Origin of the sequence: Rhodoligotrophos appendicifer (assembly GCF_007474605.1) — a bacterium.
Taxonomy (GTDB): Bacteria; Pseudomonadota; Alphaproteobacteria; order Rhizobiales; family Im1; genus Rhodoligotrophos; species Rhodoligotrophos appendicifer.
Genome location: NZ_VHKL01000009.1, coordinates 114519 through 344654, shown reverse-complemented (window position 1 = coordinate 344654; position 230136 = coordinate 114519). Strand labels below are relative to the sequence as shown.

Here is a 230136-nt window from a genome sequence, read left to right as displayed (position 1 = left end):
ATGAGGAAGGCGACCGCAGCGGAGCTGTCGAGCACCGGAAAGGTCAAGGTGATGCGCTGCGGTGGCGGCTTCTCACCGATGACGGGAAGCACCCAGGCCTTGCGCTCGTCCAATGCGGGGATGCCGGGGAACAGGGAGGCCGTGTGGCCGTCGGGGCCGAGACCCAAGAGCGTGACGGCAAAGAGCGGGCGCTTAGGATCGATGGTCTCGGCACCGTAGAAGGCCTTCAGCGTCTTCTCGTAGGCTGCGGCGGCCTCGGCCGGGGTCGGCCCAGACGGGATCGCGTGGACGTTGGCGGCCGGGATGGGTACGTGAGCGATCAGCGACTCATCGGCCATGAGGAAGTTGCTGTCGGGATGATCATGCGGCACGTAACGCTCGTCGCCGAAGAAGAGATGGACGCGATCCCAGGGAATGCGACTGCGGTAGGCGTCGCTCGCCAGCAGGGCGTAGAGCTTCTTCGGTGTGGAACCGCCCGACAGGTTCAGCGCGAAAGGACCGGTCGAGGCGTCCAGGCGCTGCAGGATCCAGTCTGCCGCGGCCCTGGCGAGGGCGTCGCCATCCTGTTCGATGTGGAGAATGGGCTGCACGGGACCTAGCCTCTCAAAATGAAGTTATGGACGGCATTGGCAAAGCCTTCATCGTCACAGCTGTCGGTGACGACGTCCGCAGCGTCCTGGACCTCGGGGCCCCCATTGCCCATGGCGATGGCCAGGCCGCCCTTTTCGAACATGAGGATGTCGTTGGGCATGTCACCGATGGTGGCAATCTCGCCGGCGGGAATGCCAAGAGTGCGGGAGAGGTAATCGACGACGCCCCCCTTGTTGGCGGCAGGGTGGGTGACGTCGAGATAGTAGGGCTGCGAGCGGGCGGCGGAGGCCAAGCGGGCCAGCTGCTGCTGGCAGGCGGCCTCGCAGGCCTTCACCCTCTCAAGATCATCGCTGACGCCGACGATCTTCGCATCCTGGCCAAGAAGTCCGTCGAAGCTCCGGACGATGGTCGGCGGGAACTTCACGGTCCACTCCTCGCGCTCGACATGAGGCGCCTTGGGATCGCGGATGAACCAGTCGCTGCCTTTATAGAGCCAGACATCGAGGTCATGGGATTGCATAAGATCGACTGTAACCTCGCCGACGTTGCGGGGGAGGGTGTGACCTTCGATGACCGAGAAATCAGGGTTCACGAAGAGACCGCCGTTGAAGGCGGCAATGGGCGTGTCGATCTTCAAAGGCTCGATGAGCATACCCATCCCCTTGGGAGGGCGACCGCTGGTGACGGCGAAGCGGATGCCGGCGTCGCGCAAGGCGTTCACCGCAGCGACCGCCCTATCGGTCAGCACCTTCTCGTGAGTGACCAGGGTGCCGTCGACATCGGCGAGCAGCAGGGAAATCTTGGCCGGACGTGATCGTTTCACAGGTGGTCTCCGGGGCGGGGGGCATGAGGCAGAATAAATTCGTCGACGGCGTGGGCAAAGCCGTCCTCGGTGTTGGACAAGGTCACCTGATCGGCTTGTGCCTTCACCTCATCACTGCCGTTGCCCATGGCGATCTTGTAGCCGGCGACGGCAAACATGGGCAGATCATTGGCCATGTCACCGATGACAGCCACTTCATGCAGGGGGATGTTCATGGTGCGGGCGAGGGCGCGGACGGCGACGCCCTTATCCGTGCCGGGCGGGGTGACATCGAGGTAGTAGGTCTGCGAACGACGGACCGAGGCGGCGCCGCCGAGCTGCCGCTGCAACAAGGATTCACAGGCGGCGAGGGTGGCCGCATCCTTCGAGGCGCCGACGATCTTTCCGGCCTTGCCATAATAAGGTGCGAGGTCCGGGACGATCGTGGGCTCGAACTGAACGGTCCGACGTTCCAGGGGAACGTACTCACCCTGGGGATCGGTGATGATCCATTCCGTGCCCGTGAACAGCCATGGATCGGCGCCATGGTCGCGGATGGCGGCTATGGCAGCACGGGCGGCGTCGGCGGGCACGGTCTGCTGCTCGATCACCGTGTAGTCGGGCGCCACGATGGTGCCGCCATTGAAGGCACCGAAAGGATGCGTGATGTTCAAGGGGCCCACGAGCATCGAGAAGCCGCGCGGGGGACGGCTCGACACCACCGTGAAAGCGATCCCTGCGGCGGCGAGCTTCGCCGAGGCCGCTATGGCCCCCGGCGTCAGGCTCTTGTCGGGGGTCACGAGCGTCCCATCCACGTCAGAGACGAAGAGGGAGATCCGCCCGGAGAAGCGAGAGGGCGCCGGGGGCTGGTCGTCGTTGGGGGCCATCACTCGAGTGGCAACCACTTGCAGTCGTCGCGCTCCAGGAGCTCATCGGAGCCCTCGGGGCCATTGCTGCCCGCCTCATAGAACTCGAGCGGCCCCTCGTTGCGGGCCCAGCCATCCAGGATCGGCTGCACCGCCTTCCAACCGGCCTCGATGTTGTCGGCGCGCTGGAAGAGCGTCTGGTCGCCGGTGAGCACGTCATAGATGAGGGTCTCGTATCCGGTGGACGGCTCGGATTTGAAGTAGTCGGAATACCGGAAGTCCATGTTGACTTCGGAGATCTGCACCTCGCGGCCAGGAACCTTCGCTGCAAACCGGATCGAGACGCCCTCGTTGGGCTGAATGCGGAATACCATCATGTTCGGCTCGACTTCGCCGGTCGTATGGCGGAAGAGGACACCGGGCGCGCGCTTGAACTGGACCACGATCTCGGTGCGACGGGTGCCCATGGACTTGCCCGTCCGGACGAAGAAAGGAACGCCCGACCAGCGCCAGTTGTCGATGAGGAATTTCATCGCCACGTAGGTTTCAGTGTTGCTGTGGGCGTCGACGTCAGGCTCGTGGCGATAGGCATTCACGGGCTGCCCCCGGACCATGCCGGCGGTGTACTGGCCGCGGACGGCATTCTTCACCGCCTCCTCGGGCGAGAGATCCCGAATGGCTTCGATCACCTTCGCCTTTTCGGTACGGATGGCGTCGGCGTCGAAGGAGTTCGGCGGCTCCATGGCGATCATGGCCAAGAGCTGGAACATATGGTTCGGGACCATGTCGCGGAGGGCGCCGGTCACCTCGTAGAAGCGGCCGCGCTTTTCAACGCCCACGGTCTCGGCCGCAGTGATCTCCACATGGTCAATGTGATCCCGGCTCCAGGTGGGCTCGAACAGGCCATTGGCAAAGCGCAGGACCATGATGTTCTGGACGGTCTCCTTGCCCAGAAAATGGTCGATACGGAAGATCTGCTTCTCGCTGGCAACCTTGAGAAGTTGCGCGTTGAGGGCCTTGGCGGAGGCCAGATCCGTGCCGAAGGGCTTCTCGACCACGATGCGGCGGAAGCCATGATCGGTTTCATCGAGGAGGCCCGCGGCGCCGAGCTGCTCGGCCACCACACCAAAGAAACGAGGGGCGACGGCGAGATAGAACACGGCGTTGCCGCTGCCGGTCTCCTCGGTGCGAGCGTCAATCATGTCCTTCAGGTCGTTGAAGGTCCCGACATTGCCGAAATCGCCGGAGAGATAACGCACGCGCTGCGTGAGCCAGTTCCACGGCTTTTCCTCAAGCTCGGTGGCGGCAAACTCGCCGCCGCCCTCGGCGATGAGGCTGTTCATGCTGTCGGTCAGATATTTCTGATAGCCGGCATCGTCGTTCTTCACGAGATCGACGCCGATGATCTGAAACTTGTCATCCAAAGCCTGATCATTGGCCAGGTTATAGAGGGCCGGCATCAAGAGACGCTTGGTCAGATCACCCGACGCGCCAAAGATCACCACAGTGGAGGGGGGTGCTGCCTTCGTATGGGCAGGCAGGACCGCGTGAGCCGGCTTGTCGTCCATGGCTCAATCCTTCTTCTTGAACTCGGTGTGGCCACCAAACTTGAAGCGCATGGCGGATAGAAGCTTCTCGCCGAAGGTATGATCCTGGCGGGAGCGGAAACGGGCAAACAGAGCGGCGGTCAGCACGTCGGCAGGGACCGCCTCCTCGATGGCGGCATTGACCGTCCAACGACCTTCGCCGCTGTCGGCAACCTCGCCCGGATAATCCGAAAGAGTGCCGTCTTCGATGAGGGCCATGGCGGTGAGGTCGAGCAGCCAGGAGGAAATGACGCTGCCGCGACGCCAGACTTCCGCGATGTCGCCCATGTCGAGATCGTAGCGCTCGTTCTCCGGCAAGTCGGTCGAGTTCTTGTTCTTGAGGATGTCGAAGCCCTCGGCATAGGCCTGCATCAGCCCGTATTCGATGCCGTTATGGACCATCTTGACGAAGTGGCCGGAGCCGATGGGGCCGGCATGGATGTAACCCTGCTCGGGCCGCGGGTCGTGGCCTTCTCTGCCCGGCGTGCGCTCGATGGTGCCGATGCCGGGGGCGAGTGCCGCCAGGATGGGGTCGATGTGATCCACGGCTTCCTTGGCGCCGCCGATCATCATGCAATAGCCGCGCTCAAGGCCCCAGACGCCGCCGGAGGTGCCGACGTCGACATAGTGGATGCCCTTGGTCTTCAGCTCGGCGCCTCGGCGGATGTCATCCTTGTAGAAGGTGTTGCCGCCATCGATGATGATGTCGCCGGACTTCAACATTCCGGAGAGCTCCTGAATGGTGCTCTCGGTGGGGCCGCCGGCAGGCAGCATGACCCAGACGATGCGGGGGGCTTCAAGCTTCGCGACCATGTCCGCGAGACCGGAGGATGCGCCTGCGCCTTCGCCAGCCAGCTCCGTGACTGCGGCGCTGTTGCGGTCATACACCACGCAGTGGTGACCGGCCTTGGTCAGCCGCCGAACGATGTTGCCGCCCATCCGGCCCAAGCCGATCATTCCAAGCTGCATAGTGGTGTCCTTCTGTTGTTCAAATCGATGGTGGCCCGGGGTTGACCCGGGACCATTCTAGGTGTGCAGAGCCTTCGGCGATCCCGGCTCTGCGCTGCGCTCGGGCCGGGATGGCGCAGAGAGTATTCTATGACAGGGCCTTGTCGATTGCCTGACCGAGGCGCTTGAGGCCTGCGTCCACGTCCTTGCCGAGATGGACGCGCAACGCGCGCCGGCCGCGCTCTGCCAATACTTCGAAATCGCCGCGGGCCTGGGCCAGGATGACGACGCCGAAGGTGTATTGGTGGTCCGGCACCTTCAGATCGGCGGATGCATCGGCCGTGATCTGCGTGAAGACGCCCGAGTTGGGACCGCCCTTATAGGCCTGGCCGGTGGAGTGCAGAAAACGCGGGCCAAAGCCGACACAGGTGGCGATCTTCAGCTTGTCCCGGATCTTCGTGCGCAGCTTCGTCAGGACCTCGGTATGGGCGGCGTCGCGCTTGATATAGGCGAGCAGGGCGGCATAGTCGCCGGCATGGGCGCGAGCGAGATGGGCCTTGATGTAGCCGTCGATGGTCTTGTCGGTGACGGCCTTTGCCAGTTCGTCGGCGTTGCGCGGGTCGGCGTAGAGGGTCAGTCCGTCACCGGAGATGATCGGGGTCTCTTCAGGCAGCTTGCCCGTCTTCTCATAGGCATCGGTCATATCGCGCGTGACGATCTTGCTCGCCTCGACATCGGGCTGGTTGAACGCATTGATGCCGATGATCGAGCCGGCGACCGCGGTCGCGATCTCCCAGCGGAAGAACTCCTGGCCGATATTATAGGTGTCGGTCACCTCGATCCGGACAACGGGCTGACCGGCCTGCTCCAGGGCTGCGACCGCATCATCCTGCGCCTTGTCGATGCCGCCGGCGAGGAGGAGATAGGCGAAGATCCGATCGTTACCGTAAACGCCAGGCGCACCCAGAGGCTCGCTGTCGACCGGGATGATGCCGTGGCCCTGCTTGCCGGTCGACTCCGCCAGGAGCTGTTCGAGCCAGGCGCCCACATCAGAGATGCCGGGCGAGGCGACGACGGTCACCTTGTCGCGACCCGTGGTGGCCCCGGTGCCCAGAATGGCGCCGAGGACAATTCCCGGATTTTCGGCCGGAGGAACATCGGGGCCGCAGGAGCGGACCATGACCATGGTCGCTTCGATGAAGCGCTTGAGGTCAAGGCCGATGACGGCCGCAGGAACCATGCCGAAGTTCGACAGCACGGAATAACGGCCGCCGATCCCAGGGTCGCCGAAGAAGATGTGGCGGAACCGGTCGCGTTCGGCCACCTCCTGCATGTGGGAGCCCGGATCGGTGACGGCGATGAAGCGCGTCCCCGCCTTATCGGCGCCGATGGCCCTGGAAACGGCGTCGAAGAAGTAGCTCTTCAGGATGTTCGGCTCGAGAGTGGAGCCAGACTTGCTGGAGACAATGAAGACCGTCTTCGCCAGATCGATGCGGCTTTCGAAGCTCGCAATCTGCTGCGGATCCGTCGAGTCGAGCACCAACAGCTCGGGGAAGCCTTCATGCTTGCCGAAGGTGCGGGTCAGAACTTCGGGGCCCAAGCTGGAGCCGCCCATGCCGAGAAGCAGCGCGTGGGTGAAACCCTGCTGCTTCACGTCGGCCTGCAGATCGAGGAGCTGCTGAACGTCGGCCTGCTGGGTGGCGACCATGTCGAGCCAGGCCAGCCATTTGGATTCGTCGGCACCGGTCCAGAGGGTTGCATCCTTCGCCCAGAGCCTGCGGCTCAGTCCTTCGGCGCGGGCCTTTTCGATCGCCGCCTTCACCTCACCATCCATGGGGGAGGGAAGGGCGTAGGCCTGAGAATCGAGCTTTGCACCGAGCATCTTCATGCGCTTGCCGGCGACTGCTCCCAGGAGCTGATCGAAGGCGTCGGCGAATTGGCGCACGCCATCGACGACGAGTTCGTCGGTGACGGCATCCAGATCAAGGCCCAGGCGTTCGGTGTCGGCGAGGATCTTTCGGGCACCCTCGACGTCTTCGGTGAGGCTCGCCCGCGGCGTACCGTGGTCACGGAAGGCGTCCATGGTGGCCGGCGGCATGGTGTTGACGGTATCCTTGCCGATCAGCTCCTCGACATAGAGGACATCGCTATAGGCTTTGTTCTTCGTGCCGGTCGAGGCCCAGAGCAGGCGCTGAGGCTTGGCGCCCTTCGCGGCCAGTTTCTGCCACCGAGGCGTCTCCAGTAGTGCCAAGTAGTGCTGATAGGCGAGCTTCGCGTTGGCGATGGCGACCTTGCCCTTAAGCTTCGCCAGCTCCGCCGAGTCCTTGTCGCCGGCGGCGATGCGCTCATCGATCTTCTTGTCCATGGCGCTGTCGATGCGGCTCACGAAGAAGGAGGCCACGCTGGCGACCTTGGAGACATCGCCGCCGTTGGCCAGGAGATCCTCCAGCCCGGCAATATAGGATTCGGCGACGGCCTCGTAAGCGGACTGGGCGAACAGCAGGGTGACGTTGATGTTGATGCCTTCGCCTATCAATGTGCGGATGGCGGGCGCACCGGCTTCGGTCCCCGGCACCTTGACCATGAGGTTGCGGCGATCGACGGCCTTCCAGAGGCGCCGCGCCTCGTCGATGGTCGTTTCCGTGAACATGGCAAGATAGGGAGAGACCTCGAGGCTGATGAAGCCGTCGTGTCCGCCGGCTGCATCATAGACCGGACGGAGGGTATCCGCGGCGGCCCTGATATCGCCCATGGCCAGATATTCGTAGATGTCTCCGGCGCTTACATCGCGACCTGTTTCGTATTTCGTGAGGTCTTCATCGTAATCGGTGCTGCCGCCGATGGCCTTTTCGAAGATGGAGGGATTGGAGGTGACGCCTTTGAGGCCGTCCTCGGCGATCATCTTCTTAAGGCCGCCGGATTCGAGAAGGCTGCGACGGACATAATCGAGCCACGGCGCTTGGCCGAAATCACTCAAGGCCTGGAGGGGGTTCTTCGTCATGGTGCTGGTCATCACTCTAAGGGCTCCCGGGGAGAATGCGCCTCATGGAGAGGTGCCGCAACGCCCGTTGTCATGAATTCTTGGCAATCTGCGCCTTGGCTTCGGCGAGGATCTTGTCGGGGGTGAAGCCGAATTTCGACAGCAGCTCCTTCAGGGGCGCAGAGGCCCCGAAGGTGTGCATGCCGATTTTCACTCCGGACCGCCCGACATAGCGATCCCAGCCGATGGTGGAGGCCTGCTCCACCGAAATGCGGGCATTGATATGCGGCGGAAGAACCTCGTCCTGATAGGACTGGTCCTGCTTCTCGAAGAGCTCCCAGGAGGGCATGGAGACAACGCGAGCGGCAATCCCCTCAGCCTTCAGCTGCTCATAGACGGACAGGCATAGATCAACCTCGCTGCCGGTCGCCATGAGGATGACCTTGGGCTCGCCCTGGTCCGGATCAGCCAGCACATAGGCGCCCTTGGCCACTCCGCTGGCGGCGGCGTATTTCGTGCGATCGATGGTCGGCAAATCCTGTCTAGACAAGACCAGACAAGCCGGCTCATGACGGGCGGTGAGCATCACCTTCCAGCACTCTGCCACCTCGTTGGCATCGGCGGGGCGGAGCGTGGTCAAGCCCGGAACAGAACGGAGGGCGAGCAGTTGCTCGACGGGCTGGTGGGTCGGGCCGTCTTCGCCCACGCCGATCGAATCATGGGTGAAGACGAAGATGACGGGCAGCTCCATCAGGGCGGAGAGGCGGATCGCCGGCTTCATGTAATCGCTGAAGATCATGAAGCCCGAACCGTAAGAGCGGAGCTTGGACAGCGACATGCCGTTGCAGATCGCGCCCATGGCATGCTCGCGGATGCCGAAGTGGAAGTTCCGGGCGCCATAGTTGTTCGCCTCGAAGTCGCCGGCGCCCTCAAATGTCAGCCGGGTCTTGGTGGACGGGGCAAGGTCGGCGGCGCCGCCGATCAGCCAGGGCAGGTTCGGGGCGATCGCGTTCATCACCTTGCCGGAGGCGTCGCGGCCGGAAAGACCCTTGGCATCGGCGGGGAAGGTCGGGATCTTCGCATCCCAACCGTCAGGAAGGGTCCGCGACTGCATGTGCTCGATCTGACTGGCCAGATCAGGATGCTGCTTCTTGTATTGCGCGAAGAGCTGTTCCCAGTCGCTGCGCAGCTTTGCACCGCGGGCATTCATGCCGGTCTTGAAACGGTCCTGGACGCCATCGGGCACCAGGAACTTCGCGTCCTCGGGCCAGCCATAGGCCTTCTTCGCAAGACGGATCTCGTCCTCGCCCAAGGGCGATCCGTGAGCGGCGCTGGTGTCCTGCTTGTGCGGCGCGCCGTAACCGATATGGCTTTCGACGATGATGAAGGTCGGCCGATCGGTCGTTTCCTGGGCGGTCTTCAAGGCCTTGGCCAAGCGCTCCGTGTCGTTGGCATCGGACAGGCGCAGGACGTTCCAGCCATAGGCCATGAAGCGGGCGCCGACATCCTCGGAGAAGGCGAGGTCGGTGTGGCCTTCGATCGTCACGCGGTTGGAATCGTAGATCCAGCACAGGTTCGAGAGGCGCAAATGGCCGGCAAGAGAGGCCGCTTCGCCGGAAATGCCCTCCATCATATCGCCGTCGCCGCAGAGGGCGTAGACGCGATAATCGAAGAGCTTGAAATCGGGCTTGTTGTAATGCTCGGCCAGCCAGCGCTCGGCGATCGCCATGCCGACGGACGTCGCCACGCCCTGGCCGAGAGGGCCGGTGGTCGTCTCGACACCGGAAACCAGATGGTATTCGGGATGTCCGGGGCACTTGCTGTCGAGCTGCCGGAACTTCTTGATGTCATCCAGGGTGACAGAGGGGGTGCCGAGACGCTCATAATCGGCATTCACCGACTTCACGCCGCTCAAGTAGAGGAGCGAGTAGAGCAACATCGAGGCATGGCCGATGGACAAGACGAAGCGGTCGCGATTCGGCCAGATGGGATCTTCGGGGTCGAAACGCAGGAACTGCTGCCAGAGCGTATAGGCGACGGGCGCCATGGCCATGGGCGTTCCAGGATGTCCAGAGTCTGCCTGCTGAACGGCATCCATGGACAAGGTTCTAATCGTATTGATCGCCAGGAGGTCCATGTCTTCCTTCGGGCCTGCGCCGCTGGTGGAAGGATTTCGAGAAACGGCGGCGGCGTCTACACCTGTTGAATTCATTCGGCGCCCCTGAGACGACTATGATTTATTTATTCTTACTACGTGAAATCCAAACCTTGCTTAGACTATACGCAGCAGTAAATCCACGATGAAACCGCGAATTGCGGCGCATGCTAGGAGCGAAATCGCACGAGTGTCAACCAGTGACCGACGGTTAAGAATAGGGACTCATGATCATTCGTGTGTTTTTGGAAACGTGATATTAAACGCCGGCGAATATTTGATGACATTATCCGCGGTCGGTGCTCACCGGCCTTTCAAGCTCACAAGATCATACCGGGACAGGGGAAGGCATCATGGAAGCTCCGGGCGCACCAGGCCAGCCGGGTCGCTGGACGTCAAGTGCAAAGAGCGGCGTGGGCACGGCGCTCACCGCGAATAGCAGGATCTGGTTCACCATCAGCCACGGGATCCTGAACGAGGTCTATTTTCCTCGCGTGGACGCCGCCTGTACCCGGGATTTCGGCCTGATCGTCACGGATGGCCGCGACTATTTCTCGGAAGAGAAGCGCCATGCCCATCACGACATCAAGATGGTCGAGGAGGGGGTTCCGGGCTTCCACATCGTGAACACCGCCCGAGACGGGCGCTACAAGATCGAGAAGAAGATCCTCACGGATCCGTATCGGGACACGCTGCTGCAGGAGGTGACCTTCACTCCGCTGCATGGCAGCTTCTCCGACTATCGCCTCTATGCCCTTCTCGCGCCGCATCTGGTGAATGCCGGTGCGAATAATTCAGCCTGGGTGGAGGACTATAAAGGGACTCCCATGCTGTTCGCACGGGGACATTTCGGCATGTCGCTGGCGATGGCCTGCTCGCTGCCCTGGAAGGCGCGCAGCGTCGGCTATGTCGGGACCTCCGATGGCTGGCAGCAACTTTCCTACTACAAGCATCTCGCTCATCACTATGACAGCGCTCCGAATGGCAATGTGGCGATGACGGGGGAGATCGACCTGCAGGCGACGGCAGGACAGCCATTCCTGCTGGCGCTCGCCTTCGCGGTGCGCCCGGAGGAAGCGGCGTATCGGGCGCTGGCCAGCATGCAGACGGGCTACAAGGAAGCGCAGCGGGGCTATGTCAAGGGATGGCGCCGGTGGCAGGAAAGCCTGCTGCCGCTGGACCGGCCGGGCACGGACACCCTCAACCCATACCGCGTGAGCACGACCGTTCTCGCCTGCCACCAGCCGGTGTCGTTTCCGGGTGCGGTGATCGCCAGCCTTTCAATTCCCTGGGGCTTCAACAAAGGCGACGAGGATCTGGGGGGATACCACCTCGTCTGGCCACGGGATCTCGTGGAGACGGCCGGCGGCTTCCTGGCAGCAGGAGCCGTCAACGAAGCCAAGGACATCCTGAGCTATCTGCATACGGTCCAAGAGGCAGACGGGCACTGGTCACAGAACATGTGGCTGGACGGCGCCGCCTATTGGAGCGGCGTGCAGATGGACGAATGCGCATTCCCCATCCTGCTGGTGGACATGCTGCGGCGCGAGGGGCATCTGTCCGCCGACGATCTCGACCGGTTCACCCTCATGGTGCAGAAAGCGACCGGCTTTCTCGTGCGCAACGGGCCCGTCACCGGTCAAGATCGCTGGGAGGAGGATGCCGGCTACTCGCCCTTCACCCTGGCGGTCGAAATCGCCGGGCTGCTCGCCGCGGGAGACATTCTCGAACTGGCCGGGCACAAGCGCGATGCTCAGTATGCGCGGGAGACGGCGGATGCCTGGAACGACCAGATCGAGCGCTGGACGTTTGCAACAGACACGCCGCTCTGCCGGCGGCTGGGGCTTTCGGGTTACTATGTGAGAATCGCGCCGCCGGACCATGCGGACGCGGCGTCGCCGCTCGACGGCTTCGTGCCCGTGAAGAACCGACCGCCGGAACAAACCAACCAGCTGGCAAGCCTGTTGATCAGCCCGGATGCGCTGGCGCTGGTCCGGTTCGGCCTGCGCGCGGCGGACGATCCGCGGATCGTCGACACGGTCAAGGCGATCGACGACTCCCTCAGGGTGGAGTTGCCGCAAGGGCCCCTGTGGTATCGCTATAATGGCGATGGATACGGCGAGCACGAGGATGGACGGCCGTTCGATGGCACCGGGATCGGCCGGGCTTGGCCACTCCTGGCCGGGGAACGGGCACATTATGAGCTCGCGGCAGGGCGAACGGACGAGGCACGGCGGCTGCTCAGCACGCTGGAGGCGTCATCCAATGATGGCGGGTTGATGCCGGAGCAAATCTGGGACCAGGCCGACATCCCCGAGCGCGAGCTGTTTCGGGGAAAGCCGTCCGGCAGCGCAATGCCGCTGGTCTGGGCGCATGGGGAGCACATCAAGCTGTTGCGATCGCTCCATGACGGGCGCGTATTCGACATGCCGGTGCAGACGGTCGAGCGCTATCAGCACCGCAAGGTGACCGCCGCTTTCCGGCCATGGTGCTTCAACAACCGAGCCCGCAGCATTCCGCAGGGCAAGAAGCTGCGGGTCGAGCTTCTGTCGCCGGCCATGGTCCACTGGACCATCGACAATTGGGCGACGGCGCATGACGACGAGGCGCAGGACGTGGCCTTCGGCGTGCATCTGGTTGACCTTCCCACGCAGGATGCTCCCAGCGGTGACAAGATCATCTTCACGATCAAATGGCTCGCCGACGACAATTGGGAGGGCGAGGACTTCGAGGTGATGATCGAGTAACCGCCCCTATTGGGTGGCCGCGAGTCTGGTTGCGAACAGGGCGATCGTCTTCGAATAGACCTGCGCCCTGTTCCATTCGCGCAGGACCGCGAAATTGGGTTGACCCTCATTGTATCCCGCGCCGGCCTTCCAGCCGTACCCCGCGAGATAGTTGGCGGTCGAGGCGAGTACGTCGGGGACGCTGCGGATGAGGTCGCGACGACCGTCGCCATCGAAGTCGACGGCAAAGCGGACGTAAGATGTGGGCAGGAACTGGGTCTGCCCGAGCTCGCCCGCCCAGGCGCCTCGCATTTCCGCGGGCCTGAGATCCCCCTGCTCGACGATCTGCAATGCGGCGGACAACTCACCCTGAAACATCTCGGTCCGGCGGCAATCATAGGCAAGGGTGGCGAGGGAGCGAATCGCCTGCTGCTTGCCCATGTTCGCGCCAAAATCCGTTTCCAGGCCCCATATGGAGACCACAATCTCCGGCGGGACGCCGTATCGCTGCTCGATCCTGCTGAGGACCGAAGCATGACGCTTCATCAGACTGGCTGCCTTCTTGAGGCGGCCAGCGGTGACGCGCGTGGAGGAGAACTGCTCAAAACTCTGCTTGAAGTGCCTTTGGTTGCGGTCAAGGCGGAGGACCGTCTGATCCAGGGCAAGGCCATCCAAATTGGCCAAGGTCTTTTTCGAGAGGTTCGCTTGTTCGGACCGGAAGCTCTTCACCCAGGCAGGAAAACCACCGGCGGGCTCACATTGGGCCGCCGATACGGCGCCGTGAGAACCGATGGATAAGGCCATGCCCAACGCAATGATGAACACAGACCGCCAAGATGAGCGCATTGCCGCTGTTCCCCGCAAAGATGATAGATGACAGCGAATCACCCGACAGGAGATTCACCGATCTCTATCATCATCGACCTGAACAGACGATCCTTACGCCTAGCCTATGGGCTCATCTTGCAGATTTGTGATCACTCTGCGGTTCTGCGACTTGCAACTGATGTCGGGACAATCCTGGATCAGCCGCTCGCGACCGTAGCCTTTTACCGAGATGCGTTCGGGAGCCACTCCAAGAGAGACGAGATAGTTGCGAACGGCCTCCGCCCGCTTTTGCGATAGGCTCACATTGGCCGCCGCATTGCCCGGGTCGTCCGCGAAGCCTTGGATCTTGATCGGCCATTGAGGGTTCTGCGAGAGCCAAGCTGCCTGCTTCTCCAGAGTCACCTTGGCGGTCGAGTCGAGATTTGCCGAGCCCTCGGTGAAATATGTCCGGCGACCGATATTGACCATGAAGTCTTCTTCGGTGCCGGGAGACGTCAAGCTCGCCTGATTGCTCACGGCGGCCGGCACGGGGGCCGACGGCGAACCCGCCCCGCCGCCGCAGCCTGCCAAGGCGATACTCGTCACGATCAGGGACACCGCCGCTAGGGCCGATCTCACCATAGGATGGAAGGTCGTCACTGAAAAATTCCCCGCCCCATTCGACGCGTCAGGCGTCCTTTGACCCCAGATGCCGCAGAACCAAAACCTTGGTTCCCTTCGGGCACCGCTGGTAAAGGTCGATGATGTCCTCATTAAACATGCGGATGCAGCCGCTGGATACATCATGCCCGATGCTCCAAGGCTCCACAGTTCCGTGGATGCGATATCCAAGATCGCTGGCGTCACGGTAGAGATAAAGCGCGCGAGGACCCAGCGGATTGCCCGCACCGCCCTCTACAAACCGCGGCAATTCCGGGCGACGCAGCAGCATCTCCGGCGGCGGGGTCCAGGTCGGCCAGATCGCCTTGCGGTCGACCCGAGCGCGGCCATACCACTTGAAGCCTTCCTTGCCGACGCCGACGCCATACCGAAGCGCGGTCTTGTTCTCGAAGATCACGTAGAGGTGATGATTGGTCGTATCGACAACAATCGTGCCCTGAGGCTCGATCGAATCATAGGGCACGATCTGGCGTTTCCACCGAGGATCGATCTTGGCGAAGTTCGTCGCCTGATAGGTGACGCCATTGTCCACCGTGTTCCCTGCGAAGAACACCGCGGTGTTGAAACCCTGAGAAAAGCTCGGCGCGGCCCATCCCGATGCCGCCGAGACCGCCGCTCCGGCGAGAAATGTTCTGCGTGAGATCGCCATCATCCCCTCCAATCGAAACACGGCCGCCGCTGCCCCGTCGCCATAGTCACAAAATTATCCGTGCGGTCAACTGTCTCAGCGACATGTGGAGTAGGGACCCATGTCGAAATGGAAGTGGTCGCGGTGGGCCGCGTTGTAGTCGGGACTGAGAACCACCTTGAAGAATCGACAGGCCCCGTCCCGAACGCGGCGAAGGAAGCGGCTTGCGTCGGTATCGCCGTCCCAGCCCGAGGTGAGCGAAATCATGCGGCCATCCGCCATGCGAAAGGCAGCAATGTCGATCGCATTGGCGGTGGCATGCTGGCTTCTCCGGCGCGACGCGCTGTGATTGATGTTCCGGCAGGAATAGGTTCCGAAGTGATCCAGAGCCGTGACCTCGGTCCCCAGAATCTCCCGCGCAGCCGGCAGGATGACATGGCGTTCCGTCATCGCCAGCGCGACAGCGACCGGGCATGTGGCGGTGAAGGGAGCGTTGAACTTCAGCATGGACTCCGTCACCTCCACGGCATTGCTCACGCCGCACCCCGTGTCGCTGCTCCGATCCGGAGCGGGGACGAAGTCGAAATCGGACGTCAGCAGAGCGGCCCGACACAAGCCGGGGTCGCCTCGCACCTTGCGCAGCTTGAACGGCGTCAGGAGGTTGGGTTCAGCCTGGATATCGAGCGGAGCCCAGGGGTTCCATTCCGGCGGCACCACCAAGTCTCCCCGCCAGGCGAGCCAAGCGAAGAGACCCAAAATGACGAGGAGCGCAAAGAACAAAAAGCGGATCAATGAGCCTCGCTACGCCGGCCGGTCATCCAGTAGCCGCAAAGCCCAGATGGGGCCAGACCTCCACGGCGCCACGGTAGACCATCTCCAGAGCGACGTAGAGGATGATCGCCAAACCCACATAGGCGATCCACCGATGCCTCTGGAGCAACCGGGCGATGAACGTGGCCGCCAGGCCCATCAGGGCGATGGACAAGGCCAAGCCGAAGACAAGAACGCCGGGATGCTCGCGCGCTGCGCCGGCCACCGCCAGCACGTTGTCGAGCGACATCGAGAGGTCAGCAATGATGATCTGCCAAGCGGCCTGGGCAAAGGTCTTCCGCGGACGACCGGGCGCGGTCGCCGCACCGTTTTCGGCCAATGCGTCGCCCTCGGGATGTTCCTCGTGGGGACCGGCGCGGAGCTCTCGCCACATCTTCCAGCTGACCCACAGAAGCAACAGGCCGCCGGCGAAGAGGAGGCCGACGATCTGAAGAAGCTGCGTGGTGAGGCCGGCGAGAATTATTCGCAGCACAGTGGCTGCAATAATCCCTATGAGAATGGCCTTATTGCGCTGCTCTTTCGGCAATCCTGCCGCGGCGAGGCCGATGACAATCGCGTTGTCGCCCGCCAGGACCAAGTCGATCATAATGACCTGAGCAAGCGCCGCCAACATTTCGGCGGTGATAAAATCGAACATCGGAAACGCCCTTAGCTGTCTTCGAGACAAACAAGAACGACACGCCCAAGACGATCCAATTTCGACGCGACGCGGCACGAAACCACGTCTCATCCAACTTGCAACGCATCGGGCGGCCACTCTGTGGTCGCCCAGTCCGACATCACAGCTTTGCGTAAAGCTGCCAGAGGGGCCCGGCCTGGCGCGCCTATTTAAGGTGAAACGGGTTCGTGCTCAAGAAAAAGAGATCGGGATCGAATGAAGAGCAAGAGCGTTCTTGCTCTCGCCTCAAAACACCGCCATTTGCATCGTCTAGTGCCAAAGCAGGAGCCCGAGCATCATCACTAAAACAGCCATGCTGCTTGTGAACAAGCGTGCCCGCAACGGGGCAGGGCGGATCGACGACGTCATCGAGCTCCTGCGCAACGGGGGGATGGAGGTCATAGAGCCGCATGTGAACGAGCAGGACAGCTTCGCGGACGTCATTCGCCGCAATGCCGACACGTGCGACCTCGTGATCGTCGGCGGTGGAGACGGCACGATGAACACCGCGGCCCCGGGGCTTGCGGATACCAAGCTGCCGTTCGGGATCCTGCCGCTCGGAACCGCGAACGACCTCGCACGGACGCTCGGACTGCCGGCATCGCCCCTCGAGGCCGCAAAAGTCATTCTCGGGGGCGTCACCCGGGAGCTCGATCTGGGAGACGTCAACGGACATCTCTACTTCAACGTCGCGAGCATCGGTTTCAGCGCCGAACTGGCCCGGATCCTGACTTCGGAGGCGAAGAAGCGGTGGGGGAAGCTCGGATATGGCGTCGCCGCGTCGCGCCTTCTTGCGCAAAGCAGACCCTTTACGGCGTTCATCGAGCATGACGGGATCATCGAACAAGCGAGAACGCTGCAGATTTCCGTGGGCAACGGACGGTTCTATGGCGGCGGCATGACGGTGGAGACCAGTGCCCAGCCGGATGATGGCCGACTGGACGTCTACAGCTTGGAGATCAGCCACTGGGCCGAACTCATTGCGCTGCTGCCGGCGCTGCGACGCGGCACGCAGGGGCGATGGAAGAATGTAAGAGCCTTCAGCACCACTGGGCTCACCGTGCGGACGCGACGGAGCCATGCGGTCAATGCCGATGGTGAGATCGTCACCCGCACGCCGGCAACATTCAAGATCCGGCGGCGTGCGGTCACAGTGTTCGTGTCAGAGGGAAGCGAATAGCGCTCAGGCTTCCTGGATGGCGGACAGTTTCCATTCGCCACCGGTAGGCCGCACGAAGGTCCACATTTCGCCGGTCTCGGTCGCTTCGTCCCGCGTGCCGCCGACGACACGTCCCGATTCCCGTTCGACCATGGCGTCCTTGCTGGAATAATGCATGGCGACGGTGGCGTAGTCGTCCCCGTCTTCAGACCAAGCTTCAGCGATGTCGCCTTGCAGAAGCTTCACGTCCGTGACCTCGTTCCGCAAGCCCTGAACGGCGTTCTGGCTGAGTTCTTCGGACATGTAGGACATGATCTCCGGCGTCGTCAGCTCCCGCAGCCTGGCATAGTCCTCGCGGCCAAAGGCCGACTGGATCTCGGTCAGCATGTGCTCGAAAGTATCAAGATCCGTTTCGGTGATGCCGACCTCGTCATTGGCCCATTGGGAGCGGGCGACTTTCGGCGCGGCCGAAGCCGAGGTGCCGGCCCGACCGATGTCGAACCACGGCTGTGGCTCACTCTGTTCGCGGTACATGGGGGCACCACCCGCGACAGCAGGGGCCTGCTGTCCGCGAAACCGGCGCATCAGGAAGCTGACCACCAGAAATACGAGGCCCAGTTGGAGGAGAAGCCCGAGAAAGCCGGTCATTCCGCCCAGGCCATTGCCCATCAGCATGCCGATCAAGCCACCAAGAGCCAATCCGCCCAGAAGTCCGCCGGCCATACCGCCAAACAGCCCCGGCCGCTGCGCCTGGGCCTGCATGGCCCCCGGCTGAGCCTGTGTCTGCGTGCGCGGCGTCATGGAGCGATCCACCGGGGCCGTCTGGCGCGGGAGTGCGTTCGTCGTCGGCGGTGCCTGGAACGTCCGCGAGCCACGGCTGCCAAAGCTGCCGCCACGCCGAGCTTCCGCCACATCCACCATGATCACGCCGAAGGTCATGGCCACCAACAGAGCGGCAACCCAATTGCGGGACCGGGAAACCAGCATTACTCATCCTTCCTGAACCGTAAGTCGTCGTTGACTATTATATAGGCGATACATGCCGGAATTCCCGGTTTGCCCGAAATAAATTATCCGCGCGTTGCCAGAACCCCGTCGCGGACGGTATGCTTGAATCCCAGCGCGTGATCCGGCTGATCACCTCATGAATGTCCCGGCAAGCGCTCCGCCATGACAGACGACACCAAACAGCGCCAAGACAATCCGCTCCTGCAGCACGCGATGGCGAGCCTTGTCGCGAATGTCGCCAAAGGGGACCGGGAGGCCTTTGCGCAGCTCTTTTCCCATTATGCGCCCCGACTGAAAGGGTTCATGATGCGCAAGGGGGTCGACGCAGATGTCGCCGAAGAGCTCGTGCAGGAAACGATGCTCGCCGTCTGGAACAAGGCACGGCTCTATTCGCCGGGCAAAGGCAGCGTCACCACCTGGATCTATACCATCGCCCGAAACCTGAGAATCGACCGGTTGCGCCGCCAGTCGGCAGAGATCTTCTATGACATCGACGACTATGACGAGGCCTCCGACGAACCCAGCAGCGAGGAGGAATTGATCCGGCACGAGCAGGAAACGCAAGTCGCCGATGCAATTGAGACCTTGCCGAAAGACCAGCTCGACGTCATCTCTCTGGCATATGTCGACGATCTCTCCCAAGCGGAGATCGCGGAGCGTCTGGAGGTTCCTTTGGGCACGGTCAAGTCGAGGATGCGGCTCGCCTATCAAAAACTGCGCGAGGCCTTGGGGAATCGCGCGTGAGGATCAACCACCATCCAGATTGCTGTACTTTGATGGCTTATGCGGCCGGCACGCTCAACGAGGCGTTGTCCGTCGTCGTGGCCTCACACGTGGCGTGGTGCCCCAACTGCCAGAAGGAGGTGCGGCGGCACGAGGAGACCGGAGGCGCCATGATCGACCGCATCGACGCGGTGCCGGTCAAGGGAGATTGCCTGAAGTCGGTCATGGACCGGATCGGCGCCTGCGAAGAGCGAAAGATTACACGCCAACCCTCGAAGGCAACGACCGCTGCCCATGAATTGGGCTTGCCGAGGCCCTTGTGCCGATTGCTGGGCACCTCCCTGGACCATATACGATGGCGGAAGATCGCCCCCGGCGTATCCGTCCAGGAGATTGCTCTGGCGCCTGCTTCCCATGGCAAGCTGATGCTCATGAAGATCGCTGCGGGCAGAGCCATGCCGCGCCATACCCATCGGGCCGGCGAGATGACGCTCGTGCTGCGAGGATCCTACCATGACCAGCTCGGTCGCTTCGGCATGGGCGACATCGCCGATCTCGGCAGCGACGTGGAGCACCGGCCGGTGGTCGGCAAGGACATGGATTGCATCTGCCTCGTCGCCCTCGAAGAGCCATTGAAATTCAGTGGTATATTCCTGCGATTGGCGCAGCCCTTCTTCCGAATCTGAACGATTCCGGCTCCGGAAACCTCATTCGGGCGTCATCCGGCCATGCTCTTGCCCTACCATCTGTTAATCCGGCAGGTTGGTTTTGCCGTTGACCGCAACGCGGGAGCGTGGTTGCGTAGGAGCCGGTGAGGGTTGGGCGTCCAATCGGAGAATAAACACCCGCAAGGGGCTAGAAATCCGCCACAGAGCCGGCGCAAAGGCGCGACCGACGTGGACTGGTTCTACGGATCCAAGCCGCCGCTTTCATGGAAGCGGCATGCTGGCACATATCCGATCTCCGAATGACGCTGACAGCGAGTGCCGCACTGGGAGGTGTGTCTAAATGTCAGATTTATTTCGGTTGAACGCTCTCGCGCAAGCCGGCCGGCTGAACCGGCGCGAGTTCATCGTCGGCGCCGTGGCATCCGGCGTGACGATCGCCATGGCCAGCACCATGTTCTCACAAATCGCCCGCGCCGAGCCGAAAAAGGGCGGTCATTTCAAAATCGCCATGGGGAGCGGCTCGACCACCGACTCCATCGATCCGGCGACCTATATCGACACCTATCTGCAGGTGGTCGGCCATGCCATCCATGGCTACATGACCGAGGTCACCAATGACGGCAAGCTGGTCGGCGTGCTGGCGGAGAGCTGGGAGCCTTCGCCCGATGCCACGGTCTGGACATTCAAGCTCAAGCCGGGAGTGACCTTCCACAACGGCAAGACCGTCGAGGCCGAGGACGTGGTGAACTCCATCAATCACCACCGCGGCGCCGACAGCAAATCCGCCGCGAAAGGCATCGTCGATCCGATCAAAGACATCAAAGCGGACGGCAAGGATACCGTCGTCTTCACGCTGAGCGGAGGCAATGCCGACTTCGCGTATATCCTCTCCGACTATCATCTTCCGATCATGCCGACCAAAGACGGCAAGACGGATGCGTCCGGGGTCGGGTGCGGCGCCTATGTGCTGGAAGGCATAGAATATGGCGTGACTGCCCGGGCCAAGAAGAACCCGAACTTCTTCCGGTCCGATCGCGGATGGTTCGATTCCGCGGAGTTCCTTTCGGTCAAGGACGTGGCGGCGCGGACCAACGCGCTGACCACGGGCGAGATCCATGCGATGGATCGCTGCGACTTGAAAACCGTGCATCTGCTGGAGCGGAACCAGGAGCTGGAGGTGGTCTCCGTCGCCGGCACGCAGCATTACACCGTCCCGATGCTGGTGGACACCAATCCCCTGTCCAACGTCGATGTGAGGCTGGCGCTCAAATATGCCGTGGATCGGCAAAAGCTGCTGGACACCATCCTGCGCGGCTATGGCCAGCTCGGAAACGACCATCCGATCAGTCCCGCCAACCGCTATTATGCGAAGGACCTGGAGCAGAGGGCCTATGATCCCGAGAAGGCCAAGTTCCATCTCAAAAAGGCGGGGATGGAGAACCTGAAGATCGACCTCTCCACCGCGGATGCCGCATTCTCAGGGGCCGTGGATACCGCAGTCCTCTACAAGGAGCATGCCGCCGCGGCGGGGATCGACATCAATGTCATCCGGGAACCGAATGACGGCTATTGGGACAATGTGTGGATGAAGAAGCCGTGGTGCTTCTGCTACTGGTCGGGCCGCCCGACCGAGGACGCGATGTTCTCGACGACCTATGCCAAGGGCGCCAGCTGGAACGACACGCATTGGGACAATGCGGAGTTCAACACATTGCTGATCGAGGCACGCGCCGAGCTGGACGAGGCAAAGCGGGCGCAAATGTACTACCGGATGCAAGAACTCGTGCGCGACGACGGCGGCACGGTCATGCCGATGTTCGCCAATTACGTGAACGGCATCTCAAAGAAGGTCGGGCATGACCAGATCGGAAACAGCTCCGATCTCGACGGCCTGGCTTGCACGGAGCGCTGGTGGTTCAACGAGGCGTAAAGCAGACTTTGAGGGGATATGTGCCATTGAGCCTCGATGAGTAAGGTCGCCATCATGGTGGCCCAGCGCCTGGCGCTGGGCCTGTTGATCCTGTGGGTGGTCTCCCTGATCATCTTTCTCGGGGTTTCGCTGCTGCCTGGCGACATCGCCACGGAAATCCTCGGTCAGTCTGCCACGCCAGAAACCGTCGCGGCGCTGCGCCGACAGCTCGGTCTCGACCTGCCGGCACATGTCCGGTACTTCCAATGGCTCGGCGGCCTGCTGCAGGGCGATTTCGGGCAGTCGCTGGCGAACAAGAGGCAGATTGCCGAGCTGATCGGAACGCGGCTGATGAACACGCTGTTCCTGGCCGTGGTCGCCGCGATCATCTCGGTCCCCATCGCCCTCATCCTGGGCTTGCTGGCGGCCTTGTACCGCAATTCGTTTTTCGACCGGGCGGTGAACGTGCTCACCCTCTCGTCGATCTCCTTTCCGGAATTCTTCGTCGCCTACATCCTGATCATGTTCCTGTCGGTCAGGTTCGGCTGGTTTCCCTCGATTTCCAATGTAAGCCCGAGCGATCCCCTGCTGGAGAGGCTGCATTCCGTGGCGCTGCCGGCGTTGACGCTGACGCTGGTGGTGGTGGCGCATATGATGCGGATGACGCGCGCTGCGATCATCAACCTCCTGGCCAGCCCCTATATCGAGATGGCGGCGCTGAAGGGAATGTCACGGCCAAGGATCATCGTGCACCATGCGCTGCCGAATGCGCTGGCTCCGATCATCAATGTGGTGGTGATCAACCTCGCCTATCTCGTGGTCGGCGTCGTGGTGGTGGAGGTCGTCTTCGTCTATCCCGGGCTGGGGCAGCTGATGGTGGATTCCGTGCAAAAGCGGGATATTCCGGTCGTGCAAGCCTGCAGCCTGCTGTTTGCGGGAACCTATATCGTGCTCAATCTCAGCGCGGACATCCTGTCGATCCTGACCAATCCACGGCTGATGCATCCGAGATGAGCAAGGAAACGCCCATCACCGAGAGTGTGATCCGGCCCGAGCCAGGGGTGCCGGAGGGGGAGCAGGAGCTGGTGATCAGCCTCGCCAGCGATCCGGTCCGGGGCCGGCGCAGCACCATTGCGCGGGAACTCTGGAAAGCGCCCTTCACTGCGAAGATCGGGCTGATCATCATCGCGATCTACGTGTTCGTCGCGGTCTTTGCGCCCATCCTCACTCCCTATGGCGAGTCGCAAGTCGTGGGTCTGCAGTTCGAGCCCTGGGGCGATCCCTATCTGCTGGGGACCGACAATCTGGGCCGGGACATGTATACGCGGCTCATCTACGGCGCCCGCAACACGATCGGGATCGCCTTCATCACGACCATTTTCGCCTTTGTCATCGGGGGCGGTGCGGGATTGCTGGCGGCCACGATCGGCGGGTGGGTGGATCAGGCTCTCGCCCGGTTCGTGGACGTGCTGATGGCCATCCCCCAGCTGATCTTCGCCTTGCTGCTGCTCACCATCTTCGGCACCTCGGTGCCGATGCTGATCATCATCATCGCCATCCTGGATTCGACGCGCGTGTTCCGGCTGGCGCGGGCGGTGGGCATGAATATCGTCGTCATGGATTTCGTGGAAGCGGCGCGGTTGCGGGGCGAGGGGCTGGGGTGGATCATGCGGCGGGAGATCCTGCCCAACATCATGCCGCCGCTGGTGGCCGAATTCGGCCTGCGGTTCTGCTTCGTGTTCCTGATGGTCAGCGCGCTGTCATTCCTGGGCATCGGCATCCAGCCGCCGACAGCGGATTGGGGCTCCATGGTCCGGGACAACGCCACATTGATCACCTATGGCGACATCACCCCGCTGCTGCCAGCCGCAGCGATCGCCATTCTCACCGTGGGCGTCAACTTCGTCGTCGACTGGTTCCTGCACCGAACGAGCGGATTGCGCGATGAACATTAGCCAAGCGCGAGGCCGGCGCGGCGACATGCTGCTGGAGATGAAGGGGCTGCGGATCGAGGGCCAAAGCGACGATGTGTGGTCCGAGATCGTGAAGGGCGTCGACGTCAAACTCATGCGCGGGGAGGTGCTGGGGCTGATCGGCGAATCCGGAGCGGGCAAGTCCACCATCGGCCTTGCGGCCATGGCCTATGCGCGGGCCGGCTGCCGGATCACGGCAGGGGAAATCCTCTTCGACGGCAAAGATCTGCGCAAGATGTCGGAGGATGACCGGCGGAAGCTGAGGGGCGTCAAGATCTCCTATGTGGCGCAGAGCGCGGCCGCTTCGTTCAACCCGGCCCATCGGCTGATCGACCAATATGCCGAAGTCGCGGTGAAGCACGGCGTGGCCAGCGAAAAGCAGGCGAAGAAAGAGGCGGTAGAGCTTTATCGCCGGCTGCAGCTGCCGGACCCGGACACCATCGGAGAGCGCTATCCCCACCAGGTCTCAGGCGGGCAGCTGCAACGGGCCATGGTGGCCATGGCCATGGCGTGCAGGCCGGATCTCATCGTGTTCGACGAGCCCACGACGGCGCTTGACGTGACGACACAGATCGAAGTGCTGGCGGCGATCAAGGACATCGTCCAGCAGTTCAATACTGCAGCGATCTACATCACCCATGACCTTGCCGTGGTGGCGCAGGTCGCCGACCGGATCATGGTGCTGCGCTACGGGGAGCTCGTGGAGGAGGGGGAGACCCGGGAGCTGCTCGCCAATCCCCAGCAGGACTATACACGGCGCCTGCTTGCGGTACGCGAGACGGCAAAGGTCGAGGAATCCGGGCACGACGTCCTGCTGCGGGTGAACGCCGTGAGCGCCTCCTATGCGGGGCTGATCAAGGTTCTGGAGAACGTCACGATCCAAGTGCCGAAGGGGCGCACCGTGGCGGTTGTGGGAGAATCCGGGTCCGGCAAGTCGACGCTGGCACGGGTCATCACCGGGCTGCTGCCTCCCTCACGCGGCGAGGTGCTGTTCAAGGGCAAGCCGCTGCCGGCCGCCCTCAAAGGACGCAACAAGGATGCGCTGCGACGCATTCAGATGATCTACCAGATGCCCGACACCGCGCTCAATCCGCGGCAGCGCGTGAGAGAAATCATCGGACGTCCGCTCAGTTTCTACCTGGGTCTCGACGGCGCGGAACGGGAGGCAAAGCTCAGGTCGCTCATGGAGATGATCGAGCTCGAGCCGAAATTCCTGGATCGTTTTCCCAGCGAGCTCTCCGGAGGCCAGAAGCAGCGGGTCTGCATCGCGCGGGCGTTGGCGGCCGAACCGGACCTGATCATTTGCGACGAGGTCACCTCCGCCCTCGACCAACTCGTTGCGGAAGGCATCCTGAAGCTGCTGCTCCGGCTGCAAAGGGAACTGCGCGTCTCGTATCTGTTCATTACCCATGACATCGCGACGGTGCGGGCCATCGCGGACGAGATCGTCGTCATGTATCAAGGCCGGGTGGTCGAGCAGGGCGCCAAGACCGAGGTTCTGACACCGCCTCACCACGCCTATACGAAGCTCCTGCTCTCCTCCGTTCCGGAGATGGATCCGGATTGGCTGGACCGGCTGCTGGCGGCGCGCTCACAAGCGGCGGCCTAGCTCTCTAGATGCCGTTCCTGGGGAGGCTGGAGGTCCAGTCACGGCGGCAGATCAGGACGTCTCCCTCAAACGCCTCGACCCAGGCGTCCAGTTCAAACGCGCCGGGGGTGGAGGTCATGACGGCCCCGGCCTCGATGCGGACCTGCCACGCGCCGCGGCCCATCTCGTAGGTCTGAGTCATTTCGGCACGCGCGGAGTTCGGGTCGCCGGGAGCGATCGTGTAGATGCGCTCGTAACGATGGCCCAGCTCCATGCCAATGGAGTCGATGACAAATTTTCCCCTGGCGCCAAAGACACCCCCGTCAATCGAGACGCGGTGGCTGACTGCGCCGGTGACTTGATCAATGGTGACCTGACGCTCCAGGCTGCCCGGGCGGAGCGTGGTCGTCGAGGCCGGCGGCGGCGCAATCGGCTCAGGAAGCTTGACCTCGTCAAGCGTATCGGTGGACCGCCGAAGGGGAAGCGAGAGCTTGCTCGTGCCCGAGGTGAGGGTGAGCGTCGTGGCCTCTGGCGAAGGCCAGACGATCGGCCAATAGGCGTTGGAAATCACCAGACGCAGGCGGTGGCCGGCGGGCACCGCATAGGCCGTGGGATGCAGGGTCACGGTGACGCGATAGAACGTGCCGGGTTCCAGCGGCTCGATTGCCTCATGCCCGTTGCGGTGGGTGAGATTCAACACTCCGCGGGCGATGACAGGACAGGTGCCGTCGGGGCGCAGATCACACAGGCGGATGGCGAGAAGGGCGGATGGCCTGTCAGATGAGACATCGAGCGTCACCTCGCCCAGCCCAAGAATTTCCAGCCGGTCTTCCAGCGGAGCCGTGTCGAAAGCAAGACAGCCGGCGAGGTCGTTCCCCTGATCACCGGGAACGTCGCCCGGCACCGCGAAGGAACACCAGTCCGCAGCAGCCAGGCCCGTCGTCTGCGGCGAGGACAGGGTCAGGTGCTCGGAGGGTTCAGGATGACCACCGAGGCGATCCTTGTTCAGCACCCAATCGGCCGGCTCGACATTCGCGCTCGGCCAGCCTGCCTCGGCGATCCAGCGGCCGGGTCGGAACGTGTGGATCGGCCGGGGCGGCACAGAGTCCTGCATGTAGAACTGCAAGGGCTGCTCGGACATGACGCCGTTGTCGACAGCCTTGAGCCAGTGATCCCACCAGCGAAGCGCCTCCTGCAGGAAACCCACGGCCGGGCCCGGACTTCCCTCATGAGGATAGAGGTGTGCCCAAGGACCCATGGTCACCCGGCAGGGGGCTTGGAGGTTGGCAGCCAATCGGAAGGGTGTGGCGCGATAGAGATCGGCCCAGCCACCCCAGATCCAGACCGGGCATCGGATGTCCGAATAATTGGTGGCGACGGAGCCGTGCTTCCAAAAATCGTCGCGGGTCTGATGATGGAGCCATGTCTCGGGCCAGAAGGTCTCCTGCTGGAGGCGGTCGAGCCACATGTCACGCCATTGGTCGCCGACGATTTCCGGGTCGGGTGGGCGGGCATTGAAGATCTGCATGATCGTGCCCCACCAGAAATTGTCGTTGAGCAGACAGCCGCCGGCGAAATGGATGTCCTCGTCGTAACGATCATCGGTCCCCATCACGGGGATAATGGCCTTGAGGGCAGGGGGGCGGCGGGCTGCAACCTGGAGGGCGTTAAAGGCGCCCCAGGACTTGCCCATCATGCCGACGGATCCCGTGCACCACGGTTGGTCGGCAAGCCAGGCGATGACCTCGAGGGCATCATCCTGCTCCTGCTTCAGATATTCGTCGTGCATGATGCCGCCGGACTCGCCGGAGCCGCGCAGGTCGACGCGAATAGAGGCATAGCCACGGGCGGCGAACCAGGGATGAATGCTCTCGTCACGCAGGCGCATGAAATCGCGCTTGCGATAAGGGATGTATTCGAGAATGGCCGGGACCGGATGGGTCTCGGCGTCTTGAGGCAGCCAAATTCGCGCGGCGAGGCGCGTTCCATCCCGGAGGGGGATCCAGACGTTCTCAACGTCGCGGATGGCGACCGGAGCCGCAGAACCTTCTGGCATGCACGCCTCAGCACAAATGGACGTCAGTTGCGATCATAGCGGTAGACCGTGTCAAAAAGACAATACAAGCGGGCAATTTGCGTGTCCTTCGTGCTCGGATCAGGGCGACAAGTTTTACGTCGGACTAAATTCCTCACGCAAAAACAATATTTTACAACAACTTCAGTCGACCAAGTATACTTTGGTTGTATAAAAACATAAGTGTCTACAGTCAAAGGATAAAGGTCCGAGATTGCCTCAAGCCAAACGGCGTGCAACAGATTTCGCTGTCTTTTGGGGGTTATCATGACAGTAGTGAAGTTTTTAGGGCTCCTCGCCTTGGGGCTCAGTGTGTCCGGCTGCGCGACCATCGTCAACGGAACGACCCAGTCCATCGCCATCGCCACACCACCCGTTTCCGGCGCGCAATGCGACCTTTCAAGTTCCGAAGGAAAATGGAGCGTCGTCACGCCCGGTGTCGTCACGGTCTCACGCAGCAAGAGTGCCATCGACATCCAGTGCAACGCACCAGGGTATCAGACGGCCGTGTCTCTCATTCCTTCGAATTTCGAAGGCTGGACGGCCGGCAATCTCGTGTTCGGCGGCGTGATCGGGCTTGGTGTCGATGCGGCGACGGGCGCAATGAACCAGTATCCAGGGGCCTTCCAGGTGCCGATGACACCGATCAGCCCCGGAAGCCTGCCGCCGAAGCCGCATAAGGGTGTGCCGGTTTCCTAACAGTCGATTCAGACTAAGTCCTCTGCCAGATTGAAGATCAGGCTTCCCGAAGTCACTATACGGCTGAAAAGCCATATCGTGTCCAAAGGGTGCCGACCATGCAGTCAAAGATCATCGGAACGAACCTGCCCGTGCTCGAGCTGACGCTGGAGCCGGGCGACAAGATCGTCGCGGCTCCGGATCAGCTCTCCTGGATGTCGGGGAATATCAGCCTCAACACGACGACGGCCACCGGCGGATCCAGCGGCCTGTGGGGTGCCGTCGGGCGTGCCCTGGGCGGCGGCGGGCTCTTCATGACAGAGTTCACGGCCCAGGGAGGCCGCGGCTTCGTCGCGATGGCTGCCAAGCTGCCGGGAACATTTACAGAGGTCGAGGTCAGCCCCGGGCGATCCTACATGATCCATCGGCACGGTTTCGTCGCGGGCACTCATGGCGTGGAACTCGCGACCGGGTTCCAGCAAAGCCTCGGGTCGGGGCTGTTCGGCGGTGACGGCTTCATTCTGCAACGGCTCTCCGGCACGGCGAAGGCATGGGTCGAACTGGGTGGCGAGCTGGTCAGCTATACGCTCGAGCCGGGGCAGGACCTGCTGGTGCATCCGGGCCATGTCGGCATGTTCGAGGAGGGGGTCGGCTTCGAGATCACCACGTTGCGCGGAATCAAGACCATCGCATTCGGCGGCGACGGGCTGTTCCTGGCTCGTTTGTCCGGGCCCGGGCGGGTCTGGCTGCAGTCGCTCACGCCGGGCAATCTCGCTCACGCGGTGGAGCCCTATCTTCCCCGGCCCCATTGATCATGGGGCGCGCTGCCTGGAGAGCCCGTGGCGGGTCTTCTGCCAATGGAAGGGACGGCGGATAAACTCCCAAAGCGCGAACCAGGCACCGGCGGAGATCATGAGCCAATAGACGGGCGTCAGCATCAGCGCGAACCGCAGAAACCTCAGATCCGGCCTGTTCGACAAGGCCATCAGGCCGGAGAAGATCGCGACGGACAAGCCGGAGGTGAAGACGACCACCGATAGCGTGGCCAGAGCGATCTCTGCGCCGTTGAGACCGGATGTGGTGGCATCGCTGGAGGCAAGCTTCCAGATCAGCGCGATCGTGAATACGGGATGCAGCAGGCCGGACAGGATGATGCCTGCGCTCATGACCTGGAAGGCCAGGAACCCTGCAGGCCCCAGTTCAGACCAGAGCCGCCGGGGCGAGCGCATATGGACGAACCAGGTCTGGATCCAGCCTTTGATCCAGCGGGATCGCTGGCGCATCCAGTTGCCCGGGCGGCAGTTGGCCTCCTCATAGGTCGTGCTTGGGATCACCCCGATGCGATAGCCCAGTCGCGCCATCCTCACGCCGAGATCGGCATCCTCGGTTACGTTGAACGGATCCCAAGCCCCTGCCTCCCGAAGCACTTCGACCCGGAAGTGATTGGAGGTGCCGCCCAAGGGGATCGGCAGGTTGAACCGCGCGAGGACAGGCAGAAGCAGGTCGAACAGAGTCGCGTATTCGATCGTAAACTGGCGCGTCAGCCAATTCTCATCGGGATTGAAGAATGACAAGCGCCCCTGGAGGCAAGCCGTTGCCGGTCCAGCCTCCTGGAAGCGGGCAATTGCCAGCCGCAACTGGTCAGGTTCCGGGCGATCCTCGGCGTCGTAGATGACGACAAAGCTGCCCCGGATGAAGCGAAGGGCATAATTGAGGGCCTTGGGTTTGGTCTGGGGCAGGAGACGCGGCACCACGATGATCTCGAAGCAGCCCGGGAGCTCAATGGCCTCAACGGCCTTGCGCGTCTCCCGGTCCTCCTCCTCCAGGATGATCTTGATGTCGAGCTTGGCCGCGGGATAATCGATGGCCAGCAGAGAAACGACCAAATCCTCCAGAACGTCCGCCTCGCGGAAGACCGGCACCAGGATGCTGTAGACCGGAAGATCGCGGTCCTTCAGCCGGATCGGGGGGATCCGATGTGCGGATGGGCGATCATGGATCATGGCCCAGGCCTTCAGAGCGATGACGGAGAGAAAGGTCGCGCACAAGACGAGCGTCGCGAGCGTCCCAGCCCAGGCGGGTGCTGCACCAATGAGGGCGATGGCCAAGATGGCAAAAGCGGCCATGGCGTGGGATTGAGGGGGCGAAAAACGCCGGTGGGCGGAAAGATCCGGCCAGGTCTCAGCAAGGTGGTTTCGCGACTGGCGCAAAATGGCCGGGCCCCAGATGTCGATCACCGCAGCGCGCAGATCGTCCGGCGTGGTCAGGCTCGCGACCAACATTCCAAGCCCCGGCCCACGCCACGGAGCCGGGTCGGCCGAGACATGGAAGGTCGCCTCCGAACTGACCGAGGATGGCAGATAGCCGGTCATCAAGACATCCTGGGCGGTATCGGTGGAGAGGCTCGACAGCGCGGTGCGGAGAGCGAGCTCGCCCGCACGCGGAAGACCGGTGACTTGCTGCAAGGCGGAGATCAATGATTCCTGCGTCACAAACCCTTCCGCGAGAAGGACCTGGCCGAGCGGAACATCGGCCGTTTCCGCCAGGCTGAAGGCGGCCGCGAGATCGCCAGCCGCCAGAGCCCCCCGCTCGAACAGGATGCGACCAAGCTGGCGATCGAGTTCTTCGGCAGGATCGGATGTGACGTCAAGCACCGCTAAGTTCAAAGCAGCATGCGACTGCTTCTTCGGTCCTGTCGGCCGAAGCGAAAAAACATTGTCGATGATGGCTGAGCCCCCCGGCCTTCGCTTTCTCGATCATCTCATCACGAAATTCTGGCGCGAGGAAGCCGGCTCGTGCAAAAGTCAGAGGCATGGAGAAGTTATCCACTATGACGCGAACGTATCGGGTTCTGGTCGCAGCGCTGATGATGGCGCTTGGCTCGACGGCGCCTGCGCTGGCCCAGGAGGTCGAGGTCGAGCGGCAGGAACTGCCCTCCCTGACCGCCCCGGCCCCGGCTGCAAAGACGGAGACTCCCCCCTCCACGCCGGACGTCATAGAGGATCCCAAGCCCGCAGACGAGGGGCGGGCCAAAAGCGACCGGGCTGCCGCCACGTCCAAGGCGGCCAAGCCTGCAGCGGGCGCGTCGACGACCGACGGCACACCGCAGGTCTGGCGCCTCAACCCGGCTGCGACGAGGCCCGACCTCACCCAGAGGGAGCCGATCAAGCTCCTGGTGGGCAACGATTACCCGCCGTTCAACTATCTGGATGAAAACGGCGTCGCGACCGGCTTCAACGTCGATCTCGGGCGCGCCGTCTGCGTCGTGTTGCGCGTGCGGTGCACCGTGACAGCCATGGCTTGGGAGGATCTCATTCCGGCCCTGCAGAACGGCACGGGTGACGCGGTCATCGCCTCCTTACGAATTGCGCCGGCAGCGTTGGAGAATGTGGATTTCACCAAGCCGTATTTCAGAAATCCGGCGCGCTTCGTCGTCAGAAGCGACGGGAGAATCGATGTCGCAGATGCGGAGACCCTGTCGCGTAAGCGCATCGCCGTCGTGAGAGGCTCGGCACATGAGGCTTATCTCAGCGCCTTCTTCCCGAACTCGATCATCAGGCTTTATGATACCGATGCCCAGGCGCTGGAGGCTCTGCGAACGGAACAGGTCGATGCCACTTTCGGCGATGGCGCATCGCTGATGTTCTGGACACTCGGGCGCGCTTCACAGGACTGCTGCAGACTTGCCCATGGGGCCTTTACCGAAGCCATGTTCTTCGGCAGCGGCGCCGGGATCGCCGTGCGGAGAGGCGACACTCCCTTGCGAACCGGATTCGAATATGCACTCGATCAGGTCAAGGCCAGCGGAGCCTATGATTCACTGCTGAAGAAATATCTTCCCGCCACATTGTATTGAGCTCAAGCCCTCAGAGCACGGCATAGCGGGCGATCGCCGATCGTTCGATGGCGGCGCAGGAGAGCTTGTCCAGGTTCAGAGTATCTCGGATGATTTGCAGCAGCCTGATCTCCTCCTTCGGCAATTGAAGGTCAGAGGCGGCAATCTCCACTGCAACCGCATAGGCGGTCTCGCGCAAATGATGGGGCAGTGCTTCCTTGACCAAGGCCAGAAGGGTGCGCAGGCCCTCATCGCTGCTCAGCAGCTCGCCGGCTTCTTGAGCGATGTAGACAAGGCGTTCCGGGTCGAAGCCGCGGAACACGGGAAAGCGCTGAACAATCGCTCCGATCCAGCTGAGCTCACGGTCCCCCATGCGGCGGTCGACTGCCGACATGGTCACCATGAGGTAGATGAGGGCCTGATGCGGATTAATGGTGCTCATGCAAACTCCAACGCGAGGTGAGGCGAACCCTAATGGGGGACGGAGCCATCAGCAAGGTGGCTTGGGCAGAAAAGCTTCGATGACCTCGATTGCATCCACCAGACCCAGGCGACGAATTTCAACGCCGGGGGGGAATGCGGTGAGGAAGCGCGAGGCAAGGCGCGGATCGAGAATGGTGAAGACACCCCGGTCGTCGGCGCGCCGGATCAGCCGACCAAAGGCCTGACGCAAGCGCAGGCGAACGATCATGTCCTGATAGGCATTTCCGCCAAAGGCATTGCGACGGGCGCGCTCGAGGATGGATGGCTGCGGCCAGGGCACACGCTCCAGCACGATGAGACGGAGGGCGTCACCGGGGACGTCCACTCCATCGCGAACGGCATCCGTGCCGAGGAGGCAGCCGTTGCGCTCGGCTCGGAAGAGGTCGACGAGCGTGCCGGTGTCCATGGGATCGACATGCTGAGCGAAGAGAGAGAGCCCCTCGGCGCCCAGCGGCCCGGCGATGCGCTTATAAATCTCCCGGAGGCGCGAAATCGCGGTGAAGAGGCCAAGGGCTCCCCCACCCGCAGCCAGGAAAAGCTCGCGATAGGCGGCCGCCACCTGATCGCGGTCCTCACGATTGACGTCGTTCACGACCAGGATCTTCGCCTGACTCGGATAGTCATAAGGGCTCTCGTGGCCAGAGCGTGAGATGGGGTAGGCCAGATGCGTAACGCCGGTCCGCATCTCGGCGCTGGCCCAGTCCTCTGGAACATCGGGAAGGCGATCGCGCAGGGTGGCGGAGGTGATGACGGCACCATCCACGGATTCCAGCACAATCGAGGCGAGCGGGATGGTGGGATCGATCCAGTGGCGGTACATGCCGACATCGGCCTCGCGGCCAAAGCTGTGTTCGATGGCGAACCATTCAACGAAGCCGCGGGGCTCGTCGGCAGCGAGGCGATCGAGCATGTCGAGCCAGGCGGCAAGGGTGATCTCGGAGCGTTGGCGAAGCCCGCGCGCGACCGATTCAATGCGTGACCGCTCGGCGCTCTCCAAGGTTCGGGCCTCGTCCGACAGGCGGGCCATCAGCGCCTTGGCCAATGCCTGCATGGGTGCTGCGAGTTCCTGAAGAGCGGCGGCCAAACCGGCGGCAGCGTCCGCCATACCGGTGATTGCGGGACGGCAGCCGGTCTCAAGCATATAGGTGCCGGCAGCGTCGGAGCGAGCCAGCACCTGTTCGCGGACCAGAGCCAGGAATGTCTCCGCCTCGCCCTCCGGCATGCCGGCCTGGATGCGGCGTTGCCAGCCCGGGCCAGGCAAGCGGCTAGCCGCCTCCACAACGGCGTGCAGGAGTTCCTCCGTCCGGGACTCGTCGTCGGAGATCAGATCGCCAATCCGATCGGTCAGGCTGCGCCCCCGCCGTCCGCGCATCTCGCCGCCGCGGAGCCAGCGACGAAGCTCGGTTGCTTCAAGAGCCGTCAAATGGGCAGCAAAGGCGTTGTCGGCGGCGTCGAAGACGTGGTGTCCTTCATCGAAGACAAGGCGGCGGATCGTACCGGTCGACGTCTGCTCCTCGGCCGTCTGGGAGGATCCCAACAGCTGGTCCTGGGCCGCCTGGGCCATGACCAGGGCGTGGTTGCCGATGACGATCTCGGCCTTGCGAGCGGCGCGGGTCGCCTTCTCTATGAAACATTTGCGATAATGCGCGCAGGAGGCATAGATGCACTCGCCGCGCCGGTCCGTCAGGCCGAGCGCCAAGGGGGACGGCGCCCGTTCCGTTTCCTGATCGGCAAAGAGGGACATCAGCCAGGCGGGGAAGTCACCGCCGATCATGTCGCCGTCGCGGCTGGCGCGCACCCAGCGCACGATCAGGACCGCGAGGAGATTGCCACGCGGATTGCCGCTCATCTGGCCGAGACGCTCCTGCAGGTTCAGGAGGCACAGGTAATTCTCGCGACCCTTGCGAATGACGACTTTGCGGCGGCGCTCCGCTGGATCGGGATAGAGGCGCTGGGTTTCCTGTTCGAGCTGGCGTTGCAGGTTCTTCGTGTAGGTGGAAATCCATACGGTCCCGCCATTGGTGCGAGCCCACACGGCGGAGGGTGCGAGATAGCCCAGGGTCTTGCCCAGGCCGGTGCCGGCTTCGGCCAGCAGGATGTGATTTTCATGACGGCTCGTGCGCGGCGCGAAGGCCGTGACGGTGCGTGCGCAGTATTCGCGTTGAGCCGGCCGAGGCTCGCTGTCGCGACCCAGGGCGCGAAGGAGCTCGGCATCGGCGTCCTGCGCCTGGATCGGCTTGGTATCGGGCTGCGGGCGCGGCCCCTCATCCTCCCATTCAGAGAGGCGATCCCAGACATTCAGGCCCGTGAGAAACGGGGACGGCTCGACAGAGTTGCCGCCAGAGGAGACGGCGTGGAGAACCAGGGGAGCCCAGGGCCACATGCTGCGGGCCAGAAACTGGGCCTGCTCGGCAAGCTCCCGGGTCGAGTGAAGCCGGGCCTCCTGGACGAGACTTGCGAGTAGGGTCCGCGCAATGTCGCGCAACAGGGTTGCGGGCGAGGCCGCATCGTCCAGCTGGAGGGCGCGCGCCAGGCCCGCAGGCGTGGGGAGGGCGAAGCGCGCCGGATGAACAAACGCGAACAATTCCGCCACATCATAATGCGGCTGCAAAAGTGCTCCCCGGGCGGCAGACCGGTCCGCCCCGGACATGATCTTGAGTCTGTTGGCAATGAAGACGGCGTGGCAGAGCAAATGCGGGCCGTCGGCCAATCGCTCGAGACCCAAGGCTGCAGATGTCATTTCCAGGACATCGCCGGATGATGCAATGGCAAGGCCCGCCCGTTCAAGGGCTGCCGCAGGCAATGCCTCAATGGCGTCGGTGACGAGGCCGGCGGAAGTGTGATGGGCTTTGTGAGACATTCGGCGGATAGTGTAGAGGATTCGGTAAGGGTTTTCACGCGTCGAGGTATGAGCGTTGACAGGCAGGATCATCACGCTGGCCCAGCAGAAAGGCGGATCTGGAAAAACGACAATCGCTGCGCATCTCGCGGTGGCCTTTCATCTGCAGGGACTCAGGGTCGCAATTGTCGATGTCGATCCGCAGGGAAGCCTCGGAGAATGGTTCGAGGCGCGCGAGCGGCGGATGGCTGACGATGCCGGTCTCAGCTTCCGCACAGCAAGCGGGTGGGGGGCGCGGCGCGCGGCGCGAGCCTTGGCGCGGGACTTCGACATCGTGGTCGTCGACACTCCGCCGAAGTCTGATGTGGAGGCGAAGTCAGCAATCGAGACCGCAAATCTCGTGGTGGTGCCGATCCAACCGACACATGTCGATCTGTGGGCGACAAAGCCGACGCTGGACTTGATCGGCCAAGTGCAAGTGCCCTCCTTGCTGATCCTCAATCGCGTGCTGTCACGAGTGTCCCTGACGGGCGAGATGGCCGCAGCGATGGCGGAGTTCGGGCATCCGGCGGCCTCAAACACGATCGGAAACAGAGTGGGGTTTGCGGCCAGCATGGGGGAGGGCAGCACCCTGCTCGAGAGAGAGCCAGGCAGCAAGGGAAGCGCCGAGCTGCAGGCGGTCGCGTTAGAGGTCATCGATCACCTTGTCGCGGCCGACGGTGCACAACCTTAGACACAAGCGTGCAATAGGGGTTGCGTAACGTCACCGAGGTATGTTTCACCGTATTTTACATCCAGTGGCCGCATTCCAGCCACATCGGCGCCGTGACCCCCGACGTTAACAGCGCCGCCTGGCGATAAGGAGATCCCTTGCCGCACGAGACCGCTCTCATTGCGATGCTGGCCATCGGCTTCGTGTTTGCATTCATCTTCGGTTTTCTGGCCGACAGGCTGAGACTCCCGCCTCTCGTGGGCTACCTGGTCGCCGGGGTCGCCATCGGCCCCTTCACACCCGGGTACATCGCCGATTCCGGCCTCGCCGGCCAGTTGGCGGAGATGGGCGTGATCCTGCTGATGTTCGGCGTGGGCCTCCATTTCTCGGCATCGGCGCTCATGGCCGTGAGGTGGATCGCGATCCCAGGAGCGGTCGGGCAGATCTGCATCGCAACCCTGATGGGAGTCGGGGTCGCCTGGCTCTGGGGATGGAGCCTCGGGGCGGGGCTCGTTTTCGGGCTGAGTCTTTCGGTCGCCAGCACGGTGGTGCTGCTGCGCGCCCTCGAGGAGAGGAACACCATCGACACGCCCAACGGGCGGATCGCCATTGGCTGGCTCATCGTCGAAGATCTTGCGATGGTCATGGCGCTCGTCCTCCTGCCCGCGTTCGCCGAGGTGCTTGGCGGGCATGCGGCGACCGGCGCCGATCATGCGCCCGCCGCGAGCGACATGGGGCTGGCGCTCAGCCTGGGGATTACAATCGCCAAGGTCGCAGCTTTCGTCGTACTGGCGATGGCGTTGGGGCCCAAGGTGGTGCCCTGGATCCTGAGACAGGTCGCGCGAACGGGCTCGCGCGAGCTGTTCACTCTCTCGGTCCTGGCGATCGCACTTGGCATCGCTTTTGGATCGGCTGCCGTCTTCGGCGTCTCTTTCGCCCTGGGCGCCTTCTTTGCCGGGGTGGTCTTGAGCGAGTCGCAGTTCAGCCACAGGGCCGCTGCGGATTCGTTACCGCTCCAAGATGCCTTCGCAGTGCTCTTCTTCGTTTCCGTCGGCATGCTCTTCGACCCGTCGATCCTGATGCGCGAGCCGCTCAAGGTTCTCATGGTCGTCGCCCTGATCATCCTCGGAAAGTCACTCGTCGCGTTCGCCATCGTGCTTGCCTTGCGTTTTCCCATGTCGACCGCCTTGACTGTCTCGGCCAGCCTCGCTCAGATCGGTGAGTTCTCGTTCATCCTGGTGGGACTCGGCATCGGACTTGGCCTTCTGCCGGTGGAGGGGCGCGACCTGATCCTGTCCGGTGCGCTGCTATCGATCATGCTCAATCCGCTCGTTTTCGCTGCGGTCACGGCGATGCTCAAGAGCATAGGGGGGCAAGCGCAGGAGTTCGGCGCCACCCAAATGAAGGCCTTGACCCAGGAATTGAACGAGGTGCGTCGAGCGGCAGAATCCCGGGAGAACGAGCGCGGCCTGCAGGCGCAGCAGATGGTCGAGAAGTTCCCGATCTTTGCCGGCCTGGATCCCGAAAAGCGGCAGGAACTGCTGATGCTGTTCAAGCCACGATCGGCGGAGCCAGGCAAAAAAATCATCCGGGTGGGGGACCGAGCCGACGCCATGTACTTCATCTCGTCGGGAAGCGTGCAAGTGTCGGTGGGCGACAAAACGATCAAGTTGGGGCCGGGAGACTTTTTCGGGGAAATGGCGCTGTTGAGCGGAACGCGGCGGACGGCCGACGTGACCGCAACCGACTACTGCCAATTTCTGACCCTTTCGGTGCGGGATTTCCGGCAATTCATTGCACGCCATCCTCAGCTCAAGGCGCAGTTCGACGCCATGGCAGCGAAGCGGCGCCTCATGAACGAGGGACGGGGAGACCGCGTAGGCGGGGAGGTGGCAGCGGACACCGCGAGTTGACGCGAACGCGCTTCACTCCTAGGGTCCGCCGCTCCAATGATGCAACCCCTTGAGATCGTGACTTCCGTGATACGTGATCCTGAGCTCGTCGACGCTGCACTGGCCAGCAAGGCCTGGCCTTTCGAGGAAGCTCGAAAGCTCTTGGAGCGCGCCAAGAAGCTCGGAAAGTCCGAGATCCTGTTCGAAACGGGCTACGGCCCTTCGGGCTTGCCCCATATCGGCACCTTTGGCGAGGTGGCGCGAACAACCATGGTGCGGCACGCATTCTCCCTGATGTCGGATCTTCCAACCCGGCTCATCTGCTTTTCGGACGATCTGGACGGGTTGAGGAAAATCCCGGACAACGTGCCGAACAAGGAGCTGATCAGACCCTATCTGAACCAGCCCCTGACGAAGGTGCCGGATCCCTTCGGGAAGTTCGAGAGCTTCGGTCAGCACAACAATGCCATGCTGAGGGCGTTTCTCGATCAATTCGGCTTCGAGTATGATTTCTTCAGTGCGACCGAGTGCTATCGCTCCGGGCTCTTCGATCAGGCTCTGCTGAGGGTGCTCGAATGCTATGACGAGGTCATGGCCATCATGCTGCCTTCGCTGCGGGAAGAGCGGCAGCAGAGCTATTCACCTTTCCTGCCGATTTCACCGCGGACCGGCCATGTGCTGCAGGTGCCCATCGAGGAGCGAAAGGTCGATGCGGGCACGATCGTGTACAAGGATCCCGAGACCGGGGAACTCGTCGAGCAGCCGGTAACCGGCGGCCAGTGCAAGTTGCAATGGAAGGCGGACTGGGCCATGCGCTGGTATGCGCTGGGCGTGGATTACGAAATGTCGGGGAAGGATCTGATCGATTCGGTCAAACTCTCCAGCCGGATTTGCTCGGTCTTGGGCGGAGAGCCCCCGGATGGCTTCAATTACGAGCTGTTCCTCGACGAGATGGGGCAAAAGATCTCCAAGTCGAAGGGGAACGGACTGACCATCGACGAATGGCTGCGCTATGCCAGTCCCGACAGCCTGCAACTCTACATGTTCCAGTCGCCGCGCAAGGCGAAGCGGCTTTACTTCGACGTCATTCCGAAGGCGGTGGACGAGTATTTCACCTTCCTGGGAAAGTATCCGGAGCAGGATCTCAAGGAAAAGCTCGGTAATCCGGTGTGGCACATCCATTCCGGTGAGCCACCAGCCTCCAATCTTCCCATCAGCTTCGCCTTGCTGCTGAATCTGGTCAGCGCGTCGAATTCCTCCGACCGCGACGTGTTGTGGGGGTTCGTCCGGCGCTATGCACCGGATGCATCGCCCGAGGCCCATGCAGAATTCGACCGGCTCGTGGATTACGCGATTCAGTATTTCCATGATTTCGTGCGGCCGAATAAATCCTTCCGCGCACCGAGCGACCTGGAAAGGCGGGCATTGGAGGCGCTGGAACAGCGCCTGGCGACATGCGAACCGACAGCCAGCGCCGAAGCGATCCAGGAAATGCTCTACGAGGTGGGCAAGGACGCGGGATTTGAGACGTTGCGGGACTGGTTCAAGGCCCTGTACGAGGTGCTTCTGGGTCAGGAGCAGGGGCCGCGGTTCGGATCGTTCGTCGCCCTTTATGGCGTCGCCGAGACGCGGGCGTTGATTGCCGCCGCGCTCTCAGGAAAGCTCGGGTGATGAAGGTTCCCTGGCCCCGCCAACTCACGGTGCGGGGCCAAAGCATTCATTCTGGAATACGGCTGGTTTGATTACGGGCGCGCCGGCTTACTGACTGGCCCACACAATGCGGCCGATCCACTCCAGATCTTCCACATTGAAGACGACCACGTCATCTTCAGCATCCAGGGCAAAGGGCAGAAGCTCGATCACCCGCGCCGTCCGGCGATGGAGCGTCTTGATGATCACGCCGCCCTCGCGGCTCTTGCCCACGATACGATCCCCCCGCCGCAACGATGCGTTTGGCGAGACGACGATCACATCGCCATCCCGATAGATCGGGGCGAGATCATCACCGCTGATCTCCAATGCGAAGACACGATCGTCCTTCAGGCCCGGAAAGGCCAAGGCGTCCCAATGTCCCCCACTGGGGAGCCCCTTGTCATCGAAGTATCCGGGCGAATCGACCTGGTTCAAACCAATCAACGGGATGATCGGGCTGTTGGGAGACGTGCAGCCCCCCTGGCCATTCACCAACATTGCAAATTCCATGATGTTGGAGTTGGTCGCCCGCAGAATCTTCGACACGCTCTCCGTGGTCGGCCAGCGTGGACGCCCGTCCGCAGTAAAACGCTTAGACTTGTTAAAGGTCGTTGGATCGAGACCGGAACTCTTGGCCAAACCTGATGCGGATAATTTACTACGGGCCGCCAGTTCATCGATGGCCGACCAAATGTGATTATGCAAAAACATACTCTATTCTCTCGTCAAAAACGTCCGAAATGACATCTCAAAAACAGACAAGTACAAGCGTCATCATTGCCTAGGGCGCGGACATTGCCCGCGACAAAGGCACGCCGGAGAATGGATCCGGCATATGCAACAAATGCGTGAATTTTTATGTAAAAACAACCTTTACGTTAAACGAGGACGCCCCCCATGATTTCTGCGCCTGAGACGCGAGCTAAAACCCAAGATGCGTGAGACTTTGTTCCCCCTTTTCAACAGCGTGCTGCAGCGGCTCGATCCCGAATCTGCGCATAAGCTCACGATCGCCATGCTCAAGGCAGCGTCGCTGGGCCGGCCACCGGTCGATCATCCGGTCCTTGGCGTGACAACCTTCGGCCTGTCCTTCCCAAACCCAGTCGGTATTGCGGCCGGTTTCGACAAAAATGCCGAAGTGGCGCGCGCCATGACCGCCCTGGGCTTCGGCTTTGCCGAGGTCGGAACGGTTACCCCAAAGGCGCAGGAGGGAAATCCCAAACCCAGGATCTTTCGGCTTCGCGAAGACAATGCGGTCATCAACAGACTCGGCTTTAACAATAAAGGTCATGCCGCAGCTTTCGAGGCGATCAAATCGCTCAGTCCAGAAACCCTCGTAGGGGTGAATATTGGCGCCAATAAGGATTCAAAGGATCGGATTGATGACTATGTTCTTGGAGTTAGGAGGTTTGCCGCGTATTCCCGCTATTTAACCATAAATATTTCTTCGCCTAATACGCCTGGACTGCGAGACCTGCAAGCAACGGCAGCCCTCGTAGAACTGTTGGAGAGGGTTTTGGAGGCGCGGCATGAGAGCGGTGCAGTTGTGCCGATTCTGCTGAAGATCTCTCCGGATCTTACAGATGACGACCTTCAGGACGTGTCGGCCGCCTGCTTGAAGCTGGGCGTGGACGGCATGATCGTCTCGAACACGACGATCACGCGGCCTGCTCTGCGCTCCACCCATGCGAGAGAAACGGGCGGCCTGTCCGGCGCGCCGCTCTTTGTCCGCTCAACGCGGGCGCTGGCGAGAGTTTACCTCGCCACGGGGGGGAAGATCCCGCTGATCGGCGTGGGCGGGATCACATCCGCGGAGACCGCCATCGAGAAAATCAAAGCCGGCGCCACACTTGTACAGCTCTATACGGGGCTCATCTATAAGGGCCCGGCGCTCATAACGGAAATCAAACAGGGGTTCGTGCGTTATGTGCAGGCCCACGGATTGCGGAGCATGGCGGATGCAACCGGATCCGACGCCGGTGGCTGGGCAAACAGAGAGGCGTAGAGCATGAGCGTCGTCATCTATCACAACCCTCGCTGCGCGAAGTCCCGCGAGACCCTGAAGCTGCTGGAGGATCGCGGCATCCATCCGCAAATCGTCGAATATCTGAAAACACCCCCGGCAGAAGCCATTCTCACGGATATTCTCAAGAAGCTCAACAAGACGCCACGGGACCTCATTCGCCGGCAGGAGACGCCTTATCAGGAGCTTGGGTTGGATAATCCGGAGCTCAGCGATCAGGAGCTGATGCATGCGCTGAGTGCTAACCCGATCCTGCTCCAACGGCCCATCGTGACTGCCAATGGTCAGGCAGCCATCGGACGACCGCCCGAAGCGGTTCTTTCAATCCTTTAGAGCCAAACGTTGCCGCTTCGTGTCGATGGCGCTGAGATCACACTTGCCGAAGCGGGGCGTCTCGCTCTTCCGGAGCTCTTTGCCGAGTGGTTCGCGGCGCAGGGATGGCAGCCGAGGCGGCACCAGCTGGAGCTGCTCGGCCTGGCCAGCCGGGGGCTGTCCACATTGCTCATTGCTCCGACGGGGGGCGGAAAGACGCTGGCCGGGTTCCTGCCCAGCCTGGTCGAACTGACGGAAGCCAGGGATCACGATCAAAACGCTCGCGTCGGCCCCCATACTCTCTACATTTCGCCGCTGAAGGCCCTTGCGGTCGACGTGGCGCGCAATCTCGAGCGGCCCGTCTCCGAGATGAAGCTGCCCATCACCTTGGAGACCCGAACGGGGGACACGTCCGCCTCAAAGCGCGCGCGACAACGGCTGAAACCGCCCGACATCCTCATGACGACACCGGAGCAACTGGCGCTGCTCCTGGCCCTGCCGGATGCGAGCCGGCTGTTCAAGGGGCTGAGAGCCATTGTCCTCGATGAACTGCATGCGATCGTCGCAAGCAAGCGGGGCGTGCTGCTTTCACTCGGGCTGGCCCGTCTCGCCAGGCTGGCACCCGAAGCGCGCCGCGTGGGGTTGTCCGCAACGGTGGCCGATCCCGACGGGCTGCGCGCCTGGCTCATGCCGCAAACGCCAGAACAGCCCGTCCTGGCAGAACTCATCATGGGAGACGCGGGGGCAAATGCGAACATCTCCATTCTCGCCTCCCAAGAGCGCGTGCCGTGGGCCGGGCATTCCGCGCGCTACGCCATGCCGGAGATCTACAAGGCCATCTGCGAGGCCAAGATGACTCTGGTCTTCGTCAACACTCGCTCCCAGGCGGAGATGATCTTCCAGGATCTCTGGACCATCAACGAGCTCAATCTGCCGATCGCACTTCACCACGGGTCGCTGGATGTCAGCCAGAGGCGCAAGGTCGAGGCCGCGATGGCGAGCGGGCAATTACGCGCCGTGGTCTGCACATCGACGCTCGATCTCGGCATCGACTGGGGGGAGGTGGATCTCGTCATCAATGTGGGCGCACCCAAGGGGGCCAGCCGTCTCATGCAGCGCATCGGGCGGGCCAGTCACCGGCTCGACGATCCGTCGAGAGCGCTGCTCGTTCCCGCTAACCGTTTCGAGGTGCTCGAATGCCAAGCCGCGCAAGGGGCTGCAGCCGAAGGCCAGCAGGACAGCGAGCCGCCCGTCGGGGGGAAGCTCGACGTGCTGGCGCAGCATGTCTTGGGGTCGGCGTGTGGCGAGCCGTTCGATGCGACGGTGCTGTTCGAGGAGGTCCGCTCGGCCTATCCCTATCGCGGGCTCACCCGAGACAATTTCGATTCCGTGCTGAGTTTCGTGGCGACGGGCGGATATGCGCTGAAATCCTATGATCGCTACGCAAAGCTCAGACAGCTGCCGGACGGCCGCTGGCGGTTGGCCCATCCGAAGATCGGGCAACAATACCGTCTGAATGTCGGCACGATCGTCGAAGCGGCGATGCTGAAGGTCAAACTGGTCAGTGCGCGAGGATTGGGAGACCGACGGCTGGTCGGGCGGGGTGGCAAGATCCTGGGCGAGGTCGAGGAATGGTTCGTCGAACAGCTGGCGCCGGGCGACACCTTCGTCTTCGCCAGCCAGGTCCTGCGTTTCGAGGGGCTCGACGATCTCGATGCCCTGGTCACGCGCGCCTACAAGGAAGACCCGAAGATCCCGTCCTATAACGGAGGCAAGTTTCCGCTGTCGACCTATCTCGCCGAACGCGTCCGGGAGATCCTGTCCAAGCCGGACGGCTGGAGGAGCCTGCCGGATCAAGTGCGGGACTGGCTCGGCGTTCAGGACTACAAATCGCTGGTGCCGACGGCCGCAGAAATGCTCGTGGAGACGTTCCCGCGCGGGGCGCGATGGTACCTCGTGTGCTATCCGTTCGAGGGGCGGCTTGCGCATCAAACGCTCGGCATGCTGCTCACCCGACGCCTCGAGCGACTGAGGGCCCGGCCGCTGGGCTTCGTGGCCAATGAATATGCGCTGGCGGTGTGGGGCACGCGGGATCTCTCATTGATGATCTCGTCGGGCAAGCTCTCCCTCGACTTCCTGTTCGACGAAGACATGCTGGGGGACGATCTCGACTCATGGCTTGCGGAGTCGAACCTCATGAAGCGTACGTTTAGAACCTGCGCGATCATTGCCGGTCTCATCGAACGGAGACATCCGGGGAAAGAGAAGACAGGACGTCAGGTGACGTTTTCGTCCGACCTCATCTATGACGTGCTGCGCGAACACGAACCGACCCATGTGCTTCTCAGGGCGGCCTGGGACGACGCAGCGACGGGCCTCCTGGACATTCGCCGCCTCGGCGACATGCTCAAGCGCGTCAAAGGGAGGCTCACCTATCGCGCTCTCGATGCGGTATCGCCGCTGGCCGTACCGGTAATGCTTGAGATCGGCCGCGAACGCATTTATGGCGAAGCGCATGAAGCCCTTTTTGCAGAAGCCGCCGAATCACTCATCGACGAAGCCATGCAGATCAATTCCTCCGTTCACTGAACGCGTCACAGGACTTCAGATCCGCGGCCTCGATCTGCGCTTCGATGTCTCGGGCGCCCTGCACGTCCCGGACCTGCGAACGATCGTCGTCGCCGATCTCCACCTCGAGAAGGGTTCAAGCTATGCCATGCGGGGGGTCTTTCTTCCGCCCTATGACACTCGCTCCACCCTCAGGGCGCTGGATGAGGTCTGCCGCAGGCTCAGGCCAGAGCGGATCATTTCCCTTGGCGACAGTTTTCACGACGGGGGCGCCCGCAGTCGCCTGGACGCCGAGGATCTGGTTCGCATCCGCCACTTCACCGAGGCGCATGAGGTCATCTGGCTTGCAGGAAATCACGACAAGGCGCCGCCCATCGATCTCGGCGGAACGGTGGGATCCAGCATTCGCCTTGGACCGATCACGCTCCGGCACGAGCCTTCGCATGGATCAGCGACAGAGCCGGAGATTGCCGGTCATCTCCATCCGGTGGCTGCCATAGCGCAACGTGGATTGCGGCTGCGAGGCCGCTGCTTCGCGAGCGATGGAGAGCGCTTGATCATGCCGGCGTTCGGCTCGTTCACGGGTGGGCTCAATGTCCGCAGCCCGGCGATTTCCTCCCTGTTCTCACAGGGGAAGTTTGCCGTCTGGATGTTGGGGCGGCAGGCGGTCTATGCCTTTCCCTCGCGCGTCCTCCTCCCGGAGTTCTCCTAAGCGGAGGGCGCCATCAGGATCAGTCTCGCCAGGATGATCAGCAGACCAGTGTTCACCATGGCGGTCAGGAAGAGTTGCAGCTTTCCGTACCAGAGGGGCAGCAAGGCTCGCTGGACCGTTGCCATGTCCCATCCAAACTGAAGGATGAAGCCGGCGGTCAGGAGAATTATTCCGGGGATCGGTGGGAGGAGAAGCGAAGCGCCGCCGATGAGCAAGGATGACAGGCTCAGAATGAAGGCGGAGCGGGTTCGGTCGGCTGCGTAGGGGCCGAGGCCGGTCCCCCAGCGAATGCCTCCGAGAAATGCCAGTGTCACCGCCCCGTAAATCAGAGTGATGACGGTTATCGCGCCGATTTCCTCTGGAGAATCGACCAGCCAGACAGCGACAGCCAAACCGATGAAGGGGATCGCCCCAATACATCCGAAGGCCAAGGCAGACTTAGGGAACTGCCTCGACTCCTGCACTCGGGCCCTCTTTTCCATCGATCAACAATCGTCCGCTGCCATGTCCGGCGCCAGTCTGCACTCAATAGATTGCTGTACTATGGACGAGGACCAAGCGCTATTGGAGCGTCGCCAAAGGCATCTTTCGCGTGATTTCCGCGCGTTGATCCGTTCTCCGCGCAGGAGCATCGCGCCACTCTGCAGGAAGAACGACATTATTGGCTTCGAGAAGCGGCGCCTTCGGCTTCCAAGTCGACACCCGCCGGTTCATCGCGACCAGTGCTTCCGAGGTCAGTCGGGACTTCAGATCTTCGGCGCGGGCTGCTGCATCCTTATCACCGCCGCGCGCACAGAGCGCATACCAGAGATAGGCTTCGGCAAGATCCTCCGGAATGCCGAGACCCTTCTCCAAAAGTACGCCAAAGTTGTATTGGCTGTCGCGAATTCCATAGGCTGCCGCAGCAGCGAACCAGATCGCGGCCTTCGCGTAGTCCGGTGCATCAGCGCCGCCCGCCAGAGTTACAGCCAGGTTGTGCATCGCCTTGACGTTGCCCTTCTCGGCGGCGCGCTGATACCAGACGCGTGCGGCTGCGATGTCCTTCGGGACGCCGGCACCCCGTTCATAGAGCATGCCCAAGCGGTATTGAGCTGGGGCAAAACCCTGCGCTGCCGCCTTCTGAAACCAGCGGGCGGCCAGAGCCGCTTCACTCGGGCCGTCGCCTTCGATCAGCCTGACTGCAACGATGAACTGGGCCAGGCGATCACCGGTCAAGGCTGCGCCGCGGAGAGACTGCGATCCCGCCCGCTCAGGCAGGTCCTCCCGAGAGGCGCTCTCGCGTGCGGCAGGATCGGAGATCCCCCGTTGAGCGGAGGAGGGATCCGGCGTGGGCAGCGGTGGGGGCAGAAGGGTCGGCCGTTGGACGCCGATCGACCCTGTCGTCACGGGATCCCGGAAGGAGGGCGTGACGCGCGTTGGTGCCGGGACCGCTTGACCCTTGGTCGCAACAGTCGCCCGAGCAGGAGCGCGATCGGTGCGGCCTGGTGTCTGCGAGAGCGTGTCTTCCGCACTCAGTTCTGGATTTGCGGTTCCGGCACGACGGGTTCCATCTGCGATCGTATAGGCGGAGGCGGCCAAGAGGAGCAGAATTGCCCCGGCCAGGATCAGGGGCTTGCGGCTGCTCGCAGCGTCCGACGCCGAGTGATCATCTTCGGCTTCCGGCGACTTGGCCCGCGCGAGGGACCTGAGCTTGCTCAGGGGATTGAAGCGTGCCGCGGCGGGCTGCGGCGCCTGGGCTGCAACCTGCGCAGCGCGACGAGCGGCAGCAATGAAGTCATCGCGGCGAGTCACGGTGTCTATCGAACTCGCCTCGTTGCGGGACGACCCGGGCCGCAGTTCGGGGTCAGGGCTCTCGCGCCGATCCGCCGGTGGCGGCGCGGGGGGCATGTCCCCTTTACCGAGGGGTTCTGGGGCTGCAGGCTCTTGATCTGCCGCGAGGTTCTCCTCATCACCGGCGGGAGGTTCCTGATCCTGGTTGTGCGCCTGCTCCAACGAGGACAGACGGCCGATGACCTTCTCCAGGGTTTCGTTGACCGCCCGCAGCGTTTCCTTGGTCTGATGGTCCGCCTGCTCCAACTGCCGCTCAATCGCAGACTGGCCATTCCGGAGAGATTGAAGCTCGCTCGATGCCCCGAGTTCCGAAGGAGAGCTCTCCTCCATGGCGGCCAAAAGCTCAGAAATGCTCTGCTCAATGGCCTCGATGCCGCTGAACCGCTCTTCGGTCAAAGCGAGCTTTTCGGTCAGAGCAACAACGTGGGATTGGAGCTCAAGCAGCATGTCGGCGCTGGGGTTGCTCTCAACGGCCGCGCGCAGACGATTATCAAAGCCATCCAGCCGCTTCTCGATGTCCACGATGCGGCCAGGGTCATAGTCCCGCAGACCGGATTTCTCCACGGCCACGAGACGCTCCGCCAGAAGCGAGACCTGACGGTAAAGATCTTCCAGCCGTGTCGCCGAAGCGTCGTCTGCTTGCGCAAGTTCACCGACGAGAGCGATAATCCTCTGCTCCGCCGTCTTGAATTCGGCCTGCGCCTCCCGAATCGCCGTTACCGCCGCGTTGCGCGCCGCCGCTTCTGCGTTTCGTTCGGTGGTCGCCAGCCGCTGCGCCAGAGCATTGAACCGAGACTCGAGTTCAGAAATTGCGTTGTCGGGGATGTCGGGGCGCGGGTTGACCGAACCCATGCCCCAGGCGGCGCTTCGATCGTGGGGCTGCAAAAGATCGCGTTGACGGCGCTCTCCGGCCTCAATGCGTTCCATGATCGTGCGCAAAGACGCTTCCAGAGAGGTCGGCACCTGAACGGATTGCGCCGACGTTCGAAAATCGCCGAACTGTTTGGCTATTCCGGACAGGCGCTCATTGATGGCAGCCAGAGCCTCGACCGTCTGCCGTTCATGCCGCTCCACGCGCGCCATCAGCACTTCTGTGTTCGATTCCGTCGTGGACAGGCTCGAGCGATAGTCGATGAAGCGGCCTGCCGTGGTCTGCTGCTGTTGGCGCGTCAGCTCCGCGAGTTGCTCCGACAGACGCTCGAGCTTCTGCTCCACCGCCTCTGCAGGCCGAGTGGAGAAGCTTGCCGTCGATGCCTGTCTCACGGTCTCCGGGGAAGGGGGCGTCTCCAGGATCATGGCGTTAAGCCATTCCCCCAATGTCAGCCCCTCCTTCCGCGCAGCGAGCTTGGCAGCCTCTCGAGCTTTCGGTTCAACCCCCTTGATGCTCCAAGGCACGCCCGCTGTCATTGTGCTCTCACTACAAACTCGACTTCGGGGGCGCGCGGATTACCGTGCGCGTGTCCATGCCGAAGCCCAGGAATCACTTGGATAAAAGTTAACCAGTTGGGTAAATTATGAGTTAACTCAGTCGTCGGATCCCTCACTCTTGAAGGTTTTTGTTAAAACTTGCCCAAACACATCGGCGGACCGACCCCTGGATGGAGAGAAGCGCGTATGACGAGGGCGCCCATTGCCCAAGCCGAGCGATGCAAGGTTTTCAGCATTTCGGATCTGTGCGTCGAGTTCGACGTCACGCCACGCACTTTAAGATTCTACGAGCAGAAGGGCTTGCTGGCTCCGGCCAAAAGAGGCTGGACGAGGCTGTTCAGTCAGCGCGATCGGGTGAGGCTTCAGCTGATCCTGCGGGGCAAGAGGGTCGGGTTGTCCCTCGAGGAAATAAAGGAGATCATTGACCTTTATCATCTCAAAGACGGGCATGCGGAACAGCTGAAAGTCGCGGCCGATAAACTCCGGGGGCGATTAAACACCCTCAAGAAGCAGCGCAAAGAGCTCGACGATACCATCACGGAACTGGAACGAACCTGTTCGATCGTCGAGGGCATGCTCAAGGAAAAGAAAAGCTTAGGAGCTGACGCAGCCGAATGACGCCCTTCCTGGAGAATTTGAACCCATTGCTTCGGCATCGCGTTACAGTGGCTGTCATGACAAGGTGGATAGGCCCAATGCAGTGGTTCAGGAGCGGGGCGATCGTTGCTGCGATTGCTCCTTTTTTGATGATTTCCTTCAGTTCACAGGCACAAACACTCGTCGATTCCTCCAAGCGCTACACGATCGAAGAGACGGCCGACGGAGGCTTCATCCGCCTCGATCAGCAGACTGGAGGCATTCTCAAATGTTCGGGCCGCGACGGTGCAATGGACTGTGCTCCCGTCAAGGATGATACCGCGAGCCTCAGGAGCGAAATCGAGGAACTCCGAAAGGAAAATGCTGAACTCAAAACAAGAATAAGCGCACTCGAAAAAGCCGGGGGAAAGTCAGTCGGAGAGCTGATGGAGCCGGCAGAAAAGCAGCTCAACGTGATCATGGGATTCTTCGAGGACATGTTCCGTCGATTCTTCGCGTTGACCCAGACACTCAAAGAAAAGCCGGGCGAAGATATTTGACCGTGAGATCATCAGAGGATGTGCCGCTGAAACAAGCGATGTCCATGCTCGTCATTCCAACGCGTGGACGGAGCATCGTGGACGTCACCTCCCGGATCAACGATTGGCTCGGCGGGGCAGGGGCCGCTAACGGGCTGCTTACGGTCGTAATCCGACACACATCGGCCTCGCTCATCGTTCAGGAAAATACAGATCCAGACGTCCGGAAGGACCTCCTGGATCATTTCGATGTATTGGCCCCCCGCGACGCGCGTTACCGCCATGACTTGGAAGGCCCGGACGACATGCCCGCGCATATCAAATCAGCCCTGACCCAGACGAGCCTCTCGGTGCCGGTCAGCGGCGGAGCGCTGTCATTGGGAACTTGGCAAGCGATTTACGTCATGGAGCACCGCGATCAGCCGCATCAGCGTGAAATTGCATTGCATTTCATAGGGTCAATAGAGGACAAAGGATGAGAGATGCCGCCGGCTCACTGCGTCAGGCGGAGCGGAAAAGCGAGATAATGCCCTCCTATCGGTTCATCATAGCAGACGATCATCCCCTGTTTCGCGATGCTTTGCGGCAGTCCCTGGCAGCATCCTATGAAAATGTCGACATCACGGAAGCCGGTTCCCTCGACGAGGTCATCACGATCCTGGAGGGCGCCGGACCGTTCGATCTGGTCCTGCTCGACCTGAAGATGCCCGGGGTCCAGGGATTGGCGGGCCTGGCATTCCTCAGGGCGCAGTTTCCGGATACACCCACCATCGTGGTGTCCGCCACGGAGGAGCCGCCGGTGATGCGGCGCGCGATCGATCTCGGCGCGTCAGGCTTCGTGCCGAAATCAACCCCGGTCGGTGTCATCAGGGCCGCCGTGGCCGAAGTGCTCAAAGGCGAGATCTGGTTGCCGGCCGACATCGCAGGAAGCGGCAGCTCCGATCACGAAACTGATGAGATCGCCCGGAAAATCGCGACATTAACGCCGCAGCAGGTCAGAGTTCTCATGATGCTGCGGGAGGGATTGCTCAACAAGCAGATCGCCTATGGGCTCGGAGTCTCCGAGGCAACCGTCAAGGCACATGTCTCAGCGGTGCTGCAAAAGCTGGGCGTGGAGAGCCGGACGCAGGCGGTCATCGCAGCGGGCAGGATCGACGGCGACCGCAGCTACGACAGCTAAGCTCGGCCGGATCTGCTCCCGAACCAGGTGTTCTTAAACCAGCGCACCAAGCGGCCCGTCGCCTCCTCGGTGTGATGCCGCTCGCGCAGCAGGCAGATGCGCATGAATCCCTCGCCGCCCGGGCCAAAGGCAGAGCCAGGCGCCAGCCCGACGCCCGCCTCGTCGATGATCCTCAGGGACGCTGCCATGGAGTCCTGCATCCCCTCGACCTTGAAGAACAAATAGAAAGCGCCTTCCGGCATGGCGAAATCGATGCCGTCGATCTCAGACAACCGGCGCGAGACGAAGTCTCTATTCGCACGGGCCAGGGCGATCTGCTGCGCCAAGAACTCTTCGCCATCTTCGAGAGCCTTTATACAGCCATGCTGCATGAAGGCAGCCGTGCCCGACGTGTTGTACTGGATGAGGTTTTCTATCGCATCGCCCAAAAGCTTCGGTGCTGACATCCAGCCTACACGCCAGCCGGTCATGGCCCAGTTCTTGGAGAAGGTGTTGGCCATGATCAAGCGCTCCTCCATGTCGCACACATCGATGAAGGAGGGGGGCAAGGAACTGGTGCCGCCGGCAGAGAAGTAGAAACGGGAATAGACCTCATCGGAAACGATCCAGAGCCCGCGGCTGCGCGCCATGTCGCGGATGGCAACGAGATCCTCCAAGGTGGCGACCCAGCCCAACGGGTTGCTCGGCGTATTGAGGACAATCACCTTCGTCCGCTCGGTGACAGCGTCGAAAAGATGATCGAGATCAAGGCTCCAGCCGGTTGCCGCATAGGTCATGGGGATCTCGACCGGGCGGGCGCCCTTGAGCCGCAGGGGTGCCGCATAATTCGGCCAGGCGGGCGTGGGGATGATGACTTCGTCACCCTCACCCGTGAGGATCTGCATCGCCAATTGGATCGATTGCATGCCCCCGCCGGTGACAAAGAAATTCTCCGGCGAGAAGTCCTTGCGATAGAGCCGTTGGTGATAGGTTGCCAGCGCCTGGCGCAGTTCCGGGATCCCGCGCTGCCACGTGTAGAAGGTCTCGCCCCTGGTGAGGCTCGCGTTGCAGGCTTCACTGATGAAGGCCGGCGTCGGCAGGCTGCCTTCCCCAGACCAAAGAGGGATCAATCCTTGCCGGCCGAAGCCATAATTGATCGGCGTCATGATTCCGCTTTCCGGCTCATCCTTCACGGAGCCACGGATCGCGTCCATCTGCGAAGCCCCTTCGTTCTGCATCAAATGAGGTCCTAGGATGTGAGGGAGTCCCTCTGCGCGAGGATCGACACCAATATCAGGCCGCCGATCACCGAGATATGCTCCAGCGCGAAAAACATCGATATCATGGCCGCCTCTCCCTCCTCGTTCCAGAAGGTATGAACCAGAAGGATGGTCAGGGCCGTGAACACAGCCAGAGCGCCTGCGCCGAGCCAGGTGGCACGATTGAGGATCACCAGAAGAGAGCCTCCGAGCTGGGTGACGATGACGGCAACATTGAAAACAACTCCCGGGGTGAAGCCAAAATGCTCCATTTCGGCCACGCCCTGGTCAAACATGATCAATTTAGACAGACCGCTCGCCCAGAACGGCAGAGTGAGGAGGACGCGGGCGATGAGAAAGGTGAAGCGGTTTTCCAGAATGGAACTGATCGGTTGCGGCGTCATGGGGGCCTCCGTGGAGATTTGCACTCCATACGGCAAGTCCCGCCTGCGGGGAAGATGGTCACCCCTCAGCAGAAAGCATGAGAGGTGAACGCTGCGGAGAGCCTTGTTCAGACGGTGTCAAGTCACCAGCCGAACTCAAAGGCAGTCAGGGGCGGGTCGAGTTGCGGACGAGGGCGTCACGGATCTCTTCAAGCAGGACTTCCTGGCGAGGCGGCGGTACGTCGGCGGTTCCTGCCTCAGCCTTGCGCTGAAGCCGGTTCATCGCCTTGACCACCATGAACATGATCCAGGCAACGATCAGAAAGGCGATGCACGCATTGATGAAAAGGCCCAGGTTGATCGTCACCGCTCCAGCAGCTCTTGCCGCCGCCAATGTTGGGTATTCGCCAGCGCCTTTGAGGGTTATGAAGAAATCGGTGAAGTCGACGCCGCCGGTCAAGAGGCCAACGATGGGCATGAAGATGTCGTCCACCAGCGACTTCACGATCGTGGTGAATGATGCTCCGATGATGATGCCGATGGCCATGTCCACGACATTGCCCTTGACTGCAAATTCCTTGAATTCCTGAATGACGCCTGCCATGCGCAAAACTCCTTCGGCGCTCGTCGTACGACTGCATTAGAAGAAACAAGTGCTTTGTTTCCGGAGAATGATGCCATGGAACATCACCTCCGCCTATGGACAATGGCAATGAACCTCAGCCCTGCGGGATCTCCTCCGCGCCGAATTGACAGCGAGACGTCAAAGATCGAAGGCCAAGGCGCCGGCGATGTTTAACAGCTGGACCATCATTGCCGTGGCACTGGGCTATCTCGGGGCCTTGTTCGCGGTGGCCAGCTACTACGACCGGGTCCGTAAGCGCCGGCAGGGGACACCACGTCCGCTGGTCTATGCCCTCAGCCTCGGCGTGTATTGCACCTCCTGGACCTTCTACGGCAGCGTCGGCCTCTCGGCCCGCACGGGTTTCGAGTTCCTGCCCATCTATATCGGGCCCATCATCGTCTTTGCGCTTGGGTGGCCCATCATCCGGCACATCGTCGACCTGGCAAAACGGCACAACATTACCTCGATCGCCGATTTCATCGCGGCCCGCTACGGAAAGAACCAAGCTCTCGGCGCTGCCGTCTCGGCGGTCGCGGTTCTCGGCGTCATTCCCTACATCTCCCTGCAACTCAAGGCCGTCGCCAATTCGCTGACCACGCTGCTCGCGATTTCCGGTTCCGAGACCGATGGCGTTCTCGGGATCCCCGTGATCGGCGACCTCGCACTGGTCGTCGCCATCGCCATGGCGGCATTCACGATGCTCTTCGGCACACGACATATCGATGCCACGGAGCACCAGGACGGGGTCATCGCGGCAATCGCTCTCGAGTCGGTGGTGAAGCTGATTGCCTTCCTCCTGGTCGGCAGCTTCATCGTGTTCGGCATGATGGGGGGAGTAGGCTCGATGATCGAGGCCGTCTCGCACCATCCCGAGATCGAGGGGCTGCTCACGCGGGGCTTCGAAGGCGGGCGCTGGATCACGATGACCCTGCTGTCGACCCTTGCCGTCATCCTGCTTCCCCGCCAGTTCCATGTGACCGTCGTCGAGAATACCAGCCTGTCCGACGTGAAAAGGGCAGCCTGGTTGTTTCCCCTCTATCTGGTCGCCATCAACATTTTCGTCGTTCCCATCGCGATCGCAGGACTGCTCACATTCGGCGTCGGGGCGACGAATGCCGACAGCTTCGTGCTTGCTCTTCCTGTCGCTGCAGGAGCGCCGATCTTCACACTGATCGCTTTCATCGGAGGGCTTTCTGCCGCAACGGCAATGGTGATCGTCGCATCGCTCGCCCTGTCCATCATGGTCAGCAACAACATCGCTGTTCCCCTGCTGCTGAAGAGGCAGGAGCGAAACTCTCAGAGCGTCGACGACATGGGAGCCGTGCTCCTCATGATCCGGCGGGGAGCGATCCTGATCATCATGGCGCTGGGCTACGTGTTTCACCGGATGATCGGCAACTCGTTCGCTCTCGCCGATATCGGCCTGCTGTCCTTCGCAGCGATCGCTCAGTTCGCGCCTGCCTTCTTCATCGGACTGATCTGGCGCAGGGCGACCGCCAAAGGCGCAATGGCCGGCGTGCTCGTCGGCACCTTCATGTGGGGCTACACCTTGCTCCTGCCAGCGCTCGTCAATTCCGGCTGGTTCTCCCCCATGATCCTCGAGCACGGGCCGTTCGACATCGCGCTGCTGCGACCAGAGTTTTTGTTCAACCTGGAGTTCGAACCCCTCGCCCACGGCGTCTTCTGGAGCCTGCTGCTAAACATCACGGCTTATGTCTCGGTGTCGCTGCTGACGCTGCCGCAGCCGATCGAACGCCTGCAGGCGAGCATTTTCGTCTCCAGCGAGCGATCCGTGGCGACCCCGAGCTTCCGGCTTTGGCGGACAGCCGTCTCGGTCGGAGACGTCCGGCGGACGGTGGCCCGCTATCTCGGAGTGGAACGCACGGATCGATCCTTCGCCGAATTCGCCAGCAGCCGAAACATCGCTCTCGACGATCATGCGGAAGCCGACATCCGATTGCTTCGCTTTTCGGAACATGTGCTGGCCAGCGCGGTCGGGGCGGCATCTTCGCGTCTCGTCCTGTCGCTCATGCTTCAGCGCTTCAGCGGCAATACCCGGGGCGCCATGCGGCTCCTGGACGATGCCTCGGCGGCGATCCAGTACAATAGAGACCTGCTGCAGTCGGCCATCGACCACGTCCGCCAGGGGATTGCGGTCTTCGACCGTGATCTGAGCCTGATCTGCTGGAATCGCCAGTTCGGCCTGCTGCTGGAACTGCCGGAGGACATGGAAAGGATCGGCATACCGATCCACGAGATCGCCAGAACAATCATCGTGCGGGCCGATCTCGGTAGCGAGGATCCGGAAAAAGCCGTCACGCGGCGTATCAACAATCTCATCGTCACGCGCGCTCCCTATCAGGAGAGGATGAGGTCCGGAACGATCATCGAGGCACGATCCAACCTGATGCCGGATGGCGGCATCGTAGTGACGTTCGCGGACATCACAGAGCGCGAGAAAGCGTCCGAGGCGCTGCAAAAGGCCAATGAGAGCCTCGAGCGGCGAGTCCAGGAGCGGACTGTCGAATTGCTGGCCCTGAACAGCGAATACGGGCGGGCGAAGGCCGAGGCCGAGGCCGCCAATCTCGGCAAGACACGGTTCATCGCAGCGGCAAGCCATGACATCCTACAGCCCCTCAATGCCGCGCGGCTCTACACCTCAAGCCTGGTGGAGCGTAACCGGCGAACCGTCGACAAGCAGCTCATTCGCAACATCGACGCGTCGCTGGAGGCGGTCGAGGAAATTCTGTCGGCTCTCCTGGACATTTCCCGTCTCGATGCAGGCGCGATGAAGCCGGACCTCACCTCCTTCCAATTGGACGAACTGTTCAAGGCCCTCGAGGTGGAGTTCGGGCCGGTGGCGACAGAGAAGGGGCTGAAGCTGACCTTCGTCGCGACAAGCCTCACGGTGCAATCGGACAGGCGTCTCCTGAGACGGGCGCTGCAGAATCTCGTTTCCAACGGCATCAAGTACACGCAGTCGGGGGGGCTGGTCGTCGGCTGTCGTCAACATGGCGGAGGCGTGGCCATCGAAGTCCATGATTCCGGGCCGGGCATTCCCGACTCCAAGCTCAAGGTCATCTTCCAAGAGTTCCAGCGGCTCGACAGCACAGCCGGCGACGTGCCGGGGCTTGGGTTGGGATTGTCCATCGTCGAACGCATCGTCAATGTCCTGGGCCATAGCCTGGACGTCCGATCCAAGATCGGGCGGGGTTCGGTCTTCGCCATCCATTTGCCAACCACAGGCCGGGCGTCTCAGGCGCCCAAGGTCAGGCTGCCGCGCATCCCCACGGCGCATCTGAACGGGATCAGCGTCCTCTGCATCGACAATGAGGCCGCCATCCTCGAAGGCATGGAAAGCCTCCTTTCCGCCTGGGGCTGCCAGGTGATGATCGCGAAGGACGCCGAGGAGGCGATGGCCTGGATCAGGGAGGATATCCGGGTCGACATCATCCTGGCAGATTATCACCTGCAGCAGGATACGGGTCTTGCCCTCATCGAAAGACTGCGGAGAAAGGCGCAGCAGAAGCTCCCAGCCGTCCTGATCACGGCGGACCGCTCGCGGATCCTCCAGTCGCGCGCAACCGACCTCGATGTCGGCTATCTCACCAAACCTCTGCGGCCGGCTTCGCTGCGAGCCCTCATCGCCCAATCACTGATCAGAGCCGCCGCCGAAGTCGCGGAATAGGTCAGGCTGCAGCCGTCGGCAAAACCGCTTCGCGCCTGGCGATGAAATCCAGAAGCTCCTCGTGCACAGCCTGGTCCAGTTCCGGCTCTTCATAGTTGGCCAGGAGCGCCTTGGCCTTTTCGACTCCTCGCTGCTCGGCGGTGTGCTCCCCTTCGGCGCTCCATTGCTCCCAGGAATTGAAATCCATGAGGGATGGCATGAAGAAAGCCTTCTCGAAGTGATCGAGGGTATGCTGGGTGCCGAGGAAATGGCCTGCGGGACCCACCTGCCTCACGGCGGCCATGGCATCCTGGAGGTCGTCGAGGTTCACCCCCTGGGCATAGCGATACCACCCTTCGCACTGCTCGGCGTCGAGCATGAACTTGCCATAGCCGCAGGTCAGCCCCGCCTCCAGCCAGCCGGCGGCATGCCAGATGTAATGGGCCCCGGACAGGATCGCCGCATGCATGAGCATGTTGCCTTCATAGCCCGCCTGAGCGTCGGCAATCTTGGAGCCGACATGGAAGGCGGATGTGCGGAAAGGCAGACCATAAAAGCGGGCGAGCTGACCCATGATCAGCGTCATCTGCGCAGCCTCCGGCGTTCCGCCCATGGGAGCGCCGGTCTTCATATCGACGGCCACCATGAACTGGCCATAGACCATGGGGCAGCCCGACCGGACAAGTTGTGTAAAGGCAATACCCGCAAGGGCCTCGGCATTCACCTGGGCGACGGACCCTACGGTCGATGCGGAGGTGGAGGCGCCACAGAGGGCGAAGGGCGAAATCAGACACGGCTGGTTATGCGCGGCATAGATCTTCAACGCGTCGAGCATCGTGGCGTCCCAGACGAGGGGAGAGTTGGCATTCACGACGGAGGCCATCACGGGGTTGTCGCGGACGAAATCGTCGCCGAAGACGATCTTGGCCATAGCGATCGTGTCCTCAGCCCGATCCTTCGATGTCACGATGCCCATATAGGGTTTGTCGGACCAGCGCAGGGTGCCATAATTTATGTGCAGGTGGCGGTGAGGAACGGGCACGTCCATCGGCTCACAGATGATCGAACTGGACGAATGAAGCGCCGGTGACATCTGCGCCAGGCGATGAAAATTGTAGAGATCATCCTTCGTCCCGTAACGCCGCTTTCCGTCCAAGTCCCTGACATAGGGCGCGCCATACATGGGGATGAAAATGGAATTGCGCTCTCCCACACGCACGCTGCGTTGAGGATTGCGGGCATTGAGGGTGAACTGCCGGGGAGCTTTACGGACGAGGCTCATCAGCAGGTCACGGTCGATATGCACTCTGGTGTTCTCGACCGTCGCCCCCGCAGCGCGCCAATAGACCAAGGATTCCTCGTCCCGGAACTCGATACCGATCTCTTCCAAGATCTTCATGGACTCGTCGTGAATGATTTCGACGGCTTCGGCGGGGAGGAGTTCGTAGACCGGGATGTTCCGTTGCAAAGTGGGAAAGGCAATGACGGGGGCGTTCGTTCGTTCACGCATGCGCGCGGCGCGGCCGCCGGCTCTTTTGGTGGCCTTGGCACTCACCTGTTTGGAAAGCTCACGAATATCAATCATGACTTGTTCTCCGCCTCGCCAGCCGCACCGAGGAGCATCCTCCAACGCGCCACCGCGAGTCCGTCTTTCCGGAGCGACCCATTTGGCACCAAGCGCGACACCGCAATCCTAAGCCGGCTCTACCGACTTCCCACTGCTCATCTTGGCATTCTGCAGTCCTCGGGCCTCGGTGGACTTGGTTTTTAACGAGAGATGCCGCGTCATCCGTTGCTCCAACAGATTCCAAACCCGCCGCAGAATTTCGACGATGATCAAATAGAGGACCGCGGCCCAGAGATAGACCTGAAAGTCGAAAGACCGGGCGAAGGCCAGCCGCGTCGCGCCCATGAGATCAAAGACCGTAATGACACTGGCGACAGCGGAGGCCTTGATCATCAAGATGATCTCATTGCCAAGAGGACGGAGGGCGGTGATCAGCGCCTGCGGCAAGGTGATCTTGAAGAAGATCAGCCAACGATGGAGGCCAAGTGCCTGCGCCGCCTCGATCTGGCCCAGGGGCACAGCGCGGATGGCGCCGCGGAGGATTTCACCCTGATACGCGGCCGAATTCAGCGTGAAGGCGAAGGCCGCGCAAAAGAACGCATCGCGGAAGAAAAACCAGAGACCGTATTGCTGGAGGACCGGACGAAACTGCCCAGCACCGTAATAGATGACGAAGATCTGGGCCAGGATCGGGGTGGCGCGAAAGAAATAGCTGTAGGCGAAGGCGGGCGCAGCAATCAATTTGTTGGACGACAGCCGCGCCAGGGCCAGAACCGTCGCGAACAAGAACCCTATGGTCACCGAAATGACGACAAGCTGCACGGTCACCCATAGTCCCTGCAGCATGACGGGGCCGTATCGGGACATCAGCTCAAAGTCAATCATCGCCGGTTGCCCCGCATACCCCGATCCGCCCAACGCTCGATCCCCGTCAATCCGATCGAGGAGACCATGGAGAGGGCGAGGTAAATCAGGCAAGCGACGGAGTAGAAGAGGAATGGCTGTTTCGTCACGCCGACGGCAATGCTGGTTTGGCGGAGGAGGTCGGTGAGGGCAATGACCGACACCAGGGATGTGTCCTTGACCAAAGAAAGCCACAGGTTCGACAGACCCGGCAGGGCATGGCGCATGAGTTGCGGGAAAATGACCAAAACCATGGTCTGGCGATGCTTCAGGCCCAGCGCCATCGCGGCTTCAGGCTGACCCTTGGGAACGGCACGCAGAGCCCCGAGAAAGACTTCGCTGGCGAAGGACATGAAGACCAGCGACAGGGCGATGAGCCCTGCCAGGAACTGATGGATCTGAATGTCGATGTCGCTGAAGAGCAATACGAAGCGTTGCAGTAGAAGCTGACCGCCATAGTAGACGATGAACAGCGTCAGAAGCTCCGGGAGGCCGCGAAAGACGGTGGTGAAGGCGTCACATGAGGCTCTGAGATACCGGTTCTCACTGTTTCGACCCAAAGCGAGAAGAAACCCGCAGACGAGTCCCACGGGTACCGTCGCCAATGCCAACCTGATGGTCAGCCAGGCTCCGGCTGCAAGTTCATCTCCCCAGCCCTCCGGTCCAAACGACAGGAGGGTCATGGCATCAGCCATGACCGTGTTCCGTTATTCGAGGGTGTCCATCTCTCAATATACCGAGAAGGGGAAATACTTCGCGTTGATCTTCTCGTAGGTGCCATCAGCGCGGATCTCGGCGATCGCCTTATTCAGCTTTTCCCGCAGTTCGGTTTCATCCTTTCGGAGCGCAAAGCCCGCGCCGATCCCGAAAAAGGCGGGGTCACTGAGCGGCTCTCCGACGAATTCGCAGCACTTTCCATCCGCCGTTTTCATCCATTCGTACAGGACAGTCGAGTCCGCCAGGATCGCATCGAGCCGCCCGGAGACAAGGTCGAGATTGGCTTCATCCTGGGAGCCATACAACTTAATCTCGGCGTCCTTGTATTTTTCCTGAAGGTAGTTGGCGTGGATGGTCGCCGACTGCGCCCCAAGCGTCTTGCCGGCCAGGGCAGCGGGGTCAACCGATTTCACATCGCTATCCTTGGCCGCGACGAAACGTGCCGGCGTATTGTAGTATTTGTTGGTAAAATCCACCTTCTTCTTGCGTTCTTCCGTGATGGACATCGATGCGATGATCACGTCAAACTTCTTGGCCAGGAGGGCCGGAATAATCCCGTCCCAGTCCTGGGCCGTGAATTCGCACTTCATCTTCAGTTTTTCGCAAACCGCATTGGCGATATCGACGTCGAAACCCTGGAGCTGGCGGTTCGAATCGAAGAAATTGAAGGGAGGGTATGCACCTTCCGTTCCCACACGGAGCACTCCCTCCTGCGCCAATGCAAAAGCGGGCATCATCATCGCGACGAAAAATGCCGCGAGCGCCGAACGTACCAACACCATAACAACCTCCACCTAACTGGCTAGCCGCATCCGCCTTTCTCGACCTTGCGCTCTCAGGCGCTGAGACGGTGATCCTGTTCAACAGTAACCAGATCGCGGAGGAGCGGGCAATGGTGATCGCCCGTCAACTTTCGTCGCGTTGCTGCTGGCGTGCGTCGGTCAGCTCAGTGGTCGTGCGCTGAAGCCGGTAGGCCAGCTCGCGCATGATTTCCACGGCCATTTCCGGAAACTCACCCAACATGCGAAGAAAGTGATCCTTCATGATCTTCAGCGTCTCGACGCGTTCGGCAGCCCGGATCGTGGCGGTCCTGGGGACATCGCACAGAATTGCAATTTCACCGACGAAGTCATTCTCGCCTATTTTCGCCACGGGTATCATCCCCTCCGGCGTATCCACCAGCACTTCCGCGGAGCCAGAAATGATCACGTAGGCCGCATCCCCCGTGTCGCCTTGATGAAACAGCTCCTGTCCAGGCTCGAACGACATCCTCTCTGACGTGAACGCAAGGAGCTTAAGCTTTTGCGGCTGAACATTCGCAAAGAGAGGTATTCTTCTGAGAGCGTCCACTTCGTCCTTTAGAGATGCCATCAGAAGCCCCTGTCAGATTTTTTCAGTATCCGCTGCATCGTTCGTTCACGCCACCAGTTCGGCGAAGCGCGCATTCTTCGTCGTGAGCTCATCCGGCCGGCCATCATCGACGATCCGACCCTGCTCGAACAGGATCACTCTGTCGAAGCGCGTGGCGATCTGAGGATTGGCGAGCACCCAGAAGATCCCAAAGCCCCCATGCTCATCGCTCTTAGAAATATCGAGCACACGCCCGATAATTTCGGTGAGGTTACGAGCATCCAAGGCCGAAAGGGCGCGATTGACGATCAGGTAGTCAGGCCGTTTCAGGATAGCCCGCGCCATCGCCAACTTCTGGCGTTGTGAGGCGGACAGACGCTTGCCTCCCGATCCCACATTGAAGCTCAACCCAGCCTCGATGACGGCGTGCTCCATTCCGAGCTTTTCAAAGACCTCACGCATGGCCTGGCGGACACGACGGGGACCGTCGGCAATACCATAGGCTATGCGACCGAACAGGACATTGTCCTGGAGGCTGGAGGGCGGATTGTATTCGGCCGGGTCATAGAAGGCGATCGCGTCCGCATATTCCTCAGGCAGGTTCTCGTGGAAGGCCTTTCGAGCCTTCAATATCTTCTCCTCAAGCTCGCTGTCGAACAGACCCAAGCGATGGCGCGGCTCTATGTAACCGAAGGCCAGCTTGAGCAGCATCGCGCGCTCTTCGTCCGCGGTGGCGCCCCCAGACGACGCCCGCGTGAGCAGGGTCTTGTAACCGGGGATCTCTTCGGACGTCATCAGGCTCAGTTGTTCGAAGAACGGGTGGTCCGGCGGGAGACCCGCAAAAAGCTCGATGACGGTCGAGGCGATCTCCCTGCCCATCTCGATGAGCTTCTCATCGAGCCCCTCCTGCTCCAACAGGATACGGACATAATCATTCATGGGCAGGCTGGCGGCTGCGAAGGTGTCTCCCAGGGCCGTGCCAAAAAGCAGGTTCTCGCCGACCGTCGCCTGGTGATTGTATCGATCAGGGTCAAAGCCCTCGACGAGTTGATCGAAGGGAGGCTTGGAGAAGACCTCGCGAAGAACAACACGGGCCTGGAGGACAAGCTCGACAATGTCCGGAGACTGTACGGGGTCGACGCTCGATCGCAGCCCCAAGTCGAACATATCGGCGTGCAGGTCGACGATCATCAAGACCTTCAACATCTGAGCACCAAGCTCTTCCGGTCCCTCGACGCCCGCGCTTTCGTAGTCGACCCAGTCGGCCTTGATGTCCAGTGTCGTGTTTCCCGAAAGCTTCGCTTCCTGGAGCATGGTCTCCTTGGAATGATCGCCCCCTGCCTCGCTACTTCCTGCGCCGGTATAGGGAGAGGTGGGGACATGGCTCAGTCCGTAGAGGAGCACCTCGCGGATCGTGGCATGTGGAAAGTAGGTGTCCGGGCCCAAATAAGCAAAACGACGGCCCGTCAGGGCCTCGGAGAGCTCACTGAGGTTCTGCCCGTTCAACGTGATGCGGCCCGTCGTGGGAAGTGCCAGTCTCACAAGCAACTCGCTGACCGTTTCGGCACCACTGTTGATGGGGCCGACGGCAGCGACCCTCTCCTTCGGCTGAAGGGTGAGGGAGGTCGTCTCCAGAAGGCGCGCGCCGGTGTCATCCACGACGCTCACACCCGACAAGACGATCGGATCGGTAATGTGCGGCACCGGAGCGTCGGGTGGAAGCTGCAGCGAAGAATCGAGCATGTTGTCAGGACAGAACTGCTCGATGACCTGATTGTACTTCACCTGCACGTCAAGGCGCTGCTGGTCCCAGTCGATGAGTTCCTTGATGGGCGAGGGGAGGTCCTTGTATGCGGAGATCACCGCGACGAGCTGGCCGATATCCATCGAGCCGCGCAGAGCGAAGTAGCCACCGATCAGATAGAACATGAACGGTGTCAGCTGGGCCAAAAAGTTGTTCAGCCATTTGACCGCGAATTTCCGCTGATAGAGTTCGTAGCGGATGAAGAAGATGCGGCCGAGGCGATCGGCAATGTCAGCGCGCTCGCGATTCGAGGTGTCGTTCAGGTGGACATCGGCCACGCCATCGACGATCTCCCCGACCCGGCCTGCCAATTGGCGGGCCGTGATCTGGCGCTGCTTCGACAAGACCAACAGCCGGCGACGCAGCTTCGGAATGATGTAGGCCTGGATCGCCACAACGCCGAAGGCGATGAGACCCAGCCAAAAGCTTTGGGCGAGTATGAAGGCCAAGGCCGTGAGCGCCTGGCCTCCGAGAAAGACCGGCTGGACGAAGGCATCACCTATGAAGCCACCCATGGGCTCCACTTCGTCCTTCACCATGGTGGCAATTTCCGGCGCCTTCACGCGTCGAAAGTGGCCCAATGGAAAGCGCATCACCCGGTCGACGAGATCATAGCGCAGCCGGCGCAGCATCCGTTCGCCGAGGCGGCCCTTGAAGGTGTTGATATAAAACTTGAAGGCGCCGTTGACGCAGACCAGGAACAGGAACGCCATGGACAGGGCGACCAGATACCCCATCCGCCCCAGCTCGATGCCCGGGAAGAGCTCGAAATGCGATCCGCCCAGAAACTCGGGAAGATCGAATGAAATGTGAAGGAAGCGAGCCGTCGCCGTGGGGTCTTCAAAACCCTCGCCGGTTATGGGTCCATTCACAATCTGCTTCGGAAGATCCAGCGAGACGAAATAGACCGGCATAGACAGAAGGATGATGAACAGAACCCAAATCTGTTCACGCTTGGTATGATTCCAAATATACCAAAATAAATTGGTTTCCATGCCCGCGTCCATGAGCCGGAGAAAAGCTGCGGTGGCAGCTTCAGGCGGCTAGTTCATCCCCGACCTAGCTTCATCACACCGGCTGGTGCAGATCAATCTTCATTCCCATGTTCTCGGCATTTGAGTAAGAACATCCTTTGCAAATCTCAAATTGTTTCAAATATCCCTTCTTGCGGGCTCGAGCCGCCTCGTCGGAGCGATAGGCATCGAGAAAGCCGCCGGCACCGATGTTCGGCAACTGCACCATCTGATCGTAATCGATGCAGCACAGTCCCAAGTCGCCATTCCAGAACACGACCGTCTGGTGCAGGGGCGCGGTACAGGTCGCCCGCTGTATTCCCGTCGGATGCCGCCGCAATTCTTCCTTGGTGGGCAGGAAGCGGCTGAAGTCGCGCTTTTCCTCCTCGCTCGTGTATGACCCGATGCTGAAGGTCTTGAAGCGGATCTGATCGAAGCCTGCGCTCTCCGCCCAGGCGCGGATGTCATCCATCTGATGCTCGGAATAGCCGGTCAGCAACGTCTGCAGCACGCATTTCGGGTTTTTCACCCCCAGCCGGCGACGGGTGGCCAGGAACATCTCGATATTGGCCTTGACCTCCTCGAAATCCGAATTCACGCGGTAGCTCTCCTGAGCCTCCTTCGAAAACCCGTCCATGCAAAGGTAGACGCGACCGAGACCCGCCAGAATGAGGCGCTCCGCCATTTCCACGGTCAGTTTCGTGGCATTGGTGGAGAGGAACGTCTCGTGGCCGTTCTCATGGGAGTAGGCGATGAACTCCGGCAGCGCCGGGTTCAGGGTCGGCTCACCAGAGAAGTTGAAATACATCGCAGGCTTTTCGCGCTCGGACTTGAAGTCGTCGATGATCTTCTTGAACACCTCGATCTTCATGAGGCCGCGCTTGCGCGTCATCGCAATCGTCACCGGGCAGACGGGGCAGCGAAGATTACACGAGTTGGTGACGTCGACGACAATGATGGTCGGCGGCTTCTTAAAATAGGAAAGCGGCAGCGCTTGCGCAAAGAAGCGAATGGCACGCGACGCCCATGGCGCCCGAACCTCTGAACCTTCGGCTGCTGTCATCTCAATTCCGTCATCAGGATCAAAAAACAAGGCGGCGCACTTTTCATCCGGGTCTAAGTCCCGACGACACCCATTCAGAACACGCGCTTCCCATTTAAGCCTCGAGTCGAGCATAAACAATGCACTGCGCTGGCGAGGCTGTCGAGGTTCGCACTGAACCCTTCGTTACCTGAGTGTCGTCATCTGATGCCAAATCATGTTCTCACCTCATGAGACAACGTGCTAGGCATTGACCGGGCGACGAAGCCATTTCGGCGTGGGGAACGTGAAATGGCGCATGAGAGCATCGAGGGGGACTGCTATGGCTCGTGGCAAAAGCAGCGGCGCCAAGATACTGCTTTACAGCCATGATACGTTTGGACTCGGCCATCTGCGCCGATCGATGACGATCGCGCATAGTCTGGTGGCCCGTCACAAGAAACTCTCCGTTCTCATTCTGACGGGATCGCCGATCATCGGCGCCTATGATTTCCGGTCACGGGTCGATTTCGTGCGCGTTCCCGGTGTCATCAAGCTGCGCAATGGCAACTACACTGCCCTCAATCTCCATATCAAGATCGACGAGACGATCGAGCTGCGCAGGTCGATCATCGAGCGTACAGCTGAGGTGTTCGATCCCGATGTGCTGATCGTCGACAAGGAGCCGAACGGGCTGCATGGGGAGGTTTCGGGAGCGCTCGACATGCTGAAGGCGCGGGGGACCAAGTTGGTGCTCGGCCTTCGCGACGTGTTGGACGAGCCCAGCGTGTTGCGGAAGGAGTGGCGACGGAAACACTCCATGGAAACCGTACGCTCAGCCTATGACGAGGTCTGGGTCTATGGGCACAAAGCCCTCTACAAACCGCTGACAGGGCTCAAAGTGCCCCCGGATGTGGAGCAGAAGACAGTTTACACCGGGTACCTGCCGCGACCTCTGACGCAGGCGGGGTCGACCCAGCACTGGCCCTCCATCGTCGATCAGGACTTCCTCCTGGTCATGACCGGAGGCGGCGGCGACGGTGCCGAACTCGTGGATTGGGTTCTGCGAACCTATGAGACGGGCCGGGCGCTGCCGTGGCCCGCCCTGTTCGTCCTGGGGCCGTTCATGGCGGTGGAGGAGCGCGAAGCCTTTCGCGAGCGGGCCAGCAAGCTTCGCAACGTCGATGTCATCGTGTTCCACAATCAAGCGGAGCAGCTGGTCGAGCGGGCAAGGGCCGTCGTCTGCATGGGCGGATACAATACGTTCTGCGAGGTCCTGACCTATGACAAGCCGGCCCTGATCGTGCCGCGGACGCATCCGCGGCGGGAACAGCTGATCAGAGCCAGTCGCGCGCAAGAGCTCGGGCTCGCCCGCATGCTGCCGGGGACGGACGAGACGGGACGGTTCGTGCCGGATGTCGATGCGATGACGAAGGCGCTTCACGACCTTGCAGATCAGCCGCCACCGTCGGCGCGCATGCTGCCAGACCTCATGGCCGGGCTGGACACCGTGAATAGCCGCGTAAAACGTTGGCTCGGTGCGCGAGGCCGGGAACTTCCGCAAGATTGCGATGACACGCCAAGGCTTCGCAGCGTTTCAGGGTAATCCGCCGCGATGAGTCCCAAAGCCCGCATCATCGCGGTGGTGCTGAAGGGGTATCCGCGCCTTTCGGAGACGTTCATCGCGCAGGAGCTGAGGAGCCTGGAGCAGGCGGGGCTCTGCCTGCGGCTCTATTCTCTGAGAGATCCCACGGATACAGCCGTGCATCCGGTCCACAAGGAGATCGTGGCGCCGGTCGTCTATCTTCCCGAATATATTGTCGATGATCCGATGCGGGTGGGCAAAGGTCTCGTCCGTGCGCTCTTCATGCCCGGACTTATCCCCGCCTTGCGGATCTTCTTGAAGGATCTGTGGCGCGACAGGACACATAGCCGAGGACGCCGGTTCGGGCAGGCCGCCGTGCTGGCCCGCGAGCTGCCGAAGGATGTTTCCCAGATCTACAGCCATTTTCTGCATACGCCGTCGTCCGTGGCCCGCTATGCCGCCGTCTTGAGAGGGCTGCCCTGGTGTTTCTCCGCGCATGCCAAGGATATCTGGACGACGCCCGATTGGGAGAAGAGGGAAAAGATCCTCGATGCCGTCTGGGGGACGACGTGCACCGAATACGGTTTTCACCACCTGCAATCGCTGGTGCCGGAGGGGCAGCGCTCCAAAGTGATGCTGAGCTATCATGGGCTGGACATCGGCCGGTTTCCGACCGCTCCGGACAGAAGCGGGGGACGCGACGGCCGCGATCCGGCCGATCCGCTGCGGCTCGTTTCCGTGGGGCGGGCGGTGCCGAAGAAGGGCTATGATGTGTTGCTGACAGCGCTCGCCCGGCTGCCTGAGGATCTACACTGGCGGTTCATGCATATCGGCGGGGGGGAGATCGCCTCAGAATTGGAGGCCCTGGCCCTTCGGCTCGGGATCGCCGATCGTGTCGAATGGCGCGGGGCACAGCCGCAGCCAGAGGTGATTTCGCTGTTGAGGGAGGGAGACCTGTTCGTGTTGGCCAGCCGGGTGGACGAGACGGGCGATCGCGACGGGCTGCCGAACGTGCTGATGGAGGCGGCGTCGCAGGGACTGTGCTGCGTGTCGACGGCGGTCTCGGCGATCCCGGAATTCATCCTTGACGGAGAGACGGGAATTTTGGTGGAGCCGGATGATCCTACCGCCCTGGCGGGGGAGATCGCACGGCTTGCCGGCGTGCCGGACCTGAGGCAGCGCCTGGGGTTAGCCGCTCATGCCCGGCTGACGACGCGGTTTTCCAAGGATGCCTGCAGCCGGATGCTGATCGAGAAGTTCATCGCCGAGGCAGAATGAACATCGCCTTCTATGCCCCGTTGAAAGCGCCAGACCATCCAGTGCCCTCCGGTGACCGGCAGATGGCGCGGCAGCTGATCCGCGCCTTGGAGATGGCGGGGCATCGGGTGGTGGTGGCCAGCCGGTTCTGCAGCTTCGAGAAAACGGGAGAAATCGAGGCGCAGAAAAAGGTTAGGCGGGAGGCCGAGGCGGCTCTGCAGGAGGTCGAGGAGAGGTTTCGGGCGGAGGGTCCGCCGGATCTCTGGTTCACCTATCATTCCTATTACAAGGCGCCGGACTGGCTAGGGCCGGCGGCGGCCAAGGGTTTCGGACTTGCCTATGTGACCTGTGAGAGCTCCTATGCCGCAAAGCGGTCGACCGGGCCGTTTGCCGAGGCACAGCAGCAGGTTAGAGTGGGCCTAGAGCAGGCAGCGGTGAATTTCTGCTTCACGGATGGCGACCGGGAGGGGCTGGAAAAGGTGGCGCGCGCTGGATCCCTGGTGGAGCTTCCCCCCTTCGTGGATCTGGGGCGGCTGCCGGCGGGGACGGCGCGGGTCCGGCGTGAGGTGCCGCAGCTGCTGGCAGTGGGCATGATGCGGGCCGGCGACAAGCTCGACAGCTATCGGATCCTCGCCAAATCATTGTTCCCGATCAGAGATCTGAGCTTTTCGCTGGCGATCGCCGGGGATGGACCGGAACGAAATACGGTGGAGACGCTGTTCGGGTTCCTGGGGGACCGGGTTCAGTTCCTGGGCGAGGCCGCTCCCGAGGATATGGCAGAAATATACGCAGGATCAGATCTTTACGTGTGGCCAGGCTGCGGCGAAGCCTATGGGCTGGCGTATCTGGAGGCGCAGGCGATGGGGCTGCCGGTGGTGGCGCAGAGGATCCGGGGCGTGCCGGCGGTGGTGCTGGACGGGGTCTCGGGGATCCTGACGGACGAGGGCTTTGAGGAGAATTACAGCGGCGCGATCAGCAGGTTCGTGGTCGATCGGGGATTGCGGCTGCGGATGGGCCAGGCGGCGGAGGATTTCGTCCGAGGAAGCCGGGGCCTGGAGCATGCCGCCGACATCCTTCGGGCGGCGCTGAAATGAAGACGGACAATCCCCGGGTGCTGATCTGGGTCACCCATGTGCTGGGGATCGGCCATTTCAGGCGCATTTCCGCATTGGCGGAGGCGCTGGTGGAGGCCGGGCTGGAGCCGCTGATCACTTCGGGGGGAATGCCCGTCCCGGGCGGGGCCACGCCCGGTGTGCGGCTAGAGCAATTGCCGCCCGTGAAAAGTGCGGATGACGGTTATACCAATCTGGTGGACGAAAGCGGTGAGGTCGCGAGCGAGGGGCTGTTCCTGCGCAGAACGGACAAGCTCCTGGCATTGTTCAGAACTTTCGATCCCGGGATGATCGTCACGGAGCTCTATCCGTTCGGACGGCGGCTCTTTGCGCAGGAGGTGGACGCCTTGCTTATGAAGGCGGCGGAGGCGGCGCGCCGACCAAAAATCATCTGTTCGGTGCGGGATATCCTGCAGCCGCCGAGCCGGCCGGAGAAGATCGCGGGGATGCGGCGGCGGATCGAGACCTTCTACGATGCCATCCTCGTCCATGGGGATGCCGATTTCGTCAAGGTCGAGGAGTCGCTGCCGCTGATGAGCGAGTTCGCGGATCTTATCCGCTATACCGGCTATATCTCACAGGCTCCGGGCCCGGACGGGGACGGGGGGGCTGGAAAAAATGAGATCATTGTCTCAGCCGGCGGTGGCGCGGTGGGGCGGGATCTGCTGCTCGCAGCGGCCGCAGCGCGGGAGATCTCGGCGGCGCGGGGGCATACCTGGCGGTTCCTGGTGGGCCATAACATGATCGCGGAAGAAGCCAACAGAGTCAGAGACTTGGCGGGGCCAGGCGTGATCGTGGAGGCCGCGAGAAGCGACTTCGCGACGCTGCTAAAGCGGGCGCGCCTGTCGATCTCGCAGGCGGGCTATAATACGTGCACGGATGTTTTCAACACTATGGTCTCATCCGTGTTCGTTCCGTTCGCCGGGGCGGGCGAGATCGAACAACCTCTCCGTGCCCGCATCCTGGAGGAAAAGGGATTCGGGATCTCGGTTTCGGCATCCGATCTCAGTCCACGAAGGCTGGCTGCGGCCATCGACAAGGCCATGATGCTGGATGCGGGATCGGCCTTGCGACCGCGGCTTGACGGAGCTGCGCAAGCGGCCCGATTCATGGCGGACATGCTGGAGAAGGCTCGGCCGTGACGGAGGGTCTGAAGCGCCTCACCGAAGAGCTGGAGCGCTGGGACGCGGCGGGGCTCAGGCCCCAGTTCTGGTTGCGCGACGACGACGCCGTCCGGGACACGCCGGAGTTGCGGCGGCTCGTGGATGCCTGCCGGCCCTCGGCCGTGCCGCTGTCGCTGGCGGTGATCCCAAACGGTGCCGAACAGTGTCTCCAAAACGCCTTTGAGGACGTGTTCGGGCCCCAAATCAGCCTCCTGGTGCATGGTTTCGCGCATGAGAATCACGAGCCGGAGGGGATCAAAAAATGCGAGCTGGGACCCTCGCGCCCGCTTGCGACGGTGGCGGGGGAGGTCGCGCTCGGCAAGGCGCGTCTCGAGCAGCTGTTCGGCGCAAGGGTGCTGCCGGTCCTGGTGCCGCCCTGGAACCGAATGCGGCCGGATCTGGCGCCGCTGCTGTCGGAGCTCGGATTCGTGGGCTTGTCGACCTTCGGTGCGCAGTGCTTCGGGGCCGGTGGGCTCGTGGAGGTCAATACGCATGTGGATCTGATGGATTGGCGGTCGCGGAAGGGCAAGACGGCGGATGCGGTCGCGGAGGAGATCGCGCAGCTGCTGGCCACGCGGCGGATTGGGTCGGCGCGGGGGCCGGTGGGCGTGCTGGCGCATCATCTCGTGCATGACGACGCGGCCTGGGAGGCGTTGGCGGCCGTCTTCGCCGCGACGATGGGCAGAGGCGCTTGGCTGAGAGGCGAGGCGGTGTTCGGAGGGGAGGCCCTGGTTGAGGGGGGTCCCGGCTCTGCGCTTCGCTTCGGCCGGGATGACGGTGGTCCTTCGAGACGCAGCCTTGCGGCTGCTCCTCAGGATGAGGGGTTTGGAGGGGGAGGGCCTTCTGCGGGGGGGAGAGTGGGGGGCGCTGGGTTTCGGCAGCCTTGGGGGGTGACGGTGGTGGCGGTGCTGAAGGCGCTGGCCGGGCTGGCGGTCACGGGGGCGGTGGCGCTCGGGGGACTGGGAAATCCCTGGGTGCTGGCGATCGCAGGGATCATCGCCTTGCTGTTCGGGGCTCAGCTCATCGCGGCCGTGGCCCGTCACATGAGCGTCATCGGGATCGACGATGACGCCATCACCCGGTCGACACCGTTCGGGCGGCAGATCCGATGGGCGGATCTGGACGATGTGGAACTGCGTTACTTCTCCACACGACGGGACAGAGAGAATGGATGGATGGACCTCGTGCTTCGCGGCGGCCGACAGAAGATCGTCATCGACAGCGATCATCCGGGCTTCGATCCGGCCGTCAGACGTGCCGTCCGCACCTTGAGAAAAAAGGGCATTGCCATGAGCCCGGCGACTATCGCTAATGCGATAGTATTGGGTCTCGATGTCGGCCCGACTGGAAGATGACATGAGCGCTGCGCTGCTTTCCATCCGCGGATTGACTATAGATTTCAAGACAATGGCTGGAAATGTCCGTGCAGTGGACGACGTTTCCTTCGACATACCAGCGGCTCGCACCGTCGCGCTGGTCGGGGAATCCGGCTCCGGAAAAACCGTCATCAGCCAAGCCATTCTGAGAATTCTGCCAAGAGTGGCAAAAATCACCAGCGGTTCCATGCTGTTCCGCGACCCGCGCGGCGGCGAGCACGATCTCGCAGCGCTGGAGGCGGAATCGGACGCGATGCGCAAGATCCGGGGCGGTCGGATCTCGATCATCTTCCAGGAGCCGATGGCCTCGCTGTCGCCCCTGCACACGATCGGCAATCAGATCGGCGAGGCGCATCAACTGCATATGGGCTCCTCGGCGACCCAGGCGCGGGCCGCGACCGAGCGGATGCTGGGGCTGGTCGGCTTCGTCGATCCGAAAAGGGGCGTCGATACCTACCCGTTCGAATTGTCCGGCGGCATGCGGCAGCGAGCGATGATCGCCATGGCGCTGGTCTGCAAGCCGGCGCTGCTGATCGCCGACGAGCCGACGACGGCCCTCGACGTCACGGTGCAGGCGCAGATCCTGAAGCTGATCAAGGACCTGCAGGCCGAGTTCCAGATGGCGGTGCTGATGATCACCCATGATCTCGGGATCGTCGCCAATCTGGCGGACGAGGTCGTGGTGCTCTATCGCGGCAAGGTGGTGGAGGCGGGTTCGACGGAGGTGATCTTCCGCGATCCCCAGCATCCCTATTTGAAGGCCCTGCTGGCGGCGGTGCCGCGGTTCGACATGGCGCCGGGTGAGCGGCTGAAGGCGATCCGCGAGGTGAAGCCGGTGAGCGGCGGCTATTTCACCCAGGTGATCGATACGACTGAGAAGGGCCAGGTGCTGCTTGACGTGCAGGGGCTGGAGAAGCGCTTCGCCCTGCGCAAAGGAAGCATGTTCAAGCCGAAGGCGGCGCTGCCGGCGCTGGCGCTGCGCGACGTGAGCTTCACCGTGCGGGCGGGTGAGTCGGTCGGACTGGTGGGGGAGTCCGGTTGCGGCAAGACGACGACCGCCAAGATCATCGTGCGCGCCATGACGCCCGACAAGGGCGCCGTGAAGTTCCGCATGAACGGTGCCATGAAAGACGTGCCGACGCTGGCCGATGGCGAGCTCAACGCCTATCGCCGGGAGGTGCAGGTCGTCTTCCAGGACCCGTTCTCCTCGCTCAATCCGCGCATGACCGTGCTCGACCTGATCACGGAGCCGCTCGTCATCCACAATATCGGGACGGGGTCCGACCGGAAGAAATGGGCGCAGGAGCTCATGGCTCTGGTGGGGCTCGATCCCCGGTTCCTCAACCGCTATCCCCACTCCTTCTCAGGCGGGCAGCGGCAGCGCATCGGCATCGCCCGGGCCCTGGCGCTCAAGCCCAAGCTGCTGATCTGCGACGAGCCGGTCTCGGCGCTGGACGTCTCGGTGCAGGCGCAGATCCTCAACCTGCTCAAGGACCTGCAGGCGAAGCTCGGTCTGTCGTATCTGTTCATCAGCCATAATCTGGCGGTGGTGGATTACATCGCCGAGCGCATCCTGGTGATGTGCCGGGGGATGATCGTGGAGGAGGCGCCGCGGGAGAAGTTCCGCGAGAAGGCGCAGCATCCCTATACGCAGGCGCTGCTGGCCGCCGTGCCGGAACCCGATCTGGACCAGCCGATGGACCTCGAGCTGCTGTGCGGCGGTTCGACCTCGGATCCGGATCTGTGGCCGGGCGCCTACCGGGTGCAGGCGGATGCGACGCCGCGGCGCGTGGAGGTCGGGCCGGGACATTTCGTATTGTTCGGTGACGAAGCACCGGGGCTGGCCCCCGTGCGGCGCGAAGAGGCCGTGGCATGAGCATTGTCGTGACGTCGAGATTCCGCGCAGTATGCGCAGGCATGTTGCTCGCCCTAGGCCTCGTCGCGCCGGCGGCGGCGCAGGGGACGATGCCGGCAGCGTCGCGGGGGATCACCTATCCGATGGTCGCCGAGGTGCATGGGGTGGTGGCCCCGTCGCGACCGTCGCTGGTGGAAACACCGATGCTGGCGGATCAGGTCGCCAAGGGGCTGGTCCCGCCGGTGGCCGATCGAGTGCCGGCCGAGCCGCTGATCGTGGACCTCGCGGCGGAAGGTTTGAAAGTAGGCCGGCAGGGCGGCACCATCCGGACGATCATCGACCGGCCGAAGTCCATCCGCTACCTGGTGGCCTGGGGCTATGCGCGGCTGGTGGGCTATACGCCGAAGCTCGAGCTGAAGGCCGACCTCCTGAAGTCGTACACGGTGGAGAACGACAACCGGGTCTTCACCTTCACGCTGCGGCGGGGACACAAGTGGTCGGACGGGTTCCCGTTCACCGCGGAGGACTTCCGCTATTACTGGGAAGACGTGGCGAACAACAAGACGCTGTCGCCGGCAGGGCCGCCTTCGACGCTGCTGGTGAAGGGCAAGCCGCCAAAGTTCGAGGTGATCGACGAGGTGACCGTCCGCTATTCCTGGGACGATCCCAACCCGGTGTTCCTGCAGGAACTGGCGCGGGCGCGGCCGACCTATATCTACATGCCTTCCCATTACATGCGGCAGTTCCACGAGAAATATGCCGATCCCAAGATGCTTCCCCGGATCATCGCAGCCGAGCGGGTGACGGATTGGGCTGCGCTGCATATGCGGCGCGAGACGATGTATGCCTTCGACAATGTCGACTGCCCGACCTTGGAGCCGTGGGCAAATACGTCCGTGGGGCCGACGACGCGCTTCGTGATGAAGCGCAACGACTATTTCCACCGCATCGACACCAAGGGCCAGCAGCTGCCCTATGCGGACAACGTCATCATGGACGTGGCCTCCAGCCGGCTCATTCCCGCCAAGACGGCGGCGGGCGAGAGCGACCTGCAGGCGCGGGGCCTGAACTTCTCCGACCTGGCGGTGCTCAAGCGGAGCGAGAAGCGCTCGGACTACAGGGTGCTGTTGTGGCCGAGCGGAAAGGGCGCGCAGATCGCGCTCTATCCCGACCTCAATTATGCGGACGACCAATGGCGCGCACTGTTCCGCAACGCGACGTTCCGGCAGGCACTGTCGATCGGAATGGACCGCTATCTGGTCAGCCGGACGCTCTATCTCGGGCTGGCCAAGCCGGCGAATAATTTCGTCACCGAGGCAAGCCCCCTCTATGACAAGCAGCTGGCTGCGCTGTGGAGCGATTATGCGCCCAAGAAGGCCAATGAGATGCTCGACTCCCTGGGGCTAACGAAGCGGGATTCGAGCGATTACCGCCTGCTGCCTGATGGGCGGCGGATGGAGATCGTGGTGGAGACGGCAGGGGAAGACCCGGAGGAGGTCGACATCCTGCAACTGGTGGCGGAGGACTGGGCACAGCTCGGGATCCGGCTGCTGATCAAGCCATCGATGCGCGATGCGCTGCGGGAGCGGGCCTATACGGGGCAGGTGATGATGACGACCTGGTCGGGCTGGGACAATGGCATGGCGGTGCCGGACATGGTGCCGGACGAACTGGCGCCGACGCATCAGGACAATCTCGCCTGGCCGAAATGGGGCGAATATCACGAGACCGCGGGAAAATCGGGTGAGAAGCCGGACCTGGCGGCCGCGGAAGAGCTGATGAGGCTCTATGAAAAATGGTTCGAGGCGAGCGATACGGAGCAGCGGGCGGAGATCTGGCACCGGATGCTGGAGATCAATGCGGAGCAGCAATTCGTGATCGGGATCGTTTCGGGCGTGCCGCAGCCGGTGGTGGTCTCGAAGCGGCTGAACAACGTGCCGGAAGAGGGATTCTACGGATGGGACCCGGGCGCACAGTTCGGGATCTACCATCCGGACCAGTTCTGGTTCACGGAATGATTTCCGGGCTGCCTCAGGATGAGTGGGCTTTGGGCGAGGGTCAGGGGATGCTGGGGGCCGAAGAGTAATGTTGCGCTATATCGTCCAACGGCTCCTGGTCATGGTGCCGTCCCTCATCGCCATCAGCCTGCTCATGTTCGTGATCATCCAGCTGCCGCCGGGGGACTATCTGTCCAATCAGATCGCCGAACTGAAGGTGCGCGGGGAAGCGGCGGGACTCGAGAAGATCGAGTTCATGCGCAAGGAATACGGCTTCGACGAGCCGTGGTACGTGCAGTATGGGCGCTGGGTGGGCGTGCTGCCGGGGGCGCGCGGGTTCAGCGGCTTGCTGCAGGGCAATTGGGGATGGTCGTTCGAGCACCAGAAGCCGGTGTCGGAGGTGGTGGGGGACAGCGTGATTCTGACCATCGTGCTGAATGCCGCGGTGGTGCTGTTCATCTATATCGTCTCGTTCCCGATCGGGATCTATTCCGCGACGCGACAATATAGCTGGGGAGATTACGGCTTCACGTTCCTCGGCTATCTGGGGCTCGCCACGCCGAACTTCCTGCTCGGGCTGGCGATGTTGTATTTCGCGAATATCTGGTTCGGGATCTCCGTGGGCGGGCTGATGGACCCGACCTATATCGGCGAGCCCTGGAGCTGGGGGAAGCTCTGGTCGGTGATCGCGCATCTGATCGTGCCGGTGGTGGTGATCGGGACCACGGGGACGGCGGCGATGATCCGGCGGCTGCGGGCTAACCTGCTGGACGAGCTGCATAAGCAGTATGTGACGACGGCGCGGGCCAAGGGGCTGACCGAACAGCGGCTGCTGTGGAAGTATCCGCTGCGGATGGCGCTCAATCCGTTCGTGTCGGATATCGGCAATCTGCTGCCCAGCCTGATCTCGGGCTCGGTGATCGTGTCGGTGGTGCTCAATCTGCCCACGATCGGGCCGGTGCTGCTGGACGCGCTGACGAGCCAAGACCAGTATCTCGCGGGCTTCATCCTGCTCTTCGTGTCGGTGCTGACGCTGGTGGGGATGCTGATCTCCGACCTCCTGCTGGCGGTGCTCGATCCGCGCATCCGGCTGGGCGGGGAGGGGCAAAAATGAGCGACGTGATGGAGCCGCGGCCGAAGTCAAGCCTGGCGCATTTCGTATCCACGGCCCCCTTCAACCCGGCGGATGCGGAGGCCCTGACGCCGGAACAGGAGCGCGTCTATCTCGCTTCCGGCTGGCGGATGATGTGGTGGAAACTGAAGCGCCACAGGGTGGCGGTCGCTTCGGGGATCTTCCTGCTGCTCATGTATCTGACGATCTTCGTCACCGAGATCCTCGCGCCCTACAACAGCACCACGCGGCATGCGGATTACCTCTACGCACCGCCGCAGTCGATCCATCTGTTCCATGAGGGAGAATTCGTCGGCCCCTTCGTCTATGGCTATGATTCGCGGGCCAATCTCGAGACGTTCCGGTGGGACTACACGGTCAATCCGGACAAGGTCTATCCGCTGCGGTTCTTCTGCCAGGGCGACCCCTATCTATTCTGGGGGATGATCGAGGGGCGGACGCATCTCATCTGCCCGGCGGTCGACGGCGTGTTCTTTCCGCTGGGAACGGACCGGCTGGGACGGGACATGCTGAGCCGGATCATCTACGGCACCCGGATCTCGCTGACGGTAGGGCTGATCGGCATCACCATCTCCTTCGTGCTGGGGATCACCCTGGGCGGGCTGGCCGGCTATTATGGCGGCTGGATCGATGCCGGGATCCAGCGGGTGATCGAGGTGCTGCGCTCGCTGCCCGAGCTGCCGCTGTGGCTCGCGCTGTCGGCGGCGCTGCCGGTCACATGGTCGCCGATCGTGGTCTATTTCGGCATCACGATCATTCTGGGGCTGCTGGACTGGCCGGGTCTGGCGCGATCGGTGCGCTCGAAATTCCTGGCGCTGAGGGAAGAGGATTTCGCCACCGCAGCGGTGCTGATGGGGGCCAAGCCGTCACGGGTCATCGGGCGGCATCTGGTGCCGAACTTCATGAGCCATCTGATCGCCAGCGCCACGCTGTCGGTGCCGGCGATGATCCTGGGCGAGACGGCGCTGTCGTTCCTGGGGCTGGGCTTGAGGCCGCCGATCACCAGCTGGGGCGTGCTGCTCAACGAAGCGCAGAACCTGGCGGCGATCGAATTCTATCCGTGGATCATCACGCCGATGATCCCGGTGATCCTGGTGATCCTGGCCTTCAACTTCCTCGGCGACGGGCTGAGGGATGCGGCCGACCCCTATCATTGAGGGGCGGCTGCCGGGCGGGAGTGCGCGTGGCCGGGGATCTGCACGGCAGCATTTCGGGCTGCAGGGCGCAGGAGATCACGGAGAGAATTGGGAAAGGGTGAGCGAGAGGGGGAGAAATTGGCTTATGGGACGCCTCGACGCCCCATAAGCCGAAGGATGCCGTCACATTTATCGGCTCGCTTTACGCTGCCAAATGCCGACGCTCACGTTCCGTGCGTATGCCCACCAGAAAGTTGAGGAAGAGCTCGGTTTCCTCGAGGCTTGCGAAATCACCGAAGCTGTCAACCTCGTTACGGGTATCAACGATGTAATAAACGCGCCCTTTTTCAAGCAGGGCCGGAACAATACGCTTACGCACCGAAAAGCCGAAGCTCTCCGCCTTAGACTGTAAACGCCGATGTTGTTCCCCAGAAAGGTCCACGACACTGTCTCCCAATGACGTTTACCAATTTTAAATGATTCGAGTCCGGGTGAAAACAGAATCGGAACAGAGCGGTCTTAACTATGAGCAGGAATTTTCCCGACACGGGATGGCGCGCTCCTGCAAGATGGTGGATAAGATCCTGAAAAAATAGTGGTATTTCAATAAGATGCCCGTGGTCCGCCAGTTCATCCAGGACGCCAGCTTCGTGCTGGGCCTTCTCATGCTCGCCCTGATGACGGGCTATTTCTTTAGCTATGCCGTCGTGATCATCCCGGCATTGGAGACAATTCCTCCGGAATCCGCCATTCGCGCCATGGACGGGGTCAGCCATGTGATAAGACGGCCACTATTTGCGATAATCTTCTTCGGTGCCTTTCTGTTTCCCATCGCGGCGGGGCTTCTGTCGGCACAGAAACAGCGGGTGGCCGAATGCGCGCTTGCCGCAGCGCTGATCTACGGATTCGGCGTCATCGCCGTGACCTTCGGCGCCCTGCTGCCGCTCAACACGGCGCTGGCAACGGCGCATGCGGCCGGCCAGCCCGCCGCAGAGGTCTGGCGGCACTATTCCGGCCCCTGGCAGATGTGGAACCTCATTCGCCTCGCCAGCGGGCTCGCGGCCTTCATCATCGCCATGGCGGGGTTCGCCCTGAGACACCGAAGCCGATTACCGGTCTCGGCAAAGATGACCGAAAGATGAATGGAAGTCTTCGCGCATTGCATGCCTCGCCTGCGAAATGCGCGCTTTCGGAATATCGAAATGAGGATCAGAACAGACAAACTAGAGAGAGCACCCGTCGGAGAGTAAAATGTCTTCCGTCCCCGCAGCCGCCCATGCGCCTGCGTTTTTTTCGTTTCCCTTCTCAGACCTTCGCGAGAGACTGAGCCGCAGCCTGATCGGCGAAAGCCCCATGAAGGGGGTGTTGCTGATCGTGATCGCCACGGTCTTCTTCACCTGCTCGGACATGTCCGCGAAATATCTCACGCAGGACCTGCCGGCGATCGAGATCGCCTGGATCCGCTATGTGGTGTTCTGCGCGATCGTCATTCCGCTGGCCCTGATGAAGGGCGGACGGCAGGTACTGAGCACGAGGCGACCGGGGCAGCAGATCATGCGCGGTTTGTGCATGGTGCTCTCGACGATCCTGTTCCTGTTCGGGCTGGGACATCTCAGCGTCGCGGACGCCACCGCCATCAATTTCGTGTCGCCGGTCTTCATCACCGCCCTGGCCATTCCCTTGCTGGGTGAAACCGTGGGGCTGCGCCGCTGGGTGGCCGCCGCCATCGGGCTCGTCGGGGTGCTGATCATCGTGCAGCCGGGCTCCAGCGCCTTTCAGCTCGCCGCCCTGTTTCCCGTGGCGGCTGCCGCGACCTGGGCTCTCGCCGCGATCGCCACGCGAATCATGAGCGCCACGGAAAGCCCGCAGACCACGCTCGTCTATTCAGCCGGGACCGGGCTCGTGGTGCTCACGGCCGCCGTCTTCTTCGAATGGACCACGCCCACCTGGGGCCAGCTTGGCGTCGGCGTGCTGGTGGGCCTGTTCTCGACCATCGCGCATTGGCTGTTCATCCTGTCCTATCGGCACGCGACCGCCTCCATGCTGGCGCCGTTCTCCTACATCCAGATCATCTGGGCGAGCGGGCTGGGCTTCCTGATCTTCGGCGCCATTCCGAGCGTCGGGACCTATATCGGCGCGGCCGTGATCGCGGCCAGCGGGCTCTATACCGCGCATCGGGAGCGGGTTCGCGGCAGGCTCGAGGCGGAGGCCCGGGCCGAAGCCGCCGCCCGGTAGACGCCGCGCGTGGTTCTCGACACGGAGCGGCTCGCGTTGCGGCCGCCGCGGCTTGCCGACGTGCCGGCGCTCTATTCATTCCTCGGGGATGCGGAGGCCATGCGGTTCACGCATGCGGATGCTTCGCCACGGGACTGCCGTCGGCGGGTGCTGGTGCATGAATGGTTCCGCCGCAGGGACGGGTTCGCGCCGTGGACCGTCATCCGGCGAAGCGACCAGCGGATCATCGGGTGGGGCGGGCTGTACAAGGACCCGTTCGATCCCGGATGGGGCATCGAAGTCGGCTATCACTTCCATCGCGACGCCTGGGGCCAGGGGTTCGCCAGCGAGCTGGTGCGGGCCGCGCTGGCGCTTGCGGATCACAGGCTGGGGCTCCTGGAGGTGTTCGCCTTCACGCGGGAGGAGAATGCCGGCTCGCGGCGGGTGCTGGGGAAGGCGGGGTTCAGCGTGGTCCGGCCGGTGCCGGAGATGGAGCGGCTGCTGTGGCGGCGCGGGCGGTATGGGTTGTGAGGCGAGCGGGTGCTGAGGAGTGCTTGGCTGCTGTGAAGTGTTTGGCTCCTGGATCCTCGGGTCAAGCCCGAGGATGACGGGGTGGGGGGCCCGAGGATGACGGGGTGGGGGCCCGAGGATGACGAAGGGCCTCAGGGATGAAGAAGGGGCCCAGGATAAGGAATGGCCCTGCTGTGGTGGCGCGGGCGATTTGGGCTGTGAGGCGGGCGGCTGCTTTGGAGTGTTTGGCTCCTGGATCCTCGGGTCAAGCCCGAGGATGACGAGGAGGGGGGCCCGAGGATGACGAGGAGGGGGGGCCCCAGGGTGACGGAGGGGCGCTCGGATGACGGAGGCTGGCCCTGAAGTTGGTGAAGGCGGCCTTGATCAGGCGGGCAAAGCGGGGTCGCGGTGGACCTCTTGGCCGGCGAGGAGGGTGAGGAGGACCTGGGTGTCGGCGAGCTCTTCGGGGGCGATCGTGAAGATGTCGCGGTCGAGGATGATCAGGTCGGCGAACTTGCCGAGGCCCAGCGAGCCGGTGTCGGCGGAGCGCCAGGCGGAGGCGGCGGCGTCCAGGGTGTAGCCGCGGACCACGTCCTCGACGGTGATGCGCTCCTCGGGCAGGAAGACCGGGTGGTTGGAGAATTTGCGCGGCGGCTTGCGGGTCACGGCGACGGCCATGATCTCGAAGGGATTGAGGGTGGAGACGCCCCAGTCGCTGCTGACAGCGAAGATGGCGCCGGCATCGCGGAGCGTCGCCCAGGCATACATGTAGCGACCGCGCTGCTCGCCCACCATGGGGAGCGCGATGTCGGTGACCGAGGGTTCGTTGCGGGCCCAGAGAGGCTGGATGTTGGCGACCGCCCCAAGCTCGCGGAAGCGGGGGATGTCGGCGGGGTCGATGACCTGGATATGGGCCACCTGATGCAGAGCGGGCCATTCGCCATTGGCTTCGCGGGCCGCCTGGAGGGCATCGAGGCAGGCGCGGACGGCGCCATCGCCGATGCAGTGGGCGTGGAGCTGGAAGCGGGCCTTGTCGAAGGCGATGAAGAGCTCGCGCAGATGCTCGGCCTCGAACATGACGGGGGCGTTGCCGCCGATCTCGTCGGAATAGTCCTCGATCATGGCGGCGGTGCGGTTCTCGAAGACGCCGTCGAGGAAGAATTTCGCCGAATGCACCGAGGACATGGGTGTGGTGAAATCGCGGCGCAGCCTCTCGATACGCTCCAGGGCGTCGTGGACGGTGTCCTCGGGGGTGACGAGGGCGGTGGCGCGGATGCGCACCGTCAATTCGCCGGCGTCGGCCAAGTCCTTGTAGACGCGCATGTGGCGCTCGCCGACGCGGGCATCGAGGACGCCGGTGATGCCGTGACGGTTGCAGAGAGCCTGGGCATAGCGGACGCCGGTCTTGAAGTGGCCGTCGTCGAGCGGCGGCATGCGGTCCTGGACCCAGAAGAGGGCGTCCTCGTAGAGCAGGCCGGTGGGGACGCCCTGCGCATCGCGGACGAATTGGCCGTTGTGCGGATCGGGCGTGGTCTCGTCGAGGCCGACGGCCTTGCAGGCCAGGGTGTTCAAGCAGGCATTGTGGCCATCGGAGCCGTAGATCCAGCAGGGGCGATCGGGGACGACGGCGTCAAGGACCTGGCGGCTGAGATTATGCTCGCCGAAGACGCCAGTGTAATAGCCGCTGCCGCGCACCCAGGGCTCGTCGGGGTTGGCGGCGGCATGCTCAGCGAGGCGCTGGAGGAGCTTGTCGAGGTCGGTGATGCCGTCGAGGGCGACGCTCATGGAGCGGGCGGTGCCGGAGTCCTGCAGGTGAATGTGGGTATCCTGGAAACCGGGCAGAACGAGGCGCCCCTGGGCATCGACCAGGCGCGTCGTGCCATTGGCGAGGCTGCGGATCTCGGCATCCGTGCCCAGGGCCCAAACCCGGCCATCCTTCACCGCCAGGGCTTCGGCATGAGGGTGAAGCGCATCCATGGTGCGGATGTGGGCATTCACGACGATGAGGTCGGGGGACGCGTGGTTCATTGGGAAGGCCTCGATTGTCAAATTGTCTGAGCGGACCCCCGCCGGCGAATGAGCTCCGAGACCACCACCACCAGGGTGGAGACGATGAGGATGCTGGAGCCGAGGGCCAAGGTGAGGGGCAGCTTCGATGGGAAACGGAGCTGGCTGTAGAGGAAGATGGGCAGGGTCTGGTCGATGCCGGAAAGGAAGAAAGCCAGCACATATTCGTCGAAGGAAATGGTGAAGGCCATGAGCAGGCTGGAGACGACGCCGGGCAGCATCAGCGGAAAGGTGACGCGCCAGAAGGTCATCCAGCCATTCTCGCCAAGGTCCTGGGAGGCCTCCTCGAGGCTCCGGTCGAAGCCTTCGAGGCGGGAGACGAGGACGAGCATGGAGAAGGGCACGCAGATCAGGACATGGGCGGCGCCGACGGTCCAGAGCGTCAGCTCGAGGTCGAGAAACTGGCGGATGATGATGAGCAGGGCCACGGCCAGGATGATGGAGGGGATGACCAAAGGCAGCATGATGAGGCCTAGGACAGGGCCCCGGCCGGGCAGGCGGTAGCGGGTGGCGGCCATGGCGGCGAGCAGGCCGAAGACAGTGCTCATGACCGAGACGACCGAGGCGACGATGAGGCTGTTCTTCAGCGCGTTCATCAACGGGCGCTCGGCCACCATCTGCTCATAGGCGCGGATGGTGAAGCCCTTCAGGGGAAAGACCGCGAAGGTGTTGTCGTTGAAGGAGAACATGGGCAGCAGGAGGATCGGCGCGTAGAGGAAGACGATGAACAGGATGCCGTAGAGGGTGAGGGGATCGAGACGGGTCCGGGTCATGCGTCGGCCTGTTTCATGCGACGGAAGCCGATGGCCCAGAGGAAGAGGCAGACGATGAGGGTGACCACCAGCATCATGGTCATGGACAGGGCCGCTCCGAGAGGCGCGTCATTGGCGCGGCCGAAGAGGGTCTGGATCGAGTTGCCGATCATGATGCCGCCGGAGCCGCCGACCAAGGTGGGCGTCACGTAATCGCCCACGGTGGGGATGAAGACGAGGAGCGCCGTGGCGATCACGCCGGGGGCGGAGAGCGGGAGGGTGACGCGGCGGAACCGGTCCCAGGCGCTGTCGCCGAGATCGGTGGCGGCCTCCAGCAAAGAGCGGTCGATCTTCTCGAGCGACACATAGATCGGCAGGATGGCGAAGGCGACCCAGGCATGGGTCAAAGTGAGGATCACCGCGAAGGGATTGTAGAGAAGGAATTCCAGCGGTTTGTCGATGAGGCCGAGGCTGATCAGGCCGGAATTGATGGCGCCGTTATAGCCGAGCACGAGCTTCCAGGCGAAGACGCGCAGGAGATAGCTCGTCCAGAAGGGGATGGTGATGAGGATCAGCCAGGTGAGCTTGTGGCTCTTGACCCGGAAGGCCAGGAAATAGGCCATGGGATAGGCCGCCAGCACGACGGCGACGGTCGCTGCGAGCGACATCAGCAGCGATTTCACCAGGAGCATGATGTAAACGGCATTCTCGAAGGGGAGCGGAATGCCGAGGAAGGTGATGCGGGCCTCGCCGGGCTTGATCAGCGACCAGTAATTGTCCAGCGTGAAGGTGCGGTCGATGCGGTAGCCGTCCTGGGTCCAGAAGCTGGTGACCACCAAAGCGATGACCGGTGCGACGAGCATCACCGCCATGACGAGCAGGGTCGGCGCCATCAACCCGTAGCCGCGGATTGCTTCGTGACGATGCAGGAGGCTGCGCCAGCCGTCGCCGATCTTTCCCGTCGCGGAACGCGCCTCGCCAGCAGTGATGGCCAATAATTATGCTCCCCACAGCCCCGGTGTTTTCACCGCGAACAGGACCAATTACGTGCAGCAAGGGGTGCGCTTGTCAATCATCCCGACGGCTGACGGAGAACCTAAACTCTTTTGAGGATTGACAGTTAGGGCCGGCCAGCGTCCATTTTCAGGGACGTAGATTGATTGAAGCGTCAATCAGGGTGAGGGAAAACAACGATGAGAAAATTCCAGTTCGTCGACAGGATGGCGCAGGGAAAGATCTCCCGGCGCGACATGCTCAAAGCGTCAGCGGCGTTCGGCGTGGGCGTCGCGGTCATGAAGGGGCGCAGCGCCCAGTCGGCCGAGGTGCTGACCTGCATGGAATGGAGCGGGTATACGGACCCCGCCTATTTCAAACCTTACGAAGCCAAATATGGCGCGGCGCCCAATTTCTCGATCTTCGCCAATGAGGACGAAGCCCTGCAGAAGGTGCGCGGCGGATTCCAGGCGGACGTCATGCATCCCTGCACCTATTCGGTGCCGCAATTCGTGGAGGCGGGCCTGTCGCAGGCGGTGGACACATCCAAGCTGTCCAACTGGAAGGACATCTTCCCGACGCTGCAGACCACCCCCGGGGTGGTGATGGACGGCAAGGTGATGATGGTGCCGGCGGATTGGGGCAATTCCAGCATCGCCTATCGGCCCGACCTGGTGGACGAGGCCTATGCCAAGGACGAAAGCTGGGGGATCCTGTTCGACGAGAAGTATGAGGGGCGGGTCTCGACGCTGGACGACGACGTCTCGCTGGAGATCGCCGGGCTGATGCTGGGCTACGACCGGAAGAAGATCTTCGAGATGTCGGACGAGGAGCTGGCCGCCACCCGGCCGCTGGCGGAGAAGGCGGTGAAGAACTCGCGCTTCCTGTGGAAGGACAATACGGAGGTGGCGCAGGGGCTGGCCTCGGGCGAGATCGTCGCCGCCTATGCCTGGAACGAGACGGTCAAGTCGCTGGTGGACCAGGGAATCCCGGCGAAATATGCGATCCCGAAAGAGGGGATCTTCACCTGGCTGTGCGGGCTGACGCTGCTGAATACGGGCAAGGCGGATCCGGCGGCGGCCTACGACTTCCTGGATGCCTGGATCTCGCCGGAGACGGGCAAATATGTCATCGAGGAGGTGGGCTACGGGCACAGCAACAAACGCGCCTTCGAGATGTCGGACCCGAAGAAATATGCAGCGCTGGGCATCGCGGATCCGCAGAAGCACCTGGAGAGCGGCATCCTGCTCCTGCCGGTGACGACGGAGCGGAAGGCGAAATACATCAAGATGTGGGAAGAGGTCAAAGCGACGAAATAGGGGTTGCGGGGTTCGGCGCGATCCGGGGCGAAGGCCGGGCTTGACCCGGGATCCCGGGCTGCATGGGGTCCCGGCTCTGCGCTGCGCTCCGGCCGGGATGACGGGTGTGGGGGGGGGGGGGGGGGGGGGGCGCATGGGGTCCCGGCTCTGCGCTGCGCTTCGGCCGGGATGACGGGGTGCGGGTGGTTACCAGCTGGGGAGGACGGCGCCCTTGAAGCGGGTTTCCACGAAGTCCTTCACCTCGGGGGTCTGGTAGACGGCGACGAGGTCCTTGACCCATTGGGCGTCCTTGTCCTTGGCCTGGACCACGATGATGTTGACGTAGGGGCCCTTGGGGGATTCCCGCAGGATGGCGCTGGTGGGTTCGATGCCGGCGTCGACGGCGTAGTTGGTGTTGATCGCTGCGGCGTCCACGTCCTCGAGGGAGCGCGCCGTCTGGGCGGCTTCGATCTCGATGATCTTCAGGTTTTTCGGGTTCTCCACGATGTCGGCGGGGCCGGGCTTGAAGCCGACGCCGGGCTTCAGCTTGATGATGCCCTTATCCTGCAGGAGCAGAAGGGAGCGGCCGCCATTGGTGGGGTCGTTCTGGATGGCGATGGTGGCGCCGTCGGGGATGTCCTCCCAGGTCTTGTGCTTGGCGGAGTAGATGCCGAGGGGGAAGTTCACCGTGGTGGCGACGGAGACGAGATCGAAGCCGCGATCGGCATTCTGATTGTCGAGATAGGGCTGGTTCTGGAACGAGTTGGCATCGAGCTCGCCAGCGTCGAGGGCGGTGTTGGGAATGACGTAATCGGAGAATTCGATGATCTCGAGGTCGAGGCCCTTGGCCTTCGCGAGGGGCTTCACCTTCTCGAAGATCTCGGCATGGGGGCCGGGGCTTACGCCGATCTTGACCGTCTTGGTCTCGGCATGGGCGGTGGCGGCGAGGGAGGCCGCAAGGGCGATGGCGGCGAAGAGGGTTTTTGGTGACATGGGGGCAGTCCTTCTGGTCTGAGTGGGCTTGACTGGTTCGAGACGCAGCCTGACGGCTGCTCCCCAGCATGAGGGGGCTTTCCTCTGCGGGACGAGGTCCCGGGTCTGCACGGCACCGCTTCGCGCTGCGGTGCGCCCGGGATGACGGGGTGGCGGTCTCCTCAGGCGCGGGCTTCAGGTTATGGTGGCGCGGGCGCGTTTGTTGGCGCGACGGGCGAGATGTTCTCCGAGGCTTTGCAGTCCCTGGACGAGGACGACGAGGACGACCACCACGAGGGCCATGACTTCCGGGCGGAAGCGCTGGTAGCCGTAGCGGATGCCGAGATCGCCGAGGCCGCCGCCGCCGACGGCACCCACCATGGCGGAATTCGCGACCAGGCTCACGGCGGACAGAGTGAGGCCCAGGATGATGCCGGGCATGGCCTCGGCGACGAGTACCTTGCGGACGATCTGGAAGGGGGTCGCGCCCATGGCCAGCGCCGCCTCGACAAGACCCTGATCGACCTCGCGAATGGCGGTCTCGACGATGCGGGCGATGAAGGGGGTGGCGGCGACGGCCAAGGGCACGATGGCCGCATCGGTGCCGATGGAGGTGCCGACGACGAGACGGGTAAAGGGAATGATCGCCACCACCAGGATGATGAAGGGGGTGGACCTGAGAATGTTCACGACGAAGCCGAGGCTGCGGTTCACAGCGGGGGCGTGGAACAGTTCGCCGCGGCCGCTGGTGGCGAGATAAACGCCAAGGGGCAGGCCCAGGGCCGTGCCGATCAGGCCGGAGATCGCGACCATCTGCAGGGTCTCCGACAAAGCGCGAAGAATGAGTTGGACGAGTTCAGGCGACATAGCCGAGATGCTCCAAAGTGAGGCCGAATTCGGCGAGATGGTCGCGGACCTTGTCGACGACCTTGGGGCCGTTGGCGAAGGCCACGAGCAGGGTGCCGAAGGGGCGGCCGGCGATCTCGTCGACCTCGCCCTGAAGAATGGCGACATCGACGCCGAGAATGCGGGCGAGGCGGGAGATGACGGGTGCGGTCGCGTGCTCGCCGGCAAAGGTGATGCGAACCAGGGCCCGGCTGTCCTGGCGCGGCTCGGCATGGAGCTGGCCGGCCACGAAAGCGGGGAGGGCGCGGGAGCGGTCGGCGCCGAGAAAGGCGCGGGTGACCTCGTGCTGCGGCGCGGAGAAGAGGTCGAAGACGTCGCCCTGCTCGACGATGCGGCCGGCATCGAGGACGGCGACGCGGCTGGCGATTTGTTTCACCACGTCCATCTCGTGGGTGATGAGGGCGATCGTCAATCCGAACTCGCGGTTGATGCGGGCGAGGAGCTCGAGGATCGACCGGGTGGTCTCGGGATCGAGGGCCGAGGTCGCCTCGTCGGAGAGGAGAAGCTTCGGCTCCGTGGCGAGCGCGCGGGCGATGCCGACGCGCTGCTTCTGGCCGCCGGAGAGCTCGGCGGGGTAGCGGTCGCGCTTGTCGGCCAGGCCGACGAGGTCGAGAAGGGGCTCGACGCGGGCCCGGATGCGGCGGCTGTCGAGGCCCTGGAGCTCGAGGGGGAGCGCCACATTGTCGTAAGCGGTGCGCGAGGAGAGCAGGTTGAAGTGCTGGAAGACCATGCCGATGGCGCGGCGGGCCGCACGCAGCTCGGCACCGTCGAGCCGGGCGATGTCGACGCCGTCGACGATGACTTCGCCGGTGGTGGGGCGCTCGAGGCCGTTCAGGAGGCGGACGAGGGTGCTCTTGCCGGCGCCGCTGCGGCCGATGATGGAGGAGATGCCGCCGCGGGGGATGTCGAGGCTGACGTCGTCGAGGGCGGCCACGGAGGCGGCGGCACCCCGGGCCTCGAAGCGTTTGGACACTCCGGCGAGGCGGACCATGGGGAGGTCGGTGGGCGGGGATGGGTACTGCTGGGGACCGTGCACGACGACGTCCTCGGGAAAATTCTCGCCGGCGACGGCGCCGTAGGGCAGAACCAGGGCATCGAAGGGCGCGGTCAAAGTGATGGGGCTGTTCATGGTGGCCATCATGAGCATGCGGCGGCGCCACAGGGTGCCGGCCGGAGTGAGACTGTTCAGTGTTCGATAAGATTTCAGGCGCCGAAAGCGGCGTGCCCGATCAACAGTGCTCGATACAGGTCATGACAACACTCCTCACGCGGAGCCCGGCGATCAGCCGTGGCGCTTTAGCCCTTGATGACGCGGCGGCAAGCTGCTGCTCAAATCCCGCGGCCGTCTAGCGGCAGACGTGAAGATGAGGGGGACGGTTTGTTTTGTCAACCGTTTTGTTTGTAATAACGAACGGGGGAGGGCGGGGGCAGGGGTGGGGAGGGTGCGAAGGGTGCGGAGGCCGTGGCGGTCCCGGATCTGCGCTGCGCTCCGTCCGGGATGACCGGGGTGTGGGGGCTCTTCTGTTCTGGCTGTCATCCCGGGCTTGACCCGGGATCCCGGGCGGCATGGGGTCCCCGAGCCGCATGGAGTCCCGTCCTTCGAGACGCAGCCTCACGGCTGCTCCTCAGGATGAGGGGGATGAGGTCTTGGCGGTCCCGGATCTACGCTGCGCTCCGGCCGGGATGACCCGGGGGTGGGGGGCTGCGCTCCGTCCGGGATGACGCGGGTGTGGGGTGCGCTGCGCTTCGGCCGGGATGAGGGGCTGGCGGATCAGAAGAAGGGGAGGCTCAGTCCGTAGCGATAGACGTAGCCGGCGATGCATCCGGCTGCTATTCCGCCAAACAGGCTCATGACATAGGCAATCAAGGTGCTCACGGGAATGCTCCGCGCAATGCGGAGGTCGTGGCGCTCAGCATGCAGTCCCCCCTCGCTCTTGTTCCCGCCGCCGATTCGGGCGGCGTGGTTTCACACTCACCGGAGGCTCCTGCGGCGCCCCAAGTGATTCGACCCGTCTGCTTCCATTATGCCGGATTTGTGGCGCTTTTCGGGAACGAAGATCCCTCCAAGCCATTGTTATGCAGTATTCACGGAGGCGGTCATGGCCGAGAGCAATCTTCAGGTTTCCACACCATCATCTGAGCAGGGCGGTGCGGATGCGAACCGGACCGGAGGCGTGACCCGCAGCCTGGGCGCCTCGGCGCGCGAGTTGCGCAACGAGGCCAAGGACATGGCGCAAAGCGTCGTGTCCCAGGCGAAGGGCGCCGTGGACAGCCAGATCGACCGGGGTGCCGACCAGTTGTCTGGCGTCGCCGAGGCGGTTCGGAGATCGGCCGACGAGCTCGAAGAGAAAAGTCCCCTCGCGGCGCGCGGCGTCCGCCAGGCGGCCAGCGCCATTTCCAGCGTCGCGGCTTCCATCAAAGGGCGGGGCCTCGACGGCGTGGTCGGCGCGGTCGACGATTTCGCGCATCGGCAGCCGGCCGCATTCTTCGGCGCCGCCGTGCTCGCCGGGTTTGCGCTGTCGCGCTTCCTCAAAAGCTCCGCCGAGCGGCGGGAGGATGATTTCTACACCCCGGATGACGGCTATCCGTGGACGCCGCCAGCCGGGCATGCGCGTGCCGATTATGCCGCTTCGGCCACCGACCAGCCGACACCGGAAACGGACGCTGCGTATCGCGAGTTCAAGACCCAGGCGGAGCCGGGCGGAGGATTGTCATGACCATGCGAGGCGATGACAGCGTGCGCAGCGTTCCCAACCTGCTGAGCGAGGTGCTGGGACAAATCACCAGCCTGTTCCGCAAGGAAATGCAACTCGCGCGCGCCGAAGTTTCCGAAAAGCTCGATACGGCCGTGGGGGCGATCGGTGCCATCGTGGCGGGTGCCGTCCTTATCATCGCCGCCCTCGGCGCGCTGGTCCAGGCGGCCGTTCTCGGCCTGATCATGGCGGGGATTGCCCCCCATTGGGCAGCCCTGGTGGTGGGCGTCGTTCTCGCCATCATCGGCATTATCGTCGTGAAGATGGGCATGAGCCAGCTCAGTGCCGCCAAGCTCGCGCCAAAGCGCACGGTGGCGCAGGTCAATCGGGACGCAACCCTTGCACGGGACCAGGTAAGATGAGCCAGTCTGATCACATGACCAGCGCAGAAATCGAACGCGACGTCGAGCAAACCCGTGCCCATCTCGCGGGAACGCTGGACGAGCTGCGGGAGCGGTTGTCTCCCGGGCGCATGCTGGACGAGGCCTTGACGCTGGCGCGCGACAGCGGTGGTGCGGATTTCACCCGCAATATCGGGCGCCAAGTGCGCGACAACCCGCTGCCGGTCCTGTTGATCGGCGCCGGCATCGCCTGGCTCATCGCCGGGCGCGGCGGTCCGTCGTCGAGCCGGCTGGGGCACCTGGCGAAGGATGCACGGCGCCGTCTGCCGGCACCGCAGAGCTGGGGCACGGACGAAGTGGCCCGCAAAATGAGCGAAGGCAGCCAGGAGATCGGCTTCGAAAATCGTTCGTTCCAAGACCAGAGCCACAGCTCCGGAACGCGCGGCGGCACCCACCGGCTTGCTTCCCTTGCCGGATCCGTGACGGAGACCGCGGGAGGTGCAATCCGCTCCGCCCGCGACGGTGCCCGGTCTGCGGCCGGGGCGCTGAGTTCCGGCGTCAGCGGCCTTTCGTCGGCGGCCTCGGGTGCGGCTTCGCTGGCAGCGGATGCCTATGACGCCGCGGGCCACCTCGTGTCCGACGCGCGCTCCGGGCTTTCAAGCGCCGCCGGCAGCGTCCGGCATGGCAGCCTGGACGCGGCGCGCTTTGCCCGTCGCGGAGCCCGGTCGACGCAAAAGGGCATGATGCAGATGATCGAGGAACAGCCCCTCGTGGTGGGTGCCCTTGGCATCGCCCTGGGCGCCCTCATCGGTGCGGCCCTGCCCTCGACGCGGCGCGAAGATGCCTGGATGGGGGAGCAGGCCGACCAGGCCCGGGAGATGATCGGTGATGGTGCACGTCACGGCGCCTCGGCCGCCGTTGATCTCGTGGAAAACACCTATGACGCGGCCAAGGCCGAAGCGAAGGCCCAGGGCCTCAATCCCTCCGCTATGAAGGAGGGCCTCCGAGACCTGGGCGAACGGGCGACCGCCGTCATCCATACAGCCGCGGAGACAGCCAAGGACGAGCTCGGCGTGGCGACCGGCGCCGCGGCCGGCGAGCACGGCCAGAAGCAGGATGCGAGCCCGACCGGTCCTGCGACCCCCGGCTTGAACGGGGCGGCGACGATCGGCGATCCCGCGACGGACCCCTCCAGCAAGCCACCCGTCCCCACATTGTAAAAGATTCCCGCGGTATGGCGTATGCGGGAAGGAAGCGGCCATTCGGCAGCAATGCTGGATGGTCGTTTCCAAACCGGCCTCGCTGACGATTGCTTGCCCGGGACGCTGAGGCTATAGCCAAGCGCAGAGTTCAAAGGCGGCGCCTCGGGTGCCGTCCGATGCAGCAAGGCGCCCCCGGCGATGGTTCAACGGCTTCACCACGATTCCCCCGGTTTCGAGACCGCATTCGCCGCGCTGCTCGGCGCCAAGCGCGAGGCCGCCGCCGATGTGGATCAAGCGGTCAGTGCCATCCTCGCACAGGTGCGGGCGGAGGGGGACGCGGCGCTGTGCGCGCTGACACGGCATTTCGACCGGCATGAGGTATCCTCCGAGCGCCTCGCCTTCAGCGCGGCGGAGATCACGGAGGCTGCCGATGCCGTGGAGCCGGAGGTGCTCGCGGCCTTGCAGGTCGCCTATGAGCGGATCGTCGCCTATCATGTGCGGCAGCGCCCCCAGGACGATCGCTTCACCGATGCCTGCGGGGTCGAGATGGGCCATCGATGGACGGCGGTTGAGGCTGTCGGCCTCTATGTTCCCGGCGGTACCGCGGCCTATCCCTCCTCGGTGCTCATGAATGCGGTGCCGGCCAAGGTGGCCGGAGTCGAGCGGCTGGTGATGGTGGTGCCCACGCCGGACGGACGGGTGATGCCGGCGGTGCTCGCCGCGGCGCGGATCGCCGGGGTGGATGAGATCTACCGGATCGGCGGGGCGCAGGCGATTGCCGCCCTGGCCTATGGAACGGCCACGATCGCGCCCGTGGGCAAGATCGTCGGGCCGGGGAACGCCTATGTCGCAGCGGCGAAGCGGCAGGTGTTCGGAACCGTGGGGATCGACATGATCGCGGGCCCCTCGGAGGTGCTGGTGCTGGCTGATGGGAGCAATGATCCCGCCTGGATCGCGGCGGATCTCCTGGCGCAGGCGGAGCATGACGCGGCGGCGCAGTCGATCCTGATCACCGATGACGAAGACTTCGCGGAGGCCGTGGCGGCGGAGGTCGAGCGGCAAGTGCCGCTCCTGCCACGGGCCGCCATCGCGGCGGCGAGCTGGCGCGATTTCGGTGCCCTCATCATCGTGGAGCATCTCGAACAGGCCCTGCCGCTGATCGACCGGCTGGCCCCGGAGCATCTGGAGATCGCGGCAGAGGAGGCGGAAGCGCTGGCGGCACGGGTGCGCAATGCCGGCGCGATCTTCATCGGGCGGTATACGCCGGAGGCGATCGGGGATTATGTGGGCGGGCCCAACCATGTGCTGCCGACCGCCCGCAGCGCACGATTCGCCTCGGGGCTCAACGTGCTCGACTTCATGAAGCGGACCTCCCTCCTCAAATGCTCGCCGGAGGCTTTGCGCGCCATCGGCGGTCATGGCATGGTGCTGGGGCGAGCGGAGGGGCTCGACGCCCATGTCCGCTCCATCGCCATCAGACTCAACGGTGCGTGACGGCCATGGGTGAGCGGGAGAACGGCCAGGACGGCACTCCCTCTCCCGAGGGCAAAGGCGGCGCGCCCACCAACCGGCTGATCGAGGTCGGGCTGGACGAAGCGAGCCTGGGATCGGCTTCGCGCGACATCGAACATGAGCGGCGGGTGGCGATCTACGACCTGCTGCAGCAGAATGAATTCGAGCTGGTGGGCGCCAGCCGCGGACCCTATCGGCTGACCCTGTCGGTGGCGGAGGGGCGGCTCGTGTTCGAGATCACCGACGAGGGGCGCCAGCCCTGCGCCATTTTCGGGCTCTCCATGTCGCCCCTGCGGCGCATGGTGAAGGACTATTTCCTAGTCTGCGAAAGCTATTACCAGGCCATCCGGACGGCGAGCCCGAGCCAGATCGAGGCGATCGACATGGGGCGGAGGGGCTTGCATAACGAGGGAAGCACACTGCTGCAGGAGCGGCTGAAAGGAAAGGTGGCCGTCGATTTCGACACGGCGCGGCGTCTGTTCACGCTGATCTGCGTGCTCCATTGGCGCGGCTGAGGTTGCGTTCATGAACCGGGAGCTGCCTCAGGCGGTGCTCTTCGCCTGCGGGCACAATGCGGTGCGTTCGCCGATCGCCGCCGGGCTGATGCGGCATTTCTACGGGCATCGGGTGCATGTGGTGTCCTGCGGGGTGCGTGCCGGGGACCTCGACCCGTTCGCGATCGCGGTGATGGCGGAATGGGGGATCGACATCTCACGGCATCATCCGACCAGCTTCGAGGACCTCACCGACACCATGATCGACGTCATCGTGTCGTTGACGCCCGAGGCGCATCATCAGGCCCTGGAAATGACGCGCAGCCTGCCGCTGGACGCCGAATACTGGCCGACACAGGATCCGACGCTCACGGAGGGAAGCCGGGAGGCGCGGCTCGAGGCCTATCGCAGCGTCCGCGACGGGCTGATGGCGAAGATCCGGTCGCGATTTCGCAGGGAGGGCGCCCCGGTGGTCTAGCGCGCGCCGAGATCGAGGCCCCGGGGGCTCGCATCCCGGTGCGAACAGCCGGGGTTCGCATCCCGGTGCTCGCCATGAATGCTGGACGATTGCCTTCGGACGGAGTTCAGATGTAGTCAACGACGGGGGCGAATGGCAAGGTCGCCCGAATCGACCATGACCGGAACCGTGCATGTCTGAAGATATCGTGAAGCTGGTGCTCGCCAGCGCCTCGCCGCGGCGCATCGCGCTTCTGGAACAGGCGGGACTCAAGGCCGATCTCATCTATCCCGTCGACGTGGACGAGGAACCGCGGCGGCGCGAGGCGCCCCGGCTCTTGGCCGCGCGTCTGGCGCAGGAAAAGGCGCTGGCGGCGGTGGCCACCGCGACGGTGCGCGGGCTGGGACGCAATGTGTTCGTTCTCGCCGCAGATACGACCGTGGCGGTGGGGCGGCGCAATCTGGGGAAGACGGAAGACGTCGACACCGCCATCGACACCCTGAAGCTGCTTTCGGGCCGGATGCACCGGGTTTACACGGGCGTGTGCGTGATCACGCCGACGGGCAAGCGGATCCGGCGCCTGGTGGAAACGCGGGTGCGGTTCAAGCGTCTGTCACGAGAGGACATCGATACCTATATCCAATCGGAGGAGTGGCGCGGCAAGGCCGGCTGCTATGCCCTGCAAGGCCGGGCGGAAGCCTTCGTGCGGGCCCTGGGCGGCACTTATTCCAATGTGGTGGGACTGCCGCTCTACGAAACGGTGACCATTCTGGAGGGGGCGGGCTATCCCGTCTATTTCCGATGGAACCAGACGCCGGGAATGTAAATCGAGACGGTTGGATGGCGGAGACAAAACAAACGAGCGAGCCGGTGCGGCTGAGGCCACGGCGCGGCTGCGCGGTGTGCGGCAAAACGACGGTGCAGAAGTATCACCCCTTCTGCTCGGCGCGTTGCGCGGATGTGGATTTACATCGGTGGCTCAGCGGACATTACCGCATTCCCGGGAGTGCGGTGGATCTGGAGGAAACCGACGGCGCGGAGGGCGTGGGAGAGGGCGGTCCCCTGCCGTCCGGCGGGGCCAATGACGATTGGCGCGAGGACTGAGACGGTCCGATCGGCCGAGCCAAGACCTCGGTCGGATGGCCCTTGCGGGCGGATTTCCGTTGCCGCAGCCCGCGCGCGAGGCGCTGCCGCGCGGAGGAGCCGGGAAAGGCGGACAAGCGCTGGACAGGGCCGGGACGATCTCCTATAACGCGACCCGGTTGCCCGCGAGGCGGCACCCCTCGGCCCTCCGATGGCGTCCGCCCCGCAGAAACAGCCGCCCAGGTAGCTCAGTTGGTAGAGCAGCGGACTGAAAATCCGCGTGTCGCTGGTTCGATTCCGGCCCTGGGCACCACCTATTTTCCCCGCCAGATCAAACACTTACCAAAGGAATATGTGTCATACATATCCCTTTTCGTGTCGCATGTGTTGCAGTCCGCTCCCAAGCATTTCTGCGGATTTCCATCTGTTGCCGGCAGGTCAACGCAACATGGATGCGACATGAAACGGGCATAATGTCGAAACAAACATTATAATGTCAAAGTAAGCATTGACTATTTGGAGCGGCTTGGTTAGATTGGGTTAATCTGGGAGCGCTAGAGGGTCACCCGCATGGAACTGGGCGAATTAGAAACGATGCTGGCAGGCCTCCATTTCGTCCAGGACGACGGCATGAAGGCCTTTCGTGCGCGCCTTCGGGTGCTTCGTGACCTCGGTGTACCCAACGTCGAGAAGGTCGGGAAAGGGAAACGATTCTCATATCGCTATCTGCATCTCTGGGAGTGCCACATTGCATTGAGGATGGTAGAGGCCAACTGGCCACCGCTTCGAATTGCTGAGGCCATCCAGGATCTCCGAGAGGTGGATATCACGCCCGAAAAGGTCCGAGGCTCGGCTGATGATCTTTGGCTATATCTCCAATACATTCTCTTGCCCGATGGCCCGGACGACAACCACCCCACCCGGGGCTACGAGTTAATGACAATGCCGGTGCTCCAGAACCACCTCAAATGGATTGAGGCGGACGGCAGGGACTCGTTCTTTCATTCGATCTTGAACATCTCGATTTTGACTCGTGAGCTGGATCAGCTCTGCAGACCGGAGTGAATGCCATGCTGGATAATGTCAATGTTAACAATGACGATGCTCTTGATGTTCTGTATGGAGCCGCGAGCGTCAATGAGTATTTGGGTAATCCCGGGGTCAAGCGGGTCTACCACTGGGCGTCATCGGGATTCATTCCGACGTTCCATATTGGCGCTCTGGTCTGTGCTCGAAAGTCTGCTCTGCGGAAGATGCTAGGGGAGGGCGCCTGATGATGCGCGCTGCTTTCATCGCAGCATGGCTCAGGTCCGCTCAGGCCATACCGACTGAACAGCTATTTGCAGAACTTCTGAAGCAGTTCCCAAGCATCACCGCGGAAGAATACGCGGAGGCTATAGATCTATCGCATCGTGAGCGGGACAGGAGGGTGCATGACCACAGTCCAGGCTGACAAAATGAAGCCCGCCAGGGGGAATGGCGGGCTCCGAGAGAAAGATACGACATCGCACAGATCAGACTATAGCAAACGTCGAATAGCAGCGCCACTACTTTTCGAGCCAACTCTTGATGAGCGCCGCGATCATCTGCTGTCTGAGCTTCGAGTTCATCGTGCTAGGGCCGCGTTGTTTATCAATGAAGTCGACTACTATGCGGTAGGCATCAAGAGCGGCCTTCTTCCTGTAGGGGAAGGTGAGGCATGGCTTGATGAGGTCTTCGGCAGAACCGACAATTCCGACGCGGAGGCGCCCGATGCTTCATAAGAAGATGGCGACCTTCACCGCAGCAGAACTTCAGCAAAGACGCTTTCCACCTATCGCCTTCGTGGTTGACCCCTATATCGTCGAAGGCCTTACAATCCTGGCGGGTCGGCCAAAGCTTGGAAAGAGCTGGCTGGTTCTAGATATCGCACTGTCTGTTGCCTGCGGAGGTCCTGCCTTCGGCAGCATTCCTTGCGAGCAAGGCTCAGTGCTCTACGCCTGCCTCGAGGACAATCCGCGACGCATCCAGAGACGCACGCAACAGCTTATGGGCGATGTTGCTGATTGGCCTGAGAGCCTCACGTTCACCCATGCACTTCCGAGGCTAGATGAAGGTGGCATTGAGGAATTGGAGATGTGGCGCCAGTCCGTTTCAAAGCCTCGTCTCATCATCATCGACACGCTCCAAAAGGTCAGAGCGGTGCGCCGGAACAATGACGGGATCTACGACAGCGATTATCAGGCCCTTATTCCGCTTCAGGAATGGGCGAGCCAGCATGGTATCGCGGTCATTGCCGTGCATCACACACGCAAGGCCGAAGCTGACGATCCACTCGATACCGTCTCCGGGAGCACTGGCCTAACCGGCGCGGCCGATACCATCGTTGTCCTGCACAGAGATAGCGGCGGCGTGGTGCTCGTCGGCAGAGGACGCGACATCGATGAATTCGAGACGGCAGTGAAGCTGGATCAGACCACCGGCCAATGGTCCATCCTGGGTAAGGCTGCCGATGTCCGACGCTCCGATGAGCGCAAGTGCATCCTCGAAGCATTAATGCACGGGAAGGCCTCTGTGGGTGAGCTCATGGCAGCGACCGGCATGGCCCGGAACAACATCGATGTGCTGCTCTATAAGATGGCCAAAGCAGGTGAGATTGAGCGTGTCGGACGCGGATCTTATTCGCTCTATGACCCTAGTAAGAACGATAAGACGGTAAGAAACTGGGGAGAAGCCTATGATTAGCAATGGTTTAGGCGACCGCCCAATCTTACCAGCCAATCTTAACCCGGTAAGAAGCACATCACCAATCTTACCATCTTACCAATCTTACCGGGGTTTAGAGGGGCAGGGGATGTGTGTCACACATCCAGTCCATCAGCATCAAAACCGAGGATCGTCCTGCTCCTCGCGGGTGGTCGGCAGATCCGGGTCTGGCTCACGAGATGGAGGCAGGTTCGGCTGTGTCGGATCAAGCCGCTCATCAGCTGGCTCGTGCGGGACAATCTCTTTGGGTGGCCGCGGCGTCATCCTAATATCCAATTCAGTTGGTGAAGGAGTTCATGCGCAGACCTTCTTCGTGGTCATCGGAAAGATCCTTGAGAGCCTCGTAAAGTTTGGCCAGAGTCCGCTCAGTCTCTGCAAGATTAATTCGCGCCCCATGTTCGCTGCGGTTCAGAGCGACAGCCTTTTGAATGTTCGCCAGATGTTCAAAGCGCTTTTGCTCGAGCGCAGCAATTTTTCGGGTGAGGAACGACCTGTCCACCATGTCACGGCTCCTGTGCAAGGCCACAACCGTTTTGGAGGTCAAGCAGTTCCGACTCGAAAACACAGATGGATAGGGGGAATGTCAGATTACTGGGCTAGTCTGCGGCTACACCCGCAGCCCAACCTTCCTTTGTCGCTAACACAGGAATTCTCTCGTGCGCGCGCAAAGAGGGTTCCCCATGGCTAGTCCGCCGAGCGACCGAGTTCGCCGGTACAGGAAGAGACAGAGGGAAGGCCGCATCGTCCTGATGATTGAGGTGGACGAGGCAAATCTCGTAGACGTCCTGACCCACTCGGGTGTGCTTTCGCCATTGATGGCCGACGACCACGAGAGCATTCGTGAGGCTTATCAGGCATTCACCGCAACACTAAAAGTGGTACGTGATGATGAGATGTAACGCGTTACCACAACAGATTTAGAAGTGTGTCAGGATCACTGCAAATCAGGAGATTCCGCGATGCGCGTTGTTGCTGACTTAGAAAATAAATACCCGGCTCCAAGTGTTCATGTAGAGCGCGCAGTGAGTGCGCGAGTTCTGGCAGCCGCCGGGGTCTATGCCGGTGGATTCGAAGATTTTCTGAAGAAACGATATCCAAACGATCAGTTGTCGGCCGCTGTGTTTGATCGAGCTAATGTGCTTCCAGCCTTCACAACCAGCCAGACTGTTATTGTTCAATCGGCCTTCAAAAGCTTTCTAACTTCCCTAGTTCCTCTCAGCGCTGCTGCAGAGCTAATCCGGCGCGGCGTGCAAGTGGATATCGGTCGCGATGCATCTGCAGCCTACCCGGCACGCTCTGGCGCTCCTACTGCAGCGCCTTGGGTGGGAGAAGGCGAGCCGATCCCAGTAGTGACTAGGGCAGTCACAAGCGTCACTGTCGGGCCTGCCCGTAAGATCGCATTGATTTCCGTCATTACCAGAGAACTTGCCCGGCGCGCCGATGGCGAAGCAGTGGTGACGCAGCTGTTGCGTGAGGACGTAGCGGCGGGACTTGATGCCGGATACTTCTCGACGGCCGCGGGAAGCGCTAGCGCTCATGCCGGTCTGCTGAATGGCGTGTCTCCGCTCACAGCAACATCTGGCGGCGATTATATCGCCATGCAGGCTGATCTAGCCGCCTTGGCTGCGGCAGTCGCGGCGAACGGCAGTGGACAGGTGGTCTTCATCGTCTCTCCCACCAATGCCGCGATACTGCCGATCAAAGTTCCGGACATTGCGTCGGGGATTACGGTGCTCCCAAGCTCCGCTGTTTCGGATACGCGAGTCATTGCAGTGGACCCGATTTCCATCCTGCACTTCACTGACCCTGAACCAGAAATCGACATTTCCAAACATGCCACGGTGCACATGTCGAATGTGCCGCTGGAGATCGTGAGCGATACCGGCCCGACGATCGCTGACCCCGTGCGCAGTACCTTTCAAACCGATGCCCTCGCAATCAGGCTCTTAGCCGATATCGCCTTCAGCAAGAGGCGCAGTGGCGCGGTGGCCTACATGGATGACGTGGATTGGAGTCCAACATGACCGAGAAGACTGAAGAGGAAGTTCGGGCAAGGGCCATGGAGATCCTGGCACGGCCAATGGACACCTATCGCGACCCCGCTGTTGTGGCAGCAGCTGAAGAATGGATGCGAGAACATCAAGCACGCAAGGATGAAGAGGCACGTCTAGAGTCTGTCCGAGCGGCTGAAGCAGCCAGGCGCGCGCCTCGGCAATACCGTGATCCAGACATCGGACGTAAGCCCAAGGTCATCCATCGAGGAGCAGAACGCCATGAGTGGTGAACCCGTGAGTTGGGCCGAAGCCTGCATCTGGAGCGACATAGTCAGACAGTTCTTCAACGCCTATGGCCGAGACCCAAACGAGCATGAGCACAGAGGCATCCTAGAGCTCTGTCGCGCAGGAGCCGCCGGCAAAGCCGCAACGGTGACCATGACGAATGTGAGGCCGCTGCGTCCCCTCGGGGCGGGCCGTCCGAATTTCTTGAAGGCTGTTGCTCCCTGACCGGCGGCATCCCGTTCCTTCGCTAAACATGGATATTTTTTATGATCCAACGAGGCAGAAAATCTGCGGCATCTCTCTCAGTCATCAGTAGGCAAGGTATCGCGACCGTCTCCAGACCGGCACCGCCTGAGGAGTTAACGGCACCGCAACGGGCTGAATGGAAGGCCATTGTCAATCGAATGCCGGCGCACTGGTTTCCGCGAGAGACTTGGCCGCTACTTGTTCAATACTGCCGGCATGTTTCCTCTGCGACTTTCATCGCGAAAGAGATGGATCGGTTCGAGCCGGAGTGGTTCGAGGCAGATGGTGGCGTTCAGCGCTACGACAAGCTCGCGTCCATGCTCGAGCGCGAAGGTCGCGCAATGTCGTCCCTCGCGACCCGCATGAGGATGACGCAGCAGGCGACCATGAAGGCTGAGACGGCCGGCGTGAAAGCTCGATACGAGCCCGGTGACCGTCCCTGGGATTACACAGGCTTGGATGGCACTCATGAAGACCCGTGAGGAGTGGCTCGCAACCTGGCAGAAGGCCACAGCGGAGCTGATGCTCGATGGAGAGAAAGGCGGCGCCGATCTCGCAACGATGACGACCACATTACTGGCCGCAGCATTAGCGGCCCGCAAGGCGCATCGGGGCAGCCGCTTTTTGGCATTGGAACTGTGGGTCATGGTCGAGGAAATGCTGACCGAGGCTGTCCAGGACGACGCGGACGTGATGGCTGCAATCGTGGCCGAGGGTGAGAGGGAGGTACGTCACTGATGGCCACTGACATCGAGCGGCTAGTCATTCAGATGTCGGCCGACATTAATCGCCTGGAAAAGGGCTATGCCCAGGCACGGGCGAAAACCAACCAAACAGCGGCGAGCATTGAGCAGCGCTTCAAGCGCATGAACAGGAACGTCCAGAGCAGTCTGACCGGCTTCGGAAAAGGCCTTCTGGCAGGTGCGGCAGGGGCTATATCGGGCCGCGAGCTGTTGAGCCTCGCAGATGGCTATACCAGGGTTCAGAACGCGCTGAAGGGCACCGGGCTGCAGGGTCAGGAACTCACTAAGGTTTACGATCAGCTTTTTGCCAGCGCTCAGCGCAATGCCGCTCCGATCGAGGCGCTAGTGACGCTCTATGCCAAGTTATCCCTTGTTCAGAGCCAGCTTGGGATTTCTCAGGATGAGCTTTTAGGTTTCACGGACCGGATATCGTTGGCTCTCCGCGCAGGGGGAACATCTGCAGAGCAGGCCAGCGGTGCCCTTCTGCAGCTGTCGCAAGCACTCGGCGCCGGTATCGTGCGGGCGGAGGAGTTCAGCAGCATCATCGACGGCACGCCGACAATAGCGCTCGCTATGGCGCGAGGCCTTGAAGAGGCGGGAGGGTCAGTGGCCAAGCTGCGCCAGCTCGTTACGGCAGGCCTAGTGCCGTCGAAGGCTCTCTTCGATGCCTTCATTTTCGGTTCGCAGGATCTGAGCAAGCAGGTCGCTTCGGCGGAAACAACTTTTGCCAACTCCATGACCCGCATTCAAAACGCGTTGAAGGACACGGTCGGCAAACTCTCTGGCGCCACCGGGATCAGTGACAGCCTCGCCCTGGCCCTTGCCAATGTTGCCGAGCAAATCGCATTCGTAGGCCGCAATGCGCAGGCGATCGGCGGCTATCTAAAGGGGATGGATGACTGGTTTAAACGGGTCGAGAATTCGATTGGCGCCGCTGGTAGAGCCCTTGGTGAATATCTCGGCATCAGGGACAACACCCTTGCTGGGCAACTAGCATCAGGTCGCCCGCGCGATTATGGCCTTCAAAGCTCATCCGCCCCAGCCGGGCCGATGCCCAGTCTCGCCGACCCAAAATATTCCACTCAGGGCACTAATGCCCCTGCCAAGCAAAAGGCCGAGGTCGATGCTCTGAGCACGAGCTACAAAGGGCTCGCAGCTGATATCAAAACCAGCGCGGACGCTCAGAAGGAGTTGGAGGAAAGTTGGGCATCATCCAAAGAGCTTAGTCAGGACTTCGCCCTCAGCTTTGCGCAGGGCATCCGCAGCGGTGAAAGCGCGGTCGATAGCCTGAAGAATGCAGTCGATAGGCTGGTCGACAGTCTCATCGAGATGGCAATTCGCATGGCGGCTACCGGTATCTTTAAGGGCATCGCAGGCGCGACGGCATCAGGCCCCACGAACATCATTCCAGGCGGCTATACGACAAACGCACATGGCAATGTCTATGGTCGTGGCGGACTGACTCCGTTCGCTCGAGGCGGCGTCGTCAATCGTCCGACGCTCTTCCCCTTTGCCCAAGGCACGGGGTTGATGGGGGAGGCTGGTCCTGAGGCTATCCTTCCATTGAAGCGAGGAGCCAATGGCGACCTGGGCGTCACGATGCCTTCTGCGCGTCGCGGCGGTGGACCGTCGGTGCACATGCCTATCACCATCGTAAACAACAGCGACGCCAATGTCCGCACCGAGAAGAAGGACAACGGCTTAGGCCAGCAGGAGCTGCTCGTGATGATCGACCAAGCGGTTTCGAAAAAGCTTGGCGATCCATACAGCAAGAGCGGGAAAACTATGCGGGCCGCCTATGGAGCGCAAATGGTGCCGCGGAGGGTGTGATGGGCGAGCGCAATCGAAATTGGGCGTATGACCAGCGGAGAGGATCCGCCACCGATCGAGGCTATGGAGCTGCTTGGCGCAGGCTTCGTGCGAGGCACCTCTCACAGCATCCCCTATGCGTGTTCTGCGAGAAGATGGGCAGGATAGAGGCGGCGACCGTTGTTGATCATCGCACGGCTCATAAGGGCGATCACATGCTCATGTTTGACCCGGGCAACCTACAGAGCCTTTGCAAGGTGCATCATGACAGCACGAAGCAATCGATGGAGAGGACGGGCAAGCCGCTGCGCATCATAGACAGTGACGGGTGGCCATGCGACTAGAGGCGTCTATTCCACCAGTCGTCAATAAACTCGGGAACGGTTCTTGCGAGCCTTTGGTCCATTTTCATGTACGGCTCGCAAGCTTTAGTGAACTTGTCGGGGATTCCATATATTGCATTAACGTTCGCTACACCCTCGTCTATTTCGACAACTTGCACGCACTGGCGTGCTCTCATTTCCAACATGGCCTTCTGTTTCAGCAGGACATCAAATTCAGTCAAGACACCTGTAACAGGTTCACCAAAAAGATAGCGAAATCTGACCCGCAGCGGTCCCAAATCCCGTAGCAGGAGTGATGCCTCGTCAGTGTGATAACGAGCATATAGCTGGGCGAATTCGTCAAACAACTGGCTGCGCCGCTCGAAAAGGGACAACACCATCGTCTGATGCTGAGTTCTCCATTGAAAAATGGCAATGACCGCGGCAAGCAGACCGATGCTTCCTGAGATTGCCCATTCCATTCTCGAAGTTCCATTAATATTTTATTTTAAAGAAGAACGAGCATCTTTAACAATTTCTCGGATGCCTTCTTCCAAAATTTTCGATCGATCTTCAAGTATCTCTACAAAATTAGGGCTGTCGCTATCGGCATCTAATTTTTTCTTTAATTTTTTGAGTATACTAAAAGATTTTTCGCTAAATAGAAGCCTGGCAACTGGAAGAGAGTGGTCGATGGTCTTTCTTGCTGTTTGCTCGACCTGGAATAAATCAGCATCTTTAGCGGGATCGTCGATATGCCGCTCTTCCATCTCCCACCGTCGATTATTCGCCTCTTCTAGTGCAGTTAATGAGGCAATCACGTCAGAATAAACTTTGAGCTGTCCTTCCCAATTTTTCTCTCGTTTGTATCGGTTGAGTGCCCAATAAACAGTGAGTCGCGCAACTGATACCAATACGGCGGCTTGAATAGATAACTTTGCTATTTCAAACACGACTGTAGCCCAGGTGAAGTCTTGGCTCATAAGGTTACCCGTCATTGCTCGAATTCAGCTCATCGACCTAAGTGACCTCGACAAACGGGGCCTTCATCCGCACCCCAGGCTGACCGCCATTAGTGAACTCGACGCCAGCAGCCTCAAGGGCGGCGCAAAGCTTCTTTGCGGTGGAAGCCATACCGCCAAGCTGACCATCTTGAGCTTCCAGACGGGCGATAGTGGGGTACGAAACCCCTGACTTTGTGGCCAGGTCGTGTTGAGACCAAGCTAGCAGAGCTCGAGCGGCCTTTATCTGACGAGTGCTTATCATTTCCTGCCTTGATAGAAAATATATTGACAACGATCCCGAACGCTGTTGATATAAATTCTATTATACCCCAGTGCATGGAGCACAGCAATGCTGAACACACCCGTTCCGGCAGCCCCCCGAGGTTTGCCCGGATTTATTCCCGGCTTAGACGATCCTATAACCCGCTCGATGCTCTGCCCCGGCAACGCTGCGGACCCTTTCCTCATCAGCCTGCAATCAAGCAGCTTAGACCCTAGCGGGAATTACGAACTCCGGCGCCAGCTCGAGCACTCAATCGAGAGAGCGATTGCTTTGCTCGATGTTCTCGACGGCGATCCAGACATCGAAGACGACGATCCTGATGAGGACGTTGATATCGACGATGATCGTGACGGAAGTGCCAGCGAGGACACGGCTGAGTGGCGACCAGTTATCAGGAGGAGGAGCAGTCGATGAATAAGATTCTCGAAGCACAGGATCGTTTAGGCGAGGCGCGAAACCTCGTGGAGGCCATCTATATGGCAAGCCACAATCTCACCCACGAGGAGTGTGGCGCGATTGGCGCCGTCGCGACTGTGGCGATGGAGAAAATCCAAGAGGCAGTGAAAATGCTGGAGGGAGGCAAAGATGATTCAGAACAGTGAAGTGACCAGCCCGATCTTGAACCTGTTCAAGGAATGGCGGCGATTGGAAGCCGATGCCGCTGCGGCGGTAGACGATGAGAATGAGGATTTGCTTGATGAGGCAAAGCAGAAAATTGAGGAGGAAATGTTGGCCATTACGCCGCAGACAGCGGCTGAGCTCGGAGCCCAAATCCTCGCCTACACCCAGGATGGAGGGTTTAGCCTCAATGATGACTTCATAGACAGGCTTAAGAATATTGTTGAGTGAAGATATAGGCCGGCTGCATCGGGAGCCGGGCTAATTGTTCGCCGCTCGTTCCAATGCCTCAATCGCCTCCTGAATTTTTACGATCTTTTCAGCAAATAAAGCCACCTCAGTGGTTGTTGAGAGCATTTTCTCCGCAGTCGCGCGCAATTCAGCCTTCAGACGTTCTTGCGCATCGAAATATACCATTCCGTCAGTCATCGTTCACCTCATTGACAAGCGGACTTATTGCGACATTACTGTCAGCCCCTCACAGTTGTCACATAGTGGGAGGTGAGGTTGGCTGTCCGCAAGCGCAAGTGGAAGACAAACAAAGGTGTGGATAAAGAGGCGTGGGTAGTCGATTACTCTGACCAGACCGGCCGCCACATCGAGACCTTCGCGCGCAAGAAGGACGCTGACGCCAGACACGCCGAAGTCACCGTTGATATCGGCAAGGGCGTTCACACCTCGCATGCTCAAAGCCTGACGGTAGGGGAGGCGGCAGACCGCTGGATTGAGTATATCCGTCTTGAGGGCAGGGAAGCATCCACCATTGCCCAGTACACTCAGCACGCTGAATTTCACATCAAGCCGCGTATCGGTGACGAGCGCTTGTCCAAGCTCACCACGCCTCGCGTCCAGGCCTTTAGGGACGAGCTCCTGCGCGACATATCAAGGCCATTGGCAAAGAAGGTGCTGACCAGTCTGAAGTCGCTCCTGACGGATGCGCAGCGCCGCGGGAACGCAACCCAAAACGTGGCTCGAGGCGTCAGCATTCGCGCTGACAAGCGGCAGAAAAAGCGGATTCAGTCAGGTGTAGATTTTCCGACTAGGGAAGAGGTCAAAACCATTGTCGAGCATGTGCAGGGCAGGTGGCGTCCTCTTATCATCACTGCCATCTTCACGGGCCTACGCGCCTCAGAGCTGCGCGGTTTGAGATGGGAAGATGTAGACATCGAGAACAAGCGGCTTCATGTCCGGCAGCGTGCAGACCGCTATAATGTCATCGGCTCTCCAAAGTCTGAGGCAGGCAATCGAGTGGTGCCTTTGCCGCCGCTGGTGGTGAACACGTTGAGGGAATGGAAAATCTCCAACGGCAGCGTTGGACTTGTTTTTGGCAATACCCTCGGCAAGGTCGAGAGCCTGGCGAACATCATCAATCGTGGCCTGGTGCCTCCGCAGATAGCCGGGGGCGTGGTAAATAGTAGAGGCATCCCTACTTTTTCGCGCCGACACGAAAAACAAAAGGCGGGTGACCTCCCTTTGATTTTGCCGCCGGCGGCAAAGTATACGGGCATGCACTCGCTCCGACATTTCTATGCATCGTGGTGCATCAATCCAAAGCCTGCGGGCCTGGGACTATCGGCAAAGGTGGTGCAGGAGAGGCTGGGGCATTCGTCAATCGTCATGACAATGGACGTCTATGGCCATCTATTTCCGAGCGATGATGAGGGCGAGGAAATGGCCGCCGCAGAGAGTGCACTCTTAGCGTGAACGCGACACAAACGCGACTTAGAGGCCTGAAAGTGGCTGTGAGAGCCAATATATAGCGGACTGAAAATCCGCGTGTCGCTGGTTCGATTCCGGCCCTGGGCACCATATTGGTTCGTTTTTACAGAGACTTATCCTGTTTAACCCTTCCTCCGCCCATGACATGATTTTGTTAAGTAGCAAATAGGTAGCGTGAGATAAGTCGACTGTGCCCGATGTCTGCGCTAGCGAGGCGCGTTATCTTTTGAGCGCTGCTGTTTCAGGACGGGTCCTTGCAGCTTATAACGACTGTCAGAGCGCGTTTTTAAAAACGGATTTCCTCTAGCGCGTTGTGCTGATTCGACCCTGCCGATAACAGGCGGGGCGAGGGCTGATATAGAATATTCGGCACTGAAATTTTCGTTGTCAGAATCCCCGTCCGGTGCTCATTCCTCCACCGGCCTCTCTCATCTTGCGGCGAATAAAGTAATTAGCATCAAGTGTATAACTCAGCGGCCCGACCTTCGACATCGGACCAGCTCTTTTCGAACTCATGCTGATGCGGCCGGAGGATCGGGCGATCGTACACTGGTCCTTGGGGTCCTAAGTGAGTTTTACGAGAATGACGGCACCTTGACCGAACTTACAGGTCAAGCTCAATCCGGGAGGCCCCGGATGCGTTGGCGATCACCAGCGTAAACCGTGGGATCCGGAGACTGTGGCATTAAGAGTCTTTCGCACCGCTCTTACCCGTGCCGCGCCGCCCCGGCCATATGCCGAACGAACCGTCTCAGAGCCTAACGGTGGCGGCATAGGACACCATTAGTGCGGTATATCCCGTGGCGCGACCGACGGAAGGGCTGGTAGGCCCTTACCATCGCCCTGGTCATATTCGAGCAGCCGGTGCTGGGAGTGCTGCTGCGCTCTATCCTGATATATACTTTGCTTCTGGGCCTAGGTCGGATCGCTTTCTCCAGCTCTTCCATCGCCAGAATAATGTTCTGCACGTCCTCGGCGATCCGCGACGTTCGCTAGAACGAGCATTCTGACCGTGCCCCGCTGATTGAATAGGCCGCATGGGTTCTCCGTCAGCAGTGATGAATGCAGTTATCATTTTCGCTGATGTTCTCGAATAAAAATCGTACACCTCAGGTTCGGCTCTATGCCGAACCTTTGGGAACAGACTTATTGAGCGCTGTGTTGATGCTCTTCAACCTTTACAGTGCCAAGGCGCCCTGAGGGCGCGCTGATTCAGACTGTAAATGCTCCGTGAAAGGTGCCTTGTCGGATCGCTTCCAGCGCCGTGCCAACGCGGGCAGCGTCTCCAATGGCGATAGCCTGGGTTGCGAAGACGGGACGCGTTCGACTGACCCGTCCGACCGCTGTTACGATAATCTCCGTGGAATGCTCCGTCACCTCTTGGTTCTTTCTTAGAAGGATCGTGTCTCCGCCCTTTGCCACAACCTCGGTCGATGGGTGAAGAGTTACCATCCTGTCCAGTAACGCACGTTCATAATCGAAGCGACGGGCCCTAAAAGCCCCGAGTGGATCATCATCCCGATCACAGAGGATGACCGAGTGGCCATTATTCGCCAACCAGATCGCTGCATCGCAGCCGATCTGTCCTGCTCCGACCACGACTACGTGGCGCGGTCCCTGTAACAGTTCGGGAGCATCTAAAAACTCCCACCCATCGATTACCGGGATTGAAAGGTCCTCTGACGGCCATTGCTTAGGCACAGAACCTCCAGCCCAGAAAAGTTGGTCGAAACCGGCTGCATCCTCCTCTGCTGAGATAGCATCTGGTCCAAGTTTGAGAACGATACTCGACGATTGCACTCGCTCTTGAAGCCACGTCATGTAGCGGCGGTATTGCTCCTTTCCGGGAATTTTCTCGCAATAGCGATACAGGCCACCAATCTCTTCTGCCGTGTCATAGAGCGTTACGGATACGCCGCGGTCGGAGAGCGCAAGAGCGCACGTGATGCCGGCGGGACCCGCGCCGATAACGCCGTAGCGGGGTTGACCCTTCGCGGCCACCACGCTCGCGAATTCTGCCTCGAAGCCGAGGCTAGGGTTCACTGTACAAACGATTTCTTTTCTTGAGATCAGACTATCGGTGCAGCCTTGATTGCAGCCGATGCAAGGAACCGTCTGATCAGGGGTGCGGCTGGGCCAATCCGGATCCGCCAAGGCGGCGCGGTGCGCTGACCAATTGATATTGCAGGCCGATCTCTTTGGTTTCGGAATGTGATTGGTTGAGAACGGCATCTAAGCTTCAAATATTCACCCCGTCTCACGGTCGGAGTCACATCTGAGATTCCGATTCCAATGTCAGGATGAGAACTCCACCGGTTGCGAAGTTCTCGACATCCTTGACAGCCGCCATACCCTCGGGTGATGCCAATGACGCCTCTCTTTCGGCTGCGTTTGCGAAGCTGAGAATGGCTGCGCAGTGATAGTGCACGCCCTGATCACTAGCGGAAACATTACCGATATTGACCTCAAACCCGGCTAGGTGCGGCATTTTAAGGCAAAGCGGAATGTGAATATCCCGATAGTGCCGATCGAAGGCTACTGGATCCTTCGGCATTCCGTAGAGCACGATGACGCGGTTCATGTTTTTACTCCGTCAAAGCCTGTTCATGTTGATATTGTCCAGTACAACTCTGCCGCGTGAAGCAACGAAGTCCACGTTGAGATTCCGGATTTCATCGATGGAAACTGTGTAGGGATCTTTATCCAGGGCGATCACATCGGCATATTTACCTGGCGCCAAGCTTCCCTTGACATCCTCCTCCCCCATGGCTGCCGCTGCATCGAGCGTATGCATCCGCAAGGCCTGATCCAGGGTCAACGCCTCTTCGGGATCGATGAAATTTCCGGAATAGGTCTCCCGCTTGAGGCAGCACCAGATGCTGAACAAGGGGTTCGTCGCTTCCCGTTCCGAGCCTACCCAGACGTCGGAGCTGCCATTGAGCCGCCAGCCTTGCGCCAGCAAGGACTTGAAGGGGAACCGCCCTTGGGCTCCAAAGGGGCCCAGGTAGTCCGGGAAGTACTCACCGAATGTGTAGATGAAAACCGGTTGCGGCACCGGAATGATGCCCGCCCGGGCCCACCACTCGACGGTTCGCTCCCGCGGCAGCAGATTGCCTGCGTGTTCGACGCGCGTTCTCGTGCGGCCCGAGGAGGTGCCTCCCAGCTCATCGATGCAACCGCACAGCCATTCCTGGGCCCGATCGCCATTGGCATGGACGGAGAGCTGCAATCCTGCCTCCTGGCTGAGTTCGAAGGCGCGCCTGAAGAAATACTTCGGGAAGGCGATATCGCCGCAGGCGCCGTCTGTCCCGAGATAGGGGCAGGTGACTGCAGCGCTCTTGGCCGAAAAACCACCATCGGAGAAGAGCTTGATACCCTGGATCCGGATCGCGGCCTCCTTGGCATCGAGGCGGATATGATCTCGCCAGGTGGCGGCCGCCTCGAGCTTGAGGGTGCCGGGCGCCCAGATGTAAACCCGATAACTGACGGGGAGGTCGTCCTTCTGGGCCAGATCCCCCATTGCCTCGATCGCATCGACGCTCTCGGAGATCTCGCCGATCGTCGTCACGCCATAGCGGGTGAAATACTTGTGGATGCCCTTCTTCAGTGCCTGAGGAAGCTCGCTTTTCGGTGTCGTCGTGAAGGGGAGAATGGAGTCCATCTCTTTCACCACACCGGTCGGATCACCATTGGCATCGCGGTCGATGGTGGGCAGGCCGCTGAGGCTGAAATCCGGCGGCCTGTAGTTGCGGTCGATGCCCGACACTTCCAGGGCTTTGCTGTTGAGCACGCTGATATGCCCGCCGGCACGGATAGCCACCGGCCGGTCCCGGCTGACCCGGTCCAAGTCGGCGCGGCTTGGCATTCGACCGTCCTTCAGCTTTCGATCGAAAAACAGGTTGCCCTGCCCGATGATCCATCCCTCCCTGTCCTTTGCCCCATCCGACAAGGCATCGCAGACCGACTCGATGTCGCTGCATTCAGGCGCCCGGCAATCGATGGTCTCGTAGTCCGTCCGGCAGACGGTCTCGCTATGAGCATGGACATCGACGAAGCCTGGCATAATCGGCCGGTCGCCCAGGTCTTTAATGCGGGTCTGCGGGCCCTTCAGGCGGTCCACTTCGTCCCGGCGCACCAGCCGCATAATCCGCTCGCCGCGAATGGCGACCCCATGGGTCGCGGCACCCACCCCCTCCTGCATGCTGATTGTCCGCCCGCCTAGGATAATCAGATCTGCCGGCCCTGCCTCGTCGCTCATCGCACGCCCTCCCGAAATAACATCACTGATTCGCCTCTCAAAATCAGAGGCTAAGTATTTAATTTCATTAGACAAAAATGACTAAATCAGTAGACTGGACGCAATCATTTCACGTGTCCTCCAGGCGGTTTTCCATGTCGCAGCCCCCCATTCCCGTCACCGTATTGACCGGCTACCTTGGCGCCGGAAAAACAACCCTGCTCAATCGGATCCTGAGTGAGCCCCAGGGCCGTCGCTACGGGGTCATCGTCAACGAGTTCGGCGAAATCGGTATCGACGGCGATCTCATCGTCGGCACCGACGAGACTGTGGTCGAGTTGAACAATGGCTGCTTGTGCTGCAGCGTCAGAGGCGACCTGATCAGCGCTCTGAACTCCATCCTGCACCGTGGCCAGGCGCTCGATGCCATACTCGTCGAGACTACGGGCTTGGCTGATCCTGCCCCCATCGCAGCGACGTTCCTTCTCGATGACGATCTCAGCGACCAAGTGCGCCTCGATGCGGTGGTGACGGTGGTCGATGCAATCCACATGAACGAGGAGATTGCACATGATCCCGTTGCCGCGAGCCAGATCGCCTTCGCCGACGTGATCATTCTGAACAAGATTGACCGAGCGTCGGCGTCGCAGACCGCCGCCGCCGACGTCGCCCTCCGAAGCTTGAACCGTGGCGCGTTCCTGCATCACGCCGCTCGCGGCGAGATCGATCCCTCGATCCTGTTCGACCATAACGCCTTCGACATGCGAACCCAGGACCCTCGCCTGATCAACGGCCTCGACACCGGCCATCCGCACGCTCACGGGCACTCCATCACAAGTCTGTCGATCCGCACCACCCGGCTCGTCGATGCCGATGTGTTCATGCGCTGGATCGCGACCCTTATCCGAACTCGCGGCCGGGATATCCTTCGCTGCAAAGGCATTGTGGCATTTGCCGGCGAGCATCGGCGCTTTGTTTTCCACGGCGTTCAAACCATGCTGGACGGTGATGTTCAGCAGGCATGGAATCCTGGCGAATTGCGGGAAAGCCGGCTTGTTTTCATTGGCCGAAACCTCGACACGGTCCATCTTCGCGAAGAATTCGAGGCCTGTCTGTTGCAGGAGAAAGGCCGCACTGATGACGCTGCCTGAGGGTAGATACCCAGGCACCGACCCATTAGAAGATTTCTCAACCCCGCTGCGCATGTGTTGTCAGGAAGCCTGAGATGATTGCCAGGACCTGGTCGGACGCCTCGCTCAGGATATCGTGCCTCAGGCCCTCCAGGATATGGAGCTCCGCGTTCGGAAGCGCGCTTGCGACCTGCTCATTAAGCCGGGGAGGGCAGCCACCATCCAGTTCACCGGTAGTGACGAGGCAGGGTACGTTTACCTGATGAAGCCAGGGCGCCATTTCCGTTTGTGCGTAGATCCGGAAGACATTCAGAAAAACGTCGACATCTGTATCGGTCACGAGCCGCAATCGGGCCATGACGGCCTCAGGATGGGCTACGGCGAAGGTGTCAGTAAACCAACGTTTGGCAAATACCGGCAGCATTGACGCGACGCCGTCCCGGGCAATCGCGTCGACGACGCCGCGTACATTGGCACGGTCCTGCTCAGTCCGAAACGCGGCTGTTGACACCAGCGACAGAGAAAGCGCCTGATCGGGGTAGCGTATGGCATAAGCGGGACCGATCATCCCACCAAGCGAGTGCCCGATGATATGGACGGGACCAAGGTTGAGCCGCAGCCTCAGAGCCTCGACGTCGGCCACGAGTTCATCCAGGCCAAAGGGTGCGGCCGGCAGCGGGGACTGTCCATGACCGCGCAGGTCGTACCGAACGACAGTAAAGGAGCCTTCTAGTCCGCCTGCAATTCGATCCCACGTTTGACGACGGCTACCAATACCATGCACCATCATTACGGGAGGGCCGCTTCCGCTGACGGTATAGGCGCAGTCGATCGCTGTGCTGATGGTCGCCATGCTCGAACTCACCGGGTCTTGCTCGGATCGATGGCAGCGAAGGCGAGTAACGAAACCTCCGGCCAAGCCAGCCCGATTTGTTGGCCGATCGACAGTTCAAGTGTGCCCTCGGAGGACCGCTTCGGAACCCTGGCAAAGACCGTTTCCCCCCAGGCCGTTTCTGCCGCGATATCGAAAGATTCACCCAGATAAGTCACGTCGCGAATGGTCACGGCGAGTGCTCCGCCTTGGCCCACTGGCTGGAACCGCAAGCGTTCCGGGCGCAACAAGACCTGCGCTGCATCGCCTTCGATCAGCGCATCCTGCAGGTGAAGCCTGTCAATTTGGGTCCCGTCAGGAAAGGTGGCGCTAGCATGCCCCAGCTTGATCGTTGAGATCTTGACTGTAAGGAAATTCGAATTGCCCACAAATCCTGCAACGAATCTACTGGCAGGTTCCTCGTATAGCGTAGCGGGCTCTGCCACTTGCTCGATCCGCCCAGCGTTAAACACCGCGACACGGTCTGCCAACCGAATGGCCTCCTCCTGGTCGTGAGTCACATAGAGGATGGTCACCCCCGTGGCCTTATGGATCCTACGGATCTCGCTCTGAATCTCCTCTTTCAGCTTCTTGTCCAATGCGGCCAGTGGCTCATCCATAAGAAGGATCCGCGGGTGGTATGCGAGCGCGCGTGCGAGGGCCACGCGTTGCTGCTGTCCTCCCGAGAGTTGACTTGGTCTCCGCCCCTTGAAGGCGGCCAATCGAACCAGATCCAACATTTCGGCAACGCGCGCCTCGATCTTATCTCGATCCCATCCACGCGCTCGCAGCGGAAACGCAATGTTCTCATCGATCGTCATCGTCGGGAACAGCGTGTAGCGCTGGAAGACCATGCCAATGTTGCGTTTGTGCGGAGGAACGCGCAGCAGGGAGGTTCCGTTGAGGAGGATGTCTCCGCCTGTCGCAGTTTCAATCCCGGCGATCATGTAGAGAAGCGTCGATTTGCCAGAACCGGAAGGACCGAGGAACGTTAGGAACTCGCCTTCCTTGACCTCGAGATCGATGCCGTCGACGGCAGCCACGCCGCTGTAATGCTTGCTGATACTGCGAATGGAAAGCAGTGGATTCATAATCTTCGGCGCAGAGCGAATAGAAAACCGACGAGAAGCAGAACCGTCGTCAGTCCAATGATCAGGCTCGACGCGGCCGCTGCGACGGGTGTCAAATCCTGTTGCAAGGTCGTCCATATTCGTACCGGGAAAGTCTGCAGCCTTGGGCTGGACATGAAAATAGCAAGGACGACTTCGTCCCACGACGCAAGAAACGAAAAGATCGCTGCTGCAGCGACGCCTGAACGGATGGCAGGAAGTGTTACCTTCCACATCGCCCAGAGGGGAGAGGCGCCACAGAGCACGGCTGCGTCTTCAATCGACTTGTCGAAGCTGACAAGGGAATTCGAGATCGCGATGACCGAAAAAGGCAGCGCAATGACCATGTGGGCAGCAACAAGCCCGAGAAACGTGCCGTTGATTCCTGCCCGGAGTGTCAGTGCATACAGACCGACAGCCAGCACCACCACCGGCAGCACCATGGGCGTCAAAAGAAAGGCGCGTACGAGCGAACGCCCCGGAAACTGGCCACGCACGATTCCGAGGGCAGCCATCAGGCCGAGCAGAGTAGACAGGACGGTCACGACGACTGCCACGCGCAAGCTGACAAAAATAGACGTCAGCCACTGATCGTCGGCGAAGAACTCCTGATACCAGCGAACCGTCCAGTACGGCGGGGGAAATGCCAGCCATCGGGAGGATCCGAAAGACAAAAGCACGATAAAGACGATGGGGAGGATGAGGTAAACGGCGATCACAACTCCAATGCCGACCAATACCCACCTCAGCGCTCCAAGCCGGTCGAAATCCAGAAGCATTACCGCGCTCCCGTGATCTGCTTGAGGGGATCAAACAGCCGCAGCTGCAGCGCATAGAGCGCCAAGGTGACGATCAGGAGAAGGAAAGCGGCAGCGCCTCCCAGGCCCCAGTTCAGCAATGACTGAATGAGCTGTGCAATGAGCTCGCCCACCATCATGTTCGCCGTACCGCCGAGAAGGGCAGGAGTGATGTAGTATCCCAGCGACATCACGAACACCATCAGGGCTCCCGCCATGATTCCTGGCATGCAGGCGGGCAGGAAAATCCGGCGAAACACCTGCCAACGGGTCGCACCGCACAGCGAGGCCGCTCGGAAGACCAAAGGATCGAGCGACGTCATCGTCGCGTGCAGCGGCATGACGATGAAGGGCAGCATGATGTATGTCATGCCGATCGTGACCCCGACCAAATTGTTTACCAGCGGCAGCGGCCGCTCGATCAAGCCGATTCCCACGAGTGTCCGGTTGATCACGCCTGTCGTCTGAAGCAGAACCAGCCAGGCGAACGTTCGCGCGAGCAGATTTGTCCACATCGAGAGGATTACAATCCCGAACAGCAGGAGGCTCCAGGTCCTTGGCAGAATGGCCAGAAGCCAAGCCAATGGAAATCCCAGCAGCAGCGACACCACCGTTACCAAGGCTGAGACTATGAACGTGTTGGCGAAGATGATCCGGTACGAGGACGACTGCAGGAGCTCGGCATAGTTGCCGAGTCCCTGCGCCGGCTCTGTCACGCTTCTGATCAGCAGCATGCAAACTGGGACAACAAAGAAGACCAGCAGGACCAACACTGCCGGCGCCAACAGGGCCACATTCCTGTCAAGCGCCGTCCACCCAAAACGACGAGTTACGGCGGGGGCTGAAGCGAGACGTTCTGAGCCTGGCAAATCAAGCGGTCCTTCATGAGACGCTGAGAAACGGCCGACCCATCCACGGATCGGCCTTGGCTTTTGCCGCTACTTTGCCTGCCAGTCGTACCAACGCTTGCCAAGCTCATCACGATTGGCGGCCCAGTACTTGACATCCAGAGGCACGGTCTGCGCCGAATGCTCGCTAGGGAGGTATTTTCGCGTTTCAGCGTCAAGCATGGCCATGGACTTGGTGTTGGTAGGATTGTAGGCCAGCAGCTTGGCCATGTCAGCCTGTCCTTTGGCGCTTGAAGCTAGCGCCAAAAACTTCATGGCCAAATCCTTGTTCTTCGATCCCTTGGGGATCACAAGCATGTCCGCTGCAGTGACGTTCTGATCCCATCCAACCCCAATATTGGCCCCATCCTGGGTTAGGAAGTGGATCCGCGAGCTCCAGAACATGCCCAAAGGCGTCTCACCGGAATGAAGCGATTGCTGGGACGCGGCGCCGCTACCCCAAAAGATGATTTCCGATTTTATTGTATCGAGTTTTGCAAGGGCCCGATCGACGTCGAGAGGATACAATTTGTCTGGCGCAACACCGTCCGCAAGCAGCGGGATCTCATAAACGCCCGGACCTGCCCACTTGTAATAGCCTCGTTTTCCAGGGAAGGCTTTGAGGTCGAACATATCCGCCCAGGTCGCGGGTGCTGCGCTGCCTAGGCTGTCCTTATTATAAGCCAGGATGAATGCGTAGTAAAAGCTGCCGACTGCGTAGTCATTCACGAAGCGAGGATCGAGATCCGCTTTGTTGATGACATTCCAATCGAGCGGCTCCAAGAGCCCTTTCTCGCCGGCGAAAACGGAAAAGTCCTGCTCCACGTCGCAGACGTCCCACTGAACGTTGCCGCTTTCGACTTGGGCAACCAGCTTGCCATAATCCACGGGGCCATCTTGCAGAACTTTGGCACCAGTCTCGGCCATAAACGGCTCAATCCACGCCTTTGCCTGCCCCTCCTGTGTCGTTCCGCCCCAGCTGCAGAATACCATTTCGCCGCCCGCAGCTGATGTAGTCCTAACGCCGCTTCCGGCGAGGGCAGCGAGCGTAGCTATTCCTCCAAGTGTCTGTCTGCGCGTGATCATTGTACTCCCTCCATTTGTTGATCAGCCCGTACCTTGAACGTCTCCCCTGTCGGTGCTTCTAACGCCTTCCCAGCTGATTTTTTTCACCGGTGGGAGTCGTCATCAACCGCGCCACCTCTCCGCCGGTGGTGTGACCCGAGAATACGCCGAACGCGCCCTCATCCTGTTCGGCGAAATAGCGCTGAATCATGCTGAGCGTCGCCTCGTCGCGAATCCGGGCCCAAGGAACATTCTCACGGTCGAAGGCGCAGTCCACGGCGACACCTTCCGGCGCAGCCGCACCGCGATAATAGATGAGTTGTTTGCGTTCTTTCTCAGACTCGAACACTGCGAAAACGAAGCTGATAGTGGCCTGTAGGCCCATAGAGGCGAGCTTTGCCAGGAGCAGCGAGGTACCCGCAGACCCGCCGTTCACTGAGATTTCAGGAAGATGATAGGTCCCGGTCCTACCGTCGCACAGCAGCACGATGCGGCCTGAGCAATCGAGAAGCGCCCCCACGACCATGCTCCCCGACCTGGCGGCAGCAGCAATCGCGTCCTGCTCCATCGACGGAGTAAAATAGCTGCCACGGATATACCCAAGCGGCTCCGCAGCCGAGTAGCCAAAATCCTCTACATGGCCTATCAGGATGACATGGTCGCCGGCGTCAAAGCGGGCATAGTTTCTGCAGTCGAACCACCCTACAACGTCATCGAGAATTGGGCTCCCGATTGGCCCTTGACGCCATGCCACGCTCTCGAACTTATCCGTACGCTTTGAGGCGAAGAGGACCGACGCCTCGCGCTGCGACTCCGCCAAGATGTTGACGGCAAAACCCCTGCCCTCGATAAAGCTGGCACAGCTTGCCGCTGCTTTCGCGATGCAGACCAACAGAAGCGGAGGGTTTATTGAAACGGACGAAAACGAATTGGCTGTAAAGCCTCGCGGCCGCCCTTCGGCATCGATCGTGGTGACCACGGTCACCCCGGTGACGAAGGCGCCAAAGGCGTTCCTCAACTCTCTGTCGTCAATCATTTTCGGCTTGCCGCTTTCCACCAGCCTCTAGCCAACCATGAGTTTCTGTTGTGGAGCTGAGGCCCTGCTTCGACGGAATGGCTCCATGACCTCTTCCGCGAAAAGCTGCATCGTTTCTAAATTCTGCGCATGTTCCATGCCGAAGTCGAACCAGGTGATGAAATGGTCGACACCCAGTTTTTCGTATCTCTCAAGCTTGGCAAGGCATTGTTCGGGATTACCGGCAATCATGACCTCAAAGGTCTCCTCGAGGCTAGGCTCGTTCTCCAGTGGCCTAGGAGATACGTATCCTCGATCGTCAGCCTCTGCCTCGGCAAGACGAATCCATTGGCTCAACCGGTGGTTTGACAGCATCGTAGGTGCTGCCCTGCGCGCCTCTTCTTCGGTCTTGCCGACGAATACAGGCCGCATGAGAGCTAGTTTCTGCTTTCCTTGAGCTCCACCGGCTCGCTCTCGCGCTGCATGGAATTTGGCTGTGATCTCTTCCACGAATGACATCGGTCGCAGAAATGGCCAAGTCGCGACATTATAGCCCTTTTGAGCGGCGAACTCGATCACCGGCGGCGTCATCGCGGCGTACCACACCGGTGGATGCGGTCGCGCCGCGGGGCGGGGCCAAACGTACGTCTTGTCGAACTTAAAGAACTGGCCGTCGTAGGCGATGCCACGGTCGGGGCTGGCCCAGACTTTTTCCAGCACATCAACACATTCGAGAAATTTAGCCTCAGCTACGTCCCAAGTAATGCCCAGCCGACGGAACTCGTAGTCATACGCACCGCGGCCCAGCCCCAGCTGCAGTCGGCCGTTGAGGAGTTGATCCGTGAGGGCGATTTCTCCGGCCGATACTAGGGGGTGACGATAGAGAAGCAGGTTAACCATCTGCCCGATATCGCAGGAGACATGAGCACCATAGAAAGAGGCTAGCAGCAAGCCGTTGGGCGCTTGCATGAATTGGATCAGATGATGTTCCGGCACCCAGATGCAGGCGAAGCCCAGTTGATCTGCAAGCTTCGCCTCCGCCAACTTTTCAGCGTAGAGATTGGTATCATGCGTTTCATCGGGTGCGAGCCGCTGATGCGAGAGAAAAATGCTGATTTCCATCGTCTGCTCCGCTGTATGTCGTCGTCAGGCTCATCTGGACGCGTCGGCATTCAGGGCTCGGCGCCAGACCAAGCTCATTTTCACTCACGGTCGCGTGTCCACTGCCGCCTCTCAAACGAAAAGAATTCGCAGGGCTGCAAAATCGCTTCGCTCAAGCTTGATTGACGCCCCGGCGCAGCCCCCATATCCTTCATTTTTTCGCTGCCGGGGGTGGATTGAGATCGATGCATGGCTGAGCGAAAGAGACTTCCGCCACTGAAGGCGCTGCAGGCCTTTACAAGCGCTGCGCATCATCTGAATTTTTCACGGGCGGCCGAGGAACTCTGCGTAACCGCGGCAGCTGTCAGCCACCAGATCCGGCTGCTCGAGCGCACGCTGAACACGGTCTTGTTCGAGCGACTACCTCGCGGTTTACGGCTAACCCCGGCGGGGCTCTCTTTGCAGTCCGTCACCGATCGCGCTTTTGCCGAAATCGGTGAAGTCATCGATGCGATCCGCGCCGACGACACGAACGAAACGGTCCATCTGGCATCGCTGCCACATTTCTCCGGCAAGGTGATGTTCCCGCTGCGCCGTCAGTTCATGGACAGTCATCCCCGCTTCGATATCGAGATCAGCCACACTCTTACCGTGCCGGAATTCGGCGATGGCAGCAGCGATTTCGCGGTCCTGTTCGGCAAGGGTGACTGGCCCGGGCTCGAATGCGAGCTGCTGTTTCTCTCGCCGGTCGGACCGGCCTGCGCGCCTTCCCTGATCTCAGCCAAGGGCTTCGGGGGACCCGCAGACATTGCAGCCTATCCAATTCTTCTTGATCATTCCTGCTTCCGCCAGATCTGGATCGACTGGTTCGGTCTGACAAGATCAGAAGGCTGGGAACGACTAAACTACGTCCCCTGCAACGACATCCACGCGCTTTTAGGCGCGGCCAGGCAAGGATATGGTTTCATCATGGAGCCAGAATTCATGATCGGAGACCTTCTGGCAGCAGGCAAGCTCATCTATCCCGTCCAGCTGCGTTTGATGAACTACGGCTACTATCTCGTCTATCCCAAGCAGGCGCTCCACAAGGCATCTTCCCGTGCGTTTCGCGACTGGATGCTGTCGCGCGCCGAGGGCTTCCGCCTCACCGCCGAACTTGAGGAACTGTCCGCTGCGATCTAGGGGTGATCCTCACGCGAGGGATAGAGGGTCTCCGTTTCGTAGATCAGACTTACGACTCCAGAGGGGACAAGATCCTGGAGTGCAGCCATCTCGCTTTGGACTTCTGCTTTCGCCAGTGCGTGCGTCAGCGCTCCATGCGACTCGAAGCATATTTCGATCACGGCATGCGGACAAGGATCGAGGCTGCAGCTGAGCGTATCGCTACAAGACAGGCCGCGCAGACCAGGCAGCCCGGCGACGACATCTGCAAATCTTCCCTGGACCCGCAGGTTGAACTCATCGGTGTTGAGCGGCGTCGGGTAGAGGAGAACGAGTTTTGCCATCTCCAACCTTTCAAGTGAACGCAAATGACGCCAGGATAGGCGCGTTCGAATGTCGAGCTAGCACATAGAATTCGTGCCTGTGCTTACAACGTTTGTTGCCGAGCGGCGCACTGGATCGGTTCCAAATTTCATGAGTGTCACGGCAAATTCTTTACGCTTGCAACCAGTGCGCCCGACCACTCAGCATACGATCAGGGTCCCCCCGCGGAAGGTTTGACATGGCGACGGCGCTTATTCTCTATCCTCCTCCACAGGACCGCAAAAAATTCGAGCACCACTATAGGACAAAGCATTTTCCCCTGGTGAAGAAGATACCTGGCTTGCAATCGGTGCAGATTAGCCGGCAACCGCCGCGCAGTCTTGAAGGGGGCGAGCCCTATTATTTGGCCATAGAGCTGGAGTTCGCGAGCCTGGTTGAGATGGAGGCCGCGTTCCAAAGTCCCGAGAGCCAGGCCGCTTCGGCCGATCTGGCGAACTTCGCGCCGCCAGGACGGATTCGATACACGTATAACCGTGTGCCCATCCGGGGCGGGAACAAGACTTAACTGGAGTTTACAGGGGAATCGCGATGGACATATCACGAAACGGTTCAGCACCCTCGGTTAAGGGTTCGGCGGATTATTTCACGGGCACGGTTCGTGTTGATAGTCCTTTCAAGGGGACGGGAACTTCTCGCCTCGGCGGCGCTGTTGTAACCTTCGAGCCTGGGGCTCGGACTGCCTGGCACACCCATCCGCTCGGCCAGACCCTCATCGTGACCTCTGGCCTTGGCTGGGCTCAATGCGAAGGTGGTCCGATCGAGGAAATCAGACCGGGAGACATCGTCTGGTTTCCGCCTGGCAAACGGCATTGGCATGGAGCGACTGGAACAACAGCGGTAACACATACCGCCATCGCGGAGGTGTTGGACGGCATATCTGTCGAATGGATGGAGCACGTGACGGATGCGCAGTACAGGGCTCGAAACCTTTAGCGCCCCGGCAATTGACAAGATACCGCGATATCCTTCCGCCCTCTGGCTCTCGATTACAAGGTCACGGACCAGTTGCTTTTCGGGTCCGATTTCCCACTCCGAACAACCATCCAGGCTTTACAGGAGTTCCGCGCGATCAACGATTGGAAGGGGAAGGCTATGCTTCCCGAATTCCCTGGGGAAATCATCGAGGACATCATCAATAATCGGCCGCTGGAACTTATTTGGCCCCAGGGCTGAGTGGCTCGAGGCATCGTAAGCAGGGGCCGGTAAAGGGAGTACTAAACGCCTTGAACTCTGTGAGTTAGGCGGACTTTGATGTCAGGCGACCACGCTTACCCGTTCCTTCGCGAAGGCAGGAATGACTTCCCGACCGAAGAGTTCGAGGGAGCGCTTTTGGAAATCGTAAGGCAGTCCATAGCTTGCGAAATAGCAGAAATTGTCAACGCCAGCCTCTTCATAGAGACGAAGCTTGTCGACCACCTCATGCGGTTGGCCGAAAACAAGATTTTGCCGAAGGCTCTCGGGAGTGAACTCTGCATTGTGCGCGAGGGTGTGAATGTTAATTTGATCAGGGAAGCCATTCTTTACGCCGCCAAGGTTGCGGAACAGGCTTTCGAAGAAGCCGTTGCGGTCGCGCACTGTTTCAACCGGAAGGCGCCATCCGTCAGGCTTATCGTAAACCGCGACATGACGCATTGCCAGAAATTGCGGGGATCCATTCTGAGGATTCTTCGCTAATGCATCAAGGAAGCGCTGGCGATAGGATTCGAGTTCAGAAAACGGTCGTGTAATGGGCCAAGAGTGAATGTTTAGCCCTTGCGATAGCGCCCAATCATAGGTGGCTGGGTCGCGGGCGGCGATCCAGATCGGTATCTGCCGCTGCAGTGGCTTAGGAACGGATGTCGAGGTGGGAAACGACCAGAATTTTCCATGGGCCTCCGTATCGCCTGCCCATAATGACCTAAGCAAGGGAACAAGTTCCTGCATGAATTCGCCGCCTTGCTTCTGCGGAATACCCCCGGCCATGCGGTCAAACTCATATTGATAGGCGCCACGGCCAATGCCGAGTTCAAGCCGACCGCCACTAAGGTGGTCGAAGGTAGCGGCTTCGCCTGCGAGCTTGATAGGATGCCAGTAGGGCGCGACCACGCACGCTGTCCCCAGACGGATCCGATCGGTGTGATTGGCAAGATGGGTCAAAAGCTGAAAGGGTGCCGCACCAATATTGGTCTCAATGGTATGATGCTCGCCTACCCATACGATATCGAATCCCATCTCTTCAGCAAGCTGCGTCATCTCAACCATATGGTGGATCACGTCGCGCATGTCCGTTGAGGGGCTCGTCCGCTCCATCGTCAGGGAAATTGAGAACTTCATTATGCGTCTTTCATGGGGGGCAGGCTTCACGGCAAAACAAACCTAAGATAGACACCATAACCGTCTGCGCCTCCTAATTTCAGAGGTCAACGGACAGAAAGTTTCAATTAAACTAGGATATTCCGCTGTGAAGATCGTCAAGATGACGCTTCCGCCCTTAGCATCGGGGATCGGAGCGCAATGAGTGAAGCGACCGGTCTGCTGCAGAATATCAGTGACATCGCGCGCATAGTGCATTCCGGGCGCGACACTCAGGATATTCTCGATCGCATTGCATTTGCCGTGTGCTGCAATTCGCCATGGCGTTCGAGTTCGATCATGGCGATTGACGAGGGGCGGGAACTCTCCGTGCAGGTTGCCGAGTTCAATCAGTTCGCTTCGGACGGCCGGCGGTCCAAGAGTTGGAAACTCAAGATGAGCCCCACGCTCGCGGTTTTGAAGAGCGGGCAGCCTTTGATCATAGAAGATGCGCTGCACGACCCGACCTATATTGACTATTGGTCAGATGCCCAAACGCAGCGCTACCGGACTGTCGTTTTGTTGCCCTTGCATGCCTGCGACAGGAGCGGGCGACCAATGATCCTCTCTTTGCACAGTACCGAACGCCTCGACATCGCCGATGATGCGCTGACGTTTTTGTCGACCTTGGCCAATCTGGCAGGCATGGCAATCGACAAGGGCAACATGCTCGAGACAGAACGGCTGGCGAGCGGACACATGCAGGTCATGATGAATCTGCAGCGCAACCTTATGACCCAGGCGTTCAACGAGTCCTCGCTGGAGGGCCTGCTGCCACTTTGCAAGCAGTATTTGCCGGGCGCATTCCTCATCGTTGATTTCATGACGGGCAAGATTTCTTGCGGCGGCTTCGACGATGACGAGGTGATGCAGCGGTACTTGGCGAACTCTGGATGGCAGCGGCTGGAGAAGCTGTTCCGCTCGAAAGAGGCGGGCCGCTTCAATCAGCGGCAGATCCTGCAGATCCAGATTGGAGACGTGTTGCAGGACATCATGCTGGCTGCCGAGCCGGTTCTGGTGCGGGATCAGAGAATTGGCGGCCTAGCCATTGTCTGCGACGGAAAGCTTGATGAGCAAAGCATCCGGGCCGCTGAATCGGTGTGGATGGTTCTGTCGATCGGGCTGCTCAAGCACCACATTCGTCTCGAGGAGAACCGCGGTGCCTCATCCCGTCATCTTGCAGAGGTTCTCCTGGGATCGGACGTCCTGCATGGCCCAGAGCGGGACGAGCGATCGCCACTCTCACGAAACCCCTATCGGCTAATGGCAGTTCAACTGGCATCTGGAACCGCGCCGAGCGAAGCCTCCTGCTGGGCCATCAGGAGAATTGCCGAAGCCGCGGATGAAGGTGTGCTGATTGGGTCCGTGTCCGATTTCCTTGTGTTGCTCCTCCCCGAGACAGCCAGAACCAGCGACGTGATCCGCACTGTCGCGCATCAGGTAACGGCTGAGTTGAAGCGGATGCATGGACAGGCCCCATTGATTTATGAGGCTCCAGCCTGCCATCGAGATCACGAATATCGATCCGCCTGGCGAAAGATACTGCGTCTTGCCAAGTGGGCCAGCGAACGTAACCACAGCGGCCACCTGCGGGTGACGGATGCAAAGGCCTTCGGAGTTTTGGCCGATCTGCTGGATCACGGCCTTGCAGAGGATTTCCTAAAGACCGTATTGGGCGCGATCCATGCTTATGACCAACAAAGTTCAACACCCCTTATGCCAACTCTTGCGTCTCTTGCTAGAAATGGCGGCCGCCCCCAATCAACAGCCGATGAAATCGGTGTTCACATTACCACGATACGATATCGCATGGACCGCCTGAAAGATCTGTTTGGTCTCGACCTCAAGGACCACGATTTGCGCTTCCAGATCGACCTCGCTCTTCGGTTAGAAAGCATGATGAAGCTTGGCCGGCCAAATCACTCGGAGACAAATATCGTTTGCGCCTAGCTCCGCTGCGATTCCGCTTCGCACAGTGACAGTTTCGCTGGTTTAGGCCACAGCAGATTTTTCTGCGTAGCGACTTGTGGGGACCCTCAGCCCAAGGTTCTCTCTGAGCGTTAAGCCCTCATATTCGTGACGGAAGCGTCCCCTACGCCGCAACTCAGGCACGACAAATTCGACGAAGTCATCGATGCCATGAGGAAGGTGGGTTGGCGTGACATTGAAGCCGTCGGCGGCTCCCGCGTCGACCCATGCTTCCATCTCGTCGACAACGTCGCCCGCCGTTCCAACAACGGTTTTGTGCTCCTGCGCCATGCCAATTTTTGTGTAGAGCTGGCGGATAGTCCAACCATTCTTGATCGCGAGATCATAGTACAGCCGAGCACTGCTCTGCAGCCCTCCATGACCAGCTAAAGGCTCCGGCACCGGGCCATCGAGAGGCAAGTCGGACAGGTCGCCAAACGATCTGTAGAGAAGCGACAATCCGACCAGAGGGTCGATCAACCCTTCAAGCTGTTCGTGTTTGGCCTTTGCCTCTTGACGCGTGCGGCCGACCACCGTCGTCAACCCGACCATGATAACCAGGTCTTCGGGGCGGCGACCGAAAGCCGGCATACGGGACTTCACGCTGGAATAGTAACTTCTGGCGTCATGGAGATCGTGCTTGGCAGCAAAAATGGCATCACAATGTTGCGCGGCGATCCTCTGTCCAACTTCCGATGTTCCCGCCTGGACGAGAATGGGTCGGCCTTGGGGCGACCTACGGACGCTTAATGGGCCGCGCACGGAAAAATGCTTGCCCGCATGGCCGAGAACATGAAGCTTCGACTCGTCGTAGAAAATCCCTGCCTCCTTGTCATGGACGAAGGCGTCTTGATCCCAGCTATCCCACAGGCCGGTGACGACATCGACGAACTCTTCCGCCCGCTCGTATCGGGTTTCGTAGCTGAGATGTTTGCTGCGATTGAAATTCCAGGCCTCCTGATCGGACCACGACGTCACGACATTCCATCCGGCGCGCCCGCTGCTGATCTGGTCGAGGGACCCATATTTGCGAGCGATGTGGTAAGGCTCGTTGTAGGTAGTAGAGGCCGTGGCCACGAGACCGATACTCCGAGTCATCGGCGCTAGAGCTGACAGCAGAGTCAGGGGCTCGAGTTCAACGTTCTGCCGTGATCGGGCCAAGGAGCCTCGTGGTTCGTCATTTGATCGGATGCCAATCCCATCGGCTAGGAAAACCATGTCGAACTTAGCCCGCTCGGCGGTTTGAACGACATCCAGAAAGCACCGGAAATCGGAAGTACCGTCCGGTTGAACCTCTGGATGTCGCCAGGATCCAAGATGATAGCCCAGGTAACGCATCGAGAGCCCGAGCTTCATTTGTTTCTTCATGATGGCTCCCTCCCTATCAACGCATCACTTCGCGGCGGCGGCTTCTTTCACCCAGGCATCAAACTCGGCCTGGTGCTTCGCCACCCATTCTTCGGCCTGCGCCTTGATTTGATCGGCCTTGTTCTCGCCCTCATGCTGGCGAAGGATTACGGCGTTAACGTCCGCGAGCGGGATCTTGGCGACTTCGAAAAAGCGCTTCGCGGCAGGATTCGTCTCAACGAACTCCTTGTTACCTAGAACAATGATGTTATTGACCTTGAACCCCGGATTGGTGCCATCAGGCAGAGCGGTGTCGCTGCCATTGGTGGATGCAGAGAATGGCACGTTCAGCTGCACAACATCGCGTCCGGGACGAAGAACGGAGCCTACCCACTGCGGTGACCATGTGTAGAAAAATATTGGCTGACCGGCCTCGTAGCGTGTGATCGTATCGGCCATTAGTGCAAAGTAACTTCCTTGGTCGTGGGTTACCGTCTCCCGTAGTTTGTAAGCATCAAGCTGATGCTCGATCTCGCGTTCGCAGCCCCAGCCAGGATTGCAACCGGTCAAATTGGCTTTGCCGTCGCCATTACTGTCGAAAAGCTTCGCGATCTCCGGCTTGTTAAAATCGCTGAGGTTTGTAATGCCATACTTCTCTGCAGTTTTTTTATCGATGAAATATCCTTGTCCGGCATCGGAGATGAGCACGCCAACCCGCTCCAAAGACTTTTCGCCCCCCGACTGCTCATAGAAGCTCTGATGCAGAGGAACCCAGTGCGTCGCGGTATAGTCCGCCTGGCCCTGGCCGATTGCCAGATGCAGAGCTGGATACTCAGCCTCTAGCGCGGGCTTTACGTCATAACCGAGCTTCTCCAATCCGATCCTGACCACTTCGTGCTGAAAGACGTGTCCCGTCTGCCCGGTGGTAATCGGCTGAACCGTCTTTCCAGTGCCTGGCATTTGTGCCTGCGCAAAGGACAACGAAGCCGTCATCATCACCGTCAACATGGTCAGGCAGCACCTGATAGATCTCACCCCAATCATTGGCAATTGCCTTTCTTGATAAGCCAAAATGACGCGCGTCCACTATCGACGCAGGCGCAAAGGCCGTAAACGGCACAAAAACTGAACCGATCGTAAAGCTCAGCTTACTTGTTGCGAGAGAGGGAATCGCGGTTGGGATGGGCAACTGCCCCTTTGGTCGGAACGAGGCGCCTCAGCAGCCCGATCGGTCCCGTCGCCAGCCAATCTTGATTGGCTCTGTCGCGTGCCGACACACCCAGCCCCTGCGAGATTCGATCGACCACCATGGCAATCAGGACGATTCCCAAGCCACCCGTGGTGGCTAGCGCAATGTCGAGGCGTCCGATGCCGCGCAGCACCATCTGCCCAAGTCCGGTTACCGAAATCATGGAAGCGATCACGCTCATCGATAGTGACAGCATGATTGTCTGATTGACGCCGGTCATGATGGCTGGGCGCGCAAGGGGCAATTGGACCTTGAGCAAAGTCTGCAGGCGGCTTGCGCCAAAGGCGTTCGATGCTTCGACCAGATCGGCGCGCACCTGCTTGATGCCGAGATTAGTGAGCCGGACGATAGGAGATAGGGCGTAGATAATCGTTACGATCACGCCGGAGACGTTCCCGATGCCGAAGAGCATCACAATGGGGACCAGATAGACGAAAGAGGGAATCGTCTGAAGGAAGTCTAAGATTGGTCGCAGGATCTTATCGAAGCGCCCGTTCTGAGCGGCCAGGATGCCCATCGGAATGCCAACCCCGCAGCAGAACAAGACGGAGGTGAGCACAATCGCAAGCGTTGTCATCGCCTCGGGCCAGGCACCGATTGCGCCGATGCCAACGAGTGCCAACGCCACGAAGATCGCGGTTTTCCTGTCTGCCACTTGCCAAGCGAGCAGCGCCAGTACGCAAATAAAGACAAGAGGCGGACAAGACCGAAGGCCGAACTCGACATTCGAAAGGACGAAATCGATTGGAACTTTGATGTTCTGAAACACGTAGCGGAAATTCACCACAACCCATTTTATAGCCACCGCAACCCAATCGCCGACCGGGAGAGAAATGGCCTGGAACGGCTCAGAAAAATCAAATGTACCCACTGGCGTCGCCTTCTGGTCCCTGCCGCATTCCGTCCGATGCTTCTCTAGAGCGCAGCGCGGTAAGTAGAGTATAGGGATCGATGACCCCAACTAAGCTGCCGTCTTTCACCACGCCGATTGGCTGGCGAACCTGAGTCATTTTTTCGATGATCTCCTGAATACCAGCATCGGATACGACCACATGTTGCAGATCGGCAAGGCTCCCGCCTGCATCATGAGGCTTGCTTGGTACGGCGGCCATTACAGCATCCGCCGTAAGGAATCTGCTGCGCGCCATCGGGCGGACGAAATCGGCGACATAGTCGCTGGCAGGATTGAGGACAATCTCCTCTCGAGTGCCAATTTGCACGATCTCGCCATCCTTCATGATGGCGATCCTGTCACCAAGCCGTATTGCTTCTTCCAGATCATGAGTGACAAAAAGGGTCGTCTTCCGCAGGCGTTGCGAAAGGTCGATAAACTGGGTCTGCAAATCCCGCCTAATCAAAGGATCCAGTGCGCTGAACGGTTCGTCCATTAGTAGAATGTCAGGATCAGAAGCCAGGGCACGCGCGAGTCCCACTCTTTGCTGCATTCCTCCCGACAACTCGTCAGGATAATGCTCTTCCCATCCATCGAGTTTCATCATCCCAAGCATCTCGGCGGCAACCCGTCGCCGCTCTGACTTAGGTGTGCCCTGAATCTCCAAGCCGTAAGCCACGTTGTCCAAAAGATTTCTGTGTGGCCACAAGGCCATATGCTGAAACACCATGCCGATGGTTCTGGATCGCAGCTGGGTGAGGCCCTTCTTATCCAGTTTCGAAGTATCGACACCGTCGACAATGATCCGCCCAGCAGTAGGTTCGATCAGTCGGTTGACATGGCGAAGTAGAGTGGACTTGCCGCTGCCCGAGAGGCCCATGATGCAGAACAACTCGCCCTGGCGAATGGACAGGGAGACATCGGCAACGCCAATGATGTGATTGAGCTGTTGACGGGCCTCCGTCTTATTCAATGCCTTTGCCCGAACGGTTTTTAGCGCTCTCCTCTCATCAGGACCGAAGAGCTTCCATACGCCTTCGCACTCGATGTGCCATCCCATCAGCGATCCTTCGCTAGCTGTTCAGCAAGCGAGACCACCCCTGAACCTGCCGACACTGAATGTGCTGTCCCCACCCCTGGGTACGGTCACACTGTAGTGGACGCGACCGAGCTTACAACTTGTGAAATGCTGACGTGATGGATAAGCAGAGCTTTATGCAAAAGCTCAGGACACTGCTGCCACCACCGAACTTACTGGTGACATTCGAGGCCGCTGGACGGTTGCTGAGCTTTACACGGGCGGCAAGTGAACTGAAGGTTACCCGCGTCGCTGTCAGTCAGCAAATCAAGGCTCTCGAAGACTTCCTTGGAACGGTCCTATTCAACCGTCTCCACCGCGCTCTCAGCTTGACACCTGCCGGCGAACGCTATCACCGCTCCATCACAAGCGCGCTCGAAGAAGCAGCGCGGGCGACGACGGAATTGCGACATCGCGCTCACAGCAATATTGTAAACGTAACGGCCACCACGGGCTTCACGACTTACTGGCTTTTTCCCAATATCGGCGAGTTCCGAAAGAGGCATCCAGAAGTTGAACTCCGCTTTATCGTGTCAGACCGATACCTGGATCTATTGCAAGAGAACGTCGATGTAGCAATCAGGTATGGGAATCCCCCTTTTGGGAGCCATCAGGCTCGATTCCTCGTCCGGGAGATGATTAGTCCTACCTGCTCGCCGAGCCTCGCGGGCGTGCTTGGGCCGATCAGCGCAACGGAGCTCCAAAACTTCCCCCTGATACACTTGGAAGGTCCGTATGACGTGCAAACCCGGTGGAGTAATTGGCTCCAAGCGCAGGATTTGAGATGGAAGCCTGTGAGGGGTGGAATTACCGTTAATACCTACACAAACCTTGTCCAAGCCGCGCTTGATGGCCAAGGCTTTGCTCTTATCGGTCCCCCGCTGATAGAGAGATTTCTTTCGGCCGGAACATTGATCCAGCCCGTTGCGGCACCGACGATCTCAAGACACGCATTCCATTTAATAACGCCCGCAGGGCAGACTTCTTCTCTATCGGCGGTGAAATTCTTGAATTGGATTTCCGAGAAGTTCGACATTTAATCTGAGATAAGAATATCCGCACGATGGTTTGGTCGTATTGAACGAAGCACGCCTCTCGTAGCGTCTTTGTGGCCATTGGGAATTTCAGCCTCCTGGCCAAACTGATTGCCCTCGATCGGCGAGTAGTAATTATTCGACGGTGGACCGCTCTGGGAAGAGCTGCTCAACGCGAGGACGTTTTGCATAAATAGCGGGCGGGATGTTCGGACCCCAACTAGCTCTATTGGTCGAAGAGACTGTAGCCGCCACTTGGTTTTTAAGGCCGTGAAGGGGACGCAAGCCGCCGTCAAACCTCCGTGCGCTAGCCCTTCGCCTTCGGATTATTGGACGGACAGTACATGTAACCACGGTGTAACCGAGCTATTGCGGATCTCGATTCTTGAGCCTGAGATGGCCCAAACTTTCAGGATGCCCCACAACAAAAAAGCCGCGGATTTCCGCGGCCTTTGTCGATTTCCAAACTGTCCTGCAGATTGGAGCGGGCGATGAGATTCGAACTCACGACCCCAACCTTGGCAAGGTTGTGCTCTACCCCTGAGCTACGCCCGCATAGGTAAGGCTGGCGTCTGTGAGGACGACAGCGGGCGTCTTATTGCGCATCGCCGAGGCAAATGCAATAGGGACCCTATCCAATTTGGAGAACGGAGAGTGCCGCGCCGGGAAAGCGGCTTCTGCGCTCGTCGCATCGTTGAAGGAAGGCCTCTATGGATGATCGCATGACAGTTCCGCCCCGCGAAAAGCTCCTGGGCCGCTTCGCAGAGCTTGGGATAGAAATCACGATCACCGAACATCCGCCGGTCTTCACCGTGGAGGAGGCCCGGGCGTTGCGCGGTCAGATTCCTGGCGGTCATTGCAAGAACCTGTTCTTGAAGGACAAGAAGGGAGTGGTCTGGCTGGTTGTCACCGAGGAGGATGCGGTGATCGATTTGAAGTCCCTGCCCGAAAAGATAGGCTCGGCGCGGCTGTCTTTCGGCAATGCCGAGCTCATGCAGGAGCTTTTGGGTGTGACGCCGGGCTCGGTCACCCCCTTCGGATTGATCAGCGATGATCACAATCGTGTCCAGGTCGTCCTCGACCGGAAGATGATGGACCACGAAAAGCTCAACTATCATCCCCTCTCCAATGATGCGACCATGACCATTCGCTCCGAAGATTTGGTGACCTTCATCAGATCCTGTGGACATGAGCCGCGGATCGCCCAAATCCAGAGTTGATGATGCGATCGGCGATCGCGCCAAGCATTGTAATTCGCTCGCATGCCGGCCATTTTAGGCGGTGGCAGGAACAGGCAAAACCGCTCCGACCGAAGCGCCTGCTGATGGGCGCAGGGACGAGCGAGTTGAACAGTCGGGAACGATGATGGACACACAGATCGGCAACGGCGCCTCGCAGGGAACGAAAACCCTGATCAAGGATAGCGACACCGACCACTTCATGGCGGATGTGATCGATGCATCCCGTGAGGTGCCGGTGATTGTCGATTTCTGGGCGCCTTGGTGCGGACCCTGCCGACAGCTTGGACCTGCCCTCGAGAAGGTGGTGACGGAGGCCAAGGGCAAGGTTCGCCTGGTCAAGATCGATATCGACAAGAACCAGCAATTGGCCGCCCAGATGCGGATTCAATCCATTCCCGCGGTTTACGCTTTTTCCAATGGCCAGCCTGTAGACGGCTTTATGGGAGCCTTGCCCGAGAGCCAGATCAAGACCTTCATCGACAGGCTGACGAGCGCCGCCGGATCGGGCGACGAGGACGTCACCGATCTGTTGGCTGCCGCGGCCACGGCGATGCAGCAGGGTGACGTCGAGGCTGCGGCGGATGCCTACGCTCAAGCGGTCGAGATTGACGGTGAAAACCTCGATGCGATTGCAGGCCTCGCAAAGGCGCTGATCGTTTTGGGAGACCTGGAGGGAGCTCAGGCAACCTTGGCCATGGTACCCGCGACGAAGGAACGGGATGCCAGGATCGCCAGCGCCCGGGCGGCTCTGGAACTCGCGTTGACCCCTGCCGATACCGGTGAGATCAGTCGTCTGCAGGCGGCAGTCGAACGGAATGCGGATGATTTCCAAAGCCGCTTCGATCTTGCAACCGCACTGAATGCTGCCGGCCGCAAGGAGGAAGCGGTCGACCATCTTCTTACGATCATTCGCAAGGATCGGGCCTGGAACGACGACGGAGCGCGTAAGCAGCTGGTCAAGTTCTTCGAAGCCTGGGGTCCCAAGGACGAATTCACGATTTCCGGTCGTCGGAAACTGTCATCGCTTTTGTTCGCTTGAGGGATCTCTCAGTTTGGCTGCATCCGTCAAATACGCTGCGATCCGAGATCTGCCGACGCAGATTCCCATATTTCCTTTGGGCGGGGCCCTCTTGTTTCCTCGGAGCGAATTGCCCCTGAACATTTTCGAGCCTCGATATCTTCAGATGGTGACGGATGCCCTCAAAGGGGACCGCATCATCGGAATGGTTCAGCCGGATTCCTCGGAGGCCCTTGAGCAGGAAGGCGATCCCGCGGCGCGGCCAAGCGTCTACTCTGTCGGCTGTGCAGGACGGATCACGTCCTTCTCGGAAACCGGCGACGGTCGGATCCTGATCACGTTGACCGGGATTTGTCGCTTCAGAATCGAAGGCGAGGTAACGCTGCCCAAGCCTTATCGCGTTGCGATGCTGGATTACAGCTCCTTCGCTGCGGATCTTGATCCCGGCCATGAGCAGGCTGCGGTCGATCGCAATGCGCTTCTGGCGACATTCAATGATTTTCTGGGTGCGCATGGCTTGCAGGCGGATTGGAGCGAGGTCGATAACGCCTCGGACGAGGCTCTGATCAATGCATTGGCCATGATTAGCCCATACGCGCCGAGAGAAAAGCAGGCGCTTCTGGAAGCTGTGGACTTGCATACCAGGGCCGAGATATTGATCGCGCTGACCGACATCGCCTTGGCCGAGCGCCGCGGCGGCACCGGCGCCCTGCTTCAGTGAGGATGGCATGATGGATGAAGCTGCGGTCCCCGGACCTGTGACTCTGGACAGTCAGCGAGGGGGCGCACGCGAGCTCGACACCAAGCTCTTGGAGATCTTGGTGTGTCCTCTGACGAAAACGACGCTCGGTTACGATCGTCAACGCCAGGAGCTGATCTCGAAGGCGGCCGGTCTGGCCTATCCGATTCGCGATGGCATTCCGATCATGCTGCCTGATGAGGCAAGGGAATTGACGGATGCTGAACGCGACTGAGCGCCCCTGGCCGAGAGAGTTACGGTTGAGGAGCGGGGGTGGGTCGCTTCTCGCGGCATTCGAGAATGGCGAGGAATTCGAGCTCAGCGCGGAATATCTGCGCATCGAGAGCCCGAGCGCCGAGGTCAAGGGCCATGGACCCGGGCAAGCGGTAACGGTGCCCGGTAAGCGCAACGTTGTGATCAGCAGCATCGAACCCGTAGGCAACTATGCGGTGCGTCTTGTTTTCAGCGACGGCCATGACACCGGCCTGTATTCGTGGGACTATCTGTTGCGGCTGGGCCGTGAGCAGGCAACGCTGTGGCAGGCTTATCTCGATCGGCTTGTGGCGGAGGGGCTCAGTCGGTAGGGCCGGAAGGGTGCCTTAGAGGCGTTCTCCGGACATCAGCCGGGGCAGGTCGCTTTGCCGACCCGCGGCTTCCTTCATGAAGAATGCCTTGACGGGCTGAGCTTGGTTCACCGCAGCCAGGCCCACGTCCCGCACCGTTTTCAACACGCCGCTCTCATTCGAGAACAACCGGTTCAGGCCCTCGGTCATGGCAGCGACCTTGAGGGCATCGAAGCGCCGCCAGCTCTGATAGCGTTCCAACGTGTCGATGGCACCGATATCGAGCCCGAGTCGGGCGCTGTCGATCACGACCTCGCTCAGCGCGGCGACATCCCGAAGCCCGAGATTGAATCCGAGCCCGGCGATGGGATGCAGCACATGCGCGGCGTCGCCGACCAGGGCAAGGCGTGGAACAACGTAGCTGCGAGCAATCTGCAGCGAGAGCGGATAGCCATGTCTTGGCCCCGCCAAGCTGACACGCCCGAGCTGCTCGCCAAAGCGCAACTTCAGCTCCCGGAGAAAGTCTGCATCGTCGGCCGCCAGCAACCGCTTTGCCGCTCGCTCTCCTTCGGTCCACACCAGCGACGACATGTTTCCCGGCAAGGGCAGGATGGCAAAAGGGCCTGCGGGGAGGAACCTCTCCACGGCCACGCCTCGATGGGGCATTTCATGTTTGACGGTCGTCACCAGACCGTACTGACCATAGGGCCAGCCCACGATTTTGATCCCGGCCAACTCCCTGACGGGTGAATTGCGCCCATCGGCGGCGATGGTCAGTGGAGTGAGGAGTTGGCGGCCGTCTGCGAGCAGGATTTTTGCTGCGTTCGGCTGCAGGTCGACGTCCAGGACGCTGCATCCTGCCATGACGGTGATATGCGGTGAGGCGATGATGGCGTCATAAAGCGCCTGGTACAGGAACCGGTTTTCGATGACCCAGGCCGAGCTGTCCGGTTCCTTGTCGTCGAAGCGCAACAGCACGGCGGGAGATCTCGTCCCGAGCGCGCTGTCGGTCACCTCGATGTTCCGTATGGGTTGGGCGTGATGGGTGACCTTTGACCACACCCCAATGGCCTCCAGCATGCGCCGAGACGTCACCGTCACGGCGGAGGCGCGTCCGTCCTGTTCAGCAGTGCTGAACGATGCGGGGTCGCGCGCGTCGATGAGGGCGACCTTGAGCGGCGATCGTGCGGTCGGGCCAGCAAGGGAAACGGCGGCCGCCATGCCCACGAGGCCGCCGCCGATGATTACAGTATCGAAACGCAATTCTGCCATAGCCATTCCCGAGCCACTGATCACACGTGCTAAAGTTCTGTTAGGGGCACATTAGCTCGTCCTAGCCCACCATGCATCGACAAGCAGGCAGATGCAGTCAAGAAGTCTGGGACAGTGTCCGTAGTCAGCGTTTTCGAGGAGCCTCCCTGAATGTCTCGTGCCATCGACGTCTTGATGAGAACGCTCGATCTCGAAAAGATTGAGGAGAACCTGTTTCGCGGATCAAGTCCGCAGGCGGGATGGCAACGCGTCTTCGGTGGGCAGGTGATTGGCCAGGCGCTTGTCGCCGCCATCAGGACCGTGGCACCCGAACGGCCGGCCCACTCTCTTCATGGCTATTTCATGCGGCCCGGAGATCCCCAGCTGCCGATCATCTATGAAGTGCATCGTGATAGGGATGGAGCGAGCTTTTCGACCAGACGCGTGGTCGCGATACAGCATGGTTTTCCCATCTTCACCATGTCGGCGTCCTTTCAGCGCGAAGAGGTGGGTCTTGAGCATCAAATCGCCATGCCGGACGTCGTCGGCCCGGAAGACCTGCTAAGCGAGCAGGAGATGCTCGCGAAATACCGCGGCGAGATGCCGGAAAACATGCGCCTTTACTTCGAGCGGGACCGTCCCATCGAGCTGCGTCCGGTACAGATTGAGAGCTACCTCAACCCGCGGAAGACGGAGCCCATCCAGTATGTCTGGATCCGTGCCACTGCGCCATTGCCGGCCGACCGGGCACTGCATCAATGCGTCCTTGCATATGCGTCGGATATGACGCTCCTTGACACTTCGCTCCTGCCTCACGGACGGTCGCTGTTCAATCGGGATATGGTGATGGCCAGTCTTGATCATGCCATGTGGTTGTTTCGCGATTTCCGCGCTGATGATTGGCTGCTCTATGCACAGGATTCTCCCGCCTCCATGGGCGGCAGGGGGTTCACGCGAGGCAACATATTCGATCGTAATGGTGTTCTTGTAGCGTCAGTGGCCCAGGAGGGCCTCATCAGGATTCAACGTTCCGCCACCAAAAAGAATGCTGATTGAGTTCGGCAAGTCACAAGAGCGCCCGCTCAGCAAAAAGCGGGACGGAGGAAGAGATGGAAGCAGAGTACCGGATCCGGCAAGTCCTTGAAGCCATCAAATCGGTCACTTCTTCGGCCGATGGATCTGATGATGCATTGGAATTCGCATCGCTTTTATATGGTCGGGGACTGCCCGAGGACCTGCTTCTCTACACTCCAGAAGAACTCGCCCTGATTGCCGAGAAAGCACTCGTGTTTCTCCGCGAGCGGCAACCCGGTCGCTGTAAGATCAACATCTACAATCCGACAGGTCGTCCGCGGCTCGACGCCGTCACGATCATCGAGATTGCGAACGACGATATGCCGTTCTTGCTCGATTCGGCGCTCGGCATACTGAACGAGCGGAGCATGTCCATCGAGCTCGTGTTGCACCCCATCCTTGCCGTGGAGCGCGAGCTGGGAGGAGCCTTGGTCTCGTTCAGCGACAGCGCCACCGCTCCCCTGCGCGTGCCGCGCGAGAGTTTCATTCACATCCATGTGACGCGACTGAACGATGAACAGGAAATCGCCAGTCTGCACCAGGAGCTCGCGGGGGTTTTTGCCGATGCCCGTACGGTCGTCCTGGACTGGCAGCCGATGCGCGACCGCGTCCATCGTTTGATCACTGATTACCAAAGCAATCCACCCCCGGTCGCCGTCGAGGATCTGTCCGAGTCCATCCAATTTCTGCAGTGGCTGCTGGACCAGCACTTCACGTTTCTCGGTGTCAGGGACTACCTGTTCTCCGGTGGCGCCGGCGGAGATCTGAAGCCTGCGCCCTCGAGCGGCCTGGGGCTGCTGAGATCGCCGGACGCTCGCGTCTTGCGGAAGGATGGTGATCTTGTCCACGTGACGGCGGAAGTGTGCCAGTGGCTCACTGAGTCCGAGCCGCTCATCATCACCAAGGCGAATGTCAGGTCCACGGTCCATCGCCGGACCTATCTGGATTACGTGGGAGTGAAGCAGTTCGACGGGGACGGCCGCATCATCGGCGAACTGCGCATCGTCGGTCTGTTCACATCCAGCGTCTACACCCGCAGCGCCCGAACGATCCCCATCATCAGGCGTAAGGTGGCGCACGTAATCGAGCATACCGGCCTCGACATGGAGAGCCATAGCGGAAAGGCGCTCCTGCACATCATCGAGACCTTTCCCCGGGACGAGCTGTTTCAATCCGACGTCGAAACCTTGGGCGACATGGCCACGGGTATTCTCCAGTTGGAGGAACGCCCGCGCACCCGGCTCTTCGTCCGCAAGGACAAGTTCAACCGGTTCATCTCGGCCTTTGCCTATATTCCCCGCGACCGCTTTAACACCGATGTGCGAATAAGGATCGGCGAACTCCTTGCCGCGGCCTATGAAGGGCATGTGTCTGCCTTCTATCCCTCGTTTCCCGAAAGCGCTCTGGTCCGGGTCCACTTCATCATCGGACGCCAAGGCGGTACTCCGCCGTCGCCGGATCTCTCCAAGCTGGAGGCAGAGGCCGCCGAGATCGTGAGGACGTGGGAGGACCGGCTGGTTGCAACGATGAAGCAGCGGCTGGAACCGGCCCAGTCTCGGCACCTGTTGCAGATCTACCGGCAAGCTTTCTCGGCAGGGTACCGCGACACCTATCCTCCGGAGCGTGCCGTTGAAGACATCCTTCGCATGGAGGAGCTCAACGACACGGGCGACATCGCTCTGAACCTCTATCGCACTGAAAAGGACGCTCCCGATACACTCCGACTGAAGCTCTACCACCTCGGGGAGCCGATCGCTCTGAGCGACCGCTTGCCCATTCTCGCAAATATGGGCTTCAGGGCGATCAACGAGCGGACTTACCGGGTTCAGCGCAAATCGGGAGGGCTCGTGATCCTTCACGAGGTGAAGCTCCAAGCCTCGGATCACAGCAACATCGATCTGGATGCTCTGCGCGACCCGATCCTCCAAGGGTTTCTGGCGGTCTGGGACCAGCGGGCCGAGGACGATCTCTATAACGGCCTGATCACCCGCAAGGGTTTCGCGTGGCGTGACGCGGCATTGTTGCGGTCCCTGAGCAAGTATCTTTGGCAGGCAGGCGTACCCTTCACCAACAATTACATGGCGGCGACCCTTAACAAGCATGCTGAAATCGCTGCCAAGCTTCTGCGCCTGTTCCATGTCCGCTTTGACCCGGCCAAGGCTCAATCCTCGATGGGCTCACCGAAAGAGGATCCGGAGGTCCAGGAGCTTCTACGCGACATTGAGGCGATCCTTGCGGATGTCCCCAGTCTCGACGAGGACCGCATTATCCGGCGCTTCGTCAATCTCCTCTTGGCGATGACTCGCACGAACTTCTTCCAGCGCGATGCATCCGGTAAGGATCGCCATACGATCAGCTTCAAGATTGACTCCAAGCGGGTCGACGGCCTCCCCGAGCCTAAACCCTTCGCGGAGATCTTTGTTTATGCCCCGGATATGGAGGGGGTTCATCTCCGTGGCGGTCGCATCGCGCGCGGTGGAATTCGGTGGTCGGATAGACCCGCAGATTTCCGCACTGAGGTTCTCGGCCTTGCCAAGGCGCAGAACGTCAAGAACGCGGTCATCGTGCCAGTCGGCGCCAAGGGCGGTTTTGTTTGCAAGCGGATGCCGGCGGATGCCAGTCGCGAACAGATCCAGGCCGAGGGAATACGCTGCTATCAGCTGCTCATTTCCAGCCTGCTTGATCTGACCGACAACCTCACGCCGAACGGGGTTGTTCACCCGCCCGAGACGATCCGTCATGACGTCGATGATCCCTATCTTGTTGTGGCGGCTGACAAGGGAACGGCTTCGTTTTCTGACATCGCCAATTCGCTTTCTGTATCGCGGGGCTTCTGGCTCGGAGATGCCTTCGCCTCGGGCGGCTCTGCAGGATACGACCACAAGAAAATGGGCATCACGGCTCGAGGCGCCTGGGAGGCCGTAAAGCGCCACTTCCGCGAGATGGATGTCGATATCCAGCGGCAGCCGTTCAGCGTCGTCGGGGTGGGAGACATGTCGGGGGACGTGTTCGGCAACGGGATGCTGCTGTCGCGTCAAATTCGTCTTGTCGCGGCCTTTGATCATCGCGACATCTTCATCGACCCGGATCCTGACAAGGAGGCGAGTTGGAGTGAGCGCGCGCGCCTGTTCGCCCTGCCGCGGTCGTCGTGGCAGGATTACGACAAGGCCCTGATCTCCAAAGGGGGCGGCGTCTTCCCTCGTCAAGCCAAGTCGATCAAACTCAGCGACGAGATGAGGGCTCTCACGGGTCTCCAGGCCACCGTTGCAGCACCCAGCGAGATTATCGGCGCTCTGCTGAAGGCACGCGTGGATCTGCTTTGGTTTGGCGGCATTGGCACCTATGTGCGAGCCAGTGATGAGAGCGATGCAGAAGTCGGTGACCGTGCGAATGATGCGATCCGGATCGCCGCCTCGGCCCTTTCAGCGAGGGTGATCGGCGAAGGGGCTAATCTGGCCGTCACGCAGCGCGCGCGGATTGAGTTCGCGATCAATGGTGGCCGGATCAATACCGACGCGATCGATAACTCGGCAGGTGTCAATTCCTCTGATTATGAGGTCAACATCAAGATTGCGATGAGCGCTGCGGAAGCGGCCGGCAAGATTGATCGTCCGGCGCGTAACGCGCTGCTGGTGGACATGACGGATCAGGTGGCCGGTCTCGTCCTGAGAAACAACTATCTGCAGACCCTGTGCTTGACCATCGCTCAAGCCCGAAACATGGAGGAAATGGGTTTTCACCTGCGATTGATGAGGTCACTGGAGACGCGTGGGCTTCTGGATCGGAACCTCGAAAATCTTCCCGATGATCGCGTTATGAAGGCGCGCCAGGCGCAATCGCAGGGTCTCACGCGTCCAGAGCTCGCCGTGCTGGTTGCCTACGCGAAGATCGTGTTGTTCGACGAGATCCTCGAGAGCACGGTTCCGGACGATCCTTATCTGAGCCGCGAGCTCTATCGCTATTTCCCGCCGGAACTCGGTCAACAGATGGGCCCCGAGATCGAATCCCACCGGCTGCGACGCGAAATCATATCCACCATGCTGGCCAACAGCATGATCAACCGCGGCGGCCCGGGTTTCTTGTTCCGGATGCAGGAGGAGGCAGGTGCGACAGTCGATTTGATCGCCGCAGCTTACGCCGTCGCTCGCGACAGCTTCGGCTTCGTCGAACTCAACGGCCTGGTCGATCAACTGGATGCGGAAATCCCGACTGTGCTGCAAACCGAGCTCTATATGGAACTCCAACTGCTGCTCCGGCTGCAGACGATGTGGTTTCTGCGTAATGAGAGGCTTCAGGGCGGGCTGGAAGCGCTCGTCCAGCATTATCGGGAGGGCCTCCGTAAAGTCGGGCAAGTTCTCCCGAAAGCCTTGCCGACGGAGACGCTCAAGTCCTGGGATGACTACGTCGGCCGCTTGGTGGGCGCCGGCGTGCCGGAGGAGACGGCTCTGGCGTTGGCGCAACTGCGGTTCAGCTATCGCGGCGCCGATATTGTCGCCGTTGCGACCCAGTCTGGTGCCGACGTGGCAGAGGTCACCGCAGTCTTCTTCCGTGTTGGGCGGGAGCTCGGCATCGACACGATCCTCACCTCCACGTCCAAAATGTCGGTCAGCGACTACTATGACCGTCTCGCGATCAATCGCACGATCGACGTCATTTTCGCAGTCCATCGTGATCTGGTGACGGAGATTCTGGCGGAATATGGCGCGGATGGCTGGGCGAGATGGCGGGAGTCGCGTCTGAATGCTGTGCAGCATGTCACGACGGCGAATGCAGAGACGCTGAGCTCTGGCGAGCTTTCTTTGTCTCGATTGACCGTTATGGCCAGCCTCCTTCAGGATCTCAAGAGCGCCGCTAACAACGATAACGAGCGAAGAGGAGCACGCTCATAAAGTGTATTCACTTGCAATGTAACTTATCGTTGTAATCTCCTGAGCTACAAGTTAGGTGACGCGGAGGGTGCTCTCATGGGTGCTCCTGCGTGAACCAGCGTGACCGATCGCCTCTATGGCTCGCGGTATCCCGCTGCGATGCCAATAAATCTGTTGGAGGTGAGCTATGGTTGCCGATCCTGGAGTTTTGACGGGGGATGATTACGGTCCGCAGCCGATCCCAAAGGGAAAGCTGAAGCGGGAGGCCGGCATTATCGGCCTCTTATATGCGGGCGTCGGGGGGATGATTGGGTCCGGATGGCTCTTCGGGCCACTGAACGCGGCTCAGCAGGCGGGTCCTCTGAGCGTCTGGTCGTGGATCATCGGCGGTGGTGCCGTCCTTTTGCTTGCGTTCGTTTATGCGGAACTTGCGACGATGCTGCCCCGGAGCGGCGCCGTCGTCCACATGAGCCATGTCAGTCATGGACGGTTGGTGGGGCGCATCTGGGGCTGGGTGCTGATTCTCGCCTATGTCACGATCGCCCCTGTCGAGGCGATAGCGATCATTGGCTATTCCGAAGCCTATATTCCCGGCTTGGTCGACCAGGCGACGGGCGTCCTCACCTCCAGCGGGATGGTGGTCGCAATATGTCTGCTCGCGATCATGGTCGGCCTCAACTTCTTGGCCATAAAGCTCGTCCTCACGATGAACAGTACCGCCACCTGGTGGAAGCTTGCGATACCCATCGGAACGATCGTGGTCTTGATGACGGCGTCCTTTCACCCGGAAAATTTTTTCACGGCGCACGAGTCGGCGGGAGTTGACGGCATCTTCACTGCGGTCTCCACCGCGGGGATTTTCTTCAGCCTGTTCGGCTTTCGGCAAGCGATTGATCTCGCTGGCGAGACGAAGAACCCGGGTCGGAACCTGCCCATTGCTGTCATCGGAACGGTGCTGATCGGCGTCGCCCTCTACGTGGCCTTGCAAGCGGCCTTCATCGTCGCGCTGGAGCCGGAGATGATTGCCAAGGGCGGCTGGCAAGCGCTGAGCTTTGACCATGTCACAGGGCCGTTTGCTGCCCTGACGATGGCCGTCGGCGCCACATGGTGGGCCGTCATTCTTTACTCCGACGCGATCGTCTCGCCCGGTGCTTGCGGTTTTATCTACACCACGACGGCGTCGCGGATCGTCATGGCCACCGGCGAAACAGGCGATCTGCCGAAACAGCTTTCATTCGTAAACCGGAATGGAGTGCCTTGGGTGGCGCTTCTGCTGACGTTCCTCCTGGGAGCGATTTTCTTCTTCCCCTTCCCGTCTTGGCATAAGCTCGTAGGGTATATTTCCTCGATAACCGTTTTGTCTTATGGCATCGGCCCGATCCTGCTTCTGAGGCTTCGCCTTTCAATGCCTGATGCGCCGAGGGTATTTCGCATTCGCGGGGCGTGGATCATCGCTCCCTTGGCCTTTGTCTCGGCGAACTTCATCATCCTGTGGGCAGGATTTTCGACCGTCAGCTTCCTCTTTGCGCTGCTGGGCATCTTCTTCACAATTTACATGATCTATTTCTTCTTGATCGCCAAAGGTCATCCCGACGAGCTCGATTGGCAGAATGCCTTGTGGCTGTTGCCTTACTTCGGCGGCATGTGGTTGATCAGCGCGATCGGTCCGGTGGATCTCGGCGGCGACGGAACGCTCACCTTCTACGAGTCCATGGCCGCCGTTGCGGTGTTGAGTTTGGTGACCTTGGTCATCGCGTTGAAGAACGCGGTCCCGGATACCAAGATCGTCCAGGCGATGAAGAACTTGGCGATGCAGCCGAAGTAACGGTGGACGTCATCGGATCCGCATTGGATCAATGCGGATCCGCGATAGTGCACCCGCGACGGGGCTTAATGCCGGAAATGCCGGATCCCGGTGAAGACCATGGCGATACCCGCCTCATCCGCAGCCGCAATCACCTCCGCGTCCCGCACGGAACCGCCCGGCTGGATGACGGCTGTAGCCCCTGCCGCAATCGCAGCAAGCAGGCCGTCCGCAAAGGGAAAGAAGGCGTCGGACGCAACCACGGATCCCTCTGAAAGTGAGACCGGCATCCCTGCGGCCTTCGCCGCCTCTGAAGCCTTATGGGCGGCGATCCGGGCTGAATCGACCCGGCTCATCTGGCCGGCACCGATGCCGACGGTTGCGCCGTCCTTGGCATAGACGATGGCATTCGATTTCACATGTTTGCACACGGAAAAGGCGAATTTCAGGTCTGCCTCTTCCTGAGGCGTCGGCCCTTTCTTGGTGACCACCTGAAATGTCGAGGGGCGGGCATTGTCGCGACTTTGAACCAGGAGGCCGCCCGCAACCGACTTCACCAGAAGTCCCGAGGCCAGCGGATCCGGAACTCCACCGGTGAGCAGCACGCGGACATTCTTTTTGGCCGCGAGCACGGAGAGGGCTGAGGCGTCGGCAGCCGGCGCGATGACGACCTCGCTGAAGAGCTGGGCGATCTGTTCGGCGACGGCCGCATCCATCTTCTGGTTGAGCGCGATGATGCCGCCGAAGGCACTCACCGGATCGCAACGTAGTGCCCGTTCGAAAGCCTCGCTCAAGCGGTCGCCCATCGCGACACCGCAGGGATTGGCATGCTTGACGATGACCACGGCGGGCCGATCCGTTCCAAGCTCCGCCACGCATTCGAACGCCGCATCCGTGTCGTTGATGTTGTTGTAGGAGAGCTCCTTCCCCTGGACCTGCTTCGCCGAAGCGACACCCGGCCGCTGTTCCAGTGTCTTGTAGAAGGCGGCGCTCTGGTGCGGGTTCTCGCCGTAGCGCAGCGTCTGCAACAACGTGCCACCGAACGCCTGATAGGTTCGGTCCGGTGTCTCCACCCGGCTTTGGAACCAGGTGCTCACGGCAGCATCGTAACTCGCCGTGCGGGAGAAGGCCTTCGCAGCCAGTCGCCTCCTCGTGCGAGCGCTGATGCCGCCCCCATTCGCCTCCAGCTCTTCGAGCACGCCATCATAGTCGTCGGGATCGACCACCACGGTGACGCCGCTATGGTTCTTGGCCGCGGCCCGGATCATGGCCGGGCCCCCGATGTCGATATTCTCGATGACTTCGTCGAAATCCGCGTTCCGACCGACAGCGGCCTCGAAAGGATAGAGATTGACGACCAGCAGATCGATCAGCGCGATATCGTTCGCCAGTCGCTGCGACTCATGATCATCGTTGCCCCGGATGGAAAGCAGTGCACCGTGGATTTTCGGATGGAGCGTCTTTACGCGGCCGTCCATGATTTCCGGAAAGCCTGTGACGGCGGAGACGTCCTGCACCGGAATGCCCGCATCCTGCAACGCGGCCGCAGTCCCTCCGGTGGAAATGAGGTCGATGCCCTTGGCAGAAAGGCTGCGGGCGAAACCCCCAAGGCCATGCTTGTTGGAGACCGAAAGCAAGGCTCGGCGAATCGGGACGAGATCGGGCATAGGCAAACTCCGCTGACTGCCCGCCCGATAGCACCTCTTTGCACTCCGGGAAACCCGGCAGGTTAGAGCGGCAACTGCGGTTCCCGTTCGAACTCGGGCGCCATTGCCGCTTTTTCGATCCGCTTGAAAGCCCACTTTACCGCGCGCGCCGAACCGACTTCGCCGGTGAGGACGATCTGCCGGGATCGGCGGGGTGTGGCATAACCGGAGAGATAGACGCTGTCCTCGATCCCCATCTCGGCACCTTTGGCCGAGAATTTCCAGCCTGTGCGGTTGGGCAGGGCGAGAATGATGCTCGCTCTGTCCCGCGCCCCGATGCATTTGATCGAGGGGTGCAGGTGGAATCGGATGCTGAAGATCGTCTCCGGTTCGGTGGTGCGGCCGTCGGGGGCGGCAAGGAACCGGTCTTCACCCCTCAGGTCAGCACCGTGCTTGGCGAGAAACATGCGTCTTTCATGGAGATAGCCGCAGCTGGCCAGATAGCCGTCGTGATAGGCCTCGAGCACTGAGCCGGTTTCGTGCGCCGTCAGCTCGCCATAAACCCGCTGTGGTCCGAAGAACAAGGGCGATCCGAACACCCGTGATGTCACGCTGTTGTCGAGAATGATGCTCGCGGATCGATCCCCGAGCGCCGCGGTCGAATGTGCCGCGGTTTTTCGAGCTGCAGATGTCCAATGCCCGTTTCCCGCCTGAGGGGATCCGCAGTTGACGACCACGCGATGGGGGCCGTCGCTGAACTCGAACGCGAGCGGTCCTGATTGCATATTGCGGTTGAGGCCGGCCGCCGGAGGTTTGCCGACATCCACAAGGACCGTGCTGCGGCCGAAGGCCAGTCTCGCATAACCCGTGTGCCGCGCCAGAGTGATCGGCTTTCCCCGCACATCATCCGCGTCGATGATGGCCCGCGCGGCGCCCGCCATCGTGTCGCTGACGCCGTTGAAGGTAGCGATGCCGCCATCGCCGTGAAGCAGGAACCGCAGGAATGGAAGCATGCGTTCAACAGCTGCATTGAAGCGTGCAGGCGGATGAATGCTGCGATTGTAGAGAGCGTCTCTGAGCGGCATGAGGTCCAGCAGCAACTCTACGGTGGCGGCTGGATTCCGTGAGATATGCCCGCCATCGGGCAGAATTTGCTCGTCCAGCTCCTCGGCGAGCCGCTCCAGCAGGTCGGTGCGCGCCTTGTCGAACCCGCCCAGCGCGGTGGCTGCGTATCCGAGAGCGATGGTGGCATCGAGCCGTCCTCGACTGCAGGGGGCAAAATGGATCGCCCGGGCCAGCTGGCTTGCCTGCCTGCTGACGCTGGTGAAGTAGAGCTTGGTGAAGGCAGCATCGGCATTGTGCAGGATGAAGCCGCCATGTCTGATCCAGGAAATGAGGCGGCGGCTCGCGACCTCCGGCTCTCGCGCCACAGCCAGCCGGTATCGACCCCCGTCGACCCAGTCGGTGATCAGCGAGCGCGCTTGGATACGTGAAAGTTCCCGTCCCGCGGCCTCCAGATGCTTCAGCCAGTCGAAGCCGTGAAGCGCGGTGGCAAATTCCGGATTCTGGCTGATCGCCTCGAATATGACGCGGCTGCCGGCATCGACGACGACGCCAGCCAGGGGAAACTGCCCCCGATACATCGCGGTCGCGATATCGGGATTGCCCCTCAGGAGGGGGCGGATCGGCCAGTGCAGAGCATTTGCTCGCAATCCGCTGCGAGGGACGAGCCCAACGGCCCGGTCTGCAATTCCATGGGCTGTCCGGCGAGCGATCGCATCGATCAGCTCAGCCGCCAGAGAGGGCGTCGACATGGCGCGAGAAAGGGCCATCGTCATCTGCGGCCCCTCCCGACGCGCCTATCCTCTGAGCGCGGCGATCTCCTCAGCGTAACGACTGCGCCCCCCGGCGAACACGGCTGTGCCGGCGACGAGAACATTCGCGCCTGCCGCGATGCACTGTGCCGCTGTCTTCGGGGTAATGCCGCCATCGACTTCCAGATCAATCTCGCGTCCTGTCCGGTCGATCATCTCCCGCACCCTGGCAATCTTGCGCAAAGTGCTGTCGATGAACGTCTGTCCACCGAAACCAGGATTGACCGTCATCACCAGAACCAGGTCGAGGGAGTCGATCAGCGGCTCGACGCACTCGACTGGCGTCCCAGGATTGAGGGCGAGGCCCGCTTTGCATCCCGACGCTCTGACAACTTGGAGCGTCCGATGTGCATGCGGTCCCGCCTCCCAGTGGGAGGTGATGATGTTCGCTCCGGCATCGACGAATGCCCCAATGAAAGGGTCGACCGGTGCAATCATCAAATGCACGTCGAATACCTTATCCGTGCAGTGTCTTAACGATTTGATAACGCTGGCCCCAAACGAGATGTTAGGGACGAAATGCCCGTCCATGACGTCGAGATGAATGTGATCCGCACCGGCGTCCGCTACGGCGCGGACCTCCGCACCGAGATCGGAAAAATCGGCAGCGAGGATCGAGGGGGCGATTTTGATTGATGGCGTGCTCATGCGCGGCTGATTATCAGCGGCCTTGGTCGACGGCAAGCGAATCGCATGTCAGCTTTTGATCAGCCGGCACGCATAGAAGCCGTCCAGACCGACGATCCCGCGATCTTGGTCGAGAACCTGGCACGGAAGCGTTCTCACCTCCCCCTTGGCCGTGATCAATGCCGTGAGGCCCCCGACCTCTTCTGGACCGATAGGTGACCGCGTCGCTGCGAGTCCCTCCCGCAAGGCCGTCTCGATCAGTTCTTCCCCCTCCAGGGGCTCCAAGGAGCAGGAACAATAGACGAGCTCGCCACCAGGCTTGAGCATCGTGAGTGCATGCTCCAGCAGCGTCCTTTGCAGATGGCTGAGCTCCGCGATCTGCTCGGCTGTCTTCGTGTAGGGAATGTCGGGATGTCGGCGGATCGTCCCGGTCGCCGAGCAGGGCGCGTCCAACAGAACCGCATCGACGGGCTCGACCGGCGTGAAGGTTGTTGCATCCGCACAGATGATTTCTGCCGCAAGTCCGGTCCGCGTGAGATTGTCCCGAACCTTCCGAAGACGCTTCTCCGAGATATCCACGGCAGTGACGCGGGCGCCCCGCGCGGCCAGCTGCAACGTCTTTCCGCCAGGGGCGGCGCAGAGGTCGATGACGACTTTCCGCTCCGCGTCCCTGATCAGCCGGGCGGGCAGGGCGGCGGCGGCATCCTGCACCCACCAAGACCCGTCCGCGAACCCGGGAAGCTCCTCCACGCGCCCATGGATGTCGTCTCGGCGCAGCGTCCCCGTTGGCAGGATCGTGGCACCGAGACGCGTCGCGATCTCCTCGATGGTCCTGTCGTCGCGGCAGCTCAAATCCAGGGATGCCTCGTGCAGATGCGCCTCTCCGATCGCAGTGGCTATCGTCTCGCCATACGCCTGGACCCACCGCTGTCGCAGCCAGGCCGGCACATTCAACTGGACGTCGGCGCTGGGCCCAGCCACTGCGACACGCCGGAGGACGGCATTGACCAGCCCCTTGAGATGCCGGCTCGGCTTTGTCTCGTCCGTCAGGGAGACGGCGGTGTCGATGGCGGCATGGGCCGCTACGCCCATGAACAGGACTTGCGCGGCGCCGCTCAGCAATATGGCTTGGACCAGATCCTGGCGCTTTGGCAACGGTTTGGTGAGATGCTGTCCGAGGGCCGCATCGATCTGGCCCTTGCGGCGGAGCGAGGTGGCTACGATGGCTCGGACCATGGCGCGGTCGCGCGGCTCCAGCTTTGACAGAGGGCCGCTGGCGGCGCTCTGCTGAAGCAGATCATCGAGGGGTTGGCGATCACGCAGGACGCTGACGAGCAGCCGCGCGGCTTCTCGTCTTACGGGCAGGCCGGGGAGTTTGGAGCGTGAAGAGGGCTGGAGCGAGGTCATGGCCTCTCTCTAACCCATAACGACGATCTCCGTCATCCCGTGTGGACGATCAACCCCAGGGGCCGCGGCGGCGCGATCCGCCCCCGCCCCATGGACCGCCTTGAGCTCGCCCCGCGCCGCCGGCCCAGGGTCCGCTGGCCTTCGAGGACGCAGGAGGAGACACGGAAGGTGAGAGGCCTCCCGTGCTGCCACGGAATTCCGACCCCATCTGCTGGAGGGCCGCGATCCGGTTCTCCGTGTTCGGATGCGTCGAGAACAGATTGTCCATCCGTGCACCGGACAGGGGGTTGATAATGAACATATGCGCGGTGGCCGGATGCGTTTCTGCTTCCATGTTGGGGATGCGCTTCGCTGCCGCCGAGATCTTGTTCAACGCGGACGCGAGCCACAGAGGTTGGCCGCAGATCTCTGCGCCACGCCGGTCGGCCGCATATTCACGCGTGCGGCTGATCGCCATCTGCACCAGCATGGCGGCCAGGGGAGCCACGATCATCATCGCGATCGTCCCCACGACGCCGAAGGGATTGTCGCGATCCCGGCTGCCGCCGAAGAACATCGCAAAATTCGCCAGCATCGAGATCGCGCCGGCAAAAGTCGCTGTGACGGTCATGATGAGCGTGTCGTGGTTCTGGACATGCGCAAGTTCATGGGCCATCACGCCCGCGACTTCCTCACGCGTCAGGCTCTGCAACAGCCCTGTCGAAGCCGCAACCGCGGCATTCTGAGGGTTGCGCCCGGTTGCGAAGGCGTTGGGCTGAGCGTTGTCGATCACATAGACCTTTGGCATCGGCAGCCCCGCTCGCTGGGCGAGCTCCCGCACGATGCCGTAATATTCCGGGGCACTCCGCTCGTCGACCTCGTGGGCGCCGTACATCCGGAGCACCATCTTGTCGGAATTCCAGTAGGTGAAGACATTCATGCCGAGCGCGACCACGAAGGCGATCAGCATGCCGCTCTGTCCACCGATCATGGCGCCGAGGCCCATGAACAATGCGGTCATTCCCGCCAGCAGGATTGCAGTCTTGAAGTAATTCATCGAGCGTATGGCTCTCCAGCCAAGAGTAGGTCGAAGTCTCGGGATTGAGGCTTCGTTTGCGTCCGACTATATGTTGGATTGTACAAGGAAAACGGCAAGCGGCGGACACAACTATGAGTGACGAAAATCATCGTGAAGGCCCCAAGGAGCTGTCGCCTGCCGCTCGCAGGGCGCTCGCGGAAGCCGCCGAGCGCCGTGCCGATGCCGAGCGGGCGCCGACATCGCGCCCCAAGGAGGTGAACGGGCCGAAGGGTCCGGAGCCGACGCGTTATGGCGATTGGGAGAGCAAGGGGCTCGTCAGCGATTTCTGATCGCTACTGGTCTGGAGGCGTAATGCGATAGATCAGTCCCGCATGATCGTCGCTGACATAGAGCGTGCCGTCGTCCGCTTCCACGACATCCACGGGTCGCCCCGACACTTCGCCTTCGCGGAGAAAGCCTTCCAGGAACGGTCGGCTGCTGATTTTTCCGTCGCTGTCCCACGTCAGCGCTTCGATTTTGTAGCCCACTTTGACGCTGCTGTTCCACGAACCGTGTTCAGACACCAGGGCGACGCCATTCATGGCCGGGTCCTTCTGGTGTCGCAGGAACGTGAGTCCAAGCGGCGCCACATGCGCCGGCAGATTGAAGACGGGTGCGACCGTCTTGAAGCCTTTTTCGAGCTCCGCGCCTTTGAAATCCTCGTCCCGCACATTGTCGCCATAGAACAACGGCCAGCCGTAGAACTTGCCCTGCTCGATGAGATTGACTTCATCCGGCGGCTCATGGTCGCCCAGCATGTCTCGGCCGTTATCGACCCCGTACAATGCCCCCGTCTCCGGTTGCCAGTCGAATCCCACCGTATTCCGCAATCCGTTGGCGAACATGACCGGCGCCTCTTGCCCCGGCTTGAAGCGGAAGATCGCCCCGCGATAGGGATCTTCCTCGAAGCAGGCGTTGCACCCTGATCCGATCGAAACATAGAACCAGCCGTCGTGTCCTTTCTTGAGAGTGCGGGAGGAATGCCCTCCTGCCGGGGGCAGTTCGTCGAGCACCACCTCTGGCGAACTGAGAACGCCTGCCGTGTTGTCGAACCGGTAGCGGCTGACCTTTCCTTGCTCGGCGACATAAAGCCTGTCGTTTCCCTCCAGGAGGAGCCCATGCGGCAGGTCGAGCCCCTCTGCGAGGCTGACGACCCCGTCCGCACGCCCGTCCCCATTGCGGTCGCCGCGGACGAGCAGGATTTTGCCATCCGTGTAGGTGGACACGATGATGTCGCCGGTGCTGGTCAGGACCATCAGCCGCGGCGCCCCCAGTCCCTCTGCGAAGACGGCCGCTGTATAGCCCGCCGGGGCCTTCAGCCCGTCAACGGCGCGAGCAGCCTCGCTGCCAAAGCTCGCCAAACTGGTCGTCAGCGCCAACCCGAAGCCAAGGCCTTGCAACACTCGTATCATCTGCGAATCTCATGCACCCTGCCGTTCCGTGGCCAATCCACTATCACATGCGACGGTTTCTGCCGCCAGCATGCTCGAAACCCGTTCAGTTTTCCGAGCTGATGTCATACAACCCCATCCGCAGTGAATGAGAGAGGTGATCTGTGAGAGATTTCCAGCGTTCGGGACGGTCGGTGGCCTACGGCACCAACGGCATGGCAGCAACCTCTTCGCCTCTGGCCACCTTGGCAGCGGTCGAAACGCTTCGCTCTGGCGGCAATGCGGTGGACGCGGCTGTTACGGCATCCGCCATCCTGTGTGTGACGGAGCCTCACATGACCGGCATCGGAGGCGATTGCTTCGCGCTGATCGGCAGGAAGGATGGATCCATCATCGGCCTGAACGGGTCGGGTCGTGCCCCCGCCGCAGCCGATCGTGAATGGCTGAAGACCGCTGGTCTGGAAGCCGGGATATCCGAAACCAGCGTCCATTCCGTCACTGTTCCGGGAGCTATCGACGCTTGGCATCACCTCCTGGCGCATCATGGGACGATCTCTTTGGCTCAAGCTCTGGAGCCCGCCATCGGATTTGCCGAGCGGGGCGTGCCCGCGACACCGCGCGTCGCCTGGGACTGGCAGCGCCAAGTGTCCAAGCTGGAAGCGGATGAAGGATCGCGCCGTCATCTCTTGTTCAACGGAAAAGCGCCGCTCTCGGGCGAGGTCTATCGCTTGCCGGCTCTGGCGGAAACCATGCGCATCATCGCAAAGGAAGGGCGCGAGGCTTTCTATGAGGGCGCGATCGCCGAGGATCTGGTCAGCTTCCTGCAATCCCGGGGAGGGCTGCACGAGCTCGAGGACTTCCGCGCGACGTGTCACGACTATGTGGAGCCGATCTCGACCAACTACGCGGGCAGCGACATCGTGGAGCTCCCACCGAACGGCCAGGGCCTGACGGTGCTCATCGCGCTGAACATACTGAAGCGTTTCGATCTCGCGGGCTTTGCACATGACGGTGTCGAGCGCACGCACCTGCAGCTCGAGGCGATCCGGATCGCTTTCGAGCTTCGCAACGAGCACATCGCCGATCCGGGTTTCCATGAGGTCCCGGTCAGCGAATTGCTCTCGGACTCGACCGCCGATCGCATGGCGGACCGGATCAGCCTGACTCGGTCGCTGCCCGTCAGCGGCAAGGAGAAGATGCCTCTGGCCGCCGATACCGTCTATCTGACGGTCGTCGATAAGGAGGGGACCGCGATCTCCTTCATCAACTCCGTTTTTGCGGCTTTCGGTTCTGGCATGACGTCGCCGAAGACAGGAATTACGCTGCACAATCGCGGCAAGGGCTTCATGACCGATCCGAATCATCCCAACTGCATCGGCCCAAGCCGTCGGCCTTTGCATACGATCATTCCGGCCATGATTCGCAAGGATGGAAGGATCGCCGGCTCCTACGGCGTCATGGGCGGTGCCTATCAGCCGATGGGCCATGTCCAGGTCGCGGTCAACATGCTGACCTATGGCATGGATATCCAGGAGGCCATCGACGCCCCCCGCTACTTCTTTGAGAATGGCGTGGTCTCGTTGGAAAAGGGCGCTTCGGATATGGTGGCGCGCGGACTCTCCGATCTTGGTCATGAGGTTGTGCGGCCGAACGAGCCTCTCGGCGGCGGCCAGGGCATCATGCTGGGCACCAATGGGGTTCTGACGGGTGGTTCCGACCCACGCAAGGATGGCCTCGCTCTGGGGATTTAGGGAATTAGTTCATATTTGAGGGAATTCCTGCCCGAAATATTAACGGGGCCCTCTGTACAACCTCCTGAACTTCACGCCCGTATCAGGAGGGGGCATGGGCCGTGCCGACTGAAAGAATCACCGCGTCATTGGGGCAGGACGACGGTGAAACGTTTTCGGAGACTCCGCATCTCGATCGTCTTGTTCGCTTCTCCGAGCTGACACGGGGCGGGGACCTGCAGCTGTCTGTGATGGCGGCGGGTTTGGCGGCCTATCACTGGATCGTCGAAGGGGATGTCCTGCTGTGGAGCGACAAGGCTGCAGATATCCTGGGGATTGATGCAGCTCTTCTCGATAGTGGCCGGCTTTACGCCGCCGCGCTCGAACCCGAAAGCCCTGCCAGCCGCTATGATGCTGTTCAGCGTTCCAGTGCGACCGACGAAGGCGGTGGCGTCTTCTTTCAAGTCGAGTACCGGCTGAAACAAGGGACCGGCGAACATGCCGAATTCTCTTGGGTCGAGGACACCGGCCGCTGGTTTGCAGGCGCCGATGGCAGGCCGGCTCACGTCTTCGGTATCGTTCGTGTCGTTGAGAACCGCAAGCGCGAGGAGGAGCACCTACACTATCTCGGCACGTATGATCCTCTGACCGGGCTGATGAACCGTCCCCAGATGCTGACCGTCGTGCAAGCTGCGCTGAACCGCGTGACGCAATTGCTCGAGCCGTCGGCACTGCTGATGATCTCGATCGACAATTTGAATGATATTCGACGTCATTTTGGCAGTCAGGTCGCTGATGCCGTGGGGCAGTCCGTCGGGAAGCGACTGGCCGCCGTCATGCGGAGCGGAGATCAACTGGGACGATTTACGGCAGACAAGCTGGCACTTCTGTTGAAGAACTGCCGTGAGGACGAGATGCCCATCGCCGCCGCCCGTTTCTTGGGTGCAATGCGCGACACCGTCGTTGAGACGACGCACGGCCCCGTCTGGGTCACGGGTTCGGTGGGAGGTACCAGCCTATCCAGTGAATTCTCCACCAGTGAGGAGGCCTTTTTGCGGGTGGAGGCCTCGCTCGACCAAGCGCGCCGCCTGGTAGGCGGAACGGATTTCGACCCGGCGAAGTCTCGCGAGGTGGTCGAGTCGTGTCGATCGAGCATGGAGACCGCTGCGGCCATCTTCGCAGCTTTGGATCAAGGAAGTCTGGCGCTTTCCTATCAGCCGGTCCTGCGCATCAAGGATCATGAAGTGGTGATGCAGCACGTCGACTTGGCTTTCGCCGGTGATGGCGAGGGGAGGTTGATGACGGCGGCCCGAAAGCTGGATCTGATCGGCCTGGTGGAGACGCGAGCCGTGAAGGAGGTACTGACGGTCCTCCAGGGCAACCCCAGCCTGTCTATGAGCATGGCCCTCTCGGAGCAGACGCTGCGGCAACCCTGCCACGTGAACCAGATCACCGCCCTTCTGGGCAGGGCTTCACAGGCGGCCCGACGGTTCACCCTTCAGCTGCCATCGTCAGACCTGGACGAATCCGAGCGCCCCTTCGTCTCGACCATCATGGAAATCGGCGTCTCTTTGACATGGCCGGAAAAGGGTCCCGTGCCCTTGCCGGGTAGGGATGAAGTGCCAGTCTCCATTCTAAAATTTCCGCTCTCCCGTTTGCGAGATGCGGCGACGAACGAGATCGAGAGAATCTGCATGGAGTCGACCATGGCTCTGAGCCGCCGGAATGGCGCGCAGGTTTTGGCCGTCGATGTGGCCACAAGGGCGGATCTGGATCTTGCTGTGGCGAATTCGGTGGATCTGATCCAGGGCCCTGCGGTCTTTGACCTGGTGACGGGTGAAAGCGAGCGAGCGGTTCCACCGGAGAATGACAAACCAGGAAGCCGAAGCCTCTCTCGAGAGTTGTCTCTTCTCAAAGGTGCGCTGATGCGCTTCCATAAGCACATCGACGGCCGCTAGCGTCGTTCCGACGGAGCTTACTTCTTTCCCTTTGCCAGCCCGTCGATCTGCCGTTGCATCGCGCTGAGCTGCTCGCGCAAGACCCTCATCTCGTCGGTTCCCCCTCCACCACGGGAAGACGCCTCTCGCTCAGGCACCTCTTCAGCGGCCTTGACCTCACCCGCGGGTCCTTGCGTTCCCGCCAATACGGCAAAAGGATTGAACATGGACATCGCCTTCTCGAACATCGCGATGTTGTGTCGGGTTTGCTCTTCGATGGCCTTGAAGGGGTCGACCACCCCGAGGGTTTGGGAAAATTGCTTCTGGATCTTCTCCTGCTCGCGCACGAGAGCTTCGATGCTGAATTCGAGATAACGCGGGACGACGGTCTGCATATTGTCGCCGTAATACCGGATCAGCTGTCGGAGAAAGCGGATGGGCAACAGATTGTGGTCGCCTTTGTTTTCCTCTTCGAAAATGATCTGGGTCAGCACCGACCGGGTGATGTCCTCACCGGACTTTGCATCGAAGACTGCGAAGTCCGACCCCAGCTTCACCATCGCGGCCAGATCGTCCAGAGTCACATATGAGCTAGTGGCAGTGTTGTAGAGTCTTCTGTTCGCATATTTTTTTATCGTTATTGGCTTTTCGCCCGCTCTTGCGTTTTGATCCACGAGGCATGATCCTTCATTAAGGCGGGATGCCTGTCCCACTCCCCGGCTGCAACGAGCAACCCGATGCCAGTTTCGCGCGGCACAATACCACTGCGCAAGGATTTTAACGACCCCGCGCCAGACACGCGGAAGACTTGCACTCGCCTTGGCTTTATCGCAATGGGTCACTAACGGAGCTATCCGGATGTGCAGGGCTGCGACGCCGCTGGGTCGTCGTGCTATATGTGGCCTGAGCGCCTAGAGGAGAATTGAGATGTCCGAACGCGACCATGTTGTAATCGTATCCGCAGCCCGTACCCCCGTGGGGTCCTTCAACGGCGCTTTTGCCACCACACCGGCGCACCTGCTCGGGGCGACGGCCATTTCCGGCGCGCTGCAGAGGGCAGGCGTTGCGGAGGCCGATGTCGACGAAGTGATCATGGGACAAGTCTTGACTGCCGCTGAGGGGCAGAACCCTGCGCGTCAGGCGGCGATTGCGGCAGGGGTGCCCAAGGAGGCGACATCGTGGATTGTGAACCAGGTGTGCGGGTCCGGACTGCGCTCCGTCGCCCTGGGCATGCAGCAGATCGCGACGGGCGACGCCAGGATCATCGTGGCGGGCGGTCAGGAGAACATGTCCATGAGCCCCCACGCCGCCTATCTGCGCAGCGGGCATAAGATGGGCGACTATCAGATGATCGACACGATGATCAAGGATGGCCTGTGGGACGCCTTCAACGGCTACCACATGGGCAACACTGCTGAGAACGTGGCCAATCAATGGCAGATCACCCGCGAGATGCAGGACAGCTTTGCCGTCTCCTCTCAAAACAAGGCGGAGACCGCGCAGAAGGCCGGCCGCTTCAAGGACGAAATCATTCCGGTCACGGTGAAGGAGCGCAAAGGCGAACGTATCGTCGCGGACGACGAGTATATCCGCCACGGTGCGAATATTGAGGCCATGCAGAAGCTGCGTCCCGCTTTTGTGAAGGACGGTTCGGTCACGGCGGCGAATGCCTCGGGGATCAATGACGGCGCTGCAGCGGTCGTCTTGATGACCGCCTCGGAGGCCGAGCGGCGTGGCCTGCAGCCTTTGGCGCGGATAGCGTCATGGGCGACGGCGGGCGTGGACCCCGCAGTCATGGGCAGTGGCCCGATCCCGGCCTCGCGCAAGGCCCTGGAAAAGGCCGGCTGGAAACCCGCCGATCTCGACCTGGTCGAAGCCAATGAAGCGTTTGCCGCACAGGCTTGTGCCGTCAACAAGGACATGGGCTGGGAGATCGGGAAGGTCAATGTCAACGGAGGATCCATTGCGATTGGCCACCCAATCGGCGCGTCGGGAACCCGGATCCTCACCACTCTTCTGCACGAAATGAAGCGCCGTGATGCCAAGAAGGGCCTGGCGACCCTGTGTATCGGTGGCGGCATGGGTATAGCGATGTGCCTCGCACGCGAGTAAGCTTGGCGTTGGCGGGATGATGGCAAGGGTGCGAAGCACCGGCCGTCATGTGCCTTGGGTGTTGGGGAGGGTGTTGGGTCATGAGCAGGGTTGCGATTGTCACCGGGGGAACCCGAGGAATCGGCGCATCGATTGCCACCGCGTTGCAAAATGAAGGATACGCGGTGGCGGCTGTCTATGCCGGCAATGATGAGAAGGCCCAGGAGTTTCATGGTAGTTGTGGCATCCGCGTCTACAAGTGGGATGTCGGCGACCATCAGGCATGTGCAGAAGGGGTCCGGAAGGTCGAAGGCGACCTGGGCCCTGTCTGTACTCTGGTCAACAATGCCGGCATCACCCGTGACGGCATGCTCCACAAGATGGCCGTTGAACAATGGTCGGAGGTCATGCGCACCAACCTCGATTCCATGTTCAACATGACCCGTCCTCTGATCGAGTCCATGCGGGAAAGAAACTTCGGTCGGATCGTCAACATCTCCTCGATCAATGGCCAGAAGGGCCAGATGGGGCAGACGAACTACTCCGCGGCCAAGGCGGGCGTCATTGGCTTCACCAAGGCGCTGGCCCAGGAGAATGCCCGGAAGGGGATCACCGTGAACTGCATCTGCCCCGGTTACGTGGACACGGATATGGTCGCTGCGGTTCCGCCGAAGGTTCTCGAGAGTATCATCGCCTCGATCCCCGTCGGACGTCTGGGCAAGGGCCAGGAAATCGCCGACACGGTCTGCTTCCTGACGCGCCGAGAGACTGCCTTCATTACCGGTTCGATCATCGCGGTGAATGGCGGCCAATACATCGCCAACGGTTGACACCGGAGCTGCTTGAGAGACCGAGTCTCCGCGCGGCCGGAAACGTGCCGGCCTTAATCGCCGCCGGGCTCCCATCCGTCGGGAGCAAGTTCGAAGCCGGCGAACTCAAAACCCGGTGACACTGTGCACCCGACGAGCGTCCAAGCGCCGAGTGTCTTTGCCGATTGCCATGCATGCGCATTGACGATCGCCTGCGGACGCTGGCCCGCAGCAAGATCACTTCCTAGGATGATGTCGCCATGTCTGCCGCCCTCCAGGATCCGCAGTAACAGCGCGGCACCGGCATACCAATGCCAGATTTCACATGCATCGACCCTGTGCCAGCGATTCAACTGTCCTGCCTTGAGCAGGAAATAGATCGCTGTCCCTGCAGCTCTGGCTCCGCCTTGAGCTGGAGCCCGCCAGGTTTCGGTGTAATAGCCACCCTCGGGGTGCGGCACCAGATTAAGGGTGGAGATGACCTCCTCGGCACTCTGCTGTATCGGCGGCATGGCGGCGGTGCTCAGCTGTCAGAAATTATCCTTTCGCCGGCGGACCTCAGCGAATATTTCCGCATCGGAATGGCCGACCATTCCAAGTCGCTCCTGGATCTCCGGACTCCGCGGACGAACGAACGGGCTGGTCTCCAGCTCGAGGGCGATCGTTGTCGGGACAGTAGGCTCGCCGCGAGCTCGCTTTTCATCGATCTCGGCGGCACGTTTCTGCAAGGCTGCATTACCAGGCTCAATCGACAGCGCGAACTTGGCATTTGCCTTGGTGTATTCATGTCCGCAATAGACGATCGTCTCCTTGGGAAGTGCGATGAGCTTGGCCAGTGAGGACCACATTTGCTCCAATGTCCCCTCGAACACCCGGCCGCAACCGAGGGGGAACATGGTATCCGCGGCGAAGGCGACCGTGTCGGATGGAATGTAATAGACGATGTGCCCGAGAGTATGACCCGGAGTTTCGATGATCTCGACCTTGCGTCCGCCGAAGGTCAACTCGTCACCTTCTCCCAAGGCGATGTCCAGGGCCGGAATCTTGGCGGACTCACCCTTGGGACCGTACACGGTACAGCCCGACAGCTGCTTCAATTCCGCGATTCCGGCTGTATGGTCGACATGGTGATGCGTGCAGAATAGGTGGGTCAGCGACCATCCCTTGAGCTCGAGGGCTTGACGGACTGCAGCAGCTTCAGGTGCATCGATGGCCGCCGTCTCCTTGCTGTCCGGGTCGTGGATGAGAACGCCGTAATTGTCCTCAAGACAAGGAAATTGATAAAATTGTAACGCAGCCATGAGTTCTCCTTCGACGCGGCACTGTCGAAATATCTAATGACATAGAGCTCTTGTACCGGTCCACAATTAAGCAACGTACAAACTATGTGTTAAGTTCATCAACGCTTGAGGGACGAGCAAGATATGGACGTGGTGGATCTTAAGGAGTTCTACGGAAGCCCGCTCGGCGCAGCGGCGCGACGCCTCCTGACCCATCGAATTCGGGCTCGTATCCGTGGCCTGAAGGGGGGAGTGATCCTCGGGATTGGTTATGCCACTCCCTATCTCGATGTGTGGCGGGAAGAGGCGGATCGTGTCCTTGGCTTCATGCCGGCACGTCAGGGGGTCGCTCACTGGCCTCTGACCGGCCCCAGCGCAACGGCCTTGGTCGATGATTCGGAGATGCCGCTTCCCGATGGCGTCGTCGATCTCGCGCTCGTTGTTCATGGATTGGAGCTCAGCGAGCATCTTCAGGAAACCCTCAGGGAGATTTGGCGAGTTCTGGCACCCGGCGGCCGGGCGATTTTCGTCGTCCCCAATCGGAGTGGAATGTGGGCCCGCAGCGACTCCACCCCTTTCGGTCATGGCAGGCCGTTCTCGCGCTCGCAGCTCACCGATCTTCTTCGCGACGCCATGTTTTCGCCGTCGGGTTGGGCAAACGCTTTGTTCGTGCCTCCGGTCCAGCGGGGTTTCCTCATTCGGTCCGCCGCCGCGTGGGAACGTCTGGGGCTGTGGATGTGGCCCGCTTTTTCCGGGGTGATCATTGTCGAAGCCGTCAAGCAGGTTTACTCCGTCCGGAGACCGAAGCGGGCTCGCCGCTTGGTACCGAAGTTCAACCCTGTGCCTCAGCCTGCGACAGTCGGAAGGGCCGGATTGTCCAATCGTCGTGAAAACACTCTGGACCGTTGCGCCCCGCCGATATAGATGGGCCGGGAAAAAGGAGTGCGGTGCTTGAAATGGCTCCTCGTGGCGATCATGGTCGGGGGCCTCGGAAACCCGGTCGCCTCCTGGGCGGCTGAGCAAATGGGGCGAATGACGGTAGTGCTTGACCAGAGCAGCGCAGCAAGTGCCCCGACGTCCGATGCAAAGGCTCTGGAGACTGTACGCGCCACGATCGACGGGATTGATGCGCAGATACTGGATCTCCTGGCGCAACGCTTCGAGGCGGTTCAGCGGGTTCGCCAAATCAAGGGCGTGACATCGGGAGATGTTCCTCCCCTCCGTCCCTCGCGTGAGGCTGAAGTCATGCGGGCGCTGCTTGATGCCCGACGGGACCCCCTGCCGCCGGGAGTGGCGATTGCCATCTGGCGCGAGCTCATGGGAAGCTCCACACAATTGCAAAAGATTACGCGGATATATCTTCCCTCTGTCATCGACGACGGGAGCGCATTTCGCGACGCGGTGAAGGCAAACTTCGGTTCTCTGGCGCCCCTTCGGCAATATTCCGACGCGCATTCTGCAGCCGAAGCGGCGCGCGCAGACAGGGCCTCTCTCGCTGCGGTTCCTGCAAGATCCAGCGGCTGGGCGAGATCGGTCATGAGTGGCCGCAATGCGGGATACGCGGTTGTTGCGCGGATACCCTTTGTGGAGGCGAAAGCCGACACGGATGGTTTCGTCTTGGGCCATGTCCCTTCGTCCCCGACGGGGGACGACCAGACGCTTGTGGCGATCAGCGGCTCGGAAACGTCGACAGTGGACTCCGCTCTGGTACGAGAGCTTTGGGAGGAGCGTGACACCGACAGCAGGGGAGGCCGCCTTTGGCTCGGCGTTCTTGAGGGTTGGCTTGACGACGAGGCCGCATCGAAGGCTGTCGGTGCTGCGTCCAACGGCGGACTTGAAGTTGAAGTCCTGGGTAGGTATGCGACGCCCATCCACTGAACCTTGGTGAAATCATGTCAGTAAAAGCGTCAGGTCCCCGTCCGCGGGCGGGCATCCTCGACATCGCCGCCTATGTCCCCGGCAAAAGCAAGGCAACGGGGGGCGTCAAGACTCATAAACTGTCGTCCAATGAGACTCCCCTGGGACCCAGCGCGAGGGCCATACAGGCGTTTAGGGACTGCGCGGATCAGCTTCATTTCTACCCCGACGGCGGCGCCACCGCATTGCGGGAGGCAATTGCTGCGCAATATGGTTTGAGCGCCGCGCATATCGTCTGTGGAGCCGGGTCCGACGAGCTTCTTTCCATGCTTGCCCAGGCTTATCTCCAGTCGGGGGATGAGGCGATCTTCTGCCGTCACGGTTTCTTGGTCTACGAGATTGCCATCAGGGCCGCCGGTGCGACGCCGGTTGTCGCACCTGAGGTCGATTTGACTGCCGACGTGGATGCGATCCTTCAATGCGTCACGCCCCGCACCCGCATAGTTTTCCTGGCAAATCCCAATAACCCGACGGGCACATATCTGCCCTTCGACGAGGTGACCCGCCTCCACGCCGGCTTGCCCTCCGATTGCTTATTGGTGCTAGACGCGGCCTATGCCGAATATGTCCGCCAGAACGACTATGCCGCCGGCATAGAGCTTGTCGCGAATTCGGCCAACGTCGTGATGACCCGGACTTTTTCGAAGGTCTATGGCCTTGCCGCTCTCCGACTGGGATGGGCTTATTGCCCGCAACCGGTGGCCGACGTGCTCAACCGCGTTCGCGGCCCGTTCAATGTGAACATGGCCGCCATGGCCGCCGGCATAGCGGCGATTGGCGACCGCGCGCATACCGAAAGCGCAGTCGCCCACAACGATCTTTGGCGCCCTTGGCTGACCAACGAGCTCGAATCTTTGGGACTTCCGGTGACGCCCAGCGTCGGCAATTTTCTGCTGGTCCACTTCCCCCAGCCGAACAAGACGGCCGCGGAGGCCGACAAATTCCTGCTCGAGCGGGGGATCGTGCTCCGGCGCATGGAGAACTATCATCTCCCCAACGCCCTCCGACTGACGGTGGGCGGTGAGGAGGCGAACCGTGCCACCGTCGTCGCCTTAGCCGAGTTTCTGGGCTCAGGAACGTGACCGCCATCCTCCCCTTCGACAAGGTTGCATTGATCGGGCTGGGCTTGATCGGCTCGTCCCTGGCGCATGCCATCCGACGCGGTGGCCTCTCATCCAGGATCGCCGGTCACGCACAGTCCGCGGCCACCCGCAGCAAGGCCATGGAGATCGGCCTGGTCGACGAGGTCCATGACACGCCGGCCTTGGCCGTGGCAGGTGCTGACTTAGTGATCCTCTGTATTCCCGTGGGCGCCTGCGGCCCTGTCGCGGCGCAGATCTCTGCCAGCCTTAAACCCGGCGCGATCCTGTCGGATGTGGGATCCGTCAAGGCCGCGATCATCCGCGACGTGGCTCCTCATGTGCCCTCAGCGGTACACTTCATCCCCGGCCATCCCATTGCTGGAACGGAGCAATCTGGACCGGAATCGGGCTTTGCCGAGTTGTTTGATCAGCGCTGGTGCGTGCTCACACCGCCTCCGGGAGCGGAAGAGACCGCCATCGAACGTTTGGAAGCGTTTTGGCGCGGCTGCGGCAGCAATGTCGAACGTATGACGGCCGAGCATCATGACCTGGTACTCGCCATCACCAGCCATGTCCCGCATTTGATTGCCTACAACATCGTGGGGACTGCCGCTGATCTCGAGACGGTTACGCAATCCGAGGTGATCAAGTTCTCTGCCGGTGGCTTCCGAGACTTTACGCGCATCGCGGCCTCGGACCCCGTGATGTGGCGCGACGTCTTTCTCAATAACAGGGATGCTGTCCTGGAAATGCTCGGACGCTTCTCTGAGGACTTGTCGGCCCTGCAACGGGCCATCCGTTGGGGTGACGGCGACGCGCTGTTCGATCTCTTCACGCGCACCCGGGCCATTCGTCGCGGCATCATCGATGCCGGCCAGGACTCGGCCACCGCCGACTTTGGCCGTCCTCACGGCAAACAGTCCTGACGGATCAGAACAGCGGCGGCAGCTTGGCGATCTCGAACGGACCGAAATAGATCTTGCCCTTCGCCACCGCAATCTTCACCCGGAGCGCACCCTCGCGTCCTGAAGTTGCTCCCTCCAGCAGCGAGAGCATGTTGAAGGAGAAGGCCGCCTCCATCTCCCCCAGCCGCCCTGCCTCCTGCAACTGTTTGAAAATGGCTTTTAAGTTGACCACGTCCGACTGAAGTTCGCCATTGGCGCGACCTTTTTCGTCGAAGGTCAGGCGACCGGTCGCCTCCAGGGTGACATCGCCCCTTTGCCCGTGCAGCCGAGTGATGTTGACCTCGCCGCCGCCAAGGGCAAAGGCCTTCAGGGCGGTGCTGGGATCGGTTGTGGGGACGAAGCTGCCATTGGCCTGGGCCCGCAGTGACCAGACATCCAGTTCAATCGGGATTCCTGTGGCATCGGTGATCGCTGGCCCCGCCAGCGAAATGTCTTCCGCGTCGCCCGCGATCTCCAGCACCGGGGGGCTGGTCGCATCCGGCTGGACGAAGCGCGTATGCAGCTCGAGCCGCCGCGCTCGGCCCTGTGCGCCGACGCCCTCCTCGCCGCCGATATCGGCGATCAACTTCTCCACCACCAGCGATGCCCGGTCGAATTCGCCGCCGGACATCATCAGGCTGACCGTAGCGGGATCGAATGTCGCAGTGATCACGGAATTGGGCATTGCGCCGCCCCTCGATCCGATCCGGTAGCTGACCGGCGACGACACGGCTGCGAGGATGTGCTGGGGATTGTAGGCCTGGAAGACGCTCTCCAGCCGCGCCAGGCCAATGGCCCCGGTTCCGGCATTGTTGGACCAGGCGAGGTCGAGCGGTGCGCAATCAATTTCGACGCGAAACGGGAAGCCGCCCCAATTCTGCGTCCCGCACTGGACCGTCATTCCGTCCGACTTTGCCTCTTCGACCCACGCGCTGAAGTGCGACTGGCTCGTTTGCGAAATGAAAAGCCAATAGCCGCACCAGGCCGCGACGAGCACCAACAGGAGCCCGAGTGGCACGAACACGCGCCATGGCTTTGCGTTTGCTGGACTTGTGGCGACGGCTGGCTTTGGTCTATCAGACGAGGGATCTTCTAAATGCTCTGACATTTCAATTACGTGTTACGAAAACTGCGGGGATCATGCAGGAGTTCTGGATCTTTGGCTATGGCTCGCTCATGTGGCGGCCGGGTTTCGAGTACCTTGAGCGCCGGCTCGCGCTACTGCGCGGCGCTCACCGGTCCCTTTGCGTCTATTCCCACGTCCACCGGGGAACGCCCGAACATCCCGGACTGGTTCTAGGCCTCGACACAGGTGGGTCCTGTAAGGGCGTAGCCTTTCGCGTCTCGGAGGCGAACTGGGAGGCCACCATTGCTTATCTCCGGGAGCGCGAGCAGGTGACGATGGTCTATAGGGAAGCGGTTCGGCCAATTCTTCTCGGCGGCGAATCGCCCATGGAGGCGCTGGTTTATCTGATCGATCGCAAGCATCCCCAATATTCCGGCAAGCTCGGCCTTGACCAGCAGATGTCCTTCATCCTCCAGGGGAGGGGAGTGTCTGGCAGCTGCCCCGACTATGTTCGCTCGACCGTGGAGCATCTTCGAGAGCTCGGAATCCATGATTCCGAGCTCGAGGCCATCTACGCCAAGCTCGATCGTGAGGCGCTCCTCTCTCACACGCGGTAAATCACCCCGGGGAGCACGCACAGCATCTCGAACAAAAGGTTCGCCGCCGTGATGGCAGTATTGCCTGAGGTGTCATAAGGGGGGGAGACCTCGACGAGATCGCAGCCCACGAGATCGAGACCACGGCATCCGCGGATGATCTCGATCCCCTGCGGCACGGTCAGGCCCCCGATCTCAGGAGTGCCGGTCCCCGGCGCATAGGCTGGATCCAGGCTGTCGATGTCGAAGCTGAGATAGACGGGGCCGTCACCCATCAGTGTCCGCACCTCTTCCATCAGCGGTGTCAGCGATTTGTGCCAGCACTCCTCGACCGGCACCACGCGGAAGCCCTGGTCCCTCGGCCAGTCGAAGTCGTCCGCCGCATATCCCGTTCCTCGCAGTCCGATCTGGACCGCTCTCTTGGGATCGATGGCACCATCTTCCACGGCGCGTCGGAACGGCGTCCCATGGGCGATCTTCTCGCCGAACATGGTATCGTTGATGTCCGCATGCGCATCCACGTGGATGAGGCCGACCGGCCCGTGTTTCTTCGCCATCGCCCGCAGGATCGGCAGCACCAGCGTGTGGTCTCCCCCCAACGTCAGAGGTAGGACGTCATGAGCGAGGATCTTCTCTGAGAAGAAGGCCTCGATGATCCGCACGGAATCCTTCAGGTCGAAAGGATTGGTCGGGACGTCACCGATGTCCGCGATCGACAGCGAGTCGAAGGGTGCTGCCCGGGTCGCCATGTTGTAGGGCCTCAGCATCACCGACTCCGTGCGGATCTGGCGAGGGCCGAATCGCGTGCCGGACCGGTTGCTGGTTCCGATGTCCATCGGGATCCCCACGAAGCAGGCATCGAGACCGGCAGCGCTCTCGAGATGGGGCAGCCGCATCATCGTCGCAATGCCGCCGAACCTCGGCATATCGTTGCCCCCGAGAGGCTGGTGCAAAGTTTTGGTCATCTGGACGCGCCTTTCCGAATCTCGTCTTGTTGCTGGCTCTGGACAGACAAAGCGCCTGATGTCTCTGATGGCAAGGGTGGTTCGCCTGAATCGCATGTGAGAAGGGGCATTAAGTTCACCATGGCTGATTACACGGTAGACGTCGCGGTCATCGGAGCAGGGATCGCGGGTGTTGGCATTGCTGCCGAGCTCTCCAGAAAGCGCAACACCCTTGTGATCGAGGCAGAGGATCAGCCCGGCTACCACAGCACCGGACGCTCCGCAGCCATTTTCATCAAGCATTATGGGAACCAGACGATCAAGAAGCTGACGGCGGCTGCCGAGGCGTTCTATCGCAATCCCCCTGCGGAAGTGACCGAGACGCCGCTTCTATCTCCGCGCGGGGAGCTGATGCTGTCGGACGGCACGGACGAGGAACTGTTCGCAGAACACGTCGTGGGCAGTTCGGTTCTGACAGAGATTTCCCCGTCCGAAGCCCTCGCCATGGTTCCGATCCTTCGACCGGAAAAGGTCAAGCGTGCCGCCCGGGAGGAAGCCAGCGACATTGATGTGAACGCGCTCCACCAGGGCTGGCTGCGGCTCTTCCGAAAGCGGGGCGGGACCCTCCTGACCAATGCTCGGGTGAGTGGGCTGAAGCGCGACGCCGGGCGCTGGGAGATCACGACTCCGGCCGGAACGGTTTCCGCCAAGATACTCGTCAACGCCGCAGGAGCCTGGGCCGACAGGGTTGCGCAGATGGCCGGCCTCAAGCCTGTTGGTCTGACGCCCTATCGCCGCAGCATGGCGGTTCTGCCCGCCCCGGACGGCTACGACATTTCGAAATGGCCTCTCTTCGGCCCGGCCCGGGAACTCTGGTACTGCAAGCCTGAGGCAGGTCAGCTCTATGTTTCCCCGGCGGAAGAGCACCCGGTGGAGCCCCACGATGCCTATCCCGATGACATGGTGCTGGCCGAAGGTCTCGACCGCTTTGAGCAGGCCGTCACCATGCCCGTGACCCGCATCCTGCGGAGCTGGGCCGGCCTGCGGACCTTTGCACCGGACCGGACCCTCGTCGTGGGCTTCGACCCTGCGGCCGAGGATTTCTTTTGGGTCGCCGGTCAAGGCGGCTATGGTATCCAGACGTCGCCGGCGGTGTCCCGGTTGGGTGCCGGTCTCATAGACGGAACTCCGCCGGACGATTTCGATCAGGAAACCGTGATCGCCCGGCTGGATCCTGGGAGGTTCCGTTGAGCAGCCTTGGTGCCTGTCACAGTGAATGCGGGTCTTGGGATTGATCAGTGACCAGCCAGAGTGTTACTCACTCGGTCCGAGTTTCGTGTCCTGTTCACGTGACATCAACGCATGCGTATCACAATGCTGTTCACCACGGGTGTGAGATGGTGAAGAGCCTTCCACGGCGCGACCGACATGTCCATCTGCGAGATTTTGAGCCTAGAGAGGGCCTTTTGCGACTTCAACGCTTAGCTGGCCTGGTATTAGCCCTTGCTGTTCTGATCGGGCAGGCATCAGGCGCGTTTGCGGGTCCGACACTCGTATTTGAGGCGATGACGGGGAGGATCATCGCTGGCGAAGGCGAAAACGAGCCCTGGCATCCGGCGTCTCTGACGAAGTTGATGACCGCCTATGTGGCTTTTCACGCAATAAAGTCGGGGCGGATCGCCCTTGACTCGGAGATCACCTATTCGAGCCAGGCTGCAGCACAACCCCCCAGTAAAATCGGGATGCGGCCCGGCTCGACCATTAAGCTCGATTTGGCGCTCGAAGCCCTGCTGGTTCGCTCAGCCAATGATTTGGCCGTCGCGATTGCCGAGAATGTCAGCGGCTCGGTCCCGAAATTCGTTCATGTGATGAATGAAACTGCGCGTCGTCTCGGGATGGGCGGCACCTATTACGCCAATCCGCATGGTCTGCCGGATATTCGCCAGGTCACCACGGCCCACGACCTGGGCATCCTCACCAGCGCCATCATTCGCGAATTTCCCGACTATCAGCATTATTTCAAGGAGCCCTTCGTCCAGATCGGCAGCCAGCGCTACAGCAATAGGAATGGGCTGTTGCGGCAGATGAAATCAGCCGATGGCATGAAGACCGGCTATGTCTGCAGCTCGGGCTACAACTTGATCGCCAGCGCCACGCGCGATGGAAGACGCCTGGTGGCCGTTGTCCTCGGCGCCAAAAGTGGAGGCGGACGGACCGTGATCGCGGAATCCTTGCTCGAAAAAGGCTTCGCAGCTCCGGTCAGCGACAAGACGCTCTACCAGATGAATCCAAGCGTCCTGTCTGCAACGGGGACGACCACCGATCTGACGCCATTGGTGTGCAGCTGGAAACCGTCTGTCGAGGTCCTTGATCCTGACCAATTGAGCAGTTGGGCGGTGGCCTTCGGCCGCTTCGATTCGGCGGCGGAAGCGGGCAAGATGCTCGACCAGTGGCTCCTGGCGACGCGCTATGTGTTCTATGGCGGCCACGGCGCAGTGGTGCGTGTGCCCTATAAGGGCGACTACTTGATCATGGTCGACGATCTGAATGAGGCGCAGAGCAGCTCCTTATGCAATTATCTTCGATCCAACGGGGCCATCTGCCAATTGATGCCGCCGGCCACTCTTACGGTGCTGGCTCAGGAGAGCCGCGAGGAAGCTGCCCAGAAGCGCATCAGCGGTGCCAAGGTTGAGGCGGCTGGCAGTGGCCCGCCGAAAGGCGTGAGCGACAGTGACGAATGAGTCCAATGCCGATGTGATCCCTGTTTCGGTGCTGACAGGGTTTCTCGGCGCCGGCAAGACGACCCTCCTGAACGCCTTGCTGGCAGACCCGGCGATGGCGGGTACGGCCGTCATCATCAATGAGTTCGGCGAGGTGGGGATCGACCACCTTTTGGTGGAGACGGCGACCGACTTCTTCATTGAGATGTCGAGCGGCTGCCTGTGCTGCACCATCCGTGGGGACTTGGTCGATGCACTGGTCCGCCTGCTTGAGAAGCGCGATGCAGGCGAGATCATGCGCTTCGACCGCATCGTCATCGAAACCACGGGTCTGGCCGACCCCGCTCCGGTGATTCATGTCCTGATGGCGGACCAGCGTCTGTTGCGGCACCTCCGCCTGGACGGCGTGATAACTGTCCTCGATGCGGTCAACGCTGCGGCGACTCTGGACGCACATTTTGAGGCGGTGAAACAGGTGGCCGTCGCGGATCGTCTGGTCTTGGCCAAAACGGACTTGGCCGACGCGGCAGCCGTTCTGGAGCTGAAGCAGCGTTTGGCGACGCTGAACCCGACGGCGCCGGTCCTGGATGCGGCTCGTGGTGAGGCGCGACCTCCGCAGCTCTTCAATGCCGGCCTGTACGATCCCACGACGAAGCAGGCGGATGTGGTGAAGTGGCTCTCGGCCGAAGCCTACGCCGCACCGCACGATCACCACCACCACCACGATGTGAATCGTCATGATGAGAGCATCCGCGCCTACTGCCTCACCACGGAGGCGCCGATCGGCGGGACGTCATTCAGTCTGTTCCTGGAGCTGCTGAACGCCCAGTATGGCCGTGATCTCCTGCGCATGAAGGGGATCGTCAAGCTCGCCGAGGAGCCCGACCACCCCCTTGTCGTTCACGCGGTGCAGAACCTGTTTCATCCCCCGGTGCGATTGGAGGCTTGGCCTGACGACGACCACCGGACCCGCCTGGTCTTCATCACGCGCAATGTGTCGCGCGAGAAGGTGGAGAGCCTTCTCTCGGCCTTCACCGATCCTCTGACGGGCGGGGGCGCCTCTTTCGCCGATGAAACGCTGTCTCTCCACCGGCCCGGCGGCCTACTGTCCTGATCGTACGGACCGAGCCGCCGGAGGCGGAGCGAGGCCTGCCCGGATGACATCGCTCATGGGACTGCCTGGCCGAGGTCGCGTGGGTGTTTCGCCCCGATCCACGGCGTCCCAGTAGGTGTCTGGCAAGGGACCTGAGCCGACTTCATAGTCGTAGCCATCCCACTCATCCTCGCGAAACCCGTAGAATGCCCAATGCAGGCCCTTCTCGTTGAGAAGGGTGATGGTATCCGACAGATAGGTGGCACAGCCCCTGTTGCGCCGATAACAGCCGAACTCCCCGATCATGAGGCGATCGGTCGGAACCTTCCATTGGGTCGCCCATTCGAGCAGCGGCGCCAGATGGATTTGCAGCCGTTCTCTGTCCCAAAACTCTGTTTTTTCTCCGTAGGTTACGTCTCCTGGGTATTGAAATTTCCCCTTGTTGAAATGGCTGGTGAACTCATACGGCTCGTAGAGATGGACGGAGTAGAGCACCGAGCCATCATCGATCGGCTTCAGGCACCGGATCGCCATGGGCTGAGTATAGAAACCGGCATCGAGGATGATGGGCGTGGATGCATCCGCCGAGCGGATCGAGGCGACCACTTTCCGATAGAACGCATCGAGGTCGGACGCGGTCCCAGTGGCGTTCCTGCACCACGTGTCCCTGTCTTCGGCCCCGGCTTCTTCTGCGAGCCCAGACGCCAAATCTGGCGCTGGCTCGTTGAGGATGTTGAACCCCACGACGGCGGGGTGTCCATTCAGTTCGAAGGCCAAATCCTTCCAGAAGGAAGCGGCTTGATTCCACCATGTCTTGTCTTGCCAGAGTCGCAGATCGTTCTTGGCGCCGTTAAACTGCCGCCAGCGGCTCCCGGGAAGGCTCAAAGGCGTGAGAATGATCCCGATACCCTGCTTCGCCGCGCCATCGAGGACGCCCCGCAAGATTTTCAAGTCCTCTTGAACAAGGCCACGATAGTCGCTCACATCCCCGATCAGGAAATCTCGCTTTGCTGACGCCCACTTGGTGAACGTCAGCCTCATGAACCCGAGACCAAGCCTCCGCGCTTCCCCAAAGGGCTGCAAGCTGGGCGACCTGTTGAAGCTGTTCGCACCGGTTCTTTGCGTATCCCAGAACCCGCCGCCCTCAGCCTGCGCCATCAATGGCGCCAGAACCGTGACGAGCGCCAGGACAGCGACGGACACTGGATTCCACATGCTTCAACCTCGAATCTCCCTCTGTGAGGTTCTGGAAATTCCGTGTCGCCTGAGAGGCGTCCCTGCGGCGCCTTTGTGATCGCTTACGAGCGCCGCCACGATGCGAGCGCCACGCCTGCCATGCACACCCCCATCCCGACGATCTGAAGACTGTTCAATGTCTCGCCGAACATGAAATAGGCAAGCACGGCGGTCGATGCCGGCACGAGGTAGAACAGCCCCGCCACCTTCGAGACGTCGCCATGTCGGATGAGGAGTGTATAGAGGCTGATCGCTCCGATGGAGAGGATGACGACCATCCAGAACAGCGCGAAGATGAACTCGGCCGTGGGGTCGATGCGGGGGCTCTCGAGCAGAAGGGCGCCGAGGAGGGAAACCAGCAGTGCCCCCAGGAACTGGTAAGCGCCTCCTGAAAACAGGCTGAGCCCGCCAAAGAAGCGCTTCTGATAGATGGATCCTATGGAAATCGACAGGATACCGACCAGCAGGAGGCCGACGCCGACAAGTGTCACGCCCTCCTCGTGCAGGCCGAGCTTGGGCCAAACCACCAGCCCGACGCCGGCGATGCCGAGCGCCAGCCCGAACCAGTTTTTCCAACTGGGACGCTCTCCGATGAACGTCGCGAGCAGAGAAGTGGCAAGGGGTTGCAGCCCGACGATCAAGGCCGAGATGCCGGCCGGCATGCCCTTCGAGATCGTGTAGAACACCGTCCCGAGATAGACGCCGTGAACGAGCATGCCTGACAGGAGCCCATGCATCGCTTGCTGGCGGCTTGGCCACCCATGGCGGAACACGGCGGCCAGCAGAGCGAACAAGGCTGCTGACAGAATGAACCGCAGTGACAGGAAGGTGAAGGGTGGCGCATAAGGCAGGCCGAATTTCGCACCCACGAAACCCGTAGACCACAGGAAAACGAAAAGCGCGGGTGAAAGCTTCAGCCAAGTTGGCTTTTTCGGCGACGGTGGGGCAGGTGTCATGGGGATGCTCATACCTGAACCTGGGCCGGTCAGGAACGATCGTTGGTGAATGACGCCCATGCACGCGCTGCATCCTCCGCAGGATGCGGCCGAAGGGCCTTGTTTTAACCCTGATGAGTCCCCTAATTCCCCCCCAAACATGGCAGAGAATATGGAGCGAACTCGATGCTTGATGCGCAGCGCCTATTGGAACAATTTCTGGGCAAGTCGGGAGGCGCTATTCCTGGTCTCGACAAGCTGGGCGGCGGATTGGGCAATCTGGGTACTCTCGGAGGGGGTTTGGGTGGTCTCGGGGGCAAGCTGGGCGGTTTAGGCGGCGTAGGTGCTGCCGGAGGCGTCATAGGCCTCTTGCTTGGGTCCAAGGGCGGCCGCAAGCTGGCCTCTAACGCCTTGGTCTATGGCGGCATGGCGGCGCTGGGAGGCATTGCTTACAAGGCCTATCGCGACTGGCAGCAGTCACAGGCGCAATCCGCACCGGCCTCGTCCGGGCCATGGGGGGCGCCACCCAAGAGCATCGAGGCTGCGGTTGCTGATGTCGAGGGGACACCCTTCCTCCCGCCGCCATCCGATGAGAGCGCCCGCGCCGATCTGGGCCTGGCCGTCATTCGCGCCATGATCGCGGCGGCCAAATCAGATGGCCACATCGATGCCGAAGAGCAACAGCGTATCTATGGGCACCTGGACACCCTTGAACTGGGGACCGAGGAGAAGGCCTTTGTCATGGACGAGCTTCGGCGTCCCCTCGATATCGATGCCGTCGTGCGCAGCGCCAAGAGCCCGGAACAGGCGGCCGAGCTGTATGCCGCATCCCTCCTGGCGGTCGATCCCGATGATCCCTCGGAAAAAGCCTATCTGGCCATGCTGGCCAGTCGCCTGAAGTTGGACCCCGCATTGGTCGACAATATAACGGCTGCGGTCGCCGCGGCGACTGAGCGGGCTTGACACCGCCTTCAGAATCCCGGCGCATCCCATGTTGTCCGTAACCAAGCCGAAATCATAACAAAATGGTCGACTGGGGTAAGCACGCATATCTGTTCGGCGAGGCCCCGACGAGGCGCGACGGTCAGCTGAAGCCGTTCTGGACCGTCTTCATAACCGCCTTCTGGCGGTTGTGGGATGATGCAGCGATCCCCCTCGCCGGGAACATTGCATTCCGCATGATCCTGGCCATCTTCCCGTTCCTCGTCTTTCTGACGGCTCTCGCGGGGTTCATCGGCGATTCCCATCTCGCCTCGGCATTGATTGATTATCTTCTGGGTGTAGCCCCTCCTGAGATCGTCGAGCCGCTGGTCCCGGAGATCCGCTCGGTGCTCACCGAGCAGCGCAGCGGTGTCTTGAGCCTGGGCGTGCTCCTGACGATTTGGTCGGCCTCGGGCGGCGTCGACAGCGTTCGGGTGGCTCTGAATCGTGCGTATGGCCTGATCGAGCACCGCAACGCCTTCGGTCTGTTCGCGCAGAATGTCCTTTTCGTGATCGGCGGCGCCTTCCTGATGATCGCCGTCGCATTCCTCATCGTGCTGGCACCGATCATCAAGGCGCTGGCCATCCGTTATGTCCCGGATCTCAACCGCTGGCCTGAGGTCTACGACATGATCCGCTACCCTTTTGCAGTCGTCCTGCTCACGCTGGGTCTCACCGTCGCGCACATTCTCTTGCCGGCGACCTGGCGCCATTTGCGCGATCTGTGGCTGGGCATCACCTTTACCGTGGTCGTCTGGCTGCTCCTGGCGATGGTGTATTCCGCCTATCTTTCGAATTTCAGCCAGTTCGCCAGCACCTATGCCGGCTTGGCCGGAATTATCGCTGCGCTCTTTTTTGTCTATCTCGGCGCGCTGGTCCTCATCTTTGGCGGGGAGGTTAACCGCATGATGCGCCTGCGCAGGAAGGTCAGGATTGAGCTGGCTCGGACAGCCAGCACCGCCGACGCGAAACAGAGGTGAGCGTCGCCAGAAGGCGGTTTACGGGACCCCTGCCGTCAGGGATCCCGGTTCGTCTGCATGCTGGGCGCGGAACTCTACCCTCGCGCCTCTGAGGCCTCGAGCACATCATCGAAGGTTTTCAACCCGGTCCGCGGTGCCGACACCAGGACAGCCATGTTGCCAGGCCGATGCTGGTTTTTCCACATCCGCGTATGCGCCTTGGGGATGTCGTTCCACGAGAACACTTCCGACATGCACGGATCGACCCGCCGATTGATCACGAGTTGATTGGCCTGTGCGGCCTGCTTGAGATGGGCGAAGTGTGACCCCTGGATGCGCTTCTGATGCATCCACACATACCGCGCGTCGAAGGTGATGTTGAAGCCCGTCGTACCGGCGCAGAACACCACCATGCCGCCCCGCTTCACGACGAAGCATGAGACCGGAAAAGTGGCCTCGCCCGGATGCTCGAACACGAAATCGACATTCACGCCCTTGCCGGTGATGTCCCAGATCGCCTTGCCGAATTTGCGGACTTCCTTCAGCCACTCATTGTATTCCGGAGTGCCGACCTGCGGCATCTGTCCCCAGCATTTGAAGTCCTTGCGGTTGATCACCCCGCGCGCGCCGAGCGACATGACGTAGTCGCGCTTGTCCTCCTCGGAGATCACTCCGATGGCTGCGGCGCCGGCGGCCGCACAAAGCTGAACCGCCATCGAGCCGAGGCCCCCAGAGGCGCCCCAGATCAGCACATTGTGTCCAGGCCGCAGGATATGGGGCCGATGACCGAACAACATCCGGTAGGCGGTGGCCAGCGTCAGCGTATAGCAGGCGGATTCTTCCCAGGTCAGGTGCTGCGGCCTTGGCATCAATTGTCGCGACTGCACCCTGCAGAACTGGGCGAAAGATCCATCCGGCGTCTCATAGCCCCAGATGCGCTGGGTCGGTGAGAACATGGGATCTCCGCCGTTGCATTCCTCGTCGTCGCCATCGTCTTGATTGCAGTGGATGATGACCTCGTCACCGACCTTCCACCGCTTCACCTTGGAGCCCACTGCCCAAACGATGCCCGAAGCATCCGAGCCGGCGATGTGGAGCGGCTGTTTATGAACGTCGAAGGTCGAGACTGGAATGCCGAGACCGGCCCAGATGCCGTTATAGTTGACGCCCGCGGCCATCACCAGGACGAGAACCTCGTCGCTGTCGATCTCCCAGGTGGGTACAACCTCGAGCTGCATCGCCTCCTCGGGCGGCCCGTGCCTCTCCCGGCGGATCACCCAGGCATGCATCTTCGACGGTACATGGCCAAGCGGAGGGATCTCTCCGACATCATAGAGATCTTTCTTCGGCGCGTTGACATTCGCCGCGTCCGCAATGACCTTGGCCGTTGCGCTCATGCCCACCTCTCCCTTTCCTGCTCTTAGAACTGTCAAAGCCATGCGCATGTTGCAGGCAATTGACATCATAACAGGCAAACTTTAGGAACGCAGAGTCATTTTTGCAGTGCAACATAGAATTGCAACGTGAGGGCGGCCGCCCCTTTCTTGGAGTTGCGCCTCACAACCTCGCATGGTGAAATGAGCTCAGTCCTTGAGGGAGGCACGCTTGGCCGAGACGTCGTCATCATCGAGCAGTCGCGATAAACCCTGGATCTTCCGCACCTATGCGGGCCATTCCTCGGCAGCGGCATCGAACAGCCTCTTTCGTAAAAACCTTGAAAAGGGACAGACCGGCCTGTCGGTTGCCTTCGACCTGCCGACCCAGACCGGCTATGACGCCGACCACATTCTCTCCCGGGGGGAGGTGGGCAAGGTCGGAGTTCCGATCATGCATCTCGGCGACATGCGGACCTTGCTCGACGGGATTCCCCTCGATCGGATGAACACGTCGCTGACCATCAATGCGACCGCGCCCTGGCTGCTGGCCCTCTACGTGGCCATGGCGGACGAGCAGGGCGTCGATCGCAAGCTTTTGTCGGGAACGACGCAGAACGACATCATCAAGGAATACCTCTCGCGCGGCACCTATGTCTTTCCGCCGGCGCCGTCGCTGCAGCTCACGACCGACGTCGTCACCTGGGCCTATCGCGAGGTTCCCAAGTGGAATCCGACGAATGTCTGCTCCTATCACCTGCAGGAGGCCGGAGCGACGCCCGTGCAGGAGGTGGCCTTCGCCCTGGCCACGGCCCAGGAGCTGCTCGACGGCGTGAAGCAGGCCGGCGTCGTCAGCGCTGCGGATTTCCCCGAGCTCGTCGGTCGCATCAGCTTCTTCGTCAATGCCGGAATCCGCTTCCTGACCGAGATCTGCAAGCTGCGGGCCTTCTCCGAACTCTGGGACGAAATCTGTCTCGACCGCTATGGTGTGACTGACGAGCGTTACCGCCGCTTCCGCTATGGCGTGCAGGTGAACTCCCTCGGCCTCACCGAAAGCCAGCCGGAGAACAACGTCTACCGTATCCTGCTCGAAATGCTGGCGGTCACCCTGTCCAAGAATGCCCGCGCCCGCGCCGTTCAGTTGCCGGCCTGGAATGAGGCCCTGGGGCTTCCCCGTGCTTGGGACCAGCAATGGTCCTTGCGTATGCAGCAGATCCTCGCCTTCGAGACTGATTTGCTCGAGTTCGGCGACATCTTCGAAGGCTCCGCTGAGATGACCCGAAAGAGTGAGCAGATCAAATCGGAGGTCCGTGCCGAGCTGGCGCGAGTCGAGGCCATGGGAGGCGCGATCGCCGCCATCGAATCCGGCTACATGAAGCAGGAATTGGTGAAGTCCAACTCGAAGCGGCTGCAGACGATTGAAGCCGGTGAGCAGACTGTGGTCGGCGTGAACGCCTTCACCTCCAGCGAGACCTCGCCTCTGTCGGGCGAGGCCGGCGGAATCCTGACGGTCCCGGAATCGATCGAGTTCGAGGCCGTGGAAGGCCTCCGGTCCTGGCGGTCCAAGCGCGACGGCGCTGCGGTTGAACGCGCACTCGCCGATCTTCGCACTGCGGCGCAAACCGGTGCGAACATAATGGAGCCCTCCATAGCGGCAGCGAAGGCTGGAGTGACGACCGGCGAATGGGGCGAGACCCTGCGCGAGGTTTTCGGCCAGTATCGCGCCCCCACAGGGGTGACGGGGTTCACTCTGGTGATCCCCGCTCAGGAGGACGAGATTGCCGTCCTCAAGGCGAAGGTCGAGGCGGTATCCCGGGAGCTCGGCGAAACCTTGAAGCTCCTTGTCGGCAAGCCGGGTCTGGACGGACACTCCAACGGCGCCGAGCAGGTCGCCGTTCGCGCCCGCGACTGTGGCATGGACGTCGTCTATGAGGGTATACGCCTGACGCCGCAGGAAATTGTCGAATCCGCCAAGCGCGAGCGGGCGCATATCATCGGGCTGTCGATCCTGTCGGGGAGCCACGTTCCCTTGGTCCGCGACGTGATGAACCAACTCCGCGCGGCCGGCTTGGGGGATGTGCCGGTGGTTGTCGGCGGCATCATCCCGGCCGAGGACATCCTCATCCTCAAGCAGTGCGGTGTTCGTACCGTCTACACGCCCAAGGATTTCTCCTTGAACGCAATCATGGGGGAAATCGTCGAACTGGCTGCCAAGCGTCAGCCCGAAGCGGCCTGACGTCTCATTTCTTTTTCTTGTTCAGCCGGTCGATGGCCTTTTTGGCGGCTTCATCGGCCTTGTGGCTGCCGCCATCCACCATGCCGGAGGTCACGGGCAACCCGCCATCCGACTTGAAGATCGCCCAATGCCAACGATTAGCGCCGCGGCCGTTCACGCTATATTTGAAACCTTCGTACTGAGCCTCGGCCATGATCGTCCCTCGAAACGTGATAAACCTGTCGCACGTCGCCTTTGACGTGTCCGTGAAGGCGCTTTACTACCACCTGCGAACTGCCGCGTGAAGGCGCGTACCGGCGGCGAAACGTGGGGTGTCATGGCGGAGATCCTTGCAATCTCGTCTCAGGTCGTCCGCGGCCACGTGGGCAACTCCGCGGTCGCGCCGGCGCTCCAGGCCCTTGGCCATGAGGTTTACGCGGTTCCGACCGTTCTTCTGTCGAACCATCCCGAGCACGGAGCGACCTCCGGCATCAAGATTGAAGCCGCGACCATCGATGCGATGCTGGAGCGGCTGCATGGTTTTGGCTGGCTCCACGGGATCGGTGCCGTCATGACCGGCTACTTCCGTGGTGTGGATCAGGTCGAAGTGGCTCTCAGGCATATCCTGCGCCTGAGAGAAGAGCTGCCCGGCCTTTTGGTGATGACCGATCCGATCCTCGGCGATGATCCTCATGGCATTTATGTCCCGGAGCCCGTGGCCGAGGCGATCCGAGAGACCTTGCTGCCCCTCGCACACATCATCACGCCAAACCGCTTTGAACTCGCCTGGTTGGCCGGCCACCCTGTCGAATCCCTTCAAGATGCTCGACATGCGGCCTCAATGCTGAAGGTCCCGACCATCATCGTCACCTCGGTCCCCGCCCCTGGGGGGAACCTCGCCAATCTCTTGTTTCATGAGGGCGCCATGGTCTCCGCCGAGGTGGTTCGGCGCCAGAAAGTCCCGCAAGGCACGGGCGATCTCCTGGCGGGGCTTACCTTGGGTCATCATCTGCGCGGCAATGATATGGCGGCCAGCCTCAGCTTGGCCGTATCCGGCGTGGATACGGTGCTGGCCTGCAGCGAGAACCGCAATGAACTGGCTCTCTCGCAAGCCTTGCCCAAGCTTGCGGCTGTGTCGGCCTGGCCCCTGATCCGTTAGCGCTCGGATGTCGTCAGAGCGGCGATCGGCAGGTGAGCCAGCAGGTCCTTCACCGGAAGGCTCTTTCCCCCCGATATGACATCGTCGCCGAAGACGCCTTGCCAGCGGGTCTTTTGAGCCAGCTCGGGAGGTAAAAGGAGTTCCGTCCCCTCCCATGCGTCGGCCAGGACCAGCGGGGTCTTCTGCCCTTGCAGCAGCGAAAATCCATGCCGTGTCGCAACGCTCAGGAACGCCTTTCCTTCGAACGTCCGGGCAAACGCGAAAACATGCGCCGCCTGAGGTCCCTCGATCTTCAGGGTTTGGTACGCTCCGTCGCGGAACAGCATGTCGTGGCTTCGCCGGAAATTCAGGAGCCTTGCCGTCACTCCTTGCTTGATGCGTCCGTCGCGCCAGTCGTCGAGTGTGAGCGCCCCATCGCCAATCGCCGAAAGCGCCTTTGCCCGGGCCACGAAATCGACGGGCCGACGATTATCGGGATCGACCAGGCTCTGGTCCCACCACTCGCACCCCTGATAGATGTCGGGGACCCCGGGTGAGGTCAGTTTGAGCAGGACTTGGGACAGCCCGTTCAGCGCGCCTGCAGCCGCTATGGTCTCCGAGAAGGCAGCGATGTCCTTCAGGAACCCGCCAGCCTCATCCGTGTCCAGTGTCGCATCGATGAAGGCGAACACGGCCTGCTCATGATCGGTGACGGGGTCAGTCCATCGCGTATGCTCCTTGGCCTCCTTCAGGGCCTTCGACATGAAGTCACGCATCCGGCCTCTGAGTTCTTTCAGGTCGGGCGTCTTGTCGAGCGGCCAGATACCCAGCAGGGCCTGATAATAGAGCCAGGCTTCCTTCGGATGGGGCACCAGCACCGAACGCAGCGGCCGACGGAACTGTGCATGGAGCTGCCACCACCGCTCTGCCCGCTCGAAGAACTGTTCGGGTATTTCTGAAAGCACCGCGATGCGCGCGCGCGTATCCTCACCCCTCTTGGTGTCGTGAGTGCTCGTTGTCAGCATGCAATCCGGCCAGTGCTCTGCGCGCTCCTGGTTTGCAGCATGAAACAGCGACGGGCTGACTTCGGGTCCACCCGGATCGCTGCCCACTTCATTGAGGGCGATCAGCGGGATGTAGCGATAGAACGCGGTATCCTCGAGCGCCTTAGCCGTCAGTGGCCCCGAAACCTGCTGGAAGGCCATGGCGAAATCGGCAGCCTCGATGTCGTCGCCGCGCAGCAGTCTCAGCACGAAGCGCAGCTCCTCTTCGGATTCCGCCCCGATCCGATGCTCGGCCTGCAAGGCAACCTCGTGGAGGATTTCTTCGTCTTCCTCCGAGACCGGCCCACCGGTGACATAGGTGCGGTAAAGCGGAAACGCGATCAGCACCTCGGTGATGGCCCGCCGCAGTGCCGGCTCGGCCACGTCGCGATCGGCGGGATTGGACTGCGCGATCTCATACGCCATTCGCGCCAGCCGGTTGAGATCCGTGGCAAAGCTCAAGGACAGGACGAACCGCTTGGAGTCCTCCGCCACGGTTTGATAGTCCCGATGGTCATCCGTGAAGCGTTGGTAATGGGCGCTCAGCGCCTGGGCGCCGTCATGATGCACCTGCAGGCCGGTAACCCGACAGCCGAATTCATATCCCGTGGTGCCCTCGACCGGCCATTGCGGTCTGAGCTTCTCATGTCCTTCGAGGATCTTCTCCACCACGATGTAGAAGGGCTCTTCTCTGAGCTGCTCCACCTCCTGGCGAAGGCGCGTCAGATACGCTCCTGGATCGAGCAGTCCGTCGATATGGTCGAGGCGCAATCCGTCGATGACGCCCCTGCGGATGAGATCGAACGTGAATCGATGCACGTGCTCGAAGACGGATTGTCTCTCCATCCTGAGAGCGACCAGGTCATTGATGTCGAAGAACCGCCTGTAGTTCAGGGCATCCGAAGCCATGCGCCAATGAGCGATCCTGTAATGCTGCAGCTCCAGCAGCTCGTGCATCGCCGCTGCATCGCGTGAGATCCTTTCGGCGGCCTCCTGGCCTCCATCCCTCAGCGTGGCGACACTGCGCTCCGAAGCCGGGCACCGATTGTCGAAATAGCCGATGGCGAACTGGCCGTCTTCGAATGCCAGCTTTAGTTCTCCCCGCGCCAGGACGTCTCCGTAGGAATCGCCCAGGACGGGAAGCAGCAACTTGCCGCCATACCGTTCCCAGTCGATGTCGAAGAAGTCGCCATGTTCGCTGTCGGTGCCTCGATAAAGCACGTCTCGCCACCACGGGTTTTCGACCGAGGCCGCCATGTGATTGGGAACGAAGTCGAGGACCAGACCGAGGCCGTGCTGCTTCAGCACGTCGCTCATGCGCTCGAACCCTTCATTTCCGCCCAGCGCCGGATCGAAGAGCCCGAAATCGGTCACGTCATAGCCATGGGTCGACCCGTTGCGCGCGGCATAGATCGGCGAGGCGTACACATGACTGATGCCGAGCCTTTCCAGATACGGCGCAAGGTCGGCGGCGGCCTGAAAATCGAAACCATTGCGAAACTGCAGGCGATAGGTAGCTCTCGGCCAGCTCATCGGCGGGGGCGCTCCTCTGCAACCGCTTTGCAAACAGCAGTGAAGAAGCTGTTCCGAGAAAGATCCTCCAGGGGTGTCGAAATCTTGCGCCGCCAATTGGGATGCGGGTCGGTGCGGCCGGGAAGGTTCGCCTGCTCAACCTCACCCAGGGCATCTTCGATCTGCACGCCGAACAGCCGTGTGGGAGTTTTCGCGGCAAACAGATGAATCCGCGCCACTGCGTCCGCATCCAGCTGTTCCCGGAGTGACCCCTCGGACGAAACGAGAGATGATGTCACCAGGGCGTCCCATAATTGCTGCTTTGCAGTCTTCCGTGCTCTGTCTTCTTCCTCGGCGTCGGCGGCATCATAGATGCCGACCGTCTGCCGCCATTCGATATCCCGTCCCACCCACCAGCCTCGGATCGTCGGCATGTCATGCGTCGAAATGCAGGCAAGGGCCCGGACTGGATACGCCTGGGGCGGTATGAATTCTCCGTCCTTCCTGCGTTCGAAGAAGAGGACGCGATAGGCATGGATATCCGCCTCCGCCAAGGCGTCGGTGAAGCCTTCCGGGACCGTTCCCAGCGCCTCCGCGATGACCAGGGCGGAGTAGCGGTGCGAGGCATCCGCCACAGTCCCGATCATGTCGTAGAAGGGATAGTGCACATAGGCGCCCTCACGCGCGTCCTTGTCCTTTGGGATCCAGAACAGCCGGGTCAAAGACATGGCGTGATCCAGCCGAACAGCGCCGGCATGGGCCATGCTGGCTTCGAGTTCCATTCGCAGCGGAACAAGGTTCTGCTCCGTCAGCGCCACCGGCGACAGCGGAGCAAGTCCCCAGTCCTGTCCCTTGGGATTGAGCGCGTCCGGCGGGGCACCGATGCCTGCCCCATTGATGACCAGGTTGGGCTCCGCCCAGGTGGCGGCGCTGTCATGGGCCACGCTCACCGCCAGGTCCACATAGAGCCCGATTCTCATTCCGGCTTCACGCGCGACGGCATGCGCCTGTGCCAATTGCCCGTCGGCGAGCCACTGCAACCAAGCGAAATACTCGATCCGCTCACCATTCAGGCGGCGAAACTCTTCGATGCCGCTCCCGGTGGGGGAACTGTACTCGTCGGGCCACTCGAACCACGGGACGACAGCTCCGGCCTGTTGCTGCATATGCTCCGACAAAGCCTCGAACAGAGCGAGATTGTCGAGGTCGACGCCACACTTTTCGCGATAGTCCTCAAAGGACTTTCGCCGCGCACCCTCCTTGGGAAAGACCGCATGCATCCTGGCCAAGGCGTCCCATTTTGCCGCGGCCACACCCGAATAATCGATCAGATCGGTCTCCCTCAACGCCCGCAGCCGGTCCGGTGCAACGGGCTCGATCTGCGCATATTCAGGCTCAAGGTCTGGCGCGATATAGAGGGGATTGAGGAACCGCTTCGTCGAAGGCCCATAGGGGCTGCAGCGCTCCGGATCATTTGGAAACAGCGTGTGCAGGGGATTGACCCCGACGAAGTCGCCGCCCCGATCTCCAACCAACCGCGTGAACTCGGCCAGGTCCGCGAAGTCGCCCATTCCCCAATTGCGGTGCGATTTCAAACCGTAGAGCTGGCATGACATGCCCCACACGCGGTTCCCTTCGAGGAACGGAGGCACATAGCAGCTGGCGATCTGCTTTGCGTCGGCTTCGGAGACCGCATGTCCCGGTGCGGCAGGCGCATCGGGGTCGATGCCCATCGCCGTGAGCAGGGCCTTTATCCCCTCTCTCGAAACATCGCGTCGGTCGCCGAGCTCCGAAACATAGTTGAGGGCGATGCCATTGGCCTCGGCAAGCCTTTCGAGATCGCTCATGCTGTGGAATGCTCTTGCAGTGACCAGACGACGGTCCATCCGGGGAGGCTTCCGCCTCCGTCTCCCCCCACGGCGCCATGGAGGATCTCACCCTCGATGGAAGGCATGGCTGCCGTCTCGCTCTGCAGATTGGCCGTCACGATCAGCGCCCCTCCATCGAACTGCCATGTGCATTTCATCACGTGCCCATCCAGCATCTCCACCGCCCCGGCAGAACCGCCGATTCGCTTGAGCAGAGGAACGATCCGTTCGGCACGCAAATGGAGCAGTCGGCTCACAAGCGCCATGCGTTCCGCATGCTCGCCATCCTGTGCCTTGTTCCAATCCAGCTTGCATGCCTCGAACGTCGAGAGCGAGTTCGGGTCCGGAATGCTTTCTCTCGCAGAGGGAGAGGAAAATCTCTCGAATTTTGCGAACTCGTTCCGCCGTCCCTCGCGCACCGCGTCCGCCAACTCGTCGTGGAAATCGCAGAAGAAACAGAAGGGGCGAGTTTCACCCCACTCCTCCCCCATGAACAGCAGCGGGATCTGCGGAGCCAACAACAGCAGCTCCAGGGCCGCCGCGACGGCCCCCGAATCGGCGATATCCGTGAGCCGTTCCCCATAGGCCCGATTGCCGACCTGATCGTGGTTCTGGATGAAGTTCACGAAGGCGGTCGGCGGAAGATGCCCGCTCGGCTCGCCCCGCCTCTTGCCCTGTCGGAACTCCGACACGTCACCCTGATAGACGAAGCCGCTCGAGAGCGCCTTGCCGAACTTTGTCAGCCGGTCTTCTCGGTAGTCCTGGTAGTACCCGTCGCCTTCCCCGGTCACCTGCGTATGGGCGACATGATGGTAATCGTCGTTCCATTGTGCATTGAACAGGACCGGAGTCAGGTCCTGGTCGCGCTCCAGTAATTTGGCGGAGTTGTTGTCGTTCTCCAGCACCAGATGAACGTGGCGATCGGTAATCCGACCTCGCACGCGCCGCGCCATCTCTTCCAGAAAATGGTCATCGGAAGGGTCGATGATGTGGTCGACGGCGTCGAACCGCAATCCATCGAACCGATACTCCTCCAGCCAGAAGAGGGCATTCTCCGCAAAGAAATCGCGCACTGGCTGCTGAGTGAAATCGATGCTGTCTCCCCAAGGCGTTTTGCGGTTCTCATCGAAGAACAGCCCGGCATAACTGGGCAGGTAGTTTCCCAGCGGTCCGAAGTGGTTGTAGACGACGTCGAGGAAAACCATCAGCCCTTTGCCGTGGGCCTCGTCGATGAGGCGCTTGAGCTCGTCAGGGGTGCCGTAGGAGCGTTCCGGGGAATAGGGCAGCACGCCATCATAGCCCCAGCCTCTGTTCCCGCTGAAATCGGCGACCGGCATGAGTTCTATGGCCGTTATGCCGATGTCGACGAAATGGTCGAGCCGTTTCCTCAGCCCCTCGAATGTGCCCTCCGGCGTGACCGTCCCGACATGAAGCTCATAAAGGACGACCTCTTCCCAAGGCCGGCCAGCCCACGCGCCATTGCGCCATTGATACCGTCGAGGATCGATGACCACGCTGGGGCCATCGACATCCGTTTCTTGGCACCGCGAGGCCGGATCGGGCACCCGCATTCCATCCGGTAGCTCCAGAAGATAGGAGCCTCCGACAGCGATCTTGTTGGTTTCAAGTTTGAACCAGCCGTCGCCATCCGGTTCCATCGGGACGCTTTCGTCCACTCCGGGCAGCGAAACGGCCATGCTCGGCTGGGTGGGCGCCCAGACGCGAAACCGTACGGAACCATCGCTCCGGACTTGCGCGCCATACGGCAGCTCATAGGCAAATGTTGTGTTGATCTCTGTCATCCGACGCTAAACGGCGTCACCCTGAATTTGATCCATTACAGAATGATGTCGCCGAGTTTTTCTTCCATACGGGATGGCGCGCTGTGCTTCGAGCCCGAAGTCGGCGCATCTACCCCGCCGCCTCCACGATGACGAAGCTCCGGTTCTGGACGTAAAGCCTCTCTCCGCCCGAAAGGTGTTGTCCAGGCTCCTCCTCTCCAGTGCGCAGCAGAACTGTCCACGATGGCCCAACGGGCAGGGTGAAGTCGACATCGGTGGTAGAGGCGTTCATCATCAAATAGAGATCTGGTTCTCCTGTCGCGGCGAGCCTGACCCCCAGGCTGTGGGCGATCGGATCCACCCAATTCTCTGTCTCCATCTCGCCGCCGTCCGGCCGCAGCCAGACGACATCCCTCACGCCGGGCGAGATCTCGGTGCCATGCTTGAAGTCGGGTGATCGCAACAACGGACGCAATCGCCGGAGTTCGGTGAGCTGCGCCACGAAGCTTTGGAGAGACCTGCCGGCATCTCCGACATTCGGCCAATCGATCCAGTTCAGCGCATTCGCTTGGGCATAGGAATTGTTGTTCCCCTGCTGCGTTCGTCCTAATTCGTCTCCCATCAACAGCATAGGAGTGCCCTGCGAAACCAGAAGGGTTGCAAGCATGTTGCGAACCTGCCGGTCTCGAACATCTCTTATGGTCAGATCGGATGTCGGCCCCTCGACGCCGTAATTTGCACTGAAATTATTGTCATTTCCATCCCGGTTCCCCTCCCCATTCGCTTCGTTGTGCTTCCCCTCATAAGAAACGAGGTCCTTTAGGGTGAAGCCGTCATGGGCGGTGATGAAATTGACGGAAGTCCATGCCTTCCGGCCGGCATGGTCGAAGAGGTCTGCTGACCCCAAAAGCCGTCCTGCCAGCTCCGGCACGATTCTCTCGTCACCGCGCCAGAAGGCGCGAACCGTATCCCGGAAGCGATCGTTCCACTCGGCCCATCCCGGTGGAAAGGCGCCCACCTTGTAGCCATCCGGACCCACATCCCAAGGCTCGGCGATCATTTTCACCTTCGCAAGCACCGGATCCTGCGTGACGGCCTGTAGGAATCCGCCGGATGTATCGAAACCGTCCCCGTCCCGGATAAGTGTGGAAGCCAGATCGAAACGGAACCCATCGACGCCCATCACGTCTGTCCAATAGCGCAGGGAATCGACGACCAGCTGGCGCACCTGGGGATGGCGCACATTGAAGCTGTTACCGGTCCCTGTGACATTCACGTAATACCGGGGATCATCCTCGCGCAGCCAGTAATAGGAGGCGTTGTCGATTCCACGAAACGAGAGTGTCGGGCCGATCTCTTCTGTTTCGGCGGTGTGGTTGAAAACCACGTCGAGGATCACCTCGATCCCCGCATCATGCAGCCGGTTAACCATGGTCTTGAAGCGGTTGGGATTCTGCGATGGACCCAGATAAGGCCCATGGGGTGCGAAGAAGCCGAGGGTATTGTAACCCCAATAATTCGCGAGCCCCCTCTGAAACAGGGCAAATTCGTCGACGAAGGCGTGTACCGGCAGCAATTCGACCGAGGTGATCCCGAGTTTCACCAGATGCTCGATGATGGCGCTTGAGCCGACGCCGTCGAAGGTGCCCCGCTCATCGGGCCCGAGCTCGGGATGCAGCATCGTCAGGCCGCCGACATGCGCTTCGTACAGAACGGTGTCGGTCCAGGCATGTCCGGGCGCCTTATGGTCACCCCAAGAAAATGCCGGGTCTATGACCCGGCATTTGGGAACATAAGCTGCGCTGTCCCGGGTGTCGTAGGAAAGATCGGCCTCCGGACTCCCGCGCTGAAACCCGAACACTTCGTCCGTCCACTGGAGAGATCCATGCAGCGCCTTCGCGTAGGGATCGACCAGCAGCTTGTTCGGATTGAACCGATGGCCGCGATGTGGGTCGTAAGGTCCATGAACGCGATAGCCGTAGAGTTGTCCGACCTCGGCATCCGGCAGAGCACCATGCCAGACATCGCCGGTCCTGCCGGGCAGCACCAACCGTGCAACTTCGCGCTCTCCGCTCGAATCGAAGAGGCACAACTCCACCTTGTCGGCATGAGCCGAGAACAAAGCGAAATTGACGCCCGACCCGTCGAAGGTCGCACCGAGCGGCGCTGGCGCGCCCGTCGAAATCCGATAGTCAGTGGCCAAGTTTATTCGGGTTCCAGCACCAGGGTTGCAAGCGGCGGCAGCGTTAGGCAGAGCGAATGCGACCGCCCGTGCCAGGATGCCTCATCCGCCCTGACTGCGCCACCGTTTCCCACGCCGCTGCCGCCATAATCCGCAGCATCGGTATTGACCCGCTCGTGCCAAAGACCGCCCTGTGGCACCCCGATCCTGTAGTCGTGGCGCACGATGGGTGTGAAGTTGCTGACCACGAGCACCGGCTTGTCACCATCGTTTCCGAAACGGAGGTAGCAAATCACGCTGTTCTCGCTGTCGGAGGCGTCCACCCATTGGAATCCGCTCGGATCGCAGTCTTTAGCATGCAGAGCAGGAAGCGAGCGATAGGCTCCGTTGAGATCTCTGACCAGCTTCTGCACGCCGCGATGCATGGGGTCGTCCAGCAGATGCCAGTCGAGGCTGGCATCGTGGTTCCACTCCCGCTCCTGGCCGAACTCGCCTCCCATGAAGAGGAGCTTTTTACCCGGATGCGTCCACATGAACCCGAAATAGGCACGGAGATTGGCGAATTTCTGCCACCTGTCACCGGGCATCCGGCCGAGAAGCGACCCTTTCCCATGAACAACTTCGTCATGAGAGAGCGGCAGCACGAAATTCTCGGAGAACGCATAGAGCAGCCCGAAGGTGAGCTGGTTTTGATGGAAACGCCGATGGATCGGCTCATGGCTCATATAGGACAGGGTGTCGTGCATCCATCCCATGTTCCATTTGTATCCGAAACCGAGCCCACCCAGATAGGTCGGCCGGGAGACGGACGGCCAGGCGGTCGATTCTTCGGCGACGGTGATGGTGCCGGGGAAATGGCCGTAGGCCAGCTCGTTGAGCTGCTTGAGGAAGGACACGGCCTCCAGATTCTCATTACCGCCATACATGTTCGGCACCCACTCGCCGGGCTGCCGGCTGTAGTCGAGATACAGCATGGAGGCGACTGCATCCACGCGCAGTCCGTCGATATGGAACTTGTCCAGCCAGTAGAGCGCGTTGGCCAGGAGGAAATTCAGGACTTCCCGGCGGCCGTAATTGTAGATCAGGGTGCTCCAGTCCTTGTGGAATCCCTGCCGTGGATCCGCATGCTCGTAGAGTGCGGTCCCATCGAAATTGCCGAGCCCATGGGCGTCGGTGGGAAAATGTCCTGGCACCCAGTCGATGATGACGCCGATACCCGCCTGATGCGCCTTTTCCACGAAACGCTGAAAGGCTTCAGGTGAACCGAAACGGCTGGTCGGCGCGAAAAGACCGATGGGCTGGTATCCCCAGGACCCGTCGAATGGAAATTCCGAGATGGGCAGGCATTCGATATGGGTGAATCCCATGTCGCTGACATAGGGGATCAGCCGTTCTCCAAGCTCGTCCCAATTCAACATCCGCCAGCCATCCTGACGCGCCCAGGAGCCGAGATGGCATTCATAGATCGAGACCGGAGCACCGAGGGCTTGCGCCTGCTCCCGCGTCTTCAGCCAGCCTTCGTCTTTCCACGGCAGCGGATCCGACCGCGCCACCTTCGAGGCTGTCTCCGGCGGATGCTCCGACGCGAGGCCCACCGGATCCGCCTTCAGCGGAAGGCGCGATCCGTCTGCGCCGATGATTTCGTATTTGTAGAGTTCACCAGGACCGATCCCCGGAACGAACAATTCCCAAACGCCGCTTCCATGGCGCAGCCGCATCGGATGGATCCGGCCATCCCAATGATTGAAGGACCCGACGACGCTGACCCGTTTGGCATTCGGCGCCCAGACCGCGAAGGCCACGCCGGACACGCCCTCGATCACCCGCAGATGCGCACCGAGGACATCGTAAAGGCGGAGATGCCGCCCCTCCCCGAGAAGATGGATGTCGAGATCGCCGATCGTGGGCGGAAACCGGTAAGGATCCTCCCGGATCTCCTCCGCAGCCGGCCAGCGGACTTTCAATCGGTAGGTGAACCCAGGTGTCTTCTCCGCGACCTCGCCAGAGAAGAAGCCCGCATCATGGATCCGCTGCAGCGATGCCAGGCTATTGCCCTCCGCATCCACGACCTCGACCGCGTCTGCGGTTGGAAGGAACACGTTGACGGTCAGCGGGGCGCCCGAGCCGCCATGCGGCCCGAGGACGGCGAAGGGATCGCCGTGTCGCCCTTCGACAATGGCCTGAATTGCTCCGGGCGCAGGATTCTGCTCTGTTTTGGACTTCGCCTTCTCAAGCGTCTCCGCTGTCGTCACTGGGGGTTCTCTCCCGATTGAGGATCCGCATAAGCCCGGTCAGTGGAATATCGATCCATCGCGGGCGGTTTGAGGCTTCGTACGCGATTTCGTAGAGGGCTTTTTCGAGCAGGAAGAGTTCGAGCAGTGCATCTGCCTCCCGCGCTCCCGGCCAGCTCGGTGAACCTCTCATGGCATCCGTATATGCCTCAAGGAACGCCCTGGTGGTACGGCGGTTCCACAGTTTTGCGGCTTCGACGGCGACCTCGTCGGTGAGAGGCTCGTCCTCGGCCCAACGAATGGCTGAAAACTCCGCATAGTCGAAGGAGCGGATCATGCCGGCGACATCCTTATAGGGGGAAGTCTTCGCGCGTCTTTCCGCAATGGGTCGAGCCGGCTCGCCTTCGAAGTCCACGATGTAGAAATCGTTCTGCGCAACCAGCACTTGGCCCAGATGATAGTCTCCGTGCACGCGGGTCTTGAGCCCGCCCATTTCTTGTTCCGTGAGCTCGTCGATCCGTCTGGCGATCTGCTCCTGGGCGCTCTCGAAACGGGCAAGCGACCTCTGGGCGCTCGCGGGAAGGTCCGAGGGCAGGGTCTTCACGGCTGCCCGTGCCTTCTCATGCTGCTCGTGCACAGCCTTCGCCCAACCTTCTATGTCGTCGCGAGTGACCGGCTCGGCAGCGAACGCAGGGTCATCCGTCTCAATCGCGAGTGCTGCATGGAGATGGCCCGTCCGCTCGCCCAAGGTGTGAGCCATGAGGAGGTAAGGTTCCAATGCATGCTCGAAGCCATCGCCCTCTGCGGCATGGGTAATGGCGGTGTCGTCGATGAACCTCTTGAGCCACTCCAGGGTATAGCTCCAGCCGTCACCCTGATTGCGGATGAATGCGTAAGCTGCACCAAGGATGGCGCTGTCCTCGCCATTCCTGTGTTCGATCGTCCCGAGCAGAGCAGGCGTGTTCTTATAGTCGGCGACCTCCGTGAGGAAGCGACCCATCTCGATCTCCGGCTGCGGCCCATGATGGAGTTTGCGATAGAGCTTCAGCATCACCTTCGCGTCGAGAAGGATCGATGTATTGCTCTGCTCCACGCCCAGCCGCCGGATCTCGGCGTGCTCGGCGATCTCCATGCTTTGCAGGCGTTCGTTTGACCAGAACACCAACTCGCCTTTGTCACTCTCGATCGTCCGTTGCTCTCGCATCCCCGCCAGCATGAGCCGTGCGAAATCTTCGCTTTGCGCCGCATCGAACAGGGCCCCCAGAGTCGGACCGCGGCGCAGTTTGGCCAGGGTGAACGGCAGCAGCGGTGATCCAAAATTGATGTGTTGCTCACCCCAGGCAGCCGCCAGCGGCAGGAGATAGCGCTGTGGCTCCGCATCGGGCGCAGATCGGACGTCGAGTTCCGCAATCACATAGGCACCCTCGGCGCCTTCCAACATTGTTGCGGAAGCGATGCTCACTTCCAGCTGACGCGCGCCCTTCTCCGCAAACCATCTCTGATTGGGCAGGAAGGCCAGGAGGACTTTTTTCTCCAGCAGGATCCTGGATTTGAACCCGAGGATGTCTGCATGGAGGTCGCGGATCACGATGGTGGCGAACTCCGGCACGGCCTCCGGCAACGGATCGTGCCAGGAGGGGAGGTCCGCTTCGCCCGCGAGCCCGAACCAGAAGAAGCCATAGGCCGGCAGTGTGAGCATGTAGGGAAGTTCGCCGATCGGCGGAAATGAGGAGCGTCCCAGCAGCTCCACCGGAACCCGTCCTTTAAAACTCGACAGGTCCAGTTCGACCGCCTGCGCAGACCGCGAGAGATTGGCCACGCAGAGGATCGTCTCGTCCTCATATTGCCGGAGATAAGCGAGAACCTTTCGGTTGCGTGGAAAGAGGAAGGTTAAGGTCCCGCGTCCGAACGCCTGGCGTTGCTTGCGGACGGAGATAATGCGCTTCATCCAGTTCAGCAGCGAGGAACGGTTTGCTTGCTGCGATTCCACATTCACCACCGAGAACCCGTAGACTGGGTCCATCACCGGCGGCAGGAAAAGCCGCTGTGGGTCTGAGCGCGAGAAGCCGCCGTTCCGATCGGAAGACCACTGCATCGGTGTGCGCACGCCGTCGCGATCGCCCAGGAAGAAATTGTCGCCCATGCCCAGCTCATCGCCGTAATAGATGACGGGGGTGCCCGGCATCGAGAACAGGAGAGCGTTCATCAGCTCGATCTTGCGCCGGTCATTGTCCATGAGAGTGGCAAGACGCCGACGGATGCCCAGATTGATCCGGCCGCGCCGTTCGGCGGCGTAATAGTTCCAGAGGTAATCCCGCTCCTTGTCCGTCACCATTTCGAGCGTCAGCTCGTCGTGGTTGCGCAGGAAGATCGCCCACTGGGCATTGTCCGGAATCTCCGGTGTCTGGTCGATGATGTCGGTGATGGGATGCCGGTCTTCCTGCGCCAGTGCCATATACATCCGCGGCATCAGCGGGAAATGGAAGGCCATATGGCATTCGTCGCCGTCGCCGAAATAGGGACGTGTATCCTCCGGCCACTGATTGGCTTCCGCCAGCAGCATGCGCCCCGGGAAGTACGCATCGATCTCGGCACGAATGGTTTTCAGGACCTCATGGGTCTCTGGCAGGTTCTCGTTGTTCGTGCCCTCGCGTTCGCGAAGATAGGGCACCGCATCGAGGCGCAGGCCGTCCACGCCCATCTCCAGCCAGTAATGCATGACCCGGATGACTTCCTTGAGGACCTTCGGGTTCTCGAAGTTCAGATCCGGCTGGTGCGAATAGAACCGGTGCCAGAAATAGGCTTTGGCCTCCGGGTCCCAAGTCCAGTTCGACTTTTCCGTATCGAGGAAGATGATGCGCGTCCCCTGATACTTCTGATCTGTATCGCTCCAGACGTAGAAATCTCGGGCGGCGCTGCCAGGCTTGGCCTTTCGGGCCTTCTGGAACCATGCATGCTGGTCGGACGTGTGATTGATGACCAGCTCGGTGATCACCCGGATTCCGCGCCGATGGGCCTCTCGCACGAACCGGCGGAAATCCTTCATCGTGCCGTAGGAGGGGTTCACCTCCTCGTAATCCGCGATGTCGTAGCCATCGTCTCGGAGCGGAGAGGGATAGAACGGCAGGATCCAGATGGCTGTGACGCCGAGGTCCTGAACGTAATCGAGCTTCTCCATCAGTCCGGCAAAATCTCCGATCCCATCATTGTTGGAGTCGAAGAAGGCCTTGATGTGAAGCTGGTAGACGATGACGTCCTTGTACCAGGTGGGATCGGTCCAATCGACGGCCATATGCTGAAAGCTCCGGGGTGATGGTTAAGCACAGCCTGTTATCCAGGCGGATTGCGGCAGAAGATCCGTTATCACATCGCCTGCACTGGCGGCACTAGCCGCCAGGCGGAATAGGCACGAAAGCCCGGATCGAGGGTGATGGTTTGTGTTTTGCCGCTCCAGGTGAAGCGGTGTTCGTCGACGAGATCAACGACCTCGATGGAAGCCCCGTCCGGCAGCCCAAGGGCCCACAGCGGGATTTCCATCGCAGCGCTCTGGACATTGTGCGGGTCGAGATTGACGGCGATGACCACGCAATTGTCCAAGGACTCCGTGATCTTGTAATAGGCGATGATGTTGTCGTTCCAGCAGTTCAGGAACCTGAGATTGGCGAACTCCCAAAGGGCAGGATTGTCTTTCCGGATCCGGTTGATGATCGCCACGTCGCCCCGGATGTTCCCTGGACGCTCCCAGTCCCACGCCCGGATCTCATACTTCTCCGAATCCAGATACTCCTCCCGCCCGGGGAGCGCAGCCGCCTCGCATAACTCGAAGCCGCTATAGATCCCATAGACGGTGGAGAGCGTCGCCGCCAGCACGAGCCGTGCCTGGAACCCGGCGCGGCCGCTGGTCTGAAGATAAACGGGATTGATGTCGGGCGTATTCGTGAAGAAGTTGGGACGCATATAGTCTTCGGGCCCCTGAGTCGTGAGCTCGGTGAGATACTCGGTCAGTTCGTACTTCGTGTTTCGCCAAGTGAAATAACTGTAGGACTGAGTAAATCCGAGCTTCGCAAGTCGCTTCATCACCTTGGGCCGAGTGAAGGCCTCGGCGAGAAAGATCGCGTCCGGGTGCTGGTCCTGCACCTCGCGGATCATCCACTCCCAGAATGGAAAAGGCTTCGTATGGGGATTGTCGACCCGGAAGATCTTGACGCCTTTGGTGGCCCAGAACAGCACGACGTCCCGAAGCGCATACCAGAGGTCCGGATAGGCGCCACGATAGAAATGGACATTGATGATGTCCTCATACTTCTTCGGAGGGTTCTCCGCATACTTGATTGTGCCGTCCGGTCGCCAGTCGAACCACTCGGGATGCTCTTTGATCCATGGGTGATCGGGCGAACATTGGATCGCGAAGTCGAGGGCGATCTCCAATCCGTGCTCCCGCGCGGCGATCACCAGGCGCTCGAAATCCTCGAAACTTCCCAGCTCCGGATGCAAGGCATCGTGCCCGCCTTCGGCTGAGCCGATGGCATAGGGACTGCCGGGATCCTCCGCGCTCGGCGTGAGCGTGTTGTTGCGGCCCTTTCGATTCTTGCGGCCGATGGGATGGATCGGCGGGAAATAGAGAACGTCGAAGCCCATGTCGCGCACATAAGGCAGCCGGCTGATGACGTCGTCGAACGTGCCGTGCCTGTTCACGTCGCCGGACTGGGATCTCGGCATAAGCTCATACCACGCCGAAACCGCCGCCGCCCGGCGCTCGACGATCACCTGCAGCGTTCGCTCACAGGTTGTGAGGTTGGCCCGGGGCGCCGTAAGCCGCATCAAGGCCATCGTCTGCGGGGACATCAAGGCTTCGATCTGGGCGGATTCTGGCGCGACCTTGGTGAGATCTTCCAGTGCTGAGAGCTCGGGTCCGTCCGCATGTGACATGGCCTCCCGGACGAGAGCCAGCCCTTCCCGAAGCTCCAGTCCGACATCCACACCAGCAGCCTGCTTCTTGCCCACCTCGTATTGCCAATAGCCGAAATTGTCCTTCCACCCGGTGAGACGATAGTCGTAGCGCCCGATCTTGCTGAGTTGAAAGCTGCCGCTCCAGCGATCGTTGATGACATGGGTCATCGGGGTCTCGATCCACGCGTCTGCGCCAGGCTCCCTGTAGAGCAGGGCGGCCGCAGTCACATCATGCCCGTCTGAAAAGATGTCGGCTTCGACCGTCAGCACGTCACCCACGAGGCGTTTTGCTGGAAACCGGCCAAAATCGATCTCCGGGCTCACCGCCTCGATGGCAATGCGCTCTTCGGCCAGATCGTCGATCGACAGCTCATGCGGGCGAGCTGCGGCGATCGCCGCGGCAGCCCCCCGCAACAGCACCGTCTCATGGGGCGTCAGCACATCGGAAGGCGTGGAGCGGCTCGGTGTAACGTCATCGAAGGACTCGAACCGCCCGCCCGCTGCGGCGAGGATCCTTGCCAGGCCCGGGCCCGACTGGGCGGAACCCGTGGGATTGATCAGCACGACGACGGCGTTCTCTGCTGCGGTGTCGCTCTCCTGATCGAGACGGAGGAAACCTGCAAGGGCATTGTCGGGTGCCACCACGGGCCGAAGCAGTCGCTCCTGTGCCAGCGCTGGCTGTGAGGATTTCAGCGCATTGGCGTCCCTTATGAAAGACGACAGGTCGAACTGCTTGTCCGCCTCATGGCGCTCCCAGTGTCCTTCTTCGACTTCGGCCGCATGCGGGAAACTGCGCAGCCCGAACTCAAATCCCATGGGGCACCAGACACCCGCTGAGAACCCGATCGCAAACAGATAGCGTTGCCGATACAGACGCTCGATCTCCGCGGCCGGCAAATGCCCGAAATTGCTGGACAGGCGTCCGGTGCGGACGTCCTCGGGAAAGGCGATCGTCGGAGTAAGTCGCCTCAGCTGGTCATATTGCGTGAACGCCCATTCCTGCCGGAAATCCCACCACGCCGAGCTGTTGAAGACGAGATCGAAGCTTCCGTCTTGCAAGACACTCAGCGTCGTATCGATTGCGGCCGGGAGTGTATCCGCAATGAGGATCGCGTCCCCGGCCTGCTGCTTCAGCCGGCTCCAGATCCATGCCGGCACAGCATGGGCCCGTCGGCAGCGGAAGCCGGCCACGCCCATCTCTTTCGCTCTGGTGATCTGTTCGGCAATGTGGCTGAGGCTTTCCTCTGCCCGGTCTCCGAAGAGATCCAGCCGCGCCGGCTCCTCCGGTGCAATGGCGATATCGACCAGGACCGCGAGCCCCTCGCGGCCCGCTTGCTCCACGACGCCGGCCAGGATGTCCTCGGGCGTCCTCTGATCTTCGCCCCGGACCAGCCGATGAAGGTCGTGAGGCTCGATGCCGATTTCGAAGAAGCCGGGTGAGGGCGCCGTTGACGAGGGATCGATATGAAGGGCGTCGAAGCCCATCGCTGCGATCCGCTGAAATTGCGAACCCCATGAGGAGGCAGGCCCCGCGAGCAGGGGATTGAAGCCATAGATCCTCGGGGTCAGCCGCAGCATTGCGGCATTCCGCCCGATGGGTGCTTTCTTCGCGCTCCTTGAGGTCTTTTGCTGCATCCGCTCCGCTCCGCCGAAAACTAACTAAACCAGGAGCGGTGGATCGGTTCCCTCACGAAGAACCCCTCTCCTCGTGATGAGGAGGGGGGTAAACCTCAAGCGGCCTTCCGGATCAATCCGCGATTGACCAGCGCCTCTGCGATCTGCACGCTGTTCAGCGCCGCTCCCTTGCGCAAATTGTCCGAAACCACCCAGAGCGCAAGTCCGTTATCGACTGTGGGATCGACCCGGATTCGGCTCACGAATGTGGCGTAGTCTCCCACGGCCTCGACGGGCGTCACATAGCCGCCGGCCTCACGCTTGTCGATGACCAGAACGCCGGGCGCCTCGCGCAGGATCTCGCGCGCTTCCTCGTCGGAAATCGGGTTCTCGAACTCGATGTTGATCGCCTCGGAATGTCCAACGAAGACCGGCACGCGGACGCAGGTGGCGGTGACTTTGATCCGGGGATCGAGAATCTTCTTCGTCTCGACCACCATCTTCCATTCTTCCTTCGTATATCCGTCTTCCATGAAGACATCGATATGGGGGATGACGTTGAAGGCGATCTGTTTGGTGAACTTGGCTGGATCGACCTCTTGCCCGGGCACATATTTGCCCTTTGTCTGGTTCCACAGCTCGTCCATCGCGTCCTTGCCGGCACCCGACACCGACTGATAGGTCGACACCACCACACGCTTGATCTTGGCCGCGTCATGCAGCGGCTTCAGGGCCACCACCATTTGTGCGGTCGAGCAATTGGGATTGGCGATGATGTTGCGCCGATTGGGTCGCGCCATATAGGCCTCGAGCGCCTGTGCATTGACCTCGGGGACGATCAGCGGCACGTCTTGCTCGTAGCGGAAGCAAGAGGAATTATCGATGACCATGGCGCCCTTTGCGCCGATCCGCGGCGACCATTCCTTCGATACGGCCGACCCGGCCGACATCAGGCAGAAATCGATCCCTGAGAAATCGAAATGCTCCAGATCCTGGCATTTGATCGTACGGTCGCCGAATGAAACCTCGACGCCCTGCGACCGCCGCGAGGCGACGGCATGGATTTCGTCGACGGGAAATTCCCGCTCGTCGAGAATGTTGAGCATCTCGCGGCCGACATTTCCGGTGGCGCCGACAACTGCAACCTTGTAGCCCATGTGAATTCTCCTAATAGGCAGCGCTCTCTCCCGGAACAGGCCATCGGACTGGCCCAGTGCGTCTCTCCCGCCGGGAGAGATTGCGGAAGAGGCAGCGTTACGCGCCCGTCTTTGTGACGGCGCGTTTGGCAGTCGTCGTTTTCGTCGTGAAAATGATGTGCAGGTTGCTCATCGACATGCCCAGCCCGGAACACCCGCGTTAACGCGCGCGGGACCCCAGCTTCGTGCATGAGCGGCGGGTCGTTGTCAAGGACCAGCGCGACCTTGGGGGGTGTCGGCACGAAAAGGACTAACCCGGTCTCTGGAGTGGCCCGTCCCCGCCGGAATTGCGCCATGCACGACTGCAATGCACGACGCATATTTTCTTCGCGTTACGAGGCCTCATTGAAACAGTCGATAATTGTCTTTCTTGCAGCTTTTCACACCGTCGCAGCAGCGGCCGAACCAGCTCTTCGGGATCCTGGCATGACCAAACCGGTATTCGAGGTCGGGGCTCGGTATTGGTACAGCACCGGCACATTAAGGACCTCCCTGAGCAATCCTGGCGATTGGGGAGGCTCCACGCTCGACTACACCGACCTAAATGCCTCGAGCCTTGAAACATTCTTCCGTGGTGAACGGAGTGGTTTCGTTTTGAAAGGCTTCATGGGCCTCGGGATGATCACCTCAGGAACGTTCCGCGACAAAGATTACTACCGCTTGGCTGGCGGAATGATCACATGGTCGGACACCACGTCGAACATCAATGCAGGCTCGGCCACGGATGGGAGCCGTCTTGTTTATGGTGCGTTGGATCTCGGCTACAGAGGGGTTCCCTTTGCGAGGTACCCCGGCATCCGGCTTGGCGGTTTTGCGGGTCTTACCTACTGGAATGAGGTGCTGGACGCATATGGAATGATCGCCAACCCCGTCGACGACCGCGCAGGCGAAGCCATCGCGGCGATCAACAGCCACTTGGAGCAGTTCGGCGGCGAGGAGGTTCCTTCTTTTGAACCGGGTGAAGTGGCCGTACCTTTTGCAAATCGCTTGATCCGGAATGACGGCCTTTGGTTTGGTCCGCGCATAGGAGCGGAGTTTGCGATCGATCTCGGCAACGGGCTGGGGCTTTCCGGTGAGGCAGCCTTTTTGCCATTTCTGTTTCTGAAGGCTGACGACAGCCACTTTTTCAGAAGGCCCCCATTCCCGAACTTTCTGGCAAGGGGTGCAGGCATGGGCGCTCAGCTCCAGCTCGTCGCGACATGGCGCATCGATGAAAGCTGGGAAGTGGGCGTCGGCGGTCGATACTGGTATGCGTCTGCCGACCGCGACGATAGGGCTCCCGTTCCCAGTGTGCATGGGAGCGATCGCAAGGACTTCGTCAACTGGCGCTATGGAGCTTTCGCCCAGGCGAGTTACCGCTTCTGATGCGAGGGCGGCAACTCAGGCTGAAGCGGCAAGCTCCTGCCTGATCGCCGTTCCCATCTCCGTGGTCGAGACCTCGCGCATGCCTGACTGCATGATGTCCCGAGTGCGCAGGCCCTGGTCCAGCACCTTTGCGATCGCTTGGTCCAGCTTGTCTGCCCACTCGCCCATGCCGAAGGAGTAGCGCAGGGCCATTCCGAAAGACGCAATGGTGGCGATCGGATTGGCGATGCCTTGGCCGGTGATGTCGGGCGCCGAACCGTGCACCGGCTCGTACATGCTCTTGCGCCGGCCGGTTTTCTCGTCAGGCGCCCCAAGCGAAGCCGAGGGCAGCATGCCAAGCGAGCCCGTCAGCATCGCCGCGACGTCGGAAAGCATGTCGCCGAACAGATTGTCCGTCACGATGACGTCGAACTGCTTCGGCTGCCGGACCAGTTGCATGCCGCAATTATCGGCCAGCATGTGCTCATAGGTGATGTCGGAATATTCGCGCGAATGCACCTGCCGCGCGACCTCGTCCCACAGCACGCCGGACTTCATCACGTTCTTCTTATCCGAGGAGGTGACCTTCTTCCTCCGTGTCCGCGCCAGTTCGCAGGCCACCCGCACGATCCGTTCGATTTCGAAGGTCTGGTAGACTTGCGTGTCCACCGCCCGCTTCTGTCCGTTGCCCAGATCGACGATCTCCTTCGGCTCGCCGAAATAGACGCCGCCGGTCAGCTCGCGCACGATCAGGATGTCGAGCCCTTCGACCAGCTCTCGTTTCAGCGCTGACGCGTCGGCCAAGGCCCCATAGCAGATCGCCGGTCGCAGATTGGCGAACAGCCCAAGATCCTTCCGCAGCCGCAGCAGGCCGGCCTCCGGCCGCTTCTCATAAGGCACGGCATCCCACTTGGGACCGCCGACGGCGCCGAACATCACGGCGTCGGAGGCTTGCGCCAGATCCATCGCCGCTTCAGAGATAGCCTCTCCATAGGCGTCATACGCGCTGCCGCCCACGAGGTCCTGCTCGACCTCGAACCGGGCGATGCCCTGGTGATTGAACCAGTCGATGAGGGTCTGGACTTCGGCCATGACCTCCACGCCGATGCCGTCACCGGGAAGCATGAGTATATTGAATGTGGGCATGGAAGGATCCTGCGCGGTTATGGGCGTTTTTTTGATGTGTTGGGCAGTGGTGATGTCAGGGTCTTACAGCCAGACGCGGCTCGCATGCGCCTTTTGCTCATAGGCTCCGATGGACGCGTCCTTCTGCATCGTGAGACCGATATCGTCGAGACCTTCGATGAGACACTGCTTGCGGAAGGGATCGATCTCGAAGTGGACCTCGCCGCCATCCGGCCCTTTGATGACCTGGTTCGGCAGGTCGATCGTCAGGGTCGCGTTGGACCCCCGGCTGGCATCGTCCATCAGCTTCTCGAGATCCTCCGGCGACACCACGATGGGCAGCACCCCGTTTTTGAAACAATTGTTGTAGAAGATGTCCGCAAACGAGGTGGAGATGACGCAGCGGATGCCGAAATCGAGAAGCGCCCAGGGGGCATGCTCCCGGCTCGAACCGCATCCGAAATTCTCTCCCGCGACCAAGATCTGCGCATTGCGATAGGCCGGCTTGTTCAGCACGAAATCGGGCTTCTCCGAACCATCGTCTTCGAAACGCAAATCGAAGAACAATCCTTCCTTGAGGCCGCTGCGCTTGATGGTCTTGAGGAACTGCTTAGGAATGATCTGGTCCGTGTCGATGTTGATCATCGGCAAGGGAGCTGCAATGCCTGTCAGTTCGACGAATTTGTCCATGAAGCATTCTCCGGAAACATGATGGGGTATTGCCCGCCTAGCTGCGCGCGGTCAAGTGTCCTTACCCGCCGGCATAGGTGGAATAGAGGTGCCAGAGCAGATACGCGGCCAGGACCACGCTGAGGCCACGTCCCAACCTTTTGCCCCAGATCGTGGCGGGATCGCTGTCGTCATACTCAGGCTGCGCAGGGTCGCCCGTGAGCAGCCTCTCGCTCTGCTGCTCCATGCGCCTCAGATCATTCGAGGAATCGGGCCCGTGTTCCTCGTTCATTCGGCATGTCTTTTCGCGAATGACGGAGAGGGCCTCGACCCGGAACCGCCAATGATGACCTGGACGCGACTAGGCTTTGCATCGCGGTAGCAGGCTTTGAGCATGCTGCATCTCTTCGGACCCGGGGCGTGGAACTCGTCGCCTCTCGAATTCGAGAAGAGTGAGGCGCAGATCGTTCCGATGTCCCGTTCCTTCAGCCACCCGGCAGTCTTTCCCTGCTGAACGGCGAAGCAGTCGGCCCTGCTCTCGCTTTGTCCGACATGCTGGTGGCCGCACTCATGAGCGAAGACGAAGAGTTGGGACACGCGAGGGAGGCGCGCGAGCTTCCTCGGGTTCAGGATGATCAACCCCTTCATCGCGCCGCCATAGTCATAGAAATGCGGACTGATGAGGGTGCGGCTCCCGCCGCATCTCACTGGCTGGCCTGCGACCATGGCCTGGCCAGGATCCTTGAGCGTCGCATTACGCGTGATGGAATCGACGAGAGAGGGCTTGGTCGGCTTCTTCTGTGCGAGCGCCACGTTCACGGCAGAAAGGAGAAGGAGGATCGCGAGAAGGGCAGGCAACAAGACTCGGATCTCCCCTTTTCCGCTGTCATGCGAAGGTCAGGCGCTGGCCTCCGCCTCGATTTGTTCCATATCCTCGTCCGACAGGCCGAAATGGTGGCCGAGTTCATGGATCAGGACATGCGCGACGATGTCCCCCAGCGTGTCTTCGTGCTCAGCCCAGTAATCGAGGATGGGCCGCCGGTAGAGCCAGATCATGTTCGGCATCTGCCCAGTCCGCGGCGTCCCGCCATCCGCAACCATGCCCACTCCGTGGAACAGGCCCAGGAGGTCGAATGGAGTTTCTGCGTTGAGATCCTTGAGCACCTCTTCGGTCGGAAAGTCCGAGACCCGAACGATGATGTCGCCGCACAAGTCGCGAAACGCGTCGGGGAGCTGGGCGTAAGCCTCCGCGGCCAACGCCTCTATGTCGTCGAGAGAAGGTGCGATGAAGCGTGAGCGGTCCGGCCGGTACTCGCCCGTCACCGCATAGCTGCTTCGATATGGTTTATAACTGCCCAAGGCTGATTTCTGCTCCTGTGCTCAATGCCACTGTCGTACATCGACAAACCGTCCGGTGATGGCGGCAGCGGCAGCCATGGCGGGCGAGACGAGGTGGGTGCGGCCACCCTTGCCCTGCCGGCCTTCGAAGTTTCTGTTGGAGGTCGAGGCGCAGCGCTCCTTGGGGCTGAGCTTGTCGGCGTTCATGGCCAGGCACATGGAGCAACCTGGCTCGCGCCAGTCGAAGCCGGCCGCCTTGAAGATGCGGTCGAGCCCTTCGGCTTCCGCCTGGATCTTCACCAGTCCGGAGCCCGGGACGATCATCGCATTGACATGGCCGTTGACATGATGGCCCTCGACCACCTTCGCCACCGCGCGCAGATCCTCGATGCGCCCATTGGTGCAGGAGCCGATGAACACCCGGTCGATGCTGATGTCGGTCATCTTCGTGCCGGCCGTCAGGCCCATATACTCCAGCGCCCGCTGCATCGACTGGCGCTTGGCCTCGTCGATGATGGCAGCCGGATCCGGCACGCAACCGGTGATCGCCACCACATCCTCCGGACTTGTGCCCCAGGTCACGATCGGCGGCAGCGTCGCGGCGTCGAGCTTCAGCTCGTGATCGAAATGCGCACTCTCTTCCGTGTACAGAGTGTCCCAGTACCGCCGAGCCGCGTCCCAGGCCTCGCCCTTCGGCGACATCGGCCGGTCCTTGAAATAGGCATAGGTCGTCTCGTCCGGCGCGATCATCCCGGCCCGCGCCCCGCCTTCGATCGACATGTTGCAGACCGTCATCCGCCCTTCGATGGACAGGGCGCGAATGGCCTCGCCGGCATATTCGATCACATGGCCGGTGCCGCCCGCCGTCCCGATCTCGCCGATGATCGAGAGGATGATGTCCTTCGACGTCACGCCGGGCGGCAGCGTGCCGTCCACCGTGACGCGCATGTTCTTCGCCTTCTTCTGGATCAGCGTCTGCGTCGCGAGGACATGCTCCACCTCCGAGGTGCCGATCCCATGGGCCAGAGCCCCGAATGCACCGTGGGTTGAGGTGTGGCTGTCGCCGCACACGATCGTCGTTCCCGGAAGGGTGAACCCTTGCTCCGGCCCGATGATGTGCACGATCCCCTGCCGCTTGTCCCGCTCGTTGAAATACTCGATCCCGAAATCCCGCGCATTCTGCGCCAGCGTCTCGATCTGGAAGGCGGACTCCGGATCGTCGATGCCTAGGCTGCGATCGGTGGTGGGAATGTTATGGTCGACCACCGCCAGCGTCTTTTTCGGCGCACGGACTTTTCTGCCGGCGACGCGCAGCCCTTCGAAAGCCTGGGGGCTCGTCACTTCATGCACCAGATGGCGGTCGATATAGAGGAGGCAGGTCCCGTCCTCGGCCTCATGGACAACATGATCGTCCCAGATCTTGTCATACAGGGTACGGGGCGCACTCATAGCTCGGTCGTTCTCCTCGGGTCTTGGCGGCAGCATCTCATATGACCAGCGCGCAGGCCCCGGTCAAGACTACCTCAATTGGCGTAAATCTTAAAACGCGAACAGCGCGGTGCCTTAACAGGGACCGCGCTGCCGACGTTGCAATGATCGGGAGCTTAGTCCCGGCTTGCCGCTGCCTTGGCGGGCATGGCCTTTCCGTCGCGCCGCACGTCCTGTCGCTCGGCGATACGGGCGGATTTGCCGCGACGACCGCGCAGGTAATAGAGTTTCGCGCGCCGCACCTTGCCGCGCCGCACGAGCTTGATCGACTCGATCAACGGGCTGAAGAGCGGAAATACGCGCTCTACGCCTTCGCCATACGACACCTTGCGGACGGTGAAGAACTGATTGAACCCGCCGCCATTGCGGGCAATGCAGACGCCTTCATAGGCCTGGATGCGCTCGCGGGTGCCTTCGACCACGCGCACATTCACGATTACGGTATCACCGGGACCGAATTCGGGGACCGGCCGGGCTGCCGAGATCTTGTCGGCCTGTTCTTTTTCAATCTGCTCGATGATGTTCATCGGACCGATCCTTCCTTCGAGTTGGCGCGGTTTCTACGCGCGCTTGCGTTAAAAATCAAACCTTTCGGACGGGAGGGACCATGTTTCGATCCTTCCAGCCCTCAAAAATGTCCGGGCGCCGCTCGGAGGTCAGGCGTTTGGCCTCCTCGCGCCGCCATCTTTCGATACGGCCGTGATCACCGCTGAGCAGGACGTCCGGGATCTCCCGGTCTTCCCAGACCCGTGGCCTCGTATAGTGCGGGTGCTCGAGCAACCCATGCTCGAAGCTCTCCCAGTCTCCTGATGCCGCACTCCCCATCACCCCGGGAATGAGCCGCACCACCGCATCCATCAGCACGATCGCGGCAGGCTCCCCGCCCGACAGCACGAAGTCGCCGATCGACACTTCCTCGAGCCCTCTCGCCTCGATGACGCGCTCGTCGACGCCCTCGAAGCGGCCGCAGACGATGATCGCACCGGGCCCCGAGGCGATGTCCCGCACCCGGGCCTGGGTGAGGGGCCGCCCCCGCGCACTCATCAGCAGCCTTGGTCGCCGATCGTCCGGTCCCGCCGCCGCATCCAACGCCGCCGCCATCACGTCCGGCCGGATGACCATCCCTGGTCCCCCTCCAGCCGGTGTATCGTCCACGCTCCGGTGCCGGCCTTCCCCATGATCGCGAATGTCGCAAATCTGGAGGTGCCACAAACCACCCGTCAGCCCTTTCCCCGCCAAAGAATGGCCAAGAGGTCCCGGAAACATCTCCGGAAAGAGCGTCAGGACGGTCGCTGTCCAGGGCGTCATCGGTCTCCGTCCTCGCGCTGCCTTAGTCCGTCAGCCCTCCGCCGCGCTCGGCCTGATCGTCACTCCAGCCCGTCCAGGACCACCACGACCCGGCCCGCGGCCAGATCCACCTCCGGCACCGCATCCTTGGTGAAGGGCACATAGACCGTGCTCGGCGAACCTTCCAGGCGGACTTCCAGCAGGTCTCCCGCCCCGAAATTTTCAACGGCCACGACGCGCCCAGCCGGCTCGCCCTTCACGTCGATCGCTTCGAGCCCGATGAGGTCGGCGAGGTAGAATTCATCCTCGTCCGGCTCGGGCAGGCAAGACCGTGCCACGTGAAGCAACGTCCCGCGCAGAGCCTCTGCCGCATCCCGATCACGAATGCCGCTGATCGCTGCCACGACGCCATTCGTGACCACCCTTGCCCGCTCGATCGTGAAGGACTTCGCACCATCCTCCGTCTCCAGCGGGCCGTAGCCTCCTATGGCCTCAGGGTGCTCGGTGAATGACTTGATCTTCACCTCACCCTTCACGCCATGCGCACCGGTCACCACGCCGAGACAGACACGCTTGGGCTGGCTCTGCATGGACTCGGCGCTCCGGAGGCTCAGCTGGCCGGCTGTTCGGTCGCCTCAGCGGCCTTCTTTGCGGCATCTTCCGCTGCGATACGAATGGCTTCCTCGCGCTCCTCGCGCTTCTTGCCGAATTTCGCCTTCTCCGGATTGTTGCGCGCATCGCGCTTCTTCACGTCCTTGGCATCCAGGAAGCGAAGGACACGATCCGTCGGCTGGGCACCGACGCTGAGCCAATGCTGCACGCGCTCGATATCGATGACCACGCGCTCCGGATTGTCCCGCGCCAGAAGCGGATTGTAGGTGCCGAGCTTCTCGATGAAACGGCCATCGCGCGGCGCAGTTGCCTCGGCCACCACCACTCGGTAGACGGGGCGCTTCTTGGCGCCTGCTCGCGCCAGCCTGATCTTCAATGCCATACTTTTCTTCTCCTAGTATTCGTTGAATGGATCGTCATTGCCGCTCTTGCCCGCGCAACCCATGGCCACACACAGTGGCTGCGGTCGGGATGCCCGGAACAGTCGGCACGACGGTGTGATGAATCCTATCGCTTCTTCCCCGGAAACTTGGGGCCGCCGCCGCCGAAATTGCCCAGGCCCGGAAGACCCTTCGGTACGCCGAGGCCGGGCAACCCGCCGCCGCCCATCCCGGGCAGCTTGCCGAGCATGTCCGGTGTGATGCCCTTGGGCAGGCCATTCGGCCCGATCTCCGGCATTCCTCCCGGCATCTGCGCCGCCAATTCCTTCATGTCCGGCATCCCGGCAGGCATCCCGCCGCCACCGCCGCCGCCGAAGAGACGCGAGAGCATCCCTTTGTTCTTGCCCAGAGACTTCATCATGTCGGCCATCTGCCGATGCATCTTGATGAGTTTGTTGACGTCCTGCACATCGGTTCCCGAACCTGACGCAATCCGCTTCCGGCGCGAACCGTTGAGCATCTTCGGCTGGCGGCGTTCCTTGCGCGTCATCGACGAGATGATGGCAAGCTGCCGCTTCAGCACGCTGTCGTCGAGATTGGCGCCTTCCATCTGCTTCTTCATCTTGCCCATGCCGGGAAGCATCCCCAGCACGCCCGACATGCCACCGATCCGCTGCATCTGACGAAGCTGCTCGGCGAGGTCGTCCAGATCGAACTCGCCCTTCTTCATGCGGTCGGCGATGGCCTGCGCCTTCTCCGCATCGATCGTTTCCGCCGCCCGCTCGACCAGGCTGACCACGTCGCCCATGCCCAGGATGCGGCCGGCGATCCGGCTCGGATGGAAGCCTTCCAGCCCGTCGAGCTTCTCGCCCGTCCCGATGAACTTGATCGGCTTTCCGGTGACCGCCCGCATCGACAGCGCCGCACCGCCACGGCCGTCGCCGTCGACTCGCGTCAGCACCACGCCGGTGACGCCGATCCGCTCGTTGAACGCGCGCGCCACGTTTACGGCGTCCTGGCCGGTCAGCGCGTCCACCACCAGCAAGGTCTCGTGCGGCTTGGCGAGGTCGCGGACCTGCTCGCTCTCGCGCATCAGGTCGTCATCCACATGCAGCCGGCCAGCGGTGTCCAGGATGACCACGTCGTAGCCGCCGAGCCTTGCGGCATCCATGGCCCGCCGCGTGATCGTAACCGGATCCTGTCCCGCGACGATGGGCAGCGTGTCGACGCCGACCTGCTCGCCCAGGATCTTCAGCTGCTCCTGCGCGGCCGGCCTGCGATTGTCGAGCGAGGCCATGAGCACGCGCTTCTTGTCGCGCTCCTTCAGCCGCTTGGCGAGCTTGCCGGTCGTCGTCGTCTTGCCTGAGCCCTGCAGTCCGACCATCATGATCGGCACGGGCGGCACGGCATTGAAGTCGATCTCGGAATCTTCCGCGCCCAGCGTCTCGACCAGCGTGTCGTGGACGATCTTGATGACCATCTGCCCCGGCGAGACCGAGCGGATGACCTGCTGTCCCACGGCGCGTTCGCGCACCTTCTCAACGAAGCCACGCACCACTTCCAAGGCGACGTCCGCCTCGATCAGGGCGCGCCGGACTTCGCGCATGGCGGTGTTGACGTCCTCCTCCGACAGCGCGCCGCGGCGCGTGAGCTTGTCGAAGATGCCACTAAGGCGTTCTTGTAATGTGTCGAACATGCGGGCTCCCGTCAGGCCTTGCCGCCGCGCGCGATCGCGGCATCGAAATGCGAGACGGCGGCCTCGAACTTGTCGCGGCAACCGGGATTGCAGAACCCGACGACCTTGTCCCCGTAGCGCGTCAAGGAATCCGCGGAAACGGGCTTGCCCGACCAGGGGCAGGTCTCGTTCACGGCGTCTTCGATATGCAGCGTCTCGGTCAAGATCTGGTATCCTTAAGCGCAAACGCCAATGGCACCCGCGGGCGAAACTCGCTGGCGGATGTTGACCCCCTTGCCTCCCGGAGCATGTCTCCGCTCCATGTGCAAGGCGGTCTCAAAGACGTGAGAGTCTTAGAAATCGGCGCAATTCCTACTCAAGGACGCATCCCCCGTCAAGTCGCCGATCGTCTCGGGGGATGAGCCGTGGCGAAAATCCTTCAGTTTGTAGACGGTGCAGCGCCATCACGCGGTATTGAACGCCATCCCATAGGATGCCAATGGGGGGTCGGGCTATGAACGTTGAGCCGGTGAGGCTACCGCTTCGGAGATGGGGAAAATATGGCAAGTTTAGATCAGCGTTACGATGACAACCAGAGATTGATCGTCCCGGCAATGAGTGGCGTCTATGCTGCACTCTCGCCCCTGTCCTATGCCCTCATGCGGGTCTTGGCTGGCGGCCTTTTAGCTATTCATGGCTTCCCCAAGATCCTGGATCCCATGGCAAGGATTGGCATGGTGGAAGGCCTGGGCTTCTACCCCGGCGTTTTCTGGGCGCCCCTCTTGGCGATCACGGAATTTTTCGGTGGCATCTTAATCGCTTTGGGACTGTTGACCCGGCCCGCGGCCTTTGCGGGCATGATCGTGCTGCTTGTGACCGTTTACTTCCATTGGATTGTGCAGGGCGAAGGCCTGATGGGCGCCGAAAAATCGATCCTGTGGGCAGCCATTCTCTTCTTCTTCGCGGTCCATGGCGGTGGCCGTTGGTCGGTGGATGCAAAGTTCGCCAAGACGTTATGAGCAAGGCTGCGAGGCACCGGCTGTAACCTCTTCGGTGAATCTCTATGAGGTTGCGGAGGGCCTCTTTTCTGCCATGCGGGCGGTCCTCATTTTGCACTTGTTTTTGGCAAGTCCCACATGCCGCGGTCAATTTCGACCGCGTCTTGTGGGACGATAGTGTGAAACGAAACGAATTCTTGAACGGCTTCCGAGCCGCGCTTGGCGACTTCAGATGCGACTATGTTGCCCTGGACCGCTTCGAGGCCACGAAATTGGTCTCTGCTTTGGACGAGGAAGCGGCAGCGGCGCTTCAAAGCGAGTTCACGCCCGACCATGCTGCACTCTTTGTCGCCGAAGCGACTGTCCCAGTGGTAGCCAACTACCAAATGGATAGCGTCGCCTCAGTGTCATGGCGTGATGGTGTCATCGACCGGACGATGACCTATGCTCAGGCGATTCCGCACCTGGAGGCCGCAACCGGAGACATTTGGCTCAATGCGCGTGGCTCCGACGCAGCGACCGAATTTACTCCGGAGCATCTTGTCGGTTGCGGACGTGCACCGGCTGCTGGCGCTGGGGAATACTCGGCACAGGTGCTCGACGCGATTGAGGCGAAATATGCCTCGGCGGACGGAGCGATCGTCTATGAACTCTCCGGCCCACAGACCCTGGGCAGCGCCCCGAGGTTGATGACCTCCGATTACGCCCGGAAGTGGCTCGCAGCCGCTGCAGAAGATGGGCAGATGGATCTCTGGTTCCACTACGGCAGCAGCCAGGCATTTCTGGCTCACTCGGCAAACGACGAATTTCGAGCCACTCTTCGGGAGGAGACCGTCGTCTCGTTTGCTGACGCTTTGGGCCAGAGGCTCGTTGTCCGGGCCAGCCTCGAATCGGACAGCCTGCCGCCGGAGGGCGCGCGCTGTCTCCGGGCGACGGCTGCGTTGGTACTGCCCTCCGAAGGACCGCCGATGCTGGGAGGGGGCCCGGATTTGGGTGAGGGCTGGCTGTTTACTTGGTGAACCGCGGCAAAGACACGCGCGCGCCGAGAACGCGATGACCGACGTCATCGATCTTGGACCGCTGGCATTTGCGATCTGTCCGGTCCATATTCGTGGCCATGACAGCGCACGTCCCCTTCCGCAAGATGAACGGTCTCGGCAATGACTTTGTGGTGATTGACGCGCGGTTTGCGGCCGTGCCGATCACGGCGGCCCAGGCCTCGCAAATATCCGATCGGGTTCAAGGCGTGGGCTGCGATCAATTGATCCGCATCGGTCGGCCGGTCTCGCCATCGGCGGACGCGTTCATGTCCATCTGGAATCCCGACGGCAGCGAGGTCTCTGCCTGTGGCAATGCCAGCCGGTGTGTTGCCGACATGCTTCTGGACGAGACGGGAAAGAAGAGCGTCGTGATTGAGACGCGCGCCGGCCTTCTTCAATGCACGCGCAACGACGTCGGGGTTTCGGTCGACATGGGCGTGCCGCGGTTTGGGTGGGCGGACATTCCCTTGTCCGTGCCGATGGACGACACCTCTGCCATGGAGTTAGAACATGGCCCGCTCGACACCCCATCCGCTGTGAATGTTGGAAATCCTCACTGCATCTTCTGGACGGATGACGTCGACAACATCGATCTGGCGCGGCTGGGTCCGGAATTGGAACGTCATCATCTGTTCCCTGAGCGCGCCAACATCTCGGTCGCGCAGGTGGAGGCCCTCGACCATATTGTCCTGCGGGTCTGGGAGCGAGGCGCGGGCCTTACGCGAGCCTGTGGTACGGCCGCCTGTGCCGCGGCGGTTTGCGCCGCGCGCAAGGGCCTTGCCGACCGTCATGTCCGCGTGACCCTTCCTGGCGGAGATCTCGACATTCTTTGGCGCGAGGACGGTCACATCATAATGACCGGTCCAGTCGCCTATGAATTCGACGGTGAACTTGCACTTGAGGCCGCCTGAAAGCCTTCGGCTGCGATCAAAATTTGCACACCGGCGCCAGAAGACGTATCTCCTGCCCATCATGACCACGCGCCCCGAAATCATCACCTTCGGCTGCAGGCTCAACACTTATGAGTCCGAGGTCATGCGCGCCCACGCCGAGGCGGCGTCCCTTGAGAACGCGATCATAGTCAATACCTGTGCGGTGACCGCGGAAGCCCAGCGCCAGGCGCGCCAGGCCATCCGCCGTGCCCACCGCGAGCGTCCCGATGCGAGGATCATCGTGACCGGCTGTGCAGCCCAGATTGATCCTGCCTCCTTCGCGGCGATGGAAGAGGTTGATCTGGTGCTCGGCAACGAAGAGAAGCTGCACGCGGACACCTGGCGGCGCTCCGTGCCCGACTTCGGTGTTGCCGCCGAAGAGAAGATCCTCGTGAACGACATCATGTCGGTTCGGGAGACGGCCCTTCACATGGTCGACGGCATGAGCGACCGCACCCGCGCCTTCGTCCAGATCCAGAATGGCTGCGACCATCGCTGCACCTTCTGCATCATTCCCTTTGGGCGGGGCAATTCCCGCTCGGTTCCCGGTGGCGAGGTTGTGACCCAGATTCGACGTCTGGTGGAAGCGGGCTATCGCGAGATCGTGCTGACCGGCGTGGATATCACCTCCTATGGCAGTGATCTTCCGGCCAGGCCCAGCCTGGGTCAGCTCATTCGACGCATCCTTGACCTGGTGCCGGATCTTCGGCGTCTTCGGATCTCCTCCATCGACAGCGTCGAGGTGGATGAGCCGTTGATGCGGGTCATTGCCGAGGAGGAGCGGCTGATGCCCCATTTCCATCTCTCTCTCCAGGCTGGCGATGACATGATCCTCAAGCGGATGAAGCGGCGCCACCTGAGGTCCCAGTCCATCTCCTTCTGCGACGATGTCCGTCGCCATCGCCCCGATGCGGTTTTCGGCGCCGATTTGATCGCCGGCTTCCCGACGGAGACCGAGGAAATGTTTGAGAATTCGCTCCGCCTTATCGACGACTGCGGGCTGACCTATCTCCATGTCTTTCCGTTCTCTCCAAGACCTGGGACGCCGGCTGCCCGTATGCCTCAGCTGCAGGGCACGGTGATCAAAGAGCGCGCGCGTCTCCTTCGCGATCATGGCAATCGTCGGCTTTCGACGTTTTTCGAACGCGAGGTGGGGAAGCGCAGGCACGTCTTGGCCGAGACGGAGACCGGTGGCCGAACCCAGCATTTTGCACCTGTGCGCTTTGCGGAGCCGGTTCAAGCGGGGTCGATCCTTGATGCCGACATCATCGGTGTCGTCGGCAATGCATTAAGTGCAAGGCCCTCGGTATGAGTGCTGAAAAGACCGAAGTTAGCCGCTTCCGACGTTGGTTTGGGTTAGGACCCGCCCCCACGACGGCTGTCGAGGCGGAAGCCGCGTCCGTTTCGGAAGAAGAGGCGTCCTTACCGGAAGAACTGCAGATCGATCTGTCTGCCGATGCTCCGGTGGAAGAAGTCGACAAGACCCTCACCGAGGTTTTGGAGGAGATTGACCCGGAGCTTCACGAGATCTCTGAAGGTGAAGTCCCGATCGAGATCCTCGAGGCCATGTTCGATGCCCTCGAGGCTGACCCGACCACCGAGCTCGTCCCCGAAGGACTGACCGAGGAGCCCGTAGAGGAGGTCTTGCCGCCCACCTCTGCCGCGGTGATCGAGGGGTCCGATGGTCTCACGGAGGCTGTGCCGGGCGGTGACGCAAAGCCGTCGAAATTCACCTGGTTCCAGCGTCTGACGGAAGGGCTGCGGAAATCCTCCCAGTCCCTGGGCACCGGCATCACCGATATCTTCACCAAGCGCAAGCTCGACGCGGATACTCTGCAGGATCTTGAGGATATCCTGATCCAGGCGGATCTCGGCGTTTCCGCTGCAGCACGGATAACGGAGAAGGTTTCTGCGGGCCGGTATGACAAGGAGATCGAGCCGGAAGAAGTACGGAGGATCCTCGCCTTTGAAGTGGCCGAAGTGCTCAGGCCCGTGGCGCGACCGCTGGAGATCGACGCAAACCACAAGCCATTCGTGATCATGATGGTTGGCGTGAATGGCAGCGGCAAGACCACCACGATCGGAAAGCTCGCAGCCAGGTTCAGGGATGAGGGGCGAACCGTGATGCTGGCAGCCGGCGACACCTTCAGGGCAGCGGCTGTGGAGCAGCTGAAAGTGTGGGGAGCGCGCGTCGACGCCCCGGTCATTTCCCGTGACATTGGCGCCGATGCGGCGGGTCTCGCTTTTGAGGCTCTGCAAAAGGCCAAGGCGGACGTCGTGGATGTCTTGATGATCGATACGGCAGGGCGGCTGCAGAACAAATCCGATCTCATGGCTGAATTGAGCAAAGTGACGCGGGTGCTGAAGAAGCAGGATCCTACCGCGCCGCATGCAGTGTTGCTCGTGCTGGATGCGACAACGGGTCAGAACGCCATCAACCAGGTGGAGATTTTCCAGAAGGTTGCAGGAGTCACGGGATTGGTCATGACGAAGCTGGATGGTACGGCGCGCGGCGGAATTCTCGTTGCGGTCGCCGAAAGATTTGGCTTGCCGATCCACGCCATCGGCGTGGGCGAGTCTGTCGGTGATCTCCAGCCCTTTGAAGCTGACGCGTTTGCTCGCGCAATATCGGGTCTTCGGTGAAGCCGCCTGGATGTGATCGGAACAATGATGCAGGACAATGACGTGACCCGCTCCGCCGATAGGCAGGCGATGAATCCGCTGCTGAAGATTGCCGTCGAGTTAGGTCCGTTGGTGGTCTTCTTTCTAGTGAATGCCCGTGTCAATATTTTCGCGGCTACGGGCGCTTACATGGTGGCAACGGCCCTCGCTCTGGCTGTGGCTTGGCTTCTGGTTCGCCGGTTGCCGATCATGCCGCTGATCACAGGCGCATTTGTCTTGGTGTTCGGTGGCTTGACCTTGTTTCTACAGGACGAGCTTTTTATCAAGATGAAGCCGACGATTGTTAATGCCATGTTTGGCATCATCCTTCTCGTCGGACTTGGGTTTGGACGTTCCCTTCTCAAGCCCGTCTTTGGGGAGTCCTTCCATCTGACCGAAGCGGGATGGGTTCAACTAACGTTGCGCTGGGGATTGTTCTTTCTCGTTCTTGCAGTCCTGAACGAAATAGTATGGCGCAACTTCTCCACCGGTTTTTGGGTCAATTTTAAAGTCTTCGGTATTATGCCGCTGACGATGTTGTTTGCCATTGCCCAGCTTGGCCTGCTCAATCGACACGCCGAACCTGGTGCCGATGCTCATAATAACTAGAAATAGCGAAATATTTCTCAAATATAACTGTGCGTCTTGTCGATTGGTACGCAGAACATTTCTACGTGAAAGGAAAATTTCGTTAGTTTCGCCCAGCTTCATTTATCGAGTTCTCTCAATAGACTTTTGAATGGGTTTGGCTCTCGATCTTAAATGAAAAGTCGATCGACTCTTCTTTTGACGAAAACAATTGAACAAGTAATCCGCGTTATGGCATAATCTCTCCTACGATCGGCGACTGGGGGAGCGGTCCATCGTACACATCGTTTCTTTTATGATCCCCGTGACAATAGAAGGGACGATGGAGCGCAATACCTCAGCAAAATTCTGATCAAAAGGGCGGAGAGACTTGTCTACGCTAGGACGGCGTTGACGCATGACTGCGTCGGCCGCATGGACTCGCGGGCCAAAGCACAATGGGGGTAAACAATGTCGATGGGCGAAGATATCGTAACTCTTGATACGTCTGTTTATCATTTGATTAAGCGTGCGGCGCAGTTCGCGACGACGTTGTTCGGGGATCACAACGGATATAGCGGACTGACTCACAGGCAGTTCACGGTTTTGCTTGCCGTGGCGCAGAACGAAGGCGCCAGCCAGACCCAGCTCGTACGTGCCACCGGCATCGACCGTTCGACGCTGGCCGACCTCGTTGCTCGTTTGCTGAAGAACGGCCTCCTGCAGCGGAAACGCACGCGTGAAGACGGTCGCACGAATACGATCAAATTGTCGGCCGCGGGACGCCGCGCATTGCAATCGGCTCAGCCAGGAGCCATGGCCGTTGAGCAGAAGATGTTGAACGTCGTGCCGAAAAACGTGCAGCGGGATCTCTTGGAAGGATTGCGCGCATTGTCGGAGGCCTATGGGCTGCAGATGGAAGCTCATGCGAATGGATTTACGCGACCTCCGGAGCCGAGGCCTCGCGGCAGGCGTCCCCGGGCGACCCTGTCGTCGTAATCCTTATTGTGTGGAGATGAAGGCGGGGGCCTCATCTCCACTATGCGCCGAGGTCGGCTTGTCCGAGATCTCCAACGTCAGTTTCGCCCGGCTCGAGCAGCGGTAATGGCTGGTAAAATATTCTGCTGGACGATGTCTGCAGTCATGGGACCGATCCATTTGTAGGTGATGATGCCCTTGCCGTTCACCACGAACGTCTCTGGAACCCCATAAAAACCCCATTCGACCGCGGTTTTTCCCTCTGGATCAATGCCCACGGCTCTGAACGGATTGCCCAGAAGACCGAGGAAACGGCGCGCATTCTCCGCATTGTCCTTGTAGTTGATCCCCAGGATCTTCACGTTTGGATCCGTGGCCAGCTGCATGAGGATGGGATGTTCCTGTCGGCAGGGCACGCACCAGGAAGCCCAGACATTCACGAGAGTGACGTCGCCCTTTGCCAGGTCCGAGGTCGAGAACCCGGGGACCGGTATCCCTTCGGCCTGAAGGCCGGCAAGCCCGGGAAGGGCGAAATCCGGCACCGCCTTTCCGATCAGCGGTGACGGCAGCTTCGACGGATCTCCTCCGAAAAGGCGCATCATCATCACGATGGCCAGCAGGGCAAACAGGATGACGGGAAGGACTGCCAGTGGCAGAACGCGCCGCTTGCGAGGCTCGTCGCCATGCGGTTTGGGGGCTTCAGCAGCCATGTTCACGTCTCTTGTCCCATCGCTTGGGATCGGATCGGCCGTCGTGGCGCGCCACGCTCCTCGAGCTCCTGCAGCCGTCTCGCCTGCCGTCGATAAGCAATGATGATGCCCACTGTCATCGCCGCAAGCACGAGCGCGGTGAGGACATAAGCCGCGACCACGAAGGCAACGTGTGGCGCCTCAAACGACATGGGATTCTTCCTTAAGCCCTGACCTCGGCAAGTTCCATCGCAGCGATCCTCCGCGAGGTGATCTCCGTACGCATCGAAATTAACAGCAGCGTGATGAACAGGAACAGATACGCGAGCCCCATGATCAGAAGCGGCCAAAGCATGGACGGATCGATCGCCGGGCCTCCGATCTTGAGCACACTCGCAGGCTGATGCAACGAGTTCCACCAATCCACTGAGAATTTTACGATGGGTATGTTCACGAAGCCGACGACCGCGACGATCTGCGCGATCCTTGCCGCCCGTTGACGTTGCTCGATGATCTGCCAGATCGCCATGTAGCCGAGATAGAGCAGGAAGAGCACGAAGACCGAAGTGAGCCGGGCATCCCAGACCCACCAGGCACCCCACATTGGTTTCCCCCACAAAGAACCGGTTGCGAGAGCCAGGAAGGTGAAGCAGGCTCCGATCGGTGCTGCCGCTTTCGCAGCGACATCAGCCAGCGGGTGTCGCCAAATCATTGCGACGACGCTGGATGCGGCCATGCTCGAATAGACGAACATCGCCATCCATGCCGCCGGAACATGAACATACATGATGCGGACGGTCTCCCCCTGTTGATAATCAGGCGGAGCATAGACCAGTCCCCACACGGCCCCCGTGATCAGCAGCAGCGCTGCTGCACTCGCCGTCCAGGGCAGCAACGTGGCAGCAAGCTGAACGAAGCGCGTAGGATTTGCAAAACGTTGCATGAGTCGGCACTTAAACTGAACGGGGGAAATCTGCAATGCGGCGGGTTTTCAACTTCCTGCCGGGGCGTCTTACTTCATATGAGCCCGGAGTGCGGCAGCAGCGCCGACCGGACAGAGCACGGCGCACGCGAGCGTGATCGCGGTCAGCATCAGCATCGAGGCGCCGAAAACCTCCGTCGTCGCGGACAGACCGACGCTCGCCGATATCCCGAACACGAGCACAGGAATATAGAGCGGCAGGACCAGAATGGAGACGATGAGACCGCCTCGCCGCACGCCCACCGTAAGTGCAGCTCCGAGACTGGCGAGGAGGCTCAAGGCCAGCGAGGCAGTAAGCATGGCAGCCCACAGCGGCAGCACCACCTCGGGAGCGACATTCAGCAGAACTCCTAGGGGCGGGGCCGCGATCGCCAGGGGCAGGGCGGTCGTGATCCAGTGCCCCAGCGCCTTTGCGAGCGCGATGAGCTCGAGGGGCACGAGCCCCATGCTCATCACCTCCAATGAACCGTCCTCATAGTCGGATTGAAAAATACGCTCCGCAGAGAGCAGGACCGACAGCAGCAGCGCGATCCAGAGGGCCCCGGGCGCGATGCGCGAGAGCACAGCAAGGTCGGGTCCGATCCCCAAAGGCAGCAGGATGACCACGGCAAGAAAGAAGCCCAGGGCCGTGCCCGCGCCCCCGCCCTGGCGCAGCGCCAGCCGGATGTCTCGGAAGAGGATGGCCAGAAATATTCTCATGGAAGGACAGCGTGCTCCGCCATGTCCAACTGCAGGCTGGGCGTCAATGGCAAATCCACATGTGAGCTGACGATGACCATGCCGCCGTCCGCGAGATGAGCAGTGAGGAGATCGCCCAGAACGGCCTGTGATGCCGCGTCCAGCCCGACCGTCGGCTCGTCGAGAAGCCAGATCGGCCGTTTCACCAGCAACAATCGCGACAAGGCCAGCCGGCGTCGCTGCCCTGAGGAGAGGAGGCCGGCGGAGTACGGTCCGAGGCGAGCCAGCCCGAAAGCCTCCAGCGCCAGGGCGACATTGCCCCCGCCGAGGAAGCTCGCCCAGAACTGAAGGTTCTCGGTGACTGTGAACGCCACTTTTATGGCCTCCTGGTGCCCGACATAGTGGCTGCGCTGGGGGATCGGTAGGTCGCCCGGAAAGCCCCTAAGTTCAAGCTTGCCCTGGGTGATCTCCGACAGGCCGCAGAGTGCGCGCATGAGCGTCGTCTTGCCCGAACCGTTGGGCCCGGTGAGCAGCAGGGACTCGCCACCATGGAGCTGGAAGCTGACATCGGCAAACACGTCGCGTCCGCCTCGTTCGCATGCCAGCTGTTCTGCCGCAAGCCGTGTCATTGTGCTCCTATCGCAAGGCTCTTCATGTACAGGAGAGCTTTGGCAACGCATAGGGGGTGGCGCTTCGCCTGCTTTCTTGATGTCGTTAGCTTTGAGGACTACTTTCAACCTGTTTGGAAAGAGTCTATAGAACCCGGAGATGAACCGAACCCGCATGCCGGCTCAGGTCCCCGTGCCGCGTTTCCATGAAGCGACAGCTTCCGCGGCGGTGCCGCCAGTATGTCGGCGCGGTATATCTGCCATTATTTGCCGACCCTGTTCATTCCATTGAATTCACTCCCGCACTTCCCCAGAGGACCGCGATGACCATCGAACCCCGTTCGCTCGACAGCTTCAAATGCCGCCGCACACTTGAGGTCGGCACTCGAAGCTATGACTACTTTAGCCTGCCGGAGGCGGAGAAGAATGGGCTCCCTGGGGTCTCGCAACTTCCCTTTTCCCTCAAGGTCCTCCTCGAGAACCTGTTGCGCCATGAGGATGGGCGTACCGTATCGAAGGACGATATCCTCGCCATGGCCGAATGGCTGAAGACGCGGAAGAGTGATCGCGAAATTGCCTTTCGTCCGGCCCGGGTGCTGATGCAGGATTTCACCGGCGTTCCGGCGGTCGTGGATCTTGCAGCCATGCGCGATGCCATGAAGCAGCTCGGCAGCAACCCCGAGAAGATCAACCCTTTGGCACCGGTCGACCTGGTGATTGATCACTCGGTGATGGTTGACTTCTTCGCGAGCTCCAATGCCTTCGAGCTCAACGTCGAGCGGGAATATGAACGCAATGGCGAGCGTTACAAATTCTTGAAATGGGGCCAGGACGCCTTCGCGAATTTTCGCGTCGTGCCGCCCGGCACCGGCATTTGCCATCAGGTGAACCTCGAATATCTGTCTCGCACGGTATGGACGAGGATCGAGGAGACGGCGACCGGCCCGGTGGAGGTTGCTTATCCTGATACGCTCGTGGGCACCGACAGCCACACGACGATGGTCAATGGTCTCTCCGTCTTGGGGTGGGGCGTGGGCGGCATCGAGGCGGAAGCGGCCATGCTCGGCCAGCCGATCTCGATGTTGATCCCCGAGGTCGTGGGCTTCAAGGTGACGGGCACCCTGAAGGAAGGCGTCACCGCAACGGACTTGGTGCTCACCGTTACGCAGATGCTGCGTAAGAAAGGTGTGGTCGGCAAATTTGTGGAGTTCTTCGGCCCAGGCTTGGGTTCGCTCTCACTGGAAGATCAGGCGACGATCGGCAACATGGCCCCTGAATACGGCGCCACTTGCGGCTTCTTCCCCATCGACGAGGACACCATCAAATATCTGACGGCCTCAGGTCGCCCGGAGGAAACCATTGCCTTGGTCGAGGCTTATGCCAAGGCCCAGAACATGTACCGCCTGCCGAGCACTCAGGACCCGGTCTTCACCGACACGCTTGAGCTGAATCTGGCGGATGTCGTTCCCAGCCTTGCCGGCCCGAAGCGCCCTCAGGACCGCGTAGAACTGTCCAATGCAGCCGCGAACTTCAAGACCGTAATGGAGACGGAATTCGGTCAGCCAGGTGCCCTTTCGCAACGTTACAAGGTCGACGGCGCCAATTTCGACCTTGGCAATGGCGATGTGGTGATCGCAGCGATCACGTCCTGCACCAACACCTCCAATCCCTCGGTGATGCTCGGCGCTGGCCTGCTTGCGCGGAATGCTGTTGCCAAAGGCCTGCAGGTAAAGCCATGGGTGAAGACCTCCCTCGCCCCCGGCAGCCAGGTGGTCACCGAATACCTTGCGCGCGCTGGCCTTGATAAGGATCTGGATAAGCTCGGCTTCAGCCTGGTCGGCTACGGCTGCACCACCTGCATAGGCAATTCCGGCCCGCTTCCGGATGCGATTTCCGAGACGATCAAGACCAATGATCTGGTCGCTGTGTCGGTCCTCTCCGGCAACCGCAACTTCGAAGGCCGCATAAACCCTGATGTGAGGGCCAATTATCTCGCATCCCCGCCACTCGTGGTGGCCTATGCGCTCGCTGGATCCATGAAGATCGACATGGCGACGGAGCCCCTCGGCACCGGCCATGATGGTCAGCCCGTTTACTTGAAGGATATCTGGCCCAGCACCAAGGAGATCGCGGACACGGTCCGCGAGTCCGTCACTCGGGCAATGTTCCAGGAGCGCTACAGCGACGTCTTCAAGGGCGACGAATCCTGGCAGAAGATCGACGTCACCGGCGGACTGACCTACGCCTGGGACAGCAACTCGACCTACGTGCAGAACCCGCCTTACTTCGAGGGTATGACGGCTGCACCGAAGCCGGTCGAAGATATAGAAGGCGCCCGCATACTGGGCCTCTTCCTCGATTCGATAACAACCGACCACATCTCGCCTGCCGGCTCCATCAAGAGGGATAGCCCCGCCGGCAAATATCTGTCTGAGCACGGCGTTGATGTGATGGACTTCAATTCATACGGCGCGCGCCGCGGCAATCATGAGGTCATGATGCGCGGCACCTTTGCGAATATTCGCATCAAGAACCAGATGGTTCCTGGTGTCGAGGGCGGTATCACGAAGCACTACCCGTCGGGGCAGCAGATGCCGATCTACGACGCCGCCATGGAATACCAGCAGGAGCATGTGCCGCTGGTGATCTTTGCCGGTAAGGAATACGGCACGGGATCGAGCCGCGACTGGGCGGCCAAGGGCACGCGTCTCCTCGGGGTCCGCGCGGTCGTTGCTGAGAGCTTCGAGCGCATTCATCGTTCCAATCTGGTGGGAATGGGTGTTCTGCCCCTGCAGTTCGAGCTGGGCGATAGCTGGCAGGCTCTCGGGCTGAAGGGCGATGAGAAGATTTCGATAAGCGGCATGGACAAACTCCAGCCTCGCACCGTGGTCGACGCGCGGATCGAGTCTGCGGACGGCACCGTTCGCACTGTTCCGCTCTTCTGCCGGATCGATACCTTGGACGAACTCGATTATTTCCGCAGCGGTGGCATCCTCCACTACGTCCTCCGCAACTTGGTGCGTGCGGCCTGAGTGGGCCGGATGCTGATGGCTTCGCATCGCGCTCTCCAAAAACGTGATGCGGAGAAGGACCGTCTCACCCCATCGTTACTCGCCAGCTCCACGGACGAAAGCCTAGGTTGCCCCATGCTTTCAAACGCTGCAGACCGCTGGAAACGAGCCACTCTCACCGCTGCGGCGGTGGGATGGGTGCTCTTGGGTGCATCCGCCACTGCGGCCGCGGAGGAACGCGCTGTCGTCGAGCTTTTCACGAGCCAGGGATGCTCGGCGTGCCCGGCCGCCGACAACTTCATGAAGGATCTTGCAAAGCGCCCCGACGTGGTCGCCCTGACCTTCAATGTCGATTATTGGGATTATCTCGGTTGGAAGGACACGCTTGGCAATCCTGAAAACACCAAACGTCAGCGTGAATACGCCAAGCGCCGCGGCGACAAGGATGTTTATACCCCGCAGATGGTCATCGATGGCCTGGTCCATGTTGTCGGCAGCCGTCGCCACGAAGTCGATGCGTTGATTAAGAAGCGGCTCGCGGATGAAACGGAGCCGGAGGTGCCGCTGGTCGTCCGGAATAAGGGCCGTGAGCTCGAAATTTCGGTTGGAGTAGGCCCCGAGGGGAAACCCTTCGATGCGACGGTCTGGTTGATGATGATCCAGCCCGAAGCCCACGTCGCCATTACGAAGGGCGAGAACATTGACCGGGAAATCATCTACACGAATGTCGTGCGCAAGATGATCCCGGTCGGGATGTGGCACGGCTCGCCCATGTCGGTCACTTTGCCTGCGGCGGAACTCGTGAGCGAGGAGGCGCCAAATGGTGTCGTTCTTCTCCAGGAAGACGATGGCGGCCCGATCATTGCCGCCAGCGCCATTGTTGATCTTACGCCCTAACCGAGCCTTGCGAGCCTAGCCGAGGATCCGGGCCATCACCCCGCTGAGCCGCCGAGCGAAGGCGGCTGGATCTGGCACCGGTTCGCCTTCCAGGACATAGGCCTCATCCAGGAGCAACCAGGCCGCATCCGAGATCTCATCCGAGACGCCGTGCTCTTTGGCCCGCTTTGCCAGTCCGGTTACCATGGGATGCGTGGGATTGATCTCCAGGATCGGTTGGCTGTGCTTGGCTCCCGGCTTTTGCTTAGCGAGCAGCCGTTCCATGTTCCTGTCCATGCCCTGTACGTCGGCCACGAGGCAGACGGGCGATGATGTCAGGCGGTCGGAGAGGCGCACATCGCTCACGGCATCGCCCAGCGTTTGTTTCATGGCGGCGACGAGCGTGCCCAGAGCCGGCTTGTCTTGAGCATCGCTCTCCGTCGCCTCATCGCTTTTCTCCACCGGAATACCGGCGAGGTCGGCGGCGCCCTGTGTGACTGAGCGGAACGGCTTTCCATCGAAGCCCAGGGCCGTGCGCGTCCAGAAATTATCGACGGGGTCGGTGAGCAGCAGCACTTCGATGCCGCGCGCTTTGAACCCCTCGATTTGCGGCGCCGCGGCAGCCTTGGTCGCATCGTCTGCGGCCACATAATAGATGGCCGTCTGGTTGGTCTTCAGGGACCCGACATAGTCCTTCAAGGACCGCGTCTCCCCCTCCGGGGACGTCGTGGTCCGGAAGCGGGCGATCTCGAACAGCTCGTCCCGCCGTTCCATATCCTCATAGAGCCCTTCCTTGATCACCGCACCGAAGGCCGACCAGATCTTCCCATAGGTCTCGCTATTCTGTTCGGCAGTCTTCTTCAGCTCGGAGAGAACGCGCTTCGTCACTGCCTTGCGGATTTGCGCCACGAGCGGATTGTTCTGCAGCATTTCCCGAGACAGGTTGAGCGGCATGTCTTCGCTATCGATGACCCCCCGCACGAACCGGAGATAGCCGGGCAGGAATTCGGCATCGTCGGTGATGTAGACGCGCCTGACATAAAGCTTTTGGCGCCCTCTCCGCTCCGGATCGAACAGATCGAACGGTTGCTCTGATGGGACTGCCAGCAGCACCGTATATTCGTGCCGTCCCTCGGCCCGGTAGTGGATGATGAGTGCGGGATCACTGTAGATGCCTGCGATGGCACCGAAGAACTCCTTGTACTGCTCCTCTGTGATCTCGGATTTTGGGCGCATCCAGAGAGCGGCCGCGTTGTTGATCTGCCGCGGCTCCTCATCCTTTTGCTCGATCGTCGCGATTCTGATGGGAATGGCCACATGGTCGGAATAGGCCCGCACCACCTGCTCGATTTTCCAAGGCTCCAGGAAGTCCTTCGCATCCTCCTTCAGAGTCAGCCGGATCGAGGTGCCGCGCTTGGGAGCATCCTCGCCCGCGAACGGCTCCACGGTAAAAGTGCCCGTGCCGTCGGAGGACCACACCCAGGCCTCGTCCGATCCGGCTCGACGGGACGTGACGTCCACCCTGGCAGCAACCATGAAGGCCGCGTAGAACCCTACGCCGAACTGTCCGATGAGCTTCGGAGAGCCTTCCCCCTGGCCGAGCTTCTCCATGAAGGCATGCGTTCCGGACCGCGCAATGGTGCCGAGATTGTCCACCAGCTCGTCACGGCTCATTCCGATCCCGTTGTCGGAGACCGTCAACGTGCCGTTCGCCTTGTCGATAGCGAGCGTGATGCTGAGTTCGGGATCGTCGGCAAGCAGCTCGGGCCGTGACAACGCTTCATAGCGCAGCTTGTCGCAGGCATCGGCGGCGTTGGAAATCAGCTCCCGGAGAAACACGTCTCGGTCGGAATAGACCGAATGCACCATGAGGTGCAGCAGACGCGAGACCTCCGCCTGAAAGGAATGGGTCTCGCCGGATCCCTGGGCTTCGACGGTTGCTCCGCCGTCAGTTTCATTCGACGCACGCATCAATTCTCAATCCCCTGGAAATCATCGCAACACAGCGCCGATATCGGCGAGCTGAATTTCGAAATCAAGATGTCGGGAAGGGAAAGAGCTGGGCAGTCAGCCCGAGTCGATAACCGGGAAACCCGATCATCGACTCAGTCTGTTGCCCTTACTGACTGAACTCAAGGGAGATACTCGATGGTCCGGCTCCTTTGGGAGCATCGGGGGGGCTGGGGGGCTGAGATCTCCGACACCCTCGCCAGAACCGAACCACTAGAGGCAACGATGCCAATGTGCTTCTGCAATTCGGCTGCAGAAGGGCTGGTTCGTGGCAAAACAAAGATGCACAGTTTTAGGCGCATGGCCCGTCGAGACCAGCCTGTTTTTCCTTTACTTCCTGCCGAAACAGGACGTCCTGCAGTCGGAGTATTTTTTATGCCGACGCGTTGAGGACGCGCTCGAGGGTGCTTCTGTGCCGTGTGATCCAGCCGGCACTACGCGCGCGCCACGCAATTCCCCAGAGCCTCGGATTGACCGTCGCATCCCGAGTGACACGCGCTTCCGTAGCGATGTCGGCAGCGCAGAGCACCACGAAATCGCGAATGAGATCGATGAAGCCGATGCGCTCCCGTCGCGATAGGCCATAGCCATCGAGGAGCATGCACAACTGCCGCGCCCTCATCTCCACTGACGGAAAGCCATGCAACTCTGCGATGTCGTCATCCACGAGATGTGCATTGAGCCAGCAGGCTTGGCAAAGTTCAACGCGGGGATCGACGGGTCCCGCGACCTCCCAATCAATAAGGGCGACCGGCATCTGGTCGCGGCTGACGATGTTCCACGGGCCGGTGTCGCAATGACCGATGACAGAGGGGATGCCCAGCCTTCGTCCGAACCAGGATTGCCATTGGGGAGTATCGTCAGGCCTGAAGGAGGCCGTCGCCTCGTGCAACTCTCGGAGCATTCGTCCGAGCGCGGGCAGGGCATCGTCGTTCCAGGCTTTAGGGTGGACAAAGGTGCCTTCGACGAAGCTGAGCATCTCCCGTCCCGAAGGATCGAAGCCTCCAGAGACGACGCGCGGGGCATGATCGAAGCCCACGGCTTCCAGATGTCTCAGAAGGGCGATGACCGTTCTGGACCAGGGCGCCGCCTCTCGAAAAACGACGTCGCCGCGTCGAGTGACGATCGATCGTGATCCTCCCAAGAGGGGAACGTCACCATCCTCCATACCTCTCGACCTTTGCGCAACGGACACGGCATGCATCCGAACTGGCGGCAAAGATCGACGAGTGTGTGGCGGTGCTGTGTTATCCCGGCTCGCTTTTGCAAACGCGCGCGCCCGCCGAGAGGGCGGCCGGGTGGATACCGATCAATGATGTCGGCAATAATGATGCAAGGCGATCAAGCGCTACGGTCAAGCTAGCGGGTCGGAACCGGCTTCTCGCCCCGATAATCGTAGAATCCACGCTGTGTCTTCCGTCCCAGCCAGCCGGCCTCAACATACTTGACCAGCAGCGGGCAGGGGCGGTATTTCGAATCAGCGAGCCCCTCATAGAGCACCTGCATGATCGACAGGCAGGTATCGAGACCGATGAAGTCGGCCAGCTCCAGAGGTCCCATCGGATGATGCGCGCCAAGCTTCATGGCGCTGTCGATGGCCTCCACCGTGCCGACACCTTCATAAAGCGTGTAGACCGCCTCATTGATCATCGGCAGCAGGATTCGATTGACGATGAAGGCGGGAAAGTCCTCCGCCACCGCGATCGTCTTGCCGAGCGTCAGGGTGAACTGGCGGACGCTCGTGAACGTCGCGTCATCCGTGGCGATGCCGCGAATCAATTCGACCAGCTCCATCAGCGGGACGGGATTCATGAAGTGAATCCCCATGAATCGCTCGGGTCGATCCGTTGAGGCTGCGAGGCGGGTGATGGAGATGGATGAAGTATTGGTGGCGACGATCGTCTCCGGCCGGATCAATGGACAGAGTGCGGCGAAGATCTTGCGTTTGACCTGCTCGTCTTCGCTGGCCGATTCGATCACCAGATCGCAAACTTCGAGACTCTCGAGGTTCTCGGCGATGTGGATGCGGTCAAGAGCTTGTCGTCGTTGATCTTCGGTAATCTTGCCGTTGCGGGCCTGCCGGGCCATGTTCCCATTGATGGTGGCGAGTGCCGACTCGATATTCTCCCGCGACAAATCATTGAGGAAGACATCGTGACCAGCCAGCGCCGCGACATGGGCAATGCCATTGCCCATCTGGCCTGCGCCAATCACCCCAACCTTGCGGATTTCCATTATTCCCACCACGAACGGCCTTGAAGGGCCGCGAGACTAACGCATAAAACCTGTCGAAGGAAATGCGTGCGGCTCGCGACCGTCTGAATGTTGCTTAAGCTCAGTAGCCGGCCTTTGCCAGTTCCTGCTCGAGTTCAGGAATGGCGGAAAACAAATCGCCGACATAGCCGTAATCGGCCACTTGGAAGATGGGGGCCTCTTCGTCTTTGTTGATGGCGACGATGACCTTGCTGTCCTTCATCCCCGCCAGATGCTGAATCGCGCCGGAAATGCCCACCGCGATGTAGAGATCCGGTGACACGACCTTGCCGGTCTGGCCGACCTGATAATTGTTGGGCACGAAGCCCGCATCGACAGCCGCGCGAGAGGCGCCAACCGCCGCGCCGAGGCGGTCCGCCACTTTCTCCAGCATGTGGAAATTGTCGCCGGACTGCATCCCGCGACCACCCGAGATGACGATCTTCGCCGATGTGAGATCGGGCCGGTCGGATTTGGAGAGATTTTCCGAGACATAGCTGGACTGGCCCGCATCCGCCGGTGCGGCGACGGTCTCGATCGCAGCCGAACCGCCCGTGCCCGTGGCCTGGAAGGCCGAGGTGCGGACGGTGATGACGATCTTGGGGTCCGTGGCCTGTACGGTCTGGATGGCGTTGCCGGCATAGATCGGACGCTCGAAAGTGTCCTTGCCCTTGACGGCGATGATGTCCGAGACTTGCATGACGTCCAGCAGGGCGGCGATCCGCGGCATGTAGTTCTTGCCGTTGGATGTCGCCGGCGCGATCAGCACGTCGTAAGCGTCGGCCAGACCGACGACCAGCGTCGCCATGGCTTCCGCCAACGGACGCTCGAGGCCTGAATCCTCCACATGCAGGACTTTGGACACACCTTGGAGGCCAGCGGCTTCCTTGGCGGCGGCGTCCGCGCCCTTTCCTGCGACGAGCACATGCACTTCGCCGCCGATTTCGGTCGCGGCGGTCAGGGCCTTATGGGTCGCATCCTTCAGGGAGGCGTTGTCGTGTTCGGCAATCAGCAGAGTTGCCATGATCAGATCACTCCTGCTTCGTTCTTCAGCTTGCCGACGAGTTCGGCGATGGAACCGACCTTGACGCCACCCTGGCGCTTTGGCGGTTCGCCTGTGGTGATGACCTTCAGCCGCGGTGCGGTATCGACGCCGTAATCCGCAGGCGTCTTCTCGTCGATCGGCTTCTTCTTCGCCTTCATGATGTTGGGCAGCGACGCATAGCGCGGCTGGTTGAGACGCAGATCGGTCGTCGCGATGAAGGGTGCCTTCACCTTCAACGTCTGCAGGCCCCCGTCGATTTCCCGGGTGATCGTGGCTTCGCCGTCGCCCAGCTCGATCTTGGAGCAGAAGGTTGCCTGCGGCCAGTTCAGCAAGGCCGAGAGCATCTGTCCGGTCTGATTGGCATCGTCGTCGATGGCCTGCTTGCCCAGGATCACCAGGTCAGGCTTCTCCTCCGCACAGACGCCTTTGAGGATTTTCGCGACCGCCAGCGGCTCCAGGATGCCGTCATGCTTCACCAATATGCCGCGATCGGCACCCATGGCGAGCGCGGTGCGGATCGTCTCCTGCGCCTGTTGTGGGCCTATGGAGACGGCCACGATCTCGGTCGCCTTTCCGGCCTCCTTCAATCGCACGGCTTCCTCGACGGCGATTTCGTCGAACGGGTTCATAGACATCTTCACATTGGCGAGCTCGACGCCCGACCCGTCCGATTTCACCCGGATCTTGACGTTGTAGTCGACTACCCGTTTGACGGCGATCAGTACCTTCATCGTGTCCCAACTCCCTTGTCCAACACGGTCCCTCGTCTCGGCGGCCCGTTGAGCCTAGTTCCTCAAGATCCACGAACCGGTCAGGGTCTCACAAACCAGTAATATCCTGCGCGGGGCGCACGCTAGTGGGCAGTGCAACACTCGTCAACGAAATTGCCGATGAATACACGGCCATCTGCGACAGCATGTCGTCCCGAAGACGACCGGGACGCGCCTGCACACAGGACAAACTCAGCCCAACAGCTTCAGCCACCGTGCGGCTTCGGCGGCCACGTTTTCGGGAGCGGTACCCCCCAGGCTCCTGCGCGAGCGCACGGAAGCCTCGACCGTGAGGACCGAATAGACATCCTCGGTGATCCCGGCTTCGACAGCCTGCATCTCCCCGAGGTCGAGCCCGGCGAGGTCGACGCCTTTCGCTTCCGCTTTCGCCACCAGGGCGCCGGTGACATGATGGGCCGCCCGGAAAGGCAGGCCCAGCACCCGCACCAGCCAATCCGCCAGGTCGGTTGCCGTGGCAAAGCCGCTGTCGGCAGCCGCCCGCAACGCATCCCGATCCGGTTGCAGGTCCTCGACCATGCCCGTCGTTGCGGCGACGGTCAGCGACAGCGTGTCGAGCGCATCGAAGACCGGCTCCTTGTCCTCCTGCATGTCCTTGCCATAAGCGAGGGGCAGGCCCTTCATCATCACCATCAGCGTGACCAGCGCGCCGATCACCCGCCCGGCCTTTCCTCGCACCAGCTCCGCCGCATCCGGATTTCGCTTCTGCGGCATAATCGACGAGCCCGTGGTGAACCGGTCCGACAGCTTGATGAACCTGAACTGGGCCGATGTCCAAAGCACCAGTTCCTCGGCGAAGCGCGACAGGTGCACGGCGCAGATCGCCGCCGCTGCCATCGTCTCGATGGCGAAGTCCCGGGCGGAGACGGCATCCAGGGAATTCCGCATTGGCGACGCGAAGCCGAGCTCGCGCGACGTCATCTCTCGGTCGATGGGAAACGACGTCCCCGCCAACGCAGCGGCCCCCAGCGGATTTTCGTTCACCCGCTTCCGGGCGCCCGCGAATCTTTCCCTGTCCCGTCCCAGCATTTCGACATAGGCGAGGCAATGATGCCCAAAGGTGACGGGCTGCGCAGTCTGCAGATGAGTGAAGCCGGGCATGATCGCGTCCGCATGGGCCTTCGCCTGCCGCGCCAGCGCCCGCTGCAACCCTTTCAACTGCTCGTCGAGATGGTCGATGACGCCGCGCACATAGAGGCGCAGGTCTGTCGCGACCTGGTCGTTGCGGGACCGGGCAGTATGCAACCGGCCTGCCGTGGGACCGATGATCTCGGCGAGCCGCGATTCCACATTCATGTGGATGTCCTCGAGGCTGCGCGAGAATGTGAATTCTCCAGCCGCGATCTCCGATTGCACCTGCTCCAGTCCGCGCCTAATTTCCGCTGCGTCATCGGCGGAGATGATGCCGGTCGCCGCAAGCATCTTGCAGTGTGCCTTCGATCCGGCGATATCCTCTGCGAACAACCGCTTATCGAAGTCGATGGAGGTGTTCACCTCCTCCATGATCTCGCTGGGCGTCTCGGCGAAGCGTCCGCCCCACATTCGGTTGGTCAAAATATGCCTCTTGTCTTCAACGATCTGCTAGCGGGTTAGACATCATGAGCGATACGACGTCTGGCCGACGGGGCTCCCGCCTGATGGTAGTGCTGGGGCTCGTCGTGCTGGTGGCCCTGGCTGCAGCCCTTTACCTGATCATCACCGAACCGCGCAATGTCCAGAATGCGGGCACGGCAGCGGGTTCCGCGGTAATCCCGGCTGGCCTGGCCCACGGAGACATGGCGGCCTTCCTGATTCACAAGACGCCGCGGGAGCTCCCGCCGCTCAGCTTCACCGACGCGGAAGGCAAGCCCCTGAGCATGGCGGATTGGCAGGGCAAGACCGTTCTCCTCAATCTCTGGGCCACGTGGTGTGCGCCCTGCCGCGAGGAGATGCCGGCGCTGGCGGCTCTGCAAAAGAAGTACGGCGGTGAAAATTTCGAGGTCGTGGCCATCAGCATCGACCAGAAGGGCGCGCCGGTCGCCAAGGCTTTCCTCGATGAGATCGGTGTGAAGGACCTCGCGATTTACCTGGATAAGACCACCAAGACATTGGGCCTTCTCAAGGGTGTCGGACTTCCCACCACGGTGTTGATCGATCCCCAGGGGCAGGAGCTGGGGCGTCTGCTCGGACCCGCGGTGTGGGATTCCCCTGACGCCATTGCTCTGATCGAGGCCGCCCTCGCGCGTGATGCCAAGGGCTCCTGAGCTTTGCTCCGAAAACTTCTGGTGAGCCTTGTCAAGCGCCGCCGACTGGGCCATCATGTGACGATTGGATGAACCCGCCACACAGGGAGGGGCGATGAGCGACACTGAACCGATAGTTCAGTTTGGGGTGCGGACCACAGAAACGGCACCCCAGGCACGAAGCGGCAAGCACGCCTCTGCCCAAGCTCAAATGCCCACAGCCTTCGACCGACAAGAGCTCTCGGCCATCCTCACCGTATATGGCAGGCGAGTCGCGGAAGGCGTGTGGCGCGACTACGCAATTGATCACTCTCGCGACAAGGCGACTTTTTCGATCTTCCGGCGCACCAGCGAGGTGCCGCTCTATAGGATTGAGAAGCAGCCGACTCTGCGCAACAAGCAGGGCCTTTACGCCATCATCGCCCAGACGGGCGCGATTCTGCGTCGCGGCCACGATATCCGGCAGGTCCTGAAGGTTATCGATCGACAGCCCAAGCTTGTGAGCATTTGATCCGTTTCTGACAGCCGAGTTAAAAGGGGAGGCGTCAGCAGAAACCCCCGGGAGTGATCCCGGGGGTTTTTTGATCGTCCGATAGCTGCGAACTCAGTTCCGGTTTCCGAACAGGCGCAGCAGCATGAGGAACATGTTGATGAAGTCCAGATACAGCCTGAGAGCGCCCATGATGGCCTTGCGGCCGGCGACGTCCTGGCTGTCTCCAGAGAAGTACATTTCCTTGATCGACTGCGTGTCGTAGGCGGTCAGGCCGGCGAAGATCAGCACGCCGGCAACGGAGATCACCCATTCCATGCCGGAACTCTGCAGGAAGATGTTGACCACCGACGCGACGATGATGCCGATGAGGCCCATCATCAGGAATGATCCCCAGCCCGACAGATCGCGCTTGGTCGTGTAGCCCCACAGGCTCAAGCCGCCGAAGGAGATAGCGGTGATGAAGAACACGCGCGCGATCGAGGCCTGGGTATAGACCAGGAAGATCGATGCCAGCGAGATGCCCATGAGCAGCGAGAACACCCAGAACGACATCTGGGCTGCGGACACGCTCATCGAATTGACGCGAAAGCTGAGGAAGAACACCATCGCGAGGGGCGCCAGGATCACGACCCACTTCAACGGGCTGACGAAGATCGCATACCCGACATTGGTCAGCATCGTGGTGCCGATGCGGGCCACCGCTTCGCTCTCGACGCTGGTCACCGACAGGGCATAGACGATCATCGCGGCAACGCCGGTGATGGCCAGGCCGATCGCCATGTAGTTGTAGACGCGCAGCATATAGGCCCGCAGGCCTTCATCAACGGCATAGGCGGTACCGGCGACGCCGGTATTCCTCGCATA

Annotated in this window: 207 protein-coding genes and 3 tRNA genes (2 of these 210 running past the window's edge); 103 read left to right on the top strand and 107 right to left on the bottom strand. The window is 61.1% G+C overall.

Annotated features, from left to right (window positions below):
• The 7 genes from pgl to tkt all read right to left on the bottom strand — a co-directional run.
• Positions 1 to 590 carry the 5' portion of a 6-phosphogluconolactonase gene (gene pgl, locus FKM97_RS20640; protein WP_144294302.1) on the bottom strand. The gene continues 127 nt to the left of window position 1, outside the view, so 590 of the gene's 717 nt are visible here — the first part of the coding sequence; it begins with the start codon at positions 588 to 590; its stop codon lies beyond the left edge, outside the window.
• 5 nt (positions 591 to 595) lie between these two features.
• Complete coding sequence (locus FKM97_RS20635; RefSeq protein WP_144294301.1) at positions 596 to 1414, bottom strand: Cof-type HAD-IIB family hydrolase; 819 nt, start codon at positions 1412 to 1414, stop codon at positions 596 to 598.
• Positions 1411 to 2280, bottom strand: a complete 870-nt coding sequence (locus FKM97_RS20630) for a Cof-type HAD-IIB family hydrolase (protein ID WP_144294300.1) — start codon at positions 2278 to 2280, stop codon at positions 1411 to 1413. Before FKM97_RS20630 ends, FKM97_RS20635 begins: the two co-directional genes overlap by 4 nt.
• Positions 2280 to 3827 carry a glucose-6-phosphate dehydrogenase gene (gene zwf / locus FKM97_RS20625; RefSeq protein WP_144294299.1) on the bottom strand — a complete coding sequence of 516 codons (1548 nt, stop codon included), beginning with the start codon at positions 3825 to 3827 and terminating at the stop codon, positions 2280 to 2282. The genes FKM97_RS20630 and zwf overlap by 1 nt, the downstream gene beginning before the upstream one ends.
• Before the next feature lie 3 nt (positions 3828 to 3830).
• Positions 3831 to 4814, bottom strand: coding sequence for a phosphogluconate dehydrogenase (NAD(+)-dependent, decarboxylating) (gnd, locus tag FKM97_RS20620; RefSeq protein WP_144294298.1), 984 nt, complete (start codon positions 4812 to 4814; stop codon positions 3831 to 3833).
• Between the two features lie 127 nt (positions 4815 to 4941).
• Positions 4942 to 7806, bottom strand: coding sequence for a bifunctional transaldolase/phosoglucose isomerase (locus FKM97_RS20615; protein WP_144294297.1), 2865 nt, complete (start codon positions 7804 to 7806; stop codon positions 4942 to 4944).
• A gap of 58 nt (positions 7807 to 7864) precedes the next feature.
• Positions 7865 to 9910 carry a transketolase gene (gene tkt, locus FKM97_RS20610; protein WP_246105198.1) on the bottom strand — a complete coding sequence of 682 codons (2046 nt, stop codon included), beginning with the start codon at positions 9908 to 9910 and terminating at the stop codon, positions 7865 to 7867.
• Between the two features lie 371 nt (positions 9911 to 10281).
• Between tkt and FKM97_RS20605 the strand changes: the two genes are divergently transcribed.
• A complete protein-coding gene (locus tag FKM97_RS20605; RefSeq protein ID WP_144294295.1) occupies positions 10282 to 12675 on the top strand; it encodes a glucan 1,4-alpha-glucosidase in 2394 nt (797 codons plus the stop codon).
• Positions 12676 to 12681: 6 nt separating this feature from the next.
• On the opposite strand, the gene FKM97_RS20600 is transcribed toward FKM97_RS20605, so the two are convergent.
• The 5 genes from FKM97_RS20600 to FKM97_RS20580 all read right to left on the bottom strand — a co-directional run bounded on the left by FKM97_RS20600 (position 12682) and on the right by FKM97_RS20580 (position 16238).
• Positions 12682 to 13500 (bottom strand): lytic murein transglycosylase, encoded by an 819-nt coding sequence (locus FKM97_RS20600; protein ID WP_144294294.1) that lies wholly within the window; start codon positions 13498 to 13500, stop codon positions 12682 to 12684.
• 99 nt (positions 13501 to 13599) lie between these two features.
• The gene (locus tag FKM97_RS20595; RefSeq protein WP_246105188.1) at positions 13600 to 14121 is read right to left on the bottom strand and encodes an OmpA family protein; all 522 of its coding nucleotides are present in this window, start codon (positions 14119 to 14121) and stop codon (positions 13600 to 13602) included.
• Positions 14122 to 14149: 28 nt separating this feature from the next.
• Positions 14150 to 14791, bottom strand: coding sequence for a L,D-transpeptidase (locus FKM97_RS20590; protein ID WP_144294361.1), 642 nt, complete (start codon positions 14789 to 14791; stop codon positions 14150 to 14152).
• Between the two features lie 75 nt (positions 14792 to 14866).
• The gene (locus FKM97_RS20585; protein ID WP_246105187.1) at positions 14867 to 15562 is read right to left on the bottom strand and encodes an extensin-like domain-containing protein; all 696 of its coding nucleotides are present in this window, start codon (positions 15560 to 15562) and stop codon (positions 14867 to 14869) included.
• A gap of 22 nt (positions 15563 to 15584) precedes the next feature.
• Positions 15585 to 16238: a TerC family protein gene (locus FKM97_RS20580; RefSeq protein ID WP_144294293.1), complete on the bottom strand. Its 654-nt coding sequence runs from the start codon at positions 16236 to 16238 to the stop codon at positions 15585 to 15587.
• 316 nt (positions 16239 to 16554) lie between these two features.
• On the opposite strand from FKM97_RS20580, the gene FKM97_RS20575 reads away from it, so the two are divergent.
• A complete protein-coding gene (locus tag FKM97_RS20575) occupies positions 16555 to 17439 on the top strand; it encodes a lipid kinase (protein ID WP_281290128.1) in 885 nt (294 codons plus the stop codon).
• A gap of 3 nt (positions 17440 to 17442) precedes the next feature.
• Here the strand turns inward: FKM97_RS20575 and FKM97_RS20570 are convergent, their stop codons facing one another.
• On the bottom strand, positions 17443 to 18405 hold the full coding sequence (locus tag FKM97_RS20570; protein WP_246105186.1) for a Tim44 domain-containing protein: 963 nt from the start codon (positions 18403 to 18405) through the stop codon (positions 17443 to 17445).
• A gap of 183 nt (positions 18406 to 18588) precedes the next feature.
• On the opposite strand from FKM97_RS20570, the gene FKM97_RS20565 reads away from it, so the two are divergent.
• The 6 genes from FKM97_RS20565 to FKM97_RS20540 all read left to right on the top strand — a co-directional run bounded on the left by FKM97_RS20565 (position 18589) and on the right by FKM97_RS20540 (position 25308).
• Positions 18589 to 19170 carry a sigma-70 family RNA polymerase sigma factor gene (locus FKM97_RS20565; RefSeq protein WP_246105185.1) on the top strand — a complete coding sequence of 194 codons (582 nt, stop codon included), beginning with the start codon at positions 18589 to 18591 and terminating at the stop codon, positions 19168 to 19170.
• Positions 19167 to 19835, top strand: coding sequence for a ChrR family anti-sigma-E factor (locus tag FKM97_RS20560; RefSeq protein ID WP_144294291.1), 669 nt, complete (start codon positions 19167 to 19169; stop codon positions 19833 to 19835). The genes FKM97_RS20565 and FKM97_RS20560 overlap by 4 nt, the downstream gene beginning before the upstream one ends.
• A 322-nt stretch (positions 19836 to 20157) precedes the next feature.
• The gene (locus FKM97_RS20555; protein WP_144294290.1) at positions 20158 to 21747 is read left to right on the top strand and encodes an ABC transporter substrate-binding protein; all 1590 of its coding nucleotides are present in this window, start codon (positions 20158 to 20160) and stop codon (positions 21745 to 21747) included.
• A 36-nt stretch (positions 21748 to 21783) separates the two neighbouring features.
• A complete protein-coding gene (locus FKM97_RS20550; protein ID WP_144294289.1) occupies positions 21784 to 22740 on the top strand; it encodes an ABC transporter permease in 957 nt (318 codons plus the stop codon).
• Positions 22737 to 23681 carry an ABC transporter permease gene (locus tag FKM97_RS20545; protein ID WP_144294288.1) on the top strand — a complete coding sequence of 315 codons (945 nt, stop codon included), beginning with the start codon at positions 22737 to 22739 and terminating at the stop codon, positions 23679 to 23681. Before FKM97_RS20550 ends, FKM97_RS20545 begins: the two co-directional genes overlap by 4 nt.
• The gene (locus tag FKM97_RS20540; RefSeq protein ID WP_428977927.1) at positions 23671 to 25308 is read left to right on the top strand and encodes an ABC transporter ATP-binding protein; all 1638 of its coding nucleotides are present in this window, start codon (positions 23671 to 23673) and stop codon (positions 25306 to 25308) included. Before FKM97_RS20545 ends, FKM97_RS20540 begins: the two co-directional genes overlap by 11 nt.
• 4 nt (positions 25309 to 25312) lie before the next feature.
• Here the strand turns inward: FKM97_RS20540 and FKM97_RS20535 are convergent, their stop codons facing one another.
• Positions 25313 to 27343 (bottom strand): CocE/NonD family hydrolase, encoded by a 2031-nt coding sequence (locus FKM97_RS20535; RefSeq protein ID WP_144294287.1) that lies wholly within the window; start codon positions 27341 to 27343, stop codon positions 25313 to 25315.
• 285 nt (positions 27344 to 27628) lie between these two features.
• Here FKM97_RS20535 and FKM97_RS20530 point away from each other — a divergent pair, with 285 nt between their 5' ends.
• A complete protein-coding gene (locus FKM97_RS20530) occupies positions 27629 to 28060 on the top strand; it encodes a hypothetical protein (RefSeq protein ID WP_144294286.1) in 432 nt (143 codons plus the stop codon).
• A gap of 98 nt (positions 28061 to 28158) precedes the next feature.
• Entirely contained in the window at positions 28159 to 28851 is a 693-nt protein-coding gene (locus tag FKM97_RS20525; protein ID WP_144294285.1) for a TIGR00266 family protein, read from the top strand.
• Here the strand turns inward: FKM97_RS20525 and FKM97_RS20520 are convergent, their stop codons facing one another.
• Positions 28852 to 30693: a glycosyltransferase gene (locus FKM97_RS20520; RefSeq protein ID WP_144294284.1), complete on the bottom strand. Its 1842-nt coding sequence runs from the start codon at positions 30691 to 30693 to the stop codon at positions 28852 to 28854.
• 176 nt (positions 30694 to 30869) lie between these two features.
• On the opposite strand from FKM97_RS20520, the gene FKM97_RS20515 reads away from it, so the two are divergent.
• On the top strand, positions 30870 to 31895 hold the full coding sequence (locus tag FKM97_RS20515; protein WP_170241031.1) for a transporter substrate-binding domain-containing protein: 1026 nt from the start codon (positions 30870 to 30872) through the stop codon (positions 31893 to 31895).
• A gap of 10 nt (positions 31896 to 31905) precedes the next feature.
• Here FKM97_RS20515 and FKM97_RS20510 read toward each other — a convergent pair whose 3' ends face one another.
• Complete coding sequence (locus FKM97_RS20510) at positions 31906 to 32316, bottom strand: tellurite resistance TerB family protein (RefSeq protein ID WP_144294282.1); 411 nt, start codon at positions 32314 to 32316, stop codon at positions 31906 to 31908.
• Between the two features lie 48 nt (positions 32317 to 32364).
• On the bottom strand, positions 32365 to 35289 hold the full coding sequence (locus FKM97_RS20505) for an ATP-dependent DNA helicase (RefSeq protein ID WP_144294281.1): 2925 nt from the start codon (positions 35287 to 35289) through the stop codon (positions 32365 to 32367).
• On the opposite strand from FKM97_RS20505, the gene parA reads away from it, so the two are divergent.
• The 3 genes from parA (at position 35273) to FKM97_RS20490 (ending at position 39471) form a co-directional block, all read left to right on the top strand.
• Positions 35273 to 35929 (top strand): ParA family partition ATPase, encoded by a 657-nt coding sequence (parA, locus tag FKM97_RS20500; protein WP_144294280.1) that lies wholly within the window; start codon positions 35273 to 35275, stop codon positions 35927 to 35929. The genes FKM97_RS20505 and parA overlap by 17 nt on opposite strands.
• Before the next feature lie 137 nt (positions 35930 to 36066).
• Positions 36067 to 37821 (top strand): cation:proton antiporter domain-containing protein, encoded by a 1755-nt coding sequence (locus FKM97_RS20495; protein WP_428977926.1) that lies wholly within the window; start codon positions 36067 to 36069, stop codon positions 37819 to 37821.
• Between the two features lie 36 nt (positions 37822 to 37857).
• Positions 37858 to 39471: a lysine--tRNA ligase gene (locus tag FKM97_RS20490; protein ID WP_246105184.1), complete on the top strand. Its 1614-nt coding sequence runs from the start codon at positions 37858 to 37860 to the stop codon at positions 39469 to 39471.
• Between the two features lie 87 nt (positions 39472 to 39558).
• Here FKM97_RS20490 and FKM97_RS20485 read toward each other — a convergent pair whose 3' ends face one another.
• Positions 39559 to 40203, bottom strand: a complete 645-nt coding sequence (locus FKM97_RS20485) for a S24 family peptidase (RefSeq protein ID WP_144294279.1) — start codon at positions 40201 to 40203, stop codon at positions 39559 to 39561.
• Positions 40204 to 40426: 223 nt separating this feature from the next.
• On the opposite strand from FKM97_RS20485, the gene FKM97_RS20480 reads away from it, so the two are divergent.
• Genes FKM97_RS20480 through pdeM form a run of 4 tightly spaced genes read left to right on the top strand, consistent with a single transcriptional unit; the run spans position 40427 to position 45107 of the window.
• The gene (locus FKM97_RS20480) at positions 40427 to 41497 is read left to right on the top strand and encodes a quinone-dependent dihydroorotate dehydrogenase (protein ID WP_144294278.1); all 1071 of its coding nucleotides are present in this window, start codon (positions 40427 to 40429) and stop codon (positions 41495 to 41497) included.
• Positions 41498 to 41500: 3 nt separating this feature from the next.
• Positions 41501 to 41848, top strand: a complete 348-nt coding sequence (arsC, locus tag FKM97_RS20475) for an arsenate reductase (glutaredoxin) (protein WP_144294277.1) — start codon at positions 41501 to 41503, stop codon at positions 41846 to 41848.
• 9 nt (positions 41849 to 41857) lie between these two features.
• Positions 41858 to 44416: a ligase-associated DNA damage response DEXH box helicase gene (locus FKM97_RS20470; protein WP_428977925.1), complete on the top strand. Its 2559-nt coding sequence runs from the start codon at positions 41858 to 41860 to the stop codon at positions 44414 to 44416.
• Positions 44343 to 45107: a ligase-associated DNA damage response endonuclease PdeM gene (gene pdeM / locus FKM97_RS20465; protein WP_144294276.1), complete on the top strand. Its 765-nt coding sequence runs from the start codon at positions 44343 to 44345 to the stop codon at positions 45105 to 45107. Before FKM97_RS20470 ends, pdeM begins: the two co-directional genes overlap by 74 nt.
• Here pdeM and FKM97_RS20460 read toward each other — a convergent pair.
• Both FKM97_RS20460 and FKM97_RS20455 read right to left on the bottom strand, forming a co-directional pair.
• Positions 45104 to 45571: a DUF3429 domain-containing protein gene (locus FKM97_RS20460; protein ID WP_170241030.1), complete on the bottom strand. Its 468-nt coding sequence runs from the start codon at positions 45569 to 45571 to the stop codon at positions 45104 to 45106. The two genes, pdeM and FKM97_RS20460, sit on opposite strands and share 4 nt — an antisense overlap.
• A 97-nt stretch (positions 45572 to 45668) precedes the next feature.
• A complete protein-coding gene (locus FKM97_RS20455; RefSeq protein ID WP_144294274.1) occupies positions 45669 to 48344 on the bottom strand; it encodes an SEL1-like repeat protein in 2676 nt (891 codons plus the stop codon).
• Between the two features lie 207 nt (positions 48345 to 48551).
• On the opposite strand from FKM97_RS20455, the gene FKM97_RS20450 reads away from it, so the two are divergent.
• The 4 genes from FKM97_RS20450 to FKM97_RS20435 all read left to right on the top strand — a co-directional run bounded on the left by FKM97_RS20450 (position 48552) and on the right by FKM97_RS20435 (position 50660).
• The gene (locus FKM97_RS20450; RefSeq protein ID WP_144294273.1) at positions 48552 to 48983 is read left to right on the top strand and encodes a MerR family transcriptional regulator; all 432 of its coding nucleotides are present in this window, start codon (positions 48552 to 48554) and stop codon (positions 48981 to 48983) included.
• A gap of 77 nt (positions 48984 to 49060) precedes the next feature.
• On the top strand, positions 49061 to 49501 hold the full coding sequence (locus FKM97_RS20445; RefSeq protein WP_144294272.1) for a coiled-coil domain-containing protein: 441 nt from the start codon (positions 49061 to 49063) through the stop codon (positions 49499 to 49501).
• Between the two features lie 2 nt (positions 49502 to 49503).
• Positions 49504 to 49959 (top strand): secondary thiamine-phosphate synthase enzyme YjbQ, encoded by a 456-nt coding sequence (locus FKM97_RS20440; protein ID WP_246105183.1) that lies wholly within the window; start codon positions 49504 to 49506, stop codon positions 49957 to 49959.
• A complete protein-coding gene (locus FKM97_RS20435; protein ID WP_205015224.1) occupies positions 49956 to 50660 on the top strand; it encodes a response regulator in 705 nt (234 codons plus the stop codon). The genes FKM97_RS20440 and FKM97_RS20435 overlap by 4 nt, the downstream gene beginning before the upstream one ends.
• On the opposite strand, the gene FKM97_RS20430 is transcribed toward FKM97_RS20435, so the two are convergent.
• From FKM97_RS20430 to mscL, 3 genes are all read right to left on the bottom strand, one after another.
• A complete protein-coding gene (locus FKM97_RS20430) occupies positions 50657 to 51877 on the bottom strand; it encodes a pyridoxal phosphate-dependent aminotransferase (protein ID WP_246105182.1) in 1221 nt (406 codons plus the stop codon). The genes FKM97_RS20435 and FKM97_RS20430 overlap by 4 nt on opposite strands.
• An 11-nt stretch (positions 51878 to 51888) precedes the next feature.
• Positions 51889 to 52302, bottom strand: coding sequence for a DoxX family protein (locus tag FKM97_RS20425; protein WP_144294270.1), 414 nt, complete (start codon positions 52300 to 52302; stop codon positions 51889 to 51891).
• A gap of 145 nt (positions 52303 to 52447) precedes the next feature.
• A complete protein-coding gene (gene mscL / locus FKM97_RS20420) occupies positions 52448 to 52885 on the bottom strand; it encodes a large conductance mechanosensitive channel protein MscL (protein WP_144294269.1) in 438 nt (145 codons plus the stop codon).
• 187 nt (positions 52886 to 53072) lie between these two features.
• Between mscL and FKM97_RS20415 the strand changes: the two genes are divergently transcribed.
• The gene (locus FKM97_RS20415) at positions 53073 to 56594 is read left to right on the top strand and encodes a PAS domain-containing hybrid sensor histidine kinase/response regulator (protein ID WP_144294268.1); all 3522 of its coding nucleotides are present in this window, start codon (positions 53073 to 53075) and stop codon (positions 56592 to 56594) included.
• Position 56595: 1 nt separating this feature from the next.
• Here FKM97_RS20415 and FKM97_RS20410 read toward each other — a convergent pair whose 3' ends face one another.
• The 7 genes from FKM97_RS20410 to FKM97_RS20380 form a co-directional block, all read right to left on the bottom strand.
• The gene (locus tag FKM97_RS20410) at positions 56596 to 58158 is read right to left on the bottom strand and encodes a trimethylamine methyltransferase family protein (protein ID WP_246105181.1); all 1563 of its coding nucleotides are present in this window, start codon (positions 58156 to 58158) and stop codon (positions 56596 to 56598) included.
• Positions 58159 to 58266: 108 nt separating this feature from the next.
• A complete protein-coding gene (locus FKM97_RS20405) occupies positions 58267 to 59025 on the bottom strand; it encodes an ABC transporter permease (RefSeq protein ID WP_144294267.1) in 759 nt (252 codons plus the stop codon).
• Positions 59022 to 59738 (bottom strand): ABC transporter permease, encoded by a 717-nt coding sequence (locus FKM97_RS20400; protein WP_144294266.1) that lies wholly within the window; start codon positions 59736 to 59738, stop codon positions 59022 to 59024. Before FKM97_RS20400 ends, FKM97_RS20405 begins: the two co-directional genes overlap by 4 nt.
• A 33-nt stretch (positions 59739 to 59771) precedes the next feature.
• A complete protein-coding gene (locus FKM97_RS20395; protein ID WP_144294265.1) occupies positions 59772 to 60542 on the bottom strand; it encodes an ABC transporter substrate-binding protein in 771 nt (256 codons plus the stop codon).
• 124 nt (positions 60543 to 60666) lie between these two features.
• The gene (locus FKM97_RS20390; RefSeq protein ID WP_144294264.1) at positions 60667 to 61131 is read right to left on the bottom strand and encodes a cyclic nucleotide-binding domain-containing protein; all 465 of its coding nucleotides are present in this window, start codon (positions 61129 to 61131) and stop codon (positions 60667 to 60669) included.
• Positions 61132 to 61176: 45 nt separating this feature from the next.
• Positions 61177 to 63909 (bottom strand): ABC transporter ATP-binding protein, encoded by a 2733-nt coding sequence (locus FKM97_RS20385; RefSeq protein WP_144294263.1) that lies wholly within the window; start codon positions 63907 to 63909, stop codon positions 61177 to 61179.
• 73 nt (positions 63910 to 63982) lie between these two features.
• Positions 63983 to 64990: a radical SAM/SPASM domain-containing protein gene (locus FKM97_RS20380; protein ID WP_144294262.1), complete on the bottom strand. Its 1008-nt coding sequence runs from the start codon at positions 64988 to 64990 to the stop codon at positions 63983 to 63985.
• Between the two features lie 301 nt (positions 64991 to 65291).
• Here FKM97_RS20380 and FKM97_RS20375 point away from each other — a divergent pair, with 301 nt between their 5' ends.
• From FKM97_RS20375 to FKM97_RS20335, 9 genes are all read left to right on the top strand, one after another.
• Positions 65292 to 66554 carry a glycosyltransferase family protein gene (locus tag FKM97_RS20375; protein WP_144294261.1) on the top strand — a complete coding sequence of 421 codons (1263 nt, stop codon included), beginning with the start codon at positions 65292 to 65294 and terminating at the stop codon, positions 66552 to 66554.
• Positions 66555 to 66563: 9 nt separating this feature from the next.
• Complete coding sequence (locus tag FKM97_RS20370; protein WP_144294260.1) at positions 66564 to 67811, top strand: glycosyltransferase family 4 protein; 1248 nt, start codon at positions 66564 to 66566, stop codon at positions 67809 to 67811.
• Entirely contained in the window at positions 67808 to 68884 is a 1077-nt protein-coding gene (locus tag FKM97_RS20365; protein WP_144294259.1) for a glycosyltransferase family 4 protein, read from the top strand. Before FKM97_RS20370 ends, FKM97_RS20365 begins: the two co-directional genes overlap by 4 nt.
• The gene (locus FKM97_RS20360) at positions 68881 to 70044 is read left to right on the top strand and encodes a glycosyltransferase family protein (protein ID WP_144294258.1); all 1164 of its coding nucleotides are present in this window, start codon (positions 68881 to 68883) and stop codon (positions 70042 to 70044) included. The genes FKM97_RS20365 and FKM97_RS20360 overlap by 4 nt, the downstream gene beginning before the upstream one ends.
• Positions 70041 to 71420 (top strand): polysaccharide deacetylase family protein, encoded by a 1380-nt coding sequence (locus FKM97_RS26580; RefSeq protein WP_205015222.1) that lies wholly within the window; start codon positions 70041 to 70043, stop codon positions 71418 to 71420. The genes FKM97_RS20360 and FKM97_RS26580 overlap by 4 nt, the downstream gene beginning before the upstream one ends.
• A gap of 1 nt (position 71421) precedes the next feature.
• Positions 71422 to 73317: an ABC transporter ATP-binding protein gene (locus tag FKM97_RS20350; protein ID WP_144294257.1), complete on the top strand. Its 1896-nt coding sequence runs from the start codon at positions 71422 to 71424 to the stop codon at positions 73315 to 73317.
• 41 nt (positions 73318 to 73358) lie between these two features.
• Positions 73359 to 75314 carry an ABC transporter substrate-binding protein gene (locus tag FKM97_RS20345; protein ID WP_205015220.1) on the top strand — a complete coding sequence of 652 codons (1956 nt, stop codon included), beginning with the start codon at positions 73359 to 73361 and terminating at the stop codon, positions 75312 to 75314.
• A 67-nt stretch (positions 75315 to 75381) separates the two neighbouring features.
• Complete coding sequence (locus FKM97_RS20340) at positions 75382 to 76407, top strand: ABC transporter permease (protein WP_144294256.1); 1026 nt, start codon at positions 75382 to 75384, stop codon at positions 76405 to 76407.
• Positions 76404 to 77582: an ABC transporter permease gene (locus FKM97_RS20335; RefSeq protein ID WP_144294255.1), complete on the top strand. Its 1179-nt coding sequence runs from the start codon at positions 76404 to 76406 to the stop codon at positions 77580 to 77582. The genes FKM97_RS20340 and FKM97_RS20335 overlap by 4 nt, the downstream gene beginning before the upstream one ends.
• Positions 77583 to 77763: 181 nt before the next feature.
• Here FKM97_RS20335 and FKM97_RS20330 read toward each other — a convergent pair whose 3' ends face one another.
• Positions 77764 to 78003, bottom strand: a complete 240-nt coding sequence (locus tag FKM97_RS20330; protein ID WP_144294254.1) for a hypothetical protein — start codon at positions 78001 to 78003, stop codon at positions 77764 to 77766.
• A gap of 169 nt (positions 78004 to 78172) precedes the next feature.
• On the opposite strand from FKM97_RS20330, the gene FKM97_RS20325 reads away from it, so the two are divergent.
• From FKM97_RS20325 to FKM97_RS20315, 3 genes are all read left to right on the top strand, one after another.
• Positions 78173 to 78703, top strand: a complete 531-nt coding sequence (locus FKM97_RS20325; RefSeq protein ID WP_144294253.1) for an anthrone oxygenase family protein — start codon at positions 78173 to 78175, stop codon at positions 78701 to 78703.
• Positions 78704 to 78812: 109 nt separating this feature from the next.
• Positions 78813 to 79796: an EamA family transporter gene (locus tag FKM97_RS20320; RefSeq protein WP_144294252.1), complete on the top strand. Its 984-nt coding sequence runs from the start codon at positions 78813 to 78815 to the stop codon at positions 79794 to 79796.
• Positions 79797 to 79805: 9 nt separating this feature from the next.
• A complete protein-coding gene (locus FKM97_RS20315; protein ID WP_144294251.1) occupies positions 79806 to 80306 on the top strand; it encodes a GNAT family N-acetyltransferase in 501 nt (166 codons plus the stop codon).
• 363 nt (positions 80307 to 80669) lie between these two features.
• Here the strand turns inward: FKM97_RS20315 and FKM97_RS20310 are convergent, their stop codons facing one another.
• From FKM97_RS20310 to FKM97_RS20300, 3 genes are read right to left on the bottom strand one after another with little or no spacing between them, the layout of a single operon-like run.
• Complete coding sequence (locus FKM97_RS20310; RefSeq protein ID WP_144294250.1) at positions 80670 to 82313, bottom strand: amidohydrolase; 1644 nt, start codon at positions 82311 to 82313, stop codon at positions 80670 to 80672.
• A gap of 17 nt (positions 82314 to 82330) precedes the next feature.
• Positions 82331 to 83125, bottom strand: a complete 795-nt coding sequence (locus tag FKM97_RS20305; protein WP_144294249.1) for an ABC transporter permease — start codon at positions 83123 to 83125, stop codon at positions 82331 to 82333.
• Entirely contained in the window at positions 83122 to 84099 is a 978-nt protein-coding gene (locus FKM97_RS20300; protein WP_246105180.1) for an ABC transporter permease, read from the bottom strand. The genes FKM97_RS20305 and FKM97_RS20300 overlap by 4 nt, the downstream gene beginning before the upstream one ends.
• 198 nt (positions 84100 to 84297) lie before the next feature.
• Here FKM97_RS20300 and FKM97_RS20295 point away from each other — a divergent pair, with 198 nt between their 5' ends.
• The gene (locus tag FKM97_RS20295; RefSeq protein WP_144294248.1) at positions 84298 to 85416 is read left to right on the top strand and encodes an ABC transporter substrate-binding protein; all 1119 of its coding nucleotides are present in this window, start codon (positions 84298 to 84300) and stop codon (positions 85414 to 85416) included.
• 186 nt (positions 85417 to 85602) lie between these two features.
• On the opposite strand, the gene FKM97_RS20290 is transcribed toward FKM97_RS20295, so the two are convergent.
• From FKM97_RS20290 to FKM97_RS20280, 3 genes are all read right to left on the bottom strand, one after another.
• Positions 85603 to 86388, bottom strand: coding sequence for a MetQ/NlpA family ABC transporter substrate-binding protein (locus tag FKM97_RS20290; protein WP_144294247.1), 786 nt, complete (start codon positions 86386 to 86388; stop codon positions 85603 to 85605).
• 174 nt (positions 86389 to 86562) lie between these two features.
• Complete coding sequence (locus FKM97_RS20285; RefSeq protein ID WP_144294246.1) at positions 86563 to 87234, bottom strand: methionine ABC transporter permease; 672 nt, start codon at positions 87232 to 87234, stop codon at positions 86563 to 86565.
• Positions 87224 to 88264 (bottom strand): methionine ABC transporter ATP-binding protein, encoded by a 1041-nt coding sequence (locus tag FKM97_RS20280; RefSeq protein WP_144294348.1) that lies wholly within the window; start codon positions 88262 to 88264, stop codon positions 87224 to 87226. Before FKM97_RS20280 ends, FKM97_RS20285 begins: the two co-directional genes overlap by 11 nt.
• A 1108-nt stretch (positions 88265 to 89372) precedes the next feature.
• On the opposite strand from FKM97_RS20280, the gene FKM97_RS20275 reads away from it, so the two are divergent.
• The 12 genes from FKM97_RS20275 (at position 89373) to FKM97_RS20225 (ending at position 97839) form a co-directional block, all read left to right on the top strand.
• Entirely contained in the window at positions 89373 to 89990 is a 618-nt protein-coding gene (locus FKM97_RS20275) for a hypothetical protein (RefSeq protein ID WP_144294245.1), read from the top strand.
• Positions 89987 to 90388, top strand: a complete 402-nt coding sequence (locus tag FKM97_RS20270) for a phage holin family protein (protein ID WP_144294244.1) — start codon at positions 89987 to 89989, stop codon at positions 90386 to 90388. The genes FKM97_RS20275 and FKM97_RS20270 overlap by 4 nt, the downstream gene beginning before the upstream one ends.
• Complete coding sequence (locus FKM97_RS20265) at positions 90385 to 91587, top strand: DUF3618 domain-containing protein (RefSeq protein WP_144294243.1); 1203 nt, start codon at positions 90385 to 90387, stop codon at positions 91585 to 91587. Before FKM97_RS20270 ends, FKM97_RS20265 begins: the two co-directional genes overlap by 4 nt.
• Positions 91588 to 91767: 180 nt before the next feature.
• Positions 91768 to 93063, top strand: coding sequence for a histidinol dehydrogenase (hisD, locus tag FKM97_RS20260; protein WP_144294242.1), 1296 nt, complete (start codon positions 91768 to 91770; stop codon positions 93061 to 93063).
• Positions 93064 to 93068: 5 nt separating this feature from the next.
• A complete protein-coding gene (locus tag FKM97_RS20255) occupies positions 93069 to 93596 on the top strand; it encodes a UPF0262 family protein (RefSeq protein ID WP_144294241.1) in 528 nt (175 codons plus the stop codon).
• 10 nt (positions 93597 to 93606) lie between these two features.
• Positions 93607 to 94053, top strand: a complete 447-nt coding sequence (locus FKM97_RS20250) for an arsenate reductase ArsC (protein ID WP_144294240.1) — start codon at positions 93607 to 93609, stop codon at positions 94051 to 94053.
• A gap of 172 nt (positions 94054 to 94225) precedes the next feature.
• Positions 94226 to 94858, top strand: coding sequence for a Maf family nucleotide pyrophosphatase (locus tag FKM97_RS20245; protein ID WP_144294239.1), 633 nt, complete (start codon positions 94226 to 94228; stop codon positions 94856 to 94858).
• 44 nt (positions 94859 to 94902) lie between these two features.
• Positions 94903 to 95136, top strand: coding sequence for a DNA gyrase inhibitor YacG (gene yacG, locus FKM97_RS20240; RefSeq protein ID WP_342783571.1), 234 nt, complete (start codon positions 94903 to 94905; stop codon positions 95134 to 95136).
• A 216-nt stretch (positions 95137 to 95352) separates the two neighbouring features.
• Positions 95353 to 95428, top strand: a tRNA-Phe gene (locus tag FKM97_RS20235).
• Positions 95429 to 95685: 257 nt separating this feature from the next.
• On the top strand, positions 95686 to 96180 hold the full coding sequence (locus FKM97_RS20230; protein WP_144294237.1) for a hypothetical protein: 495 nt from the start codon (positions 95686 to 95688) through the stop codon (positions 96178 to 96180).
• 368 nt (positions 96181 to 96548) lie between these two features.
• Positions 96549 to 96878 (top strand): hypothetical protein, encoded by a 330-nt coding sequence (locus tag FKM97_RS26405; protein WP_170241029.1) that lies wholly within the window; start codon positions 96549 to 96551, stop codon positions 96876 to 96878.
• Positions 96868 to 97839, top strand: a complete 972-nt coding sequence (locus FKM97_RS20225) for an AAA family ATPase (protein WP_170241028.1) — start codon at positions 96868 to 96870, stop codon at positions 97837 to 97839. The genes FKM97_RS26405 and FKM97_RS20225 overlap by 11 nt, the downstream gene beginning before the upstream one ends.
• 298 nt (positions 97840 to 98137) lie before the next feature.
• Here FKM97_RS20225 and FKM97_RS20220 read toward each other — a convergent pair whose 3' ends face one another.
• Positions 98138 to 98362, bottom strand: a complete 225-nt coding sequence (locus tag FKM97_RS20220) for a hypothetical protein (protein ID WP_144294235.1) — start codon at positions 98360 to 98362, stop codon at positions 98138 to 98140.
• A gap of 178 nt (positions 98363 to 98540) precedes the next feature.
• Here FKM97_RS20220 and FKM97_RS20215 point away from each other — a divergent pair, with 178 nt between their 5' ends.
• The 7 genes from FKM97_RS20215 to FKM97_RS27085 all read left to right on the top strand — a co-directional run bounded on the left by FKM97_RS20215 (position 98541) and on the right by FKM97_RS27085 (position 102958).
• Entirely contained in the window at positions 98541 to 98759 is a 219-nt protein-coding gene (locus FKM97_RS20215) for a hypothetical protein (protein ID WP_144294234.1), read from the top strand.
• Positions 98760 to 98819: 60 nt separating this feature from the next.
• Positions 98820 to 99884 (top strand): hypothetical protein, encoded by a 1065-nt coding sequence (locus tag FKM97_RS20210; RefSeq protein WP_144294233.1) that lies wholly within the window; start codon positions 98820 to 98822, stop codon positions 99882 to 99884.
• Positions 99881 to 100144: a hypothetical protein gene (locus FKM97_RS20205; protein WP_144294232.1), complete on the top strand. Its 264-nt coding sequence runs from the start codon at positions 99881 to 99883 to the stop codon at positions 100142 to 100144. The genes FKM97_RS20210 and FKM97_RS20205 overlap by 4 nt, the downstream gene beginning before the upstream one ends.
• Entirely contained in the window at positions 100134 to 100364 is a 231-nt protein-coding gene (locus FKM97_RS20200) for a hypothetical protein (protein WP_144294231.1), read from the top strand. The genes FKM97_RS20205 and FKM97_RS20200 overlap by 11 nt, the downstream gene beginning before the upstream one ends.
• 269 nt (positions 100365 to 100633) lie before the next feature.
• Positions 100634 to 100867, top strand: a complete 234-nt coding sequence (locus FKM97_RS20195) for a hypothetical protein (protein ID WP_144294230.1) — start codon at positions 100634 to 100636, stop codon at positions 100865 to 100867.
• Positions 100854 to 101123 carry a hypothetical protein gene (locus tag FKM97_RS20190; RefSeq protein ID WP_144294229.1) on the top strand — a complete coding sequence of 90 codons (270 nt, stop codon included), beginning with the start codon at positions 100854 to 100856 and terminating at the stop codon, positions 101121 to 101123. Before FKM97_RS20195 ends, FKM97_RS20190 begins: the two co-directional genes overlap by 14 nt.
• A complete protein-coding gene (locus FKM97_RS27085; protein WP_144294228.1) occupies positions 101123 to 102958 on the top strand; it encodes a tape measure protein in 1836 nt (611 codons plus the stop codon). The genes FKM97_RS20190 and FKM97_RS27085 overlap by 1 nt, the downstream gene beginning before the upstream one ends.
• A gap of 319 nt (positions 102959 to 103277) precedes the next feature.
• Here FKM97_RS27085 and FKM97_RS20175 read toward each other — a convergent pair whose 3' ends face one another.
• From FKM97_RS20175 to FKM97_RS20165, 3 genes are read right to left on the bottom strand one after another with little or no spacing between them, the layout of a single operon-like run.
• Positions 103278 to 103742 carry a hypothetical protein gene (locus FKM97_RS20175; RefSeq protein WP_144294226.1) on the bottom strand — a complete coding sequence of 155 codons (465 nt, stop codon included), beginning with the start codon at positions 103740 to 103742 and terminating at the stop codon, positions 103278 to 103280.
• A gap of 21 nt (positions 103743 to 103763) precedes the next feature.
• Positions 103764 to 104243, bottom strand: a complete 480-nt coding sequence (locus FKM97_RS20170) for a hypothetical protein (RefSeq protein ID WP_205015218.1) — start codon at positions 104241 to 104243, stop codon at positions 103764 to 103766.
• Between the two features lie 37 nt (positions 104244 to 104280).
• Entirely contained in the window at positions 104281 to 104526 is a 246-nt protein-coding gene (locus FKM97_RS20165) for a helix-turn-helix domain-containing protein (RefSeq protein WP_144294224.1), read from the bottom strand.
• Between the two features lie 87 nt (positions 104527 to 104613).
• On the opposite strand from FKM97_RS20165, the gene FKM97_RS20160 reads away from it, so the two are divergent.
• The 3 genes from FKM97_RS20160 to FKM97_RS20150 are packed head-to-tail and all read left to right on the top strand — an operon-like array spanning position 104614 to position 105396.
• Positions 104614 to 104961, top strand: a complete 348-nt coding sequence (locus FKM97_RS20160) for a hypothetical protein (RefSeq protein ID WP_144294223.1) — start codon at positions 104614 to 104616, stop codon at positions 104959 to 104961.
• Entirely contained in the window at positions 104958 to 105149 is a 192-nt protein-coding gene (locus FKM97_RS20155) for a hypothetical protein (RefSeq protein WP_144294222.1), read from the top strand. Before FKM97_RS20160 ends, FKM97_RS20155 begins: the two co-directional genes overlap by 4 nt.
• Positions 105133 to 105396, top strand: a complete 264-nt coding sequence (locus FKM97_RS20150; protein ID WP_144294221.1) for a hypothetical protein — start codon at positions 105133 to 105135, stop codon at positions 105394 to 105396. Before FKM97_RS20155 ends, FKM97_RS20150 begins: the two co-directional genes overlap by 17 nt.
• A gap of 30 nt (positions 105397 to 105426) precedes the next feature.
• On the opposite strand, the gene FKM97_RS26400 is transcribed toward FKM97_RS20150, so the two are convergent.
• A complete protein-coding gene (locus FKM97_RS26400; protein WP_170241027.1) occupies positions 105427 to 105594 on the bottom strand; it encodes a hypothetical protein in 168 nt (55 codons plus the stop codon).
• A gap of 78 nt (positions 105595 to 105672) precedes the next feature.
• On the opposite strand from FKM97_RS26400, the gene FKM97_RS20145 reads away from it, so the two are divergent.
• Both FKM97_RS20145 and FKM97_RS26395 read left to right on the top strand, forming a co-directional pair.
• Entirely contained in the window at positions 105673 to 106869 is a 1197-nt protein-coding gene (locus tag FKM97_RS20145; protein ID WP_144294220.1) for a tyrosine-type recombinase/integrase, read from the top strand.
• A gap of 24 nt (positions 106870 to 106893) precedes the next feature.
• Positions 106894 to 106974, top strand: a tRNA-Ser gene (locus FKM97_RS26395).
• 1122 nt (positions 106975 to 108096) lie between these two features.
• Here FKM97_RS26395 and FKM97_RS20140 read toward each other — a convergent pair.
• The 3 genes from FKM97_RS20140 to FKM97_RS20130 are packed head-to-tail and all read right to left on the bottom strand — an operon-like array spanning position 108097 to position 111142.
• Positions 108097 to 109116, bottom strand: coding sequence for an FAD-dependent oxidoreductase (locus FKM97_RS20140; protein WP_144294219.1), 1020 nt, complete (start codon positions 109114 to 109116; stop codon positions 108097 to 108099).
• Between the two features lie 37 nt (positions 109117 to 109153).
• Positions 109154 to 109465, bottom strand: a complete 312-nt coding sequence (locus FKM97_RS20135; RefSeq protein ID WP_144294218.1) for an EthD family reductase — start codon at positions 109463 to 109465, stop codon at positions 109154 to 109156.
• A 12-nt stretch (positions 109466 to 109477) separates the two neighbouring features.
• On the bottom strand, positions 109478 to 111142 hold the full coding sequence (locus FKM97_RS20130) for an amidohydrolase (protein WP_144294217.1): 1665 nt from the start codon (positions 111140 to 111142) through the stop codon (positions 109478 to 109480).
• Positions 111143 to 111276: 134 nt separating this feature from the next.
• On the opposite strand from FKM97_RS20130, the gene FKM97_RS20125 reads away from it, so the two are divergent.
• On the top strand, positions 111277 to 112272 hold the full coding sequence (locus tag FKM97_RS20125; protein WP_144294216.1) for a CobW family GTP-binding protein: 996 nt from the start codon (positions 111277 to 111279) through the stop codon (positions 112270 to 112272).
• A gap of 37 nt (positions 112273 to 112309) precedes the next feature.
• Here the strand turns inward: FKM97_RS20125 and FKM97_RS20120 are convergent, their stop codons facing one another.
• The 7 genes from FKM97_RS20120 to FKM97_RS20090 all read right to left on the bottom strand — a co-directional run bounded on the left by FKM97_RS20120 (position 112310) and on the right by FKM97_RS20090 (position 119117).
• Positions 112310 to 113104, bottom strand: coding sequence for an alpha/beta fold hydrolase (locus FKM97_RS20120; RefSeq protein WP_205015216.1), 795 nt, complete (start codon positions 113102 to 113104; stop codon positions 112310 to 112312).
• Positions 113105 to 113112: 8 nt separating this feature from the next.
• A complete protein-coding gene (locus FKM97_RS20115) occupies positions 113113 to 114213 on the bottom strand; it encodes an ABC transporter ATP-binding protein (protein WP_170241026.1) in 1101 nt (366 codons plus the stop codon).
• Positions 114210 to 115010, bottom strand: coding sequence for an ABC transporter permease (locus tag FKM97_RS20110; RefSeq protein WP_144294214.1), 801 nt, complete (start codon positions 115008 to 115010; stop codon positions 114210 to 114212). The genes FKM97_RS20115 and FKM97_RS20110 overlap by 4 nt, the downstream gene beginning before the upstream one ends.
• Entirely contained in the window at positions 115010 to 115822 is an 813-nt protein-coding gene (locus FKM97_RS20105) for an ABC transporter permease (RefSeq protein ID WP_246105196.1), read from the bottom strand. Before FKM97_RS20105 ends, FKM97_RS20110 begins: the two co-directional genes overlap by 1 nt.
• Positions 115823 to 115966: 144 nt before the next feature.
• Positions 115967 to 117001 carry an ABC transporter substrate-binding protein gene (locus FKM97_RS20100; protein WP_144294212.1) on the bottom strand — a complete coding sequence of 345 codons (1035 nt, stop codon included), beginning with the start codon at positions 116999 to 117001 and terminating at the stop codon, positions 115967 to 115969.
• 58 nt (positions 117002 to 117059) lie between these two features.
• The gene (locus tag FKM97_RS20095; protein ID WP_144294211.1) at positions 117060 to 118016 is read right to left on the bottom strand and encodes a flavin reductase family protein; all 957 of its coding nucleotides are present in this window, start codon (positions 118014 to 118016) and stop codon (positions 117060 to 117062) included.
• Positions 118017 to 118043: 27 nt separating this feature from the next.
• Entirely contained in the window at positions 118044 to 119117 is a 1074-nt protein-coding gene (locus FKM97_RS20090) for an LLM class flavin-dependent oxidoreductase (RefSeq protein WP_144294210.1), read from the bottom strand.
• A 228-nt stretch (positions 119118 to 119345) separates the two neighbouring features.
• On the opposite strand from FKM97_RS20090, the gene FKM97_RS20085 reads away from it, so the two are divergent.
• A complete protein-coding gene (locus tag FKM97_RS20085; RefSeq protein WP_144294209.1) occupies positions 119346 to 120278 on the top strand; it encodes a LysR substrate-binding domain-containing protein in 933 nt (310 codons plus the stop codon).
• On the opposite strand, the gene FKM97_RS20080 is transcribed toward FKM97_RS20085, so the two are convergent.
• Positions 120275 to 120601, bottom strand: a complete 327-nt coding sequence (locus FKM97_RS20080; protein ID WP_144294208.1) for a hypothetical protein — start codon at positions 120599 to 120601, stop codon at positions 120275 to 120277. The two genes, FKM97_RS20085 and FKM97_RS20080, sit on opposite strands and share 4 nt — an antisense overlap.
• Before the next feature lie 218 nt (positions 120602 to 120819).
• Between FKM97_RS20080 and FKM97_RS20075 the strand changes: the two genes are divergently transcribed.
• Together FKM97_RS20075 and FKM97_RS20070 are read left to right on the top strand one after the other, a co-directional pair.
• A complete protein-coding gene (locus FKM97_RS20075) occupies positions 120820 to 121146 on the top strand; it encodes an EthD family reductase (RefSeq protein WP_144294207.1) in 327 nt (108 codons plus the stop codon).
• Positions 121147 to 121169: 23 nt separating this feature from the next.
• The gene (locus tag FKM97_RS20070) at positions 121170 to 121574 is read left to right on the top strand and encodes a (R)-mandelonitrile lyase (protein ID WP_144294206.1); all 405 of its coding nucleotides are present in this window, start codon (positions 121170 to 121172) and stop codon (positions 121572 to 121574) included.
• A 321-nt stretch (positions 121575 to 121895) separates the two neighbouring features.
• Here FKM97_RS20070 and FKM97_RS20065 read toward each other — a convergent pair whose 3' ends face one another.
• Positions 121896 to 122954, bottom strand: coding sequence for an LLM class flavin-dependent oxidoreductase (locus FKM97_RS20065; RefSeq protein ID WP_144294205.1), 1059 nt, complete (start codon positions 122952 to 122954; stop codon positions 121896 to 121898).
• A gap of 180 nt (positions 122955 to 123134) precedes the next feature.
• Here FKM97_RS20065 and FKM97_RS20060 point away from each other — a divergent pair, with 180 nt between their 5' ends.
• Entirely contained in the window at positions 123135 to 124922 is a 1788-nt protein-coding gene (locus FKM97_RS20060; protein ID WP_144294204.1) for a helix-turn-helix domain-containing protein, read from the top strand.
• Positions 124923 to 124964: 42 nt separating this feature from the next.
• Here the strand turns inward: FKM97_RS20060 and FKM97_RS20055 are convergent, their stop codons facing one another.
• The 4 genes from FKM97_RS20055 to FKM97_RS20040 all read right to left on the bottom strand — a co-directional run bounded on the left by FKM97_RS20055 (position 124965) and on the right by FKM97_RS20040 (position 129488).
• Positions 124965 to 126308, bottom strand: coding sequence for an LLM class flavin-dependent oxidoreductase (locus FKM97_RS20055; protein WP_144294203.1), 1344 nt, complete (start codon positions 126306 to 126308; stop codon positions 124965 to 124967).
• A gap of 24 nt (positions 126309 to 126332) precedes the next feature.
• Positions 126333 to 127295 (bottom strand): glycine betaine/L-proline ABC transporter substrate-binding protein ProX, encoded by a 963-nt coding sequence (gene proX / locus FKM97_RS20050; protein ID WP_170241025.1) that lies wholly within the window; start codon positions 127293 to 127295, stop codon positions 126333 to 126335.
• Positions 127296 to 127435: 140 nt separating this feature from the next.
• Positions 127436 to 128407: an ABC transporter permease subunit gene (locus tag FKM97_RS20045; RefSeq protein WP_144294201.1), complete on the bottom strand. Its 972-nt coding sequence runs from the start codon at positions 128405 to 128407 to the stop codon at positions 127436 to 127438.
• Complete coding sequence (locus tag FKM97_RS20040) at positions 128394 to 129488, bottom strand: quaternary amine ABC transporter ATP-binding protein (protein WP_144294200.1); 1095 nt, start codon at positions 129486 to 129488, stop codon at positions 128394 to 128396. The genes FKM97_RS20045 and FKM97_RS20040 overlap by 14 nt, the downstream gene beginning before the upstream one ends.
• A 137-nt stretch (positions 129489 to 129625) precedes the next feature.
• Here FKM97_RS20040 and FKM97_RS20035 point away from each other — a divergent pair, with 137 nt between their 5' ends.
• Positions 129626 to 130546 carry a LysR substrate-binding domain-containing protein gene (locus FKM97_RS20035; protein ID WP_144294346.1) on the top strand — a complete coding sequence of 307 codons (921 nt, stop codon included), beginning with the start codon at positions 129626 to 129628 and terminating at the stop codon, positions 130544 to 130546.
• Between the two features lie 474 nt (positions 130547 to 131020).
• On the opposite strand, the gene FKM97_RS20030 is transcribed toward FKM97_RS20035, so the two are convergent.
• Positions 131021 to 131095: transfer RNA gene (locus FKM97_RS20030), tRNA-Gly, on the bottom strand.
• A gap of 167 nt (positions 131096 to 131262) precedes the next feature.
• Between FKM97_RS20030 and FKM97_RS20025 the strand changes: the two genes are divergently transcribed.
• The 5 genes from FKM97_RS20025 to FKM97_RS20005 all read left to right on the top strand — a co-directional run bounded on the left by FKM97_RS20025 (position 131263) and on the right by FKM97_RS20005 (position 134122).
• Positions 131263 to 131760: a prolyl-tRNA synthetase associated domain-containing protein gene (locus tag FKM97_RS20025; RefSeq protein ID WP_144294199.1), complete on the top strand. Its 498-nt coding sequence runs from the start codon at positions 131263 to 131265 to the stop codon at positions 131758 to 131760.
• A gap of 142 nt (positions 131761 to 131902) precedes the next feature.
• Complete coding sequence (gene trxA, locus FKM97_RS20020) at positions 131903 to 132820, top strand: thioredoxin (protein WP_205015212.1); 918 nt, start codon at positions 131903 to 131905, stop codon at positions 132818 to 132820.
• 13 nt (positions 132821 to 132833) lie between these two features.
• Positions 132834 to 133520 (top strand): LON peptidase substrate-binding domain-containing protein, encoded by a 687-nt coding sequence (locus FKM97_RS20015; protein WP_144294198.1) that lies wholly within the window; start codon positions 132834 to 132836, stop codon positions 133518 to 133520.
• Between the two features lie 10 nt (positions 133521 to 133530).
• Positions 133531 to 133773, top strand: coding sequence for a Trm112 family protein (locus FKM97_RS20010; protein WP_144294344.1), 243 nt, complete (start codon positions 133531 to 133533; stop codon positions 133771 to 133773).
• Positions 133757 to 134122 carry a gamma-butyrobetaine hydroxylase family protein gene (locus FKM97_RS20005; protein ID WP_144294197.1) on the top strand — a complete coding sequence of 122 codons (366 nt, stop codon included), beginning with the start codon at positions 133757 to 133759 and terminating at the stop codon, positions 134120 to 134122. The genes FKM97_RS20010 and FKM97_RS20005 overlap by 17 nt, the downstream gene beginning before the upstream one ends.
• A gap of 15 nt (positions 134123 to 134137) precedes the next feature.
• On the opposite strand, the gene FKM97_RS20000 is transcribed toward FKM97_RS20005, so the two are convergent.
• Positions 134138 to 135373, bottom strand: coding sequence for an FAD-dependent monooxygenase (locus FKM97_RS20000; protein ID WP_246105179.1), 1236 nt, complete (start codon positions 135371 to 135373; stop codon positions 134138 to 134140).
• A gap of 150 nt (positions 135374 to 135523) precedes the next feature.
• Here FKM97_RS20000 and tesB point away from each other — a divergent pair, with 150 nt between their 5' ends.
• The 3 genes from tesB to FKM97_RS19985 all read left to right on the top strand — a co-directional run bounded on the left by tesB (position 135524) and on the right by FKM97_RS19985 (position 143119).
• The gene (tesB, locus tag FKM97_RS19995) at positions 135524 to 136408 is read left to right on the top strand and encodes an acyl-CoA thioesterase II (protein ID WP_144294195.1); all 885 of its coding nucleotides are present in this window, start codon (positions 135524 to 135526) and stop codon (positions 136406 to 136408) included.
• Between the two features lie 53 nt (positions 136409 to 136461).
• A complete protein-coding gene (locus FKM97_RS19990; RefSeq protein WP_144294194.1) occupies positions 136462 to 141315 on the top strand; it encodes an NAD-glutamate dehydrogenase in 4854 nt (1617 codons plus the stop codon).
• Positions 141316 to 141481: 166 nt separating this feature from the next.
• Entirely contained in the window at positions 141482 to 143119 is a 1638-nt protein-coding gene (locus tag FKM97_RS19985; RefSeq protein WP_144294193.1) for an APC family permease, read from the top strand.
• 65 nt (positions 143120 to 143184) lie between these two features.
• On the opposite strand, the gene purH is transcribed toward FKM97_RS19985, so the two are convergent.
• From purH to htpX, 5 genes are all read right to left on the bottom strand, one after another.
• Complete coding sequence (gene purH / locus FKM97_RS19980) at positions 143185 to 144765, bottom strand: bifunctional phosphoribosylaminoimidazolecarboxamide formyltransferase/IMP cyclohydrolase (RefSeq protein ID WP_144294192.1); 1581 nt, start codon at positions 144763 to 144765, stop codon at positions 143185 to 143187.
• 62 nt (positions 144766 to 144827) lie between these two features.
• Positions 144828 to 146582, bottom strand: coding sequence for a heparinase II/III family protein (locus FKM97_RS19975; RefSeq protein WP_144294191.1), 1755 nt, complete (start codon positions 146580 to 146582; stop codon positions 144828 to 144830).
• Positions 146583 to 146603: 21 nt separating this feature from the next.
• Positions 146604 to 147266, bottom strand: coding sequence for a ribulose-phosphate 3-epimerase (gene rpe, locus FKM97_RS19970; protein ID WP_144294190.1), 663 nt, complete (start codon positions 147264 to 147266; stop codon positions 146604 to 146606).
• Between the two features lie 48 nt (positions 147267 to 147314).
• Positions 147315 to 148652, bottom strand: coding sequence for an RsmB/NOP family class I SAM-dependent RNA methyltransferase (locus FKM97_RS19965; RefSeq protein ID WP_144294189.1), 1338 nt, complete (start codon positions 148650 to 148652; stop codon positions 147315 to 147317).
• A 49-nt stretch (positions 148653 to 148701) separates the two neighbouring features.
• The gene (htpX, locus tag FKM97_RS19960) at positions 148702 to 149688 is read right to left on the bottom strand and encodes a zinc metalloprotease HtpX (protein WP_144294188.1); all 987 of its coding nucleotides are present in this window, start codon (positions 149686 to 149688) and stop codon (positions 148702 to 148704) included.
• A gap of 113 nt (positions 149689 to 149801) precedes the next feature.
• Between htpX and FKM97_RS19955 the strand changes: the two genes are divergently transcribed.
• Positions 149802 to 149999 carry a DUF1674 domain-containing protein gene (locus tag FKM97_RS19955; protein ID WP_144294187.1) on the top strand — a complete coding sequence of 66 codons (198 nt, stop codon included), beginning with the start codon at positions 149802 to 149804 and terminating at the stop codon, positions 149997 to 149999.
• Positions 150000 to 150002: 3 nt separating this feature from the next.
• Here the strand turns inward: FKM97_RS19955 and FKM97_RS19950 are convergent, their stop codons facing one another.
• A complete protein-coding gene (locus FKM97_RS19950) occupies positions 150003 to 151121 on the bottom strand; it encodes a PQQ-dependent sugar dehydrogenase (protein ID WP_144294186.1) in 1119 nt (372 codons plus the stop codon).
• 143 nt (positions 151122 to 151264) lie between these two features.
• On the opposite strand from FKM97_RS19950, the gene ggt reads away from it, so the two are divergent.
• Together ggt and FKM97_RS19940 are read left to right on the top strand one after the other, a co-directional pair.
• Positions 151265 to 152851: a gamma-glutamyltransferase gene (gene ggt / locus FKM97_RS19945; RefSeq protein WP_144294185.1), complete on the top strand. Its 1587-nt coding sequence runs from the start codon at positions 151265 to 151267 to the stop codon at positions 152849 to 152851.
• A gap of 101 nt (positions 152852 to 152952) precedes the next feature.
• Positions 152953 to 154788 carry a sensor domain-containing diguanylate cyclase gene (locus FKM97_RS19940; RefSeq protein ID WP_144294184.1) on the top strand — a complete coding sequence of 612 codons (1836 nt, stop codon included), beginning with the start codon at positions 152953 to 152955 and terminating at the stop codon, positions 154786 to 154788.
• A gap of 17 nt (positions 154789 to 154805) precedes the next feature.
• Here the strand turns inward: FKM97_RS19940 and phaR are convergent, their stop codons facing one another.
• Positions 154806 to 155441, bottom strand: a complete 636-nt coding sequence (gene phaR / locus FKM97_RS19935) for a polyhydroxyalkanoate synthesis repressor PhaR (protein WP_144294183.1) — start codon at positions 155439 to 155441, stop codon at positions 154806 to 154808.
• Between the two features lie 253 nt (positions 155442 to 155694).
• Here phaR and FKM97_RS19930 point away from each other — a divergent pair, with 253 nt between their 5' ends.
• Entirely contained in the window at positions 155695 to 156879 is a 1185-nt protein-coding gene (locus tag FKM97_RS19930; protein ID WP_144294182.1) for an acetyl-CoA C-acetyltransferase, read from the top strand.
• Positions 156880 to 156959: 80 nt separating this feature from the next.
• Positions 156960 to 157688, top strand: coding sequence for an acetoacetyl-CoA reductase (gene phbB / locus FKM97_RS19925; protein WP_144294181.1), 729 nt, complete (start codon positions 156960 to 156962; stop codon positions 157686 to 157688).
• 53 nt (positions 157689 to 157741) lie between these two features.
• Here phbB and FKM97_RS19920 read toward each other — a convergent pair whose 3' ends face one another.
• Positions 157742 to 158179: a cupin domain-containing protein gene (locus FKM97_RS19920; protein ID WP_144294180.1), complete on the bottom strand. Its 438-nt coding sequence runs from the start codon at positions 158177 to 158179 to the stop codon at positions 157742 to 157744.
• Between the two features lie 18 nt (positions 158180 to 158197).
• Complete coding sequence (gene gloB / locus FKM97_RS19915; RefSeq protein WP_144294179.1) at positions 158198 to 158968, bottom strand: hydroxyacylglutathione hydrolase; 771 nt, start codon at positions 158966 to 158968, stop codon at positions 158198 to 158200.
• Between the two features lie 123 nt (positions 158969 to 159091).
• Here gloB and FKM97_RS19910 point away from each other — a divergent pair, with 123 nt between their 5' ends.
• From FKM97_RS19910 to FKM97_RS19895, 4 genes are read left to right on the top strand one after another with little or no spacing between them, the layout of a single operon-like run.
• Positions 159092 to 159871 carry a class I SAM-dependent methyltransferase gene (locus FKM97_RS19910; RefSeq protein WP_144294178.1) on the top strand — a complete coding sequence of 260 codons (780 nt, stop codon included), beginning with the start codon at positions 159092 to 159094 and terminating at the stop codon, positions 159869 to 159871.
• A gap of 27 nt (positions 159872 to 159898) precedes the next feature.
• A complete protein-coding gene (locus tag FKM97_RS19905) occupies positions 159899 to 160825 on the top strand; it encodes a chorismate mutase (RefSeq protein ID WP_170241024.1) in 927 nt (308 codons plus the stop codon).
• A gap of 14 nt (positions 160826 to 160839) precedes the next feature.
• Complete coding sequence (gene hisC / locus FKM97_RS19900) at positions 160840 to 161946, top strand: histidinol-phosphate transaminase (RefSeq protein ID WP_144294176.1); 1107 nt, start codon at positions 160840 to 160842, stop codon at positions 161944 to 161946.
• Positions 161943 to 162872, top strand: coding sequence for a prephenate/arogenate dehydrogenase family protein (locus FKM97_RS19895; RefSeq protein WP_144294175.1), 930 nt, complete (start codon positions 161943 to 161945; stop codon positions 162870 to 162872). The genes hisC and FKM97_RS19895 overlap by 4 nt, the downstream gene beginning before the upstream one ends.
• Before the next feature lie 4 nt (positions 162873 to 162876).
• Here FKM97_RS19895 and FKM97_RS19890 read toward each other — a convergent pair whose 3' ends face one another.
• On the bottom strand, positions 162877 to 163908 hold the full coding sequence (locus tag FKM97_RS19890) for a DUF2125 domain-containing protein (RefSeq protein ID WP_170241023.1): 1032 nt from the start codon (positions 163906 to 163908) through the stop codon (positions 162877 to 162879).
• Between FKM97_RS19890 and FKM97_RS19885 the strand changes: the two genes are divergently transcribed.
• On the top strand, positions 163902 to 164573 hold the full coding sequence (locus tag FKM97_RS19885; RefSeq protein ID WP_342783568.1) for a gamma-glutamylcyclotransferase: 672 nt from the start codon (positions 163902 to 163904) through the stop codon (positions 164571 to 164573). The two genes, FKM97_RS19890 and FKM97_RS19885, sit on opposite strands and share 7 nt — an antisense overlap.
• Here the strand turns inward: FKM97_RS19885 and speB are convergent.
• Entirely contained in the window at positions 164561 to 165517 is a 957-nt protein-coding gene (gene speB / locus FKM97_RS19880; RefSeq protein WP_144294172.1) for an agmatinase, read from the bottom strand. The two genes, FKM97_RS19885 and speB, sit on opposite strands and share 13 nt — an antisense overlap.
• A 120-nt stretch (positions 165518 to 165637) precedes the next feature.
• On the opposite strand from speB, the gene FKM97_RS19875 reads away from it, so the two are divergent.
• The 3 genes from FKM97_RS19875 (at position 165638) to FKM97_RS19865 (ending at position 169330) form a co-directional block, all read left to right on the top strand.
• Positions 165638 to 166747: an NAD(P)/FAD-dependent oxidoreductase gene (locus FKM97_RS19875; protein ID WP_144294171.1), complete on the top strand. Its 1110-nt coding sequence runs from the start codon at positions 165638 to 165640 to the stop codon at positions 166745 to 166747.
• A 146-nt stretch (positions 166748 to 166893) separates the two neighbouring features.
• Positions 166894 to 168237, top strand: a complete 1344-nt coding sequence (locus tag FKM97_RS19870) for a serine hydrolase (RefSeq protein WP_144294170.1) — start codon at positions 166894 to 166896, stop codon at positions 168235 to 168237.
• Positions 168227 to 169330, top strand: a complete 1104-nt coding sequence (locus FKM97_RS19865) for a CobW family GTP-binding protein (protein ID WP_246105178.1) — start codon at positions 168227 to 168229, stop codon at positions 169328 to 169330. The genes FKM97_RS19870 and FKM97_RS19865 overlap by 11 nt, the downstream gene beginning before the upstream one ends.
• Here FKM97_RS19865 and FKM97_RS19860 read toward each other — a convergent pair.
• Together FKM97_RS19860 and FKM97_RS19855 are read right to left on the bottom strand one after the other, a co-directional pair.
• On the bottom strand, positions 169319 to 170524 hold the full coding sequence (locus tag FKM97_RS19860) for a glycoside hydrolase family 5 protein (RefSeq protein ID WP_205015206.1): 1206 nt from the start codon (positions 170522 to 170524) through the stop codon (positions 169319 to 169321). The genes FKM97_RS19865 and FKM97_RS19860 overlap by 12 nt on opposite strands.
• Positions 170525 to 170607: 83 nt before the next feature.
• A complete protein-coding gene (locus tag FKM97_RS19855; protein ID WP_144294169.1) occupies positions 170608 to 171501 on the bottom strand; it encodes a DMT family transporter in 894 nt (297 codons plus the stop codon).
• A 165-nt stretch (positions 171502 to 171666) separates the two neighbouring features.
• On the opposite strand from FKM97_RS19855, the gene FKM97_RS19850 reads away from it, so the two are divergent.
• Together FKM97_RS19850 and FKM97_RS19845 are read left to right on the top strand one after the other, a co-directional pair.
• Entirely contained in the window at positions 171667 to 172443 is a 777-nt protein-coding gene (locus FKM97_RS19850; protein ID WP_144294168.1) for a tellurite resistance TerB family protein, read from the top strand.
• A 62-nt stretch (positions 172444 to 172505) separates the two neighbouring features.
• The gene (locus FKM97_RS19845) at positions 172506 to 173441 is read left to right on the top strand and encodes a YihY/virulence factor BrkB family protein (protein WP_144294167.1); all 936 of its coding nucleotides are present in this window, start codon (positions 172506 to 172508) and stop codon (positions 173439 to 173441) included.
• Between the two features lie 74 nt (positions 173442 to 173515).
• On the opposite strand, the gene ccrA is transcribed toward FKM97_RS19845, so the two are convergent.
• Positions 173516 to 174817, bottom strand: coding sequence for a crotonyl-CoA carboxylase/reductase (gene ccrA / locus FKM97_RS19840; protein ID WP_144294166.1), 1302 nt, complete (start codon positions 174815 to 174817; stop codon positions 173516 to 173518).
• A gap of 208 nt (positions 174818 to 175025) precedes the next feature.
• Between ccrA and FKM97_RS19835 the strand changes: the two genes are divergently transcribed.
• Complete coding sequence (locus FKM97_RS19835) at positions 175026 to 177029, top strand: protein meaA (RefSeq protein ID WP_144294165.1); 2004 nt, start codon at positions 175026 to 175028, stop codon at positions 177027 to 177029.
• Positions 177030 to 177033: 4 nt separating this feature from the next.
• Here FKM97_RS19835 and FKM97_RS19830 read toward each other — a convergent pair whose 3' ends face one another.
• Positions 177034 to 177222: a hypothetical protein gene (locus tag FKM97_RS19830; protein WP_144294164.1), complete on the bottom strand. Its 189-nt coding sequence runs from the start codon at positions 177220 to 177222 to the stop codon at positions 177034 to 177036.
• Positions 177223 to 177309: 87 nt separating this feature from the next.
• On the opposite strand from FKM97_RS19830, the gene pdxY reads away from it, so the two are divergent.
• The gene (gene pdxY, locus FKM97_RS19825; protein ID WP_144294163.1) at positions 177310 to 178167 is read left to right on the top strand and encodes a pyridoxal kinase; all 858 of its coding nucleotides are present in this window, start codon (positions 177310 to 177312) and stop codon (positions 178165 to 178167) included.
• On the opposite strand, the gene treY is transcribed toward pdxY, so the two are convergent.
• The 8 genes from treY to FKM97_RS19785 all read right to left on the bottom strand — a co-directional run bounded on the left by treY (position 178164) and on the right by FKM97_RS19785 (position 196484).
• Positions 178164 to 180722: a malto-oligosyltrehalose synthase gene (gene treY, locus FKM97_RS19820; RefSeq protein WP_144294162.1), complete on the bottom strand. Its 2559-nt coding sequence runs from the start codon at positions 180720 to 180722 to the stop codon at positions 178164 to 178166. The genes pdxY and treY overlap by 4 nt on opposite strands.
• A complete protein-coding gene (gene malQ, locus FKM97_RS19815; RefSeq protein WP_170241021.1) occupies positions 180719 to 182548 on the bottom strand; it encodes a 4-alpha-glucanotransferase in 1830 nt (609 codons plus the stop codon). The genes treY and malQ overlap by 4 nt, the downstream gene beginning before the upstream one ends.
• Positions 182545 to 184371, bottom strand: coding sequence for a malto-oligosyltrehalose trehalohydrolase (gene treZ / locus FKM97_RS19810; protein ID WP_144294160.1), 1827 nt, complete (start codon positions 184369 to 184371; stop codon positions 182545 to 182547). The genes malQ and treZ overlap by 4 nt, the downstream gene beginning before the upstream one ends.
• Before the next feature lie 109 nt (positions 184372 to 184480).
• Positions 184481 to 186553: a glycogen debranching protein GlgX gene (glgX, locus tag FKM97_RS19805; protein ID WP_246105177.1), complete on the bottom strand. Its 2073-nt coding sequence runs from the start codon at positions 186551 to 186553 to the stop codon at positions 184481 to 184483.
• 2 nt (positions 186554 to 186555) lie between these two features.
• Entirely contained in the window at positions 186556 to 188784 is a 2229-nt protein-coding gene (glgB, locus tag FKM97_RS19800) for a 1,4-alpha-glucan branching protein GlgB (protein ID WP_246105176.1), read from the bottom strand.
• Positions 188762 to 192055, bottom strand: a complete 3294-nt coding sequence (gene treS / locus FKM97_RS19795) for a maltose alpha-D-glucosyltransferase (protein WP_144294158.1) — start codon at positions 192053 to 192055, stop codon at positions 188762 to 188764. The genes glgB and treS overlap by 23 nt, the downstream gene beginning before the upstream one ends.
• 71 nt (positions 192056 to 192126) lie before the next feature.
• Positions 192127 to 195291, bottom strand: coding sequence for an alpha-1,4-glucan--maltose-1-phosphate maltosyltransferase (locus tag FKM97_RS19790; RefSeq protein WP_170241020.1), 3165 nt, complete (start codon positions 195289 to 195291; stop codon positions 192127 to 192129).
• A 152-nt stretch (positions 195292 to 195443) separates the two neighbouring features.
• A complete protein-coding gene (locus tag FKM97_RS19785; RefSeq protein ID WP_144294156.1) occupies positions 195444 to 196484 on the bottom strand; it encodes an aspartate-semialdehyde dehydrogenase in 1041 nt (346 codons plus the stop codon).
• 333 nt (positions 196485 to 196817) lie between these two features.
• On the opposite strand from FKM97_RS19785, the gene FKM97_RS19780 reads away from it, so the two are divergent.
• Positions 196818 to 197888 (top strand): hypothetical protein, encoded by a 1071-nt coding sequence (locus FKM97_RS19780; RefSeq protein ID WP_144294155.1) that lies wholly within the window; start codon positions 196818 to 196820, stop codon positions 197886 to 197888.
• A 15-nt stretch (positions 197889 to 197903) separates the two neighbouring features.
• On the opposite strand, the gene leuB is transcribed toward FKM97_RS19780, so the two are convergent.
• From leuB to FKM97_RS19720, 12 genes are all read right to left on the bottom strand, one after another.
• A complete protein-coding gene (gene leuB / locus FKM97_RS19775) occupies positions 197904 to 199013 on the bottom strand; it encodes a 3-isopropylmalate dehydrogenase (protein ID WP_144294154.1) in 1110 nt (369 codons plus the stop codon).
• A gap of 63 nt (positions 199014 to 199076) precedes the next feature.
• A complete protein-coding gene (leuD, locus tag FKM97_RS19770; protein ID WP_144294153.1) occupies positions 199077 to 199682 on the bottom strand; it encodes a 3-isopropylmalate dehydratase small subunit in 606 nt (201 codons plus the stop codon).
• Positions 199683 to 199743: 61 nt separating this feature from the next.
• On the bottom strand, positions 199744 to 199953 hold the full coding sequence (locus tag FKM97_RS19765) for a hypothetical protein (protein WP_144294152.1): 210 nt from the start codon (positions 199951 to 199953) through the stop codon (positions 199744 to 199746).
• Positions 199950 to 200522 (bottom strand): hypothetical protein, encoded by a 573-nt coding sequence (locus tag FKM97_RS19760; RefSeq protein ID WP_144294151.1) that lies wholly within the window; start codon positions 200520 to 200522, stop codon positions 199950 to 199952. The genes FKM97_RS19765 and FKM97_RS19760 overlap by 4 nt, the downstream gene beginning before the upstream one ends.
• Positions 200523 to 200558: 36 nt before the next feature.
• Positions 200559 to 200984 carry a metallopeptidase family protein gene (locus FKM97_RS19755; RefSeq protein ID WP_144294341.1) on the bottom strand — a complete coding sequence of 142 codons (426 nt, stop codon included), beginning with the start codon at positions 200982 to 200984 and terminating at the stop codon, positions 200559 to 200561.
• A gap of 57 nt (positions 200985 to 201041) precedes the next feature.
• Entirely contained in the window at positions 201042 to 202448 is a 1407-nt protein-coding gene (gene leuC / locus FKM97_RS19750; RefSeq protein WP_144294150.1) for a 3-isopropylmalate dehydratase large subunit, read from the bottom strand.
• 155 nt (positions 202449 to 202603) lie between these two features.
• Entirely contained in the window at positions 202604 to 203014 is a 411-nt protein-coding gene (gene rplS, locus FKM97_RS19745; RefSeq protein WP_144294149.1) for a 50S ribosomal protein L19, read from the bottom strand.
• 55 nt (positions 203015 to 203069) lie between these two features.
• Positions 203070 to 203795: a tRNA (guanosine(37)-N1)-methyltransferase TrmD gene (trmD, locus tag FKM97_RS19740; RefSeq protein ID WP_144294148.1), complete on the bottom strand. Its 726-nt coding sequence runs from the start codon at positions 203793 to 203795 to the stop codon at positions 203070 to 203072.
• A gap of 59 nt (positions 203796 to 203854) precedes the next feature.
• Positions 203855 to 204364, bottom strand: a complete 510-nt coding sequence (gene rimM / locus FKM97_RS19735) for a ribosome maturation factor RimM (protein ID WP_144294147.1) — start codon at positions 204362 to 204364, stop codon at positions 203855 to 203857.
• Positions 204365 to 204384: 20 nt separating this feature from the next.
• Entirely contained in the window at positions 204385 to 204768 is a 384-nt protein-coding gene (gene rpsP, locus FKM97_RS19730; RefSeq protein WP_144294146.1) for a 30S ribosomal protein S16, read from the bottom strand.
• A gap of 125 nt (positions 204769 to 204893) precedes the next feature.
• Positions 204894 to 206462, bottom strand: coding sequence for a signal recognition particle protein (gene ffh, locus FKM97_RS19725; protein ID WP_144294145.1), 1569 nt, complete (start codon positions 206460 to 206462; stop codon positions 204894 to 204896).
• 11 nt (positions 206463 to 206473) lie between these two features.
• Complete coding sequence (locus FKM97_RS19720) at positions 206474 to 206665, bottom strand: eL24 family ribosomal protein (protein ID WP_144294144.1); 192 nt, start codon at positions 206663 to 206665, stop codon at positions 206474 to 206476.
• Positions 206666 to 207001: 336 nt separating this feature from the next.
• On the opposite strand from FKM97_RS19720, the gene FKM97_RS19715 reads away from it, so the two are divergent.
• From FKM97_RS19715 to FKM97_RS19685, 7 genes are all read left to right on the top strand, one after another.
• Positions 207002 to 207460 carry a DoxX family protein gene (locus FKM97_RS19715; protein WP_144294143.1) on the top strand — a complete coding sequence of 153 codons (459 nt, stop codon included), beginning with the start codon at positions 207002 to 207004 and terminating at the stop codon, positions 207458 to 207460.
• Between the two features lie 158 nt (positions 207461 to 207618).
• Positions 207619 to 208458 carry a hypothetical protein gene (locus tag FKM97_RS19710; RefSeq protein WP_144294142.1) on the top strand — a complete coding sequence of 280 codons (840 nt, stop codon included), beginning with the start codon at positions 207619 to 207621 and terminating at the stop codon, positions 208456 to 208458.
• A 98-nt stretch (positions 208459 to 208556) separates the two neighbouring features.
• Positions 208557 to 209390, top strand: coding sequence for a diaminopimelate epimerase (gene dapF, locus FKM97_RS19705; protein ID WP_205015230.1), 834 nt, complete (start codon positions 208557 to 208559; stop codon positions 209388 to 209390).
• A gap of 61 nt (positions 209391 to 209451) precedes the next feature.
• Complete coding sequence (mtaB, locus tag FKM97_RS19700; protein ID WP_144294140.1) at positions 209452 to 210723, top strand: tRNA (N(6)-L-threonylcarbamoyladenosine(37)-C(2))-methylthiotransferase MtaB; 1272 nt, start codon at positions 209452 to 209454, stop codon at positions 210721 to 210723.
• Positions 210720 to 212054, top strand: a complete 1335-nt coding sequence (gene ftsY, locus FKM97_RS19695; protein ID WP_144294139.1) for a signal recognition particle-docking protein FtsY — start codon at positions 210720 to 210722, stop codon at positions 212052 to 212054. The genes mtaB and ftsY overlap by 4 nt, the downstream gene beginning before the upstream one ends.
• A 27-nt stretch (positions 212055 to 212081) precedes the next feature.
• On the top strand, positions 212082 to 212681 hold the full coding sequence (locus FKM97_RS19690) for a septation protein A (RefSeq protein ID WP_144294340.1): 600 nt from the start codon (positions 212082 to 212084) through the stop codon (positions 212679 to 212681).
• A gap of 429 nt (positions 212682 to 213110) precedes the next feature.
• Positions 213111 to 213638: a MarR family winged helix-turn-helix transcriptional regulator gene (locus FKM97_RS19685; protein WP_144294138.1), complete on the top strand. Its 528-nt coding sequence runs from the start codon at positions 213111 to 213113 to the stop codon at positions 213636 to 213638.
• Between the two features lie 77 nt (positions 213639 to 213715).
• On the opposite strand, the gene FKM97_RS19680 is transcribed toward FKM97_RS19685, so the two are convergent.
• The 5 genes from FKM97_RS19680 to ccmA all read right to left on the bottom strand — a co-directional run bounded on the left by FKM97_RS19680 (position 213716) and on the right by ccmA (position 216595).
• On the bottom strand, positions 213716 to 214327 hold the full coding sequence (locus tag FKM97_RS19680) for a DsbE family thiol:disulfide interchange protein (RefSeq protein ID WP_144294137.1): 612 nt from the start codon (positions 214325 to 214327) through the stop codon (positions 213716 to 213718).
• 2 nt (positions 214328 to 214329) lie between these two features.
• Entirely contained in the window at positions 214330 to 214518 is a 189-nt protein-coding gene (gene ccmD, locus FKM97_RS19675; protein WP_144294136.1) for a heme exporter protein CcmD, read from the bottom strand.
• Between the two features lie 11 nt (positions 214519 to 214529).
• Positions 214530 to 215249, bottom strand: coding sequence for a heme ABC transporter permease (locus tag FKM97_RS19670; RefSeq protein ID WP_144294135.1), 720 nt, complete (start codon positions 215247 to 215249; stop codon positions 214530 to 214532).
• Positions 215250 to 215318: 69 nt separating this feature from the next.
• Positions 215319 to 215987: a heme exporter protein CcmB gene (ccmB, locus tag FKM97_RS19665; RefSeq protein WP_144294134.1), complete on the bottom strand. Its 669-nt coding sequence runs from the start codon at positions 215985 to 215987 to the stop codon at positions 215319 to 215321.
• Positions 215984 to 216595 (bottom strand): heme ABC exporter ATP-binding protein CcmA, encoded by a 612-nt coding sequence (gene ccmA, locus FKM97_RS19660; RefSeq protein ID WP_144294133.1) that lies wholly within the window; start codon positions 216593 to 216595, stop codon positions 215984 to 215986. The genes ccmB and ccmA overlap by 4 nt, the downstream gene beginning before the upstream one ends.
• Before the next feature lie 302 nt (positions 216596 to 216897).
• Between ccmA and acnA the strand changes: the two genes are divergently transcribed.
• Both acnA and FKM97_RS19650 read left to right on the top strand, forming a co-directional pair.
• The gene (gene acnA / locus FKM97_RS19655) at positions 216898 to 219606 is read left to right on the top strand and encodes an aconitate hydratase AcnA (RefSeq protein ID WP_144294132.1); all 2709 of its coding nucleotides are present in this window, start codon (positions 216898 to 216900) and stop codon (positions 219604 to 219606) included.
• 114 nt (positions 219607 to 219720) lie between these two features.
• Positions 219721 to 220482, top strand: a complete 762-nt coding sequence (locus tag FKM97_RS19650) for a DUF1223 domain-containing protein (protein ID WP_170241019.1) — start codon at positions 219721 to 219723, stop codon at positions 220480 to 220482.
• A gap of 15 nt (positions 220483 to 220497) precedes the next feature.
• Here the strand turns inward: FKM97_RS19650 and htpG are convergent, their stop codons facing one another.
• From htpG to argH, 6 genes are all read right to left on the bottom strand, one after another.
• Positions 220498 to 222432: a molecular chaperone HtpG gene (gene htpG, locus FKM97_RS19645; RefSeq protein ID WP_144294130.1), complete on the bottom strand. Its 1935-nt coding sequence runs from the start codon at positions 222430 to 222432 to the stop codon at positions 220498 to 220500.
• A 412-nt stretch (positions 222433 to 222844) separates the two neighbouring features.
• Positions 222845 to 223666 (bottom strand): phosphotransferase, encoded by an 822-nt coding sequence (locus FKM97_RS19640; protein WP_246105175.1) that lies wholly within the window; start codon positions 223664 to 223666, stop codon positions 222845 to 222847.
• Positions 223667 to 223830: 164 nt separating this feature from the next.
• Positions 223831 to 224706, bottom strand: coding sequence for a 3-hydroxybutyryl-CoA dehydrogenase (locus FKM97_RS19635; protein ID WP_144294129.1), 876 nt, complete (start codon positions 224704 to 224706; stop codon positions 223831 to 223833).
• A 100-nt stretch (positions 224707 to 224806) separates the two neighbouring features.
• Entirely contained in the window at positions 224807 to 225748 is a 942-nt protein-coding gene (locus FKM97_RS19630) for an electron transfer flavoprotein subunit alpha/FixB family protein (protein WP_144294128.1), read from the bottom strand.
• Between the two features lie 2 nt (positions 225749 to 225750).
• Complete coding sequence (locus tag FKM97_RS19625) at positions 225751 to 226500, bottom strand: electron transfer flavoprotein subunit beta/FixA family protein (protein ID WP_144294127.1); 750 nt, start codon at positions 226498 to 226500, stop codon at positions 225751 to 225753.
• A gap of 231 nt (positions 226501 to 226731) precedes the next feature.
• Positions 226732 to 228111: an argininosuccinate lyase gene (gene argH / locus FKM97_RS19620; RefSeq protein ID WP_144294126.1), complete on the bottom strand. Its 1380-nt coding sequence runs from the start codon at positions 228109 to 228111 to the stop codon at positions 226732 to 226734.
• A gap of 44 nt (positions 228112 to 228155) precedes the next feature.
• Between argH and FKM97_RS19615 the strand changes: the two genes are divergently transcribed.
• The gene (locus tag FKM97_RS19615) at positions 228156 to 228800 is read left to right on the top strand and encodes a TlpA disulfide reductase family protein (RefSeq protein WP_144294125.1); all 645 of its coding nucleotides are present in this window, start codon (positions 228156 to 228158) and stop codon (positions 228798 to 228800) included.
• A 94-nt stretch (positions 228801 to 228894) separates the two neighbouring features.
• Positions 228895 to 229290, top strand: coding sequence for a DUF2794 domain-containing protein (locus FKM97_RS19610; protein ID WP_144294124.1), 396 nt, complete (start codon positions 228895 to 228897; stop codon positions 229288 to 229290).
• 93 nt (positions 229291 to 229383) lie between these two features.
• Here the strand turns inward: FKM97_RS19610 and FKM97_RS19605 are convergent, their stop codons facing one another.
• Positions 229384 to 230136, bottom strand: the 3' portion of a protein-coding gene (locus tag FKM97_RS19605) for a Bax inhibitor-1/YccA family protein (protein WP_144294123.1). The gene runs 24 nt beyond the window's last position; 753 of the gene's 777 nt are visible here — the last part of the coding sequence; the start codon falls outside the window, past its right edge — the gene reads right to left on this strand; the stop codon is at positions 229384 to 229386.

Bases quoted from the DNA above. Each gene is read 5' to 3' on its own strand.
- FKM97_RS20630 (WP_144294300.1), bottom strand. From the start codon at position 2,280: ATGGCCCCCAACGACGACCAGCCCCCGGCGCCCTCTCGCTTCTCCGGG.
- zwf (WP_144294299.1), bottom strand. From the start codon at position 3,827: ATGGACGACAAGCCGGCTCACGCGGTCCTGCCTGCCCATACGAAGGCA.
- gnd (WP_144294298.1), bottom strand. From the start codon at position 4,814: ATGCAGCTTGGAATGATCGGCTTGGGCCGGATGGGCGGCAACATCGTT.
- FKM97_RS20615 (WP_144294297.1), bottom strand. From the start codon at position 7,806: ATGACCAGCACCATGACGAAGAACCCCCTCCAGGCCTTGAGTGATTTC.
- tkt (WP_246105198.1), bottom strand. From the start codon at position 9,910: ATGGACCTCCTGGCGATCAATACGATTAGAACCTTGTCCATGGATGCC.
- FKM97_RS20605 (WP_144294295.1), top strand. From the start codon at position 10,282: ATGGAAGCTCCGGGCGCACCAGGCCAGCCGGGTCGCTGGACGTCAAGT.
- FKM97_RS20600 (WP_144294294.1), bottom strand. From the start codon at position 13,500: ATGCGCTCATCTTGGCGGTCTGTGTTCATCATTGCGTTGGGCATGGCC.
- FKM97_RS20590 (WP_144294361.1), bottom strand. From the start codon at position 14,791: ATGGCGATCTCACGCAGAACATTTCTCGCCGGAGCGGCGGTCTCGGCG.
- FKM97_RS20580 (WP_144294293.1), bottom strand. From the start codon at position 16,238: ATGTTCGATTTTATCACCGCCGAAATGTTGGCGGCGCTTGCTCAGGTC.
- FKM97_RS20570 (WP_246105186.1), bottom strand. From the start codon at position 18,405: ATGCTGGTTTCCCGGTCCCGCAATTGGGTTGCCGCTCTGTTGGTGGCC.
- FKM97_RS20565 (WP_246105185.1), top strand. From the start codon at position 18,589: ATGACAGACGACACCAAACAGCGCCAAGACAATCCGCTCCTGCAGCAC.
- FKM97_RS20555 (WP_144294290.1), top strand. From the start codon at position 20,158: ATGTCAGATTTATTTCGGTTGAACGCTCTCGCGCAAGCCGGCCGGCTG.
- FKM97_RS20550 (WP_144294289.1), top strand. From the start codon at position 21,784: ATGAGTAAGGTCGCCATCATGGTGGCCCAGCGCCTGGCGCTGGGCCTG.
- FKM97_RS20545 (WP_144294288.1), top strand. From the start codon at position 22,737: ATGAGCAAGGAAACGCCCATCACCGAGAGTGTGATCCGGCCCGAGCCA.
- FKM97_RS20540 (WP_428977927.1), top strand. From the start codon at position 23,671: ATGAACATTAGCCAAGCGCGAGGCCGGCGCGGCGACATGCTGCTGGAG.
- FKM97_RS20535 (WP_144294287.1), bottom strand. From the start codon at position 27,343: ATGCCAGAAGGTTCTGCGGCTCCGGTCGCCATCCGCGACGTTGAGAAC.
- FKM97_RS20530 (WP_144294286.1), top strand. From the start codon at position 27,629: ATGACAGTAGTGAAGTTTTTAGGGCTCCTCGCCTTGGGGCTCAGTGTG.
- FKM97_RS20525 (WP_144294285.1), top strand. From the start codon at position 28,159: ATGCAGTCAAAGATCATCGGAACGAACCTGCCCGTGCTCGAGCTGACG.
- FKM97_RS20515 (WP_170241031.1), top strand. From the start codon at position 30,870: ATGACGCGAACGTATCGGGTTCTGGTCGCAGCGCTGATGATGGCGCTT.
- FKM97_RS20510 (WP_144294282.1), bottom strand. From the start codon at position 32,316: ATGAGCACCATTAATCCGCATCAGGCCCTCATCTACCTCATGGTGACC.
- FKM97_RS20505 (WP_144294281.1), bottom strand. From the start codon at position 35,289: ATGATCCTGCCTGTCAACGCTCATACCTCGACGCGTGAAAACCCTTAC.
- FKM97_RS20490 (WP_246105184.1), top strand. From the start codon at position 37,858: ATGATGCAACCCCTTGAGATCGTGACTTCCGTGATACGTGATCCTGAG.
- FKM97_RS20485 (WP_144294279.1), bottom strand. From the start codon at position 40,203: ATGTTTTTGCATAATCACATTTGGTCGGCCATCGATGAACTGGCGGCC.
- FKM97_RS20480 (WP_144294278.1), top strand. From the start codon at position 40,427: ATGCGTGAGACTTTGTTCCCCCTTTTCAACAGCGTGCTGCAGCGGCTC.
- arsC (WP_144294277.1), top strand. From the start codon at position 41,501: ATGAGCGTCGTCATCTATCACAACCCTCGCTGCGCGAAGTCCCGCGAG.
- pdeM (WP_144294276.1), top strand. From the start codon at position 44,343: ATGAAGCCCTTTTTGCAGAAGCCGCCGAATCACTCATCGACGAAGCCA.
- FKM97_RS20455 (WP_144294274.1), bottom strand. From the start codon at position 48,344: ATGACAGCGGGCGTGCCTTGGAGCATCAAGGGGGTTGAACCGAAAGCT.
- FKM97_RS20450 (WP_144294273.1), top strand. From the start codon at position 48,552: ATGACGAGGGCGCCCATTGCCCAAGCCGAGCGATGCAAGGTTTTCAGC.
- FKM97_RS20445 (WP_144294272.1), top strand. From the start codon at position 49,061: ATGCAGTGGTTCAGGAGCGGGGCGATCGTTGCTGCGATTGCTCCTTTT.
- FKM97_RS20435 (WP_205015224.1), top strand. From the start codon at position 49,956: ATGAGAGATGCCGCCGGCTCACTGCGTCAGGCGGAGCGGAAAAGCGAG.
- FKM97_RS20430 (WP_246105182.1), bottom strand. From the start codon at position 51,877: ATGCAGAACGAAGGGGCTTCGCAGATGGACGCGATCCGTGGCTCCGTG.
- FKM97_RS20425 (WP_144294270.1), bottom strand. From the start codon at position 52,302: ATGACGCCGCAACCGATCAGTTCCATTCTGGAAAACCGCTTCACCTTT.
- mscL (WP_144294269.1), bottom strand. From the start codon at position 52,885: ATGGCAGGCGTCATTCAGGAATTCAAGGAATTTGCAGTCAAGGGCAAT.
- FKM97_RS20415 (WP_144294268.1), top strand. From the start codon at position 53,073: ATGTTTAACAGCTGGACCATCATTGCCGTGGCACTGGGCTATCTCGGG.
- FKM97_RS20410 (WP_246105181.1), bottom strand. From the start codon at position 58,158: ATGATTGATATTCGTGAGCTTTCCAAACAGGTGAGTGCCAAGGCCACC.
- FKM97_RS20405 (WP_144294267.1), bottom strand. From the start codon at position 59,025: ATGATTGACTTTGAGCTGATGTCCCGATACGGCCCCGTCATGCTGCAG.
- FKM97_RS20400 (WP_144294266.1), bottom strand. From the start codon at position 59,738: ATGGCTGATGCCATGACCCTCCTGTCGTTTGGACCGGAGGGCTGGGGA.
- FKM97_RS20395 (WP_144294265.1), bottom strand. From the start codon at position 60,542: ATGGTGTTGGTACGTTCGGCGCTCGCGGCATTTTTCGTCGCGATGATG.
- FKM97_RS20390 (WP_144294264.1), bottom strand. From the start codon at position 61,131: ATGGCATCTCTAAAGGACGAAGTGGACGCTCTCAGAAGAATACCTCTC.
- FKM97_RS20385 (WP_144294263.1), bottom strand. From the start codon at position 63,909: ATGGAAACCAATTTATTTTGGTATATTTGGAATCATACCAAGCGTGAA.
- FKM97_RS20380 (WP_144294262.1), bottom strand. From the start codon at position 64,990: ATGACAGCAGCCGAAGGTTCAGAGGTTCGGGCGCCATGGGCGTCGCGT.
- FKM97_RS20375 (WP_144294261.1), top strand. From the start codon at position 65,292: ATGGCTCGTGGCAAAAGCAGCGGCGCCAAGATACTGCTTTACAGCCAT.
- FKM97_RS20370 (WP_144294260.1), top strand. From the start codon at position 66,564: ATGAGTCCCAAAGCCCGCATCATCGCGGTGGTGCTGAAGGGGTATCCG.
- FKM97_RS20365 (WP_144294259.1), top strand. From the start codon at position 67,808: ATGAACATCGCCTTCTATGCCCCGTTGAAAGCGCCAGACCATCCAGTG.
- FKM97_RS20360 (WP_144294258.1), top strand. From the start codon at position 68,881: ATGAAGACGGACAATCCCCGGGTGCTGATCTGGGTCACCCATGTGCTG.
- FKM97_RS20350 (WP_144294257.1), top strand. From the start codon at position 71,422: ATGAGCGCTGCGCTGCTTTCCATCCGCGGATTGACTATAGATTTCAAG.
- FKM97_RS20345 (WP_205015220.1), top strand. From the start codon at position 73,359: ATGTTGCTCGCCCTAGGCCTCGTCGCGCCGGCGGCGGCGCAGGGGACG.
- FKM97_RS20340 (WP_144294256.1), top strand. From the start codon at position 75,382: ATGTTGCGCTATATCGTCCAACGGCTCCTGGTCATGGTGCCGTCCCTC.
- FKM97_RS20335 (WP_144294255.1), top strand. From the start codon at position 76,404: ATGAGCGACGTGATGGAGCCGCGGCCGAAGTCAAGCCTGGCGCATTTC.
- FKM97_RS20325 (WP_144294253.1), top strand. From the start codon at position 78,173: ATGCCCGTGGTCCGCCAGTTCATCCAGGACGCCAGCTTCGTGCTGGGC.
- FKM97_RS20320 (WP_144294252.1), top strand. From the start codon at position 78,813: ATGTCTTCCGTCCCCGCAGCCGCCCATGCGCCTGCGTTTTTTTCGTTT.
- FKM97_RS20310 (WP_144294250.1), bottom strand. From the start codon at position 82,313: ATGAACCACGCGTCCCCCGACCTCATCGTCGTGAATGCCCACATCCGC.
- FKM97_RS20305 (WP_144294249.1), bottom strand. From the start codon at position 83,125: ATGACCCGGACCCGTCTCGATCCCCTCACCCTCTACGGCATCCTGTTC.
- FKM97_RS20295 (WP_144294248.1), top strand. From the start codon at position 84,298: ATGAGAAAATTCCAGTTCGTCGACAGGATGGCGCAGGGAAAGATCTCC.
- FKM97_RS20290 (WP_144294247.1), bottom strand. From the start codon at position 86,388: ATGTCACCAAAAACCCTCTTCGCCGCCATCGCCCTTGCGGCCTCCCTC.
- FKM97_RS20285 (WP_144294246.1), bottom strand. From the start codon at position 87,234: ATGTCGCCTGAACTCGTCCAACTCATTCTTCGCGCTTTGTCGGAGACC.
- FKM97_RS20280 (WP_144294348.1), bottom strand. From the start codon at position 88,264: ATGGTCCGCCTCGCCGGAGTGTCCAAACGCTTCGAGGCCCGGGGTGCC.
- FKM97_RS20275 (WP_144294245.1), top strand. From the start codon at position 89,373: ATGGCCGAGAGCAATCTTCAGGTTTCCACACCATCATCTGAGCAGGGC.
- FKM97_RS20270 (WP_144294244.1), top strand. From the start codon at position 89,987: ATGACCATGCGAGGCGATGACAGCGTGCGCAGCGTTCCCAACCTGCTG.
- FKM97_RS20265 (WP_144294243.1), top strand. From the start codon at position 90,385: ATGAGCCAGTCTGATCACATGACCAGCGCAGAAATCGAACGCGACGTC.
- hisD (WP_144294242.1), top strand. From the start codon at position 91,768: ATGGTTCAACGGCTTCACCACGATTCCCCCGGTTTCGAGACCGCATTC.
- FKM97_RS20255 (WP_144294241.1), top strand. From the start codon at position 93,069: ATGGGTGAGCGGGAGAACGGCCAGGACGGCACTCCCTCTCCCGAGGGC.
- FKM97_RS20250 (WP_144294240.1), top strand. From the start codon at position 93,607: ATGAACCGGGAGCTGCCTCAGGCGGTGCTCTTCGCCTGCGGGCACAAT.
- FKM97_RS20245 (WP_144294239.1), top strand. From the start codon at position 94,226: ATGTCTGAAGATATCGTGAAGCTGGTGCTCGCCAGCGCCTCGCCGCGG.
- FKM97_RS20230 (WP_144294237.1), top strand. From the start codon at position 95,686: ATGGAACTGGGCGAATTAGAAACGATGCTGGCAGGCCTCCATTTCGTC.
- FKM97_RS26405 (WP_170241029.1), top strand. From the start codon at position 96,549: ATGACCACAGTCCAGGCTGACAAAATGAAGCCCGCCAGGGGGAATGGC.
- FKM97_RS20225 (WP_170241028.1), top strand. From the start codon at position 96,868: ATGCTTCATAAGAAGATGGCGACCTTCACCGCAGCAGAACTTCAGCAA.
- FKM97_RS20220 (WP_144294235.1), bottom strand. From the start codon at position 98,362: ATGGTGGACAGGTCGTTCCTCACCCGAAAAATTGCTGCGCTCGAGCAA.
- FKM97_RS20215 (WP_144294234.1), top strand. From the start codon at position 98,541: ATGGCTAGTCCGCCGAGCGACCGAGTTCGCCGGTACAGGAAGAGACAG.
- FKM97_RS20210 (WP_144294233.1), top strand. From the start codon at position 98,820: ATGCGCGTTGTTGCTGACTTAGAAAATAAATACCCGGCTCCAAGTGTT.
- FKM97_RS20205 (WP_144294232.1), top strand. From the start codon at position 99,881: ATGACCGAGAAGACTGAAGAGGAAGTTCGGGCAAGGGCCATGGAGATC.
- FKM97_RS20200 (WP_144294231.1), top strand. From the start codon at position 100,134: ATGAGTGGTGAACCCGTGAGTTGGGCCGAAGCCTGCATCTGGAGCGAC.
- FKM97_RS20195 (WP_144294230.1), top strand. From the start codon at position 100,634: ATGGATCGGTTCGAGCCGGAGTGGTTCGAGGCAGATGGTGGCGTTCAG.
- FKM97_RS20190 (WP_144294229.1), top strand. From the start codon at position 100,854: ATGAAGACCCGTGAGGAGTGGCTCGCAACCTGGCAGAAGGCCACAGCG.
- FKM97_RS27085 (WP_144294228.1), top strand. From the start codon at position 101,123: ATGGCCACTGACATCGAGCGGCTAGTCATTCAGATGTCGGCCGACATT.
- FKM97_RS20175 (WP_144294226.1), bottom strand. From the start codon at position 103,742: ATGGAATGGGCAATCTCAGGAAGCATCGGTCTGCTTGCCGCGGTCATT.
- FKM97_RS20170 (WP_205015218.1), bottom strand. From the start codon at position 104,243: ATGAGCCAAGACTTCACCTGGGCTACAGTCGTGTTTGAAATAGCAAAG.
- FKM97_RS20165 (WP_144294224.1), bottom strand. From the start codon at position 104,526: ATGATAAGCACTCGTCAGATAAAGGCCGCTCGAGCTCTGCTAGCTTGG.
- FKM97_RS20160 (WP_144294223.1), top strand. From the start codon at position 104,614: ATGCTGAACACACCCGTTCCGGCAGCCCCCCGAGGTTTGCCCGGATTT.
- FKM97_RS20155 (WP_144294222.1), top strand. From the start codon at position 104,958: ATGAATAAGATTCTCGAAGCACAGGATCGTTTAGGCGAGGCGCGAAAC.
- FKM97_RS20150 (WP_144294221.1), top strand. From the start codon at position 105,133: ATGATTCAGAACAGTGAAGTGACCAGCCCGATCTTGAACCTGTTCAAG.
- FKM97_RS26400 (WP_170241027.1), bottom strand. From the start codon at position 105,594: ATGACTGACGGAATGGTATATTTCGATGCGCAAGAACGTCTGAAGGCT.
- FKM97_RS20140 (WP_144294219.1), bottom strand. From the start codon at position 109,116: ATGCCGTTCTCAACCAATCACATTCCGAAACCAAAGAGATCGGCCTGC.
- FKM97_RS20135 (WP_144294218.1), bottom strand. From the start codon at position 109,465: ATGAACCGCGTCATCGTGCTCTACGGAATGCCGAAGGATCCAGTAGCC.
- FKM97_RS20130 (WP_144294217.1), bottom strand. From the start codon at position 111,142: ATGAGCGACGAGGCAGGGCCGGCAGATCTGATTATCCTAGGCGGGCGG.
- FKM97_RS20125 (WP_144294216.1), top strand. From the start codon at position 111,277: ATGTCGCAGCCCCCCATTCCCGTCACCGTATTGACCGGCTACCTTGGC.
- FKM97_RS20120 (WP_205015216.1), bottom strand. From the start codon at position 113,104: ATGGCGACCATCAGCACAGCGATCGACTGCGCCTATACCGTCAGCGGA.
- FKM97_RS20115 (WP_170241026.1), bottom strand. From the start codon at position 114,213: ATGAATCCACTGCTTTCCATTCGCAGTATCAGCAAGCATTACAGCGGC.
- FKM97_RS20110 (WP_144294214.1), bottom strand. From the start codon at position 115,010: ATGCTTCTGGATTTCGACCGGCTTGGAGCGCTGAGGTGGGTATTGGTC.
- FKM97_RS20100 (WP_144294212.1), bottom strand. From the start codon at position 117,001: ATGATCACGCGCAGACAGACACTTGGAGGAATAGCTACGCTCGCTGCC.
- FKM97_RS20095 (WP_144294211.1), bottom strand. From the start codon at position 118,016: ATGATTGACGACAGAGAGTTGAGGAACGCCTTTGGCGCCTTCGTCACC.
- FKM97_RS20090 (WP_144294210.1), bottom strand. From the start codon at position 119,117: ATGGAAATCAGCATTTTTCTCTCGCATCAGCGGCTCGCACCCGATGAA.
- FKM97_RS20085 (WP_144294209.1), top strand. From the start codon at position 119,346: ATGGCTGAGCGAAAGAGACTTCCGCCACTGAAGGCGCTGCAGGCCTTT.
- FKM97_RS20080 (WP_144294208.1), bottom strand. From the start codon at position 120,601: ATGGCAAAACTCGTTCTCCTCTACCCGACGCCGCTCAACACCGATGAG.
- FKM97_RS20075 (WP_144294207.1), top strand. From the start codon at position 120,820: ATGGCGACGGCGCTTATTCTCTATCCTCCTCCACAGGACCGCAAAAAA.
- FKM97_RS20070 (WP_144294206.1), top strand. From the start codon at position 121,170: ATGGACATATCACGAAACGGTTCAGCACCCTCGGTTAAGGGTTCGGCG.
- FKM97_RS20065 (WP_144294205.1), bottom strand. From the start codon at position 122,954: ATGAAGTTCTCAATTTCCCTGACGATGGAGCGGACGAGCCCCTCAACG.
- FKM97_RS20060 (WP_144294204.1), top strand. From the start codon at position 123,135: ATGAGTGAAGCGACCGGTCTGCTGCAGAATATCAGTGACATCGCGCGC.
- FKM97_RS20055 (WP_144294203.1), bottom strand. From the start codon at position 126,308: ATGAAGAAACAAATGAAGCTCGGGCTCTCGATGCGTTACCTGGGCTAT.
- proX (WP_170241025.1), bottom strand. From the start codon at position 127,295: ATGTTGACGGTGATGATGACGGCTTCGTTGTCCTTTGCGCAGGCACAA.
- FKM97_RS20040 (WP_144294200.1), bottom strand. From the start codon at position 129,488: ATGGGATGGCACATCGAGTGCGAAGGCGTATGGAAGCTCTTCGGTCCT.
- FKM97_RS20035 (WP_144294346.1), top strand. From the start codon at position 129,626: ATGGATAAGCAGAGCTTTATGCAAAAGCTCAGGACACTGCTGCCACCA.
- FKM97_RS20025 (WP_144294199.1), top strand. From the start codon at position 131,263: ATGACAGTTCCGCCCCGCGAAAAGCTCCTGGGCCGCTTCGCAGAGCTT.
- trxA (WP_205015212.1), top strand. From the start codon at position 131,903: ATGATGGACACACAGATCGGCAACGGCGCCTCGCAGGGAACGAAAACC.
- FKM97_RS20010 (WP_144294344.1), top strand. From the start codon at position 133,531: ATGGATGAAGCTGCGGTCCCCGGACCTGTGACTCTGGACAGTCAGCGA.
- FKM97_RS20005 (WP_144294197.1), top strand. From the start codon at position 133,757: ATGCTGAACGCGACTGAGCGCCCCTGGCCGAGAGAGTTACGGTTGAGG.
- FKM97_RS20000 (WP_246105179.1), bottom strand. From the start codon at position 135,373: ATGGCAGAATTGCGTTTCGATACTGTAATCATCGGCGGCGGCCTCGTG.
- tesB (WP_144294195.1), top strand. From the start codon at position 135,524: ATGTCTCGTGCCATCGACGTCTTGATGAGAACGCTCGATCTCGAAAAG.
- FKM97_RS19990 (WP_144294194.1), top strand. From the start codon at position 136,462: ATGGAAGCAGAGTACCGGATCCGGCAAGTCCTTGAAGCCATCAAATCG.
- FKM97_RS19985 (WP_144294193.1), top strand. From the start codon at position 141,482: ATGGTTGCCGATCCTGGAGTTTTGACGGGGGATGATTACGGTCCGCAG.
- purH (WP_144294192.1), bottom strand. From the start codon at position 144,765: ATGCCCGATCTCGTCCCGATTCGCCGAGCCTTGCTTTCGGTCTCCAAC.
- FKM97_RS19975 (WP_144294191.1), bottom strand. From the start codon at position 146,582: ATGACGATGGCCCTTTCTCGCGCCATGTCGACGCCCTCTCTGGCGGCT.
- rpe (WP_144294190.1), bottom strand. From the start codon at position 147,266: ATGAGCACGCCATCAATCAAAATCGCCCCCTCGATCCTCGCTGCCGAT.
- FKM97_RS19965 (WP_144294189.1), bottom strand. From the start codon at position 148,652: ATGACCTCGCTCCAGCCCTCTTCACGCTCCAAACTCCCCGGCCTGCCC.
- htpX (WP_144294188.1), bottom strand. From the start codon at position 149,688: ATGAATTACTTCAAGACTGCAATCCTGCTGGCGGGAATGACCGCATTG.
- FKM97_RS19955 (WP_144294187.1), top strand. From the start codon at position 149,802: ATGAGTGACGAAAATCATCGTGAAGGCCCCAAGGAGCTGTCGCCTGCC.
- FKM97_RS19950 (WP_144294186.1), bottom strand. From the start codon at position 151,121: ATGATACGAGTGTTGCAAGGCCTTGGCTTCGGGTTGGCGCTGACGACC.
- FKM97_RS19930 (WP_144294182.1), top strand. From the start codon at position 155,695: ATGTCCGAACGCGACCATGTTGTAATCGTATCCGCAGCCCGTACCCCC.
- phbB (WP_144294181.1), top strand. From the start codon at position 156,960: ATGAGCAGGGTTGCGATTGTCACCGGGGGAACCCGAGGAATCGGCGCA.
- FKM97_RS19920 (WP_144294180.1), bottom strand. From the start codon at position 158,179: ATGCCGCCGATACAGCAGAGTGCCGAGGAGGTCATCTCCACCCTTAAT.
- gloB (WP_144294179.1), bottom strand. From the start codon at position 158,968: ATGGCTGCGTTACAATTTTATCAATTTCCTTGTCTTGAGGACAATTAC.
- FKM97_RS19910 (WP_144294178.1), top strand. From the start codon at position 159,092: ATGGACGTGGTGGATCTTAAGGAGTTCTACGGAAGCCCGCTCGGCGCA.
- hisC (WP_144294176.1), top strand. From the start codon at position 160,840: ATGTCAGTAAAAGCGTCAGGTCCCCGTCCGCGGGCGGGCATCCTCGAC.
- speB (WP_144294172.1), bottom strand. From the start codon at position 165,517: ATGACCAAAACTTTGCACCAGCCTCTCGGGGGCAACGATATGCCGAGG.
- FKM97_RS19875 (WP_144294171.1), top strand. From the start codon at position 165,638: ATGGCTGATTACACGGTAGACGTCGCGGTCATCGGAGCAGGGATCGCG.
- FKM97_RS19870 (WP_144294170.1), top strand. From the start codon at position 166,894: ATGGTGAAGAGCCTTCCACGGCGCGACCGACATGTCCATCTGCGAGAT.
- FKM97_RS19860 (WP_205015206.1), bottom strand. From the start codon at position 170,524: ATGTGGAATCCAGTGTCCGTCGCTGTCCTGGCGCTCGTCACGGTTCTG.
- FKM97_RS19855 (WP_144294169.1), bottom strand. From the start codon at position 171,501: ATGACACCTGCCCCACCGTCGCCGAAAAAGCCAACTTGGCTGAAGCTT.
- FKM97_RS19850 (WP_144294168.1), top strand. From the start codon at position 171,667: ATGCTTGATGCGCAGCGCCTATTGGAACAATTTCTGGGCAAGTCGGGA.
- FKM97_RS19845 (WP_144294167.1), top strand. From the start codon at position 172,506: ATGGTCGACTGGGGTAAGCACGCATATCTGTTCGGCGAGGCCCCGACG.
- ccrA (WP_144294166.1), bottom strand. From the start codon at position 174,817: ATGAGCGCAACGGCCAAGGTCATTGCGGACGCGGCGAATGTCAACGCG.
- FKM97_RS19830 (WP_144294164.1), bottom strand. From the start codon at position 177,222: ATGGCCGAGGCTCAGTACGAAGGTTTCAAATATAGCGTGAACGGCCGC.
- treY (WP_144294162.1), bottom strand. From the start codon at position 180,722: ATGAGCTGGCCGAGAGCTACCTATCGCCTGCAGTTTCGCAATGGTTTC.
- malQ (WP_170241021.1), bottom strand. From the start codon at position 182,548: ATGAGCGATCTCGAAAGGCTTGCCGAGGCCAATGGCATCGCCCTCAAC.
- treZ (WP_144294160.1), bottom strand. From the start codon at position 184,371: ATGACAGAGATCAACACAACATTTGCCTATGAGCTGCCGTATGGCGCG.
- treS (WP_144294158.1), bottom strand. From the start codon at position 192,055: ATGGCCGTCGATTGGACCGATCCCACCTGGTACAAGGACGTCATCGTC.
- FKM97_RS19790 (WP_170241020.1), bottom strand. From the start codon at position 195,291: ATGCTGCGGCTGACCCCGAGGATCTATGGCTTCAATCCCCTGCTCGCG.
- FKM97_RS19785 (WP_144294156.1), bottom strand. From the start codon at position 196,484: ATGGGCTACAAGGTTGCAGTTGTCGGCGCCACCGGAAATGTCGGCCGC.
- FKM97_RS19780 (WP_144294155.1), top strand. From the start codon at position 196,818: ATGCACGACTGCAATGCACGACGCATATTTTCTTCGCGTTACGAGGCC.
- leuB (WP_144294154.1), bottom strand. From the start codon at position 199,013: ATGCCCACATTCAATATACTCATGCTTCCCGGTGACGGCATCGGCGTG.
- leuD (WP_144294153.1), bottom strand. From the start codon at position 199,682: ATGGACAAATTCGTCGAACTGACAGGCATTGCAGCTCCCTTGCCGATG.
- FKM97_RS19765 (WP_144294152.1), bottom strand. From the start codon at position 199,953: ATGAACGAGGAACACGGGCCCGATTCCTCGAATGATCTGAGGCGCATG.
- leuC (WP_144294150.1), bottom strand. From the start codon at position 202,448: ATGAGTGCGCCCCGTACCCTGTATGACAAGATCTGGGACGATCATGTT.
- rplS (WP_144294149.1), bottom strand. From the start codon at position 203,014: ATGAACATCATCGAGCAGATTGAAAAAGAACAGGCCGACAAGATCTCG.
- trmD (WP_144294148.1), bottom strand. From the start codon at position 203,795: ATGACGCCCTGGACAGCGACCGTCCTGACGCTCTTTCCGGAGATGTTT.
- rimM (WP_144294147.1), bottom strand. From the start codon at position 204,364: ATGCAGAGCCAGCCCAAGCGTGTCTGTCTCGGCGTGGTGACCGGTGCG.
- rpsP (WP_144294146.1), bottom strand. From the start codon at position 204,768: ATGGCATTGAAGATCAGGCTGGCGCGAGCAGGCGCCAAGAAGCGCCCC.
- ffh (WP_144294145.1), bottom strand. From the start codon at position 206,462: ATGTTCGACACATTACAAGAACGCCTTAGTGGCATCTTCGACAAGCTC.
- FKM97_RS19715 (WP_144294143.1), top strand. From the start codon at position 207,002: ATGGCAAGTTTAGATCAGCGTTACGATGACAACCAGAGATTGATCGTC.
- dapF (WP_205015230.1), top strand. From the start codon at position 208,557: ATGACAGCGCACGTCCCCTTCCGCAAGATGAACGGTCTCGGCAATGAC.
- mtaB (WP_144294140.1), top strand. From the start codon at position 209,452: ATGACCACGCGCCCCGAAATCATCACCTTCGGCTGCAGGCTCAACACT.
- ftsY (WP_144294139.1), top strand. From the start codon at position 210,720: ATGAGTGCTGAAAAGACCGAAGTTAGCCGCTTCCGACGTTGGTTTGGG.
- FKM97_RS19690 (WP_144294340.1), top strand. From the start codon at position 212,082: ATGCAGGACAATGACGTGACCCGCTCCGCCGATAGGCAGGCGATGAAT.
- FKM97_RS19685 (WP_144294138.1), top strand. From the start codon at position 213,111: ATGTCGATGGGCGAAGATATCGTAACTCTTGATACGTCTGTTTATCAT.
- FKM97_RS19680 (WP_144294137.1), bottom strand. From the start codon at position 214,327: ATGGCTGCTGAAGCCCCCAAACCGCATGGCGACGAGCCTCGCAAGCGG.
- ccmD (WP_144294136.1), bottom strand. From the start codon at position 214,518: ATGTCGTTTGAGGCGCCACACGTTGCCTTCGTGGTCGCGGCTTATGTC.
- FKM97_RS19670 (WP_144294135.1), bottom strand. From the start codon at position 215,249: ATGCAACGTTTTGCAAATCCTACGCGCTTCGTTCAGCTTGCTGCCACG.
- ccmB (WP_144294134.1), bottom strand. From the start codon at position 215,987: ATGAGAATATTTCTGGCCATCCTCTTCCGAGACATCCGGCTGGCGCTG.
- ccmA (WP_144294133.1), bottom strand. From the start codon at position 216,595: ATGACACGGCTTGCGGCAGAACAGCTGGCATGCGAACGAGGCGGACGC.
- acnA (WP_144294132.1), top strand. From the start codon at position 216,898: ATGACCATCGAACCCCGTTCGCTCGACAGCTTCAAATGCCGCCGCACA.
- FKM97_RS19650 (WP_170241019.1), top strand. From the start codon at position 219,721: ATGCTTTCAAACGCTGCAGACCGCTGGAAACGAGCCACTCTCACCGCT.
- htpG (WP_144294130.1), bottom strand. From the start codon at position 222,432: ATGCGTGCGTCGAATGAAACTGACGGCGGAGCAACCGTCGAAGCCCAG.
- FKM97_RS19635 (WP_144294129.1), bottom strand. From the start codon at position 224,706: ATGGAAATCCGCAAGGTTGGGGTGATTGGCGCAGGCCAGATGGGCAAT.
- FKM97_RS19630 (WP_144294128.1), bottom strand. From the start codon at position 225,748: ATGGCAACTCTGCTGATTGCCGAACACGACAACGCCTCCCTGAAGGAT.
- FKM97_RS19625 (WP_144294127.1), bottom strand. From the start codon at position 226,500: ATGAAGGTACTGATCGCCGTCAAACGGGTAGTCGACTACAACGTCAAG.
- FKM97_RS19615 (WP_144294125.1), top strand. From the start codon at position 228,156: ATGAGCGATACGACGTCTGGCCGACGGGGCTCCCGCCTGATGGTAGTG.
- FKM97_RS19610 (WP_144294124.1), top strand. From the start codon at position 228,895: ATGAGCGACACTGAACCGATAGTTCAGTTTGGGGTGCGGACCACAGAA.